Annotated in this window: 201 protein-coding genes and 2 pseudogenes (1 of these 203 only partly in view); 100 read left to right on the top strand and 103 right to left on the bottom strand. The window is 58.2% G+C overall.

The features are described from left to right. On the bottom strand, window positions 1-2,135 hold the 5' portion of the coding sequence (gene rapA / locus FDP08_RS11140; RefSeq protein WP_137436228.1) for an RNA polymerase-associated protein RapA. Its footprint begins 730 nt before the window's first position; only the first 2,135 of its 2,865 coding nucleotides appear in the window; its start codon is at window positions 2,133-2,135; the stop codon falls past the left edge of the window. 35 nt (window positions 2,136-2,170) lie between these two features. Continuing rightward, the gene (cysZ, locus tag FDP08_RS11145) at window positions 2,171-2,926 is read right to left on the bottom strand and encodes a sulfate transporter CysZ (RefSeq protein ID WP_137436229.1); all 756 of its coding nucleotides are present in this window, start codon (window positions 2,924-2,926) and stop codon (window positions 2,171-2,173) included. A gap of 84 nt (window positions 2,927-3,010) precedes the next feature. On the opposite strand from cysZ, the gene FDP08_RS11150 reads away from it, so the two are divergent. Then, window positions 3,011-3,433 (top strand): VanZ family protein, encoded by a 423-nt coding sequence (locus FDP08_RS11150; RefSeq protein WP_137436230.1) that lies wholly within the window; start codon window positions 3,011-3,013, stop codon window positions 3,431-3,433. A 418-nt stretch (window positions 3,434-3,851) separates the two neighbouring features. Here FDP08_RS11150 and FDP08_RS11155 read toward each other — a convergent pair whose 3' ends face one another. After that, on the bottom strand, window positions 3,852-4,517 hold the full coding sequence (locus FDP08_RS11155; protein WP_137436231.1) for a class I SAM-dependent methyltransferase: 666 nt from the start codon (window positions 4,515-4,517) through the stop codon (window positions 3,852-3,854). Between the two features lie 133 nt (window positions 4,518-4,650). On the opposite strand from FDP08_RS11155, the gene mnmH reads away from it, so the two are divergent. The 5 genes from mnmH (at window position 4,651) to FDP08_RS11180 (ending at window position 9,128) form a co-directional block, all read left to right on the top strand. Continuing rightward, a complete protein-coding gene (mnmH, locus tag FDP08_RS11160; protein ID WP_137436232.1) occupies window positions 4,651-5,745 on the top strand; it encodes a tRNA 2-selenouridine(34) synthase MnmH in 1,095 nt (364 codons plus the stop codon). A gap of 49 nt (window positions 5,746-5,794) precedes the next feature. Continuing rightward, entirely contained in the window at window positions 5,795-6,628 is an 834-nt protein-coding gene (locus FDP08_RS11165) for a mechanosensitive ion channel family protein (protein WP_137436233.1), read from the top strand. A 164-nt stretch (window positions 6,629-6,792) separates the two neighbouring features. After that, window positions 6,793-7,350 (top strand): aminoacyl-tRNA deacylase, encoded by a 558-nt coding sequence (locus FDP08_RS11170; protein ID WP_137436234.1) that lies wholly within the window; start codon window positions 6,793-6,795, stop codon window positions 7,348-7,350. Window positions 7,351-7,436: 86 nt separating this feature from the next. Continuing rightward, entirely contained in the window at window positions 7,437-8,723 is a 1,287-nt protein-coding gene (locus tag FDP08_RS11175; RefSeq protein WP_137436235.1) for an FAD-dependent monooxygenase, read from the top strand. A gap of 39 nt (window positions 8,724-8,762) precedes the next feature. Further along, on the top strand, window positions 8,763-9,128 hold the full coding sequence (locus FDP08_RS11180; RefSeq protein ID WP_137436236.1) for a histidine triad nucleotide-binding protein: 366 nt from the start codon (window positions 8,763-8,765) through the stop codon (window positions 9,126-9,128). Between the two features lie 183 nt (window positions 9,129-9,311). On the opposite strand, the gene phoU is transcribed toward FDP08_RS11180, so the two are convergent. From phoU to FDP08_RS11205, 5 genes are all read right to left on the bottom strand, one after another. Further along, a complete protein-coding gene (phoU, locus tag FDP08_RS11185) occupies window positions 9,312-10,034 on the bottom strand; it encodes a phosphate signaling complex protein PhoU (RefSeq protein ID WP_137436237.1) in 723 nt (240 codons plus the stop codon). 32 nt (window positions 10,035-10,066) lie between these two features. After that, the gene (pstB, locus tag FDP08_RS11190; RefSeq protein WP_137436238.1) at window positions 10,067-10,957 is read right to left on the bottom strand and encodes a phosphate ABC transporter ATP-binding protein PstB; all 891 of its coding nucleotides are present in this window, start codon (window positions 10,955-10,957) and stop codon (window positions 10,067-10,069) included. A 10-nt stretch (window positions 10,958-10,967) separates the two neighbouring features. After that, a complete protein-coding gene (pstA, locus tag FDP08_RS11195) occupies window positions 10,968-12,245 on the bottom strand; it encodes a phosphate ABC transporter permease PstA (RefSeq protein ID WP_137436239.1) in 1,278 nt (425 codons plus the stop codon). Next, window positions 12,238-13,626 carry a phosphate ABC transporter permease subunit PstC gene (pstC, locus tag FDP08_RS11200; RefSeq protein WP_137436240.1) on the bottom strand — a complete coding sequence of 463 codons (1,389 nt, stop codon included), beginning with the start codon at window positions 13,624-13,626 and terminating at the stop codon, window positions 12,238-12,240. The genes pstA and pstC overlap by 8 nt, the downstream gene beginning before the upstream one ends. 149 nt (window positions 13,627-13,775) lie before the next feature. Further along, window positions 13,776-14,834, bottom strand: coding sequence for a substrate-binding domain-containing protein (locus FDP08_RS11205; RefSeq protein WP_137436241.1), 1,059 nt, complete (start codon window positions 14,832-14,834; stop codon window positions 13,776-13,778). 193 nt (window positions 14,835-15,027) lie between these two features. Here FDP08_RS11205 and FDP08_RS11210 point away from each other — a divergent pair, with 193 nt between their 5' ends. Together FDP08_RS11210 and FDP08_RS11215 are read left to right on the top strand one after the other, a co-directional pair. Then, window positions 15,028-15,432, top strand: coding sequence for an acyl-CoA thioesterase (locus tag FDP08_RS11210; protein WP_137436242.1), 405 nt, complete (start codon window positions 15,028-15,030; stop codon window positions 15,430-15,432). Between the two features lie 12 nt (window positions 15,433-15,444). After that, entirely contained in the window at window positions 15,445-16,419 is a 975-nt protein-coding gene (locus FDP08_RS11215) for an arsenic resistance protein (protein ID WP_137436243.1), read from the top strand. Here the strand turns inward: FDP08_RS11215 and FDP08_RS11220 are convergent. The 4 genes from FDP08_RS11220 to FDP08_RS11235 all read right to left on the bottom strand — a co-directional run bounded on the left by FDP08_RS11220 (window position 16,413) and on the right by FDP08_RS11235 (window position 22,522). Continuing rightward, window positions 16,413-17,414 (bottom strand): dihydroorotate dehydrogenase-like protein, encoded by a 1,002-nt coding sequence (locus FDP08_RS11220; protein WP_137436244.1) that lies wholly within the window; start codon window positions 17,412-17,414, stop codon window positions 16,413-16,415. The genes FDP08_RS11215 and FDP08_RS11220 overlap by 7 nt on opposite strands. Further along, on the bottom strand, window positions 17,407-21,000 hold the full coding sequence (nifJ, locus tag FDP08_RS11225) for a pyruvate:ferredoxin (flavodoxin) oxidoreductase (protein WP_137436245.1): 3,594 nt from the start codon (window positions 20,998-21,000) through the stop codon (window positions 17,407-17,409). Before nifJ ends, FDP08_RS11220 begins: the two co-directional genes overlap by 8 nt. 129 nt (window positions 21,001-21,129) lie before the next feature. Continuing rightward, complete coding sequence (locus tag FDP08_RS11230) at window positions 21,130-21,927, bottom strand: ABC transporter permease (RefSeq protein WP_137436246.1); 798 nt, start codon at window positions 21,925-21,927, stop codon at window positions 21,130-21,132. After that, the gene (locus FDP08_RS11235; protein WP_137436247.1) at window positions 21,914-22,522 is read right to left on the bottom strand and encodes an ABC transporter ATP-binding protein; all 609 of its coding nucleotides are present in this window, start codon (window positions 22,520-22,522) and stop codon (window positions 21,914-21,916) included. Before FDP08_RS11235 ends, FDP08_RS11230 begins: the two co-directional genes overlap by 14 nt. Window positions 22,523-22,610: 88 nt before the next feature. Between FDP08_RS11235 and FDP08_RS11240 the strand changes: the two genes are divergently transcribed. Continuing rightward, window positions 22,611-23,237, top strand: coding sequence for a porin family protein (locus tag FDP08_RS11240; RefSeq protein WP_137436248.1), 627 nt, complete (start codon window positions 22,611-22,613; stop codon window positions 23,235-23,237). Window positions 23,238-23,244: 7 nt separating this feature from the next. Here FDP08_RS11240 and arsJ read toward each other — a convergent pair whose 3' ends face one another. From arsJ to FDP08_RS11255, 3 genes are read right to left on the bottom strand one after another with little or no spacing between them, the layout of a single operon-like run. Further along, entirely contained in the window at window positions 23,245-24,438 is a 1,194-nt protein-coding gene (arsJ, locus tag FDP08_RS11245) for an organoarsenical effux MFS transporter ArsJ (RefSeq protein ID WP_137436249.1), read from the bottom strand. Window position 24,439: 1 nt separating this feature from the next. Further along, on the bottom strand, window positions 24,440-25,444 hold the full coding sequence (locus FDP08_RS11250) for an ArsJ-associated glyceraldehyde-3-phosphate dehydrogenase (protein ID WP_137436250.1): 1,005 nt from the start codon (window positions 25,442-25,444) through the stop codon (window positions 24,440-24,442). A gap of 47 nt (window positions 25,445-25,491) precedes the next feature. Beyond that, the gene (locus FDP08_RS11255) at window positions 25,492-26,256 is read right to left on the bottom strand and encodes a metalloregulator ArsR/SmtB family transcription factor (RefSeq protein ID WP_137436251.1); all 765 of its coding nucleotides are present in this window, start codon (window positions 26,254-26,256) and stop codon (window positions 25,492-25,494) included. Between the two features lie 177 nt (window positions 26,257-26,433). Between FDP08_RS11255 and arsB the strand changes: the two genes are divergently transcribed. Together arsB and corA are read left to right on the top strand one after the other, a co-directional pair. Then, the gene (gene arsB, locus FDP08_RS11260; RefSeq protein WP_137436252.1) at window positions 26,434-27,504 is read left to right on the top strand and encodes an ACR3 family arsenite efflux transporter; all 1,071 of its coding nucleotides are present in this window, start codon (window positions 26,434-26,436) and stop codon (window positions 27,502-27,504) included. Between the two features lie 91 nt (window positions 27,505-27,595). Further along, window positions 27,596-28,549, top strand: a complete 954-nt coding sequence (gene corA, locus FDP08_RS11265; protein ID WP_137436253.1) for a magnesium/cobalt transporter CorA — start codon at window positions 27,596-27,598, stop codon at window positions 28,547-28,549. A 114-nt stretch (window positions 28,550-28,663) separates the two neighbouring features. Here the strand turns inward: corA and uvrD are convergent, their stop codons facing one another. Continuing rightward, window positions 28,664-30,829: a DNA helicase II gene (uvrD, locus tag FDP08_RS11270; RefSeq protein ID WP_137436254.1), complete on the bottom strand. Its 2,166-nt coding sequence runs from the start codon at window positions 30,827-30,829 to the stop codon at window positions 28,664-28,666. Window positions 30,830-31,065: 236 nt separating this feature from the next. Between uvrD and FDP08_RS11275 the strand changes: the two genes are divergently transcribed. From FDP08_RS11275 to FDP08_RS11290, 4 genes are read left to right on the top strand one after another with little or no spacing between them, the layout of a single operon-like run. Continuing rightward, window positions 31,066-32,679, top strand: a complete 1,614-nt coding sequence (locus tag FDP08_RS11275) for a methyl-accepting chemotaxis protein (RefSeq protein ID WP_137436255.1) — start codon at window positions 31,066-31,068, stop codon at window positions 32,677-32,679. Between the two features lie 34 nt (window positions 32,680-32,713). Then, window positions 32,714-33,943, top strand: a complete 1,230-nt coding sequence (locus FDP08_RS11280) for a hypothetical protein (RefSeq protein WP_137436256.1) — start codon at window positions 32,714-32,716, stop codon at window positions 33,941-33,943. Between the two features lie 11 nt (window positions 33,944-33,954). Beyond that, window positions 33,955-34,368, top strand: a complete 414-nt coding sequence (locus tag FDP08_RS11285; RefSeq protein ID WP_137436257.1) for a type 2 periplasmic-binding domain-containing protein — start codon at window positions 33,955-33,957, stop codon at window positions 34,366-34,368. A gap of 26 nt (window positions 34,369-34,394) precedes the next feature. After that, complete coding sequence (locus tag FDP08_RS11290) at window positions 34,395-34,643, top strand: hypothetical protein (RefSeq protein ID WP_228263288.1); 249 nt, start codon at window positions 34,395-34,397, stop codon at window positions 34,641-34,643. A gap of 30 nt (window positions 34,644-34,673) precedes the next feature. Here the strand turns inward: FDP08_RS11290 and FDP08_RS11295 are convergent, their stop codons facing one another. Next, window positions 34,674-36,125, bottom strand: coding sequence for an NAD-dependent succinate-semialdehyde dehydrogenase (locus FDP08_RS11295; RefSeq protein WP_137436258.1), 1,452 nt, complete (start codon window positions 36,123-36,125; stop codon window positions 34,674-34,676). Window positions 36,126-36,285: 160 nt separating this feature from the next. Between FDP08_RS11295 and FDP08_RS11300 the strand changes: the two genes are divergently transcribed. Beyond that, window positions 36,286-37,299: a histone deacetylase family protein gene (locus FDP08_RS11300; RefSeq protein WP_137436259.1), complete on the top strand. Its 1,014-nt coding sequence runs from the start codon at window positions 36,286-36,288 to the stop codon at window positions 37,297-37,299. A 4-nt stretch (window positions 37,300-37,303) separates the two neighbouring features. On the opposite strand, the gene thiI is transcribed toward FDP08_RS11300, so the two are convergent. Next, window positions 37,304-38,758, bottom strand: coding sequence for a tRNA uracil 4-sulfurtransferase ThiI (gene thiI / locus FDP08_RS11305; RefSeq protein ID WP_137436260.1), 1,455 nt, complete (start codon window positions 38,756-38,758; stop codon window positions 37,304-37,306). Between the two features lie 163 nt (window positions 38,759-38,921). On the opposite strand from thiI, the gene ppnN reads away from it, so the two are divergent. Then, complete coding sequence (gene ppnN / locus FDP08_RS11310; protein WP_137436261.1) at window positions 38,922-40,322, top strand: nucleotide 5'-monophosphate nucleosidase PpnN; 1,401 nt, start codon at window positions 38,922-38,924, stop codon at window positions 40,320-40,322. A gap of 21 nt (window positions 40,323-40,343) precedes the next feature. Here the strand turns inward: ppnN and FDP08_RS11315 are convergent, their stop codons facing one another. Beyond that, entirely contained in the window at window positions 40,344-40,679 is a 336-nt protein-coding gene (locus FDP08_RS11315) for a c-type cytochrome (RefSeq protein WP_137436262.1), read from the bottom strand. Window positions 40,680-40,852: 173 nt separating this feature from the next. On the opposite strand from FDP08_RS11315, the gene FDP08_RS11320 reads away from it, so the two are divergent. Further along, window positions 40,853-41,956: an enoyl-CoA hydratase/isomerase family protein gene (locus tag FDP08_RS11320; RefSeq protein WP_137436263.1), complete on the top strand. Its 1,104-nt coding sequence runs from the start codon at window positions 40,853-40,855 to the stop codon at window positions 41,954-41,956. 12 nt (window positions 41,957-41,968) lie between these two features. Here FDP08_RS11320 and FDP08_RS11325 read toward each other — a convergent pair whose 3' ends face one another. The 3 genes from FDP08_RS11325 to FDP08_RS11335 form a co-directional block, all read right to left on the bottom strand. Continuing rightward, window positions 41,969-42,664 carry an ankyrin repeat domain-containing protein gene (locus tag FDP08_RS11325; protein WP_170979015.1) on the bottom strand — a complete coding sequence of 232 codons (696 nt, stop codon included), beginning with the start codon at window positions 42,662-42,664 and terminating at the stop codon, window positions 41,969-41,971. 73 nt (window positions 42,665-42,737) lie between these two features. Next, window positions 42,738-44,870, bottom strand: a complete 2,133-nt coding sequence (locus FDP08_RS11330) for a tRNA(Met) cytidine acetyltransferase TmcA (protein WP_137436264.1) — start codon at window positions 44,868-44,870, stop codon at window positions 42,738-42,740. 22 nt (window positions 44,871-44,892) lie between these two features. Beyond that, window positions 44,893-45,273: a DUF2237 family protein gene (locus FDP08_RS11335; protein ID WP_137436265.1), complete on the bottom strand. Its 381-nt coding sequence runs from the start codon at window positions 45,271-45,273 to the stop codon at window positions 44,893-44,895. Window positions 45,274-45,461: 188 nt separating this feature from the next. Here FDP08_RS11335 and FDP08_RS11340 point away from each other — a divergent pair, with 188 nt between their 5' ends. From FDP08_RS11340 to FDP08_RS11350, 3 genes are all read left to right on the top strand, one after another. Next, on the top strand, window positions 45,462-47,792 hold the full coding sequence (locus tag FDP08_RS11340) for an ATP-dependent helicase (protein ID WP_137436266.1): 2,331 nt from the start codon (window positions 45,462-45,464) through the stop codon (window positions 47,790-47,792). Window positions 47,793-47,939: 147 nt separating this feature from the next. Next, window positions 47,940-49,139 carry an OmpA family protein gene (locus FDP08_RS11345; protein WP_137436267.1) on the top strand — a complete coding sequence of 400 codons (1,200 nt, stop codon included), beginning with the start codon at window positions 47,940-47,942 and terminating at the stop codon, window positions 49,137-49,139. 106 nt (window positions 49,140-49,245) lie between these two features. After that, the gene (locus tag FDP08_RS11350) at window positions 49,246-49,728 is read left to right on the top strand and encodes a DUF4124 domain-containing protein (RefSeq protein ID WP_137436268.1); all 483 of its coding nucleotides are present in this window, start codon (window positions 49,246-49,248) and stop codon (window positions 49,726-49,728) included. On the opposite strand, the gene FDP08_RS11355 is transcribed toward FDP08_RS11350, so the two are convergent. Genes FDP08_RS11355 through FDP08_RS11365 form a run of 3 tightly spaced genes read right to left on the bottom strand, consistent with a single transcriptional unit; the run spans window position 49,713 to window position 53,073 of the window. Continuing rightward, a complete protein-coding gene (locus FDP08_RS11355) occupies window positions 49,713-50,957 on the bottom strand; it encodes a methyltransferase (protein ID WP_345789447.1) in 1,245 nt (414 codons plus the stop codon). The two genes, FDP08_RS11350 and FDP08_RS11355, sit on opposite strands and share 16 nt — an antisense overlap. Continuing rightward, window positions 50,954-52,225: a D-amino acid dehydrogenase gene (locus FDP08_RS11360; protein ID WP_137436269.1), complete on the bottom strand. Its 1,272-nt coding sequence runs from the start codon at window positions 52,223-52,225 to the stop codon at window positions 50,954-50,956. Before FDP08_RS11360 ends, FDP08_RS11355 begins: the two co-directional genes overlap by 4 nt. A 17-nt stretch (window positions 52,226-52,242) precedes the next feature. Further along, window positions 52,243-53,073 carry a polyphosphate kinase 2 family protein gene (locus tag FDP08_RS11365; RefSeq protein ID WP_137436270.1) on the bottom strand — a complete coding sequence of 277 codons (831 nt, stop codon included), beginning with the start codon at window positions 53,071-53,073 and terminating at the stop codon, window positions 52,243-52,245. Between the two features lie 129 nt (window positions 53,074-53,202). Between FDP08_RS11365 and FDP08_RS11370 the strand changes: the two genes are divergently transcribed. From FDP08_RS11370 to FDP08_RS11380, 3 genes are all read left to right on the top strand, one after another. Continuing rightward, on the top strand, window positions 53,203-54,012 hold the full coding sequence (locus FDP08_RS11370; protein WP_137436271.1) for a TatD family hydrolase: 810 nt from the start codon (window positions 53,203-53,205) through the stop codon (window positions 54,010-54,012). Next, window positions 54,009-55,217, top strand: coding sequence for an HD-GYP domain-containing protein (locus FDP08_RS11375; protein WP_137436272.1), 1,209 nt, complete (start codon window positions 54,009-54,011; stop codon window positions 55,215-55,217). The genes FDP08_RS11370 and FDP08_RS11375 overlap by 4 nt, the downstream gene beginning before the upstream one ends. Before the next feature lie 71 nt (window positions 55,218-55,288). Continuing rightward, a complete protein-coding gene (locus FDP08_RS11380) occupies window positions 55,289-56,905 on the top strand; it encodes a Na/Pi cotransporter family protein (protein ID WP_137436273.1) in 1,617 nt (538 codons plus the stop codon). On the opposite strand, the gene FDP08_RS11385 is transcribed toward FDP08_RS11380, so the two are convergent. The 8 genes from FDP08_RS11385 to FDP08_RS11420 all read right to left on the bottom strand — a co-directional run bounded on the left by FDP08_RS11385 (window position 56,875) and on the right by FDP08_RS11420 (window position 68,440). Continuing rightward, window positions 56,875-59,154 carry a diguanylate cyclase domain-containing protein gene (locus tag FDP08_RS11385; RefSeq protein WP_228263289.1) on the bottom strand — a complete coding sequence of 760 codons (2,280 nt, stop codon included), beginning with the start codon at window positions 59,152-59,154 and terminating at the stop codon, window positions 56,875-56,877. The two genes, FDP08_RS11380 and FDP08_RS11385, sit on opposite strands and share 31 nt — an antisense overlap. Continuing rightward, window positions 59,151-60,110 carry an ABC transporter substrate-binding protein gene (locus FDP08_RS11390; protein WP_137436274.1) on the bottom strand — a complete coding sequence of 320 codons (960 nt, stop codon included), beginning with the start codon at window positions 60,108-60,110 and terminating at the stop codon, window positions 59,151-59,153. The genes FDP08_RS11385 and FDP08_RS11390 overlap by 4 nt, the downstream gene beginning before the upstream one ends. Before the next feature lie 104 nt (window positions 60,111-60,214). Then, window positions 60,215-61,123 carry a LysO family transporter gene (locus FDP08_RS11395; protein WP_137436275.1) on the bottom strand — a complete coding sequence of 303 codons (909 nt, stop codon included), beginning with the start codon at window positions 61,121-61,123 and terminating at the stop codon, window positions 60,215-60,217. A 31-nt stretch (window positions 61,124-61,154) separates the two neighbouring features. Beyond that, window positions 61,155-61,526 carry a PA4575 family protein gene (locus FDP08_RS11400; RefSeq protein ID WP_137436276.1) on the bottom strand — a complete coding sequence of 124 codons (372 nt, stop codon included), beginning with the start codon at window positions 61,524-61,526 and terminating at the stop codon, window positions 61,155-61,157. Window positions 61,527-61,544: 18 nt separating this feature from the next. After that, window positions 61,545-61,868: a DUF2288 domain-containing protein gene (locus FDP08_RS11405; protein WP_137436277.1), complete on the bottom strand. Its 324-nt coding sequence runs from the start codon at window positions 61,866-61,868 to the stop codon at window positions 61,545-61,547. Between the two features lie 151 nt (window positions 61,869-62,019). Next, complete coding sequence (gene acnA / locus FDP08_RS11410) at window positions 62,020-64,782, bottom strand: aconitate hydratase AcnA (protein WP_137436278.1); 2,763 nt, start codon at window positions 64,780-64,782, stop codon at window positions 62,020-62,022. Window positions 64,783-64,990: 208 nt separating this feature from the next. Next, a complete protein-coding gene (locus tag FDP08_RS11415; protein WP_137436279.1) occupies window positions 64,991-66,505 on the bottom strand; it encodes a methyl-accepting chemotaxis protein in 1,515 nt (504 codons plus the stop codon). A 105-nt stretch (window positions 66,506-66,610) separates the two neighbouring features. Next, window positions 66,611-68,440, bottom strand: a complete 1,830-nt coding sequence (locus FDP08_RS11420) for an ABC transporter ATP-binding protein (protein WP_170979016.1) — start codon at window positions 68,438-68,440, stop codon at window positions 66,611-66,613. Window positions 68,441-68,642: 202 nt separating this feature from the next. Between FDP08_RS11420 and FDP08_RS11425 the strand changes: the two genes are divergently transcribed. Further along, window positions 68,643-70,097 (top strand): tetratricopeptide repeat protein, encoded by a 1,455-nt coding sequence (locus FDP08_RS11425; protein WP_170979017.1) that lies wholly within the window; start codon window positions 68,643-68,645, stop codon window positions 70,095-70,097. 6 nt (window positions 70,098-70,103) lie between these two features. Here the strand turns inward: FDP08_RS11425 and FDP08_RS11430 are convergent, their stop codons facing one another. Next, a complete protein-coding gene (locus FDP08_RS11430) occupies window positions 70,104-71,543 on the bottom strand; it encodes a rhomboid family intramembrane serine protease (protein WP_137436280.1) in 1,440 nt (479 codons plus the stop codon). A 335-nt stretch (window positions 71,544-71,878) separates the two neighbouring features. Between FDP08_RS11430 and FDP08_RS11435 the strand changes: the two genes are divergently transcribed. Beyond that, entirely contained in the window at window positions 71,879-72,325 is a 447-nt protein-coding gene (locus FDP08_RS11435) for an OmpA family protein (protein ID WP_137436281.1), read from the top strand. A gap of 5 nt (window positions 72,326-72,330) precedes the next feature. Here FDP08_RS11435 and FDP08_RS11440 read toward each other — a convergent pair whose 3' ends face one another. From FDP08_RS11440 to FDP08_RS11460, 5 genes are all read right to left on the bottom strand, one after another. Further along, entirely contained in the window at window positions 72,331-72,732 is a 402-nt protein-coding gene (locus FDP08_RS11440) for an MAPEG family protein (RefSeq protein WP_137436282.1), read from the bottom strand. Window positions 72,733-72,734: 2 nt separating this feature from the next. Then, window positions 72,735-72,977: a GlsB/YeaQ/YmgE family stress response membrane protein gene (locus FDP08_RS11445; RefSeq protein WP_135804062.1), complete on the bottom strand. Its 243-nt coding sequence runs from the start codon at window positions 72,975-72,977 to the stop codon at window positions 72,735-72,737. A 73-nt stretch (window positions 72,978-73,050) separates the two neighbouring features. Continuing rightward, on the bottom strand, window positions 73,051-73,758 hold the full coding sequence (locus FDP08_RS11450; protein ID WP_137436283.1) for a lysophospholipid acyltransferase family protein: 708 nt from the start codon (window positions 73,756-73,758) through the stop codon (window positions 73,051-73,053). A gap of 50 nt (window positions 73,759-73,808) precedes the next feature. Then, entirely contained in the window at window positions 73,809-74,420 is a 612-nt protein-coding gene (locus FDP08_RS11455) for a class GN sortase (RefSeq protein WP_137436284.1), read from the bottom strand. Next, window positions 74,417-76,570 (bottom strand): marine proteobacterial sortase target protein, encoded by a 2,154-nt coding sequence (locus FDP08_RS11460; RefSeq protein ID WP_137436285.1) that lies wholly within the window; start codon window positions 76,568-76,570, stop codon window positions 74,417-74,419. The genes FDP08_RS11455 and FDP08_RS11460 overlap by 4 nt, the downstream gene beginning before the upstream one ends. A 211-nt stretch (window positions 76,571-76,781) precedes the next feature. Between FDP08_RS11460 and pdsR the strand changes: the two genes are divergently transcribed. The 3 genes from pdsR to FDP08_RS11475 all read left to right on the top strand — a co-directional run bounded on the left by pdsR (window position 76,782) and on the right by FDP08_RS11475 (window position 80,893). Continuing rightward, a complete protein-coding gene (gene pdsR / locus FDP08_RS11465) occupies window positions 76,782-77,483 on the top strand; it encodes a proteobacterial dedicated sortase system response regulator (protein WP_137436286.1) in 702 nt (233 codons plus the stop codon). Window positions 77,484-77,486: 3 nt separating this feature from the next. After that, window positions 77,487-79,475: an ATP-binding protein gene (locus tag FDP08_RS11470; RefSeq protein ID WP_137436287.1), complete on the top strand. Its 1,989-nt coding sequence runs from the start codon at window positions 77,487-77,489 to the stop codon at window positions 79,473-79,475. A gap of 107 nt (window positions 79,476-79,582) precedes the next feature. Beyond that, on the top strand, window positions 79,583-80,893 hold the full coding sequence (locus tag FDP08_RS11475) for a DUF3422 family protein (RefSeq protein ID WP_137436288.1): 1,311 nt from the start codon (window positions 79,583-79,585) through the stop codon (window positions 80,891-80,893). 6 nt (window positions 80,894-80,899) lie between these two features. On the opposite strand, the gene FDP08_RS11480 is transcribed toward FDP08_RS11475, so the two are convergent. Continuing rightward, on the bottom strand, window positions 80,900-81,688 hold the full coding sequence (locus tag FDP08_RS11480; protein ID WP_137436289.1) for an ATP-binding protein: 789 nt from the start codon (window positions 81,686-81,688) through the stop codon (window positions 80,900-80,902). A 90-nt stretch (window positions 81,689-81,778) separates the two neighbouring features. On the opposite strand from FDP08_RS11480, the gene FDP08_RS11485 reads away from it, so the two are divergent. Beyond that, window positions 81,779-82,219 (top strand): methylglyoxal synthase, encoded by a 441-nt coding sequence (locus tag FDP08_RS11485; RefSeq protein ID WP_137436290.1) that lies wholly within the window; start codon window positions 81,779-81,781, stop codon window positions 82,217-82,219. Here FDP08_RS11485 and FDP08_RS11490 read toward each other — a convergent pair. Beyond that, complete coding sequence (locus tag FDP08_RS11490) at window positions 82,212-82,937, bottom strand: polyamine aminopropyltransferase (RefSeq protein ID WP_137436291.1); 726 nt, start codon at window positions 82,935-82,937, stop codon at window positions 82,212-82,214. The genes FDP08_RS11485 and FDP08_RS11490 overlap by 8 nt on opposite strands. A 144-nt stretch (window positions 82,938-83,081) precedes the next feature. On the opposite strand from FDP08_RS11490, the gene FDP08_RS11495 reads away from it, so the two are divergent. The 3 genes from FDP08_RS11495 to FDP08_RS20320 all read left to right on the top strand — a co-directional run bounded on the left by FDP08_RS11495 (window position 83,082) and on the right by FDP08_RS20320 (window position 87,202). Beyond that, window positions 83,082-86,003, top strand: a complete 2,922-nt coding sequence (locus FDP08_RS11495) for a transporter substrate-binding domain-containing protein (RefSeq protein WP_137436292.1) — start codon at window positions 83,082-83,084, stop codon at window positions 86,001-86,003. Window positions 86,004-86,069: 66 nt separating this feature from the next. Continuing rightward, a complete protein-coding gene (gene cysK / locus FDP08_RS11500; RefSeq protein ID WP_137436293.1) occupies window positions 86,070-87,041 on the top strand; it encodes a cysteine synthase A in 972 nt (323 codons plus the stop codon). Then, on the top strand, window positions 87,041-87,202 hold the full coding sequence (locus FDP08_RS20320; protein WP_170979018.1) for a hypothetical protein: 162 nt from the start codon (window positions 87,041-87,043) through the stop codon (window positions 87,200-87,202). The genes cysK and FDP08_RS20320 overlap by 1 nt, the downstream gene beginning before the upstream one ends. A 71-nt stretch (window positions 87,203-87,273) precedes the next feature. Here the strand turns inward: FDP08_RS20320 and FDP08_RS11505 are convergent, their stop codons facing one another. The 20 genes from FDP08_RS11505 to tssB all read right to left on the bottom strand — a co-directional run bounded on the left by FDP08_RS11505 (window position 87,274) and on the right by tssB (window position 111,157). After that, complete coding sequence (locus tag FDP08_RS11505; RefSeq protein ID WP_137436294.1) at window positions 87,274-87,561, bottom strand: hypothetical protein; 288 nt, start codon at window positions 87,559-87,561, stop codon at window positions 87,274-87,276. After that, window positions 87,558-88,466: an esterase/lipase family protein gene (locus FDP08_RS11510; protein ID WP_137436295.1), complete on the bottom strand. Its 909-nt coding sequence runs from the start codon at window positions 88,464-88,466 to the stop codon at window positions 87,558-87,560. Before FDP08_RS11510 ends, FDP08_RS11505 begins: the two co-directional genes overlap by 4 nt. Window positions 88,467-88,570: 104 nt before the next feature. Beyond that, window positions 88,571-89,809 (bottom strand): glycerophosphodiester phosphodiesterase family protein, encoded by a 1,239-nt coding sequence (locus FDP08_RS11515; RefSeq protein ID WP_137436296.1) that lies wholly within the window; start codon window positions 89,807-89,809, stop codon window positions 88,571-88,573. A gap of 71 nt (window positions 89,810-89,880) precedes the next feature. Next, window positions 89,881-90,381, bottom strand: a complete 501-nt coding sequence (locus tag FDP08_RS11520) for a hypothetical protein (RefSeq protein ID WP_137436297.1) — start codon at window positions 90,379-90,381, stop codon at window positions 89,881-89,883. 2 nt (window positions 90,382-90,383) lie between these two features. Next, the gene (locus FDP08_RS11525; RefSeq protein ID WP_137436298.1) at window positions 90,384-90,707 is read right to left on the bottom strand and encodes an ElaB/YgaM/YqjD family protein; all 324 of its coding nucleotides are present in this window, start codon (window positions 90,705-90,707) and stop codon (window positions 90,384-90,386) included. A 240-nt stretch (window positions 90,708-90,947) separates the two neighbouring features. After that, window positions 90,948-91,391, bottom strand: coding sequence for a DUF4124 domain-containing protein (locus tag FDP08_RS11530; protein WP_170979019.1), 444 nt, complete (start codon window positions 91,389-91,391; stop codon window positions 90,948-90,950). A gap of 31 nt (window positions 91,392-91,422) precedes the next feature. Next, window positions 91,423-95,007 carry a type VI secretion system membrane subunit TssM gene (gene tssM, locus FDP08_RS11535; RefSeq protein WP_137436299.1) on the bottom strand — a complete coding sequence of 1,195 codons (3,585 nt, stop codon included), beginning with the start codon at window positions 95,005-95,007 and terminating at the stop codon, window positions 91,423-91,425. Window positions 95,008-95,040: 33 nt separating this feature from the next. Further along, a complete protein-coding gene (gene tssA, locus FDP08_RS11540) occupies window positions 95,041-96,477 on the bottom strand; it encodes a type VI secretion system protein TssA (protein ID WP_137436300.1) in 1,437 nt (478 codons plus the stop codon). A 44-nt stretch (window positions 96,478-96,521) separates the two neighbouring features. Continuing rightward, entirely contained in the window at window positions 96,522-97,175 is a 654-nt protein-coding gene (gene vasI, locus FDP08_RS11545) for a type VI secretion system-associated protein VasI (protein ID WP_137436301.1), read from the bottom strand. Next, a complete protein-coding gene (locus tag FDP08_RS11550) occupies window positions 97,172-98,737 on the bottom strand; it encodes a sigma-54-dependent Fis family transcriptional regulator (RefSeq protein ID WP_137437311.1) in 1,566 nt (521 codons plus the stop codon). Before FDP08_RS11550 ends, vasI begins: the two co-directional genes overlap by 4 nt. Before the next feature lie 169 nt (window positions 98,738-98,906). Next, window positions 98,907-101,543 (bottom strand): type VI secretion system ATPase TssH, encoded by a 2,637-nt coding sequence (gene tssH / locus FDP08_RS11555; protein ID WP_170979021.1) that lies wholly within the window; start codon window positions 101,541-101,543, stop codon window positions 98,907-98,909. Window positions 101,544-101,553: 10 nt separating this feature from the next. After that, complete coding sequence (gene icmH, locus FDP08_RS11560) at window positions 101,554-102,381, bottom strand: type IVB secretion system protein IcmH/DotU (protein ID WP_137436303.1); 828 nt, start codon at window positions 102,379-102,381, stop codon at window positions 101,554-101,556. A gap of 3 nt (window positions 102,382-102,384) precedes the next feature. Next, window positions 102,385-103,719, bottom strand: a complete 1,335-nt coding sequence (tssK, locus tag FDP08_RS11565; RefSeq protein WP_137436304.1) for a type VI secretion system baseplate subunit TssK — start codon at window positions 103,717-103,719, stop codon at window positions 102,385-102,387. Next, window positions 103,719-104,252, bottom strand: coding sequence for a type VI secretion system lipoprotein TssJ (gene tssJ, locus FDP08_RS11570; RefSeq protein ID WP_137436305.1), 534 nt, complete (start codon window positions 104,250-104,252; stop codon window positions 103,719-103,721). Before tssJ ends, tssK begins: the two co-directional genes overlap by 1 nt. Continuing rightward, the gene (gene tagH, locus FDP08_RS11575; protein ID WP_137436306.1) at window positions 104,249-105,583 is read right to left on the bottom strand and encodes a type VI secretion system-associated FHA domain protein TagH; all 1,335 of its coding nucleotides are present in this window, start codon (window positions 105,581-105,583) and stop codon (window positions 104,249-104,251) included. Before tagH ends, tssJ begins: the two co-directional genes overlap by 4 nt. Window positions 105,584-105,627: 44 nt before the next feature. Further along, the gene (tssG, locus tag FDP08_RS11580; protein WP_137436307.1) at window positions 105,628-106,644 is read right to left on the bottom strand and encodes a type VI secretion system baseplate subunit TssG; all 1,017 of its coding nucleotides are present in this window, start codon (window positions 106,642-106,644) and stop codon (window positions 105,628-105,630) included. After that, window positions 106,608-108,380, bottom strand: a complete 1,773-nt coding sequence (gene tssF, locus FDP08_RS11585; RefSeq protein WP_137436308.1) for a type VI secretion system baseplate subunit TssF — start codon at window positions 108,378-108,380, stop codon at window positions 106,608-106,610. The genes tssG and tssF overlap by 37 nt, the downstream gene beginning before the upstream one ends. Window positions 108,381-108,646: 266 nt before the next feature. Further along, a complete protein-coding gene (tssE, locus tag FDP08_RS11590; protein ID WP_137436309.1) occupies window positions 108,647-109,087 on the bottom strand; it encodes a type VI secretion system baseplate subunit TssE in 441 nt (146 codons plus the stop codon). A 3-nt stretch (window positions 109,088-109,090) separates the two neighbouring features. After that, entirely contained in the window at window positions 109,091-110,593 is a 1,503-nt protein-coding gene (tssC, locus tag FDP08_RS11595; protein ID WP_137436310.1) for a type VI secretion system contractile sheath large subunit, read from the bottom strand. A 63-nt stretch (window positions 110,594-110,656) separates the two neighbouring features. Next, window positions 110,657-111,157, bottom strand: a complete 501-nt coding sequence (tssB, locus tag FDP08_RS11600) for a type VI secretion system contractile sheath small subunit (protein ID WP_137436311.1) — start codon at window positions 111,155-111,157, stop codon at window positions 110,657-110,659. Between the two features lie 314 nt (window positions 111,158-111,471). Between tssB and FDP08_RS11605 the strand changes: the two genes are divergently transcribed. Both FDP08_RS11605 and FDP08_RS11610 read left to right on the top strand, forming a co-directional pair. Next, the gene (locus FDP08_RS11605) at window positions 111,472-111,732 is read left to right on the top strand and encodes an acyl-CoA-binding protein (protein ID WP_137436312.1); all 261 of its coding nucleotides are present in this window, start codon (window positions 111,472-111,474) and stop codon (window positions 111,730-111,732) included. A gap of 145 nt (window positions 111,733-111,877) precedes the next feature. Then, window positions 111,878-112,189, top strand: coding sequence for a site-specific integrase (locus FDP08_RS11610; protein ID WP_137436313.1), 312 nt, complete (start codon window positions 111,878-111,880; stop codon window positions 112,187-112,189). A gap of 9 nt (window positions 112,190-112,198) precedes the next feature. On the opposite strand, the gene FDP08_RS11615 is transcribed toward FDP08_RS11610, so the two are convergent. From FDP08_RS11615 to FDP08_RS11640, 6 genes and pseudogenes are all read right to left on the bottom strand, one after another. Then, window positions 112,199-112,612 carry a hypothetical protein gene (locus FDP08_RS11615; protein WP_137437312.1) on the bottom strand — a complete coding sequence of 138 codons (414 nt, stop codon included), beginning with the start codon at window positions 112,610-112,612 and terminating at the stop codon, window positions 112,199-112,201. Window positions 112,613-112,752: 140 nt separating this feature from the next. Next, window positions 112,753-113,097, bottom strand: a pseudogene (locus tag FDP08_RS11620) (GreA/GreB family elongation factor); the annotation flags it as partial. Between the two features lie 176 nt (window positions 113,098-113,273). Then, on the bottom strand, window positions 113,274-113,504 hold the full coding sequence (locus tag FDP08_RS11625) for a hypothetical protein (RefSeq protein ID WP_137436315.1): 231 nt from the start codon (window positions 113,502-113,504) through the stop codon (window positions 113,274-113,276). Window positions 113,505-113,508: 4 nt separating this feature from the next. Next, entirely contained in the window at window positions 113,509-116,628 is a 3,120-nt protein-coding gene (locus tag FDP08_RS11630; protein WP_228263290.1) for a transglutaminase-like domain-containing protein, read from the bottom strand. Window positions 116,629-116,726: 98 nt separating this feature from the next. Then, window positions 116,727-120,377: an Ig domain-containing protein gene (locus FDP08_RS11635; protein WP_228263361.1), complete on the bottom strand. Its 3,651-nt coding sequence runs from the start codon at window positions 120,375-120,377 to the stop codon at window positions 116,727-116,729. A gap of 1 nt (window position 120,378) precedes the next feature. Beyond that, on the bottom strand, window positions 120,379-123,156 hold the full coding sequence (locus FDP08_RS11640) for a carboxypeptidase regulatory-like domain-containing protein (RefSeq protein ID WP_137436316.1): 2,778 nt from the start codon (window positions 123,154-123,156) through the stop codon (window positions 120,379-120,381). A 576-nt stretch (window positions 123,157-123,732) separates the two neighbouring features. Between FDP08_RS11640 and greB the strand changes: the two genes are divergently transcribed. Together greB and FDP08_RS11650 are read left to right on the top strand one after the other, a co-directional pair. Then, the gene (gene greB, locus FDP08_RS11645) at window positions 123,733-124,209 is read left to right on the top strand and encodes a transcription elongation factor GreB (protein ID WP_137436317.1); all 477 of its coding nucleotides are present in this window, start codon (window positions 123,733-123,735) and stop codon (window positions 124,207-124,209) included. Window positions 124,210-124,579: 370 nt separating this feature from the next. Beyond that, the gene (locus tag FDP08_RS11650) at window positions 124,580-124,867 is read left to right on the top strand and encodes a hypothetical protein (RefSeq protein ID WP_137436318.1); all 288 of its coding nucleotides are present in this window, start codon (window positions 124,580-124,582) and stop codon (window positions 124,865-124,867) included. On the opposite strand, the gene FDP08_RS11655 is transcribed toward FDP08_RS11650, so the two are convergent. From FDP08_RS11655 to ftsY, 8 genes are all read right to left on the bottom strand, one after another. Continuing rightward, entirely contained in the window at window positions 124,868-126,343 is a 1,476-nt protein-coding gene (locus FDP08_RS11655) for a sensor histidine kinase (protein WP_137436319.1), read from the bottom strand. It lies immediately after the preceding gene. Beyond that, window positions 126,330-127,010: a winged helix-turn-helix domain-containing protein gene (locus FDP08_RS11660; RefSeq protein WP_137436320.1), complete on the bottom strand. Its 681-nt coding sequence runs from the start codon at window positions 127,008-127,010 to the stop codon at window positions 126,330-126,332. Before FDP08_RS11660 ends, FDP08_RS11655 begins: the two co-directional genes overlap by 14 nt. A gap of 104 nt (window positions 127,011-127,114) precedes the next feature. Next, entirely contained in the window at window positions 127,115-127,894 is a 780-nt protein-coding gene (gene hyi / locus FDP08_RS11665; protein WP_137436321.1) for a hydroxypyruvate isomerase, read from the bottom strand. Between the two features lie 3 nt (window positions 127,895-127,897). Beyond that, the gene (locus FDP08_RS11670) at window positions 127,898-128,809 is read right to left on the bottom strand and encodes an NAD(P)-dependent oxidoreductase (protein ID WP_137436322.1); all 912 of its coding nucleotides are present in this window, start codon (window positions 128,807-128,809) and stop codon (window positions 127,898-127,900) included. A 249-nt stretch (window positions 128,810-129,058) separates the two neighbouring features. Further along, window positions 129,059-129,928, bottom strand: a complete 870-nt coding sequence (rpoH, locus tag FDP08_RS11675; protein WP_137436323.1) for an RNA polymerase sigma factor RpoH — start codon at window positions 129,926-129,928, stop codon at window positions 129,059-129,061. A gap of 194 nt (window positions 129,929-130,122) precedes the next feature. After that, a complete protein-coding gene (gene ftsX, locus FDP08_RS11680; RefSeq protein WP_137436324.1) occupies window positions 130,123-131,121 on the bottom strand; it encodes a permease-like cell division protein FtsX in 999 nt (332 codons plus the stop codon). Next, window positions 131,114-131,797, bottom strand: coding sequence for a cell division ATP-binding protein FtsE (gene ftsE / locus FDP08_RS11685; RefSeq protein ID WP_137436325.1), 684 nt, complete (start codon window positions 131,795-131,797; stop codon window positions 131,114-131,116). Before ftsE ends, ftsX begins: the two co-directional genes overlap by 8 nt. A 6-nt stretch (window positions 131,798-131,803) precedes the next feature. Beyond that, window positions 131,804-133,009, bottom strand: coding sequence for a signal recognition particle-docking protein FtsY (ftsY, locus tag FDP08_RS11690; RefSeq protein ID WP_137437315.1), 1,206 nt, complete (start codon window positions 133,007-133,009; stop codon window positions 131,804-131,806). A gap of 167 nt (window positions 133,010-133,176) precedes the next feature. Between ftsY and rsmD the strand changes: the two genes are divergently transcribed. Further along, window positions 133,177-133,776: a 16S rRNA (guanine(966)-N(2))-methyltransferase RsmD gene (gene rsmD, locus FDP08_RS11695; RefSeq protein WP_137436326.1), complete on the top strand. Its 600-nt coding sequence runs from the start codon at window positions 133,177-133,179 to the stop codon at window positions 133,774-133,776. Between the two features lie 149 nt (window positions 133,777-133,925). Here the strand turns inward: rsmD and FDP08_RS11700 are convergent, their stop codons facing one another. Continuing rightward, window positions 133,926-135,104 carry a DesA family fatty acid desaturase gene (locus tag FDP08_RS11700; protein ID WP_137436327.1) on the bottom strand — a complete coding sequence of 393 codons (1,179 nt, stop codon included), beginning with the start codon at window positions 135,102-135,104 and terminating at the stop codon, window positions 133,926-133,928. Between the two features lie 207 nt (window positions 135,105-135,311). Between FDP08_RS11700 and mutM the strand changes: the two genes are divergently transcribed. The 7 genes and pseudogenes from mutM to FDP08_RS20485 all read left to right on the top strand — a co-directional run. Continuing rightward, a complete protein-coding gene (mutM, locus tag FDP08_RS11705; RefSeq protein ID WP_137436328.1) occupies window positions 135,312-136,136 on the top strand; it encodes a bifunctional DNA-formamidopyrimidine glycosylase/DNA-(apurinic or apyrimidinic site) lyase in 825 nt (274 codons plus the stop codon). Between the two features lie 128 nt (window positions 136,137-136,264). Further along, the gene (locus FDP08_RS11710) at window positions 136,265-136,597 is read left to right on the top strand and encodes a hypothetical protein (protein WP_137436329.1); all 333 of its coding nucleotides are present in this window, start codon (window positions 136,265-136,267) and stop codon (window positions 136,595-136,597) included. Window positions 136,598-136,674: 77 nt separating this feature from the next. Next, the gene (gene yrfG, locus FDP08_RS11715; RefSeq protein WP_137436330.1) at window positions 136,675-137,364 is read left to right on the top strand and encodes a GMP/IMP nucleotidase; all 690 of its coding nucleotides are present in this window, start codon (window positions 136,675-136,677) and stop codon (window positions 137,362-137,364) included. A 41-nt stretch (window positions 137,365-137,405) separates the two neighbouring features. Next, complete coding sequence (gene hslR / locus FDP08_RS11720; protein WP_137436331.1) at window positions 137,406-137,813, top strand: ribosome-associated heat shock protein Hsp15; 408 nt, start codon at window positions 137,406-137,408, stop codon at window positions 137,811-137,813. Between the two features lie 53 nt (window positions 137,814-137,866). Continuing rightward, window positions 137,867-138,721, top strand: a complete 855-nt coding sequence (gene hslO / locus FDP08_RS11725) for an Hsp33 family molecular chaperone HslO (RefSeq protein WP_137436332.1) — start codon at window positions 137,867-137,869, stop codon at window positions 138,719-138,721. A 174-nt stretch (window positions 138,722-138,895) separates the two neighbouring features. Beyond that, complete coding sequence (locus tag FDP08_RS11730) at window positions 138,896-140,428, top strand: phosphoenolpyruvate carboxykinase (protein WP_137436333.1); 1,533 nt, start codon at window positions 138,896-138,898, stop codon at window positions 140,426-140,428. A 525-nt stretch (window positions 140,429-140,953) separates the two neighbouring features. After that, window positions 140,954-141,115 (top strand): annotated as a pseudogene (locus tag FDP08_RS20485) (DUF2834 domain-containing protein); the annotation flags it as partial. A gap of 32 nt (window positions 141,116-141,147) precedes the next feature. Here FDP08_RS20485 and FDP08_RS11740 read toward each other — a convergent pair. Genes FDP08_RS11740 through FDP08_RS11750 form a run of 3 tightly spaced genes read right to left on the bottom strand, consistent with a single transcriptional unit; the run spans window position 141,148 to window position 145,025 of the window. After that, window positions 141,148-142,539, bottom strand: coding sequence for an MFS transporter (locus tag FDP08_RS11740; protein ID WP_137436334.1), 1,392 nt, complete (start codon window positions 142,537-142,539; stop codon window positions 141,148-141,150). A 21-nt stretch (window positions 142,540-142,560) separates the two neighbouring features. Next, a complete protein-coding gene (locus tag FDP08_RS11745) occupies window positions 142,561-143,382 on the bottom strand; it encodes a PEP/pyruvate-binding domain-containing protein (protein ID WP_137436335.1) in 822 nt (273 codons plus the stop codon). Next, complete coding sequence (locus tag FDP08_RS11750) at window positions 143,379-145,025, bottom strand: PEP-utilizing enzyme (RefSeq protein ID WP_170979022.1); 1,647 nt, start codon at window positions 145,023-145,025, stop codon at window positions 143,379-143,381. The genes FDP08_RS11745 and FDP08_RS11750 overlap by 4 nt, the downstream gene beginning before the upstream one ends. A 414-nt stretch (window positions 145,026-145,439) precedes the next feature. Here FDP08_RS11750 and FDP08_RS11755 point away from each other — a divergent pair, with 414 nt between their 5' ends. Next, a complete protein-coding gene (locus tag FDP08_RS11755) occupies window positions 145,440-146,261 on the top strand; it encodes a 2-keto-4-pentenoate hydratase (protein WP_137436337.1) in 822 nt (273 codons plus the stop codon). A 202-nt stretch (window positions 146,262-146,463) separates the two neighbouring features. Beyond that, entirely contained in the window at window positions 146,464-147,042 is a 579-nt protein-coding gene (locus FDP08_RS11760; protein WP_137436338.1) for a PEP-CTERM sorting domain-containing protein, read from the top strand. Window positions 147,043-147,081: 39 nt separating this feature from the next. Here FDP08_RS11760 and FDP08_RS11765 read toward each other — a convergent pair whose 3' ends face one another. Together FDP08_RS11765 and FDP08_RS11770 are read right to left on the bottom strand one after the other, a co-directional pair. Further along, window positions 147,082-148,371 (bottom strand): MHYT domain-containing protein, encoded by a 1,290-nt coding sequence (locus tag FDP08_RS11765; protein WP_137436339.1) that lies wholly within the window; start codon window positions 148,369-148,371, stop codon window positions 147,082-147,084. 207 nt (window positions 148,372-148,578) lie between these two features. Further along, complete coding sequence (locus FDP08_RS11770) at window positions 148,579-148,755, bottom strand: DUF2897 family protein (RefSeq protein WP_114611755.1); 177 nt, start codon at window positions 148,753-148,755, stop codon at window positions 148,579-148,581. Between the two features lie 84 nt (window positions 148,756-148,839). On the opposite strand from FDP08_RS11770, the gene FDP08_RS11775 reads away from it, so the two are divergent. Further along, window positions 148,840-149,508, top strand: coding sequence for a DNA-3-methyladenine glycosylase I (locus tag FDP08_RS11775; protein ID WP_137436340.1), 669 nt, complete (start codon window positions 148,840-148,842; stop codon window positions 149,506-149,508). Window positions 149,509-149,510: 2 nt separating this feature from the next. Here FDP08_RS11775 and FDP08_RS11780 read toward each other — a convergent pair whose 3' ends face one another. Together FDP08_RS11780 and FDP08_RS11785 are read right to left on the bottom strand one after the other, a co-directional pair. Then, window positions 149,511-150,257: a DnaJ domain-containing protein gene (locus FDP08_RS11780; protein WP_137436341.1), complete on the bottom strand. Its 747-nt coding sequence runs from the start codon at window positions 150,255-150,257 to the stop codon at window positions 149,511-149,513. Window positions 150,258-150,265: 8 nt separating this feature from the next. Beyond that, on the bottom strand, window positions 150,266-150,967 hold the full coding sequence (locus FDP08_RS11785; RefSeq protein ID WP_137436342.1) for a VWA domain-containing protein: 702 nt from the start codon (window positions 150,965-150,967) through the stop codon (window positions 150,266-150,268). A gap of 104 nt (window positions 150,968-151,071) precedes the next feature. On the opposite strand from FDP08_RS11785, the gene nfsA reads away from it, so the two are divergent. Next, window positions 151,072-151,809 (top strand): oxygen-insensitive NADPH nitroreductase, encoded by a 738-nt coding sequence (gene nfsA / locus FDP08_RS11790; protein WP_137436343.1) that lies wholly within the window; start codon window positions 151,072-151,074, stop codon window positions 151,807-151,809. A 24-nt stretch (window positions 151,810-151,833) separates the two neighbouring features. On the opposite strand, the gene FDP08_RS11795 is transcribed toward nfsA, so the two are convergent. Both FDP08_RS11795 and FDP08_RS11800 read right to left on the bottom strand, forming a co-directional pair. Then, window positions 151,834-153,894 (bottom strand): TRAP transporter large permease subunit, encoded by a 2,061-nt coding sequence (locus FDP08_RS11795; RefSeq protein ID WP_137436344.1) that lies wholly within the window; start codon window positions 153,892-153,894, stop codon window positions 151,834-151,836. Window positions 153,895-153,919: 25 nt separating this feature from the next. Further along, the gene (locus FDP08_RS11800) at window positions 153,920-154,984 is read right to left on the bottom strand and encodes a hypothetical protein (RefSeq protein WP_137436345.1); all 1,065 of its coding nucleotides are present in this window, start codon (window positions 154,982-154,984) and stop codon (window positions 153,920-153,922) included. Between the two features lie 263 nt (window positions 154,985-155,247). On the opposite strand from FDP08_RS11800, the gene FDP08_RS11805 reads away from it, so the two are divergent. Next, the gene (locus FDP08_RS11805) at window positions 155,248-155,520 is read left to right on the top strand and encodes an HU family DNA-binding protein (RefSeq protein ID WP_137436346.1); all 273 of its coding nucleotides are present in this window, start codon (window positions 155,248-155,250) and stop codon (window positions 155,518-155,520) included. A gap of 41 nt (window positions 155,521-155,561) precedes the next feature. On the opposite strand, the gene FDP08_RS11810 is transcribed toward FDP08_RS11805, so the two are convergent. The 8 genes from FDP08_RS11810 to gshB all read right to left on the bottom strand — a co-directional run bounded on the left by FDP08_RS11810 (window position 155,562) and on the right by gshB (window position 162,459). Continuing rightward, on the bottom strand, window positions 155,562-156,485 hold the full coding sequence (locus FDP08_RS11810; RefSeq protein ID WP_228263362.1) for a putative solute-binding protein: 924 nt from the start codon (window positions 156,483-156,485) through the stop codon (window positions 155,562-155,564). Between the two features lie 269 nt (window positions 156,486-156,754). Beyond that, window positions 156,755-158,026 carry a dihydroorotase gene (locus FDP08_RS11815; protein ID WP_137436348.1) on the bottom strand — a complete coding sequence of 424 codons (1,272 nt, stop codon included), beginning with the start codon at window positions 158,024-158,026 and terminating at the stop codon, window positions 156,755-156,757. Beyond that, entirely contained in the window at window positions 158,023-159,036 is a 1,014-nt protein-coding gene (locus FDP08_RS11820) for an aspartate carbamoyltransferase catalytic subunit (RefSeq protein ID WP_137436349.1), read from the bottom strand. Before FDP08_RS11820 ends, FDP08_RS11815 begins: the two co-directional genes overlap by 4 nt. Window positions 159,037-159,067: 31 nt before the next feature. Beyond that, complete coding sequence (pyrR, locus tag FDP08_RS11825) at window positions 159,068-159,577, bottom strand: bifunctional pyr operon transcriptional regulator/uracil phosphoribosyltransferase PyrR (RefSeq protein ID WP_137436350.1); 510 nt, start codon at window positions 159,575-159,577, stop codon at window positions 159,068-159,070. Window positions 159,578-159,609: 32 nt separating this feature from the next. After that, window positions 159,610-160,050: a Holliday junction resolvase RuvX gene (ruvX, locus tag FDP08_RS11830; protein WP_137436351.1), complete on the bottom strand. Its 441-nt coding sequence runs from the start codon at window positions 160,048-160,050 to the stop codon at window positions 159,610-159,612. After that, window positions 160,043-160,609, bottom strand: a complete 567-nt coding sequence (locus tag FDP08_RS11835) for a YqgE/AlgH family protein (protein WP_170979023.1) — start codon at window positions 160,607-160,609, stop codon at window positions 160,043-160,045. The genes ruvX and FDP08_RS11835 overlap by 8 nt, the downstream gene beginning before the upstream one ends. Beyond that, the gene (locus FDP08_RS11840; RefSeq protein WP_137436352.1) at window positions 160,606-161,472 is read right to left on the bottom strand and encodes an energy transducer TonB; all 867 of its coding nucleotides are present in this window, start codon (window positions 161,470-161,472) and stop codon (window positions 160,606-160,608) included. Before FDP08_RS11840 ends, FDP08_RS11835 begins: the two co-directional genes overlap by 4 nt. Before the next feature lie 39 nt (window positions 161,473-161,511). Beyond that, a complete protein-coding gene (gene gshB / locus FDP08_RS11845) occupies window positions 161,512-162,459 on the bottom strand; it encodes a glutathione synthase (protein ID WP_137436353.1) in 948 nt (315 codons plus the stop codon). A gap of 296 nt (window positions 162,460-162,755) precedes the next feature. Here gshB and pilG point away from each other — a divergent pair, with 296 nt between their 5' ends. The 12 genes from pilG to FDP08_RS11905 all read left to right on the top strand — a co-directional run bounded on the left by pilG (window position 162,756) and on the right by FDP08_RS11905 (window position 179,596). Beyond that, on the top strand, window positions 162,756-163,148 hold the full coding sequence (pilG, locus tag FDP08_RS11850; protein WP_007154228.1) for a twitching motility response regulator PilG: 393 nt from the start codon (window positions 162,756-162,758) through the stop codon (window positions 163,146-163,148). Between the two features lie 32 nt (window positions 163,149-163,180). After that, window positions 163,181-163,543, top strand: a complete 363-nt coding sequence (gene pilH / locus FDP08_RS11855) for a twitching motility response regulator PilH (RefSeq protein WP_011787171.1) — start codon at window positions 163,181-163,183, stop codon at window positions 163,541-163,543. A gap of 20 nt (window positions 163,544-163,563) precedes the next feature. Beyond that, window positions 163,564-164,109, top strand: a complete 546-nt coding sequence (locus tag FDP08_RS11860; protein WP_137436354.1) for a chemotaxis protein CheW — start codon at window positions 163,564-163,566, stop codon at window positions 164,107-164,109. A gap of 94 nt (window positions 164,110-164,203) precedes the next feature. After that, a complete protein-coding gene (locus FDP08_RS11865; RefSeq protein WP_170979024.1) occupies window positions 164,204-166,279 on the top strand; it encodes a methyl-accepting chemotaxis protein in 2,076 nt (691 codons plus the stop codon). Between the two features lie 27 nt (window positions 166,280-166,306). Then, a complete protein-coding gene (locus tag FDP08_RS11870; RefSeq protein WP_137436355.1) occupies window positions 166,307-167,206 on the top strand; it encodes a CheR family methyltransferase in 900 nt (299 codons plus the stop codon). An 11-nt stretch (window positions 167,207-167,217) separates the two neighbouring features. Next, window positions 167,218-174,774 (top strand): Hpt domain-containing protein, encoded by a 7,557-nt coding sequence (locus tag FDP08_RS11875; RefSeq protein WP_137436356.1) that lies wholly within the window; start codon window positions 167,218-167,220, stop codon window positions 174,772-174,774. Beyond that, on the top strand, window positions 174,774-175,826 hold the full coding sequence (locus FDP08_RS11880) for a chemotaxis protein CheB (RefSeq protein ID WP_137436357.1): 1,053 nt from the start codon (window positions 174,774-174,776) through the stop codon (window positions 175,824-175,826). The genes FDP08_RS11875 and FDP08_RS11880 overlap by 1 nt, the downstream gene beginning before the upstream one ends. Before the next feature lie 11 nt (window positions 175,827-175,837). Further along, on the top strand, window positions 175,838-176,299 hold the full coding sequence (locus FDP08_RS11885) for a chemotaxis protein CheW (RefSeq protein WP_137436358.1): 462 nt from the start codon (window positions 175,838-175,840) through the stop codon (window positions 176,297-176,299). A gap of 86 nt (window positions 176,300-176,385) precedes the next feature. Beyond that, window positions 176,386-176,877: a Fur family transcriptional regulator gene (locus FDP08_RS11890; RefSeq protein ID WP_137436359.1), complete on the top strand. Its 492-nt coding sequence runs from the start codon at window positions 176,386-176,388 to the stop codon at window positions 176,875-176,877. After that, window positions 176,870-177,649 carry a zinc ABC transporter ATP-binding protein ZnuC gene (znuC, locus tag FDP08_RS11895; RefSeq protein ID WP_137436360.1) on the top strand — a complete coding sequence of 260 codons (780 nt, stop codon included), beginning with the start codon at window positions 176,870-176,872 and terminating at the stop codon, window positions 177,647-177,649. Before FDP08_RS11890 ends, znuC begins: the two co-directional genes overlap by 8 nt. Next, the gene (locus FDP08_RS11900) at window positions 177,636-178,448 is read left to right on the top strand and encodes a metal ABC transporter permease (protein WP_137436361.1); all 813 of its coding nucleotides are present in this window, start codon (window positions 177,636-177,638) and stop codon (window positions 178,446-178,448) included. The genes znuC and FDP08_RS11900 overlap by 14 nt, the downstream gene beginning before the upstream one ends. Window positions 178,449-178,561: 113 nt before the next feature. Then, window positions 178,562-179,596 (top strand): PAS domain-containing protein, encoded by a 1,035-nt coding sequence (locus tag FDP08_RS11905; protein WP_137436362.1) that lies wholly within the window; start codon window positions 178,562-178,564, stop codon window positions 179,594-179,596. A gap of 36 nt (window positions 179,597-179,632) precedes the next feature. Here the strand turns inward: FDP08_RS11905 and FDP08_RS11910 are convergent, their stop codons facing one another. After that, on the bottom strand, window positions 179,633-180,727 hold the full coding sequence (locus FDP08_RS11910) for a patatin-like phospholipase family protein (RefSeq protein WP_137436363.1): 1,095 nt from the start codon (window positions 180,725-180,727) through the stop codon (window positions 179,633-179,635). A gap of 175 nt (window positions 180,728-180,902) precedes the next feature. Between FDP08_RS11910 and FDP08_RS11915 the strand changes: the two genes are divergently transcribed. Then, window positions 180,903-181,967, top strand: coding sequence for a GGDEF domain-containing protein (locus tag FDP08_RS11915; protein WP_137436364.1), 1,065 nt, complete (start codon window positions 180,903-180,905; stop codon window positions 181,965-181,967). 12 nt (window positions 181,968-181,979) lie between these two features. Here FDP08_RS11915 and FDP08_RS11920 read toward each other — a convergent pair whose 3' ends face one another. Next, complete coding sequence (locus FDP08_RS11920) at window positions 181,980-182,897, bottom strand: alpha/beta fold hydrolase (protein WP_137436365.1); 918 nt, start codon at window positions 182,895-182,897, stop codon at window positions 181,980-181,982. A gap of 194 nt (window positions 182,898-183,091) precedes the next feature. Between FDP08_RS11920 and folE the strand changes: the two genes are divergently transcribed. The 11 genes from folE to FDP08_RS11975 all read left to right on the top strand — a co-directional run bounded on the left by folE (window position 183,092) and on the right by FDP08_RS11975 (window position 194,878). After that, window positions 183,092-183,658 (top strand): GTP cyclohydrolase I FolE, encoded by a 567-nt coding sequence (folE, locus tag FDP08_RS11925; protein ID WP_137436366.1) that lies wholly within the window; start codon window positions 183,092-183,094, stop codon window positions 183,656-183,658. A 27-nt stretch (window positions 183,659-183,685) separates the two neighbouring features. Then, window positions 183,686-184,066 (top strand): dihydroneopterin triphosphate 2'-epimerase, encoded by a 381-nt coding sequence (gene folX, locus FDP08_RS11930; protein ID WP_137436367.1) that lies wholly within the window; start codon window positions 183,686-183,688, stop codon window positions 184,064-184,066. A gap of 15 nt (window positions 184,067-184,081) precedes the next feature. Next, window positions 184,082-184,522, top strand: a complete 441-nt coding sequence (locus FDP08_RS11935) for a CoA-binding protein (protein ID WP_137436368.1) — start codon at window positions 184,082-184,084, stop codon at window positions 184,520-184,522. A 178-nt stretch (window positions 184,523-184,700) separates the two neighbouring features. Beyond that, window positions 184,701-185,924 carry an HD-GYP domain-containing protein gene (locus tag FDP08_RS11940; RefSeq protein ID WP_228263291.1) on the top strand — a complete coding sequence of 408 codons (1,224 nt, stop codon included), beginning with the start codon at window positions 184,701-184,703 and terminating at the stop codon, window positions 185,922-185,924. 54 nt (window positions 185,925-185,978) lie between these two features. Continuing rightward, entirely contained in the window at window positions 185,979-188,240 is a 2,262-nt protein-coding gene (locus FDP08_RS11945; RefSeq protein WP_137436370.1) for a bifunctional diguanylate cyclase/phosphodiesterase, read from the top strand. Between the two features lie 58 nt (window positions 188,241-188,298). Continuing rightward, entirely contained in the window at window positions 188,299-188,619 is a 321-nt protein-coding gene (locus FDP08_RS11950) for a hypothetical protein (RefSeq protein WP_137436371.1), read from the top strand. A 228-nt stretch (window positions 188,620-188,847) separates the two neighbouring features. Beyond that, window positions 188,848-189,279 carry a MerR family transcriptional regulator gene (locus tag FDP08_RS11955; RefSeq protein ID WP_137436372.1) on the top strand — a complete coding sequence of 144 codons (432 nt, stop codon included), beginning with the start codon at window positions 188,848-188,850 and terminating at the stop codon, window positions 189,277-189,279. A 6-nt stretch (window positions 189,280-189,285) separates the two neighbouring features. Beyond that, a complete protein-coding gene (locus FDP08_RS11960) occupies window positions 189,286-191,871 on the top strand; it encodes a heavy metal translocating P-type ATPase (RefSeq protein ID WP_137436373.1) in 2,586 nt (861 codons plus the stop codon). Window positions 191,872-191,996: 125 nt separating this feature from the next. Then, window positions 191,997-192,446 (top strand): DUF411 domain-containing protein, encoded by a 450-nt coding sequence (locus tag FDP08_RS11965; protein ID WP_137436374.1) that lies wholly within the window; start codon window positions 191,997-191,999, stop codon window positions 192,444-192,446. 151 nt (window positions 192,447-192,597) lie between these two features. Continuing rightward, a complete protein-coding gene (locus FDP08_RS11970) occupies window positions 192,598-194,598 on the top strand; it encodes a ribonuclease R family protein (RefSeq protein ID WP_137436375.1) in 2,001 nt (666 codons plus the stop codon). A 67-nt stretch (window positions 194,599-194,665) separates the two neighbouring features. Next, entirely contained in the window at window positions 194,666-194,878 is a 213-nt protein-coding gene (locus FDP08_RS11975; RefSeq protein ID WP_137436376.1) for a hypothetical protein, read from the top strand. Here the strand turns inward: FDP08_RS11975 and FDP08_RS11980 are convergent. Then, window positions 194,875-195,771 carry a 1-acylglycerol-3-phosphate O-acyltransferase, YihG family gene (locus FDP08_RS11980; protein ID WP_137436377.1) on the bottom strand — a complete coding sequence of 299 codons (897 nt, stop codon included), beginning with the start codon at window positions 195,769-195,771 and terminating at the stop codon, window positions 194,875-194,877. The two genes, FDP08_RS11975 and FDP08_RS11980, sit on opposite strands and share 4 nt — an antisense overlap. Window positions 195,772-195,990: 219 nt before the next feature. Between FDP08_RS11980 and FDP08_RS11985 the strand changes: the two genes are divergently transcribed. Beyond that, window positions 195,991-197,142: an alpha/beta fold hydrolase gene (locus FDP08_RS11985; protein WP_137436378.1), complete on the top strand. Its 1,152-nt coding sequence runs from the start codon at window positions 195,991-195,993 to the stop codon at window positions 197,140-197,142. A gap of 171 nt (window positions 197,143-197,313) precedes the next feature. On the opposite strand, the gene FDP08_RS11990 is transcribed toward FDP08_RS11985, so the two are convergent. Next, the gene (locus tag FDP08_RS11990; RefSeq protein WP_137436379.1) at window positions 197,314-197,985 is read right to left on the bottom strand and encodes a haloacid dehalogenase type II; all 672 of its coding nucleotides are present in this window, start codon (window positions 197,983-197,985) and stop codon (window positions 197,314-197,316) included. A 136-nt stretch (window positions 197,986-198,121) separates the two neighbouring features. On the opposite strand from FDP08_RS11990, the gene FDP08_RS11995 reads away from it, so the two are divergent. The 10 genes from FDP08_RS11995 (at window position 198,122) to FDP08_RS12040 (ending at window position 208,559) form a co-directional block, all read left to right on the top strand. Beyond that, the gene (locus FDP08_RS11995; protein WP_137436380.1) at window positions 198,122-199,033 is read left to right on the top strand and encodes a LysR family transcriptional regulator; all 912 of its coding nucleotides are present in this window, start codon (window positions 198,122-198,124) and stop codon (window positions 199,031-199,033) included. A gap of 221 nt (window positions 199,034-199,254) precedes the next feature. Further along, window positions 199,255-200,460, top strand: coding sequence for a Bcr/CflA family multidrug efflux MFS transporter (locus tag FDP08_RS12000; protein WP_137436381.1), 1,206 nt, complete (start codon window positions 199,255-199,257; stop codon window positions 200,458-200,460). 101 nt (window positions 200,461-200,561) lie between these two features. After that, the gene (tpx, locus tag FDP08_RS12005; protein WP_137436382.1) at window positions 200,562-201,059 is read left to right on the top strand and encodes a thiol peroxidase; all 498 of its coding nucleotides are present in this window, start codon (window positions 200,562-200,564) and stop codon (window positions 201,057-201,059) included. A gap of 338 nt (window positions 201,060-201,397) precedes the next feature. Then, on the top strand, window positions 201,398-202,681 hold the full coding sequence (locus FDP08_RS12010; RefSeq protein ID WP_137437318.1) for an MATE family efflux transporter: 1,284 nt from the start codon (window positions 201,398-201,400) through the stop codon (window positions 202,679-202,681). A 99-nt stretch (window positions 202,682-202,780) separates the two neighbouring features. Beyond that, window positions 202,781-205,591, top strand: coding sequence for a monovalent cation/H+ antiporter subunit A (locus FDP08_RS12015; protein WP_137436383.1), 2,811 nt, complete (start codon window positions 202,781-202,783; stop codon window positions 205,589-205,591). After that, entirely contained in the window at window positions 205,591-205,929 is a 339-nt protein-coding gene (locus FDP08_RS12020; protein WP_137436384.1) for a Na+/H+ antiporter subunit C, read from the top strand. The genes FDP08_RS12015 and FDP08_RS12020 overlap by 1 nt, the downstream gene beginning before the upstream one ends. Further along, entirely contained in the window at window positions 205,926-207,458 is a 1,533-nt protein-coding gene (locus tag FDP08_RS12025) for a monovalent cation/H+ antiporter subunit D (RefSeq protein WP_137436385.1), read from the top strand. Before FDP08_RS12020 ends, FDP08_RS12025 begins: the two co-directional genes overlap by 4 nt. Further along, window positions 207,455-207,949, top strand: a complete 495-nt coding sequence (locus tag FDP08_RS12030; protein ID WP_137436386.1) for a Na+/H+ antiporter subunit E — start codon at window positions 207,455-207,457, stop codon at window positions 207,947-207,949. Before FDP08_RS12025 ends, FDP08_RS12030 begins: the two co-directional genes overlap by 4 nt. After that, window positions 207,946-208,215: a K+/H+ antiporter subunit F gene (locus FDP08_RS12035; protein WP_137436387.1), complete on the top strand. Its 270-nt coding sequence runs from the start codon at window positions 207,946-207,948 to the stop codon at window positions 208,213-208,215. Before FDP08_RS12030 ends, FDP08_RS12035 begins: the two co-directional genes overlap by 4 nt. Then, window positions 208,212-208,559 carry a Na+/H+ antiporter subunit G gene (locus FDP08_RS12040; RefSeq protein ID WP_228263292.1) on the top strand — a complete coding sequence of 116 codons (348 nt, stop codon included), beginning with the start codon at window positions 208,212-208,214 and terminating at the stop codon, window positions 208,557-208,559. Before FDP08_RS12035 ends, FDP08_RS12040 begins: the two co-directional genes overlap by 4 nt. Here the strand turns inward: FDP08_RS12040 and FDP08_RS12045 are convergent. Then, window positions 208,553-208,984 carry a thioesterase family protein gene (locus FDP08_RS12045; RefSeq protein ID WP_137436388.1) on the bottom strand — a complete coding sequence of 144 codons (432 nt, stop codon included), beginning with the start codon at window positions 208,982-208,984 and terminating at the stop codon, window positions 208,553-208,555. The genes FDP08_RS12040 and FDP08_RS12045 overlap by 7 nt on opposite strands. A gap of 292 nt (window positions 208,985-209,276) precedes the next feature. Between FDP08_RS12045 and FDP08_RS12050 the strand changes: the two genes are divergently transcribed. Next, entirely contained in the window at window positions 209,277-210,914 is a 1,638-nt protein-coding gene (locus FDP08_RS12050) for an MBL fold metallo-hydrolase (protein WP_137436389.1), read from the top strand. 45 nt (window positions 210,915-210,959) lie between these two features. Here the strand turns inward: FDP08_RS12050 and FDP08_RS12055 are convergent, their stop codons facing one another. After that, window positions 210,960-211,118: a YqaE/Pmp3 family membrane protein gene (locus tag FDP08_RS12055; protein ID WP_022989318.1), complete on the bottom strand. Its 159-nt coding sequence runs from the start codon at window positions 211,116-211,118 to the stop codon at window positions 210,960-210,962. 219 nt (window positions 211,119-211,337) lie between these two features. Here FDP08_RS12055 and FDP08_RS12060 point away from each other — a divergent pair, with 219 nt between their 5' ends. From FDP08_RS12060 to FDP08_RS12070, 3 genes are read left to right on the top strand one after another with little or no spacing between them, the layout of a single operon-like run. Next, complete coding sequence (locus FDP08_RS12060; RefSeq protein WP_137436390.1) at window positions 211,338-212,543, top strand: succinylglutamate desuccinylase/aspartoacylase family protein; 1,206 nt, start codon at window positions 211,338-211,340, stop codon at window positions 212,541-212,543. A gap of 55 nt (window positions 212,544-212,598) precedes the next feature. After that, the gene (locus FDP08_RS12065; protein ID WP_137436391.1) at window positions 212,599-213,522 is read left to right on the top strand and encodes a DMT family transporter; all 924 of its coding nucleotides are present in this window, start codon (window positions 212,599-212,601) and stop codon (window positions 213,520-213,522) included. 60 nt (window positions 213,523-213,582) lie between these two features. Then, a complete protein-coding gene (locus tag FDP08_RS12070) occupies window positions 213,583-214,107 on the top strand; it encodes a carbohydrate-binding protein (RefSeq protein WP_206077289.1) in 525 nt (174 codons plus the stop codon). Here FDP08_RS12070 and FDP08_RS12075 read toward each other — a convergent pair. Then, on the bottom strand, window positions 214,104-215,285 hold the full coding sequence (locus tag FDP08_RS12075) for a MalY/PatB family protein (RefSeq protein ID WP_228263293.1): 1,182 nt from the start codon (window positions 215,283-215,285) through the stop codon (window positions 214,104-214,106). The genes FDP08_RS12070 and FDP08_RS12075 overlap by 4 nt on opposite strands. 195 nt (window positions 215,286-215,480) lie before the next feature. On the opposite strand from FDP08_RS12075, the gene FDP08_RS12080 reads away from it, so the two are divergent. Then, window positions 215,481-216,368 (top strand): AEC family transporter, encoded by an 888-nt coding sequence (locus FDP08_RS12080; protein ID WP_137436394.1) that lies wholly within the window; start codon window positions 215,481-215,483, stop codon window positions 216,366-216,368. Further along, on the top strand, window positions 216,361-217,251 hold the full coding sequence (locus tag FDP08_RS12085) for a prenyltransferase (RefSeq protein WP_137436395.1): 891 nt from the start codon (window positions 216,361-216,363) through the stop codon (window positions 217,249-217,251). The genes FDP08_RS12080 and FDP08_RS12085 overlap by 8 nt, the downstream gene beginning before the upstream one ends. On the opposite strand, the gene FDP08_RS12090 is transcribed toward FDP08_RS12085, so the two are convergent. After that, on the bottom strand, window positions 217,241-218,884 hold the full coding sequence (locus tag FDP08_RS12090; RefSeq protein ID WP_137436396.1) for a methyl-accepting chemotaxis protein: 1,644 nt from the start codon (window positions 218,882-218,884) through the stop codon (window positions 217,241-217,243). The genes FDP08_RS12085 and FDP08_RS12090 overlap by 11 nt on opposite strands. Before the next feature lie 238 nt (window positions 218,885-219,122). Here FDP08_RS12090 and FDP08_RS12095 point away from each other — a divergent pair, with 238 nt between their 5' ends. The 9 genes from FDP08_RS12095 (at window position 219,123) to FDP08_RS12135 (ending at window position 229,228) form a co-directional block, all read left to right on the top strand. Beyond that, window positions 219,123-221,630, top strand: a complete 2,508-nt coding sequence (locus FDP08_RS12095) for an acyl-CoA dehydrogenase (protein ID WP_137436397.1) — start codon at window positions 219,123-219,125, stop codon at window positions 221,628-221,630. 212 nt (window positions 221,631-221,842) lie between these two features. After that, window positions 221,843-222,613, top strand: a complete 771-nt coding sequence (locus tag FDP08_RS12100) for an ABC transporter ATP-binding protein (protein WP_137436398.1) — start codon at window positions 221,843-221,845, stop codon at window positions 222,611-222,613. After that, window positions 222,610-223,605, top strand: coding sequence for an ABC transporter substrate-binding protein (locus FDP08_RS12105; protein ID WP_137436399.1), 996 nt, complete (start codon window positions 222,610-222,612; stop codon window positions 223,603-223,605). The genes FDP08_RS12100 and FDP08_RS12105 overlap by 4 nt, the downstream gene beginning before the upstream one ends. Window positions 223,606-223,607: 2 nt before the next feature. Beyond that, window positions 223,608-224,378, top strand: a complete 771-nt coding sequence (locus tag FDP08_RS12110; RefSeq protein WP_137436400.1) for an ABC transporter permease — start codon at window positions 223,608-223,610, stop codon at window positions 224,376-224,378. Between the two features lie 192 nt (window positions 224,379-224,570). Next, window positions 224,571-225,359, top strand: coding sequence for an ABC transporter ATP-binding protein (locus FDP08_RS12115; protein WP_170979026.1), 789 nt, complete (start codon window positions 224,571-224,573; stop codon window positions 225,357-225,359). Then, entirely contained in the window at window positions 225,349-226,068 is a 720-nt protein-coding gene (locus FDP08_RS12120; protein WP_137436401.1) for an ABC transporter ATP-binding protein, read from the top strand. Before FDP08_RS12115 ends, FDP08_RS12120 begins: the two co-directional genes overlap by 11 nt. A gap of 81 nt (window positions 226,069-226,149) precedes the next feature. Then, complete coding sequence (locus FDP08_RS12125) at window positions 226,150-227,367, top strand: ABC transporter substrate-binding protein (RefSeq protein WP_137436402.1); 1,218 nt, start codon at window positions 226,150-226,152, stop codon at window positions 227,365-227,367. A 44-nt stretch (window positions 227,368-227,411) separates the two neighbouring features. Beyond that, the gene (locus FDP08_RS12130; RefSeq protein ID WP_170979073.1) at window positions 227,412-228,302 is read left to right on the top strand and encodes a branched-chain amino acid ABC transporter permease; all 891 of its coding nucleotides are present in this window, start codon (window positions 227,412-227,414) and stop codon (window positions 228,300-228,302) included. A gap of 5 nt (window positions 228,303-228,307) precedes the next feature. Beyond that, window positions 228,308-229,228, top strand: a complete 921-nt coding sequence (locus FDP08_RS12135; protein WP_137436404.1) for a branched-chain amino acid ABC transporter permease — start codon at window positions 228,308-228,310, stop codon at window positions 229,226-229,228. Here the strand turns inward: FDP08_RS12135 and FDP08_RS12140 are convergent. Both FDP08_RS12140 and FDP08_RS12145 read right to left on the bottom strand, forming a co-directional pair. Further along, entirely contained in the window at window positions 229,209-229,523 is a 315-nt protein-coding gene (locus FDP08_RS12140) for a hypothetical protein (protein WP_137436405.1), read from the bottom strand. The two genes, FDP08_RS12135 and FDP08_RS12140, sit on opposite strands and share 20 nt — an antisense overlap. A gap of 103 nt (window positions 229,524-229,626) precedes the next feature. After that, window positions 229,627-230,574, bottom strand: coding sequence for a LysR family transcriptional regulator (locus FDP08_RS12145; protein WP_137436406.1), 948 nt, complete (start codon window positions 230,572-230,574; stop codon window positions 229,627-229,629). Window positions 230,575-230,686: the final 112 nt, after the last annotated feature.

Raw genomic sequence — 230,686 nt, forward strand, 5'->3', positions numbered from 1 at the left:
TCGCAGGCCTCGATCATGTAGTCCCGTACCCGGGCCGATTCCTCCTCGGATTCGATCTGGCTGATCAGTGCATCAGCGACCTCAGGCCGGCAGGAATTGAGTTCAATCAGCGCATCCCGGCCGTTGCGCAGCAGGGTGCGCAAGCGTTCCGCCTCCTTCTGCGAGGCCTCAAGCAGGGCCGGCAGCTCTTCAATCTGGCCGTCAATGGCGGCCTGCCACTGGGCCGCAACATGTTCGTGCACCGCAACGCCCACTGAGCAGCTTTCGCTGAAGGCATTCAGGCCTTCCTCGAACCAGCGGTACTGGCTTTCCTGGGCTGTCCCCTGCAGGTAGGGAATGTGTATGTCGATGGTGTCGGTCTGGCCGATTCGGTCCAGCCGACCGATCCGCTGCTCCAGCAAATCCGGGTTGGCAGGCAGATCAAACAGGATCAGGTGATGGGCGAACTGGAAGTTGCGGCCCTCACTGCCGATTTCCGAGCAGATCAACGCCTGGGCGCCCTGCTCGGTGTCGGAGAAGTAGGCGGCTGCACGGTCCCGCTCGATCAGGCTCAGGTGCTCATGGAACGCAGCACTGCGGATACCTGCGCGAAGTTGCAGGTAGTGCTCCAGTGCCATGGCCGTCGAGGCATGGGCACAAATCACCACCACCTTGGCCGGTTTCAGACCGCTCAGGGTCTTTTCCAGCCAGGCAACGCGAGGGTCTTCCGCCAGCCACTGTTCTTCCTCCATCGCGGTTTCCGGGGTCAATCCGCCAATACCATGGACAATGTCGTTGTGCTGATAAATCCCGGGGCAAGGCAGTGCAGCCGGCAACGGATGGCGTTCCGGGAAACCCTTGATCGCCGCACGGGTGTTGCGGAAGAGCACGCGTCCGGTGCCATGACGGTCCAGCAGCGCATCAATCACCGCCTGTTCCGGTTGCTCGGCGGACATTAACGCGTCCAGTTCATCACCCAGCCAGTCCTTGAGGGAGTTGCGGTCATCGCTGGAAAGGGCCGTCACCCCCTGCTCACTGATCTGGGACACCACACGGTTGATCACTTCGTACTGTTTTTCTTCTTCCTTGAAGGCCTCCAGGTCGTGGAACCGCGCAGGGTCCAGCAGACGCAGGCGTGCGAAGTGGCTGGCCACACCCACCTGCTCCGGTGTTGCCGTCAACAGTAACAAGCCCTTGCTGGTTGCCGAAAGCTGTTCAACCAGACGGTATTCCGGGCTGACCGCTTGCGGACTCCAGGCCAGGTGATGAGCCTCGTCCACCACCATCAGGTCCCATCCCGCGGCAATGGCATCCGCCTGGGCCTGCTCACTGGCCATCAGGAAGTCCAGACTGCACAGCGCCAGCTGTTCGCTCTCGAACGGATTCTCATCGGCGTCGGCCAGGTCGTCGTCCTCTTCCGGCAGCTCGGCGAAGTCCTCCATGGCCTCGTAACGCCCCTGATCAATGATCGAGAACCGCAGATTAAACCGCCGCAGCATTTCCACCAGCCACTGGTGAATCAGCGAATCCGGCACCACGATCAGCACCCGGCGAGCACGGCTGGTGTGCAGCTGGTAATGCAGGATCAGGCCTGCCTCAATGGTTTTGCCCAGGCCCACTTCGTCCGCCAGCAGAACCCGGGGGGCATAGCGTTTGGCCACTTCGTGGGCAATATAGATCTGGTGCGGCAGGTGTTGGGTACGCGCACCAATCAGACCCTGGGCAGACGATGCCCGCAGCCGGTCCTGGTGTTGTGCCGTTGCCATTCGCAAACGGAACGCACCATTGCGGTCGAACTGCCCGGCAAACAAGCGCTGGTGGGGGGCTGAGAAATCCACCAGACTACTGAGCTTCACTTCGGAGATCTGGGTCAGATTATCGCTACCATCGTCAGCGTGATACATCAGCACGCCGCCCAGATCGTCAACCGCCCGGACCAGATAACGCTCGCCATCAAAGGTCTCTATTTCTTCGCCAATCTGATAGATGATTCGCGACAGAGGGGCATTATCGATGGCGTAGGTGCGCTCTTCGTCTGCGGCGGGAAAGCCCAGCGTCACCCGGCGACCGGAAATATCCGTGACAATGCCCAGGCCCAGCGCAGTATCACTGTGGCTGACCCAACGCTGGCCGATTACAAATTCCGATGTATCCAAGAAACCTCCGACGGATTTAGCTGACTGTTGCGGTTTTATACGTCTTTGTTCGATGGCCCGTTCTCTCGTACCCAATAGGCGGTTGCCCCGCAAACCGCTGCAGGAACCACTACCAGGTTCAACACCGGCACCATCGCTGCCAGGGCCACCGGAAGCCCGAACCCCAGAGCCGACAAGCGGGTATCTCCCAACAGGCGTCGCAAGGCCGGAAAGCTGACCCGGTGGTTATCCGCCGGGTAGTCCACATACTGAAGCGCCATCATCCAGCTATTGAACAGGAACCAGAGCACGGCCGCCACCAGGTTGACCACCGGGATAACACCGATAATAAACAGGCCAACTGCGCGAGGCAGGTAATAGACAATTTTCTGAACTTCTCGCCAGAGCGCACGGGGGATATCGCGGACGATCTGGCTCCAGCCATCCTCGGTGCTGACTTCCTGACCGGTCAGGTGTTTTTCAGTCAATTCCGCCAGATAGCCATAGAACGGAGAGCCGATCAGGTTAGCCACAATAACGAAGCCATAGGCGAGCATGAGCAGGATCACAGCGCCATAGAGCAGCCAGAACAACCAGTCCAGGCTTTGCAACCAGGCCCAGTCCGGCAGCCAGCCCATGGCGGCCGCGATCATGGCAGTGAATAGTTCGGCCAGGAAATAGAACAGAAGGCCGAATAACAGAATATTGATGACGAGGGGAATAACAACAAACAGCCTCAGCCCCGGCTGCCGTATCAGCCGGAATCCCTCTCCGAGATATCCCAGGCCACGGAAAAAGTTACCTTTCAACATACCTCGCAGCACCTCAGCTTCAATGACAGTGACGGGGCGCAGAGCATATCATGTTGCAAACTCCACCACAGCCCGACGGTGTACATGGGATTTCTGACACAGCGCATTCGTTTTCTGCTTGATTATCAGCCGTTCTGGCGGGCAATGCTGGTGATATCCGCGACAGCCATTCTCTATCTCGCAACCACGAGCGAGCCCTACCCGGTGCCTTCGTCAGATAACGACAAGCTGAATCATGTGCTGGCCTTCCTGCAATTGACGATTGTGACACGCCTGGCCTGGCCTGGGCTAAGCCGGCTCTGGATTGCCTCTGGCCTGATCGCCTTTGGTGCGTCGATTGAAATAGTACAAGCCCAGTTACCCTATCGCACCTTCGCCGTTGCCGACATTGTGGCCGATGCCGCGGGTATTGCCGTCGGGCTGCTGCCCTGCCCGGATTTCATCAGACGGCGCGCCAAACCATCACGCAAGAAAACAGATGTGAGAGAAGAGCCCGGGCGCTTGTGAGATATATCCTACAAGAGCGTAAGATCTCGCTTCTCTGTTACGTACGCTTACAGAACAGCTCTCGCGTGAGAAATGTCAAGCTTCTGATTTTTAAGAATTTATTGAGCAACTAAAGAGATCGTAACTTTATAGGGGTACATAATTCACGTGCTTGTTAGCTTTCAATTGCTATAGTGATCACATCAAGGACGACAGGGAAAAGGACGACGCACTGGATGCACCCCGGCAACTGGATGCAGGGAGAGGCAAGGACACAGGGACGCCTCGCTTAAGGGATAACTAATCGGATCGCTGGCTCGGACGCTGGCACAAGGGAATGACAAGGGAAAACGGCAACGGGATGGTTGCCAACAGCGCAAGGATGCGACACCTGTTCCGAAAAAGGGTAGCCGAGAGGCTGCCCTTTTTTTTCGTTTATTTATCCGGACAGCCCCTCTCCCGCCCGATAGATCCGTACCCGGTTGAACTCCTCGAACTCGTGCAGATCTGGCCAGGTGCGGGCTTCAATGACCGCTTGCTGCCGGTAACGATCATCTCCCAGATCCCTCATCCTTGAGTCCGCCAGCAACACCTGTGGTGCAGCCAGCCTGAACGCGGACAACAAGGGTCGATTATCGGGGTCGTACAGCACATCCGCTGCCGTCACAACGCCCACATTATCTGGCCGTGTGCTCCAGTCATCACACAAAGACACCGTCACGTCGTTCAGCCTGGCATTGGCTCCGGCAGCATCCAGCGCGGCCGGGTCGATGTCACAGGCAATGGCCTCCCGCGCCCCGGCCATAGCAGCGGCAATGGCAACAATGCCCGACCCGGAACCAAAATCCAGTACCGTCTCGCCCTTCACCAGATGAGGGTTGGCCAGGATATAAGCCGCAAGCACCTGCCCGCTGGCCCAGCAAAACGACCAGTACGCTGGCTCCGCCACCACGGCCTGGGCTTCGTCATGGCTGATCGGTCCCTCCAGAACCGAAGGATCGAACAGATACAGGGAAACGTCCGGGCAGCCCGCAGGTACAGTGGCTGCCACCCGTCCACGGCTGAGAGTTTTTGCGAGGTGCTGGTTCAGAATGTCGGGGGTCACGGCTACTCCGGATAGGGGTCTGGCAAGGGACGCATTGTAACGGCAGCAAGGGTGACTGGCATCGGCCGGCGAGCAAAAAACCGTCACGTCCGTTATACTGCTGCCTCATTTTCAGCACGAACCAAACCCCGTCATGCCGTCCAGACCCGATACCAGCGACTACCTTGCCCTGTTCCTCAACGACGCGCCATTGATGGACGTGCGGGCCCCCGTCGAGTTCAGTAAAGGCAGTTTCCCCGGTGCCATCAATGCTCCCCTGATGAACGACGAAGAACGCCACCGGGTAGGCATCTGTTACAAGGAAAAGGGCCAGGATGAAGCGATCAGACTCGGCCATCAACTGGTTGCCGGCGACATCAAGGCACAGCGCATTGAAGCCTGGCGGCGTTTCACCGCCGACCATCCGAACGGTTACCTGTTCTGTTTTCGCGGCGGCCTGCGTTCGCGGCTGAGCCAGGAGTGGATCCGTGAGGCCGGCCTCGACTACCCGCTGGTTACCGGTGGCTACAAGGCGATGCGACGCTTCCTCATCGACAGCCTGGAAGCACTGGTAGAATCCTCGGAGTTTGTCATTCTGAGCGGCCGCACCGGCACCGGCAAAACCCGTGTCCTGCAACAGCTGCCCAATCCGGTGGACCTGGAGGGCCTGGCCAATCACCGGGGCTCCAGCTTTGGCCGCCAGGTCACTCCCCAGCCATCACAGATCGATTTTGAAAACCGCCTGGCCGTTGCCATGCTCAAGGCACACCACCATGTCGGCGGGCCGGTTTATCTGGAAGATGAAAGCAGGATGGTCGGCCGTTGCGCGTTGCCGGAAAGTCTGCGCGAACGAATGACGGAAGCATCTTTGATGGTGCTTGATCAGCCTATGGAGGAGCGAATACGCATCATCCGTGAAGACTATGTCGACCAGATGGCTGCGAACTATGCTGAACGGGACGGCGTGGAGGCCGGCTGGCTCAATTTCCGCGATTATCTGCTCAGTGCTCTGGACCGGATCCGCAAACGCCTCGGCGGTGAACGCCACAACCGGCTGCGACACATGATGGAGGACGCCCTCGATATACAGCAGCGGACGGCGGATGTCGCCGCGCATCATCAATGGATTCAGGCCCTGCTGGAAAACTATTACGACCCCATGTATGACTACCAGCTGGACCAGAAAAAAGGCAGGATTGTCATGCAGGGTGGGCCAGAAGCCATTATCGAGTGGGCCAGGAACAGGTAAGCATCGTATGCCACAGACAAGTAACCAAAACCGATCAAGGAGTCACTGAATGGACGATCTTCTGGGAACGAATATCAACGCCACGGAGCTGTGGGATGAGGCTCTGGCACTGGTTATGGCCTACGCCCCGAAATTCGTGCTGGCCATTGTTACACTGGTTGTCGGTCTCTGGCTGATTAACCGCTTCATCGCGGTTCTTGACAAGAAGCTGGGCGCGAAAGACCCCACCCTGAACAAGTTCCTCTGTGGCCTGATCAGCGCCGTTTTCAAGGTCATGCTGCTGATCTCGGTCGCCTCCATGATCGGCATTGCAACCACCTCGTTCATTGCCGTCATCGGTGCCGCCGGCCTGGCCATCGGCCTGGCGCTTCAAGGCAGCCTTGCCAACTTTGCCGGTGGCGTGCTGATCCTGATCTTCAAGCCCTTCAAGGTGGGTGACACCATCGAAGCCGAGGGTTTCCTTGGCGCGGTCGCTGAAATTCAGATTCTTTATACGGTGGTAAACACCTTCGACAACCGCCGTATCGTCATCCCCAATGGCAATCTGTCCAACTCCACCCTGGTGAACGTCAGTATCTACGACAAGCGCCGCTGCGATATGACTTTCGGCATCCATTACGACGACGACGTCGACAAGGCCAAGGCCATTCTCCAGCGCCTGTTCGATGAAGACGAGCGTTCCCTGAAGGACCCGGAGCCGCGGATCTGTGTTGGCAGCCTGGGCGATAATTCGGTCAATCTTATGTTTCGCGCCTGGGTGGCCACCGACGACCTCTGGCCGTACTACTGGGACATGCACGAAAAGGTGAAGAAGGCGTTTGATGCCGAGGGTATCACCATCCCTTTCCCTCAGCGGGATGTGCACGTCTACAAAACCGAGTGATTGGTATCTCAACAACACACTTTGTAACTCGCTTTCTGAGCAACCTCAACTAAGCTGACCAATAATGGCGGTGGCGCCGGTAACAACGGCACCACCGCCAGGCCACATGAGCCGGGCCCACAGAAAACCACCGGTTCCAGACTTGCTGGTAGGAGGTTGTCACTATGCCGGTACAGCAGTTGAAGGAATTCCTTGATCAGGCAGGCGTGGAATACATGTGCCTGTCTCACCCACCTGCCTTTACTGCCCAACAGCTGGCGCACCACGTCAAGATCGCTGGTGACCGGGTGGTAAAAACCGTGATTATAGAACTGGACGGCAAAATGGCCATGCTGGTCATGCCTGCCACCTGGCGTATTCGCTGGGACCGGTTAAGCCGGATTCTCGATACCGACTTTGTTGACCTGGCGGACGAACAGGAATTTCAGGACCGCTTCCCGGAATGCGAAGTGGGCGCCATGCCGCCGTTCGGCAACCTCTTTGATATGTCGGTGTACTGCGCCGAAGCCCTGACCCGGCAACCGGAACTGGCCTTTGCCGCCGGCAGCCACACCGAGTCCATACATATGAAAACCGAGGATTTCCTGAACCTGGTTCACCCCATGGTTCTGGAACAGGGTTTCGTCAAGCCGGGGGCGCAAAAACCCGCCTGGCTAAAAGGTCGCCCCCGCCGGGCAGAGTCGCTGACAGACAGCCACACTGCCAACCTGGCTGGCTACTGAAAGCACCCCTCGGTGCAGGCTTGCTCCGGGCCGCTTGTCTGAACGCGCCCATCGCGTAAACTGGGCGTATCAGACAGGAACCCGTTATGACCCAAGCCTTTGATGTTGTTATTGTTGGTGCCGGCATGGTCGGCGCTGCCCTCGCCACCGGTCTTGGCCGCAGCGGCTTTCGCGTTGGCCTTGTGGATCAGGGGGCTGCGCCCTCCTACGATGCCGCTCAGCCTCCCGACATCCGGGTATCAGCCCTGAGTGCCGGCAGTGAGCGCTATCTGGCCGAACTGGGAGCCTGGCCAGACATCCTCGCCATGCGCGCCACCCGCTATACCCGTCTGGCGGTATGGGATGAAACTGACCATCCATTGAGCAATGTTTTGCCCCGCAAGATCGCCGAGGTGGTTTTTGACGCCCGTAATCTGTCCGCCCGCCATCTGGGCCATATTGTGGAGAACCGCATCACCCAGCAGGCACTCTGGAGCAGCGCTTCGGCACAGCCATCAGTGACCCTGTTTTGCGGCCATGCCGTCACCAGCCTCAGCAATAGCGACAACTACGCAACCGTAACGCTGGACGATGGCACGGAACTGACCGGCGAACTGGTCGTCGGTGCAGACGGCGCCAACTCCGGCGTCCGCAACCTGGCCGGCATCGGCGTCACCCGTGACCAGTACCAGCAACAGGCGATGGTGGTCTCCGTGCGCTACCAGGGCCCGGTGCAGGACATCACCTGGCAGGGCTTCTACCCCAGCGGCCCCCGGGCCTTCCTGCCACTGCATGCCGCCGGGAACGGCGAAAGCTGGGCCTCGCTGGTGTGGTACGACTCACCGGAAGAGCTGGCGCGCCTCAAATCACTGGATAACAGCGCATTGATGGCGGAAATACAGAACGCTTTCCCGCCGGAGCTGCCGCTGCTTACCCACATTGATGCCAGAGCCAGCTTCCCGATTGCGCGCCAGCACGCCAAAAACTATGTAAACAACCGCGTAGTACTGGTAGGCGACGCTGCCCATACCATCAATCCGCTGGCAGGCCAGGGCGTAAACCTGGGCTTCCAGGATGCCCGCTGCCTGCAGTCGGTCCTCCGCGAAGCCAGGCGCGCCGGCTGTGACCTGGCCAACCCTGCCCGACTTGATCAATACGAGCAGCAACGCCGCCCGGCCAACCGCCGCATGATGCTGGCCATGGATGTTTTCTACCACCTGTTCAGCAACCGCACGCCACCCCTGCACCTGCTGCGCAACCTCGGCCTGGGGGCGGCGAAAGCCATGCCATTTGCCAGAAACCGGGTAGCCAAATACGCTATGGGTATCGATGATGACTTACCACCGGTCATCCGCCAGCTGGCGGAGCGGTTACCGGGGTTCAAGCAGCTGTAACTCGCTTTTCTGGCCCACATTCACCAAAAAGGACCCGTTATGTCGGAGACCATCTTCACCAAGATCATCAACCGCGAAATTCCGGCGGATATTGTTTATGAAGACGACCTCAGCCTGGCCTTCCGGGATATCAATCCACAGGCGCCGGTGCACCTGCTGATCATCCCGAAAAAAGAAATCGCAACGATCAATGACATTGCAGAGGACGACCGTGAACTGGTCGGTCATTTGTACTGGGTTGCGGGCAAACTGGCGAAGGAAATGGGTTTTGCAGACGATGGCTATCGAACAGTCATGAACTGCGGAGAAAATTCAGGGCAGACGGTGTTCCACATCCACCTGCACCTGCTGGCCGGCAAACCCATGGGCTGGCCGCCGTATACCGACAAGAAGAAGCAGGCCTGAGACTATTGGACCCAGGCGCTATCTGAGCGATTAGCCAAGCAGGGCCGGGGGCACTGTACAGGACCGTGGAGCGCCAGGGATGGCGCGACCGAGCCCTACATGGACGTATTCACGGGCGTGTCCTGAACAGTGCCCCCGGCCCGGCGAAAACTCCCGAACCAACAGGCTACACGGGCAAAGAGCTCAGCGGCCGACGACTTTTTCAGCCTCTTCCACCGGCGTATGCCGAACATCCTCACCTTTGACCATGAAGATCACGTTCTCGGCAATGTTACAGGCATGGTCCCCCACCCGTTCCAGGGCGCGGAGAATCCACATCACCGACATGCAGCGGGAAATGTTACGGGTGTCTTCCATCATGAACGTCAGCAACGTGCGCGTGGCCGCCTGGTATTCCTCGTCCACACGCTTGTCTTCCTTCATGATTCGCAGCGCCTGCTCAGAATCCAGGCGGGCGAAGGCGTCCAGGGCGTCGTGCAACATAGCCAGCACGTGGTTGCCGATGTGGCGCACTTCCACGTAGCCGCGCGGCGCCTGGCCTTCCTCTGACAGCTTGATGGCAAACTTGGCGATTTTCTTGGCCTCGTCGCCGACACGCTCCAGGTCTGCCACCATCTTGATCACCGAGATCACCAGCCGCAGATCCCTTGCCGTGGGCTGGCGGCGGGCGATAATCAGCGTGGCTTCCTCGTCGATTTCAATCTCTTTCTGATCGACTTTCTTGTCCGTGGCACGGACTTCGTCCGCCAAGTGACCATCGTTCTCGACCAGTGCGGTGATGGCCCGGTCTACCTGGGACTCCACCATCCCGCCCATTTCCAGAAATTCGCTTTTCAGGGCCATCAGTTCGTCATTGAACTTGTGCGAAATATGATCGCCGTAAACATCGTCCTTTTTCGTTGGCATAACTATGTTCTCCAGTGTTCAGCTTACCGGGATCAGCCGAAGCGGCCGGTAATGTAGGATTCGGTGAGCTCGTGCTCCGGCGAAGTGAATACCTTGTTGGTTTCATTGACTTCAACCAGATGCCCCAGATGGAAATACGCGGTGCGGTGAGACACACGGGCTGCCTGCTGCATGGAGTGGGTCACGATGACAATCGTGTAGCTCTCTGACATCTCGGCAATCAGCTCTTCCACGCGAGCGGTTGCGATCGGGTCCAGGGCAGAACAGGGTTCGTCCATCAGGATCACTTCCGGACTGACGGCAATGGCACGGGCGATGCACAAACGTTGCTGCTGACCACCGGACATGCCGGTTGCGATCGAATCCAGGCGGTCCTTGGCTTCGTTCCACAGGCCGGCTTTGCGCAGACTGTTTTCCACGATATCGTCGAGGTCGGACTTGCGGTTTGCAAGGCCATGGATTCGGGGGCCATAGGCAACGTTGTCGTAGATGGATTTGGGGAACGGATTCGGTTTCTGGAACACCATGCCCACTCGGGCACGGAGCTCGACGACATCCCGTTTCGAGTGGTAAATATCCTCATCGTCCAGCATCAGTTGACCCTTGATCCGGCAAATATCGATGCTGTCATTCATCCGGTTCAGACAACGCAGAAACGTTGATTTACCACAGCCGGACGGGCCGATAAATGAAATCACTTCGTTCCTGCCAATATCCAGGCTGATATTCTTGATCGCCCGGTCGGCACCGTAAGAGACGTCCACGTTACGAAGTTTGAATTTGGGGTCGTCAGCAAACGGCTTTCCAACGGTTTTGCCTTCTTCAATCACTGTCGTCTCTGGCTTGTCTTCAGGCACCGGAACGGCTGCGCCCTGGTCTCTCATGTCGGCTTGCGCGGACATACTCGGGTTTATTGTATTCATAACATTCTCCTTACCAGCGACGCTCAAGCCGCTTGCGCAGCCAGATCGCCAGTGCGTTCATACTGATCATAAAGGTGAGCAGCACCATGATGGCGGCTGATGCCAACTCTACGAAACCTTGCTCGGAGCTGCTTGCCCATAGGTAGATCTGTACCGGCAGTACGGTGGCTGAATCGAAAAAGCCGTTCGGTACATCCACAATAAAGGCCACCATGCCAATCAGCAGCAGCGGGGCTGTCTCACCCAGGGCCTGGGCCATACCAATAATGGAGCCGGTAAGCATGCCTGGCATCGCCAGCGGAACCACGTGATGGAGCACCACCTGCATCTTGGAAGCACCAACACCTTCTGCAGCCTCCCGTATCGAGGGCGGCACACTCTTGATGGCCGCGCGGCTGGAGATGATGATGGTCGGCAATGTCATCAGCGCCAGGACAAGGCCACCCACCACGGGAACCGAACGGGGCATGCCGAACAGACCAATGAAGACGGCGAGGCCCAGCAGACCGAAGATGATCGAGGGCACCGCAGCCAGATTGTTGATGTTCACCTCAATGAAATCGGTAATCTTGTTCTGGGGCGCGAATTCTTCCAGGTAAACTGCCGCCGCAATACCCACGGGGAACGAGATGACCAGCGTCACCAGCATGGTCAGCACGGAGCCCACGATTGCGCCAAGAACACCCGCGTTGGCAGGCTCCCGGGAGTCTCCCCGACTGAACAGTACGTCGTTGAAGCTGGTATCGATAACCCCTTTCTCCAGTAGCTCATCCACCCAGCGTTGCTGCTGCTCGGACAGTTTGATGCTGTACCGCGGATTGTCCGCATGCTTGACGTATACCGAAACCCGATCGTGGGCCGGGAACTCGATGGTTTGGGTAGTGTTCAGAAGCTCCGGATTTTTCGCCAGTAACTCACTGACTTCGCTGGCTGCATAAGTACCGAGAAAGCGGCCGAGTTCGCGTTTCTCAGTCGCGCTGTCCGCCTCGGGAATATGCTCCTGTAATGCGGCGATAACCGGCGCCACAAAATCCGCCATGGACCGTTGATCCGCATCGGTTGGATCATCCAGGTACATCATCTCCGAATCGAGATTCACGTCCAGGGTAATGGTGGTCTTTACGAAGCCTGTGTAGCCCTTGCTGATAATGTCGGCAAACAGGGTGAACAGGGACGTGAGTGCAATAAAAATCGCCAGAATTCCGTACAGGCGGAATCGACGTTCCTTGCGGTACCGGCGCTTCAGGGAATTGCGGACAATTTCCGCCTGAGAACTTTGATCAGTCATACTGTTCCCTATATTTCCGTACGATCTTGAGTGCGACCACGTTGAGTAGCAGCGTGACGATGAACAGCAACATGCCCAGGGCGAAAGCCGAGAGGGTCTTGGCGCTGTCAAACTCCTGATCACCCACCAGCAGCGTCGCAATCTGCACGGTCACTGTGGTTACCGAATCCAGCGGATTGGCCGTCAGATTGGCTGCCAGGCCTGCCGCCATCACCACGATCATGGTTTCGCCAATGGCGCGGGATGCTGCCAACAGGATACCGCCGATGATTCCAGGCAGGGCCGCCGGAAAAATCACCTTCTTCATGGTTTCCGATTGGGTCGCTCCCAGGGCCAGAGACCCGTCCCGCATTGTCTGGGGTACCGCATTGATCACGTCATCCGACAGCGACGACACAAATGGCACGATCATGATCCCCATCACCAGGCCGGCGGCAAGTGCGCTCTGTGACGAGGCTTCCAGCCCCACTATTTGAGCAAGATCACGGATAAACGGGGCTACGGTCAAAGCGGCAAAAAAACCGTAAACCACAGTGGGGATGCCCGCCAGCATCTCCAGTATCGGTTTCACCGTTGAGCGCATCCGCTTGCTCGCATACTCGGACAGGTAAATGGCTGAAAGCAGGCCAACAGGCACGGCAACCAGCAAAGCAATGGCGGAAATCAACAGGGTGCCGGTGAATAGCGGGATAACGCCAAAGGCACCGTCGGAACCTACCTGATCGGCACGCAAGGCGGTCTGAGGACTCCAGGTGGTACCAAACAGAAACTCGGTAATCGGCACCCGGCCAAAGAAACGCACCGTCTCCAGGATCACCGAAAACACGATGCCCGCCGTGGTCAACACCGCCAATGCTGCACACAGGAAGAAAATTCTGCGCAGAGTTGCCTCTACGTTTTTTCTGGCGTTAATGTGGGGAGCAACACGAGTCCACGCAAACGTAGCCCCCAATATTGCGATCAGAATAACAAGGATGGCCTTGAAGTTTTGACTCTTGCTTTCCAACGCTTCCAGTAACGACGCTGCCCCGGCAATATGCTCGGGCACAAATTCAGGATTGAGCTTGCCCGCTGCGACGTTGCTGATTTGCGAGAGTATCAGGCTGGCCCGCCCTGCAGATTCGGGCCAGGTATCCTGAGGCAGCGATGCAATCACAATGCCCTGAATAACCTTGCCTTCGAAACCGGCCCAGGCTGCCAGCACAATCAGTGCGGGAATCGCACACCAGAGTGCTGCTCGTGCCGCATAATAAAAAGGAAGTGCCTTGAGATTCCGGATGCCGCCCAGGGGCGCTGCAACGGCACGGGATCGCATGTACGCGAGGCCGTAGGCAACCACGGCGAGAACCAGAACCAGGGGCAGAAGATTTGCCGTCTGCATATCATTCTCTGTATTGATGGCTTTGAGTGAGCTGGGCGTCTATTTTGCCAGTTCGCCGCACAAAAATATTCATACCAATGTAACAAAGGAACGCGGGCCGTCCGGCCCGCGCTCCTGTTTCGTCATCCCTGACGTTCTCTGATCGAACCTTACAGCTCGTTACCAGTCATCGACTTCAGTTCTTTCGCCGCCTTGGCAATCTTCATGCGCTCATTGCGCGGGTTGGGGATCAGGCCCACGTCAACCAGGTAGCCATTGTCGCCCCAGGCTCCCTCGCTGGTGAACTCGGCCACGTACTCCGGGATACCGGGAACCACACCCACGTGCGCTTTCTTGATATAGAACCACAGTGAGCGGGCAACCGGGTACTCTTCACTGGAAATAGCTTCGGGAGTCGGCTCAACGCCGTTTACGGTCGCTGCCTGGATCTGACCGGTGTTTTCCATCAGGAAACTGTAGCCGAAGATACCCAGAGTTTTCGGGTCCTGTGCCAGGCGCTGTACGATCAGGTTGTCGTTTTCGCCGGCTTCAATGAACGGGCCGTCTTCACGCATGCTGTGGCATACGCTCTTGAACTTGTCCTCGTTCTCGTCTTCCATCTTCGCGATCATGTCGAACTGCTTGCAGCCGCTTTCCATGGCAATTTCAACAAAGGCGTCACGGGTACCAGAGGTTGGAGGTGGCCCCATTACGCTGATTTCCATGTCCGGAAGGCTGGAGTCGATCTCGCTCCAGTTCATGTAGGGGTTGGCTACCAATTTGTCACCGCCGTCCGGATCGGGTACGTCCTTGGCCAGTGCCAGGAACACCTGCTCCAGGCTCAAATCAATCTTTTCCGCATCCTTGGAGTTGGCCATGACAATGCCATCAGCGCCGATACGTACCTCGGTGATTTCCTTGACGCCGTTGGCCTGACAGTTGTCAAACTCACTCTTCTTCATGCGACGTGAAGCATTGGTGATGTCCGGGTGCTGGGTACCAACACCTTCACAGAACAGCTTCAGACCACCGCCAGAGCCTGTGGACTCCAGCTTCGGAGTCGGAAAGTCGGTGTTACGACCGAAACGTTCGGCAACCACGGTAGCGAACGGGTAAACAGTGGAAGAGCCTACGATGTTGATGGTGTCGCGAGCCATGGCCGGAGTTGACACGGCGGCAATGCTGCCTGCCAGTGCCAGAGTTGTAAGGGCTGCTTTAAGTTTGATCACGTTGAGTCTCCATATGTCACTTTGACTTTTTTGTCGGATTTGCTTCACCGATGTGTGAACAGTAAAGGCCTTCTGTGACAACTTTGTTACAACCCCTGCAATATAGAACTGGTCGTTCAATTTTTCTTGCAGACGCCGCGCAGGCCGCTACCATGCGGGGACTAAAACAATTCCAGACAAGAAAGGTTTATTCATGACAGCGCTCGATGACGACAAACCCACGCCCCGGGGTGAACTGATAATCCAGATAATCCCCCTGCCTTCCGATACCAATCCCAATGGCGATGTGTTCGCCGGCTGGCTGGTCAAACAGATGGACATTGCCGCCGCCACCATGGCAGGGCGAATCTCCCAGGGCCGCAACGCCACGGTTGCCATGGATCGAATGGAGTTCCTGTCACCGCTACGGGTTGGCTCCCAGGTTGGTTGTTACGGAGAGCTGGTCGAAGTGGGCCGCAGCTCAATGAAAATCAACATTGAAGTCTGGACCCTGGACCGCACGGCAAAAGCGCCTCGCAAGGTCACGGAGGGGCTGTTTGTGTATGTGGCCATTGATGAACACGGCCGTATTCGCGAAGTACCGTCACAAACCGGCTGAGACGGCGCCACAATGAAAGATTCGCTGGAGCGCCATCAGGTCTGGCTTTATCTGGCGGCAATCATTTTCGGCATGGTGACCGGCTGGTTTTGGCCAGCGGTCACAGTGACCTTTGAGACCCTGCTCTGGCCGGTGCTCGGGTTGCTCCTGTATACCACCTTTACCCAGGTGCCATTGACCCACATGGCTACCGCTTTCCGCGACAAGCGGTTCAATGCCGCCCTGGTCTTGGGCAATTTTCTTATCATGCCCGCCATCGTGTGGCTGCTGCTGTTCATTGCGCCTGCAGACCCTGCCATCCGGCTTGGCATTGTGCTGGTCCTACTGGTGCCCTGCACAGACTGGTTTATCAGCTTTACCCATCTGGGCGGCGGTGACGGCACGCGGGCCATTGCCGCCAGTCCGATCCTGCTGATTCTGCAGATCCTGACGTTACCGATCTATCTCTGGCTGTTTATCGGAGAAGACATGGTCAGCGCCAACCTGACCGGGCATTTTGTGCCGGTGTTTTTCGGGCTGATCCTGACCCCGTTGCTACTGGCCTGGCTGACAGAGAAAGCCGGTAAAAAAAGGCCTGGCTTTGCCGGTTATATCCGGTCCCTTGGCTGGCTGCCCGTGCCGTTCCTGGCTCTGGTGGTGTTCATGATTGCAGCATCACAGATCACCCTGGTCATACAGACCGGGCGCATGCTGCCCCAGTTGCTGGTGATTTTTTCGCTCTACCTGGTGCTCGCTGCACTGGTCTCCAAAGTGCTGAGCAGGAGCTTCCATTTGCCGGGCGCTCGCGGGCGAACCCTGGCGTTCAGCTTCGGCACCCGCAACTCCTTCGTGGTGCTGCCTTTTGCCATCGCATTACCGGAGTTATGGGCGCCGGCGGTGGTGGTGATTGTATTCCAGTCGTTGGTGGAACTGTTCGGGATGACGGCCTACCTGAAATGGTTACCGCGCCTGATCAGCAAACCCGACGAATCGAGTTCAGCTCACTGAGACGATTGCCAGCCATGCAACAGGCGGGCGTAATTCAATCGCTCCCAGATCTGGGCATTGGGTGCATTGTCCAGTGACAGGGCACCGCGCGCTTCGACCAATGAACGATACCCCATGCCGGACAGGCGCTGGTTCAGTTCGTCGGTGATTCTGGCCAGCGCTGCTGGCCCCTCACCCAACAGCGCCGACACCACTTGCACCACCGTTGCGCCGGACAGGATGGCTTTGGCAGCATCATCGCCACTGTGAACGCCGCCGGAGGCCGCCATTTCCAGCGTGGTACGGTTGAACAGCATCGCCAGTCCATGCAGCCTGAGGGGCAGTTCGGCACTGGTGGACAGCACCACTTCCCGGCTCAGTTCCAGTTCCTCAAGATCCATATCCGGCTGATAGAAGCGGTTGAACAGCACCAGCCCCCGGGCCCCCGCTGCTTCCACGCCTGCCACAAAAGCAGGTAACGCGGAATAGAAGGGCGACAGTTTGACGCTGACCGGGATGGTGACCTGCTCCACCACCGAGCGCACCACCTCAAGCTGACGCTGTTCCAGTGAATCGGCCGTGTCGGACGGGTCGGTGGCCAGATCATAAAGATTGAGCTCTATCGCAGACGCGCCGGCCTCTTCCAGCTCCCGGGCATGCTGGGTCCAGCCACCAGGGGAAATGCCATTGAGCGACGCAATCACCGGCACATCCAGCGCCCTTTGAAGCTGTCCCAGACGTTTGAGGTAGCTGCTGGAGCCCATTTCAAACACTTCGGACTCCGGGAAGAATGAGCGCGCCTCTGCATCCGTATTGATGCGGGAATCAATAAACCGATGGGCCGCCATCTGCTCCGCAACCAGCTGTTCCTCGAACAGCGAATGCATCACGATGGCACCGGCGCCGGCCTCTACGCAGGCTTTGAGCGCGTCCAGGTCGTCGGTCAGCGGGCTGGCGCCAACCACCAGGGGCGAGCTCAGGTCCAGCCCGAGCCATCGGGTTGTCAGGTCAGTCATGATGGTCTGCTCCCCTGGCCGGATCGGCGGCGGGTTCATGGGGCTCAAAGTGGATACCCGCCAGTTGCATATACAGCTCCCGCTGCTCCGTTGCCGCGTCGCTGGCCGCGCTCGCCAGCTGCTCATAGCGCTGAGGATCCCGCAATTCCAGCATGCGGAAGCGAGCTTCCTCCTGCATGTAGGTTTTCATGGGCACTTTCTGGCGCACGGAGTCCAGTTGCAGGGGCGGCAGGCCCTGGAGGATTCGGCGAGGGTCGAATCGATAGATCGGCCAGGCCCAGCTGTCCACAGCCCGCTTCTGTTGCGTCGGGGAATGCACCAGATCATAGCCATGGGCAATGCAGGGACTGTGGGCGATGATCAGCGCCGGACCGTCAAAGTTTTCGGCTTCCTGCAGCGCTTTGGTGGTCTGGTTGCTGTGGGACTGTATGGCAATCTGGGCAACGTAAACGTGGCCATAACTCATGGCCAGCAGGCCGAGGTCTTTCTTGCGGGTTTCCTTGCCGGCGGCAGCGAACTTGGCAATCGCTCCCATGGGCGTGGCCTTGGATTGCTGACCGCCGGTGTTGGAATACACTTCAGTATCCAGCACCAGCAGTTTTATGTTCTGGCCCGAGGCCAGGGCATGGTCCAGGCCGCCATAGCCGATGTCGTAGGCCCAGCCGTCACCACCAATCACCCACACACTCTTGGGGCAAAGCTCATCGGCCAGGCTGGCCAGTTCCCGCGCTTCGGGTCCGTGCTGGTCCGACAGCCAGTCACGCAGCCGTTCCACCGCCTGACGCCTTGCCATCATGGCCGTCTCGTCCAGGGTCGCACAGGGGCTGGTCAGATCGAGGAATAGCTCCGGGGGAAGCTTATCTTTCATGTCCTCCAACAACTGCCGGGCCCGGCCCACCAGTTTGTTCAGCCCCATCCGCATGCCCAGACCCAGTTCAGCAGCGTCTTCGAACAGCGAGTTATTCCAGGTCGGCCCTCGCCCATCCGCATTTACCGTGTAAGGCGTGGTGGGGAGGTTGCCGCCATAGATGGAGGAACAGCCGGTGGCATTGGCAATCAGCAGCCGGTCCCCCAGTAACTGCGTTAGCAGCCGAATGTAAGGCGTCTCGCCACAGCCGGCGCAGGCGCCGGAATACTCGAACAGGGGGATCAGCAGCGGCAGCGATTTGAAGTCCCGGGGAATGCGGTCCCGGGGCACATCCGGCAAGCTGCGCAGGAACGCCAGATTCTCCGCCTCCGCTTCCCGGTGTTCCTCCAGTGGCCTCATGTTGATCGCTTTGCGCTTGGGTTGGCTGCGGTCCTTGGCGGGGCACACCTCCACACACAATCCACAACCGGTGCAGTCTTCCGGCGCCACCTGAATCCGGTAATCCAGCCCTTCCAGTTCCCGGGTGTGGGTTTCGGGTACTGCCTCGAAGGTATCCGGGGCACCCTTGCCCGCCTCCGGCTCGAAGACCTTGCTGGTAATCGCAGTATGTGGACAGATCATTGCGCAGAAGTTGCACTGCACGCAAAGGTCAGATTCCCAGATCGGGATTTCCAGGGCGATACTTCGCTTCTCATACTGGCTGGTGCCGGTGGGCCAGGTACCGTCCGGCGGAAAGGCGCTGACTGGAAGCTTTTCACCCTGGCCGTCCATCAGCAGGCGGGTGACCTTCTGGACGAAGTCCGGCGCGTCCTCAGGGACTCTTGGCGGACGACTGCGGGTTGCCGTTACCTCGCCCGGCACCGTCACTTCGTGCAGGTTCGCCAGGGCGGAATCCACCGCCTCCACATTGCGGCGAACCACCTCCGGCCCACGACGGCCCCAGGTCTGGCGTATTGACTCCTTGATGTGGGCAATAGCCTCATCACGGGGCAGGATGTCGTCCAGGGCGAAAAAACACACCTGCATGACGGTGTTGATACGTCGCTCCAGACCGGCCTTTTCTGCTACCTCGGCGGCATCAATCACGAACAGGTGGGCCTTGCGCTCGACCAATATCCGCTGGGCCTCCACGGATAACCGGTCCCATACCTGGTCCGGTGGCCAGGGTACATTGAGCAACACCGTGGCGCCCGAGGCCGCATGTTCCAGAACATCAAACCGTTCCAGGAACTGTGGCGCATGAACGGCTACAAACTGGGCCTGGCGAATCTGGTAACTGGAACGGATCGGCAGCGGGCCAAAGCGCAAGTGCGATACGGTGGTGGCGCCGGATTTTTTGGAATCGTAGACAAAATGGCCCTGGGCAAACAGGTCTGTGCCCTCGCCGAGGATCTTGATGCTGGACTTGTTGCTGCTGACCGTGCCGTCCGCGCCCAGACCGAAGAACAGCGCCCGGCGGGTTTTCGGCGACTCGATATCCAGTTCGCTGTCCACGTCCAGCGACAGGTGCGTCACATCATCGCGAACCCCAACGGTAAAGCGGGTTTTCGGTGACGGCTCGTTTAACTGGTCAAAGACCGCGCAGACCATGGCCGGAGTGAACTCCCGGGAGGACAAGCCGTAACGCCCGCCAATCACCCGAGGCAACACCTGCCGGTCGCCCCGGCTATAAGCCTCCATCAGTGCCCCGCTGACTTCCAGTAATAACGGCTCACCCTGGGCTCCGGGCTCCTTGGTCCGGTCCAGCACCGCCAGGTGTTTCACGGTATCCGGCAGCGCCTGCAGGAAACGGTCACTTGCGAAGGGCCGGAACAGGCGCACCTTGAGCACGCCAACCTTTTGCCCCTGCTCCACCAACCATTCCACGGTTTCATGGGCGCACTCAGCGCCCGAACCCATCAGAATAACCACTCGCTCGGCTTCCGGATGGCCGACGTAATCAAACAGCTGGTACCGGCGCCCGGTGATGTCGCCAAACCGCGCCAAGACGGCTTCCAGCCGCTCCGGAAACGCCTGATAAAACGGATTGGTGGCTTCCCGTGACTGGAAGAAGGCGTCCGGGTTCTGGGAAGTGCCCCTTATCACCGGGCGGTCAGGCGTCATCCTGCGGTCACGGTGTGCCTCCACCCCGTCGTGAGACACCAGCGCCTGCAAGTCCTCATCGCTCAGCGCCACAATCTTGTCGATTTCGTGGGAAGTGCGGAAGCCATCGAAGAAGTGCATTACCGGTATCCGGCTTTCCAGGGTCACCGCATGGCCTATGGCGGCGAGGTCCTGGGCTTCCTGCACCGAGCCCGAGGCCAGCAGGGCAAAGCCGGTACCCCGGGCACTCATCACATCGGAGTGGTCGCAGAAAATAGACAAGGCATGAGTGGCCACACTGCGGGCAGCAACGTGCATACAGAACGGCGAGAGTTCGCCGGCGATCTTGAACAGGTTGGGCAGCATCAGCAGCAGCCCCTGGGAGGCGGTGAACGTGGTCACCAGCGAACCCGCCTGCAGGGCACCATGCATGGCCCCGGCCGCACCGGCTTCGGACTGCATTTCCACCACGCCCGGCACCTGCCCCCAGAGATTGGGCTTGCCGAGGGCCGCCCAGTCATCGGCGTGCTCCCCCATCACCGAGGCCGGGGTAATCGGGTAGATGGCAATGGTTTCGCTCAATCGGTAGGCCACCGAGGCCACGGCTTCATTGCCATCCAGGGTCTGGAACGCCATTGCCACCACTCCTTGTCAAAACCTTCGGACTTTTCTGAGTCTAGGCAGGGCTTTTGGCGGCCGCAAGCGGATGCCAGTGCAGCGGTGCGCCTGGCAACCCGGCCCGAAAGTTCCTGACCGATCGCTGACTCAAGACTTTACCAGCCGGTCCAGACGCAAACGCTCACGATCATCAAACAGCCTGCGGCCACCCCAGGAGACCGCCATGACGGCACCAAAGCCGGTGGATGCCGAAATAATGAGCATCACCAGGATCTGGTATTTCACCGCCACCGCAGGCGGGCTGCCCGCCAGAATCTGACCGGTCATCATGCCCGGCAGGCTGACAATACCGGCCGCCGCCATGGCATTAATCGAGGGCATCATGCCGCTGCGCATGGCGTCCCTCCGGATATCCTCAAGCGCCTGCTGCCAGGTCTGCCCCAGCATCAGCCGGTTCTCGATCACGCCTCTTTGTCGCCAGACCGATTCATTGAGCCGGTCCAGAGCCAGGCTGACACCCGTCATGGTGTTGCCAAGCATCATGCCCAGCAAAGGAATGGCATATTGGGGGGCATACCAGGGGTCGGGGCCGATCACCACGGTCAGGGCCAGAATCGTGATTGTGAACGACGATACGAACATGGCACCGGTGCCGATACCGAAGGCCCACCAGCCCTGCAAACGCCGACCCTGGCGTGCCACCACCTCACGGCCTGCGATCAGCAGCATCACCACCGCCAGCAGGGCGATCCAGTAAAACGCAGAGGACGCAAACAGGGCTTCAAGTACCAACCCGATCAGCGCCAACTGGATGACCGTGCGAATGGCGGCAATCAGCAGGCTGCGGGTAATTCCGAGCCGGGCAATGTGTCCGGATACACCCAGAGCCAGCACCAACAGGGCCGCCAACCCCAGTTTCCACCAGGCAAGGTCAATCACCTCCATGGACAGGCTCCAGTCTGGTTCCTTGAATCCGGTAGTGGGCATCTGCCACACGATGAATCTGGCCGGGGTCATGGGCCACCCAAAAGGTAGCGATACGCCGTCGCCGAATCTCCGCAAGCAACCAGGTTTCCAGGGTTTCCGTGCTGCTGCCATCCAGATTGGCAGTCGGTTCGTCCAGCAACAGAGCCTCCGGCTGGAGAGAAAGCGCCCGCCAAAGGGCCAGGCGCTGACGCTCGCCCGAGGACAGCCGACTGACCGACCAGCCCATCACCTCGGACGGGAAGCCCAGAGCCGAGGGCAGTCGCGAACCGGCATCATCTGGAAAGTGCCCTCCCACCTCATCAAACCACCACTGGCTGTCTGCCGGCACCATCACCACCCGGCTCCGCCACTGGTGAGCAGGCACATCCTGCTGACCGGTACCCCCCAGAGAAATGCGGCCACCGTGGGGCTCCAGATCAGCCACTGCCCTCAGCAGGCGACTTTTGCCACTGCCGGAGGGGCCGGACAGGCAAATAACCTGCCCGGCAGGTACCACCAGAGATACCTCACTCAAGGTGCCAACACTGACGTTTTCCAGCAAAAGTTCTGTCAAAATGGGTTCACCAGGGCCTGCAGAGTCCATAATGGTTACACCATTGCACAGGATCTTGCCAGCAACCAGCCATACAGAGCGGGCATGTATGAACCTCCGAACCCTCACAGCGGTCCTGTTCGCCCTTACCCTGCCAGCGCCGCCTGCGCTGGCAGAGGTTGGCTTGTCGCCGTTTGCAGGCTTTCGCATGAGCAGTTCGGTGGATATCGAGACGGCCGGTGCCAGCGCCGACGATCAGATCCACTTCCGGGATTCCCCGAGCCAGGGGCTGTCACTCAATTTTGATCTGGCCGAGCCTGGCAAGCAGGGGGAAGTTTACTTCAGCCGGCAAAGCACCTCCGCCAGGCTGGACAACGGCCTGTTCGCTCCGGGCATCGAGTCCATTGATCTTACGATTTACCAACTCCAGTTCGGCGGGCTCTATTTCCCCGGCGGGAAAAGCTACGGAGGGTTTGTCTCTGGCGTGCTGGGGGTGACCCGCCTGGAACCGGACGATTCGAGATACGATAGCCACCACCGGACGGCGCTGTCGCTCGGTGGTGGCTATCAGTTTTTCCTGACCGAACACCTGCGCATGCGGCTGGATCTTCGCGGCATTTACACCGCCCTGAACTCGGGAGGCTCAGTGTTCTGCTCTGGCGGATGCGAGCTCAGGTTTCGCAGCGACGGCTACTTGCAGGTGGAAGCTGGCGCAGGCTTGGTCATGCGTTTCTGACGCCGGCTCACGCCACAGCGTGCCGCCTCTCGGGCAATAACAAAGACAGTAGCGATGCCATGGCCACCAAAGCCGATGATATCCATAGACAGGCCTCCAGCCCGTAGGCCTGGTACACCCAGCCAGAGAGAATGGTGCCAAGAAGCCGGCCGGAAGCATTGGACATGTAGTAGAAGCCCACATCCAGGGAAACGCCATCACCCCGGGCATAGCTGACGATCAGATAGCTGTGGAGAGAGGAGTTGATCGCAAACAGCACACCAAACAGCAGTAATCCACCCACAACCACCATCTGTGGCGGCCCGCCAGCCATCAGGCCACCGGCAATGGCAGCGGGAACCACCGCCAGTGCTGCCGCCCAGAGCACAGCGGGTTGCTTGCCTTCCATATTGCCGGTAATACGCGGCGCAATGGTCTGAATAAAACCGTAGCCGATGATCCAGGTGGCCATGAAGCCGCCCACTTTCCAGAAATCCCAGCCAAACACCGTATGCAGATACACCGGCAGCGCCACCACAAACCACACATCGCGGGCGCCGAACAGGAACATTCGTGCCGCGGAGAGCACATTGATGGCCCGGCTCTTCGACAGGATCTCACTGAAGTTCGGTTTGGCCTTGCTCTTGCCCAGCTCCTGCCTGAGCAGGAACAGGCTCGCCAGCCAGACCACGGCGAGGGCAACAGCCATAATAATGACCGCGCCCGTGAAGCCGGCGGCCATCAGCAGGACGCCGCCGAGGAAGAAACCTACGCCCTTGAGGGTGTTCTTGGAGCCGGTCAGGATTGCCACCCACTTATAGAGTGTGCCCTGCTGCTCATCCGGCACCAGCAATTTGATGCCGCTCTTGGCGGACATCTTGTTCAGGTCCTTGGCAATGCCGGACATCGCCTGGGCCGCCATCACCCAGGGCACGGTGAGCATCGCCGCGGGCACCGCCAGCATGGCCAGCGCCACGATCTGCAGGAACAGCCCGATATTCATGGTGCGGTTCAGGCCCATACGGGCACCCAGATAACCGCCAACCAGGTTGGTCACCACGCCGAAGAACTCGTAGAAAATGAACAACAGGGCAATTTCCAGAGGTGAGTAACCCAACTGGTGGAAATGCAGCACCACCAGCATCCGCAGGGCCCCATCCGTGAGGGTGAAGGCCCAATAGTTGCCGGTAATGACAAGGTACTGTCGGATGGCGGCGGTCATATCAGGCAGAGCCTACCCTTCGCGCCAGTTCGACGGTGCGGTTGGCGTAGCCCCATTCGTTGTCGTACCAGGCGTAGATTTTCACCTGGGTGCCGTTGACCACAATGGTAGACAGGGCATCGACGATGGACGAACGCGGGTCTGTCTTGTAATCAATGGACACCAGCGGGCGCTCTTCGTAGCCCATAATGTCTTTCAGTTCGCCCGCTGCCGCTTCTTTCAACAGCTGGTTCACGGTGTCCCGATCCGTGGGTGTTTCCACTTCAAACACGCAATCGGTCAGAGAAGCGTTGGTCAACGGCACTCGCACTGCGTGGCCATCCAGCCGCCCTTTCAGTTCCGGGAAGATCTCGATAATCGCCGTCGCAGAACCGGTGCTGGTGGGGATCAGTGAACTACCGCAAGCCCGTGCCCGGCGTAGATCCTTGTGGGGTGCATCGATGATGACCTGGGAGTTGGTCAGGCTGTGAATCGTGGTAATCGAGCCATGCTTGATGCCCAGTTTTTCGTGGATGACCTTCACCACCGGTGCCAGGCAGTTGGTGGTGCAGGAAGCGGCAGTGACAATGCGGTCATTGGCCGGATCGAAAATGTCGTCGTTCACGCCGAGGACAATGTTCTTGGCGCCGGCTTCCTTGACCGGAGCGGTGACAACCACTCGCTTTACGCCCTGATCCAGATAACCCTGCAGAACCGCCACTTTCTTGTTCACACCGCTGGCTTCAATCACCAGGTCACAGCCAGACCAGTCGGTCTCTCCGATGGTCTTGTTGTGGGTTACGTGAATGCGCTGATCCCCGATAACGATGTCGTCGCCATCGGGACTGGCCTCATGATCCCAGCGGCCATGCACGCTGTCGAAATTCAACAGGTGCGCCAGGGTACGGGCGTCTGCGCCCGGATCGTTGATGGCTACAAATTCCATTTCCGGCCATCCCCACGCAGCCCGCAGGGCCAGGCGGCCGATGCGACCAAATCCGTTTATTCCTACCTTGATCTTGCTCATCTCTGTTGCTCCTGAATAAGTCTTCACGCTGTCCAGTCAAACTGCCTTCACAGTAAACGTACAACAGGTCGGTCGGTCATGGCACGCAGCCTTTTCACCTCCTGTTCTACCAGTGTGCTGTTACTTTCCGAAGTCTCATCCAGCACCCTGATTAACCATTGCGGCATCTGATGGTGGAGGAAATAATAGATCCATTGGCCCTGGCGCTCTGTTTCCAGAAGCCCCGCTTCTTTCAGGTTCGCCAGGTGCCGGCTTACTTTGGGCTGGGAGGAATCAAGTGCTGTGGTCAGTTCATACACACAGAGTTTTTTCTGGTCGCGAATCAGCATCAGGATCGCCAGCCGCAACTCATCCCCAAGGGCCCGAAAAACAGAGACCGGGTTGTATTCCAGTGGCTTCCGGCCGGTCTCCTTCTGATGCACCAGGGTAAACAGGCCAATACGCTCCTTGAGCTCTTTGAGCGTCAGTGCAAAGGTGGCGTGTCGCTCAGTCAACACGGGATCGGGAAAATCCCAGGCAATCTGCTGGGCCGGCTGACATATGGCGCCACATTCATCGGCGGCTTTCTCGCACAGGGTGATCACGTAATCCCAACGTTCATCCTGCATATCCGCCAGCTGTTTACTGTGCAACCCTTCAACGGCAATACCTGACTCCTGTAAAACATGCAGTGCCATGGGATGTGGCCTGGTCGGCTCGGTGCCGGCACTCGCCACTTCAAAACGATCCCCCGCCATATGCTTGAGCAGGGCTTCTGCCATGAGGGACCGGGCGCTGTTAGCCGTACAGACGAATAAAACGCGACGCTTCATATTCGTTTATCCGTATATATATTTTAGTGGATATATGTTTATCTGGATATTAAAATGGTGTAGCGACAAAGTAAACCCTTCACAAAAATCGCCGGCATCCTTTCGGTAGGTTATTCGTCTACCAGACAGCTATGCTTCACACCTCGATCCATTTCCATGAACTCTGCGAGGCGGGCCATGACTAGCAATGCAGAAAACACCTTAAATGAAGACACCAGCGGCGGCATGGATCTTTTCGGCAAGTACTTGTCGGTCTGGGTGGCCCTGGCCATCGTTGCCGGCGTGGCCGTGGGACAATTTGCGCCCGTGGTGCCGGAGACCCTGTCGCGCTTTGAGTATGCCCAGGTGTCCATTCCCATTGCGATTCTGATCTGGGCCATGATCTTTCCGATGATGGCCCAGATTGATTTCAGTGCCGTCCTGGGCGTGAGAAAAGAACCGAAAGGCCTGGCCATCACCACCATCGTGAACTGGCTGATCAAGCCGTTCACCATGTTCGCCATTGCCTGGTTTTTCCTGATGGTAGTGTTCGAACCATTGATCGCCCCACAATTGGCAAGTGAATACCTCGCAGGCGCTATCCTGCTTGGGGCTGCACCCTGTACCGCCATGGTCTTTGTCTGGAGCTATCTGACCAAGGGCGATGCAGCCTACACACTGGTGCAGGTGTCGCTGAACGACATCATCATGTTGTTTGCCTTCGCACCGATTGTCGTCGTCCTGCTGGGCATCTCCAACATCCAGGTGCCCTGGGACACGGTGATCCTGTCGGTGGTTCTGTATATCGTCATTCCCCTGACTGCAGGCTACCTGACCCGCCGCACTCTCATCGCCCGGCACGGCGAGCACTGGTACGACGAGGTATTCCTGAAACGCCTCAGCCCCGTCACCCCGGCAGCATTGATCGTTACCCTGGTGCTGCTGTTTGCCTTTCAGGGCGAAGTGATTCTGAACAATCCGTTGCATATCGTACTGATCGCCGTGCCGCTGGTCGTACAGACTTTCCTGATTTTCTTCCTCGCCTACGGATGGGCCAGGTTGTGGAAAGTCCGCCACTGTATCGCGGCGCCCGGAGCCATGATCGGTGCCAGCAATTTCTTCGAACTGGCAGTGGCCGCGGCCATTGCCCTTTTCGGGTTGCAGTCCGGCGCAGCTCTGGCAACGGTGGTTGGCGTGCTGGTGGAAGTTCCCCTGATGCTGGTATTGGTGCGCATCGCCAACAAGACCCGGGACCGGTTCCCGGCCTGAGGGCCCCGGGGAAAGCGGAGCCCGCTCCCCCGCATGCTGCTGGTGAGCTAGGCTCCTTAATGAGGCCACTCAGACTGTTTGGAGCACACGCATGCTTAGGTTCTTCAGGATCGTGGATGGTTTGATCAAGGAAATGGGCAGTTCCGCAGAGGACCCGGCAACCCGGGTAAAACAGGCGGACTGGATCGACGCCTGCGAACCCGACGAAAAGGAACGACAGATACTCCAGGAATTGCTGAAAACCGATATCCCGGAGTTCGATGACGTGGAGGAAATCGAGGCGTCAGCGCGCTGCTTTGTCGATCAGGCCGGCGTGCACGTGCACTCCCTTTTTCTCAACCTGGCGGAAGGACGCCACAACACGGTATCTGTCGCGTTCATACTGCAGCGGAACCGCCTGATTACCATCCGCGAAAGCGAGCTTGCGGACTTCCGGTTACTCAGAATGCGCGCGCGCCGTGAACAGGTTGAGGCACGGGATGTGTCCGAAATGCTGGTCACTCTGCTCGAACAGAAGGTTGAGAACCACGCCGACGGGCTTGAGGATCTGCACCGGCAGCTAGAGGAAGTCAGCTACCTGGTGCTTGAGGATGAAGAGGCCGAGCTGGACGAGGCCATCAACCGCCTCGCCAAGCTGGAAGACAGCAACGGCAAGACCCGTCTGTGCCTGATGGATACCCAGCGCAATATCTCGTTCCTGCTGCGTCACCTGCGCAAGGACAGCGAGCAACGGGAGACGCTCCGGGAAATCAATCGCGACATCGAAACCCTGATGTCCCACACCACCTTCCTGTTCGACAAGATCAACTTCCTGATGGACTCTACCCAGGGTTTCATCAACATCGAGCAGAACCAGATCATCAAGACCTTTTCGATTGCGGCTGTGGTTTTCCTGCCACCGACACTGATTGCCAGCATTTACGGCATGAACTTCCAGCACATGCCGGAGCTGGAGTGGCTATTGGGTTATCCGGGGGCGATTGTGCTGATGGTATCCGCCGGGTTTGCACCTTACTGGTACTTCAAGCGCAAAGGCTGGCTCTGAGCTTGCCGCACAGGAACCGTAGGTCGGATTAGCGAAGCGTAATCCGACAAATAGTATCGACTTGCATAGTGTCGGATTACGCTTCGCTAATCCGACCTACTTCTGCAACCGAACTCAGCAGGCCTCCAGAGGCGCGTAAGCCAGCACCAACCACTTGGCACCCTCATCAAAATTCACCTGCACCCGGGTATGATGGCCGCTACCTTCGCTGTTCATCACGATGCCCTCACCAAACTTCGGATGACGCACCCGCTGCCCCAGGCTAAAGCCCGCCTCCTCCATGGGGGCGGAATCAAACAGGCTTTCGTTGGGCCGGGATACCATGGCCGGGCGAGTGACGGTGTTGCGTAGTCGCACTTCCTGGATGCAGTCGCCGGGGATCTCGCGGACGAAGCGGGACAGGGCGTGGAATTTCTCCTGGCCGTACAAACGGCGTGATTCGGCGTAAGTGAGCACCAGCTTTTTCATGGCCCGCGTAATACCCACGTAGGCCAGGCGGCGCTCCTCTTCCATTCGCCCCGGTTCTTCCAGTGACATGCTGTGGGGGAACAGGCCTTCCTCAACCCCAGCCAGGAATACCAGCGGGAATTCCAGGCCCTTGGCGGAGTGCAGGGTCATCAACTGTACACAGTCTTCGTTGACCTCTGCTTGTGCCTCGCCGGCGTCCAGAGCTGCCTGGGCGATAAATTCGGACAACGGATCAACGCCCTCCTCCGCTTCGAAATCAGAGAGGGCGTTCACCAGTTCGTCCAGGTTCTCTGCCCGCGCCTGACCTTTCTCGCCCTTTTCGTTGGCGTGGTAATCCCTGAGGCCGCTCAGCTCCAGGGTTTTCTTCATCAGCCCGTGCAGGGACGCGTCGCCCACCATCTCCGTCAGGCCTTCGATAATCCCCATGAAGGATTGCAAGCCTGTCTTGGCGCGGCCTTTGACCTGGCCCGCTTCCAGCAGCCGTTCTGCAGACTCCCACAGGGATATGCTGCGTTCGGTGGCAAATGCCCGCATGTCCGCCAGGCTCTTGGCGCCGATACCCCGGGCCGGGATGTTCACTACCCGTTCAAACGCCGCGTCATCCCGACGGTAATGCACCAGACGCAGGTAGGCGATGGCGTTGCGGATTTCCTGGCGGTCGTAGAATCGCAGGCCACCGTAGACCCGGTAGGGAATGCCCTGGCGGATCAGGGATTCTTCCAGCACCCGGGACTGGGCGTTGGAACGGTACAGAATAGCGGACTCGCTGCGCAGGTTGCCCTCGCTGACCCAGGTGCTGATGGTGTCGGCGATGTAGTTGGCTTCATCCTGCTCATTGAAGGCGGCGTACAGGTTGATGGGTTCACCGTCCGGGCCATCCGTCCAGAGTTCCTTGCCCAGACGGCCCTGGTTATTGGCAATCACGGCGTTGGCCGCTTTCAGGATCAGTTGCGTGGACCGATAGTTCTGCTCCAACCGCACCAGCCGGGCATTGGGGAAGTCCCGCTGGTACTGCTGGATGTTTTCGACCTTGGCACCGCGCCAGCCATAGATCGACTGGTCGTCGTCCCCCACCACCGTCATCGGTACCCGGTTACCGGCCAGTAGCTGCAGCCAGGCATATTGAATGGCGTTGGTGTCCTGGAACTCGTCCACCAGGATCTGCTGGAAACGGCTCTGGTAATGGCTCAACAGTTCCGGACGGTGGAGCCATAGCTCGTGGGAGCGCAGCAACAGCTCACCGAAGTCTACCAGCCCGCTGAGGTTGCAGAGTTTTTCGTACTGGCGGTAAATCGTCAGCATGGTACTGGTGAAATGGTCTCCGGGGTTTTCCTGGATGTGCTCCGCACGCAGCCCCTCGTCTTTCTGGCCGTTGATGAACCACTGAGCCTGTTTTGGCGGCCAGCGACTCTCGTCGATCTGCATCTCACGCATTACCCGCTTGATCAGGCGCAGCTGGTCATCGCTGTCCAGCACCTGGAAATTCTCCGGAAGGCCGGCGTCACGGTAATGGGCACGCAACAAACGGTGCGCAATCCCATGAAAGGTGCCAAACCACAGTCCGCGGGCAGGGATGTTCATCATCTGCTCGATGCGGTAACGCATCTCCTTCGCCGCCTTGTTGGTGAAGGTCACCGCCAGGATGCCTGTGGGCGGTACCTTGTCCACCTGCATCAGCCAGGCAATCCGGTGAACCAGTACCCGAGTCTTGCCACTGCCCGCACCCGCCAGCACCAGCAAATGGTCATTCTGGGCCGTAACAGCCTCGCGCTGGGCGTCGTTGAGGGGATCAATAATCGGGGAAACATCCATTGATAAATATCACTGTGCTTGGGTGGCTTTGACTTGCGAATTATAACAGGGCCGGGACCGACGGGGGTGACTGGTGCCAGATAAAGGTATTCACCCAAATCCCGCAGGGAACGGTCGCCAACTCCGCCGAAAACACAAATTAACACTGTGATACAAATCACAATGTTATCTAGTTAGCAGACTACCTAAACTGCAGCAGCCTCAAGTCCCGAGGTGGGTTGTCCGGGAATCACACCATGCTGTCATCACTCAAGATCTCACAAAAGCTCAGCCTGCTGGTTGGCGTCGCAATCGTTGCTTTCGTTATCAGTCAGGGTTTCTCCATCCTTACGGAACGTTCGAACTCTGAACGTCTGAACCAGGTGAAGGACAGATTGTACCCGACCTTGGAGCTCACGACGGTCAATCTGGGCCAGCTGCAACTGATGGAGCAGCAAATCAATGGATCCGTAGCCACCGGTGATGATCAGCAACTGGACGATACACGGGAATTCCGCGACACCATTTTAGCGAATTTGCGCGAAGTGTCCGATCTGAACCCGGAACTGGCCAAAAACTCTAAAGCCCTCAGCCAGGCCCTCGAGCGCTATTATTCTGAAGCCACGCGTATTGCCACCGCCATCATCGAGGGCACCGCTGACTTTTCCCGCATTGGTGATGAAGCCTCTGCCAATGCCCGCAGGCTTGAGCAACTTCGTACCGACCTTAACGACATGCGCCTGCAGACCCGCAGCCGTTTCCAGGGTGCCATCACCGACACCGTGGAGGCTTCCAGTACGTCCACCTCTCTGGCTATAACCATACTCGTTGTTGCACTGGTGCTTCTCACGGGGCTCAGCCTGGTGATTGGAAAATCCATTGGCAATAGCCTGCGACAAATTATTGAATCCCTTGAGAACATGGCTTCTGGTGAAGGTGACCTCACCTCCCGCATCCACTACGAGGGTAAGGACGAACTTCGTGAATTGGTGGACCAGTTCAACCTCTTCATTGAAAAACTGCACAAATCCTTTGCCACCATTCGCGATGACGTCAACCGATTAAACTCTGTCACAGATCATCTGACGAGCACCAGTCAGACCAACCTGGAGCGCATCAGCAGTCAGGCTCAGGCGATTTCATCTACCCGCAACTCAGTGGATGAGCTGGTTCGCAGTGTAGAAGAGGTCGCTGGTTTTGCCTCCAGCGCGTCTGACCAGACACAGGATGCTGCAAAGTTTGCCCAGTCGGGTCAGGAGAAGGTCAACATTAACGTTGCCAGCATTCGTGAACTGGTGGCCGAGATCGAAAAAACGTCCAGTCTTGTTAACCAGTTTGATGAATTCTCTTCCCGGGTAGGCGGACTGCTGGACACGATCCAGACAGTTGCGGAACAGACCAACCTGCTGGCACTCAACGCTGCGATTGAAGCGGCCCGCGCCGGTGACCACGGGCGTGGATTCGCCGTAGTTGCCGACGAAGTGCGTGGCCTGGCCGTTCGCACCCACAAGTCGACTGAAGAAATCCAGGGTGTCATTTCCGAGCTATCGAAGCTTTCGTCGGCTGCCGTGACCTCCATGGAACACAGCGTCAGCAAGGCCCACCAGGGAGTGGAAGCCACCACGGAGTCGGGTGAAATCCTCAATCGCATTCTCAGCAACGTACAGCAGATCAGTGAGCTTAACGAACAGATCGCTGCAGCCACCTATGAACAGAGCACCACGTTCAATGAAGTAACCGGCCAAATGACAAACATGCACAGAAACGCAGAAGCCGTAATGGAGAGCACTGATGAACTGGATGTGGTCAGCCGTGACATCCAGAAGGTGAGCTCGGGTCTGCATTCAGTGGCCAGTCAGTTTCGAGTTTAATTCGCCCTACCCTCCCAACCAGGAATAGCAAACTATGAGAATCTACTTTCGCCTGGCGCCCCTCGCGCTTGCCATCGCTGCCGGCAGTGTCATGGCGCAGTCCAGTGACGAAGCCGTTGCCCAGATGCAACAGCAACTCAAGGCCATGCAACAACAGCTGAACTCAGTGAACAATGATCGCGTTCGCTTCAACGGCTTTTTCAGCACCGGCTACAGCCGCGCCAGCAATGATGCAGGCTTTGACGGCATTACTGAGGAAACCAGCGTTGCCGATCAGAGTCTGCTGGCGCTGCAGGGCACGTTTGATGTCACCGAAAAGAGCCAGGCGGTCATGCAGCTGGTCGGCCGCGGATCCGAGGACTGGGATCCCGTGATCGAGTGGGCTTACCTGAGCCATCGGCCCACCAACAATCTGCAGCTACGTGCCGGCAAGATGCGTCTGCCATTTTTCATGTACTCGGACTCGCTGGAAGTGGGCTACTCCCAGACCTGGGCCCGACCTCCTGCCGCAGTTTATGACCCTGTAGCAATTCAAAGCTACGTGGGCGCTGATGCCACCCATACCCTGAACTTCGATGGTTCATCACTGACCACCCAAGTGTTCACCGGCTTTACCGAGGAAGAAGGCAACATTTCCGAAGTTGAGTTGCGTAATACTGCAGGTTTGACCCTGGGCTGGACCGATTACGTCTGGACAGTGAGAGGTATTGCGGCCACCGGAGAAACTTCAATCAATGCCACCCGCCTCGCAGCCATTGCCGAAGCCAATGGGCTTCAGTTGGTTGATGGCCAGGCGATTCTCGCCGATGAAGAAAGAGGCAATTTCTTCGGTATTGGCCTGGGCTTTGATGACGGCACCTGGCAGGTTATTTCCGAAATTACCCGGGTAGAAGTTGACGGTAAGTTCGCTGATACCGACTCTGCTTACCTTTCTGTTGCCCGTCGTTTCGGAGCGTTCACACCCTATGCCGTCATTGGCTGGGTTGAAAGCCAGGACAATGACGAGCGGGAAGCCGCATTCCTCGCCCAGGCCCCCTCGGGTGCAGTCGTGCCAGCCGTGCCGGAATCGATACTCAACACGCGCCGGGATGAATACAGCGTCGGTATGCGCTGGGATATCACACCCGGTGTTGCCATCAAAGCGGACATTACCCATGTTCGTGGATTTGAAGATTCAGCCGGGGGGCTCAACCCCGCTTTTGTTCTGACCAGCGACAACGACAGCACCAACGTTTATACCCTTAAACTCGACTCGGCATTCTGAGGAGGCCTGACATGAACAAGCAAAGCCTGATTATACTGGCAAGCCTGCTGCTCAGCCCCCTGGCGATGGCTGAGGTGGTGGTTATTGGCCATCCCGCTGGCCCGGACAGTATCAGTTCGAACCAGGTCCGGGATATCTACCTGAATCGCAGCCAGCAACTGCCAGATGGCCAAAAAGCCAGGGCGTTCGAACTCCCGGAAGGCAACAGCGCCCGCTCGGAGTTTCACGATAAGGTCACTGGCCGTAACGATGCCCAACTCAAGGCTTTCTGGTCTCAACAAGTGTTCACTGGTCGTGGCCAACCGCCCGAGGAACAAGGCAATGCCGCGGCAATAAAAGCCCGGGTTTTATCTACGCCGGGCAGCATTGGCTATCTTGATGCTGCGGATGTGGACGCTACAGTCAAGGTTATATTGACGCCGTAAGTTTCCAATACCCGGGGGGCCAGCCAATGGCCGGGCCCCGGGCAGAACTGGTCATCATCGGCCATCACGGTGGCCCCGACACCATTACGTCACAACAGGTAAAGGACATTTACCTGAACCGCAGCTCACGCCTGGCTGAAGTCGTTCTGGTCACGACAGGTGTTAACCGGGAAGGGGCATCCGCCGAGGGAGGTCTCCTCGGCGAACAGTATGAAGAGTGTGGTGTCATCCACCCTGGGCAGTATCGGCTATCTCGACTCTACCCTGGTGGATGATTCGGTGAAGGTCCTGTTGACGCCGCAGCCTTAAAAGCCGCGGGGTACAGTCTGGGCTTCGACAAATTCGAACAGGCCTTCCAGGCCGCCCTCACGGCCGATGCCGGAGGCCTTCATACCACCGAAAGGCGCTTCCGGCGTTGGGCCGGTCCCGGTGTTCCAGCCACAGTGGCCAAAACGTAGCCCGGCAGCCACTCGCTGGGCACGCTCCGCATCTGCAGTGAACACATAGGAGGCCAGGCCGAATTCGGTGTCGTTACCGGCTTCTATGACTTCCTCTTCGGTACGGAACAGGGCCATGGGCACCAGTGGACCAAAGGTCTCTTCGCGATAACACTCCATATCCCGGTTAACACCGGTGATCACCGTTGGCGGAAAGAAAAGACCATCACCCAGTTCCTTCGGCTGTTTACCGGCAACGAGGCCAGCGCCCTTCTCGAGCGCATCTTCAAGGTGGCGTCTGACTTTGTCGAAGCCGGCCTTGTTGATCAGCGGGCCGAGATCGACATCACCGTTGATACCGTCACCTACCGTCATCTTGTTCACTCGTTCGGCGAGTTTCTCACCGAAGGCATCGGCCACTTTCTCGTGGACGAAAATCCGGTTGGCGCAGACACAGGTCTGGCCACCGCCACGGAACTTGTTGGCAATAAGGTTATCGGCAGCGGCATCCAGGTCGGCATCGTCAAAGACGATATACGGTGCGTTACCGCCCAGCTCCAGCGCCAGCTTCTTAACCTGGTCTGCCGTGTCCAGGATCAGCTTGCGACCCACTTCCGTGGAACCGGTGAAGCTGAGCATGGGGACGTCGGGGCTCTCGCACAGCACCTTGCCGATTACGCTGGCCTTGCCCATCACCAGGTTGACCATGCCATCGGGAATATCTGTGTGCTTGTCCATCAGGGTGAACAGGGCAATCATCGTCAGTGGTGTTTCACTGGCCGGCTTGATTACCGATGGGCACCCCGCCGCCAGGGCCGCGGACAGTTTCTTGGCAATCATCCCGATGGGGAAATTCCAGGGCGTAATCAGACCGGTAACGCCAATGGGGCGATAATGCACGGTCCAGGTACAATCCTTCGGCTTCTCTGTCAGGGTGTGGGCATCCAGCGCCTGGATATGTTTGGAGCAGTAGTCAAAGAAGCCGGCGGCATAGTCCACTTCGCCCTGGGCTTCCTTGAGGGGTTTGCCGTGCTCCATGCACAGGATGCGCCCCACTTCTTCTTTGTTGGCCTTGAGAGCGTCGCGGATATCTTCCAGCCATTTGCGCCGGGTTTCAATGCTGTATGGGCTGGTCAGGCGAAGGGCGGATTTGCCGGCGGCAACGGCATCCTTCACCTCGCTTTCCGACATCGACGCCACACTGGCAATCACCTTGCCCGTGGCCGGGTTGTAGACATCGAAGGTGTTACCGTCCGGGGATTCAGTCCAGCGACCGCCGACATAGCCAGTCAGCTTGGGAAGCAATGGTGACTCGATCATCTCGGCTCCTTTTCAAAATGTATAAATTCGGGTTTGCGTCAGTGTGATATGTCTCTCATAGTGGATGCAGAAACCGCTACTGTAAAGTCAGACAAAGGTGTTTTGACCCACACCCGCGGGCGCCTATACTCGAACAATGTCATTATCAGGAGGCCGGAATATGAAGGCGTTTTTTCATCCCTCACAGGATCAGCATCTTCCCAAAACGTACTTTACCCGAGGCCAGATGCGCCAGCCCCAGGAAGTACCCGATCGTACCGGACAAATGCTGGAGGGGCTGAAAGCCATGGGTATCCCGGTGCTGCAGCCCGCGGATCAGGGCGCAGGAGCGATTTCGAAGGTTCACGACCTGAGCTATCTGCGCTTTCTGGAGTCTGCACACCGGCGCTGGTCAGAAATGGAGGACTGGGGTGACGAAGTCATGTCCAACATCTTTGTGCGCTCACCGAACGCCCTGAAAGGCATCCTTGCTGAAGCGGCTCGATATCAGGCGGATGGCAGCTGCCCGATCGGTGCAAATACCTGGGCTGCCGCCTACTGGTCTGCCCAGACGGCTCTCGGTGCCGCCGATGCCCTGATTGCCGGTGAACGCACTGCCTATGCGGTCTGCCGCCCACCGGGGCATCATGCCCGCAAGGACGCAGCCGGCGGCTTCTGCTACCTCAATAACGCAGCCATTGCTGCGGAACATATGAAAACCCGCTTTCCCCGGATCGCGATACTGGATACCGACATGCACCACGGCCAGGGCATCCAGGAAATCTTCTACGATCGCAGCGATGTCCTTTACGTATCCATTCACGGCGACCCCACCAATTTCTACCCGGTAGTCAGTGGTTACGAAGACGAACGTGGTGAAGGCGAGGGGCTTGGTTACAACATCAACCTGCCGATGCCTCACGGCTCGTCAGAGGACGACTTCTTCGCAAAACTTGAGGAGGCACTGGCCGCCATTCGCCTGTTCCAGCCAGACGCGCTGATACTTCCTCTCGGGTTCGACATCTATCACAACGATCCCCAGGCCAAAGTGTCAGTCTCCTCGGAAGGGTTCTGCCGTCTGGCTACCCATATCCGTCAGACCGGCCTGCCCACACTGATTGTGCAGGAAGGCGGCTATGATCTGGAAACCCTGAGCGAGAACGTGCAGCAGTTCTTCAAGGGGCTGGAAGGCTAAGCGGTCAATGCGCGGGGGCGTACACCTTGATGTTGGTGTGGCCCTCGGCTTTCAGGTTACAGGCGTGCATCCGGCTCATGGTGCCGCGGTCGCAATACAGCAAGTACTGCCTGTCGGCCGGAAGCGACGGGATGCGTTCGCTCAGCTCGTAGAAGGGAATTTCCACCACCTGGTTACTGGTGAGGTGCAACGGTGACTGCTCGCCTTCCGAGGGATGGCGAACATCAATAATGATGTCGTTCACATCCGGCGTATGCACCAGCTCCACCTCTTCCGGGGTCTGCGTGGTTTCCAGCAGACGGTTGACCGGCGTGTCCTGGCGGCTTGCAATGGCCTGCTCCAGCACCTGTGCATCCATGGCGGCCTCATCCTCCTCAACACGATGAAGCTTTGCCCGGGTTGCCGGTTTGCGGGAGATCACACCACAGTATTCCGGCATGGTGCGGGCGAAGGGCTCGGTGCCGATTTCCCGTGCGATGTTGATAATGGCTTCCTTGTCCATGGAAATCAGCGGGCGCAACACCACCTCGCTACTGGCCCTATCCACCACACTGAGGTTTGACAGGGTCTGGCTGGAAACCTGTGCCACTGCATCGCCGGTCACCAGGCCAGAGGCGTTGTTAATGGCCGCAATTTCCGAGGCTGCCTTCAGCATCTGGCGCTTCAGCACCACACCCCAGTGGCGCGGATTGACCGACCGCATGATCTCTTCCACCACCCCTTCAAAGGGCACGGAAATGAACTTGGCACCATGCGAGGCACCATAGCGGTCCCAGATATAGTGGACCACCTGACGCACACCAACTTCGTGAGCCGGGCCACCCAGCCTGAAAAACAGGAAATGGGACCTGAGCCCACGACGCATCATCAGGTAAGCCGCCACGGAAGAGTCGTATCCACCGGAAACCAGTGTCATCACGGTTTCTACGGCCCCTAAAGGATAGCCGCCGGCACCACGGTGTTTGCGGTGAGCGATGTGATAGTTATCATCCTGGATTTCAATACGCACCTCGACCTCGGGCTTGCCCAGGTCAACCCCTTTAGGCGCTGAGGCCGCGAAAAGCGCTGCGCCAACAAATCGCTCGAGATCGATGGACCGGAACGAATGGTTTCCATGGCGGCGAACCCGGACCGCAAAGGTCTTGCCCTGGATGCGTTCGGAAAAGGCTGCAACGGCCTTTTCCGCCACGTCTTCCATGCTCACCCAGGGAAAGATACCGATCTCCTGGATGGTGGAAATGCCGGGGATGCGCTGGAGTTCTTCGATAACCGGGCCCGCCAGGCCACGCCCATCGGGAATATCCACATCCACCCTGTCCCAGGCTCCGTCCACATGGATGTCATTATCAAGGCGCGTGAGCAGCTTGCGAATATTCTGGCGCAGGTGCCGCATCTGCTGTCTGCGAACGGGTTTGCTCTTGATGGCCACTTCAGGGGCGGGACGAATAAGAAGTTTCATAAATCGGACGTCTGTCGGGTAGCGTAATTACGTTAAAGTGCTTAGTGTAACGGTTTCACTGCATGCCTCAAAATCAGGCATTCTCGAAGCTGGTTATAATTAGACAAAAAGGCATCAGCATGATTCCAGGGTGCCAGCGAAATATTCAGGAGTTTCACCGTTCATGACCGAATCCACCATCAATGCCCTGGTGTCCCCAGAGGGCAGTCTGGAAATCCTGTCCACTTTCGAGGTCAACCGACTCAAGGACAAAAGTGAAGGCGGCCTCTACCGCCTGTTCCGGCAATGCGCACTGGCCGTTCTCAACACCGGCGTAGAAACTGATGACTGTAAAACCCTGATGGAAGCCCATGCCGATTTCGACGTGCGCCTGGTGCCCCAGCCAAGGGGCCTTAAACTGGAACTGGTCAATGCGCCCGCCCACGCGTTTGTGGATGGGCAAATGCTGCGCGCTATCCGCGAACACCTGTTCTCGGTATTACGGGATATTATTTATTCCTATTCCATCCCCCAGTCCGCATCGGGACTTCGCCGGGACGATCCGGAAGGCATTACTAACCTGATTTTCCACATACTGCGCAACGCCCGTGTACTGCAGGCTGGCCGCCATCCGGACCTGGTGGTGTGCTGGGGCGGGCATTCGATCAATGAACGGGAATACCAGTACAGCAAGGAAGTAGGCCATCAGCTGGGGCTGCGGGGGCTGAGCATCTGCACCGGATGTGGCCCTGGCGCCATGAAGGGCCCGATGAAGGGAGCCACCATCGGCCATGCCAAGCAGCGGGTTAAGAACGGCCGTTACATCGGGCTTACGGAGCCGGGCATCATCGGCGCCGAGGCACCGAACCCCATCGTTAACGAACTGGTCATCCTGCCGGACATCGAGAAGCGCCTTGAGGCCTTTGTCCGCACCGGCCATGGCGTAATAGTATTCCCTGGTGGCGTGGGCACCGCCGAAGAAATCCTCTACCTGCTAGGCATCCTGCTTCATCCGGACAACGCGGACCTGCCCTTCCCGGTGGTCTTCACCGGTCAGCCGGAAAACGCTGAATACTTCGAGATGATTGACCAGTTTATCCGCAACTCGCTGGGGGACGAGGCTACCAAAAAATACGAGATCATTATTGACGATCCGGCAAGGGTGGCACGCACCATGAAGCAGGGCATGAAAGATGTGGAGACCTTCCGCCGTGCCATGCAGGACGCCTACTATTTCAACTGGATGCTGAAGATCGACCCGGTGTTTCAGATGCCATTCGAGCCCACCCACGAAAGCATGCGGGCACTGGAATTGCATCGCGACCAGCCGGCTCACCTGATAGCGGCTAACCTGCGCAAAGCCTTCAGCGGCATTGTCGCCGGTAACGTCAAGGAAAGTGGTATTCGGCAAGTCCAGGAACACGGCCCCTTCGAAATTGCCGGCGATCCGGCACTGCTGACACCGTTGGGAGCCATGCTCAAGGAATTCGTCACACAGAACCGGATGAAGCTGCCGGGTTCGAGTGCTTACGAACCCAGCTACCGGATTGTCAGCGGAGCGGCACAGGCCACTCCCTTGAAGTAACGAGGCTGACGATGGCGGGGATTATTTCCCGCCGTCGGCCGGCAGGCTTGAGTAGTAGGCTGCAAGATTGGCAATGTCTTCATCACTGAGGCCCATTGCCTGACCCTGCATTACCGCAGACTGCCCACCGCTACGCTGTTTGTTCTTATAGGCCTTGAGCGCAGACACAAGGTATTGCTCGTTCTGCCCCGCCAGGTTCGGGTAACCGGGAATGGCTGCGATGCCATTCTTGCCATGACAGGCAGCGCAGACAGCCGCTTTGGCTTTGCCTGCCTCGGCATCGGCAGCCGTTGCAACAGCGGGAACTGCCGCGCCCAGAGTAAACAGAACAGCAATGGTGTGGTATTTCAGATTCATTGGTTTTACCCTCTCATCGTTATAGAACCCGACAGATATCTGAAGGGTGAAATCTTTGGTCAAACTTATAGCACAGACAGTACAAAGCTCAAATGCGATAAATCAATGCACCTTACTCAGATACGTAGCATCACGCCATACACGCCAACGTATTTTTCAGCGGAGAAGTGACCATGCCCATCCAGGTCCAGGAACTTGAATGCCGGGAAGGCACCATTGGCCAGATTACTCTGGACGCTCCCGGCAGCCTGAATGCGCTCTCGGGTTCAATGATTGACGACATTCAGACTACGCTGGACCAGTGGGCCGGGGCCAGCCATATCTGCATGGTTATTTTCCGGGGAGCAGGCGACCGTGCCTTCTGCGCCGGTGGCGACATCCGCGAGCTCTACGGAGCGCTGTCCGGCATGGAAGACAACGCTGTCGCGGCAAACTACTTCGCCCACGAGTACCGTGTGGATTACACCATCCACCGCTACCCCAAACCCGTCATCACCATTGCCCATGGCGCCGTTATGGGTGGTGGCATGGGCATTCTCTCCGCGTCCCGCTACCGGGTCATTACCCCCGATATCAAAATGGCGATGCCCGAAATCTCCATTGGCCTGTTTCCCGATGTCGCTGCCAGCTGGTTCCTTAACCGTTTACCCGGCCGGCTTGGTCTGTTTATGGGCCTGACCGGCGCCCGGCTGAATGCCACGGATGCTCTGCGAGTGGGGCTTGCGGACATGGCCATTCTCCCCGAGCAGATCGATTCGCTGATTGCCCGCCTGCAGGATGAGCGCTGGACCGGTGAGTCCGCCGCTGACGACAACCGCCTCTTCCGTCTGATCAAACAGCTGGAGCATCCGGACTACCGCGCCTTGCCAGCCAGCGAGCTGGCCCGCCATGAACAGAGCATCGCCAGACTCAGCGCCGGCGACGAGTTACCGGCGATCGTTGAGAATCTGTTGGCTGCGGATGTCGACAGTGACTGGTGGAAAGCCTGCATGGACAACCTCCGTGGTGGCTGCCCGGTCACAGCCTGGCTGGTGTGGACCCAGCTCAAAAAAGCACAACAGATGTCCCTGAAAGACATTTTCAGGATGGAGCTGGCCATGGCCATCCGCTGTACCCAGCGGCCGGATTTACGGGAAGGTATCAGGGCCAGGCTGATCGAAAAGGACAATTCGCCCCAATGGTCGTTCAAGACGGTGGCCGACGTGCCCGAAAGTGTTGTCGAGGAACACTTCCTGCCGGAGCTGGACGACAGCAACGACCCCATGAATCTGGACTGAAAAACCCAGCCGTCAGATTTCAGCGCCGGCCTGGATCAGCAGCATTTCCAGGTCCCGGTTGTTGCTGGCCCGGGCGAGATCCAGCGCGGTTGTTCCGTTCGAGCCCCGGTAGTTCACATCTGCACCGGCGGCCAGCAGCATCTCGGCGGTCAGCAAGTCCCCGCCTTCCACAATATGCATCAGCAATGAACGCCCCCCCTGGCTGACATTTACGTTGGCTCCGGCCGCCAGCAATACCTTGACCACCGACAAATGTCCGTTGCGCGCTGCCCGGATCACCGGCGTTGTGCCTTCGCTGTCTTTGGCATTCACCCTGGCGCCGGCAGATAACAGCAGTCGGACCAGACGGCGATGCCCCTCTTCCGCCGCAATCATCAGCGGTGTCACACCGTCTGCCGATGCGCGGTCCGGGGCAGCCCCTTCGCTGAGCAGGAACAGGGCGATGCGGTCTTCGCCCGCTTTCACCGCAGCGGCCAGAGGCGTGCCTTGCTCTGTCAGCGTATTCAGCGATGCGCCCGATGAGGCCAGGGACTCCACTTTATCGAGATCACCGCTGCTGACAGCGGCCATTAGCGGTGTATCGGCCACTGAGGACTGGCGCTGTTCAAGATTGGAAGGGTCGCCACCCGAAGCACAGGCAGTAACAAGCAGACTGGCGAGCAGCAAAAGCAGGAGTTTCGGAAGGATGAAGCCGGTTCCCTGGGCCATGACGATTGGGTCTCTGTGGATGCATTTTTGCAGGTATTCTGGTCAGTAACCGGGCGGAATTAAATCGAGCTGTTCACAAGTCGGGCCGGTTTTGCAGAATATTATGAACTACCTTACGCAAGGCGTTTTCTCCCTGCTCCCGGCCCAGACAGTCCTTCGTCACCTGTAAACCTTGCCATGACCAGCCCTGAAGCACTGCTCTCGCCCACAGGGACTGTGAACCTGAAGCCAGAACCAGTCCGATGACCTCCGGCTGCATTGACAGCTTTGCCAGCACTGGTACTGCAAGATCAAAGCCCCGGTGGCCCTCGGCAAAACTGCGCAGATCTCTGCGGTCGTCCTCGTTGAGGGGAGCAACAGGCGGCAGACCGCCAGTCAATTGCAGGGCCAGGCCCGGCTCCAGATCGGACCAGTTCCGAGGCAACAGGATGAGCCAGTGTTCCGCCAACCTGATGCGCAAGTGACGGGCCAGCGCCGTGCCATTGGAAGACACCCCGCTGAGCATCTGCAGCGGATACTCGCCACTGCTGGCCTCCCGTTTCAGGCCCAGGCGCACAGGCTCCAGCCCACACTGCTGCCAGAAGGAGACCAGCCCGGCGTTGCCACCAAAACTGGTACCAATAGCATCCAGCCCCTGGCGTCGGGCATGGTCCCGCGCTGCCGCCACCAGCTTCTGACCCAGCCCCCGGTGGCGTACCTCCGCACTCACGGCAACCCGGACCACCCGCAGAAGACGCTGGCTCGCTGCTTCGGCAAACCCGCTGTGAGTCGCGAGCGACTGGGGCAACAGATGCCCCCGCAAACGACGCTTGCCCATCATCACCTGCTCAGCCAGCTCCGACTCCAGGCCACCTTCTGCCGTTGCCCACAGCACACCGACCAAAACCCCGTTGCAAGTCAGGCGCCAGCTCACTGCCGCCGGATCATCCATCCATTGGCGCAGATCACCGGGCGACGTGCGGTAATGGGCGTCCACCAGCAAACCAAAAGCTTCCTTCAGCTCCTGATCCCCGGCTATGGCGGGGCTCCAGCGTTCCACCACCACACCGGAACTATCACCCTCCGCAGCCGGTGCCTCTGCATCCAGCAGAAACATCTGCCGGGTCAATGGTTCCAGGGGGTCAGACGCCGACCAGCGGATCGGTGCCGTGAGCGAGGCTCCGCGCCAATGCGGCGTTTCGGTATCCAGTACCGAACGAAAGCGAATGGCAAAGCCCCGGCCTGAACCTTCGTAACCATGCACCGTCGTTGAAAAAATCACCCTGGGCCAGCCCAGCAATACCTGCTTCAACAGGTCTGACGGAATCCCGGCGGCCTCATCCACCATCACCACCTCTGCATCCGGCTGCTCGGCAAGCAGCCGCTCCAGGGGCAAATACTGCAGCCGGCCCTGATCGCCGACCGCTACATTGTCCGTGCCCATCTCCGGCCCGGATACCTGCCCGGCAGCAAGGCGGGCATGATGAAAAAGTGTCTTCACGGCACCCTGTTCCGGGGCCGTCACCACCACCCGCTGCCGCCCCTCCTGCAACAGACGAACCGCCGCCATCCCCAGTGCCGCTGACTTGCCCCGCCCCCGGTCGGCCGTCACTACCAGAGGCCGCCGACGCCGGCCCAGCCCCGTTCGGACAAGATCTTCCACGAGCGCACGCTGGTCTGCCGTGGCACCCACCTCAAAGGCCTCACCCGCAACAGGAATCTCCGGCAAATCCGGCTGCGGATTTACCGACGGATTAACACGAATAACATCAGAATCGCTGGCCACAATACGGGCCAGCCGGGCAGCAAACGGATGCCCGGCAGCCCCATCCAGTCCGGTACGCCAATAATCCGGATCTTCAAAACCGCCCCAATCCGCGAGCGGCGGCATCAGCCAGAAAAACAGCCCGCCAGCGGACAATGTTCCTGACAACGCCGCAAAACTGTCCGGCGGATTGCCCTGCCAGCCATCCCACACCACACAGGCCAACTCCCGCCCCAGCCAGCGGCGTCCTTCAACGGGTTTTATCGATGTCAGCGAGGGTTCGGGTTGATCCTCAACCGACCCAGTCCAGACCCCTGGCGTAACCGGCAAGACAGGGAGGAGTGAACCCAGCCACGCAAGAGAGGCATCACGATCCCCCTCCACAACCACCAGCCGCCGATGCCCGGCTGCACGAAGATCGGCTTGCAGCTTTTGCCACTGGAGCAGGTCAGGCTTGTTCATGCAGGCTCTCTATGCCATCCATTCAGCTCAGGTCCACGGAATGACGCTTGAGATCTTCCAGTTTGGAATACTTAAGCGCCGACCGGTGGGTAGCTCTCAATTTAACCCGTGGAGCACAGTCGGCCTCAAACGCCTCCTGCCAACGGGACGCACACAGACACCAGGAATCGCCTTCTTTCAATCCGGGGAAACCAAACTCCGGCCGAGGCGTGCTCAGGTCATTACCCTTGGCGCTGGAGTACTCAAGAAAGTCATCCGTAACAACCGCACACACCACGTGGGCACCCAGGTCGTCCGGCCCGGTGTTACAACACCCATCGCGATAAAATCCGGTTTCCGGATCCGTACCACACATCTCAAGGGCTTCGCCCAATACATTCACCGCTTCAGCAGTTGTAGCCATAGCGTCATTCTCCTAAGTAGGGGGAGGATTTGGGTAACTGCTTCCAAAACTGTGCGGAGCCATGGATGGCGGAGCTCAAGCGCCACATGGATGTGCTCGAGCGTGTTTTGGAAGCAGCTACCCAAATACTCCTGTACCAAGCATGCGATCAATCCGAGCAAGCAAAAAAAACAAAAGTGATCAGGATTATGCGGCACCAGTATCAGCACTACCAGCCGCCGGGTACAATACCGCCCATGCCGACCCCACACCAATCGCAGACCATGACCGAGCTACCGGACTACCTCACCGACGAGCAGCGGGCCATCATCACCGCCGGCTTTGAGCATGTGGTGATAACCGCCGTCGCAGGCAGCGGCAAGACCTCAACACTGGCCTGGCGCATCCGCTACCTGCTGGAGCAGGGGCACGATCCGAACCGTATGCTGGTATTGATGTTCAACCGCAGTGCACGGGTGGACTTTGAACGAAAGTTGCAGGAGGTAACCCGCAACCTCGGCCTGGCGACGCCGGAAATCCGTACCTACCACGCCATGGGTCTGCGGCTGTACAAACGCTTCGTACGGGAAGGCTTCCTGCCGGGATTTTCCGACAAGATCCTCACCGACCAGGAAATCAGCTACCAGGCCTGGCAACTCACCCGCCGGCTGGCGCCTGAAGACCTGGCGGACGAGATTCGCCGCAACAAGAAAGACTTCGTCGAAACTGCGGTCAACTTCATCGATCTGGTCAAAACCACCCTGTCCCCGGTGGAAATCGTATTCGAAGAGCTGGGCTATTCCGACAAGCACCGTTACCTGATTGACCTGTTCCACAGCTTCGAGCAATGGCGCAAGTCCCAGAGCCGGATCAGCTACGCCGACATGCTCTACGAGCCGGTGATGGCCATCCACCAAAACCCGCCGCTGCAGCGGTTAGTGGGTAACAAGATGGACCTGATCCTGGTGGATGAGTACCAGGACACCAACGAGATCCAGCACCTGCTGCTGCGATACGTAGCGGGCGACCGTGCCCGGGTGACCGTGGTGGGCGACCCGGACCAGACTATCTACGAGTTCCGTGGCGCCAAACCAGACTTCATCCTCAAGCGCTTCAGCGAAGAATTCGAAAGCCCGCTGGAGCAGACCCTGAGTTACACCTTTCGCTATGGCCACCAGGTAGCGTTGCTGGCCAACCACCTGATCTGCCACAACACCGGGCGCAAGGACGTGCTGTGTCACTCCCACCCGTCCACACCACAGACCGGGATCACCCTGCACCAGCAGGAAAACGACAGCGACATTGTCCTTGCGTTGCTTCAGCCCATGGACGAAACAGCCCTCGGCAACACCGCCATCCTGTTCCGGGTGTGGAGCCAGAGCGTGCCTATTGAACTGAAACTGCTGGCGCGGCAGGTGCCCTATCGCATCGACGCCGGCAAGGGCGCACTGTTCAGCCGCGAAGTCCAGGCCATCACCAGCCTGCTGATGGTGGTGTCCGGGCGCATTCGCAACTTGCCGGACGACGACCGGCTCGATATTGCCCGGCAACTGCTTCGATTCCCCCATGTGGGTCTGAAAGAGCCGGAACTGGAGCAACTGGCGCGTTTTTTGGCAGGATTTGGCGACGGCTGGCATGAGCGGCTGCTGGCCATGGACTTCGACGCCCTGGCTCCCATGGCCGCCAAAAAACTTCGCAAACTGGGCGAGACACTGGCGCAACTGGGCAACTTCAAAGGCCCAGTGGCGGATGTGATTACCCGTTATGCGGATGAAACCGAGCTCTACGAGGGTATCCGTAGCCTCGCACTCACCCATGAAACCGCCGACGAGCGTATCGAGACCGTTCGTGGCTTCCGGCTGTACCTGGCAGGACTGGATGTCAGCATCGAGGGGGCGCTTGAGCACCTGAAAGATCTGAAAAAGCAGGCGGGAGAGAATCGTCGCGGCGGCGCCCTGCTATCCACCATTCACCGCACCAAAGGGCTGGAGTGGTCGACCGTTATCCTGCCCGGGCTGCAGGAGAAGTACCTGCCTTACTCCCCCCGGGCCCAGGACGATCCCAAAGCCTTTCTGGAAAGTGAGCGCCGGCTGCTTTACGTAGCCATGACCCGCACCCGGGAACAGCTTCACCTGATCACCCGCCCCTTCGGCGAGAAACGGCATCTGGACGGCGACCAGGGCCCCAGCCGGTTCGTGGACGAGCTCTGCTTTCCCCTGTCACAGGAATTCGGACTGTGGCTGGATAACCGAAGTGCCGACGCAGAAAATACCGTGACAACGACAGTGCCCGTGACACCCACAGGCATTCGTTACGCTTCCCGTGAAGCCGTGATTCTCAATGGTAGCCGCGAAACACTGGACGATCAGACAGCGCCGTTATGGGCAAGACCCCGCCTGAGCCACGCCATTTTCGGCACCGGATCGGTTGTTGGCGAAGACGACAGTTCATTCGAAGTCCGCTTTGATAACGGCGACACCCTGAATTTCAGCAAAAAAAGCGCCCACCTGTATTTCACTACACTGTCATCAGGGGCCTGAGTACAATTGCCGCCCCCTCATTGGCACTCTTTCTTTGTTATTCCTGATCCTGTCACGTAACTTTCACGTAATTATGCATTTACAGTGCTTTACGAGAGAATCGCAGCCATATTTACGCCACAACGATAATCGAACAGGAGGTTCTGCATGAACATCATACGTCCATTGACCATTGCGGCCCTGACCGCATCCCTCGCTACCCCGGCCCTGGCCGATCGCGAAGAGACAATCTATCTGAACCCCTTCGTCGGATTTCAACTGTTTGATGACAAACGGGATCTCAGCGAAACTGCCACTTTCGGCATAGGTGCGGAATACCGCTTCCACCCTAACTGGGCCGTCGAGGCGGTTTACTCCAATGCCGACGCTGATCGCAAGTACGAGGGCGGCAACAGCGACTTTAACGAGTACCGGCTGGACGGTATCTATTATTTCGCCGGCCAGGAAGAGGCCTGGAACCCCTATGTGTCAGCCGGTGCCGGCCATGCTGACTTTGGCGACGATGTTCTGATCAGACAGACTGCCGGATCTGACCACGAAGAGACCCGCGTAAACGTGGGCGCCGGTTTCCGCTACAACGTCAGCGATAATGTGTCGATCCGCGCCGATCTGCGCGAATTCCACGGCATCGACGAGAGCACTTTTGATACCCAGGCAACCCTCGGCCTGAGCTTTGCCTTTAGCCGCACCGTGACTGAATCCAGCCCCAAGCCTGCTGACGCAGACAACGACGGCGTGCCAGACAGCCGCGACCAGTGCCCGGGTACACCGGCTGGATCCAGTGTCGACAGCAATGGTTGCGAGCGCGATGACGACCGCGACGGTGTTGCCAACAGCAAGGACCAATGCCCCAACACCCTTGCCGGTGCCAGCGTGAACAGTCGTGGCTGTGAGCTCGACAGCGATAACGATGGTGTTGTCGACCGCCAGGACCTGTGCCCTGGTACCACTGCAGGCGCTGAGGTAGATGATACTGGTTGCGAAGGCGTTACCGAGACGGTTGAAACCATTGAGCTTAAGGTGCAATTCCCCACCAACAGCTCTGTTATCGGTGATACCTATGACAATGAAATCCGCCGTGTTGCGGAGTTCATGCGCGAATATCCGGAAACTACCGTCGAAATCGCCGGTCACAGTGACAGCATGGGCGAAGCGGACTATAACCGTTTCCTGTCCCAGCGCCGCGCCGAAGCCGTTGCCACCCGTCTGACCGATGCCCTGGGCATCAGTGCCGATCGCGTGGAAGCCGTTGGTTATGGTGAAGTCGAGCCGATTGCCAGCAACGACACTGCAGCGGGCCGCGCCGAGAACCGTCGGGTTGAAGCCCGCATCCAGGTTCGCCGCTAAGCGTCGGGGTTGCGACCGTTCGAATCAACCATATGAGAAGGCGCCTTCGGGCGCCTTTTTCGTTGCCGGCGTATGAGGCGTGGTTTTCAGACCAGGGGAGAGTGATATGAAGCAAACCCTGTTAATCGGTATTCTCATGCTTGCAGTCCCCGCTACGACCTGGTCCCAGGTTTATCGTTGCGACGCTGGCGGCGAGACCCGATATTCCGACCAGCCCTGCGGGAAGGATTCGGAGAGAATCACCATTCGGGACAACCGGATCGGCGGCAGTTTTGGCCAGAACCTGCCACCGGAACCAAAGCCGGAGAAAACCGAAACGGAACAGGACAAACGCGAACAGCAGCAGGCCGAAAGCACTTGCCGCTTTATCAACTCTACCGACCTGAGACGATACCTGGTGCGGGAGCAAGTGGTAAAAGGCATGACCAGGGAACACGTTCGCAAAGCCTTTGGCCGGCCCCCTGAAACCTACCCCACTCCCCAGGAAACCTGGGTCTACCAGACCAAATACTACGGCAACCTTTACGAGCTGACCTACGTGTATTTCCGTGATGGCTGCGTGGAGGACGTGGTCTACCGCAAACCCTGAGCGCCCTGGTGATCCCCGGACTGCACAGCATCAATCAGCAGGTTGCGGGGCGTCAGCTGTCGCTCACAGAAAGTGCCCAGCCGGACGTCGTAACCCTGCTCCTCCAGAAATAGCACGTAGTCCAGCACCAGCCAGAGCTCCAGGGGCCTCCGGAACAGATGACGGACCAGCTCATGGCGGCGCACCTCCTGAAACCGCCGCTCACCATGACTTTGCCAGTAGCCGAAATCCGTATCCTTTGGCAAATCCAGGCCCTTTTTCATCGCCGCCCAGCGACAGAAATCGGCAAAATCACCACTCATCAACCCGGCCGAATGGGACGGCACTGGCAAATAGGCATCAACACCTCGCACAAACCGTTGCAGACCGTCAAAACCCAACCGCCAGCGGCGCACCTGACGGGTTTGCTGCCGCACCCTTTGCGGCGCGGTGACGGTTTCCTGCACGGCCAGTCGCAAATCATCCCGGCTAACCTGAAGGGTGTTTCGCCAACTCCCCGCCCGTCGGGACATTGGCTGATAGTCCGGATTTTCAGTCAGGTGGTAACAGCAGGGTGAAAAACTCAGCCGTGGTTGCCCGGTGTCCGCCACCCTGCGCATCAGATTGCGATGCAGATCACCACAGGCATGCAGGGCAACGCCATGGAGAGCCTTCGGCATCACCAGCTCTTCCGCCATGACATCCTGACAATGCAAAGTGACCGCATCACCGAACTTCCCTGCCAGACGGTTACCGTCATCGACCAGAGCCTGGTCCCACTCGAATCCCGTCACCGTGCCATCGCAAAAGGGCGCCAGGGTTCTGGCCAGATGCCCCTTGCCGCAACACCAGTCCAGCACATCGTGTCCCAGCGGCTGAACAGCAGCAGCGAACGCCCCGGATTGCAGCCGCTTGCGCCCGGGCATATCAGTGGCCCTTACTTCCGGCAGAGTACTCTGATCTGATGATTCAGACGAAAGGGGTTCGACACAGGTCAGCTCGTCAAAACCCTGCAGTGACGGCAGCTCCCGCTCCAGCAATCCGGCAGTTTTGCCGGGCTCATCGTCCAGTTGCCGGCAGTCTTCGTCAGAGAGCTTTGCCACCCGCGCTGCCAATGCTGGCCATCGGTCGGCCCAGGCCGGGTTCGGGTCGGTAAACGGCAACGGTTGCCAAAGCTCACGGTGCTGCACCAGCCAGTCGTTCAGCTGTTGCCATCGCCGATAAAATGACATGCCATGGACGAGAGTCACTCGGCAAACCTCCCGGGCCGAAAAGCATCCAGACACACTGAAGTCTCCTCGCCATCGATCAGCTGGGCAACCACATCCGCACTGCCCGCCGACAGGGTCCAGCCGAAGGTACCATGACCGGTATTAAGAAACAGGTTCTCCCGCGGCCCGCGGCCGATAATCGGGGGCCCATCCGGCGTCATGGGGCGGAAGCCGGTCCAGGTTTCCGCAGCCATAAGGTCGGCGCAGCCCGGAAAGCGGGATTCCACGGATTTGCGGATGGTGGCCAGCCGTGCCTTGGGAATATCACGGTTGAAGTCAGCCAATTCCACAAAGCCCGAGGCACGCAGGCGATCGCCCAGGCGGGTAGAGACCACCTTGTAGTTGTCGTCATGGACGGTGGAAACCGGCGCCTTTTCAGGGTCCGCCAGAGGCACCGTGAAGCTGTAGCCTTTGACCGGATAAATAGGCAGCTTCAGTCCCAGCTGGCGGGTCAACTGGCCCGACCAGCAGCCGGCACAGATCACCACAGCATCCGCCTCCAGGGTTTCTGCTTTCCCGTCCTTGTTGCGGGCGACAACGCCAGTTACCCGATTATCATCGGAGAGCAGATCTTCGGTCTCGGTGTTGTAGCGCAGACTTACCCCCCTGGACTCGCAGGCTTGGGCCAGATCGCGGGAGAACAGATGGCAGTCGCCGGTGCCGTCGGTATCGTAGCTCAGCGCGCCAAAAAGTGGGCCATTGCCGGTCATTCCGGGTTCGGCTTCGCGAACCTGCTCGGGTGTCAGTAACCGGGAAGCGATGCCGAGCTCGTTAAGCAGCTGGTGAGTCTGACGGTAACCTTCGAGAGCTTCCGGTGTACTGGCCAGATGGAGTAGCCCCTTGTGATCGCCATCGAAGTTCAGATCCAGTTCCTGTTCCAGCGCCAGAAAGCGTTTGCGACTGTGGATGCCCAGGCGAAGCATTGCGCGCTTGTTGAGGCCAAACAGACCGGGCGACCTGGCATAGCGCAGGCTGGCAATGACGAACCTGAACGTTTCCACGGAGGGCGGCACCCGTAGCTTCAGGGGACCATCTCGCTTGAAGATCCAGGGCAGCGCCTTGAGAACCATGGCCGGGTCAGCCCAGGGATAGACCACACCATAGGAGCGCTGTGCGGCATTGCCCTTGCTGGTCTCGTTTCCGGCAATCCCGTGGCGCTCCAGCACCGTGACCTGGTGGCCCCTGCGATTCAGCTCATAAGCAGTGGTCATACCCACTACGCCGCCACCAATTACAATAATGTGCATTTGCCTCTCCATTTGCTTCACTTCACGCCATTTTTGGCTAACAGGCGGCGATACTCCTTCAGCACGCCCTTGTCCTCATTCGGGTATTCGGGAGCCAGCCGTTCCAGCTGCTCCGCCAGCACAGCGGCAACAATGGCCCGGGCCTGGGGTTTCCGGTCACCGGGCACAATGAACCAGGGTGCCTCTTCCGTGTGGGTCGCAGCCAAGGCTTCTTCAGCAAATTCCTGGTACTGGCTGCGATTTTCCCAGCCATCGATATCGGATTTATCGAACTTCCAGCGTTTGCGGGGTTTGTCGAGACGTTTGAGAAGGCGCTCACGATGCTCGTCCTCGGACAGGTTGAGCCAGATCTTGATCACCGTAGTGCCCTCTTCCACCAGATGGCTCTCGAAGTTCCGGATGGACTGGTAACGGTTCTTCCAGTTATAGCTCTCAGGCTCGTGAACCGGCCATACCCGCTCGGCGATCACCGCCTCATGATGGCTGCGATTGAACGCCACCATTTCGCCAAAGCCTGGCAAAAATGGCGTTACCCGCCAGAGAAAGTCATGGCGGGTTTCGGCACCCTGGGGCCTGCTGAAGGACCATGCATGAAAGCCGGCAGGATCAGCGTAGGTTGCCAATGTGCGAATCAGGCTGTCCTTGCCACTGGTATCCGGGCCGTGGGCCACCAGCAGCATCGCTCTGGCCCGGTTAGCCCACAACCGGCGCTGGTATTCACCGATCTGTTCCAGGCTGGCTTCTAGCCCTGGCAGTTTCTTGTCATCGTCCAGCAGGGTCGGGCAATCCCGGAACCCGGGTTTGTTCGGGTCGAAAAGAAACGAACTGGCAAATGCCGATAATCTCATCAGGGGGCTCCGTGCAACTTCCTATGGAGGTAATACAGGCCAACAATCGGACTAACTGGTAGACTCATAAAACCAAATGTTCAGAATAGCAGCCATTACCGCGGTTGCGTTGGAGTGTAGTGCCAGGAAATGAGTAAAAAACGTCGCGAGATTCCCGTATTTGACCATCCGATCATCGAAACCCATTGCCACCTGGATTACCTCAGGGATCGCCCCCTGGAGGAAACACTGGCCGAGGCGCAGCGGGTCAATATCGAGCGGGTGATCACCATCGCCGTATCACCGGAAAACCTGGCTACAGTACGTGAACTGAGCCAGGCAGCGCCATGGGTGTATGGCACGCAAGGGGTTCACCCCCACGATGCCGAAAAATATTCTGACGCCGCGGAAGCGGAGATCCGCGCCCACGCCTGCGACGACAAGATCGTGGCAGTGGGCGAGATCGGCCTGGATTACTTTTACGACAATGCGGACCGTGATGTTCAACGTGAGGTTTTCCGCCGCCAGCTCCAGATCGCCTGCGACACTGATCGCCCCGTTGTTATCCACAGCCGTGACGCCGACGACGATACCATCACTATCCTGAAAGAGTTCGAGAGCACCCTCAGGCGCCGGGGCGTGATCCACAGCTTCACATCCGGCCCCGGGCTGGCACAGTATGCGCTGGATCAAGGCTGGTGCCTGGGTTTTAACGGCATCACCACCTTCAACAAGGCAGAAAACGTGCGGGACATCGTGCGTATGGCACCGATTGAACAGATCCTGCTGGAAACCGACTCTCCGTTCCTGACCCCGGTTCCCTATCGCGGCAAGGAAAATGCGCCTTTCTATATCCCTTTTGTTGCCGAGAAAATAGCCGAAGTGAAAGAACTGCCACTGGAGAGCGTATTGGCTAAAACCTACGACAACAGCCTGAGAACATTCTTTCCGCGCCAATGATCAAACGCATCCCCGTTTCGGCCCTCAGGGTTGGCATGTACATCACCGACCTGAACAACGACTGGATTCCTCACAATACCCAGCGTCGCCGGGGCGTGATCAAAAAAGAGGAAACCATCGAGACAATACGTCGGCTGGGTGTGGACTACGTGTATATCGATGTCTCAAAAGGCCTGGATGCCCAGGATTCGGAACCGGCCCATGAAGTTGACCGCCGCAATGAGATCGCCCTTCAGAGGGCAGGAGAACTGAGCCCCGGCGTATACAAGCGGGTCTCCGCAGGCGAGGAAATGGCGTTTGCCCAGCAGGTGCACAGCCACGCCCAGGGCCTGGTAGGCAACCTGATGAACAATGTGAAGATTGGTGGAGCCATCGACATAGCCCCCATTCATCAGTTAGCCGACGAGCTCCAGAGCTCCATTTTCCGCAACGCCAATGCCCTCAGTTGCCTGGGCCGCATCCGTGCAAAGGACAATTATCTGCTGGAGCACTCCGTCAATCTGAGTGTGCTGATGTCCCTGTTCGGCAACTACCGCAAACTTCCGGCAGATGCGCTGCACCAGACCATTGTCGGCGCCCTGCTACATGACATTGGCAAGATACTCACCCCGGACGAAATTCTTCACAAACCGGGCCGGCTGACCCCGGAAGAATTCGAGGTTATGAAAGCCCACGCCCGACACTCCCGGGATATCCTTACAGCTACCGAAGGAATCGGCAAACTGGCCATCATGACGGCAGCTGAGCACCACGAGCGGCTCGATGGAAGCGGCTACCCGGAAGGACTCAAAGGGGATGAAATTTCAGAATACGGGCGCATGGTGGCCATCACCGATGTCTACGACGCCATCACCTCGGACCGTGTCTACCACAAGGGCATGACGCCAACCCAGGGCCTCAAGAAGCTGCTGGAGTGGAGCAACGGACACCTGGACCCGGCCCTGGTGAAAGAATTCATCCGTTGTGTGGGCCTCTACCCCATTGGCTCTCTGGTACTCCTGGAAAGCGGGCGCCTCGGAGTTGTTGTGGAAACCAATGATGACGACCAACGGCTGCCGGTGGTCCGGGTGATGTATAACACCCGCTTCCGCTTGCCGATTACCATTGAGAGCATAGATCTGGCAAAGCCCGGCAACCAGGACCGTATTGTGCGATCCGTCGATCCGGAAGATTACAAGATCGATGTGCGGAAGTTTCTTACCTGACGAGCGCCTTGCCTGAACCTGGGCTCTGCTAAGCTTGCAGTAACTCCACTTCGAGACTCATACACCAGGAAATGATAGCGACCCTTTTCCAGATTCTGGGCGGCCTTGCCCTCTTCCTGCTGGCCATGGAAATGATGACCAACGGTCTCAAAAATGCTGCAGGGCACCATCTTCGCCACATGCTGGGGCATTGGACCAAAACCCCGCTACGCGGCCTCGCGGCTGGCTTTCTGATCACCGGGCTGGTCCAGTCATCCGGTGCGGTAACCGTGGCCACCATTGGTTTTGTAAACGCAGGTCTGCTGAACCTCAGTCAGTCCCTGGGGGTTATTTTTGGTTCCAATATCGGGACTACCATGACCGCCTGGCTTGTCAGTCTGGTAGGATTCGGCTTCAACATCGAAGCCATTGCTCTTCCGATTCTCGCCGCAGGTGTGGGGTTAAAACTGGTCTCAAATAATCCACGCAGTCAGTCCCTCGGCGAAGCTCTGGCCGGATTCGCCCTGTTTTTCCTTGGCCTGTCTATCCTCAAGTCCTCCCTGGAATCCTTCACCGGAGGGCTGGACAACAGCATCCTGCTGAAAAACGATTACGGTTTGCCCGCGTTCATGTTGATCGGCTTTCTGGCGACAGTCGTGACGCAGTCCTCGAGTGCTGCACTGGCCATCGTCCTGACTGCCGCAGCCGGTGGTCTGATACCCCTGAACAATGCCGCAGCAGCTGTTATTGGTGCAAACCTTGGTTCCACCTCAACGGCTGCCCTGTCAGCTCTGAAAGCAACAGCCAATGCCCGCCGCCTCGCCGTTGGGCATATATTGTTCAATGCGGTGACCGGTCTTATCGCGCTGCTCATTCTTCCGGTGATGCTATGGACCGTCGCATTACTGGCAGACTGGTTATCGCTTGATGCCAATGTTGCGGTTTCCCTGGCGCTGTTCCACACCCTGTTCAATGTGCTTGGGGCCTTTATCATGCTGCCGTTTACCCCTGGCTTTGCCCGATTTCTGGGACGGCTGTTTCGCAGCAAGGAAGAGGATGTCGCTGAACCGCGGTTTCTGGATAACACACTGATCACCACGCCAGAGCTGGCAGTGGGTGCGGTTGATCAGGAGATGAGACGTCTTATCGACCTCAACCGCGGGCTCCTGCGCGTATGCCTTGATCGCGAGGATCTGAAGCCTGCACAAATACGTCCAAAAACAGATAGTTGCCTGAGCCTCAACCAGTCAATTACCGACTACATCTCCAGGCTCCGTGCGGAAAAAATGCATCCGGCCACGGTCGATGCCCTGACCCGGTCGATTCTTACCTGTCGCTACCTGGCCGAAGCCACTGGTCTGGCGCCCGCCCTGTTGCAGTTGAGAGAAGCCCGGAAATTGCCCCAACTGGCCTGCCTTTCCGGGCAACTTGAAGAGTATGTGGAATTGCTGAGAGTACTGGTGTCGGCAAAGAAAGCCGTACCGGTAACCTTTAACGATACCGAGAAGACGTATCACATGCTCAAATCATGCATGCTCGCCATGATTGTCAAAGGAGAGCTCTCGCCAATTGCCGGAGAGCGAACCCTGGACACCCTGAGCTCGGTGCGGCGGCTCTGCGACCAGTGGTATAAATCACTGGCGTGGCAGCCAGCAACGGAGCAGCTCAACGGTGCTTCTCAGGCGGAGGAAGTGGTAAATCCGACGTAACGGTTACGGCCTTGATGCTTGGCCTGGTACATGGCCTGGTCCGCCTGACGCAGCAGCTGGTCACCATCCAGATCGTCGGCTTGCGGGAACAGGGTGTAGCCAATACTGGCCGACACTTCCACGCTGTGATTGGCCACCCAGGCCGGTTCAGCTACCCGGGCCAGCAGGCGTACCAGTAAACCCTCCAGTGCATCCGCCTGCTGGACGTTGATTACGATAGCCGCAAACTCGTCACCCCCCAGCCTGGCCAGGGTGTCTTCTTCCCGGAGCACGGCCCGCATCCGTGAGGCAATTTCAATCAGCAACTGATCGCCCGCCTCGTGACCGAACGCATCATTCACCGGCTTGAACTCGTCCAGATCAATGTACACCACAGCCAACTTGCCACCCTGGCGGCGGCTCAAGGCCATGGCTTGTTGCAGCCGATCCGAGAACAGGACCCGGTTCGGCAGCCCCGTCAGTGCGTCATAATGAGCCATGACCCGAAGCTTCTGCTCCTGTTCCTTGAGCCGGCTGATGTCGCTGAAAATACCCACAAAATGGGAAACCTCACCGTGATCCCCGCACACACTGCTGATGGTCATTGCCAGAACGAGGGGGTCGCCGTTGTAGTGTTTGCAGGAAAACTCACCCGTCCAGAAGCCCTGGGTTCGTGCGCTGGAAAAGACACCGCTGCCCTCTTCCAGCGGCAGCGGTGGCAAACGACCAATGGCCCGGCTCTGGGGCCTGCCGGTGATCTGCTGGTACGCGTCGTTCGCATCGATCACGATGCCATGGCTATCGGTAATGAAAATCGCCTCCCGGGCATGATCGAAAACACTCGCCGCCAGGCGTTGGCGCTGTTCGGCCCGTTTCCGCCTTGTGATGTCGTACAGGGAACAGAGAATAACGGGCTCGATTTCATCGTCCCCCTGAACCGGTGCCAGGGTCATATCAACCCACACCTCGGATCGATCGGAGCGTAGCAACACCCACTCACACTGCTCTACAAAACCACCTCTCACCCGAACCAGAATCTGCTCCAGCTTCTGCCATGAAATCTTGCCGTCGGGTTGCACTTCCGGTGAAAAGGCTTCAAGACTCTTGCCATGGAGTGACGCATTTGAGGCGTATCTGAGCAGGTCGACTGCGGCGCGATTGGTATTAACAAAGACGCCATCCCGGATCAGCAGCGCCGGTTGTGGCCAGTCACCAATCAGCCGCCTGAGCCGTTTCTGCTGAGCCGCCAACTGGCGTTTACTCCTGCCAAGCCAAAGGGAACTGCCAAACAGCAACATAACCAGAACGACAATGGTAAAGACCCAGACCCGATACTGGTGAAGGACATCCACCCAGGTCACCTGTGGCATCTGGTCGTAAGGCGGCACACGCAGTGTTCGGGCCAGGTATTCGACCGACTGGTAATCGGCAGCTGGTGAGAACCCGGTAATACCCGCCGCTATGGCAGCTTCATCTTCAGGCTCAATGGCAAACAGCGCCGATGCAACCCGGCGGACGTCTCGCTCATTAACATGGGGCAAAGCCACCAGTGGCCACTCGGGATAAAGCCGGCTGGACACGACATAGGGAAAGCCGGCCAGCGCCTGTCGGTTCACTACCTTTACCTGGGTAAGGATGGCAGGATCGGCCTGAGCCATCTCTTCCAGAATACTCGTGCGGATGAAGCCGACGTCCGAATCCCCCGACAGTACCGAGCGGACAACCCGGTCATGGGTATCCACAAAGCGGACCAGATTCATCCGGCGGATATCAATACCCGCTTCCAGCAGCTCGAGAACCTGGGCCTGGAATCCACCGAGAAAATGCACCCCTGGCGAGGCTATGCTTTTACCCCGGAGGTCTTCAAGGCTTTGGATATCCTCCCTCCCCGCCGTGGTAAAAATAACGCCACCCAGGCTAGCGGTGGAGTTATCGCCATTACGCCTGACCAGCGTTGCCAGCACACCGGTCAGGCTCCGCTCGCTGCGTATCAAGAGAAAATGGCTAGGGTTGGTAAGGAAGAAATCCAGCCGGTTGGCGGCAATGGCGCGGCTCATGTTCTCCTGACCGAGCACTTCAAGTTTCACGTGTACACCGATTTCATCGGAGAGGTAGCGCGCCAGAGGCTCGTACCGTTCACGGATAATGCTATCCGGGCGATAGGCAAATACGCCGAACGTCAATGCTTCGCGGGCAGGGGCAGCGGTGGCTGTCAGGCAGCCGGTGACAAAAAGAACGACCATTAAATAGGTATGCCCACGAGTGCTCAAGTATTCCTCCGGGGCAGGAAGGCCGAATCGCACAGGTGCTGAAAATCGGGGGTGCTGGAAATCAGGCCCTCATTGACCATCAGGCGGGAAAGCGATCGCGCCATGGACTCCACCCGTCCCGATGCTGCCAGGTAGCGTTGGTTGGCGGCCAGGTCCGGTAGCATCACCGTGCCCAGAGCACTCTTCACGTTCTCTGGCAGAACTCCCTGACGGTTCGCAACCCGGTAAATGGCATCGTGCATGCTCCGGACAAGATGCCGAAGGCCGGCAAAATGAGCCGCAACCAGGTCACGAACCGCACCAGGATTTCTGTCCGCTGTGTCACGGGTCACCACGAGAACATCGAAAATGGTCTCCGGCATCTCGCTGCTGTCAAAGAGCCGGAATCCGCCCTCTCTCTCAAGCGCCGATACCGTGGGCTCGTAGCCGACAGAGGCATCGATCTCACCGCGTGACCAGGCTGCAGGATGCTGATTGACCGGCAGATCAACGGTGACAATATCGTCCCGCCCAAGACTGGCAACTTCAAGAATTTTCAGCAACAGGATGCCGGAGACCCCACTCAACTCAACGGCTACCCGCTGGCCCCGCAGATCCGCCAGCTCTTCAATAGGCGGACGGACAACCAGAACATCCGCGCCTGCAGATACATCGGTGACGGCCACAACGACCAGCTCTGTGCCCTGCGACCAGACCCTGATGGTTTCATCGAGAGTTAACGCCGCGCCGCCCAGCTCACCGGACAGCAAACCGTCCATCGAGTCGCTGGCTGAGCTACCGGATCTGAGCACAACCGACTCAGGCATCCAGCCAAATTCCTCGGCCAGATAGATCGGTTCATAACCAATCCAGGGGTGAATTCCGAAAGCCAGGGGTCCGGATTTGCTGCAGCCGGCCAATCCGGCCATAGAGAGACCAGCGGCTATCGAAAAACCAAGAAAGTCACGGCGTTGCATCGGGTGTCCGCGCAAATTGGAGTTAATTAACTTTTGTCAATAAAGCCAGCTTACTGTGAGACAGTTTACCGGCACAACTCCAACGTGCATTGCACCGTGTCAATTTATCCCAACGACAGAAACACCGCCATCAACACCGGTGACAGGAACGACAACAAAAAACCGGAAGCGATAGCGACCGGTACACAGGCCAGGCCGCCGCTGCTGCGGATCACAGGCAGGGTGAAATCCATGGCGGTAGCGCCGCCGTAGCCTATGGCCATGGACGGCCGGCTGGCGATCAGCAGCGGAATGATGGCCAGCGCTATGATTTCCCGCAAGACATCGTTCAGAAAGGCAACACCACCCCAGGCTGGACCCAGAGCATCGCCAATCACGATACCCGAGAGGGAATACCAACCAAAGCCGGATGCCAGGGCGAGCACATCGTGCCAGGGCAAGGCCAGCCAGGGAATCAGCGCAACCCCGGCCACCAGGGAGCTGAGTGTGAGGGAGAGGGCAATGCCCAGACCCTGACGATTCATCAGCAGCTTGCGCAGCGACAGACCCGCATTGCGTAGCTGGATTCCGATCAGAAAAAGCAGCAACATCAATGCCCAGGTGGCCACCTGTTCGGCCATTGGCATATCCGGCAACAGATAAAAACCGGCAAACAGGCCGGCCATAACCGCCAGTAACGGCTTCAGACCGGCGAGAAACAGCCGTCGATAGCCAGGGCTGACAGTGCCATCCGGGCGTTCGACCGTCATCGGCTGCCAGCGGTGAAACAGCCATAAGCCCACCATGTTGGCCACCAGCAAGGCAACCACCAGGATCAGCACCTGAACGGCCATGCCGCCAAGCTGGGCACCCAGCCCTTCCATCTGGCCAAGGCCAAGGCCCAGCAGGGCCAGGATAAAATAGACCAGCCCCTCCACGCTGTAGTGAATCACCGTCATCAGGTGGCGATTCTGCAGTGACAGGGCAAATCCCAGAAAAAGCGGTGCCAGAATCAGCAATGCGCCGGTGAGCATGGAATCCTCGGGTCGTTTGGGTGGACGGAGCTCAGCCGATGGGCTCGTACTGGTCCGGGTCAAAATGGAACTTGCCGGCACTGGCGTCTCGGTCGGTGCGTATGGTGCGCGCGAGCCGCTGCGCCATCACCGACCAGACCACGTAGTCCTGGGGCTGGGGCTGGTAGTGCTGCCCCATCAAGGCACCCGCAACACTGCGCAGCACCGATTCTGCCTGGGCAATTGAGCGGTAGGGGCCCTGGCAGCGGTGTTTCTCGGGCTGGCCGTCTACCGCGCCACTGAGTGCTACCAGCGCCCATATGTCATCGCCAACCGGCTTGATGAAAAGCTCTACCCGCCGCTGGTCCCGGATCATTACCAGTGCCCGTAGCGGGCCACGACCGTGGAAATAATGCAGTTTCACGACACAGCTCCGACCGGTTCAGTGCAGCACATGGCCGGACCTGTCCTGCACCAGAACCCAGGGCGCGATAACCACCGCCCAGAGCTCGGTGTTTTCATCGTACCAGTGCCGTGCAAGGTCCGGAGCAACGTCACCTACCTGTCCACCGTTCATCCATTGCTGGAAACGGGCGGTATTGTCAGCCGCCAGCTCGGCTGCCACATCCAGCAGGTCCAGTTCCGGGGAGACCTTCACCACGTGCCCACGGGCATAGTAAACCTGCAGATCGTGCCAGTTGATCCGGGAGGTTTCCAGGTTCAGTTTTGCCTTGATGTCATCGGGGGATCTGGGGGAAGAGGACATGGTCAGCTCGCGGCAACTCCTGTTTTCATTTGGCTTTGAAACACGCTTTTGTAATGCTTCAGCTTACCTCAAAACCAGAGACGGAGCACCTGTTGCAGGGGTTCCGGCCCACCGGGGCCGGAACTCTTCCTGACCTGATCAGGCTGACTTCTCAGGCTGATTTCAGCATTTCCCGCACCACATAGTGCAGGATGCCACCGTGGCGGTAATACACCGCTTCGTTGGCGGTGTCGATCCGTGACAGCAGTTCACAGGTTTCCGTGTTGCCATCCGGATAGGTCACCGTCATCTCCAGCTTCTGACCCGGCTTGATGTCACCGGAGAGGCCCTTGATGCTGATGGTCTCCTCACCCGTCAGCTTCAGGCTCTTGCGGTCCACGCCATCCTGGAACTGCAGTGGCATGACACCCATGCCGATCAGGTTGGAGCGGTGGATACGCTCGTAGGACTCGGCAACCACCGCCTTCACACCCAGCAAACGGGTGCCTTTGGCGGCCCAGTCCCGACTGGAGCCTGTGCCGTATTCCTTGCCGGCAATAACCACCAGCGGTGTGCCCTCATCCTGGTACTTCATCGCCGCATCATAGATGGGCATCTGCTCGCCACTGGGTATGTGCCTGGTGAACCCGCCTTCGACGCCGTCCAGCATCTCGTTCCTGATTCGGACGTTGGCGAAGGTCCCGCGCATCATCACCTCATGGTTACCGCGCCGGGAGCCATAGGAGTTGAAGTCTTTCGGCTCCACGCCGTGCTCCTGCAGGTATTTACCGGCAGGGCTGTCAGCCTTGAACGACCCGGCCGGGGAAATATGGTCGGTGGTGACGGAATCCCCGAGCATGGCCAGGATGTTGGCATCCTTGATGTCGTCGATCTCATCCGGCTCTTCCTTCAGGCCCTGGAAGAAGGGCGGATGCTGGATGTAGGTGGACTTGTCAGACCACTCGTAGACCTTGCTTTCCGGTACCTTGAGGGCCTTCCAGGTTTCGTCGCCGTCGAAAACTTCGGCATATTCCTTGTGGAACATGTCGGTTTTGACCTTCTCCACCGCTTCAGCGATTTCCTGCTGGCTTGGCCACAGGTCTTTCAGGTAAACCGGGTTGCCCTCTTTGTCTTCACCCAGAGGATCCTTGAAGAGATCCAGGCGCACGTTCCCCGCCAGCGCATAGGCCACCACCAGCGGCGGTGACGCCAGCCAGTTGGTTTTCACCTGCGGATGCACCCGGCCCTCGAAGTTGCGGTTACCGGACAGCACCGAGGCAACGGTAAGGTCACCCTCGTCAATCGCTTTTTCCACGGCCTCCGGCAGTGGGCCGGAGTTACCGATACAGGTGGTGCATCCATAGCCCACCAGGTTGAATCCCAGCTTATCCAGATCATCCTGGAAGCCGCCCACCTTCAGATAATCGGTCACTACCTTGGAGCCGGGTGCCAGCGAGGTCTTTACCCAGGGTTTGGTCTGCAGCCCCTTGGCCACTGCCTTCTGGGCAATGAGACCGGCAGCCATCATCACGCTGGGGTTAGAGGTGTTGGTACAGGACGTAATGGCCGCAATCACCACGGCACCGGGATCCAGCCGGCTTTTCTGACCGTTCATTTCCAGCGGCTGACTGGCGGCGTGTTCGTAACTGTCGTGAACACCCACAGCGGTCTGCCCGCCCTCGGATTCGAGATTACTCTTGCGGGATTCCTCCGCCGAGCCCTCCGCAGTCTCCATCAGCAGCTCGAAAGATGCCTTCATGTTCTTCAGGGCCACCCGGTCCTGGGGACGTTTGGGACCGGCAAGGCTGGCCTCCACTTCACCCATGTCCAGTTCCAGGTTGTCGGTGTATACCGGCTCCTGACCGGGTTGACGCCACAGCCCCTGGGCCTTGGCATAGGCCTCTACCAGCTCAAGCTGCTCCTCTTCGCGGCCGGTCAGCTTCATGTACTTGATGGTTTGCTCATCCACCGGGAAGAAGCCACAGGTGGCACCGTATTCCGGCGCCATATTGGCAATGGTGGCCCGATCGGCGACAGGCATGTCCTTCAGGCCATCGCCGTAAAATTCGACAAACTTGCCCACCACGCCCTTTTTGCGCAGCATTTGCGTGACGGTAAGCACCAGGTCAGTGGCAGTAATGCCTTCCCGCAGCTTGCCGGTCACCTTGAAACCCACCACTTCCGGTATCAGCATGGACACCGGTTGGCCGAGCATCGCCGCTTCCGCTTCAATACCACCCACACCCCAGCCAAGAATACCAAGGCCGTTGATCATGGTGGTGTGTGAGTCTGTCCCTACCAGGGTGTCCGGGTAGGCGATGGTCTTGCCATCCTGATCCTTGCTCCACACCGTCCGGCCCAGATACTCCAGGTTCACCTGGTGACAGATACCTGTACCTGGCGGCACTACCCGGAAGTTGTCAAAGGCCTGCTGGCCCCAGCGCAGGAACTCGTAACGCTCCTGGTTACGCTCCATCTCGATGGTGACGTTGTCTTTGAACGCCGACGCGTCACCAAAATTGTCCACCATGACCGAATGGTCGATCACCAGATCCACCGGTGACAGCGGATTGATCATCGCCGGGTCTTTGCCGGCAGCCTTGACCGCCTCACGCATGGCCGCCAGATCCACCACACCCGGAACACCGGTAAAGTCCTGCATCAGCACACGGGCGGGACGAAACTGGATTTCGGTGTCGGACTTGCGATCTTTCATCCACTGGACCATGGCGTCTATGTGGCCGCGGTCCACGGTGCTGTCATCCTCGTTGCGCAGCAGGTTCTCCAGCAGCACCTTGAGGGAGAATGGCAGCTTGTCTATGTTGCCCAGGGTGTCAGCAGCTTTCGGCAGGCTGTAGTAATGGTAGGTTTTACCGCCAGCTTCGAGGCTGGAAAGGGTGTTGAGACTGTCTTTGCTAAGGCTTTGTTTCGACATGAGGTGCCTCCTTTTTCATTATCCGAAAATGCCGGAAGGCTGTGCGGGAGCCTTTGCATCAATGCACTCCCCGATTGGTGAATACACTGACTCAAAGACTCCAGCGATGGAAGTCACCTATAACTATCGCACTGATTAGCGAGACTTCAACCGCGGTTCCGTGAATGTTCGATATTGCGGCTGTGAATATTCGCGGGAAAAGCCGGAATCAGGACGTTCTGTATTCACCGACCAGGTCATTGACCTCATCAACAAGCGACTCAAGCTCCGCTGCCATGGCTCCGGCCTTTCCGACCTCCGAGACCACATCCGTACTCTGGCCGGCCACGCGCTGAATATTCTCGTTGATTTCAGAAGATACCGTAGCCTGCTGCTCCGAGGCAGCTGCGATTTGCTGATTCATCCCACCGACTTCAGTGATCGCTTTTTCGATCAGCGCCAGCGCCTCTCCCGCCTTGCGAATAGCATAGGTGGTTTCGCGGGAGCGGGTCTGGCCGATCTCGATGGCTGCCAGGCTGCCCTCTGAAACGCCGGTCAACTCGCCGATAGTGGTGCGAATTTCGTCGGTAAACGCCTGGGTTCGCCTCGACAAAGTACGCACTTCATCCGCCACGACCGCAAAGCCCCGGCCGTGCTCACCCGCCCGGGCCGCTTCAATGGCCGCGTTCAACGCCAGCAGGTTGGTCTGATCGGATATGTCACTGATGGAGCCGATCACCGACGCGATGGACTGAACCTTGTCCACCAGTTCCTGAACCATACGGGCGGAATCCTCGAGAGCGGTATTGGTAGACTCCGTCAACCTGACGGCTTCATCCACATTGCCGGTACCTGCCGTCGAGGCCTCTGACGCCTGAACGGCCGATTCAGAGGCGGCTTGGGCATTCTGAGCCACTTCCTGGATGGTGGCAGCCATCTGGTTCATGGCCGCCGCAGCCTGATCAGTTTGCTGCTGCTGGTCATTCACGATGTCAGCGGAATGAACGCTGACGGCTTTGAGGCTACGCGCGCTTGCGCTCAACCGGCCCGACAGATCCCGGACCATGGCAATCAACGCTTCAAACCGTGCCATCATGCTGTTGAACGACGCCGCTGTAACGTCCTTGCCGGCCCCTTCTATGCGGCCCGTGAGATCTTTCTGTGCATCGAAGTTCTGAACCACCTCAATGATCTGCAGCGACTGTTTGCGTTCCTGACCCATGCGAATGGCAAAAAACACCAGAATACCCGCTTCAAACACCACAAAGGCAGCATGGACGAAGGTGACGGACCAGCTCACCTCGTGGTTGAAAATCGTCACCGGTATATCGAAAATACTGATCCCGGACATCTGCAGGCCAGTAAAAATCAGATGATGGGCTGCGATAACAGCGGCCGCCGTCACAACTGGCAGCCAGTCACGATAGATAATCAGCAGGGCCATGGCAGCAAAGATGTGGAAGTGCATTTCAATGCGTCCCATCTGGGCCTGGATCATGATCGCTGAAAACACCATCAGGCCGGCGGCAAACACAACCGACAGGGCTCTGGAGCCGCGCAAAAGCCCGTAGCTGATCCCGGTAATGGCGCCTGCCAGCAGTGATGCTCCAATGGCGAATCCATAGGTGTCGAACCCGGCAGGAACCAGCAAGGCAACCACAGGAATGTGGGCCAGAAGAATAAACAGCATCTGCCTGTCCGTGCGAAGACGGTCTTCCGTGGCGAATTGGGTGGCTTCAGTCATTACCAGAACCTCGGGCATGCCTACCAGAAAGTAGTTCGCGCAATTGTACGGCAAGCACTGAACCCGGGATCAGTCGAAAGTGTAAACAATCGTTAACCCCTTGCCTCAGGCCTGCCGGTCCCCGTAGAGCTGGGCATACAGCCCCTGCCGGGCAATCAGCTCATCGTGGTGCCCTTCCTCGGTGATGTAGCCATCCTCAAAGACATATACCCGGCTCGCCTGTTTCACTGCACTGAGCCGATGGGCAATGATCAGGGTGGTGCGTTGGCGCAGAAAATCCTCCAGGTCCTGGTGTAGCTGGAACTCGGTTTCCGCATCCAGCGCAGAGGTAGCTTCGTCAAGGATGACCACCGAGGGATCTGACAACACCATCCGGGCAATGGCCAGCCGCTGGCGCTGACCGCCGGACAGACGCACGCCCTGGCGGCCGATCATCGTGTCCAGCTGGCGTGGCATGTCAGCCACGGTTTTATCCAGTTGGGCGATCTCCAGCGCCTGCCACATCTCGGCGTCGGTCTTGTCCCGGCCGAGGGTCAGGTTCTGGCGCACGGTATCGTTGAACAGGGCGGGGTGCTGCAGCACTGTGGCCACATGCTCTCGAACGCAGGGAAGCCCGATGCGCTGAACCGGAACTCCTCCCAGAAGCACTTCCCCCTGTTGCGGGGTATACATGCCCAGAATCACCTGCACCAGTGTGGATTTACCGCCACCGCTAGCCCCCACAACCGCGACTTTTTCACCCGGCTCCAGATGCAGGTTGATGCCCTTGAGGACCGCTTCCTCGCCATAGCTGAAGTGGATGTTCTTCAGGGTAAGGCCGACGGTGTGCCGGCCTTTGAAAGGATTCTCCAGGGCGGGATAACGGGGTTCCTCTTCCAGTTCCAGCAAACGGTTAATACGTCCGAGAGCGGCATTGGCTGCAAACCAGGCATACTGCATATTGAGCATTTCCTGTACCGGCGTCAGCATGAACCACAGGTAGCCGAAGATCGCGAACATCATGCCGATACTCAGATCGCTGAACAGTACCGTCACCATGGCGGCTGCGCGAAAGGTGTCCACACCAAACTGGAACAGAGCAAAGCTGGCCCGGGTGGCGGCATCACTTCGCCACTCGAACTGGATAGCGTGGTCGCGAACCGTGCGGGCACGGCTGACCAGCTGACGCAGGTAATGCTGTTCGCGGTTGGCCGCCCGGAGCTGATGAATGGCGTCCAGGGTTTCGGTCAGGTCACCCTGGAAGTCCTCATAGGCGCTGTTTTCCTGACGCTTGAGTTCCTTGACCCGTTTGCCGATAAGCATGGTGGCGAAGATCACCAGCGGATTGAACAACAGGATCAACAGACCCAGTTGCCAATGCACCCACATCAGCACGATGGCGGTTCCGGTAACCGTCAGGCTCGCCACGATAAAACGGCTGATGCTGGTACCGAGGAACTGGTCGATGGTGTCCAGGTCGGTAATGAAGTGACTGGTGATCCCCCCGGAACCCCGGGTTTCATACTCCGACATGGCCACCCGCTGCAGCCGGCCCAGCAGCCGAGAGCGGACCCGGAACACCACATCCTTGGAAATCTTGGAGAATTCCCGGGACTGGAGCACGTTAAAGGCGAGCGATAGCAGCCTCAGCAGAAACGCGGTCACCACCATCAGGCCGATATACACCACCGGCAGGTGCCAGGCCTGGGGCAGCAAGGCCTGCATGACGGGCAATACGGGGCCGGACTCATCCAGCAGGACTTCGTCCACCAGCACTGGCAACAACAGCGGGATAGGCACACTGACCACCGTAGCCAGGATGGCCAGCACGTTGGCCCGCACCAGTCTCGGTTTGTGCTTGAGGGCGAGAGACAGAATGCCCTTCCAGGTATACCGGTGATCATTCCGGCCTGTCGTATCCTCTCCTGCCGTGCTCAGGTCTGATGCCTGTTCCAAAAGTCCCCCGTTAACCCTGTGTGTCTCCGTACTGATACGCAACATCTGCGGTTACAGTCTACCGAAGCTCACTCCCTTGTTGGACACAAGGGAGCAACGTCCCAATAAATACCGGCATTTGCGACACAGCCAACTGGTGAGATGGCCGGCCTTCTGCCATCATTGCCCTTTGAATCTCTGAGCCACCAGAACCGGGCCGACTGTGAAACACGACTGCCATTACCACCCCGGCGAACCCGCAAAATGGCACTGCGGGGACTGCCAGATCCATTATTGCACCCGCTGCATGCCCGATGCGGACACCCGCAAGCAACACGCACTATGTCCCCATTGCAGCCGCGCCATGCGCTATCTGGGTGCGGCCACCGAGGCTGTGCCTTTCTGGAACCGAATTGGCGCATTTTTTCGCTATCCGTTCCACACTGACCCGCTGTTGGTGATTGCCATCTGTACCCTGGTGCCGTTGCTACTCAGCGGTAATCTCATCGGGCTGATTATCACCCTGGTGCTGGCACTGGCGCTGCTGAAATATACCTATGCGGTGATCCGTCATACGGCCGAGGGCCACATGAAACCGCCGCCCGTGGCAGTGGCCTTCAGTGGCAGTGGCTTCGATATTGTCATCCTGCAACTGCTGGTGTTTGCACTGATGGGCGGCATGGTGGCGGCCGCCGCCATGGTGGGCGGGCCCCTGCTGATGTTTCTGGCGCTGGCGTTTGTGATACTGGCGCTGCCCGCCAGCATCATGGTGCTGGCGATGGAGCATTCAGTCATGGCTGCCGTCAATCCGATGAACCTTGCGGTATTGATCTCGCGGATTGGCGCACCGTATTTCCTGCTCTACGGTTATCTGATCCTGCTCACACTGGCTTCCGGGGCTGCCCAGGAGTTCGCGCTCACCCATTTTACACCGGGCATCGCCCGCACCCTGGCCGGTTTCCTCAACAGTACGTTTACCCTCATGCTGTTTCACATGCTTGGCTATCTGCTGTTCCAGTATCAGGAGGAGCTCGGGTTTGCCAGTGACCTGCAGGACGATGAACAGACCGGGGAGGTACAGAACCGCGACCGCACCCGGCGGTTTGATGCCGACATTGATATGAACCTGAAGGACGGCAACTACGACCGGGTTCAGTCCATGCTGAAAGAGGCCCTGAAGCGGGACTCACAGAACACGCTACGGCTGGGCCAGTTACACCAGTTGCTGACCGCTCGTAACGATATCCCGGAGCTGTACCGTTACCATCCCCGGTTGCTGAACATGCTGGCTGACCGGAATGACGGTGACGGTATCGCGGAACTTCTGGCAGCCATTGAAACTATTGAGCCGGGATTCCGGCTGGAGGAGCCCGAGCTGTCAGTGCGTTGTGCCCGCTGTCTCTATCAGCGTGGGCATTACAAGCCGGCACTGAAGCTTCTGCAGGACTTCCACAAGCGTTTCCCGGACAGCAATGAGCTGGCGCCAGCTTACCTGTTGGTGGCTCAAGCCCTGGCGAACGGCCTGGGGCAGTGGGAAAAAGCCTCAGCATTCCTGAATTTCATCAAGAAACGATGCCTGAACCATCCGCTGCATGAACAGATCGACGTCTTCCTGCAGCAGGTTGAAAACCGCGAGCCGGTGAAGGGCCCCAAGGCGTCGTTTTCGGTTCAGGAGTAGGCCTTGTTATAGCAACTGCCGGTAGTGGCGAGCCTTTGGCGTCATCTGGAGCTTTTCGAACTCTTCTACCAGCAATCGACAGGCCTCCGCCGTCAGAAGCTCATCGCCGGTGCTTTTGAGCCTCTCGAAGGCTTTTTCTGCAGCTTTGAGATCATGTTGTTTCAGGCTGGTGAACAAAACCCGGTTGTGGTCTTCGGCACTCAGCGGCTGATGACCCTCGCCTTTACTCAGGTATTCCTGCCATATTTCAATCATCTGTTCCGGCTGACGACGGCTGAGGGACTCGTTCATCAATTCCCGTGCCCGCTCCCGGTATTCCGGCAGATCCGGGCGCAGTTTCTCCAGCTGGTACAGATGCTCCAGCAGAACGGTGCGATCAGGGTAATGTTCCCGCAGCGCCTCAAACTGGCGCCGGGCCAGGTCAAACTCCAGTCGCCCCAGGCTGGCCATGGCCTGACTGTAGCCGGTGGTAAAGCGCTCGTCCTGCTCGTCCTCTTCCGGCTCGAAGAACTCTTCCTTTACCTGCAGCCAGCTCTTGCCCAACAACCACACCATGCCAGCGCCTGCCACCAGCCCGCCGGCGTGGGCCATGTAAGCAATGCCGGTGGCACCCGCGAACCAGTAATCGTAGATTTCCTTACCCAGCCACACCGGCAGGATCGCAAGTGCCGGCGCCCGGAAATAATTGAAATACACGCCCACGAAATAGAAGAAGCGGATTTTCTGCAGCCCGTAAATAGCCACGTACATACCCATCAGCCCTGATATCGAGCCGGATGCGCCCACCAGGGGAATATGGCTACCCATGGAGAATGCGGTAAACACCACGCCGGAAATTGCCCCGCAAAGCAGGTAAGCCAACAGGAATCGACCGGGCCCCAGGGCCTTCTCAACGGTAAAACCCAGCAGGAACAGGAACACCAGGTTGCCAATGATGTGCCCCCAACCACCGTGGAGAAACTGGTAGGTAATCAGGGTATAGAGCGAAAACTCCGCTGGCACCAAACCCAGTTGGTTGGCGCTGAGGCTGTCCATCAGCCGGGTCTGGATCTCGCTCCGCTGCTCCACCCAGCGTCGACGTTCCGCGGGCGCCAGCAGCACATCCCGGTTTTCCAGCATGTACTGGTAGAATTCGCGGTCGGACAGCAGGCTGTAGGCCACCCACAGATCACCGCCCTCCTGGCGCAGCTGCTGGAAATTCTGGAGCTCGTAAATCCGCTCCTCATCCCCCTCAAAGCGAATCTGGCGCTGCAGATAGTCTTCGTACAACGGTGCCTCAAGCGCCTGCAGATCCGACTCCAGATACTCCTTGATCGCCTGCTCCGTCAAACGGCTGTCGCCGCCCTGGTAAAACGTGAATACCAACACACAGGCCAGCATCAAGCCCAGGGTCACCCAGGGCGGGCGCTTCCAGTTAACGGAGTTTTCTGCGGGGATAATCAGCATGGGCGATCACAATTCATCATAATTTGTCCCGGGAGATGTGCTTTTTACCACAGCATGGCCAGTTTTTCGCGCTGTAATGAACCCTGAAGCGATTTGCGGTACCTCGGGCAAAACAAACTGTGCGTGGCGCCTCAATACAGGCTACTCTGCGGTTGTCACACGAAGGTCATACAAATGACATTCAATCAGGGCAGCCGCAAATGGGGCGAATCGCAGAATGCTCAAAAGCAGCATTTCTCAGGGGTTTCGACCAATCGCCAATTGCCGTTGTCCCGGCCACAGCCAATAGTTGCCGGGACAACAAAAAAAACGGACGTGCAAACAAGGAAACTGCCATGACTGTACTCATACTGGACAACCCGGAACTGCTTGCCAGAGCGGCCATCGAATCCGGCCTTGCAATGCCTGCACTGGCTCCGGACGGCTCCCCGCGGAAGCCACATCGCATGCGTTTTCATTACGGATTCAACAAGCACCACCTGGATGAGCAGGACCTCGCCATTCTGCGCCAGCATGCCGACTACCTGAGGCACAACCCGGGAGTGACCGTGCGCATCCATGGCCATGCCGACAATTTCGGTGTTAGTGAATACAACGAATTCCTGTCACGCCTGCGGGCCAGCAGTGCCGCAAAAATGCTGATCCGGGAAGGGGTCAGGGAAAACCAGGTTCTGGTGAGTGGCTGGGGTAGTGAGCGCCCGCTGGCGCGTCCGGAAGACCATGCCGCCAACCGCCGCCTGGAACTGGAATACCTCACCATGGACATGGCCCAGGCGCTGTAAGGATCTCAGCCGTAGACCTGGAACACGTTCCAGAGCAGCAGTAGGGCGATGGCAAGGATGCCGGCCCAGGTCAGAAGTATGCCCGTCATTCTGGCAATGTGAGGGCCACCCCGGCCATTGATCATGCCAAAAGCATGGAGCACCCGCCCCACAACGAAAGCCATCCCTGTCCAGTACACCAGGCCACTGGGAACCCCGTTCAATTCGGCAATAGCCAGCATCACCAGGCCCAGGGGCGCGTACTCCACCAGGTTGGCCTGGGCGCGGACGGCTGCCTCGAAGTCCCGGTCGTCAGTCACCCCCAGGCTTTTCTGGTACTTCAGGCGAAAGCGGGACACCATTCCCGACAACACTAGCAACAACAGGCCGAGAACGGCGGCGAAAACAGCGGAAACAGGTACGATCATCGTTAGGCCTTCTTGATGGCGCTGACCACCGCCAGTAACAAGACGGCGCCCACGGTGGCGGTGACCAGCTCACCCACAGCACCCTGAGCGGCGAGTCCCAGCAGCCGGAAAACAAATCCGCCGAGAACAGAGCCGACGATACCGATACCGATATTCGCCAGCACGCCAAAGCCACGGCCCTTCATGATCAGGCCCGCCAGCCAGCCGGCCACACCACCAATAATCAGAAAAAGAATCAGATTCATTGCATGCATCTCCCCGCAGCGGAATAGTCCCCGAAAGACTGCCCTGTTTTGCCAGCCGCTTCAAGCACTTCCGTTAACCCGGAGCAAGGGACGCAATAGCAGTTTCCATTTGCTGATGACATTGAGCCATCAACTGCGGAATATCCTCGACGGTGAGCCCCGCCGTTTCCACCGGCGGGAGAATCCGGATCGCAACCGGCTCCCGGCGACCGGACCAGCCCAGGGTGCGATCATAGTACTGGCTGGCACAGACCATGGTAATCGGCGCACCAGCAGCAACAGCCGCATGAAAGGCGCCTTTCTTGAAGCTCTGCAGGCCGCGGCCACGGCTGCGGGTACCCTCGGGAAACACCCAGAGGCTCTTGCGGTCACGACGGATGGCTTCGCTGGTGGCCTGCATTACCGCAATGGCTTTATGGGACCGGCCACGGTTCAGAATGACATTGCCACCCAGCCAGAACACCTGACCAAAAAACGGAACCCAGATCAGTGAGGACTTGCCAACCGTGACCGTACGGGGTGGCAACAGGTCGCCCATCACGAACAGGTCGTCGTTATGCTGGTGGTTGGCGATAACCACGACAGGCCGGTCCTGCAGCATATAATCAGCGCCTTCGAGCGGGCGCTCCATGCCAAGAAGGAAGCGGCCAACCCGGGCGACGGCCCATCCCAGCAACCGGTTATTGTCCGGATTAAAGGGTCTGGCTATATACACCGCCAGCGCAAGCAAACAAATGACCGGCACCGTCAGCCAGGCCAGAAATTTTCTGATCAATCCCATCGAATACAAAACCCTGATGCAGTTTTTTGGCGCACAAGTGTACGCCAAAATCAGGTTCCGGCAACAGCCTCCGCGGAAAGGACATTATTAGCCTCATCTGCGGTCATCAGGGACTCGGCCGTGGCCTCCACCACATAGCGTAGCGGACCATTGGTCTCCAGGCCATTGAAGGGGTAACAGGTCACCAGCAACAGCGAATCCCGTGGCAACTGTGCAGTATTGATCTGCTCATGGCGGCTATCAACAACCCGGATGCGATCGACCCGGAAGGTGCGCCAGTCCCCATCCCGGCTCTGCAGCTGAATCCGACTACCGGTTTCCAGATGCTGCAGCCCGCGGAAATGGGTGTCCCTGTGACCGGCAATCACCACCGGTCCCGCCCGGTCATCATTACCCAGCACCTGCCCCGGCCCGAAGGCCAGGCTTTCGCCGTGAGCGCCGTCCAGCACGATCAGTGACTGGCCGGTTTCCGGCAACGCCAGGCGGGCCACCGGCCAGGTATCCGCCCAGGGCCAGGGGCGGGTTTCCTGCTGCCGGGCCTGGCTTTCGGCCCAGGCCAGTTCCAGCAGTTCCTGAGCGGCAAGGGCCTTGAAGGGAATCCACAACCCCACCGCAAGGACGGTTGCAAACGTTGTTGCCAGCAAAAGAATCAGACGGTTCATGCGAACACCCTCCGCTGCAGCAGGGTTATGGCGGCCGAGAACATCAGCCCCACCAGGCCGATGGCAATCAGAAGCGGGGAGAGGGTGGCGGTCTGGGGATACCGCAACATGGTGCCCTGGCCTCCGGCAGGCAGCAGTGTGGGTACGCTGTCAGTGGCCAGGGTCTCCCCTGCCGGCCTGGACGGCGTTTTTTCCTGCGCAAGGAAGCTGGTGTATTTGGTCATCAGCTGGTGCTTTAGCGCCAGGTCGGTCACTTCCCCACGAGCATCGTCATTGATCTGGCCTGTGAGCCCGCTGTCCATCAGGCCATTAATCTTCTGTGTCGCCCAGTGGCGGTGCAGGCCCTTACCCGGAGCAGCCTGATCCAGACGCAGCGACTGCTGCCACTGGCTGCCATCCGGCAGCCGGCCTGAGACTTCAAGCTCGCCTTCATCCGGAAGCCCACGCACCACCTGCACCATCGGTTCGCCACGGAACAGGTCGCCAATGCGGCCCGGGAAGGCCTCGGTGGCAGATGTCTGACCGGGCCAGTTGACCGTGATGTCCGTCAACACCGGCGATTCCATCTTGCCGAACAGTTCATCCAGCGGCCGTTCCACGTCAGAGAGATCGCTGATGGCGGTATAGGTGCCACGACCGTAGCGCGCCGCTTCCCGCATAAAATGCATGTTCGGGGCCGATCCTATGCCTACGGTAAACAAGCGACTGCGACCCAACTGGCTGCTGATTCTTCCGAACAGGGCAGCTTCATTACCGACGGATCCGTCGGTAATGAACACAACCTGCCGAACCCTTGCGGGCGACTCCTCATCGCCGCTGTGCCTGTCGTCCAGGGCTGCATCCAGCGCAGAGGCCATTTCGGTGCCACCATTCGCGTTAAGATCCTGCACATAGCGACGGGCCCGGGCGATGTTGTTGGCACTGGCCGGCACCGATTCCATAAACAGGGCGTGGGTCTGGCTACTGAACTGGATGACGTTGAAACGGTCTTCCGGGCCAACAGTCTCCAGCCCACGCAACAAGGCCTGACGGGCCTGGCGGATGGATTCGCCGGCCATGGAACCGGAAGTGTCGATGACGAACACCAGCTCCCGTGGCAGTTGTTGGTCACGGTTCAGCCCCGGCACCATCAGCGCCAACAGATAATCCTCACCCTGCCACTGTTCATGGAAGACAGCCGCGGCGGGTTCCATGCCACGGGCCGGGGCCCATCGCACCACCAGATCACGGTCCATCAGCACGGCATCGGATTCCGGGGCCACCTCAACGGCATTGCCATTCCAGGTACTCGTAATACGGTGGCTCGGGCTGGATACCCGGCTGACCGGCAGGCCTGCGTTGATATTCAGAGTAATGGATGCCCGGTGGCTGTCAGGCCCCACATCCTCCGGCAGCACCGTGAACGGGCTGATCTGGTCTGCATCCGCAACTTCGGTGGTGGGCATCGCCCAGCCTCCGGTCCACTGAGCCGGTCGATTGTCCGCCGCCTGACCGGGCATATAACGGGGTGTCAGGGTGGTGGGCAGGCGCAGCTCGAACTCACCGGACTGGTAGCGCACTGCCTGCTGGTAGCTGAGCTCAACGACGATAGTTTCACCGGGCGGAATATTCGCCATGCGGGTGGTAAACAGATTGGGCCGTTGCTGATCCACTCGGGCCACCTTGCGGCCTTCCTTCTTCGCCTTGGTGTACTGGCGCTTTGTTTCTTCCTTCTCATGGACTTCGCCCACAATCACCCGCTCACCGGCGGTCAGGGTCATGCCATAAACACTGGCGTTCTCCGGCAGCGGAAACACAAACACGCCTTCGCGCCACTGCTGGCTGGTGTTGCGAAAACTCTGGCGCAGCCGGGTATCGGCAATCAGGCCGCTGACAGTGACCCTGTAATCGGTATCAAGCAGCGTCGCAGACGCCTGGTGCTGCCCGGCATTATCGATAAAATGGAACCCTCCGGTGCCCTCAGGGCCTGTTTCGGAAGCCTCGGCGTACAACGGTTGCACAAACAGGAACAGCAACACTGCCAGCCAAAGGGAAATCCCTTCCAGCCATCGCCGTAGGCGCGGGGATACCCTGCTTGCTGTAAACCCCGGGTTCCGACGCCCGGACTTCATGATTACTGGTGAAGATGGCAGTACATGGGTGAGCAGCATTGTTCCGCTTCCTTGTCTCAAATAGGGTAAACACACGCCTGTTGGCAACTGGTGTCTATTTGAGCCCCTGGAAACGGCGATCCGGTGTCACAATCTGGCGATCCGGCATTGAAAAAATGATGAATTATGGCAAACCGGCCGCTTTACCTTGTTCTGGCCTCACGCCGTGGTTAAATAGGGCCCCGTATTAACAGGAAGATGGCTGCAGGTTATGAAGCGACACATCGTGCTGATCGAAGATGAGCCCGCTATCCGGGAAAACTACCGTGATGCTTTCGAGCGCCGGGGTTACCGGGTGTCCGCCTATGGTGACCGCACCAGCGCCTTCCAGGTACTTCGCACCGCCCTACCGGACCTGGCCATCATCGATGTCGGCCTGGGCGACGAGCCCGAGGGCGGTTTTACCCTATGCCAGGATCTGCGAAGCCTGTCGAAAACCCTGCCGATCATTTTCCTCACCGCCCGGGACAGCGACATCGATTCAGTACACGGCTTGCGGTTAGGCGCAGACGACTACGTCACCAAGGACATGAGCATGGACCACCTGCTGGCCCGCGTCACCGCCCTGCTGCGGCGGGCAGACGCCTGGGCCGAGGCCCTGAAGCAGCCGGACGAAGTGGTGCACCGGGGCCGGCTGGCACTGAATGTGGACCGAATGACGGCGGAATGGAACGCCCAGCCCATCGACCTGACGGTGACCGAGTTCTGGATGCTGCATTCGCTGGTTCAGCACCCGGGCCATGTGCGCAGCCGTGACCAGTTGATGGAAGCCGCCAGTACGGTGCTCGACGACAACACGGTGACCTCTCACATCAAGCGGATACGCCGCAAGTTCCTGCAGATTGATGAGGCTTTCGACGGCATTCATACTGCCTATGGCATGGGGTACCGCTGGAATGCCCATGAGGCCTGAGCTTTGACCCTCAAGCGCCAACTTTTCATTGCCAGCCTGCTGATGTTGCTGATCCCCTGGGCCGGCCTGCAGTTCGTACTGGAACTGGATCAGGCACTGCGGGACCAGGCCGCCAGGCAGCTTCAGGGCCAGGCTGAGCGCGTTGCCGGCTTTGCGGCGGAGCAACTGGAGGAGAGCCCGGCCATTGAAGCCGGGGCGCCGGTAATATATGCCGATCTCCTCGCCCGCGCACCCAACCTGGACGGTTACGGCGATGACTGGCCGGGCTACGATGAGGATGAATCCCGCCAGCAATGGCAGAGCACCCGGCAAGTCAGTGACAGCAATAACGCGGAAGTATCCTGGCAGGCGGCCGTCAATCGCAATCACCTTTATCTTCTTATCCGGATCAGCGGCCGGACAGCGGCATTTTTCAATCCCGGCAATCCGGACCAGCCCCATGACCGGATCCAGCTTCATTTCATTGACGGCAACCAGACCAGTCAGCGTCTTATTCGCACCCAGGCACCCGGCGCCATCAACGCCACTGATCCCGATCGCGAAGGCTCGACAGACTACCGCATCAGCGGATACTGGCAGGCCGTCAGCAACGGTTACCAGGCTGAATTGAGAATCCCGCTGCCCGCGCCAGAGGACCGTTTTGGCTTTCAGGTGACATGGCCGGGAGAACAGGACGTTGCAGGCCCCGCCTCAGCAAAGCTCGTTACCCGGCTGCCACAACTGGAAAACCGACTGGGGGCCATGATCGCTCCGGGCCAGGATGCCTGGGTTCTGGAGCCCGATGGCTGGGTGATTGCACGCCAGACCAGGAAATCGGAAGCCGACGAGCCGGAATTTGACAGCCTGAGCCCGCTGCAGATTCTCGAGCGCATCAGCCTGAACGGCCTGCGCGCGCTGGTGCGTTTCTACCAGCCCGAACCGGTACCACTGGACGACCAGACCCATCGCCTGGAGGCCGGGGGCTTGCCCGCCCGAGGCCTGGTGCATCATCGCGACGGCGACACCCACATGCTGGTGAAGCAGCCCCTTCCCGATGGCCGCGTGCTGGTGCTTGAAGAATCCCTGGACCAGTTGCTGGCTCTGTCTGGCAGTACCCTCGGCTCGGTCATTGCCCGTAGCGTGCTACTGATCATCGGGCTGATGCTGGTGTTACTGGGCTACGCCACTTGGCTATCCTGGCGCATCACCCGCCTGCAACGGGCCGTGAGTGCCAGCATTGATGACGATGGCCGTATTCTGGGTGCCCTGCCTCCTGCCAGGGCAAAGGACGAACTGGGTGACCTGTCACGACAGTTCAGCCATATGGTGGATCGCCTTCAGGGCTACACGGACTACCTGGAAAGCTTTTCCCGGCGGCTGTCCCATGAACTGAAAACGCCAGTGGCGGTGGTGCGCTCCTCCCTGGAGAACCTGAGCCACATCACAGACTCGGCCGACCAGGCCAGCTACATTGACCGTGCCCGCTCAGCTACCGACCGCCTGAGCCAGATACTGCATGGCATGAGCGAGGCTGCGCGACTGGAGCAAAGCCTCGATCACGCGGAGAAGGAAAGCTTTGACCTTGCCGACGTAGCCGCCCAGACCACCCTCGCCTACCAGGAACTGGACGCCGACCACCGCATCTACTATTCCGGCCCCGCCAGCGGGTATTCATGCCATGGCTCACCGGAATTGCTGGTGCAGCTTCTGGACAAGCTGGTAGACAATGCCCGGGATTTCACGCCGGCACAGGGCCGGATTGAAGTACGTCTTCGTCGCAGCCAGGGGCAACTGGAACTGAGCGTGTTCAATGAAGGCTCATCATTACCGGAGAACCTCACCAGTGATATTTTCAGCCCCTTTGTTTCTGTGAGAACCGGTAAACAGGAAGGTCACCTGGGCCAGGGCCTGCTGATCGTGCGTTTGATCGCCGAACATCACAATGGCCAGGTACAGGCTATCAACGAAGAGGGTGGCGTGCGTTTTACAGTAGTATTGCCATCGGCCCCTTGAGCTCCGACGAGAGTCGTAAGCCACAAGTCGCCTTTCAGGATACCCCACAACCCTTTACCCTGACAGTACAGCAATCGTCGGCCCTATCGCCGTCAGAGGAATGAGCCTTGAACCTCCCGCTTGACCAGCTTGATCTGCATCCCCTGAGAGCAGAGCTCTACAACGAACTTCACTCCCGGCCGTTCCACGTTCTGCCCTGCCCGGCGCAGGTCACCCATATTGCCCTGCTTACCACGCCAGCACAGCGGGCAGCCCAGTTCCGCCACTGGCAGGACCTCCATATCATGCTGGGGGTACCCGAGCCGGTTGAAGATGTGAGCTGCTACGAGGCTACCTTTGGCTCCCTGCGTATCCGGCGTGAAATGCATATGGAGTTCGCGTCCTACACCTTTATCAACCTGGGTGCCGGTAACGATCACCAGCCCTTCCATGACACCGGTATCTCACCATTGCCCAAAGGCTGGCTTGAAAAACTCACCGGCACCGTGGTGGCGGCCTTCCATATCGACTTGCAGCAAGCGGGCGAAGGCACGGAAACCGATCTGGCGCAAATCCGCCACTGGTTCGAAGGCGAGCGGCTGGTGGGCAGCAGCCCCTGGGAGGGCAAGGCCCGGGTATGGGGAACCTTCAGACTCCACAGCGATGGCTTCGGCCGCTTCATGGTGCTCAACCGTGACATGTCAGACAGCCAGCTAGGCCGCCTGACCCAGCGCCTGATGGAAATTGAGACCTATCGCCTGATGTCCTTGCTGGCATTGCCGCTGGCCCGGGAAACCACACCCTCGCTGAACGATATGGACCAGCAACTGGCGGTTATTACCCAGTCCCTGGCTGATAACCGGGACATTGATGAGCGTGAGGTACTGGCGGACCTGACCAATATCGCAGCGCGGATCGAGGCCTTCCGCGCCCACTCCACCTTTCGTTTTTCCGCCACCCGCGCCTATCACCAACTGGTGCTGACACGACTGGATGAATTGCGGGAAGACGAACTGTCCGGGCACCTCACCATCACCGAGTTCATGACCCGCCGGCTGACGCCCGCCGTGGAAACCTGCGAATCGGTCAGGGACCGACTGGAAGACCTGTCCCGCCGGGTGGACCGGGCATCGGATATGGTACGTACACGGGTTGAACTCGCTATCCAGAGCCAGAACCAGCAGCTGTTAAGTTCCATGGACCGGCGCTCCAAAATCCAGCTGATGATGCAGCATACCGTGGAGGGGCTGTCCGTGGTGGCCATCAGCTATTATCTCATCGGGCTACTGAAACTGGCACTGGACTCCGCCCACGATGCGGGTCTGGATTTCAATAAATCGCTGGTGCTTGGCATTGCCATACCGGTAGTGATGGCCCTGGTGTTCTTTGGCATCCGGCTGTTGCATCACCGCTTTATAAAGCTGGCGCGACGGCAGTAGCAGCCCCTAACGCCCGAAGGCGTCAATGTCCCCTGCAAACTGCCGGTAGAACTGCTGCGCGGTGCGGCCATTGCGGGCACCCCGGCTGGTGGCGAAGCGGATGGCTTCCCGGTGCAAGGTCTCTCGATCATCAACCCGGGGGAACAGCGCATCAATCGCCTGCAGGTACACGTCCTGGGGGAACCCATAGAACGACAGTTGCAGGCCAAACCGGTCTGCCAGAGACACCTGCTCCTCAATGGCCTCAGCCGGGTGCAGTTCGCCGCCACGCATCTCACTCTTGACGTTATCGTCCATGAATTCCGGCATCAGGTGGCGGCGGTTGGAAGTGGCATACACCCGCACGTTCTCCGGCGGTAATTCCAGCGAGCCTTCCAGCACACTTTTCAGGGCCTTGTAGCCGGACTCACCAACCTCGAAGGACAGATCGTCGCAGAAAATCACGAATCGCCACGACAATTCGGCAATGTCGTCGACAATTTCCGGCAGGTTCACCAGGTCGTCCTTGTCCACCTCGATCATGCGTAGCCCCTGGCCCTGGTAGCGATTGAGCAGCGCCTTGATCAGCGATGACTTGCCGGTACCCCTGGCGCCCCAGAGCAACGCGTTGTTGGAGGGAACGCCTGCGAGGAAGCGTTCGGTATTACGGGCCAGTGCCTCCTGTTGTCGGCCGATGCCGGTCAGCTCGTTCCAGCCCACCGGATCCAGCCGCCGGATGGCCCGCAACCCCTGGCGATGACGGCGCCAAACGGCGGCGGGCGTCTCTGCCCAGTCGATGGATTGGTCTGTCGCCATAACACTTATTTCCTGTTCCGCGTCTATCGTGAATATGAAACACTGGCGTCCGATACCGGACACTACCCCCAAAAGGAGACTTTACCGCAAATGGCCGTTAAATCCGTCGCCCTCGTCGCCCACGACAACAAGAAGAGAGAACTGGTGGACTGGGTATCCGAAAACCGCACTCGCTTTGCCTCCCTTCGCCTTTATGCTTCCGGCACCACCGGCCGGCTGCTGAAAGAGGACCTGGGGAGGGACGATATTGTGTGCCTGCTCAGCGGCCCGCTGGGAGGCGACCAGCAAATAGGCGCCAAGATCGCGGAAGGGGAGATCGACCTGCTGGTGTTCTTCTGGGACCCGCTGGAACCCCAGCCCCATGACCCGGATATCAAGGCCCTGCTGCGCATCGCAGCGCTGTGGAATATTCCCGTGGCCTGCAATCGTGCCACCGCCGAGTTCATATTGACGTCCGCCTATATGACCGATGACCAGCATCAGCCGAAAAAGCCGGATTTTTCAAGCTACACCGGTCGCCCGGTTAACTGATCGGCTTTCTGGCCAGGAACACGGTGTTGGACGACTCCCGGTTCTGGAACGGGTTGTAGAAAGACACCACCTTCGCGTCCACATCGGTAAACAGCGTTCTCAGTATCGCCATGAATGCCTCATCGGGCGGCTCGTTAGACCACATGGCAAAGACGCCGCCGGGCCGCAGGTGAGTCGCCATCCGGCCCAGGCTTTCTGCGTTGTAGAAGCTGGCGTTGGAATCGTGCAGCAGAGCCCTGGGTGAATGGTCAATGTCCAGCAGAATGGCGTCGAACACCTTGCCTGGCGCCTCGGGGTCAAAACCCGCGTCGGACACTGCCAGGTCAAAGAAACTGCCCAGCACATAGCGACACCGCGGGTCCTCATTCAACACCCTGCCCAAAGGCACTTTCTCCTGCTGGTGCCAGTGGATTACCGTATCCAGGGCATCCACAACGAGCAGTTCGCTCACCCGCTCGTGCTTCAGTGCCGCTTCCGCGGTGTACCCCAGCCCGAGGCCGCCAACCACTACCCGGAGCGAGTTGCCCTCGACAGCGTCCAGGCCCAGGTCCGCCAGTGCCACTTCCGCATCCACAAACATGCTGGACATGAGGAACTCATCACCCAGTTTCACCTCGTAGATATCGCGGTCACCCAGCGCCGGAATGCGGCGTCGACGGAGGGTGATTTCCCCCAGTGCTGATGGCTGGCTGTCGATCTGTTCAAACAAAAGGCCCATGGTATTCCCTGCACAGTACTGACGAGGCCTTATCCTATCACCGCGGGTCGGGGATCGCAGGCAGGAAACCAACTTTTCGTTGGGAAAAACAGTCACGGACAACTACACTCTGGACTGAGCCAACACAGAAGTGTGAACCACTCAATGAGCGCTGGAATCGCCCGGCAGAGGCCGTCTCCGAACACTTTTTTCCATGCCCTTTATGCTGTACTGGTACTCACTTTGCTGTCGTTTCCCGCCTGGTCAGCCGCCAGTCAGACTGTATCCGTGGGCATTGTTGCCGACAGCAAGCCCTATTCCAATATGGAGGGCCGCGTCCCGGCAGGTTTCTCTATCGACGTTCTCAGGGAGGTTGCCCACAACGCCGGCCTGACCCTGGAATTTCGCGCAGGCACCTGGCCGGAAATCTTCGGGGCCTTCCTGCGCGGAGATATCGACGTGATCGATGGCATCTCCTATCACGAAGAGCGGGCCACAAACATTCAATTCACCGAGCCCTACCACATCCGCCAGACTTACGTAATGCACGATCCTGCGAACCCACTGGCGGATGTGAGTTCGCCGGAAGCGCTCGCCACTGCCCGTATCGGGGTTGTCGGCGATATCTATTACCGCGATTCACTCGTTAACGCGGGCATTGAGCTAAACACCTACGACTCCGTACCCAACCTTGTGCGCGCCCTCGCCTTTGGATGGGTGGACGGCATTATCGGGCCGGGACTGACCCTCGAATACTACGCAAACGAGGCCGGTTTCCGGTTTCTCGATATCGTCGGTCCCGCGCCTCTCGGTGAGCTGGCCCGGGAAGACCTGCGCCTTGGCGTGCTGAAGGGAAACGATGAGCTGTTCAAGGTTATCAATGACGGGCTCAAAGCCGTTCCAGAAGACCGCATTACCGAACTGTTTGAGCGCTGGCAGGAATACGGCGGCGCCAGCATTGCCGAGTCCAGGGGGTTCAGTCTCAGCGATGCCCACCAACGCTATATCAGTGAAATTGGCCCGGTCAGGGTCGGCTTCATGCGGGATTACGCGCCCTTCAGTTTCCAGGACTCGGGGACGCTGCAGGGGCTTACCATCGACGTCGTGAACCGGGTATCCGATCTCACCGGTGTGCATATTGTGCCCGTGGTCGGGCAATGGTCGGAGCTGTACCCGATGTTCCTGGCAGGCGACATCGACGTCATGACTAACATGTCGAAAACTGCCGAGCGGCTGAAATACACCCGGTTTACCCGTCCATATCACATCATACCCAATGTCGCCTTTACCCTGGATGAAGACCTAAAGTTCAGCGCGCCCGAAGATCTCGAGGGGCTCAAGGTGGCCATCGGTTCGGGCATCTATTATGAAAGCACTTTCCGCGAACAACTGGGCGACAACGTCTTTTCTTTCACCTCCCAGCGCGCCATGTTCCAGGCACTGGCTGAAGGATCTGTGGATGTCACCCTGGCGGCCCTTCCCAACGGCAACTACTGGGTCAGGGAACTGGGGGTTGCCGGTGTCACCATTGCCGGGGAAATAGAGCTCGGAGGTGTATCGGGAGAGGACCTTCGTTTTGGCGTTCGTCCTGCCCTCGAACCGCTCGCATCCCTTATGGATGCGGCACTGGCAGCCATCAGCCCGACAGAGATGCGAACCATTGAGGACCGCTGGCTCGGCGCCTCTGGCAGTCGCCGCCCACGCTCGACCGATGGCCCCCTCACCTTCACAGACGCCGAAAATGCCTGGCTGGATGAACGCAACCGGCAACTGACACTGTGCGTCGATCCGGACTGGCTACCCCTGGAAGCGCTCAACGAAAACAATCAACACATCGGAATTGCCGCCGATACGTTTGCCCTCTTCTCTCAGCGCTCAGGCATAGCGTTCAAGCCCCTGCCCGTAAACAGTTGGGCTGACTCTGTCGAAGCCGCCAGGAAACGCCAGTGCGACCTCTTCTCCATGGCGATGGAGACACCGGAGCGGTTGTCGTACATGAGCTTCACTGAGCCCTATATCCTGATTCCAACCGTGCTGCTCGGCCGGGTAGAGGCGCCGTTCATCAACACACTGAACGACATGGGAAACCAGCCAATTGGTATTGTCGAGGAATACGCGTTCCTGGAACTGCTGAAGACCACACACCCCGATCTGAACCTGGTGCAAGTGCTTAACGAGAAAGAGGGGCTGCGCATGGTTCAGGAACGGGAGTTGGCGGGTTATGTCGGCACCTTGTCCACCGCCAGCCACAATATGCAGGAACTGGGGCTGGCGGACCTGAAAGTCCTGGGAAGAGTCCCCGCGGACTGGATTCTTCGAGTAGGCACCCGAAACGACGAACCTGAGCTGCTCAGCATCATGCAGAAGCTCGTCGCGAGTCTGACGGATGAGGAGCGCAAAGCCATCGAGCAGCAATGGGCCGGCATCAGGCTGGAACAAACGGTGGATTACACCCTGGTTTTCCAGCTAGTCATCGCTGCCATAGTGACCCTGGGGCTGCTGTTTTACTGGAATCGCAAACTCAACCGGCTGAACCGGGAACTCGCTGCTGCCAATGAGCGCCTTGCATACCTCAGTGTCACCGACGACCTGACCCAGATTGGCAACCGCAGCTATTTTGACCAGGAATTCAGCAAAAGCTTTCACTGGTGCCAGCGACACCAGGCGGGGTTTGCGGTTGCCATGGTGGACGCTGATCATTTCAAGACCATTAACGATACCTATGGCCACGCCGCAGGTGACAAGTGCCTTGTTGCCCTGGCCGATACCATGCGCGATCATTTCCGCCGCGACACCGACCGCCTCACCCGATTCGGCGGTGAGGAATTCGTGATTTTTACCAGCTTCAGCGACCGCGACGAGCTGATTTCGCGCCTGGAAAGTTTCCGCGAAGCCCTGGCCGAACAGACTTCCACCTGCAACGACCAACAGATCCGTTTTACAGTCAGCATTGGCCTGGCCACCGGCACTCCCCGCAAGGATACCTCGCCGGCGGAATTCCTTCGCCTGGCCGACAAAGCGCTCTATATTGCCAAACAGAACGGCCGCAACCGACTGGAAGCCCTGACTATTGAGGACAGCGATTAACTGGCAGCCAGGGCGGGCCGCGTGATGCTATCCTTTGCGATACTCACGACGCAAAAGGAGACCACCATGGCCAACATTTACCAGGATAATTCTCTGTCGATCGGCAACACACCGCTGGTGGCGCTTAACCGGGTAAACGAAGGCGCCACCATCTGGGCCAAGATTGAAGGTCGCAACCCGGCCTACTCGGTAAAATGCCGGATTGGCGCCGCCATGATCTGGGATGCCGAAAAACGCGGTGTCCTCAAGCCCGGCATGACCATCGTTGAACCCACCAGTGGCAATACCGGCATCGCCCTGGCCTTTGTGGCAGCGGCGCGAGGCTACAAGCTGCTATTGACCATGCCCTCATCAATGAGCCTGGAGCGGCGTAAGGTACTGAAGGCTTTGGGGGCAGAGCTGGTGCTGACGGAACCACCCAAGGGCATGAAGGGTGCAATCGCCAAAGCCGAGGAAATTGTTGCCGAAGACCCGGATCAGCACTTTATGCCACAGCAATTCGAGAATCCGGCAAACCCCCGGATTCACGAGGACACCACCGGCCCGGAAATCTGGAACGACACCGACGGCGCCGTTGATATCTTTGTGTCCGGTGTAGGTACCGGCGGCACCCTGACCGGCGTCGCCCGTTACATCCGCAACACCCGGCGTAAAGCCATAACCACCGTTGCTGTGGAACCGGAAGACTCACCCATCATCACCCAGGCCCGGGCCGGCGAGGAACAGACACCCGCCCCTCACAAGATCCAGGGCATTGGCGCAGGCTTCATTCCGGGCAACCTGGACATGGATCTGGTGGACCGGGTGGAGACAGTCAGCAATCAGGAGGCGATGGACATGGCGCACCGGCTGATGCAGGAAGAAGGCATTCTGTGCGGAATTTCCTGTGGTGCAGCGGTTGTAGCGGCGGTAAGGATTGGCAAGCTGCCGGAATTCAAGGGCAAGAATATCGTAGTGGTGCTGCCGGATTCCGCAGAGCGCTACCTGTCATCCGCATTGTTTACAGACCGGTTCGGCGAGCTGGAAAACGTGCAGTAATGAGCGAGCTCCGGGGCGTATTGCCCCGGGCGATTACGCTCGCACATCAGAACTGGAAACGCATACCAACGCGGCCGGCATCAAAGTCCGGCCTGTCGGTATCGTCCTGTGCCCAGACAACCGGCGCCACCAGCATGGCCGAGGTCAGAACGGTTACCTGATCTCAGGCTACCTACAAACAGGCAGGATGTGCATTAAATGCGCAATACGGTCTGTTCACATATATTTCATGCTATTTAATGTCAGATTCACAACTTTTCGTAACATTTGCCCGCCTGACCAATCCGCCCAGACCACTGGCGGCAAGCGATACACTGCGGTACGACAGACGGGAGATGCCGTGATGGATCGTGCGAATGCCATCACTCCAGGGCCTGGTCACCGGCACCTGCCGCAGAAGGTTGAACGTTTCGTCTGCAATGCTCAGATGGACCCGTTCAAGCTTGCGTGCACCATGATCGATACCACTGGCGGCCACATCGGCAACGCCGGCCCACCAGTCGAGATCCTGCTTGTTCATAACAACCACTTCCTCAGTTGGTCAGCTACATCGGGATGATGAGCCAGACGGATATGGTCTACACCTGGAAAGCTGGCTTCACCAGTGAGTGTCCAGCCTTTACGCTCGCGGCCGCGGGCACTGGATTCCTGTACCAGTGCATCACCGAACAGCGCATTCACCGGATGCTCACGGGTACGCGCCAGCAAACCACAGACAACGTAATGTCGGGCACCCGGCAGCAAAGGTGGCTCGCCATCTTCGCTGCTCAACACTTCGCCGCGGGACAGGTTGCGAATACCCTCGCTTCGCAGATCTATCACTTCGCCCAGCACCCGCAAATAATCCCTCGGCGCCTTATTCATCCGGTCAGCCGTCGCCATGGCACCCCTTGCCAGCCACGAGCCATCGTGGGGGGAGCCGACGTAGACGCAGTCCCTGAGCTGCTCCACCCAGTGATGACCATGGCGTTGACCAAAGTGACTGGCACTGCGAATCAGCAACCCGCCCATGCTGTGCCCGATCAGGATTATCCGCTCAACGGACACAGGCCAGTGGCTGACCAGGGTATCAAGCATGTCGGCGAGCGTTTCTCCGTTGTGCCAGATAGACCGACCACTATTGTATCGGAGAGTCAGAGGCGTAATGTCGCTATTCTCAGCCGCTAGCAGCGAGCCGTAATGAGCACCACCCCGGCCCGGGATAGCCCATACCGACTCCAGCTCCATCAGGCCGTGAATCGACAGGCACAAGGTTGAGCCAGGGTTCTCCAGATCAGGAGAACCCGGATTAACCGGCTCATGCCCATGGAAAAACGTCATGGGCATCGCCAGAGGATTATTGCGCGCCTCAAGCCAGTCCCCGAAAAACCCGCTGAGAATGGCTGAGGCATGTCTTTGCCATGCCGGGCTGGTATTTGTATCCATGCACAACCGTTACCGTCTGATGATGTAACCACCAGTCTACTCTGATAAGCGCTTTAACGATTGGCTGAATTTCCACCAGATTCCGGCTGCGTGGCAACTGCTGTCTAATGGGCCCGACCTGCGAATCCCATGCAGTTGGCGTAGTAGGTGGTGGTTGCCGGCCAGTCGGAGAAGATGCCGATGACCCCGACCTCCCGCGCCAGCACATCAATCACCTTGAACACGTCACCGTCGTTATTGATGGCATCGGTGATGGTCTGGTGATACCAGCCACCGCCATCGGCCAGCGGGCCGCTGCGTTCAACCGTCCAGGCAATCAGGTCCAGCCCAGCGGCCCTGGCATTCTCCGCATACTCCGACGGCACGATTTGCTGGTGGCCATCCAGGGCCAGCATCTTCCACAGCGCCGGTGCCAGGACATTCACCCCTTGTGCGGACAGGCTCTCCATCCACGACGGGGACGAGTTTTCCGCGGTCATCGGCTGCTGGTCCAGGAACACCGCCTGCTTTCCAAACCGGGGCATATCATTGATCCAGAACAGCACATCGTCCAGCAGGAACGATTGCGGCCAGACTTCCCTCGGGTTTACACCAGCATCGATGTAGTCCTGGATCATCTGGCGGGCATAATCCTGCTGGCTGTAATCTCCATCGAACGGCATCTCTACCACCGGTGTTTTCAGCTCCGGAGTGAACTTCACGCCCAGCGCCTTGAACAGCTCGATACTTTCCTGATGGGTCAACAAGGTGCCACGACTGCTGTACAGGTCAGTACGCCAGTCCGCGGTTCCCCCCAGGTATTCTTCGGGAGTCGTCGCCATGGGGTTGAACGCGTCCATCTTGCCTTTCAGGGACTTGAACTCCTCCAGCGTGATATCGCTGGTACGGCATTCTGCCTGAGCCTCGGTGCCGCTTTGTGGATCCGCCGGCACAAATGGCTGTGTGCACTTGGCGCTCAGTTCCGGAATGGTCACGATATTGGTGGTGGTGTGAAGATCGTTCTGGGCATGGCGGCAGACCAGTTCCCGGTCCCTGGTGAAGGCGACATCGCACTCCAGGATACCGGCTCCCATCTGAGCGGCCGCCACGTAGGATTCCAGGGTGTGTTCCGGAAACTGCAAGGGCGCACCCCGGTGCCCTATCGAGAAATCCGTAGGTCTGGGTTTTCTGGCCTGGCAGGACTGCAAAGCGTCTTTCAGTGGCCCCTCATCCATGTCTTGCACCAGCCAGAACGGCCTGGGCCCGAGATGAACCTGGCCCTTGCCTTGCCCACCCGGGCTGGCATTGGCGACGGAGACCAATGACATCAGCAATGCCATAACCCGCAACGTGCGTAACTTCATAACAAGCTCCCTGTGCGATGCATGAAACTGCACAGCCATTATCAATGGGGCGGGTTACGTTGTAGTGACGATCAGGTGGCTGGCGCGTCCGTGTTGCTGGCAGGTGCGTCCGATGTTTCCTGCCCTCGGGCCTGTTCAGCTTCCGCTTCTTTCATCAACGCCATGCCGCCCTGCAACAGCAGCGACTTCAGGCGCGGGTCGCTCTGCTCCACCACGCCAAGAGTGAACGCCGCGGCAACGGCTTCCAGGGGATTATCGCGGACAAGATCCCTGATAAGATCCACCGGAGAGCCTGATGACTGCCCTTTGCCCTTATGGGAAGACGTTTTCGCGGAAACCGGACGGGTCATCCGATAGAAAAACAGAGCCAGTAACAACAGACAGGACAAACCCGTTACCGCCAAAGCACCAGCCTCACCCAGAACGGGGGACAACGCCAGTGTGGCGGCATTAACGAGTAGGTAAAAACCGGTAATCAACAGGGCGACCAGCAACACCAGGGCCAGCATAAAACCAACAATGGCCGCGACTGCCTTGCGCAGGACGCCCCGTAACCAGGCTGAATCCAGCATGATCAGCGATCCAACAGACGGCCTACCAGCAATCCGGCCAGGAACATGATCATGATACTGAGAAACGGCCGCTCTTCGATCTTGTGCTCGACATCGTCCACGGCCTTGCTGCCGGCATCACGGGCACGGGTAATGGCTTCATCCCCGCGTTGCTTCACCTGGTCAAACGCCTCACGGCTTTCCCGGCGAATTTCGTCACGAAGATTGCTGATATTGGTCTTTTGCCCCTCAGTAACGGTTTTGGTGAGTTTGGAAAGATCCTCGCTGAGCTTCTTGAGGTCTTCTCTTACCTGTTCATAATCGTTTTGATTGGACTTCGCTTCCATCTGTTGCCTCCTTGTCAGTAAACCAAACTACTATTTCCGCGTTTGGTAACGATAAGAACTGTTGGCTGAATACCTGCACAGGAGAGTCTGATGATCTCCCGACAGCATTCATAAACCATGGAAAGGTGTAAAAACGGCCATGGCTGTCATTAATGTAGCACAAGGTATGGGTCTGTACGTGAAGGTTGTGTCATCCGCTGACAATGTCAGATTTATGAAGCCGCTACCTGGTTTAAATTCTCAGATATCGCATTCACTCTGGACCCTGGCCCGAAACTCACGACGAAGGCGCTCGTTTTCTTCATCGTCGACGAAAACGCGCTCACCTTCGCTGTTGAGCCGGTAAATCCCCGACACACTCTTGAGAAATTTCAATCGCGCCCGGAGGGCCTGGCAACGGGCTGCATGCTTCGTGGCCTTTGCCTGCTGTTCGGCCTCAGCCTTGTTGCGCTCAGAACGCTCCTGCTCAGTCTGCTCCAGGAACTCGTTCATCCGCTGCTTGCGTTGACGAACGGCCTCGTCCGGGGACGGAGTAGTGGCCTTCAGGGTCATTTCGTCTGCGGCAGTGTTCGCCGGTGGCCGGTCACCGAAATGGGTCTGGCCATTCTCATCGACCCAGCGGTAAGTGCCGGCCTGGGCGATGGGGGTGATCAGCAAACAAACGAGTATCAGCAGTCCATTCATTGGTTATCCTTCCCTATCAATAGCCACTAGACTAATACAGACTGCGTGGAATCCGGTACCCCGCCAGTAACTTCTGCGTGAACGGGTTGGTATTACTGCCCGCATGCAGGCGATAACGCATCTCGCCTTCGTCCAGTGCAAACCGTACGTCCACGGCACTGTTGCTCACGCCGGTGATATCTGCCTCATCGAGCAGGCGAAACAGGGCCCATGGGCCGTTTTCCGAGATACTTCGGGGGGACCGGTTCACTTCCGTGGGCACCAGAGTGACCCGGCTTTCGACCGAATCCCGCAAGGTATTGGGCCACACCAGCGGAATGCTCTGGCTCGGACCGTGACTGAACTCTACCAGTTGCCCGTCCACGTTCATTACGCTGCGACGCTTGTTGGAAGACAGGTGCAACGGCTCCATCGCAAACTCGACATCCAGCGAGCCACTTCGGGTGAAAAAGGCGCGGCGGATATTTTCAGCCTTTTCCAGCGACGCCAACACGTCGCGACGAACCAGACTGGCGCGTTTGGAACCGGCAATGTTCTCCGGATGATCTTCCAGGAACAGTTTCAGGTTCTCGGTATAGAACTGATCCAGTACGCCCTCCGGCGCAAAAAAGCGCTCGAAATCCTGCAGTGCCGCGTCACGGCCGGCCCCCGGACTGAACGGGTAATGCCTGGCCAGACTCTGCTGGAAGGGCTGATACACTTCCCGATACCACTGACGCTCAAGTTGCGCCACGGCCTGGTCGAGCACCACACGCCAGCTTTCGGAAGCCAGTTTTTCCAGCATGCGATCCAGGGGCGCTGGTTGGTTGGAAGCCACCCGCTGCAGAGTGAAAATCGGGTCTGCCCCTCTCAGGCCCATACGGGCGCGGGCGGCTGAAAGGGCGGCCTTTCCGCGATCCGGCGCTTCCTGAATACCGCGCAGGTAAGTATGAAGGCTATGCACCACCTCCATGACCTGCTCCATATCACTCGGGTCATCACCCTGCTTGTCCATCAGTTCGTTCAGGTCAGTAAACTGACGCTCAATTTCCTGCACCATCTGGAAATGGGCAGACTGCTCCATTACCTTGCGGGCCGCGTCGGCCTCTTCGCTGCCACCCGGAATCAGACGGGTATTGGCGGTTACGTGGGCCAGCAACTGGTTCAGCGGTTCGTGGCCACTGGTCAGGCTTTCCAGGACACGCACACCGTGATTGAGGTCGCTGAAGCTCTGGATGTCCAGCCGGCTCAAAGCCCGGCGCCAGTTGGCGACATAGTTTTCCGCATACAGGGACTGCAGTTGCGCCTGCAACCGGGCTTCATCGGCTTCACTGAAGTCCACATCATCCCGGCGGCCCAGCACCCAGGCATCCACCAGGGCCAGCTCCGTGACGGAGCCGGACTTGCGCAGGAACCAGGAGTCCAGGCCCTGGCGAGTCAGCAACGACGGAATCACGGCCGGGTCCTCCTGTTCCGTATGCTCATCTTCCAGCGGCTCACCGAATTCATCCAGGCGCACAAACACGGTGCTGAAGGCCGGGCCGGATTCCCGCGCCAGGTCCAGGGGCGATTGGAAATTCTGCTCGGCTTCCTTTTCCAGGTCACGATAGACCCGTTCCGGGGTCGCGATACGCCCGAGCTCATGCTGGGCCCACTGGACGCCGCTGCGGAACGGTGCCAGCGCCCTATCGGCGGTTTTGTCACCCTCCGCGACACGCTTGTTCAGGTCCGTGTGCAGCAGGGCGTAGTCCAGATGGCTGAGCAGCCGCTGCTGCAGGTTACGCTGCGCCGGGTAGGCACGCTGCCAATACTCACTCATATAACTGTGGACAATATCCTTGCGGCGGCCGCTGGCATCGTAGAGCATGCGCAATACGCGCAGGTGGTCGAGGCGCTCGGAACTGTTGTCCGGAGCATCGCTCATCTCTCCCATTACGCCCAGCATCAAGGCCGGCATGAATTGATAGGTCAACATGTCCAGATAGGACTCTTCGACTTCCGGGCCAATCTTGTGGCCCTTATAAAGGCCCATATCCGCCACGACCGCCGGCTCCGCACGGTAATCTCCGAACGCCAGCGTGGCTTCCTGTAACTGGTCCAGGGGTTCCAGCAAATTGCGGCCGGTGGTATCCGGCTCGTAGCCAATCGGGCGCCAGTTATCGATGAAACTGCGCACCCGTTCCTCAACGGCCATGGCGGCTTCGGCGTTCTGAATAAAATAATGCTGCCATCCGGCAGTCATGCCCAGGCCGGCAGCGACGGCCACTATCGCGGCCACCGCAACCTGACGCCGCCGGCGACCAACCACCTTCTGGTTATCACCGGCCAGGCCGGCTTCGCGATAGATGATATTGGGAAACAACTTTTCGGTGAACAGGCTGGATGACTGCCCGCCACGTTGTGCCGGCTGTATCGGGCCGGCAAGACCATAGCTGGCGGCAGCGGCAGATACAAAAGCATCTTCCGGCACACCTTCCTGGACCACGGAGGTAAAGTAGGTGCCACGGACCAGGGCCGGCGTTGAAAACGCATCCGCAGAAAGCAGGTCCGCGAGGAACTGTTCCAGCACCGGCTTCAGCCCCGCCAGTTGGCGGGTAAAGGAATAGGCTGCCGCACGTTCTTCGGCATCCCGGGTGGCGGACAATACGTCCGGAAGCCGCTCACCCAGTTGTTCCGCGAGCTTGCTGAAGCTCTGGTCAAACTCACCCAGCCAGTCGTCCGGATCTTGCTGGCCGTCCAGTTGAAACGTAAAGCCGAGGGGTTGCTCACGTTCAGCTTTTGACAGAGTTCGTGCAAAGGGTGCAAAACCGTAGAGCAGATCCATCTTGGTAAAGCTGATGTACACCGGTAACCGGGACCCCAGTTGCTCCATCAGTTCCCGCAGACGGGTTCGAAGCAGGATTGCCTGGGCCTGACGTTGCTGTTCATTGGCCGTGCTCAGACGCGCAAGATCCACAGCCAGCACCACACCGTTCAGCGGGCGCTGGGGACGGTTCTTTTCCAGCCAGTTGATGAAATGGGTCCACAGCCGTTGCTGAATCTCGCTGCCGGCACCCTGACCGTCGTTCTGGCTGAGCAGTTCGCCGTCCGGATCTATCAGTACACCGTTATCGCCCACCCACCATTCGAAACCAAAAGGATTACGCTCCGTGCGGGGGTTGCGGGTCACGTTGGTTAGCGTATAGGTCTGTCCGGAGCGCTGGATCAGGCTGGTCTTACCGGCACCTTCCAGGCCCATAACCAGGTACCAGGGCAAACGGTAGACGCCCTTGCGCCCCGGCAGGTTGCTCTTGAGTTCTGCCAGGCGGCGATCAAGCAGGCGTTGCTGGCGGCGTTCCAGCGGCAGGATCGGATCTTCCTCTTCCTTCTGCTCCTGTGCCTTGGCAACGTTTACCTTGCGCAACTTGCGGGCCAGCACCATGCCCCAGACCATCGCCACCAGCAGCACAACCACCAGGGTGACCAGGGCGCGCATCTGCCAGGCTGCCAGTGGATATTCACCGTTGATTTCCAGGCGTGGCCCCAGCCACCAGGTTGCGGCCAGTAGTACCACCACACCCAGTGCCAGGGTAATCGGCGCCGCACTGCGCACATAGGGCAGTATCCGTCGTCCAATGAGTAGGGCTTGTCTCCACATGGTGTCCATTCCTGTTAATTAGTCCGTCTGTGTTTACGCAAGTCTGTCCAGCCGGGCTACCAGGCCAGGCTCCCAGTCTTCAAGGCTCATACCACGGGTCTGCTCACGCAGATCCTGCACCTGCTGTTTCGCCAGGCTTTTCATGCCGCTGTCTTTCATCAGCTGGCTGCTCATCAGCCGCCAGTAGAACCGGTCCCTCGGTTCGCGGGCCGCTTCCAGACCTTCTTCCAGCAGTTGCATCGCCGCCGCCAGACCCTTCTGTTCCATGACGCCGCGGGCGTCGTCGTAGGCTTGCTCCCAGGAGCTCGCACCACCGGCGGAACCACCTTTTGCCGGGCCACTGAGTATCCAGTCCGCAACCGCCCTGGGCAGGAAGGGCGTGCCGTCGTTAAACGTCATGTCCGCCAGTTCCGGCAACCGCTCAACGAAGGCTTTAACCGCCGTGCGGATAGCTTCGGCACAGGCCTCGTGCCCCAGCGCGGAGGCCACCTGCGCACTCAGCCAGTGGCCTTCCAGCCAGAACGGACTGACCGACAGACTCTGTTCAATGCGTTGCCACAGCGCCAGGTCCGGCGATTTCGACAGGCTTTCCCGATAGTCCGCCACACGGTCGGCACTGACAGCCGCCAGGTCACTCTTGACGCCGTCCCGGGCCGGGGGAACCGAAGTGATGGTCTGCCAGATGGCGTAACGACGAAGCTGGTAGCCAAGCTCATCAGCAGGTGTGGTTTCAGTCAGCATGTCGGCGACTTTCAGCAGGCTCTGGCGGGTCGCCCGCTCGTTCGCCGGGTCCAGGGTCAGGTTGCCAAGGGAGGTAGACGATGCACCGCCGGCATGGGACGACGCCATTCCTGAAGTGGACGAAGCTGCTGTTTGCGCTTTATCGGCAGCTTCGGGCGGTATGGGCGTGTCATAGGGTGACGGCAGTTTTTCAACCGCCCGACGCAGATCAACGAGCCCGTCGTCCGGCAGTTCGCGGGCGCCTGCCTGCTCCATCAGCTTGCCGAGGATGGTCAGGCAGAATTCGCGGCCGTCCCCCACACCGCCGTCAAAGCTCATCGCCGATACTTCCTTGAGGGCGCGCTGCAGAATCTGGGTCAGCAGCATCTTGCGGGCGCGCTTGCCCTTGTCGCCCGGGTACGGCCAGGCATCGTCCCACCAGCTGTCCAGCACCCGGTGCAACAGGTACAGCGACAGGGCAAAACGTTCGCCGTTGCCGCCGCGCTGCAGACACAGCATCAGAAACCCCAATACCTTTAGGTCCTTGCTGGTGTCCGACAGCAGGCGGAGCGACTCGCTTTCCACCTCTCCCCATTCAACACCAGTGTGAGCCAGCGAGCCCACCTTCATGATTTCGTTCTCGAGGTATTCCATGGTGGCGTCGTCCATCAGGTTTTCACCCGTGGCGCTCTCACCAGGAAAGGCACTCAACACCTGTTCAACGTATGGATGCTGCTCTACTGCCTGCATGTCCAATCCCTGTCTTTACAAATCGCGTGTCAAACTCTCACCGTCTACCAGCCACAGGCTTTCCGCAGTGGCTTCAAAGTTTCCCGGAATCCTTGCAGATCAAACATCAGCCCGTCGATAGCGCCACTGGACGAGGCAACGGTGACACCCGAACCTGCAGACATTTCCCGCACCGTGCGAATGGCTGGCAGGCCCCGGCCGCCACTGATGACAAAGCCCTCGTCCCGCACCCGCCAGATCTGCCGGCCCTGGCCAAAATCAACCGTCACCCGTTCCTCTTTTACTGCTTCGGGCAACATCAGCGTGAGCTCGGTGATGTTGTTGTGGCACTGCACCGCGAGTAACGGCCGGGGAGGTTGTACTCCCAGCGCGCTGAGCGTTACCAGGTGTCCCGCCTGCTCCGAGGTGTCACGATAAAGCGGGCCGTCTCCCGGCCGGCGACGCTGCTCCAGGGCAAAGGCCTGACGCCAGCGTTCCGGCTGGTTGCCGCTGATGACATCGTCGATCGCTACTTCGACGGGCGTGCCGAACACTTCATCGAAACAGGCAAGGCGTTCCAGGCGCTGGCTTTCAGTGGTGCAGTCCCGGGCGGCCGACAGTTGCTGGCGGATGTCGCCACTGGCAGTCAGAGAAAATGTCAGGCTGAGGGCACAGAATGCGGCAGCAAGAGGGTAGTTACTTCGATAAAACCGTTTCACGCTTCAGTCACCTGATACTTCAGACATTTGTGGGCCAGGGTTCGCTTGGGCAGGCCCAGGCTCTCTGCCGCCTGGGCGCGGTTGCCGCCATACTGGCGTAAGCGCTCACGTATAATGGCAGCTTCGAACGCCTGGGCCGCAGCCCTGAGGTCGTCCACGTCCTCCGCCTGGGGAACGCCCGGAACCATCTGCGCCTGGAAATCGCTCGCTATACAGGTTTCCTGGTCCGGAAACAGGTCATCCAGGCGCAACACTTCCGGCTGGATATCATCGCCTACCGGCGTCTGCAGGCACGCAAACTCGACAATATTCCGCAATTCGCGGGCATTTCCAGGGAAGCTGTAGCCGGTCAACATGCTCAGGGCATGGCTGCTGATGCCCATTGGGCCACCGCCCTCCCGGGCGGTGTATTCACGAATGAAATGCCGGCACAGGGGCTCCAGGTCTTGCGGTCGCTCCCTCAGTGGCAGAACCCGCAACGGGAACTGGCTGAGGCGGTAGAAGAGGTCACGCCGGAAGCGGCCTTCTTCAATGCAACTGCTCAGTGGTTGATGGGTGGCCGCCACCAGGCGGAAGTCTGAATGCTGTTCCTGCTGAGCGCCGAGTGGGCGGAAACGACGGCTTTCCAGCACACGCAGCAATTTCGACTGCAGGGCCATGGGCATATCGCCGATTTCGTCCAGAAAGAGCGTGCCGCCATCCGCCTGGGCCAGCAGACCTTCCTTGGCCCGGTCGGCACCGGAAAAGGCCCCCTTGGTGTGGCCGAAGAGTTCGCTTTCCAGCAGTGAGTCCGGAATGGCGGCGCAGTTGACCACGACCAGGGGCCCTGCGGCCCGGTCGGAGAAGCGGTGGATGCCCTGGGCAACCAGGTCCTTGCCGCAGCCGGTTTCGCCCTGTACCAGTACCGAAAGCTGGCTGCCGGCGGCCCGTACTATCTGGGCGCGCAGGTCGGTCATGGCTGCGGAGCTGCCAACCAGGGTATTCGCCAGTTGTTCACAGCGCTGACGCACGGCTTCGGCATCGTGGAGGTGGTCCAGCGAGCGTTTGAGCATGCGCCGCTGCCACACTTGGTCGCTGGTTCTGAGCTGGCTGACCCATTGATGGGACAGCAGGGTCAGCAGGCCCCGGTACAGTGGCTGGGCGGTGATGCCTTCCCACTCGGGTTCTTCGTTGCAAAGCACGAGGATGCCGAGTGTGCGGCCGTCTTCGCCTTTGATGGGCTCGAGCCAGAATGACCGGGGCCGGTTGCTGGCTTCGACCATGGCCTGAAAGCCTTCGTGGTCGAGGCGATAGCTGGCGGCCCGTGACAGTTCCCTGGGTTTGCCCTGTTGCAGCAGGTGGGCAAAGGGGTGGCTGAAGTCGCCGCAATCGAATTCGCCCTGGTCGCCCAGTGCCGCACAGTGGAGTGTGCGGCCGCTGAGGTCGAGTTCCAGTGTCCAGCAGCGGCTGATACCGAAGGTGTTTTCCAGTTGCCGTGAAGCGACTTTTAGCAGGGTTGGCAGGTTGTCCTGCCGGAGCAGCTCAACCGCCAGGTCTATGCCGGTGTGCAACTCCATCTGCATCCGTCCCATTCTTTTTATCCCTTTTCCTTGTCCCTCAAGGACCGCGTACCGTACAGATTCACTTTCCGAAACACGCTGTGAATACATCCCTGTACGCTCGGCTCCGCCATCCATGGCTCCGCACGGTTTCGGAAAGTGAATCCGCACGGCCCGCTACTTGTCAGTTGCCTTATGCAACAACCCCGGTGAATTTGTTGTTTTCGACGCCGAGGGTCACTTTGGTGACTGGCTCCCGAGCTGCCAGCTTCTCCAGCAGCGCCAATGACACCGGTGGCAACAGCTCACCTTCAATAATTGACTCCAGCATGCGCGCGCCGTTTTCACTTCGGGTGGCGCGGCTGCGGATGGCTTCTACCAGGCCGTCTTCCAGTTCCACTGTGGTGTGGTAACGGTCGCCGATCTGGGTGGCCAGGCGGTCGAGTTTGTCGCCAACGATGCGGTTGAGGGTGTCTTCGCCCAGCGGCAGGTAAGGCACGACTTCCATACGTGCCAGCAGTGCTGGTTTGAAGAAGTCCGCCAGTTCCGGGTACAGGGCTTCTTCAATCTTCTCCGGCTCGTCTGCGTGTCTGACGATGGTCTGGTAGCCCAGGTTCGAGGTGAGGAAGAACACCACGTTGTTGCAGTCGATCAGGCGGCCTTCGCCGTCGGCCAGCTCGCCCTTGTCGAAGGCCTGGTAGAACAGGTTGAGGACTTCCGGGTGGGCTTTTTCGACTTCGTCGAGCAGCACAACCGAATAGGGCTTCTGGCGGATGGCTTCGGTGAGGATGCCGCCTTCGCCGAATCCGACGTAGCCCGGCGGTGAACCGATGAGGCGGGAGACGGTGTGCTTCTCCTGGTATTCGGACATGTTGATGGTGGTGAGGAACTGGCGGCCGCCGTAGAGCAGTTCGGCCAGTTGCACCACGGTTTCGGTTTTACCGACACCGCTGGGGCCGGCCAGCAGGAAGGCACCCATGGGGCGGCCCGGGCGGCGCAGATCGGCACGGGCGGTGAGCAGGTGCTGGTGCAGTGCACCGATGGCGGTGTCCTGGCCTTTGATGTGGGACTGCAGGTACTCCGGCAGGTGGGTGATTTTTCCCAGTTCGTCGGCGGTCATGCGGTTGACCGGGATACCGGTCCAGTCGGCGATGACTTCGGCCACCTGGCGGGCGTCGACACGGGCATGTACCAGTGGCTCATCCGCCTGCAGTTCCGCCAGTTCCTGTTCGATGGCGGCGGCTTCGCTTTTCAGGTCCGGGCGCTCTTCGTAGGTTTCAGGGGTGGTTGCTCCCGCCGATGCTTCGACGTCGGTAGCCTCTTCGCTCAGCAGTTGCTCGCGGATGTCCACCAGGCGCGCCACCAGTTCCCGCTGGTCGTTCCAGCTCTGTTCCAGTGCTTCCGCTTCCAAACGCAGGGCTTCCAGGCGTTCAACCAATTCACTCTCGCGCTGGTGATCAATGGCCTGCCCCAGGGTCTGTTCACGGGCCATCAGTTCCTGCTCCATGCTCAGTTGGTGCAGTTCGCTACGCACGTGGCTGAGACGGCGCGGGGGTGTGCTCAGGTTGAGGCTGACCCGGGCGCAGGCAGTGTCCAGTACATCGATGGCCTTGTCCGGAAGCTGGCGGCCCGCCAGGTAACGGGCGGACATGTCGGCGGCCGCTTTCAGAGCACTGTCGGCGATCAGTACCCGATGGGCCTTTTCGTAGACCGTGCGCAGGCCACGGAGAATGTGAACCGCCTGGGCTGGGCTGGGCTCGTCCAGCGCCACCGGCTGGAAACGGCGGCTCAGCGCCGGGTCTTTCTCGAAGTATTTCTTGTATTCGCGCCAGGTGGTGGCAGCAATCGTCCGCAATTCACCGCGGGCCAGGGCCGGCTTGAGCAGGTTGGCGGCGTCGGAACCGCCTTCGCTGTTGCCGGCGCCGATCAGGGTGTGGGCTTCGTCGATAAACAGGATGATGGGTGTAGCGGAGCTTTTCACCGCCTCGATGACGCCTTTCAGTCGCTTTTCGAACTCACCTTTTACCGATGCACCAGCCTGCAGCGCGCCCATGTCCAGGGTCCACAGCTCCACGCTGGTCATGCGTTCGGGCACATCCCCGTTGACGATGCGCAGGGCCAGGCCTTCAACAACGGCGCTTTTGCCCACGCCGGCGTCACCGACCACGATGGGGTTGTTCTTGCGGCGACGACAGAGGATGTCGATCATCTGGTCGATTTCAGTGTCGCGGCAGACCACCGGGTCCAGCTTTTTATCACGGGCCAGTCTGGTGAAGTCGGTGGCGTAGCGCTTGAGCGGGTCCATGTCCACCTGCGCCTGGTTGGCGGCACTGGGGCCCTCTTCGGTGCGGGGTTGCTCTACCGAACCCCGGGTCATGGAATCAAACTGCCGGCGCAGTTGTTCCCGGTTGATGTCTTTCAGGCGCTGACTGACCTGGGGCATCAGGTAGCGGTCTGCGTTCATCAGCAGCGCCAGCGTGATGGCACCGGAACGCAGGTCGGTGTGGCCCAGTTCGGTGGAGGCGATGAGCCAGGCGTCCTGCAGCAACTCGATCAGTAACGGCGAGAACGATGGGTACGGCTCGGCGGACTGAGGCTCGCCGTTGAGGCTGTCCCCTACGACCGGTTGCAGTGTGTGGTGGTCAATACCGGTACTTTCCAGGATCTGGCGCACATCAGTAAACGGCGTTTCCAGTAGCTTGAACAGCAGGTGGGCGGGAGTAATCTCCGCGCCCTGACGGCTGATACACAGGGCCGCCGAGCTTTCCAGGCCCTGGCGACAGATCTCATTGAGGCGCCCTATCAGCGCCGGCAGTTCTACCCGAATCACAGTGATCTCCTTATTTCGGGAGTTGTTCCAGTACGCTGAGCACATCCCTGATGCGTTCGTTCAGCGCTATGTTGTAAAGCGTGTAAACCCCGGCCATGGCCGCCACAAACAGCCCGCCGATACCCCACAGTGGAAGGCCGGTGCGAAGCCGGTTACGGGCGGGGGTAACGTTATCCAGCGCGCTGGTCAGAGGTTGCGGTTCGTCGTCGCGACGCAACCCCCGTATCTGTTCATACAGCCCACGAATGATCTGTTCGTATTCGTCCCGGCCGTTGGTCATCACCTTGTAGCGGCCCTCGAATCCCAGGCACAGGCACAGATAGATGAACTCCAGCATGTCGCGGTACCGTGCGGGTTCCTGCTCCATGCGGGCAGTGATGGCAAATACCTTTTCGCCACCCCAGGTTTCGTTGTGGAAGCGGGACAGCAGGGAATGCTGGGACCACACGCTGTGGGCGCCCCAATCGGTGCCCAGTACGGCCTCGTCAATAAAGGCACATAACACATAGCGATAAGCCACCACGGTCGGGCGCTCGTAACCCTGCTCCACCAGTTCCCGGTCTATGGCGGCCACTTCATCCACTACCTGCTGGTACAGGTCTTCCACGCCGTGAAAATCCGCCAGCCGGCGCACCCGGATAACCAGCCCCAGCAGAGGCGTAGCGGCATCGATCAGCCGGTTATCCTCCAGTCCCCGCAGCTGGAATTGCTCATTGCCGAAGCCCTGGTCGCCGACGCGACCATCGGGGGTACTGTCCCCGAACATCAGGTCATCAAACGCACTGCCACCTGCTTCCGTGTTGCCATTGGGTGAATCCATCACCGGTGCATCTGCCATGATCTAGCTCCTGATTGCCCAGAACTGCATTTCCATTCCCGGGAAACTGCCAGCCACGTGGAACGCAAAGCCGCTGGCGTTGTCGAGCATCTGCCAGGCCTGGCTCTGGTCGTCCAGCCGGAAGTACACGAACCCGGCGTGATACGGCAACTGGCGGGGCGCCACCGGCAGGGCTGACAGCGGAATCCCCGGCAGTTGCAGACTGATGAGGTCGCGGATTTTCTCAACCGACGCCACCTTGCACTGCTGGGTGAACTGCTTGCGCAGGTCGTCCAGTGGCATATCCGCTTTCACCGCCAGGATGAACTCTGCCTGGCCGATCAGCTGTACATCCTGGATCGGCGCCACTGTGAGGCCGTACTGGCGCTGCTGCAACTGGATGGCCAGTGCCCGCGGCTCCAGCACCGTACTCAGCGATTGCCTCAATACCTGCATCAGCGGCGTGAAGGAATCCTCCGGCAGGTCGTGATCATAGGCGGTGTATTCCTGGGGCAGGCGGTTCTCATCGGTGAAGGTCACCAGCTCGCCGCACAATTCCAGTAACGCCTCGTAGAGACGCTCCGGGTGTAACTGCCGCAGCCGCGCCAGGTGCAGGAAACGCGGATGGGCACGATTGAGCATCTGCAGCAGCATGAAATCCGCCACATCCGCCACACCGCCCTGCCCGGGGGCCCCCACGCGCTCGGCAATGTTCTTGGCCCGTTCGCGCATCAGCCCGGCCATTTCCCCCACGAAACGCTGCAGCCGGGGCGCTGCCCGCACACTGAGCATGGTGGGAATGAAGTTCGGGTCCATCACCAGGCTGCCGTCCGGGCGCTTCTCCAGGATCCGGCCGATGGCCAGGGCCGCGTAGGCACTGCGATCGTCCCGCTCCAGCATCAGCTTCGGAGCTACCCGGGCCACGTCGATGGTGTGGGAATCGCCGTCGATGGAATGCAGGTCCCGGATTTCCTCGCTCTGGGCGCGGAAACGGCCGGCGATGGCAGCATCGCGCCACTCCACTTCTGCCAGGCTCTCACTGCCCAGGGGCAGGGCCAGGTACACCACCTGATTGGCCACGGAGGCGTCGGTGATTTCCAGGGGCTCCGGCATCACATCGTCCTGGGGCAGGCAGAAGCGAGTGCCATCCGGGAACAGGCCGCTGGCTCTCACCAGGCCAACCCGGCCAAAACTCAGGTATTCCGCATTGAGCTCCAGGTCGCTAAAACCATAAAGGTAATCAGAAACCGCCAGGGCCCGTTCGTTGATCTGGTGTTCCAGGTATCTTTGTTGCTGCTGGAAGTGCTGGGGTTTGATAAACAGCCCATCACTCCAGACGACTCGATTGGTTGCAGACATCAGGACTCATCCGACCTTCTGAGTTTGACTTCACGCTCACGCAGGTTGACCAGCAGGTGGTATCGACCACCAATGGGATCGACCTTTACCACCTTCTTCCACTGGGACAGGTTGGGGTAGGCATAGAAGGCGATCACACCAATAAAACGGGTGTCTTCGGCGATCTCGAACGGTTCAATAAATCTGAACTGTCCCGGCACCAGGGTGTAATCGCTGTGGTCCACGTAGTTGCGGCCCAGGGATGGCTCCAGCTCACCCAGCAACTGATCGAAATCCGCTGCCATCAGCCGCGAGCTGTCCCGCATCTGGATGATCTGGAAGGCAATCGGCGTGGGCGCCAGGGATTCGTTGGGATTTACATCCGGCTCCGCCAGCATGGTCAGGTCCACGCGGCTTGGCAGGTCTTCCGGATAGCCCACGGGGATGTCCGGGTCCCATATCACCTTGGCGGTTTTGGTAACGGCGTTATAGGGGGTGCTACACCCCACCAAAACGAGAATGGCGACCAGCAAACTCCATTTGCAGTACTTCACGACAGGTTCTCCCTCTGTAATTGGCGCAGTTGTTGATCGTAAGCCTGGTCAAACACCTCCTGGAAAAGGCGCTCGAACCCCTGCTGACGGCTGGAACTCAGTTCCCGGTAATAGTGTTGGTACATCTCCCATGCCCAGTTGCTTTCGTCTTCATCGGTTTTCAGTCCGCGGCGATAGCCGTGAAACCGGCGCAGTAACGCTTCGGGGGAAAAGGCGTGGAGAATGGCGTCCAGTCCTTCGCGGATGGCAGTCTGGGTGGCGACCTGATGATGATGCAGGCTTTGCATGCTTTCGCTGACTGCCGCCGGCGCCGACAGGTGCACCGGGCTGCGCTGACTGGCGAACAGGGTCTGCACGGTATCCTTGTAGTCCTCGCCCAGGCGCAACGGATTGTCCTCGATAGGCTGCAAGCGGGTGCGCAGGGCCTGATGGCGGCTGTCCTCGCCCTGATGCAGGGTCAGCAAACCTTCCACGGTGGCTTTCAGGGTCTGGCCGGCCTCTTCCAGGAACAGGCGCATTTCATCGCTGTCGGCAAAACCCAGGTCAGTCTCCATGCCACGCAACAGCGGCGCACCGCTGATGTGCTGTCGGCTCTGGTCGTTGCTCTCCCGGCGGCGTGCCGGTTTGGTGGTCTCAGACATCCTGTCACGCTCTCCTTGTTGCACGGGTAATCCCATGGCCACATCCCGGTTTTCGCGATACTCGTCGGTAACGGCGCCGTCGCGGGCATACCACTCCGGCTTGTCCGCCAGCAGGGAATCCTGTTCACGGTTGATATCGTCCTCAGTGCTCCGGCTTTGCTCGCGGGTGTCGGTCCATGCCTGTAGAGGATCGTCGCTGAAAACTTCTCCCGGGACTGGCTGCAAGCCGTGCAGCGGTTCATCACCAGCGGTTTCCGGTTCCCGCTCTTCGGCTCGCATCAGCTCGCCTTCGTCCACATTCACCAGGGTGTCGTCCTCCGCTTCTTCCGGCAGGATGCCAGGCTGGCGCTGGCCACTGAGCACCTCCGCCCTGAGCTGGTAACGACCTATGGTGATGGTGTCGCCACTCTTCAGGCGGGCCCGGCGTCCACGCCCCACCGGCTGGGTGCCGCTGTTGATGTAGGTGCGGCCACTACGGTCGATCAGGCAGAACACACCGTCCATAAAACGCACTTCGGCGTGGCCCGCCACGGCGCCGGTACGGTGGGAGGACAATTGCCAGGTATCGCTGCCGGCACTGCCAATGGACCCACCCCTGACCCCGAATACATGCTCCCGGGCGAGACCACTGGCAACCTGGGTGGGGTTGCTGACCACCAGTTTCAGGCTGCGGCTTTGTTGATGTTCCATATCCGGTTTCCTTTTACTGAATCCATTCACTCAGTTCATTGAGATCAGCGGCGTATCTGCAGTCGCACCGCGGGCAGCTTCCTGGCCTTTTCCGGTGTCACAAACGAATTCCAACCCAGACGCACATCGGCGCCCATTTGCATCGGTTTCACGTCCCTGGGGCGCATCTGCAACTCCAGGTCGTAGGCGAGTTGTTCCCGGGTGACAAACTCCACCAGCTTCACCAATCGGTCGTGGTCTGAACCATTGGGCAGGAAGTCCGCAAATCGCTGCCGGTCCAGGTTACGGATACTCAGGATGAACTTGCCACTGCGGTCGCGAATGCCGGAGCCAACCAATGTGTCCTCACCCAGGGAGGCATTGGCCTGTCCCAGGCGGGTTTGCTGGTCTTGGGGAATCTCCACCCTCCGCAGTACCCACTGCTCAATGCCCACGTCGTCGAGATCAAAACAGTGACCGATGATGCCGCTGACCACCTCCGGCGAGCGGCTGCGGCCTGCCATCATCCCGGCATAGGCCAGCATCTTGGACCAGTTGACCGGTGTGGCCGCCCTGACCTGCGGGTCTCCCAGGCCAACCAGGGAAAATATATGCTCGGAAAAGCCATCCGATGCTTCCGGCTGAAAGCGTACGTAATAGCGATACTTCCGCCACGCCCGATGAAACAGGGTCACCAGCCGGTGATTGAAGAAATCCAGGAAGTGGCGCCGGATGCCCAGGTTCTGTCCGGCTTCCCAGGCCAGGTCCTCCAGGTAGTATCCCGGCAGGGGCGACTGGGAGCCGTGCAAGCCCAGGAAACTGACTTCCAGCTGGTAGGGGGCATGTTCGTGCTCCGGCGACGCCGCCGACACCACATCACTGCCCGGAAACCCCAACCCGGCTGATGCCGAGAAGCGGATACGCTCCCGCTGGGGCTGTTCGTCCTGGGACCGCTCCAGATCATCACCGTGGTGACGATGGATCAGGTCCACCAGCTGAAAAAAACTGTAGCGCCGTGCATTGCCCAGAACGGGCTGCAGCTCGGCTACATCAGAGGCTGCTGCCCTTGCTGTAACGTCCATGTGTACCGTTCCTGGTTGTCTGTGTTCACCACTTCCAGTTGGTGAAATGCGTTAATACTGGCGTAGAGTGCAAAGAACTGGCTGAGCACCGTGCCGAACAGGTAAAGATCGCCTTCCGAGGCAAACGACTGCTGATCCAGTCGCATTACCGAGCGAATGCCTCTCACGGGCAGCCCCCGCACCATCCGATCCACTGGTATGGTTTCAATATCCAGGATGCCGGCCAGACGCTTCTGGGACACTCGCTCCGCCTGGCGGTCCACCAGGGCACGAAAGTCATAGACCCGCAGCACCGTGCGCAGGGCGTCCACATCCAGCAGCGACAGGTAGTTCAGGGACAGGTTGGAGATCAGCGTCCATAACAGGCTGCCATCCAGCGTCGGCCGCAAGGTATGGGTAGGCCGGGTAATATTGCTGAACGACGCAAACGCCGGCGTGGTCTCCGTCGCCATGCAGATCTCCCCCACCGCCAATTGATGCGGTAACTGCCGGTTGGTACAAGTGAGCGTCAGCGATACCGCTTCCTGGCGGTTCATACACTCGGACTCATCCCCGCGCACGAAGGAAATGTAGTGATCAAACCCATCCCCCCGCACACTCTCCCGGGCCTTTACCCGGTAATAGAGGGCGGTGCGACCACGATCGCGCTCCACTTCATGCTGGAAACTCTCAAAGGCCGTGTACAACCGCGGCTCCCCGCGCCCCGAGCGGCCTTCCAGCCAGCCTTCCACCTGCTCGATGCTGAACACTTCGTAGTGTTCCGGCGAGCGGCTGGACGGCGCAATCCGGTACTCTGTCTGTCGACCGTTCAGGTCCACCGGATCGGCCTCGTGGCTAAACAGATTGATGGCCGGTGTGCAGTAAAGCTGAAAGTTCTCCGCCCGGATCTTCGCATCCGGCGGCAGAATGCGGCTGAAGTGGAAACGCAGGCTGACCTCATCCGCCTGAACCGCCGGCAACCGCGCTTTCAGGCCCTGGATATCCACAAACCGGAAGGCTTCGGGAAAACTCAGGTATTCCTGCAGAATCCGGTAGCCTGGATAGGCGTTCTTGGGATACGGCAACAGGGCTTCATCACTGGCAAACCCGACCGGCTTCAGATGGCTGGCCGGAATGGAAAACACCGAATCCCCCACCACCAGCTCCATGCGCTTCAGGTAGTGATTCAGCCACAGGTAAAGCGTCTCTGAAATATGGCTCTCGCCTCCCAGGTAAAACCGCAGGTTATCCAGGCCCAGGGAGGACAACGGCTGGTCACTATGCAGAGCCAGGTCCACGGTCACAGACGACACTTCCCGCGAATGCTCCGCATGGGCATCCGCCACACTCACCGGAAACACATCCACCGCCCGGCAGGTGCGGAACCGGCACTGGGTCTGCCGTGTAGCATCACCCAGCGGCCGGCTCTTGATCTCGGTATGCCGCTCAACCCGCTGGCGCTCGCTGATGGCATGCAACTGCGGATCAAACCGCATAATGGTGCAACTGGGCACCGGCCTGAGATAGTTCGGCCACAGCATATTCAGCAACGAATGCGTCAGCTCGGGAAACTCGTCCTCGACCTTCTCACGAAGCTTCCCCGTCAGAAACGCAAAGCCCTCCAGCAGCCGTTCAACATCCGGGTCAGTACTCTGCTCAGAAAGAAACCGGGTCAACTGAGGATGCGCATCCGCAAACTCCCGTCCCTGTAGCCTGAGAAAACTCAGTTCGTCCCTGTAAAATCGATTCAACTTCATAGAACCACTACACCAAAGTTCGATCGAGGGGACGGGGATGCCTTTTCCGCCGGGAAAAAGGTGTCTGAGCGAAGCGAGTTCTTTTTCCCAGAGGAAAAGGTATCGCCGTCCCCGCTGACTCCGAGCAGGCAATGCGGGTGGCCGCCCAAAAGACGCTCAAGCCATCCATGGGCGCTTGGGCTCCGCCATCCATGGCTCCGCACACTTTTGGGCGGCCACCCGCATCACCTGCTCTCATCCGTGTCTGCTTGCTACTGCCAGTGACGTTAGATCACTCGGTAGTAGCGCTTGTCATCCAATAACAAATCGATGGTCGTCTTATCGTCTTCTGAACCCACCTTCAGGTAGACCGTCACCTGGAACCGCAACTGCAATGGATCCGGCCCCTGGGGCATTGCCATCACATCCACCCGGTGCACCCTGGGCTCGAACTTCTCAATACACTGCCGTATCGCGCTGCGAATACGGATGCTCAGGTCATGGGTGCCAAGCGTGGCGTCGTTGAAATCCACCAGCCCCAGGTCCGGCACGCTCTCGCTGTTGCCCGGATGGGCATTCAGCAGGCGAACCAGATGGCGCTTGATGGAATCCACCACATGGGTCACTTCCCCCATGCCCTGCCCCGCGGGTTCGGCAGCCTGTTCCAAACGCTCGAACAAACTGCCGCCCGACGCCTGAACACCGTCAGCACCGGTGCTCCTGAACACGGGTTAGTCCTTGTCCAGACGGCCGACGAGTGACAGCTCGAAGTTCGCACCCATGTACTTGAAGTGCGGACGAACCGCCAGGGAGACCGAGTACCAGCCCGGATCGCCTTCCACATCGGAAACAATCACCTTGGCAGCACGCAGCGGACGACGGCTGCGAACATCCGCCGGCGGGTTTTCCTGGTCGGCCACGTACTGTCGAATCCAGGTGTTCAGCTCCCGCTCAAGATCCTGACGTTCTTTCCAGGAACCGATCTGCTCCCGCTGCAGCACCTTGATGTAGTGCGCCAGGCGGTTGACGATCATCATGTAAGGCAGTTGCGTACCCAGCTTGTAGTTGGTTTCCGCTTCCTTGCCTTCCTTGGTGTTGGGGAACTGCTTGGGCTTCTGCACCGAGTTGGCGGAGAAGAAAGCCGCGTTGTCGCTGCCCTTGCGCATGGTCAGGGCGATGAAGCCTTCGTCGGCCATTTCGTATTCGCGACGGTCGGTGATCAGCACCTCGGTCGGGATCTTGGCTTCCAGCTGACCAAAGGATTCAAACGTGTGAACCGGCAGGTCTTCCACCGAGCCACCACTTTGCGGACCGATGATGTTCGGGCACCAGCGGTACTTGGCGAAGCTCTCGGTCAGGCGCGTGGCCAGCAGGTAGGCGGTGTTGCCCCACAGGTAATGCTCATGGTCACCGGACACCTCTTCCTTGTAGTTGAAGCTGCGCACCGGGTTTTCGGTGGGGTCGTAAGGCACCCGCAGCAGGAAGCGTGGTGATGTCAGGCCCAGGTAACGAGCGTCTTCGGACTCACGCAGGGAGCGCCACTTGGCGTATTTCGGGCCTTCGAAAACGGCCTTCAGTTCCTTGATGGCGGGCAGTTCCTGATAGCTGTCGACACCGAAGAAGGATGGCGCAACGGAGGACAGGAACGGCGCATGGGCCATGGCACCCACGGAAGACACGTACTGCAGCAGCTTCATGTCCAGAGTGGAAGCCGTGAACGCATAGTTACCGACCACGGCGCCTACTGGCTCACCGCCAAACTGGCCGTATTCGGTGGAGTAGATGTGCTTGTAGAAACCCGTCTGGGTCACGTCGGGCGCAAACTCGAAGTCTTCCAGCAGTTCGGTCTTGGTGGCGTGGAGGATATCCACCTTGATGTTCTCGCGGAAATCCGTGCGATCAACCATCAGTTTCAGGCCACGCCAGGAGGACTCCAGTTCCTGCAGCTTGGGTGCATGCAGGATTTCATCCATCTGGGCGCTGATCTTGCGGTCCAGCTCGACCACCATCTGGTCCACCAGAGCCTTGTTGACCGGCTGGCCTTTCTCGTCGCTTTTCAGCAGGTTGGAGATAAACGTCGCCACACCGCGGCGCGCCACATCGTATCCTTCATCGGCGGGCGCCATGCGACTGTTGGCCATTACCTGGTCCAGCAGAGAGCCTTCAGCTCCTGATTGACGGCCATCCGCAACGGATTCGGAGGCAGCAGAATGCTGCTCAGCAGTATCAGACATACCACATCCCTTCAGTACGTTTTAATAGAAAAGTGAAACCTGCCAGCAATGGCAGAGTCCGGATTATTCGCCGCTTTCGTCCGTGGCCAGCTCAAGCTCCTGGAGGAGTTTGTCGCGGGCATCATCGTTGTCCAGCAGTTCCTGCAGCTTGGACCGGAACGATGGCACGTTACCCAGCGGGCCCTTGAGGGCAACCAGTGCTTCGCGAAGCTCAATCAGCTTCTTCAGCTCCGGTACCTGGCGGGAGATACTATCCGGGGAAAAGTCATCCAGGGTCTGGAAGTCGAGGTTAACCGGCAGTTCTTCGGCTTCTTCGTCCAGTTTGTTGGTGACCGTGGTGGAGAGGGTGAGACCGGCTTCCGACATCACAGAACGGAAGTTGTTCTTGTCGACGGAAATCGCCTTGCGGTCTTCGATCGGAGTTTCTTCGGCCTGCCCCTTGAAGTCACCAACGACAAACATCTTCAGCGGTAGCTCTGTTTCAGCCTGCTGATCACCGGTGGCGGGGACATACTTGATATTGATGCGCTCTTTAGGCGCGACGGAACCGTCTTTTGAAGACATGCGCTTGCTCCCTGTGGTCCATGTGCAAACTCAGTTGCTGTATTACAGTCCTTTGCGCGCGCCTTCCTGGCACGCTACGGGCAAAACTTTACACAGAATTAATCAGCCACTCAAGCAAAAACTGGCCAGCTTCTGGCAAAAACCCGTTCCCGGGCAAGGAATTGCCAAGCCGTCGAGGTTTTGGCCATGAGGCACTGCCAGTGACGGTAACGCTGAGCGGTTTGGAACGATCTGCCAATGACGGCACCATTGCGTCTGGATATACTCTGGGCCACCGTGAGTAACGGATTCAACACCAAAAAAAGGAACCCCGCATGAGCGACCTGAAAACCCGTTTCGACGAAGCCGTAAACTACATCCAGAACGCTGAGGGCGACTTCAAGCCGTCCAACGAACTGAAGCTGGAGTTCTATGCCCTCTACAAGCAGGCCACCGAAGGTGATGTCAGCGGCAAGCGCCCGGGCATGATGGATTTCGTTGGCCGCGCCAAATACGACGCCTGGGAAAAGGTCAAGGGCACTTCTTCCGAGGACGCCATGCAACAGTACATCGACAAGCTGGAAGCCCTGAAGTAACCGGGCAGCCAGCCATTCACCGGAGCAGCAGTCCTGACGATTGTTGCTCTTGGTCAATTTTCCCAGTGAAAGTTTTTGCGGCGGTCAAACGATTGTCATAAGATGCGCGCAATATAAGAACAACGATTCACAGGGAAGACACATTATGGATACTACCGAGGCGCTCGAACAGTCGCAGCCCGGCCTCGTCAGCCGAGTGACTGGCGCCATCCGCAAACACCAGCTTAACCATCGGGCAGAGCAGACCTACCTCCACTGGATCTCCCGGTTTGTGCTGTTCCATAACCTGAAAAATCCTGAGACGCTGCAGCCCGATGACCGGCAGCTGTTCCTGTCCTATCTGACTGAACGCCTGCAACTCTCACGGGCACGCCTGAATCAGGCAAAACAGGCACTGGCATTCTTTTACGAGGATGTACTGGGCAGAACCGAGCCGGAAGGGACCGTAGCCGCCTGAACCCGGGGATCAGCGCTCAGTGGTTGTGGTATTGAACGCTCCGTAGTTCCGATTGGTCGGTGGCCGGATAATGTAGTTGTCTCCGTGGGTCTGCCCCGGAATGGACTTGGGATTGCTGAAACGGAATTCCACCGGGATTTCGCTGCGTCCGAGGTCTGTGCGGGGATCACGGGGTTGCAGGGCGAGCGGGTCAAGGTAGAAGTCCTCGTCTGTTCGCGGTTGCACCGGCACACCGGCGGCGGGCGCTTCCAGCCCGCCTTCAATCACGGTATTGGCCAGGGACTCCTCCTCCATGGAACTGAAGGGGATGGTCTCCAGGGTTGAGCGCTCTTCGTAGTTGAATGCGCCACCCTCGACAGGCTCTTCGCCGGTTTGCGCCCACACCAGCGGTGACAGAGCCACCACCAGCGCTACAAACCCCATTGTTGTCCTGACTGAATCGAATCCGCCCATAACCCTTGCCTTTTTTGTTCCCTGTCGTGCAACGACTGACAATTTTTGATCAGTCTATCGCCAAACACGACAAAAAACCCGTGCGTTCGCCAGTTTTGTGACACTCCTCACTAGTCAGGAGTCAGTGGCTCGTATCGGATATCGGTGATAACCACATGGTTCCAGCCGTCAGGAGTGCGCACGCCAACTTCGTCATCAACACGTTTGCCCAGGAGTGCCCGGGCTATGGGAGAATCGATGCTCAGATAACCGCGGGACAGGTCGAACTCATCCGGCCCAACCAGACGATAGGTGCTTTTGGCGCCCTCTTCGTTCTCGATGGTCACCCAGGCACCGAAGAACACCTTGTTCCGGTCATCCGGCAGCCGATCCACCACCGTCAGTTCGTCCAGTCTCTTGCTCAGGAAACGGACGCGGCGGTCAATTTCCCGCAGCTGTTTCTTGCCGTAAATGTATTAGAACCCCCCCAAAAACATACTATTTTCCATTCAACACTATCTGTACCGGGACAGTGCCCGTCGGGTTGCCCAGCGCTCCGCGCGGCGACACCAAAAAAAGCCCCTGATGCGGGGCTTTAATTCAGTCTTTCCTTCGAAATTTTCGATGTTGAGTCGAAAAGTAAGCGATGGCTCTATAATTCTTGCAAACGAAAAACAGAAAGAATTATTCCGACAACAATAAGAGCACCGCCAACTTTATTGATTTTTCCACCGCCTTTAGCATATTGCCCAACAATAACAATCGACCCTGCCAACAGAATCACAAACTCCATCCCAAATCCAAATAAAATAAAACTAAAAAGGCATAGAATCAGTAGCGAAAATTCAACAAAAAATATCTTCCCTCGAAAGTTTTCGTTCATAAAATCACCTACATAGTGGCGTTGATTTAATCAGCGAACTCATTCTATTTAAACCGAAGCCCAACAGAGATAATCCAATAATAGTCCCAAGAGGTCCGGCAAAGGCAAACAGTAAAGCAAGCACCATCAGAGTCACCACGGTATATACGATGATGAACAAACGCGCAGCGTTAGCATCTGAGCAGTTCGTCGCCAAGTCGTACACAGACAGGCCAAAGGAAAGAGCAAACAAAAACGAGCCTATCTGAGAAAAAAGTTGAACAATAGAGGGGGAGGTCGCAATTAGAGCTAATAACTCTTTATATGCGAAACCCAATCCTAACCACGTTGCTATAGACCCCAAGCCATCTAGGAACCCTCCATTAGCGCCCCCTGCTATCTTATATGCTCCCGCACCCGTTTCAGGATCAATTAGCAAATATCCAGCGCCGACCCAGTTGCGGTAGGTTATCTTTTGTTCATGAACAGTGGCAATTTTACCTGCGGAGACAGCGTTCCGAATTTCTGTTTCCACTTCAGAGCCAAGATTGATTTGGCTGATCGCCAAACTCACGTTGTTCCGGTCTATAGTCCAAATTTTCTGCCCCTCTGCACCAGCTAGGGCTAGCGCTTTTACGGCCGAAATTCCATATGCCGGGGCTTCGGGAGTGGAGAAAACTTTTTCTGGAATTAAGTGTTCATTTGCGCTCCATTGAGTACCAGAGGACCTAGTAAAGTTAACACGAGTTTGGTTGCTGTTATCTTTAGCCACCCCATGGAACGTTACCGCGTCTACATCGATAGTAAGCCCACTGAAGTTCGTGTCTCTCGGCACGCCGAACCAATATTGAGGCTGTAATGTCGTTGAAAAGATTCCATAACTTGGTAAGCGATAAGTCACCATATTCGAACTTTGCGCCTGGATGTCTTCTTGAAGATCATTAATCGCAAAATAGCTCATTATGGTCCCATGCAGAAGGTCTCCAATGAGATCCTGTTTGGACAGGGTAGCGAGTTGGCTACTATCCCTACTCTCAAGCTTAACCTTGGTCTCCTCAAGGTTGTCCTTCAGAGCTTCGGCATGACTAGGGCTAATTCCCTGTAAATCTAGTCCAATAACACGATGCTCCCCTACAATCGGAGCATTATCACTCGTAAACCAATTGTGACTTGGGCTGAACAGGCCTAAGGTTTCATGCAATTCTGCACCCATTGTTTGAGCCGTCGAACTTTGGATCACATCGCCATCAATTGTGAAATCCGCAACAAGATTAATTAGGTAACCGGGTAGGCTATTAGGCAACCCGTCGGGATTTATTTGGTCTATGTTTGGATCCGGGGCTGGCAAGTAGCTTTCGATGACTGCTCGATCATCATCAGTCGCTGGCCTAAAACTCAATGCCAATTTTTTGCCTGCGAGTTTAGCGGTCGGTTCATTCACGCTTATAAATGGAGAGTTGGAAAAGCCATAGCTTTGTGTAGCCAGCTCGTATTTAAATCTGTGCCTTAAGCTTTCCGGTAGCTCCGAGAAGCTGTCCTGGGTCACTATGTGCTGATAGGGTAAGCCTGCTGCTAACGGCCGTGGAGGGAGTACCCGAATTTCTTGTAAACCTAGCACTTCTCCTATGGTCGCATCGGGGTTTTGGTCAGCTATAAAATTCTCGACTTGACTCTGGAATTGTTGAAGTTCGGCCTCGATATCCCCTTGTGGAACATTTTCAATCCAACCGTCTTCCTCATTATTCACTACCTTTTCTTCGATGTTACTTTTCAGCGACTGGGCATCAAATGGGACACGGTCCTTGAGGCTCATCCCTTCCGTGAACTCATACTGCTTAAAAGAAGCGTCCATGGGGATCCAGTTGTCCCCCTCGCGGTTCTTAATACCTCGGGAAGGCTCAAAATCCACGAATGCTTCTACCCAGGTGTGTTCCATACGAATCTTTGTGATTTTCCCGCCTTCGATCAAGGCGACATTAGGAATACCACCCTGTCCCAACAGGCTTTGTGCTGCTTCTGGTTTGGTGACACCACCCACCCAATTCATCACCTTGTCCACTGGAATTTCTACGGTACCGTAAGCGTATTTAGCCGGGATATTCGCCGCGCGCAGTAATGAAAGTAGCAGGCTTGCCGTATCCGAAGCGTTACCGCGCTTGGTCTCCAACGTGTACTGTGACCCTTGAATCGAACCATAGCTGGGAACAAAGCGGATATTGTTGTGGACCCAGGTGTATATTTCGACCGGGTTGTTATCCAGACTCTCAGCCAGCTCTCTAATTTCGTCGGTGATCTGAATATCGATAGTTTCTTGCAAGTCCGCCTCAGTCACCCCTTTGCCGACAGCGACATCACCTGATACCAGCATTTCAGGCGTCAGATCTCTTGAGGCCACTTGCACGTATTCTGCATAGGAATCGATGCCGAGCGCTGCCTGAAGATTGCGCTTGTTGGTCTTGGGCTCACGCACTTTGTCTGAGGGTGAACGCCATGGCAGCTTATTGGGATCATCAGCAGTGTGGCTGCGCTTGAACTTCTCGTTGCCGAGGCTTTCGCTGAGTTTATCCAGAATTTCCTGCTGCTCTTCAGCGTCCTGTGTGGTGGTCAGTTGCTCCAAATCGTGTTTGACAGTGCCGTATCGCTTTTGTACCCGCTCCAAAGCCTCAGCGTGACGCTCGCGGATTAGCTCCTTCACGCCTTCGGGCATGCCCTGTCTAGCGGAGAGTCGTGTGCCTTCCTGATCAAACTCCGTAATCGCCTCGTCGTACGCCTGGTTTATTCCCGTTTTCAGATCATTAAGCTCAGCGATCTCACCGGCAGTCAGTGGCATGTCACCTATGCCGACAGTATCTAAGGCTTTTGAAACCCAACCTTTTCCCTCGTTGCGTTTTTCGACGGCATTGGGCAGTTCCTTGGAGAGCTTTTGTTTGAGCTTTTCTAGCCGATGGGCCAGCTTCTTCTCAGGGGTGTTTTCGAGGATTTTTTCGATCTTGGCCTGACGAACATCTTCCTTGGTGAGTTCATCGGCTACTGCCTTACCGTTGGGTGATAGGTAAAAGACAAAAGTAAACATAAAAGCGGTAAAGGCTGAGGTGCCCTTAGAGAATTTACCGGAACGAAATGCGTCCATGGTCAAGCCATTCATCGTTATCCCCAAACTAAGCCGTCGGTTTTAAATAAAGTTGGTTGAGCAAGCAAATACCTGCTTGCTCATCAAAAAAGTGATTTTTTGCGTAGCTACAATCAAAGTCGTCTCTGGAGCTGGTACAGCCATGCATCCAGTGCGAATCGGAGTTGATTAGCCACTGTATGTTCCTCTTCGGAAATCTCATCCACGGCTGACAAAATCGATTTAATCGCGTTATTCAGTTTTCCTTTAGCTTGGTCACGAACAGCGGCGTCCAATTTTTTGGCAATGAACTGGAATTTCGCAATTCCTGGACCATCGGTTTCTAGCTGCTGTAAAAGATCAGAAGCGACTTGGTATTTAGAGGATCCATCAAGATTTCCGAGGACATAGGTCAGCTCACTATCATCAACCATGAGATCTCGGTTAATACCCGCTTTGATTTCAACATGAAGACTAACTTCACCCGCCACGCCGTCCGGGAGCAGTATGTAAAGGACATTGGTCGCGTCAGTTGGCGAAGAAAAGTCACGCTGCCACAACCAAGTGCCATCATCGAAAGTGGTGGGCATCTGGCTTTCGATCACTTCTCCGCCCTGCGGCAACGTAAAGCGCACATCAACGGCCGCTTTACGGCTTAGGTTTTCCAGAGTGATCGCAACGGGAACTAAGCGGCCTGGCGCAGCAGGCCAAGCATTGGGCTGAACAGCAAGCAAGGCTTCAAGCAGAAGCTGTTCATGCAAACCTTGATAGGAAGTGGCGAGATCTAAAACATCGTAGGCAAAGTAGCTGTTGCCGCCGCGCCCGTACTTACCAGCAGTGACGGCAGCAGGCGCATGTGCATAGGCACAGCTATCGCTTGCATTTCTTCCACCACCAAACACTGCCCACACATCAGCGTCACAATGCGCCATTGCCAAACCCGGCGCCACTATCGCATCACTGGCAACCGGCTGATCTATGACGCCGTTGTCAAAAATGGCGCTAACTTGGTTGTTTTTACCAGTTAGCTTAATGCCTAAAGCTTTTTCGATTTTGCTGTTACGCCGATTCCAGCTTCCACTCACCAGCAGCCCCATACCATTGTGCTGGGCCTCTACTAGCAACTGCTCCACTTTCGGACTCAGTGTTACTTTATCGGAGAGAAGTGCCGCGGCGCTGTATAACCCAGAATTAAACGCAGTCTCAAATTCAACTGCGTTGTCTACCAGGGTGTAATGCCATTGATTGGTTGTGAGCAACTCTTCCAAATATGCTCTTTGAAGACTTGCATCGTTATAATCTTGAGTGGCAGTTCCCAAGTTATCGATCAGCACCAAAAGCTTGCCCTTTGCGGCAGGAAGAACCTCAGCATTCAGGTCTGGAGGCACGACTTCAAAGCCTGCTGCGGCCAACTCAATCAACTCGCCATCTATCTCTGCCATTGATATGCAGCCATAGCCACCGTAAGCAGGGGGATCAGACAACAGCAACTGGTATAGATGGCCATTTGTATTGCTGACAGCAGTGTTCTCTTCACGGATTTGATAGACCACAGAACCATCAACCAGACTCACCAACTGATAAATAAGATTGGCTTTTACCTCTGCCTGAGAACTGCGATTCGTTGTCTCGAAATGGCAAGCTTTAGCCTCTCCGGTTTCGTAATAGTCCAGAGTGACCTCACCCAACAAAGAAAGGGTTTCGGAGCGTTCAACCTGGAAATTCGCCTGACTGCTCGCGAGTTCCTCACCGTCTTGGCTGATAACCCAACGTGCCTGATAAGTACCAGCCTCTCTATCAACCAACGCCAGGGCATACCTGCGATCACTTGAGCCCTGAGGGACCAGGCTATTCAGATCATAGGTTTCTTCTGCCAGTAGCTCGCCATTGGGACGACTGATCTGAAGCGTCCCAACACCACCATCGAAAACCCCGTTCTGGCTGAGGTTGCGAACCCTGAAATCAATCAGCGCCTGGTCCCACGCCTGATACTTTGGCTTGTCAGTATTGACCAGAGCACCAACTTGGGTCAGCGAACCATTGGAGGTTGATATGGCAAAGGGCGCAACGGCCTGAGTCAAAACTTCTGCATCACTATCGAGTAGTTGAGCAACTACTTCATAGGTTCCTGCATAGATACTCGTGGTATCGAAAACCTCGGAAGGAATTGAGACCTGTCCTTTCGGCGCGATGGCTTGAACATCGAACACACCAAAATCACTTACAAGCACCCGCTGACTATCGACGATGGTTAGCGCAACCCTCGCATCAGCTTGAATGTCACTCTGATTTTCCAGCAGACCGGTAATGATCACTTGCTCGGATGGGGAATACAGATCCTTATCGGTATCCACAGCAATAGTCGTCAGCGTGGGCGCCACCTTGACCTTTTGTTCGCCGAGCGTTTCTCGGACAGGATCGCCGTCAATGTCTGTATACGAGACTTCCAACTGCTCGGTTACTACTCGCTGGGTTCCGGGCTGGACATTGAACAATTTCAAATCTGTAGCAAGACTCTCCAGCTGTCCCACGCGGAAAGTATCGAATTCCCAAGTGACAATAGTTCGATCATTTTCAACAGCAACCTGAGAAGGCGGCACGGAGTAGGAGGAAGTATCGATCTGGATATCTGAAGTTGAAATAGTGCTGGTTATCTTCACATCAGAGATAGCTGGCTTTATAACTTCAATTTTGACACCGACTGGAGAGGATGCGCCCCCACGATTGTCGTTCGCTAGGAAGGTTACTAAATTTTCCCCCATATCGGCACTGGTCGGTGTCCACTCAAGCGTTGCAACTCCCGTGGTGCTCCCAGACACGGTTTGCTCGAAAGTTGCCCCAATCGGCAAACCAACATGATTCAAAAACACCTGATCGTTGGGATCTGGATCCGTAGCTTGAACGGTCAGAGTGAGTTTCTGACCAACAACCGCCTTAATGACGCTGCCAGCCTCCGGAGTTGGCGGATGATCAAATTCTGGTGAGGCATTCACACCTTGATCACGGAGATTAAGGAGAAAATCGATCGCCGCAGTACTTTTAACATTACCCTCTTGATCACGGTCTTCGATCGTGACTTGAACGGTGTACAAGCCATTACTGAATGACTCGGCCCCTGTCCAAGTAAACAGCCCCGTCTCGCTGTCGATGTTCATACCGGAGGGAATGCCATTAATTGCAGATTCTGACCGCGTAGACATCCTCCATGTCAGCTTATCGCCGTCAGGGTCAACCGCAGGCACCAGGAATCTGCAGTCATATTTGGAACAGCTAACGATAGGAGGTAGGTTACTGAATGGAGACGAATTGCCTTCCTCCAGGTTCACTCGGTTGAAAACCCTCCAGGTGCTACCTGAATTACGAAGCCCGCCAATTTTGCAGCAGCTCTCGAACTTTCCTAGCCAAGGTTGACCGTCATTATTAACCGATGGATAGGAGTGACGGACAATATCGTTCTCATTCCGCGTATCAACAGCTTCGCCTACAATCCAATCCTCTTGGAGGTTCCTCGCAATGACCCGATAACTATGATTAGAGGAAGCTCCGTCACCGTAATAAAATCGACCTGGACGGAATGTTTGGCCAATATTCGGATGTCCGAATGCGCTACTCCGAAACGCAACCGTCATTCGAAAATCGGCCGTTGTCGGCGAAATATCTGGCCGAGCTTCGTAAGCAAAATGACCAAAGCGGAAGTGACTAGCTTCTGCAACAGAAACGCTGAGAACCAGTAAAATTACACAGGTAAAACGGCTAATGATTGCCTTCGCCAGGTTTCGATCCATCTTATTCACCATCAACTCCTTCTACCTGAATCTTGCTCTCTACCGATACACCCTCCAGTGGCACCACTTCGCCTGGGCTGAGTGACTGCGTTGCTTTCAATCTGATTGATGGCGGAACGAAGATTATTCCCGTTGACTGAGAGCTAACGGTTGCACCGGATACGTTTTCCACAACGAGTCGGTATTCGCCGCTGGCATCAAAGTCATATGGCAACACTGAGAGAACTTGACGCGCGTTAGTATTTTCGGGTGCCAGCTCAAGCTGACTATGTCCTTGGGTGATTACTCGGCCATCGGGATCGGTGAGCAAATAATCGAACTCAAGATTTACATTGATGTTGGAGCGGTTGTATATCTCCGCATAGAGTTCAATATCAGCTTGGTTGTTCAGCAGCACATAACCTGGAGAAGCCTTTGGATCCAAAGAAGCCAACACATTCGTGGGTTCAACGGTTACCGTTGTACTGCTCTCCGAGACGAAATTGCTTGTTGTGCCGTCAAGGGCCTGCACAGTGATCGTATAGACACCTGGTTTTACCACCAAGGTGTTCCACCACTGCTCAAGCTTGATGCTTCTTTGCTCACCAGGAGCAAAGTCTTGAATCGCGGCCTCAAGATGTTCCTGATAGTGCGCCAGTTCCTCCGGATCGCTCTGCGGATCTAGAGGAGGAAGGTTCGCTCCCGAAAAGCTCTCTACCTCTTTGCCCTCACTGTTCAACACTCGAACGTAGAATCTTGCACCTTGATTAAGAGCTGTATCATTCTCAACGTCCGCTGTTATCAACACAGGTTCATAGGCGCCATAAACTGACTTCTCTGTGGTTGCTTGAACAATATTCACGCCACCCAGGTCAGCTTTTCGAATATTTATATCGAGATTCAAATCGGTATGTTCTGCGAGAGAGACGTCTTTATTTGAGAACAGGTACCCTGATGCATTGGTAGATACGGTAAATTCAAGAACCGGAATATCGGATAATTGGTAGAACCCGTTCACGTCCGAAGTGGTTTTTGAACTTCCGACAGAAATGCTAGCTCCTGGCACACCGAGGCCGGTGACCATATCGACCACCTGCCCACGAATCGAAGTAGAGGGCAACACGGCTTCTTCCTTCAGGCTGATATAACCGATATCGACGTTCGTTCTATCGGGCACGACCAAGCTGAAGTTGACCGATTCGAAACCTGACTTCCTGACGGCTACCGAGATATTTCCGCCATCCAGATTCGTTAGCTCAAAGCTACCCACTTCATTTGTTAGGGATACGGAACTACTGCCCACAATTGAAATTGACACGTTCTCGATAGGCTGCGCGTTGCTGTCTACGACCGTTCCCGAAACACTTGAGCTATTAGGCTGGTCTTCGGTTAATGCCTGCAGAGATGGTGAAAAGCTGACTCGAGTGCCGGCTTGAAGGTCTGCAGTGGCGGAAACAGGATAGTAGTCGGATGATTGAACCGACAAAGTTGCAGTTCCCGGCTCACTGAGCAATTGATACGTTCCGTCGACCCCGCTCACGGTGCTGTTCGTATTACCCCCCACAACTGATGTGATCGTCACACCCGGGACCGGGCTCCCAGACCCAGATTCTGTGATCACACCCGATATGAGAACCGTCGTTGGTGCCACAGCCAGTCGAATGGTGCCAACGTTTGCGAACTGCCCTTTTTGCAGGGTAATGCTTTGAGATGCACCTAGATAACCCGCTGCAGAATATGCAACGACGTACGAGTCAGAGCCAAGGTTAGAGATAACAAAACTGCCATCTGAGCTAATGGCAACATCTTCATTACTGAAACCAAGTACATCAATGGTGGCGCTCGGGATACTGGCGCCCGAAGACGCATCCACCAATCGGCCTGCAACTACCGCTTTTTCCGGATCAACCGGAACATCAATTGATGCGAGCATCTTTAATGCGGCAACTGAGATTGATGTCGTATAAACCTGCTGGCCCCAATCACCTTCAGGCGACTGGCTAGCCTTCAGGAAATCAACCGCTTTACCATATTTACTCACATCAGTTGTAACCGGTATGAGGGCCTGCAGTGCTAGCGCACTCTCCCAAGCGGTGCCCCAATGGCCATCTGCGTTTCGGGCAGAATAAAGGTAGTTGACGCTCCCGCGAAGCACGTCAGCAATGTCGTGGGTGTAAAGGTAGGGTTTCAGTGCCTTGGTCGCGAGCGCCGTAACCATGACGGATGCTTGATCCTCATAGAGAGGAAAAGAGCCATCTGCCTGTTGTGCGGATGAGAAAAATTGTAATGCGTCACCTGCAACGAGGACATCGGAACCTGCAGCCTGTAAAGCTATGAGTGCATAACTTGTGTCTAAAGCAGTGCTGTCGTAACCCGCAAAATGACCAAAGCCCCCATCAGCCCCCTGACGAGAAAGCAATTCTGCTTTTACCTCGTCAAACGGTTGGTTTGCTTGAGCTAAAGCCAGTAATAGACGCGACAATTGTTCTGAGGTTAAGTCCGCGAGACCAGTGGTTAGAAACTCCAGGGCGGCCTGTTTATCAGCTGAAGATGAACTCAGTAGCTGAAAAACCTGCAACGCTTCGGCAGTAGACTGCCGGTTTGTTGAAATATCAGAAGCGTTTGTGACACCACCATTGGGTTGCTGGGATAGCTCCAGCCAGTGAAGGGCCGAATTTAAAATTGCCTCCTGCCCACCAGTTTGGTGGTCTGCGCCATTGTGCGCATATCCCGTGGAAGATACTGAAAAAAGAAGGACCGCTAGAACTTCTAGACACCGAACCGAAAATTTCCTGCCCACAGCCAAGACTCCGCTTGTACATGAAAACTGCTGTAGTAACGCAGGAGATGGGCTGATCCAGCACCCAATCTTAATATCAGGCCGATATTAGACAGCGTCCCTGCCTACAGAGCTTGTAACGAGCCAGAATCCTATAAAATTACAGTGAATTAATGAAGGTAAGGCGCTCAGGTTTCGAACACATTACTGTGAAATTCCGTAAAACCCCATCGAATTGTTAACTGGATCACATAGTTAGTCCCTACATGCGTTCTTCAACATTGCAATTCTCTCGATTCAGTACATTTGTCCGATCCAACTGCGTGGTGATCACTCCGGAGGCATTCGAAACGACCTCAGTTTGAGGCCGCGGGGTGTCACGCTTATCGAAGGAGAAATTCAGAATACGAACCGCAAACTACTGACTCGTATACAGGTTTCCGAGGTGGCAGCAGCCAACAAGGAACTCCATGACATTGCGCTGGGCCCCGAATACCTCACCTCAGAAAATTTCCCTGGCAAGTGGGGCTTCTCGATCTCAGAATATGGAGAAATCATGGATGCTATGAAATAAGCACTAACCTATCTTTAAGGCCTATGGATACTAACGTTATTACCCCGGAAGGTTATACCGAATTACAGCAAGAACTGGATTATCTTTGGCGGAAGGAGCGCCCTGAGGTCACCAAAAAGGTGCAATGGGCGGCAAGCCTCGGTGACCGCTCTGAAAACGCGGATTATCAATATAACAAGAAAAGACTCAGGGAAATCGACCGCCGGGTCAGGTATTTGAGAAACCGCCTTTCCAAGCTGCGAATTGTCAACTATAGCCCTGTCCAAGAGGGAAAAGCCTTCTTTGGGGCCTGGGTCACTCTGGCTGATGAAAGCGATGACAAACTTACATTTAGGATTGTTGGTCCCGACGAGATATACGGCAAAAAACATTATGTCTCCGTACATGCTCCCGTGGTTAAAGCTTGTCTCGGAAAGAGCGTAGGCGATGAAATCGTAGTCAGAACACCAGAATCGACAAAAGCATGGGAGATTGTATTGATAAACTATCAAGTCGATTGACTGCAGGGCAGGCAACAGACCTCTGAGCTTTTTAAGGCTGGCGATGTGGCCTTTCGCCCTCCGCTATTATTTAGCGGGTTCTGGCCATATGAAAATCATCGTGTAGAAATAAAAAAACCCCGTAAAAACGGGGTAAGGCTAGCGCTGTGCTGGAGGGAGAAGCAAGCGGAGTTTCCGCCGGCTTCCATAACTACATCCTCCATTGTGCATAGTCGAGGTTACACAGCAGTGGCCGCTCGATTACGTTTTTTTCAGAGCAGGGATTAGGTTGTTCACTCTAGAGCGCGGCGTTAATGTCTTACTCAAATAACCGTATTACTAACTTGAAGCTTTCATCGACCGGCACTTTTCGAACAAACGGGGCACCAACATGAACACGCAAAAACTCATCAACACGGCGTTGAACGGTCTGGATAGCATCGGCTACCGGCTGGACCAATACGGCATTACCGGCAAACTGAACCGCCACAACCTGGCCGCTTTCATCATGCTGGAACAGAAACATCTGGAAGGTGAATGGGACAGCATTCAGGCGAAGTTTGATCGCCGCCGTTCACAGTTCGATGGCCTGCTGACCGCCATCGAAACCCGTACCGATCCGCTGATCAGGCCTCTCATCAGCCGTGTAAACCAATTCCGTGGTGTTTCCGGCCACTGATCAGGCACCTTTGAGCTCGCTCGGAGACGCGTGCTCTCCGGTTTCCGGGGCCGTAAGTGTCTGGGTGTCCTTGAGGCGTTTCCGGTTCGGGGAGTACGCCGGCATACGAACGGTCACCATTAGCCCCGGGTACTCGTCCCCGGGATGGTGATCGCTCAGGGAAATGGTTCCCTGGTGTATCTCGGCCACGGCACTGACAAGACTGAGCCCAAGACCATTACCCGGCAATGACCGGCTCTTGCCAACCCGGTAGAAACGTTGGAAAACCTGGTCTTTCTCTTCGTCGGGGATGCCGATACCGCTATCCCCCACCTCGAAAATCGCATCGTTCCCTTCCTTGCGAACATTGACACGGATCTTGCCCTGTTCGGGGGTGTACTTGATGGCGTTGTCGATCAGGTTGCTGACCATCTGGAACAAAAGATCCCGATCCCCCTCGACCACCACCTGGTCTTCCAGCGACTGCTCGAAATCCTGCTCCTTGTCTTCCGCCAGCGCCTCGTACAGTTCGCAGGCATCGCTGACCAGTTCCCCCAGAGAGACCTGCTTCATATCCGCAGCATTGCCACGGGTTTCCAGGCGCGCGATCCGTAGCAGGGCATTGAAGGTAGCCAGCAACTGATCCGCCTCCGCCACGGCTTTGCCCGCCTGGTCTCGAGCTTCGTCGTTGTCCACGGACATCAGGGTATTCTCCAGCTGGTTGCGCAGCCGGGTCAGCGGGGTTCTCAGGTCATGGGCAATACTGTCGGAAACATGCCGGATACCTTCCATGAGGTACACAATCCGGTCCAGCATCTGGTTGAGATTTTCCGCCAGCTGGTCGAAATCGTCATCGGTACCCCGGGTGGGTATGCGAAGGGAAAGATGCCCGTTCATGATTCGTCGGGAGGTATTATTGATTACCTCGATACGCCGGGTGGTACTACGGCTCATCAGAAAACCGCCAAGCAGGGCCAGGGCGAGCGTAATCCCCATGCCCCAGTTGATGGCGGTTTCTATCACCCGTTTGAGATTGGTAAGCTCCTCCACATCTCGACCGACCAACAAGCGCAGGCCACCCTGCACCTCGAATATCCGGGCACGTGCGAGGCGCTCTGGCCCCGTCCAGCCTACGGATTGGTCCAGCGTGAAATTGATCCAGCCACTTTCCGAGCGTGAACCCTTGGGCCAGGTTTCGATATTGCCGGCAAGCTTGAGGAAATCGTCGGTAGTAAGCAGGTAAATGGACTTGGCGTTAGGGTCGCGAGCGACACGCTCGCGGATAATGGATATCAGCCCATTGATACCGCTGCCGCGGTATTGCTCAGCGAGGCCGGCAATCTCGGCCTCGATGGTTTCATCGGTCTGGGCAGTCATGAACCCTGCTGTGCGCCAGTAGATAAACGCCAACAACAAAAAAACCGAGGTGGCGAACACCACCATATACAGCAGGGCTAACTGGAACGATGAGGTTCTGAGTTGGCTAAGCAGTTTCACGCAACATGTATCCTGCACCCCGGATGGTCTGCAGCAGTGGGGTATCGAATTCCTTGTCGATTTTTGCCCTCAGGCGGCTGATATGCACATCAATGACGTTGGTCTGGGGATCAAAATGATAATCCCAGACCTTTTCAAGCAGCATGGTTCGGGTGACCACCTGCCCGGCATTGCGCATCAGGTATTCCAGCAGACGGAATTCCCGGGGCTGAACGTCGATATTGTGCCCTGCCCGCTTGACCGTTCTGGCCAGCAGGTCCATTTCCAGATCCGCCACCTTCAATACCGTCTCGGTTTCAGCGGACTGGCGATTGCGGCGAACCAGGGATTCAATCCGGGCCAGCAACTCAGTAAAGGAGAAGGGCTTGGTCAGGTAGTCGTCGCCGCCACCACGCAGGCCTTCCACCCGATCATCCACATCGCCCAGGGCGCTGAGAATCAGCACAGGCACCTGGTTTCCGGTGGCACGCACCGTTTTGATAATCGACAGGCCATCCATACCCGGAAGCATGCGGTCAACAATCATGATGTCGTAATCTTCGCTGGCGGCCATCATCATTCCGTCCTTGCCATCCGCCGCATGATCCACGACAAAATCAGACTCTTTCAGCCCTTTAACAAGGTAGTTTGCCACGTCCTGATCGTCTTCAATTACCAGTGCTTTCACCGGTTATCCTCCTGAATAGCGGATTACATTAACAGCTAGGGTACGAAGAACATCGGTTGCCGGCCAGTTACGATCTTGTAAGAGGGTGTCGCCATTGGCGACGGTCACGCTCCCTGCCGAAACCAGCCCAGACTATCCCCCGTGGCGCCACTAGGGCGATATTCCGCACTCACCCAGCCACCATACCCCAAGCGATCAAGGGCTGCGAAAACATTCCAAAAGTTAATCTCACCGGTACCGGGCTCATGGCGGCCGGGATTATCAGCAAACTGGATGTGGCCAATCCAGGGCAACAGACACTCCACGGTGCGGATCAGATCCCCCTCCATGATCTGCATGTGGTAGATGTCGTACTGCAGCTTCACATTGCCAGCATCAACCGCCTCGATTAACTGCATCACCCGGGCGGAGGTATCCAGGAAAAAGCCCGGTATATCCACCCGCGAGTTGATGGCTTCCAGGCACAGGGTGATACCTTCGTCTTCAAGCCTCCCGGCAGCATAGTTCACGTTGTCCACCAGCGTTTGCCAGGCCAGCGACTCCTCCAGCGTGTCTGGCCGGATACCGGCCAGGCAGTTGACCTGCCTGCAGTTCAGGACCCGGGCATAGCGAATGGCCTGGTCCACACCCGCCCTGAACTCCTGCACACGGTCCGGCAGGCAGGCAATACCGCGTTCACCAGCGCTCCAGTTGCCGGGGGGCAGGTTGAACAGCACCTGAGTCAGCCCATTTTCCTCAAGCGCCCGCTTCAGATCCTCTTCCGGCCAGTCGTAGGGAAACAGATACTCGACACCGCAAAACCCCGCCTCCCGAGCCAGCCGGAAGCGATCCATAAAATCCACTTCGGTATACAGCATGGAGAGGTTCGCAGCGAATACAGGCATGGGTTATCCCTTACGTTTGATGGCTGGCGCGGAACCCAACAGGACCCCATTGAGATGCTCCAATTCCAGCAACAGGCCACTATGGTCCACGTCACTGTGCCCATTGGCTACCAGGCTCTGATATTCATTATGCACCTGCTGCGCCAGCGGCAGCGTCAACCCCTCGGAACGGGCTTCATCGAGAATCATGCGCAGATCCTTGAGCTGAATCCGCGCCGGAGCACCGGGAGAAAAATCCCGGTCAATCATTCGTTGACCGTGCAGCTCCAGAATCCGGCTGCCCGCAAAGCCACCCATCAGCGCCTCCCTCACAGCGGCCGGGTCCGCACCGCCCTTCGCAGCCAGCAACAACGCCTCGGAAACCGCACCAATGGTAATACCCACAATCGCCTGATTAGCCAGCTTCGCGAGTTGCCCGGCACCAACGGGACCAATGGGAGTACATTTACCCAGGGCCTCAAAAACCAGCCGCACCCGCTCAATATCCACTTCCGAGCCCCCGGCCATAATACTCAGCCGCGCCTGCTCGGCACCGACGGTTCCACCCGACACGGGCGCATCCACATATCCGGCGCCCTGTTCCTGAGCCAGAGCAGCATGGCGACGAGCCAGCGAAGGCTGCACCGAACTCATATCAATATACACCGCCCCCGCCTTGAGTGACGCAATACCACCTTGTGTCACCATCACGTCATCCACCACGTCGCCATTTTCCAGCATGGTGATCACCACATCGGCATCACGGACAGCATTTTTCGGAGAATCGGCAGTTGTTGCCTCGCCGTTAAATTGCTCGCACTTACTGGCTGTACGGTTCCAAAGCGTCATGGAGAAACCGGCATCCAACAGATTCCGGACCATGGGCGCTCCCATTAGTCCAATTCCAAGGAAAGCTACGTGAAGATTCGCTGTCACAATTCCAGAACTCCTATTCCCAATGCCGCAGAAGTGAGTGGGCAGGCCCTTCCAAAACCGTGCGGAGCCATGGATGGCGGAGCCCGAGCCGAACAGGGACGTCTTGAGGCGCGTTTTGGAAGGGCCTGCCCACTCACTTCCGCCCGAAAATTCGAGTTAAGCAACCAAAAAGAGAGTATACAAACAAAAACGCCACCAACCCGGCATAAGGGTGGTGGCGTTCTGACCAAGCCCGGTATTCTTTCGGGCTTAAGCGGCGACTTCTTCCGTCGTCATCTGGGCACGGATCTTCTTCATGGCGTTCTTCTCAAGCTGACGAATACGCTCAGCAGACACACCATACCGATCAGCCAGCTCATGCAACGTAGACTTGCTGTCAGATAACCAACGTTCACGCAAGATATCCTGGCTGCGTTCGTCCAACAGCTCCAGTGCCGCCATCAGGCGACCGTTGGAGTCATCCGTCCAGTCCGACTGCTCAAGCTGAGTAGCCGGATTGCTGCGATGATCTTCCAGGTAATATTGCGGTGCCTGATAGGCATTGTCGTCGTCATCATCCTGGGGCCCGTCGAATGCCGTATCGTGGGAAGCCAGACGGCCCTCCATTTCGCGGACCACTTTGGGCTCAACACCCAGGTCACTGGCCACCGCATTGACCTCATCGTGACTCAACCACGCCAGACGCTTCTTCTGGCTGCGCAGATTAAAGAACAGCTTGCGCTGGGCCTTGGTGGTTGCCACTTTGACGATGCGCCAGTTACGCAGAATAAATTCGTGAATCTCGGCCTTGATCCAGTGCACCGCAAAGGACACCAGGCGCACGCCATATTCCGGATTGAAGCGTTTGACGGCTTTCATCAGGCCCACGTTGCCTTCCTGGATCAGGTCGGACTGGGACAGGCCATAACCGGCATAACTGCGCGCAATATGGATGACGAAGCGCAGATGCGAAAGAACCAGCTCACGGGCGGCCTCAACATCACCTTCGTAATGCAGCCGCTCTGAGAGCTTGCGCTCTTCCTCGACAGAAAGTACCGGAATACGGCTGGCCGCCTGGATATAGGCTTCCAGATTAGCGCCGGGAACCAGTCTGTCGATCACCTGTAAATTCGTACCCATATCTTATCCTCCGAACCAAGCGATCAATAAATATACCAACTGAAGCGTTGACCGCCAAGTACTCTGAAAGTTCCTTTAATTCCCACTAAAACGTTTTAAATCAACAAGCTGGGAATCTGCCAACTTCTGCTATCTGTTACCAACCTACTCCGGAAGCAGCTGATTTTTCAATACGGTATTTCCGAGACCGAAGATCACCCGCCCGCAATTTCACCGGGTTCGATATCATCAAGATGGCGTTTGACGGCCACCCAAGCACCCAACCAGCCTAACAGCATGGCGGCAATTATCAACGCCAGCGCGCCGTCGAAGGTCAGGCCATTAAGGGAAAATTCGCTGCGGTACAGCCCCGCCAGGCGCTCAATCGGCCCGCTCAGCCACCAGAGCGATAGCTGCAACAGCACCCAGGCCACTATGCCACCGCCAAGGCCAAACCAGGCACCGGTGTAGAGAAACGGCCGGCGCACGAAGGCATCGGTGCCACCTACCAGCTTTGCCACCAGAATCTCATCACGACGGTTTTCAATGGAGAGGCGCACGGTATTGCCAATGACAAGCACTACCGCGGCCGCCAGCAACAGGGCCAGCGCCCACACCGCCCGGCCCAGAAGATCGGTCATGGCGTTCAGGCGCTGCAACCAGCCAAGGTCCACCTGCACACGCTCCACACCATCAAGCCCTTCGATAACGGTCAGCAGCATTTCCACACCGGCGGCGGTACGGGAACTTTCACTGGGCGTAACCAGCAAGGTATGGGGCAGCGGGTTCTCGTCCAGGTAGTCCAGGGCATCCTCAAGGCCGGAAGAGGCGCGGAATTCATTCAGCGCCGTGTCCCGGTCGATCAGCTCCACTTCAGCCACGCGGCTGTCATCAGCCACTTCAGCTTTCAGGGCCTGGGCCTCTTCAATTGAAACCGAATCGTTCAGGTAGGCAGTCACCCGTGCGGAGCTTTCCCAGCCGGCACTGACACCTTCAAGACTGGCAAGCAACAGCATCAGCGCCACCGGCAATGCCAGGGCCACACCCATCACCGTCCAGGTCATCATGCTGGCAATCGGCGAATGCCACAGCCTCTGGGCGCTGTCCCGGGCGACTTTGCGATGATGGCTGAGATAGCTCTCCGCCTGCTCGCGCCAGGGAGAACGGGCACTTTTCGCGCCCCGGCTCTGTTGCCTGCGGGGATCGTTAGCCATGCCGACCTCCCCCTGCCCCAACGCCGGACACCAGCCTGCCCTGCTCCAGCGTGAGCGTGCGGCGCCCGAGATCGTTGATCAGAGCAATATCGTGGGTGGCAATCAGTACCGTGACTCCTACCTGGCTGAACTCCGCAAACAGCCGCATGATGTCGGCAGACAGTTCCGGGTCCAGGTTACCCGTGGGCTCATCCGCCAGCAGCACCGGCGGCTTGTTCACCACCGCCCGGGCAATGCCTACCCGCTGCTGCTCACCACCGGAAAGCTGCAACGGGTTCATCTTTTCCTTGCTCAGCAGACCGACCTTGTCCAGCGCAGCCCGAACGCGCCGGCCAATATCACGGGCGGGCGTACCCATCACTTCCAGGGGCATGGCGACGTTATCGAACACGGTGCGGTCAAACAGTAGCTGGTGATTCTGGAATACCACCCCGATGTGGCGGCGGATATAGGGCACCTGGCGGCGCGGCAGCGTATTGAGCACCTGGCCACCCACAATCACTTCACCGGCACTGGGGCGCTCCATCACCATGATCAGCTTGAGCAGGGTACTTTTACCGGCACCGGAGTGACCGGTGAGAAACGCCAGCTCACCACGCTCCAAACCGAAATTGACCTGACGCAGCGCAGTATGGTCGCTGTCGTAGCGTTTGGTGACCTGGCGGAACTCGATCATCGCGGGTTACTTCTCTGGGCTTTCATCGAACAGCGCATCCACAAACGTGCGGGCATCGAAGCTGCGCAGGTCGTCCACCTGCTCACCCACACCAATGTAGCGGATGGGCAACTGCAACTGCCGGGCGATGGCGAACACAATACCACCCTTGGCAGTGCCGTCCAGTTTGGTCAGGGTAATACCGCTCACGCCCACCGCCTGCTGGAAAACCTGGGCCTGGCTGAGGGCGTTCTGGCCGGTGCCGGCGTCCAGCACCAGCATGACTTCGTGGGGTGCAGTGTCGTCCAGCTTCTTGATCACCCGCACGACCTTTTCCAGCTCGCTCATCAGATTGTCTTTGTTCTGCAACCGGCCAGCGGTATCGGCAATCACCACATCCACACCGCGGGACTGTGCCGACTGGACCGCATCGAAGATGACCGAAGCGCTGTCGGCACCGGTATGCTGTGCCACCACCGGTACATTGTTGCGGTCGCCCCATACCTGCAACTGCTCAACCGCAGCCGCCCGGAACGTATCCCCCGCCGCCAGCATTACCGACTTGCCATCGCGCTGGAACAGTTTGGTGAGCTTGCCAATGGTGGTGGTTTTGCCCACACCATTCACACCCACCATCAGGATCACATAGGGTTTTTTCCCGGTATCGATCTCCAGGGGTCTGGTGACATCCGCCAGCAGACCGTGAAGTTCATCCCTCAGGGCTTTGCGCAGGGCTTCGCCGTCCTTGAGCTGGTTGCGCTCAAGCTTGTCGGTCAGCGACTCGATGATTTCCGAGGTAGCGGTAACGCCCACATCTGCCATCAGCAGCGTGGTTTCAATTTCCTCCAGCAGGTCCTCATCCACCTTCTTGCCGACAGAGAACAGGTCGGCAAGGCCGCCGGTCAGGTTGGCCCGGGTTTTACCCAGACCCTGGCGGATGCGCTCAAAAACGCTGACCTGTGGGGCTTCGGGTTCCGGTTCAGGCGCTGCCGGAATCTCCGCAGGCGGTTCCTCGACAACAACAGCTTCTTCAGGTGCTTCGACAGCCGGTACACTATCAGCCTCTGCTTTTTCCTCCGCCCCTGCCTTGGGGGTGGCACCTTCCGGGGCTTCCGGTTTTTTCTGGGGCACCGGCTTCGGCCGTGGCACGCGCCGACGGTTGGCCGCCACATCCAGAACAAACACAAGGACAAGAAGGGCCAGAAGGCCGATAGCAATCCACTCTGCCGTCATAGTCATACCATTGGTTGTCGATTCGCGGGATAAAAGAAAGCCGGTATTCTAGCAGACTGCTTGCTCTAAGTGATGGCCGCAGGTGACTCGCCCGATAAACCTTCGTAACATGGCACCACCCGCACTCAAAGGCGCACCACATCAGCGATCAAAAGGCCGTATCCAGAATGGCACGTAACCAGAAACCCGAGCCAGCCAGCGGCGGTGAACTCCGCATCATCGGCGGCGACTGGCGCAGCCGCAAACTACGCTTCCCCGAAGCCGGCGGCGTACGCCCCACACCGGCCCGCACCCGCGAAACCCTGTTCAACTGGCTATCTTTCCACATCGCAGGTAGCCATTGCCTGGACCTCTTCGCCGGCTCCGGCGCCCTCGGCCTTGAAGCTCTCTCCCGAGGCGCCGGCACAACCGTCTTCGTCGACCACACCCCGGAACTGGCCCAGGCCCTGCGCAGCAACCTCAGGCTATTGAAGTCAGACAAGGGAGAAGTGACCTGCCAGAACGCCGACACCTACCTGGCCCAGCCACCGCCCGAACCCTTCGACATCCTGTTCATGGATCCACCATTCAGACAGGGCTGGCTGGAAAAACTGTTCCCGATGATCGCGGACAACGGCTGGGTAAAACCGGGAGGCTGGATCTACGCAGAGCACGAAAGCGAATTGCCGACACCCACAGCCCCCATCAACTGGACCCTGCACCGACAAAAAACAGCAGGCCAGGTGACCTACTGTTTGTTCAGAGTGGAAGAATCAGTACCTGTCTGAAGAAACCGCAGCGCGATATCACTGCGGTCAGATCGGTCTCGGGGCGGGGTGCCTTTTCTGCCGGGAAAAGGTGTCTGAGCAAAGCGAGTTCTTTTCCCAGAAGAAAAGGCACCCCACCTCGGGACCAGACACCTGAACCAGCAGGCTACTTAGGGAGAGGGCCGCAAAGAATAAGCCCGCAAATGCGCCGCAAAATCCTCCAGGTACCGAATACCACTGGCCTCCGCCTCCCGGCACCACTGCATCAAAGCCTGAAGCTTCTCCTGCGGCTTCAGCCCACGGCGACGCCACAGCTCCTGCAATTCATGGCTCTTCTCATAAATCTGACGCAGCGTCGCATTGCGCTCCAGCACAGTGTCCAGGTGCTCCTTCTCCTTCGGCTTGATCAACGTCACCTCACGGGACAGCAAGCGCTTCAGACTGCGGTAACGGGGACGAATTTCCTCATCCATCAGCGCCTTCTGCTGGCGCAACACCGGCTCCATCACCCGCTTACGGTACTGGCGCATAATGTCGAACCGGCTGTTGGTAATCGCCTGCACGGTTTCAACATCCACTTCCTGCTTACCGGGAACATAATGTGCAATCGGCCTGAAGCCCTTGGGTTTTGCCAGCCCGAAGAACTGGAACAGGCGAATGTAACCCCAACCGATATCCACTTCATACCAGCGACGGGAAAGCTTGGACGAATTGGGATAGGTATGGTGATTGTTGTGCAGCTCTTCGCCACCAATCAGGATTCCCCACGGCGAAATATTGCGGGCGTTGTCCGCACATTCAAAATTGCGATACCCCATGAAGTGGCCGATGCCGTTGACTACACCTGCGGCCCACACCGGAATCCACATCATCTGCACCGCCCAGATCCAGATGCCGTGAACACCGAACAGCAACAGGTCGATAACGGCCATCAACTGAATGCCCAGCATGCGGTAGCGACTGTATACCCTGTTCTCCACCCAGTCTTCCGGGGTGCGCTGGCCGTAACGCTCGAGAGTTTCCGGAGTGCCGGCCTCGTCGTACAACTCAGCCCCTTCAAAAAGCACCTTGCGAATACCCAGAACCACAGGGCTGTGAGGATCTTCCTCGGTTTCGCACTTGGCATGGTGCTTACGATGGATAGCCGTCCACTGTTTGGTGTTCTGCGCTGTGGTCAGCCATAGCCAGAAACGGAAGAAATGCGCCAGCACCGGATGCAGATCCAGTGAGTTATGGGCAGAATGGCGATGCAGGTAAAGCGTCACGCTGATAATGGTGATGTGGGTAAGACCCAGCGTAACCAGAATCAGCTGCATCACCGAAAGGTCCAGAAGACCGTTGTACCACATAGAAGTTTCCTCGTTCGAAATCACAAGGTTGCAAAGTGCATGACAGGAACAGACAGAAAGCCTGCGGCCTGGCGGATCCGGTACTGCCCAACAACCGTATTCAGCCACTTTAGCGTACAGTTGTTAGCCGAAACAACCGTATTTGGCTGTCATTTTGTTACTGATCACTCATGTCCGTTCCCGCACATACGATTGGAGTAAATGGCCTTGCCAGAACTACCAGAAGTGGAAACCACCCGCCGAGGCATCGCGCCGCATTGTGAAAACCGGACCATCACTCACGTCACCGTGCGTGATGGCCGCCTGCGCTGGCCGGTACCGGGCAATCTGGCGGAGTTGCTGGAAGGCGCCGTGATCCACACCGTGGACCGCCGGGCAAAATATCTGCTTATTGGTGTAAGCTCGGCCACCGTAGCGGGCACGCTCATCGTGCACCTGGGCATGTCTGGCAGCCTGCGGGTGATCACCGACCAGAGCGAGCCTCTGCTACACGACCATATTGAACTGGAGCTGGACAACGGCATTCGCCTGCGTTTTAACGATCCACGCCGGTTCGGCTGCTGGCTGTGGTCGGAAACCCCGGACCAGCACCCGCTGATTGCCCGCCTGGGACCGGAACCCCTGGCGCCGGAATTCAATGGCCGCCTGCTCTATCACCTGTCACGTGGCAGGAAAACACCGGTCAAGTCCTTCATTATGGATAACCACGTGGTTGTGGGTGTTGGCAACATCTACGCCAACGAAGCGCTGTTCAAGGCCGGCATCCACCCCCGCCGCGCCGCCGGCCGTATCAGCCTGGACCGTTACAATCGCCTGGTGGAGGCCATCCGCGAAACCCTCAGCGCCGCCATCCTGATGGGCGGAACCACCCTGAGGGACTTCGTGAACAGCGACGGCAAGCCCGGCTATTTCGCCCAGTCGCTTCTGGTGTACGGCCGCACCGGTGAGCCCTGCAAGGAATGTGGACACACGTTGAAGGAAATCCGGATGAACCAGCGCTCGACGGTTTATTGCAGCAAATGCCAGCGATAGACAACGACCAGACAACTATTGAAACAGAAAAATCGTTTGAAAATACGCAAATATGATTCATAGTTAACAGAGTATCCATAATTGTCAGCTACAATACGCTGTAGATTTATCGCCAGGAGTAACAAGAAATGACCGGTAAGATCTCCCACATCGTTATTACAGCCGTAGCGGTTTGCCTGCTGGCGTTTTCCTCTGTCGGCCATGCCCGGGCCATTGATGAAGAGCCCTCCGCACTGGCAATGACCGGCGACGCCCTGTTCGTTCGTCCGGCCCTGCTTGCCACCACCATTATCGGAAGCGCCGTTTACCTGGTGTCGCTGCCTTTCTCCGCACTCGGCGGCAATGCCGGTGAAGCCGGTGAAGTGCTGGTTGTTGGCCCGGCCAGGGCCACCTTCGTGCGCTGCCTCGGCTGCACCCGGACCGGCAAAAAGCCCGAGACCATTGAGCAGGGCGCCAACTGATCCGTAGAAACCCGCCTTGCCAATTTAGGCATTATTCGGCAGCCTGAAGACCAATCAACTTCAGGCTGTTTTTGTTTATGGTGAACTGGCACTCCCTCGATACCGTGTTCCTGGATATGGACGGAACGCTGCTCGACCTGCATTTCGACAACCACTTCTGGCTCGAACACCTGCCCAGGCGTTATGCCGAGCACAACAACCTCAGCCCTGAAGAAGCGCGCAACACCATTATTCCCATGATCATGGCCGAACGTGGTTCCCTGAACTGGTACTGCACCGACTACTGGAGTGAACGCCTGAACCTGGATATCACCGGGCTCAAGGCCGAAGTGGGCGAGCGCATCGGCTATCGGCCCCATGTCACGGATTTTCTCGATGCGGTGAAAAGCACCGGCCTGCGTTCGGTGATCGTTACCAACTGCCATCCGGACCCACTCAGCCTGAAACTGCAGCGCACTGGTCTGGACAGCCGGGTGGACAACATCATTTCCAGCCACCAACTGGGAAAACCCAAGGAAGATCCAGCCTTCTGGCAGGACCTTGCCCGACTTGAACCCTACCGGCTCACCACCACCCTGATGGTCGACGACAGCTTCCCGGTACTGGAAAGCGCCCGAACTGCCGGCATCGCCCAGTGTCTGGCCATCCTGGCACCGGACAGCAAACAGGCCGCCCGGGACAAACACCCGGACATCCCCTCGATCCATCACTTCGATGAAATCCTGCCAGCCCTGCGTCAGCGCCAACCCCTGCCATCAGGCCAGTGAGCCAGCTATACTATGGCTATACGCTCATTAGGTGAGGAGACATGACGGCAACCACCACTGACGACACCCGCGTAAGACTCGACAAATGGCTGTGGGCAGCGCGCTTCTACAAAACCCGCAACCTCGCCAAGCAGGCCATCGAGGGGGGCAAGGTTCACTACAACAGCCAGCGAACCAAACCCGGCAAACTGGTGGAGCCCGGCGCCAAGGTCACCCTGCGGCAGGGATGGCAGGAGCGCATCATTATCGTGGACGACATCAGTGAACGTCGTCGGGGGGCGCAGGAAGCACAACAGCTCTACCACGAAACGGAAGACAGCGTGAAGCGCCGGGAAGAGCTCTCGTGGCAGCGCAAAACCATGCAGGCGGCGCAGTTGCCACCGGCCCGACGGCCCTCCAAGAAAGACCGCCGGGACATTCAGCGCTTCCGCGAACAGAACGGGCTTTGATGTCCTGCCCCACAGATTACCGATTCCGACTTTAACGCTCAGGAGAAAACACCATGGCATCCCGGGACCAGTTCCAGCGATTTATTTTTGAAGACAGCCAGGTCCGGGGAGCCTGGGTGAAGCTCAACGACAGCTATAGTGAAATCGGCAACCAGGCGCCGTATCCCGCCTCTGTAAGGCGCATTCTTGGAGAATCACTGGCCGCCAGCGTACTGATGAGCACCACCCTCAAATTTGAAGGCACCCTCTCTTTGCAGGCCCAGGGCAAAGGGCCGCTGCGCACCCTGATGGCCGAGTGTAGTCACGACCGCTTCATCCGTGGCCTTGCCCGATACGACGAGCACGCCGTTACCGAGGATTCCCTGGACGCACTGCTGGGCGAAGGCAGCATGGCCATCACCATCTCGCCAGACAAAGGCCAGCGTTATCAGGGCGTGGTGCCCAGAGAAGAAGAAAATCTGGCCGACTGCCTGGCAGAATACTTCGAGCGCTCGGAACAGATCCCCACCAGCTTCTTCCTGTTTGCCGACGACAACTGCAGTGCCGGCCTGATGCTGCAGAAAATGCCCGGCAACACCGAACATGATTCCGACCTCTGGGACCGCCTGAACCACCTGGCCAGCACCGTGGAAGCCGAGGAGCTGCTGGGGCTGGACAGTGAATCCTTGCTCTACCGACTGTTCCACGAAGAGACTGTGCGCCTGTTCGACGCCGAAACGGTCGCCTTCCGCTGCAGTTGCTCACGGGAACGGACCCTGGGCGCACTGGAGGGCATCGGCCAGGAAGAGTGCTACAGTATCCTTGAGGAACAGGGTTCCATCGAGATGGATTGCCAGTTCTGTCACGCTCACTATCGCTTCGATAGAAATGATATTGATCATCTTTTCACCGGCCATACGTTACACTGAACACCCGACTGAAAGGCCCGGAACCCAGTCATAGCGCGGCTTCCGGGGCAGTCGTTTTTTACCGGCGTCTCTGGCATAATAGCGCGCCTGAACTGACCCGATTGCTCAGATTTCCGTCAATTTTCAGGGGGACGGCTTGAGCAATGACGATCACATCCCGAGGGCGAGGTCGAAGTGAGTAACACTTATAATGATCTGTGTGCAGCACGACTGGTCGAGCTGGCACTGGAAAGACGTGAAGGCCAGCTGGCCGCAAACGGTTCACTGGTAGTAAAAACCGGCGAACGCACCGGCCGGTCCCCGATGGACCGCTACATCGTGGAGGAGCCAAGCACCTCTGACGACATCCACTGGGGCCCCATCAACCGCCCGTTCGACGCGGAAAAATTTGATGCCCTCTGGGATCGCGTTGAAGCCAACATTGCCGAGAAAGACAGCTTTGTAAGCCACGTACACGTCGGCTCTGACCCGGAACACTACCTGCCGGTGCGCATGACCACCGAAACCGCCTGGCAGAACCTGTTTGGCCAGAACCTGTTCATCCGTCCTGACAATTTCAACCCGGCGGACAAGCAGGAATGGCAGATCCTCAACGTTGCCAACTTCGAATGTGTGCCCGAGCGTGACGGCACCAATAGCAACGGCTGCGTAATCATTAACTTTGCCAAGCGCAAGGTACTGCTGGCGGGCATGCACTACGCTGGCGAGATGAAAAAGGCCATGTTCTCGGTTCAGAACTTCCTGCTGCCGGAAAAAGACGTGCTGCCCATGCACTGCTCCGCCAACGTGGGCGAAGACGGCGAAACCTGCCTGTTCTTCGGCCTCTCTGGCACCGGAAAAACCACCCTCTCCGCCGACCCCGAGCGCTTCCTGATCGGCGATGACGAGCACGGCTGGGGCCCAGGCACCGTCTTCAACATCGAAGGTGGCTGCTACGCCAAGTGTATCGACCTGAGCCGAAAGAACGAACCCATTATCTGGGACGCTATCCGCTTTGGTGCCCTGGTTGAAAACGTCACCATCGACCCGGAGACCCGCGAGCCAGACTACACCGACGTCTCCCTCACCGAAAACTCCCGCTGCGCTTACCCGCTGGAGCACGTTGAGAAGCGCGTGATCGAAAACCGCGCCGGCGAGCCGTCACACATTGTTTTCCTGACCTGCGACATGACAGGCGTACTGCCGCCCGTGTCCGTCCTCAGCAAAGAAGCTGCGGCCTACCACTTCCTCAGTGGCTATACCGCATTGGTGGGCTCTACGGAAATGGGCTCCTCTTCCAAACTGAAAGCCACCTTCTCCACCTGCTTCGGCGCACCCTTCTTCCCGCGTCCCGCCGGCGTATACGCCGAGCTGCTGATGAAGCGCATGGAGGAGTTTGGCAGCAAGGTCTTCCTGGTCAACACCGGCTGGACCGGCGGCCCCCACGGCGTGGGCGAGCGCTTCAGCATTCCCACCACCCGTGGCATTATCGCCGCCATCCAGAATGGCGACCTGGACGATGCCGAAACCGAGCACCTCCCCACCCTGAACCTGGAGGTGCCAGTAGACGTCCCTGGCGTAGACAACAACCTGCTGAACCCGCGCAACACCTGGGCCAGCAAGGAAGACTATGACGCCAAAGCCGCCGAACTGATCGGCCAGTTTGTTGAGAACTTCAAGAAGTTTGATGTTTCCGACGCCATTATAAAGGCCGGGCCGAAAGCATAAGCCCGCTTTAACCGAAAAAAGCGCCCTACTCTTGGAGTACGGCGCTTTTTTTGTGTCTTTCTTACACGAATGCGTCAGTAAAAACGGGAAAATAGTCGTGGCGACTCATATACTGATGTTAGAGGTTTTATATGAGTTGGGAATACTCGAAGTACAAGGCCAGATGTGAAAGCTGTGGACATGAAAGTTTTTGCATTCGAGGCTCCGACGACTGGGGCCAATCTTCCACTGCATGGGATGGATTTGAAGCTCGTCAACCTGACGCCACCAGCGTTGGAACAAAGAGGGCTGATGCCCGAGCATATGAGTCCCGTTTGTTCGTGCGGAAACTCAAAAATTCAAAGTGGTGAGTACGTCGGTGAGGTTTGATCCGGCACAACTCTAACAATTCACGTCAGTACGCGGCCATTGGCCGCCGGACGCCCCTGACGGGCCGCCGCTGCGCTCCGCGTTATATTTCTTAAACCTCAATCAAGGAAGATCATGAGAATATCGACATTAGCCCTAATCGTTCTCTGCCTATTCATGGGCTTCACTTTTTGGGTTATGGAAGGCGCAGAGTAGTCGCTTTTGGCTTTTGGTACCCAACTCATGTCGAGCCCAGACACTGCTCAGGTCGTCATTGATCTCTATATTCTTGCCGCGCTGGCTTGTGTTTGGATGTACCAGGACGCCAAAAGCCGCGGCAGTACGGGGCCGATGGCTGACGGAAAGCGCCTTCAGGGCGATTTTGCGGCTGCAACAGGCGCGCCTGGGAGCCATAGGCTCATGAGGGCGGACAGCGCAATGGCAACGGTAAACAGCCGGATCATGACGTCGTGGCGCGCCACGCTGACGATTTGATCGTGTCCCAGGACCGCGCCGAGAACCAGTATACTCAGAATGCCGCCCAGATAACGCATCGTGGAACTGACCCCGGCTGCCATTCCAACCTGTCCAGGCTCCACGGCGCTCATCGAGGCTGACTGTGCAGGCGCGTTGCACAAGCCAAGGCCCAACCCAGACACCAGCAGGGCTGGCATCGCGCCCTGCGGGGACTCAAACGAACCCAGACCCCATAGCTGACCAACGCCTGACAGCAGCAACACACTTCCCAAAAGCGCCGCACTCCGTGCGCCGATCCGGTCGGTCAGTTGTCCACCCAATGGCGCGGCAACGACCATGCCTATCATCATGACGAAGAGCATGTAGCCAATGTCGCGTGGCTCCGTCACGCGGAATACGGAAAAGAATTGCGGTAACTGAAACAGCAAACCATACATCGCAAAGTTCTGCAGAGCGATTATCAGCGTTCCCGCAGCAAAGGGGGACAGGGAAAACAGGTGCGGATCAAAGACCGGTGCTGAGGTTTTCGACTCCCATTTGACGAAGGCTGCTCCGGCAACGGCCGCCGCCAGAACCACGGCCATGAACACAGTGCCTTCAACTTTGCTGGCCACGATCAGCAACGCCAGTGACAGCGCCAGCAGCCCGATGCCCATAAAATCCAGCGATCTTGTCAGCTTTCTCAGCGGGCGCTGTGCCGCTGTGTTTTCCGCAGGCAGGGGATACCGATGCAGCAGAAGCGCGGAGACGGCCAGAAAGGGCACATTGGCAACAAAAACAGCACGCCAGCCAAAAAGGCTCACGATCTCGCCACCCAGGACGGGGCCGCAGGCTGCGGCAATTGCCATCGTAGCGCCAAACAGGCCAAAGATACGGCCACGTCGCTCTGGGGGCACATGCAGGCGCAACAGGGCGAGGGTTGCCGGAACCACCAGGGCACCGGCTACCGCCATCAGGCAGCGCGAGAGAAACAGGAAGCTCAAATCCTGCGCCAGGACCCCGAAAGCCGCGCCGATCAAATAAAGGCCAATACCTGTCCACAGGATGCGCGAATGCCCGACGACATCGCTTATCTTTCCCGCCGGCCCCAGGCAAACCACGTTGACAACCAGATAACCGGTGACCAGCAGGCCCGTGATCAAAACGAGATCCGCACTGATTCCGAGGCTGATGGACGGCAGCGCCACGGCGATCAGTGTCGAACCCAGTGGCGCCTGGGCCGACGCCATCAGCAGGCCCGCCGTACTCGCGGCAGTCATTCGGATGGCAGCGTTGTTGGCGCTCAAAGTGTCGTCCCGATGTTATCGTCAGGCCACAGCCGATTTCGTCACTGGGCGTAATTGCAGCAGGTAAAGTGTCTCGCGTTCAAATGCCCATTCGATATCATGGGGTCCGGTACCGAAAACACCCTCGCACTGCGTCACAAGCGTGTGTAGCGCAGCCAGCTTTTTCGCATCAAGGCAGAGTTGCTCGACAAGATGCGCGGCGACCGCTTCGGTGCGGGTCAGGCCTCCGGGCACACGCTGCACACTGATGTCCTTGAAACCCGCGCAGCTTTCAAGGAGACATCCTGCGCGATCCATGCGATAGCTGTCGGGGATGACAAGACCCTGCACAACTGCTTCACCCAGGCCCCACGAAGCCTCGACGACAAGTTCGTCTTGACCGGTCACGGGATTGCAGGTGAATAGCACGCCGGCCACATCGGCGGCGACAAGACTCTGGATGACCACGCCCATGCGTATGGCCGTGTCCGCCCCGACGCGGTCTCGATACGCTCGGGCAGACTCCGTTCGCGCTGATTGCCAGACGACCAGAATCGCGTCCGAAATCGCCTCGAAACCCATGAGGTTGAGAACAGTCGCATGTTGTCCGGCGAAGCTCGCGCCCACCGAGTCTTCGCCGATGGCCGACGATCTGACAGCCACCGGTCCGGGCATCTGCGCACATAGTCTGGCGAGTTCCGTTCGCGCACCGGCGTCGCCTGCCGCGATGGCATCGACGAACGCGGTATCGAGCGCGAAACCTCCGGGCACGGGCAGCCCGGCGCGCAGCGCTGCACCGAGTTGCGTGGCTTTGCCGCCGTACACCGACTCATCGCAGGCCGAGGCCAACGGACACGGTTTCACGGTGAGTCGATCCGGACTTCGCCTGTCGTTCCGTCCACTGTCACACGGGTTCCGTCTGCGATCTGCGCCGTGGCGATACGAGTCCCGACAACGGAGGGAATGCCATATTCGCGTCCCACGATGGCGGCGTGTGACAGCAAACCGCCCGCATTCGTGACGATGGCCCCCAGCAGAGGAAGCACGATGTTGAAGGAATCTGTGGTCGCTGCCGTGACCAGCACGTCACCACGTTCGAGACGGCCCAGGTCATCCGGCCCGTCGATGACACGTGCGATGCCGCTGTAGGTTCCGGGGCTTGCGCCGATTCCCCTGATGACGGCGCTGTCGCGATTACTTTGAACGTTGGCCCCAAGGGATTGAATGGCCGTCCCCAGGGCGGTCATCACCCGTCTCACCTGGGGTGGCAAACCGTCCATCGGAGGGGGCGGCGAAGCGGGATCGCCAAGTTCCGCAGGCGCTGTGTCGACGCGATGCCCTTTGCGATAGGAGGCGCGCGCCGCAAGCTCGGCCCCGCTCGGGCCACCCTGTCGGCCGAGAAGGGCCTGGATCTCGTCGTAACTTGCCTCGATAAGATGCGCTGCCTCTTCGATCAGGCCATCTGCGGCAAGTCTCGCGCCGGCGGAAAGCAGCGCGCGGCGCATGACACCGCCCGCCCAGACGTCGCTGTAAAATCCGCGTTCGTCACGCAGCCGCGACACCAGACGCACCTCGTCAAGAAGTTCATCGAAATCGGCACGGTGTTCTGCTGGAATCTTTTCCCGCAGTCTGGACACGTCTGCTTCGGCAACAGCCTCAGCCTGAGCCGCGCTCTGTTCGACGGCCATCCTGATCCGGGCGACGAGCGCGTCGGGCACTTCGATAGCCGAGGGCTCGCCGGTATCAAGACTGTTAAGCAGTCGGTCACCGACCACGCCAAGATAGTCTCTGGCTGCTTCACCCAGAGGTCCTGGGGCATCGCGGAGCTGGGCAAGGATATCCGCACTCGCCTTTCCGGATTCCAGGATTTGACGGGCATCCGGGCTGTTGCGTATTTCCTCGGCCAGTCGATCCATCTCTGGAAAGGTCCCGGCGGATTCCGGTGCCGATCCACGCGTCAGGGCCAGAAACTCGCCGATGGGAGCGTCCGTCCAAGCGCCGACATGGGCCATGAAATCACCGACTGGAAGAATCGCTGCCAAATTGAAACTGTGATGTTGATGAATCATCCGTTCCAGGTTGTCCCGGCATTGTTCGATATAAGCGATCAACTCATCGTCGGACAAAGCCAGCGGGTCCACGGCAAGTAGCTCTTTATGCGTTCTGATCGAGGCGGGTTTCACATCGCGGTCCCAGCGCTCCAGATCCTCTCTCCAGATTTTTTTGCGGAACACATCTTCGGCGGCTCTGAAGCGCGCCGGAATTTCCGCCTCGGGCGCCGGTACGACGGTGACGTAGGCAAAACCGTTTATAAACCGGTAGTCGAGAGTATCGATCAGCAACCCGTAGCGGCGCGCGCAGTCCAGAAAACCCTTGGTGATGCCTTGCGGGTGGATCTCGGCCTGAAAACGAGAGACTGGTCGCGGGAAATGAGCCGCGTCAACGGTCCATGATCCTGGGCCAGGTGCTTCAAATACTGATGCGGCGGATGAAGTTGTTGTGTTCATGGTTTTATGTCCTGGCATGAATTTACGATTGTGACGTGTCCCTGTTAATCAATAGGACAGGCCAGCCTTCGCCCGGCCGGTGCATTTCTGCCCGAGGGAAGTCGATTGATCGCCATTAATACAAAAATAGACCCAGCCTAGGTTTCGAACAAGAAAATGATTGCTTGAGAGGTGGACTTATTCCGGCCCACTAGACACTCCCCGTTATTTCCCTATGTTTGTTCATGGGCTTTACCTTTTGGGGCATGGTGGGCGCGAATATGAAGCCAAAGTCAGCAAGCGCTCGAATTCTTCATAGGTAGCTAAGCTTTTGGCTTGACAAAATCAGAGAGTTATCCGAAAAATTTCGCGCTTGATAAGACTGTTGAACGAGCATGCTGTCCAATACTTGTCAGGTCGCCAGGAGTAATTGCCATGCTCGCTGCTCCGGAACTTCAAGAAATCGCCTTTCAGATACGAGCCGCACAGATCGAAGTGCAACAGATCGAGCCATTTACTTCGCGTATACCCGCATTTGACCTGCCGTCGGCCTACGCTGTGGCTCAACTCAATCATAATGCTCGCTTGTCGGAGGGCGCCGTGCCCGTAGGCCGAAAAATCGGCTTTACGAACCCCGACATGTGGGCCATCTATGGTGTCCAAGAGCCGATCTGGGCCTACGTATACGATCAGACGGTCACCCGCTTGCCGATGACCGGTGGCACTTGCAGTGTCGGCAGGTTTACCGAGCCGATGATTGAGCCTGAGATTGTCTTCCACTTTCGCTCGGCGCCACCTGTCGGCGCTGACCTCTCCGCGCTACTTGCGTCCATTGACTGGGTCGCTCACGCCTTCGAGATAGTACAGTCCCACTACCCGGGCTGGAAATTTCAGGCTGCAGACACCGTCGCCGATTGTTCATTGCACGGCACGCTGCTGCTGGGCAAACCAGTGCCCATCGACCAACTCGCTTCCGATCCAGTTGCCGCTCTCGAATCGTTCTCCGTCGAGCTTTCATGCAACGGGGAAGTTCGGGAGGTCGGTAATGGCGCCAACGTGCTGGGTAGCCCGCTGATGGCTTTGGTGCACTTAATTCAGGTGCTTTCAAAGCAGCCGGAATGTTTGCCACTGCAAGCCAATGAGATCGTAACGACTGGCACCATCACAACGGCTCAGGCCGTTCGGTCCGGCGAGTCATGGCAAACGAAGGTACAAGGTATCGCGCTGCCGAACCTTGCTGTGGACTTTCTTCCGTGAAGACGCCGCGACGCTGGACTAAACGCTCCTGGCCTATTGTCAGCTTATTTGACGGCTGTAACGACCTTTAAGGGTACGTGGTGTCAGATACGCTTACACGTTATAAGAGGTGCGCCATCAGCCTGTTGATTGTAAAGCCAGTTTTATATGGCTCGAACATTGCTTCGATGACCCTGGCAATCTCATTTGCAAGGAGCTGACTATGAAAAACTTATGGTTGATGTTTGTCATGGCATTCTTGGTGCTGCCCGGCTGGGCGAGCGCAACATTGATTGGTGATCAAGTGCTCATCGAGCAAAACAGGACGACCCTTGGAACGTTTCGGGACGACTTGGTAACCGTGGGCGCTGGCGTCGAGTTGAGCTGCCCCGGCGCCTTCGAGTTGTGCGAAGCCAATATCCCGGGTGACTCACAGGGCTCGATTGATATTGGGGCTTCGTCAATACTGTTTAACCTCGGCAGTATCATTGCTGCAGCGTTCGAAAGTGATATCTTTAACGGATACATTTTCTCGGATCTCGACTGGACCGATGGGCCCGGAGCCATTACCGGCGTCAGTCTTGTCACCGACGTGGACGGGCTGATTGCATCGCGGATCAGCTTTGGCAGCGACTTTGTGGCCGTGAATTTCGAGTCGCTGTTGCTGGATGAAGACGATACCTTCTTCGAACTCACTCTGACCCACTCCGTTTCCGTTCCCGAACCCGGTACCCTGGGGCTGTTGGTAGCCGGTTTGCTAGGCTTCCTCGCGAAAAGTCTGTCCAGAAGGCACCGTTCCTGATCATTAGGAGGCTGGAAAAGCCGACCGGTTGGACGAACCCTACGCTCCACCGGCCTCCGTCAGAAAGGCGGCCCCGAGAGGCGCCCGTGAGTCAGTCTCGCCTGCAAGATCAGGCTTCCCGAGCGTTGCCAATTCTGACGTTTTCATTGCCTTTCTCATCAACATCCGGCTATTACGACCCGAATCCGGAAAACAACTCTGGCCGGCTCTCCAGTTCAGCATCACGCTGGTTGCTTCAGTTCGCGCAGGAAGGTTGCGAAGACGCTCGTACATAGCTTCATGCTGGCGATGGGCAGCGTTATCAACAACCACTACAAACGCACTGGGTGAATAACGGGCAAGATAGCTGCCTTCATCAATGACCTTGATGACCTCATTGGCGGCCGCTGTCATGGCCCCTTCAGCCTGCTCGCCTGGGATATCCCGGTAATTGGCGACCTCCAGATAAATCACAGCAAAAGCATTTTCATCAGGCTCACTTCTCGCCAGCTCCATAACCATGTGGTTGGCCAGGCTGGCGCGGTTTGGTAGCCCAGTGGTCGCATCATAAAGCGCCTTGCGCTCAATACGTTCAGATTGTTCCTGAGCCAGAAACGCTGCGTTGCGACGATGTTTGACGTCGGTGCCGGACACAACCAGAGCCACAAAGATAAGTGCTCCGCTAACCAGCGCAAGAGGGGTGCCCAACCAATCACCTGACAACAGGTTGTCTGCGGCAGGCAGGGCATTCTCGGGATATATCATCGCTGCCATGCCGGTGTAGTGCATACCACAGATGGCCACGCCCATGATCAGTGCTGCCCCAAACTGAAAGGCAATCCCTTTGAATCCCTGAACCGACTGCAGGCTACGGCAAATCAGCAATGCGACTGCAGAAGCACCAAGCGCGATTATCAGGGAAGCCGCGAACAGCAAAGGGTCGTAGGTCATGCCGGGATTCATCTGCATCGCTGCCATACCGACATAGTGCATGGTAGCAATGCCGCCCCCCATAAAGAGGCTGCCGATGATGATGTGTACCGCTCCCGCCCGCTTGTTACCAATGATGTACAAGGCGAGGCCCGAGGTGCCCACGGCGGCTAACCAGGAAGCAACGGTAATGGCAAGGTCGTAACTCATTTCCATTGGCATCACGTAGGCCTGCATGCCGACGAAATGCATTACCCATACGCCGCTTCCCATCGACAAAGCGCCGAGCAGCAGCCAGACTCGCGCTTTTATCCGCTCGAGTGACGCAAGCTGAGCACCAAAATATAACGCGCTGTAAGAGGCAAGAACTGCCACGACATAAGACGCGGCCACCAAGGTGAAATCGTATTGTTCAGTCATTTTGACACCCGTTTTCGTGAATACCACTTATGCACGGGATGTTTTCGTAAGGAGTGAAACATCCCGAAATGTGCAATCGATCACAAATACGGGGAGCTGGAGACTATTGACTCATAATAACTGTAGCGTTTTGTAACATATGCAGGAAGGCTTTAGATTTTCAGCGGGGGAGATGCGCACTCGCAGAAAGCCTGGAGGCCTGGTGGTTCACCACTGCTCTCTGTCTTCTGCGCTTTCTTCGGCTTCAATTTCCGCCTTGCGCTCCTGGATCTTTTTCATCTTTTCCTTCGATATCGGCATTTTGCCGCTATCACGCAGCATGAACAGTCCGCCAAGCACCAGGGCAATGGCACCCAGAAGAAAGACCCAGCCTATCGTTGGCATTAGCATGACTCCCTGACCGGATTGGTTTCCTTTATAGTGGACCACACACCTTCAAACCTACAACCAGATTTCGGATATTACTCCATGTCCTTTGCCAGAATTTACAGCCAGGCAGCCGCCCGCAAGGGAGGAGACGCCGAATTGCGGGCACTGCTACCCCGGGTCGCCGGGCCTGACGAGCTGGAAGCCCGGGGCGACGACCGCTACCTGTCGGAGGTTACCCGCTGTGTGTTCAAGGCCGGATTCGTGTGGCGGGTCATCGAGAACAAATGGCCGGGTTTCGAGGCTGCGTTCAAGGGCTTCGTACCGCTCTACTGGCAGCAGGTACCTCCAGAAGTGCTGGAGGACTTGGCGCAGGACGAGCGCATTGTGCGCAACATGCAGAAAATCCGAACCGTACCGGATAACGCCAGGATGATTGTGGATGGCGGCCGTGAGCACGGCAGCTTCGGGGCTTTCCTCAGCCACTGGCCCTCGGATGATCAGGTTGGCCTGCTGATGTGGCTCAAACGCAACGGGGCCCGGCTGGGTGGCAATACCGCCCAGTATTTCCTGCGCCGGGTTGGCTGGGATGGCTTTATTTTGTCTTCGGATGTGGTCGTCGGGCTGCACCGTGAAGAACGGCTGGACGCGACGCCAGGCAGCAAAAAAGCCCTGGTGCAGGCACAACAGGCGTTCAATGACTGGCACCGGGAAACTGGCCTGCCCTACAGTCATTTATCGCGGATTCTGTCCTGTTCGGTGGGGGACTGACTTTATTCGCCGAGCAGGAGCTCCTTGGCCTCGTTGATACGGGCTGCAAAATAGTTACTGCCGCCACGGTCCGGGTGCATCTTCTGCATCATGCGGCGATGCGCCTGGATGATGTCATTGCGAGAGGCATCAGGCTTCACCCCCAGGATATCCCGGGCTTCACTTTCAGAAAGTGTGCCGCCACGGTACCTTTCTTCGCTTTCCCCGCGTTCGCTGTCATCACCGGTGTGGGGGTCATCTGCACGCCAGGAGTCGCCAAAGCGGCGGTCCAGGTATGTTTCCAGCAGCCGGGCGGAATCGTCATCATGCTGCCTGCAGTATTGCAGTAGTTCGATAAACTCGCCTTCGCCCAGATCCGCCAGCGCCCGACCTGCCATGGGGCCTTTCAGTATCTCGCCGGTCATGTCTCCGGAGTCGTGGTCCAGTGTCATGTTGAGGATGTCACTGGCAACGTTAGACTGGTTGCCCGTTCGGGCTTCGGCACCCTCTGTGCCGCCGGCTCCGCCTCCGAAGCCCCCGGGCCCGCCGCCCAGCAACCCTGGCAGGAAACGGCGCAGCAGCGGAAACAGGAAGCCCAGCAGGGCAAACAGGAAGTGCAAGCGGCCCGTCAGCGCCATAACAACCACCATCAGGATGCCGGAAAACAACACCAGTTTGATAATAGCGGGTTTACGCTGGCTGGCCGGTTGGCTGCGCAGCCAGAACCATGCAACAACCGCCAGAATAATAACCAGAAACGTTAATGGCACAATGAGCGCTACCTGAGCTGTTGAGTCAACCGCTTCACTTCGGGGGAGCTACGGCTGGAATAATCCTGCAATGCCTTGGCGCCCCCGGAAGCATAGACCGCAACGGCCGCCATAAGATCCCTCAGTACCTGGGGGCTGTTGCGATCAAACGGAGCATAGGCGCCGCCCGAGAGTTTGCTTACCTGCTGGAAAACCGCTCTGGCATGGGCATCACTGCCCTCATGGAACATGAAAACCGGGGTTCTGAGCATGCCCAGCTCGCCGGCGGTATGGCAGAGCTCGTCGACTGGCTCTTCGCAACAATCGCCGATAAACACCACAGCCTTGACCGGTTGTGTCCGGGTTTCCTTGACGGCATGTGCCAGAACCCGGCTGATCTGGGTTCGCCCGCCCAGGCAGGACACACCGTTCATCAGCTTCAGCAATTGACTGGTCTGGGTGACAAATGCCGTGGATCTGAATTCGCGAAAGCCCCGATAGTAGCAAAGCTGTATTGCCAAACCACCGAGATCACGGGTTGCCAGAAACAGCTCGCTTTGCAGGTCACAGGCCTGATCCCAGGTAGCTTCGCGGCTGGCGGTGGCGTCCAGGGCAAAAATCAGCCGGCCCTGCCCGCCTCCTTGTTGCGGCGTCGTGCGAACCTGGTGAATAAACTGGTCTATCGACTGTTTATTCGAGCGGGTACTGACAGGTTTGTCATTCTTTGGCATAGCCGTAGAGATCCCCGAGTGATCGGTTTCTTCTATAGTGGCTTTGCTAAGACCGTATGGCAATGGCAGGATGTCCGCTTCCTTGCGATGAAACAGAAGGCACCATGAACCCGACCATTGAACTGCTCAAATCACACCGCTCGATCCGCAAATTCCAGGATCGGAAGATTCCCCGCGAACTGTTCGAAGAGCTGATCCGTGCCGGCCAGAGCGCTGCCACGTCCAGTCATGTGCAGGCCTATTCCATCATCCACGTAGTCAACCCACAAAATCGGGAGACCCTGGCGGAGTTGAGTGGAGGCCAGCGCTATGTAGCGGAATGCTCGGATTTCCTGGTGTTCTGCGCGGACATGAAGCGTGCCACAGATGCCGCCGAACGGGCTGGTGCCGAGGTGGTTCGTGGGATGACCGAACAGTTGCTTGTGGCCAGTATCGATGCCGCTCTGGTCGCCCAGAACGTCGCTACGGCGGCAGAGTCCGCGGGGCTGGGCCTTTGTTACATCGGTGGCATCCGCAACAACCCCGCCAAAGTGAGCGAATTGCTGCGCCTGCCGGACCATGTCTACCCGGTGTTCGGCATGTGTCTGGGGTATCCGGACCAGAACCCGGAGGTCAAACCGCGCCTGCCGCTGACCTCGATCCTCAAGGAGGACTATTACCAAGACGAGCAAGACGCGGAACTGGTGGCGGAGTTCGACGCCACCATGCATACCTATTACCAGGCCCGTAGCGGAGGCAACAAAGACACCAACTGGTCGGAGCAGCTCAAGCCGCTATTCACCTCCAAACTGCGTCCCCACATGCGGGACTTCCTGCGTGGCAAGGGCTTCGAGATGAAGTAAAGCGCTCGTTCATTCTCGCTCTGCTCAGGCGTAGAACAGCAACGGCACGAATGCCACCAGAACCAGCGATAGGCCCATGGCAATCAGTGGCATGATGATACGTTCGTGGCGCTGGTAGAAGGTACCGTCTTCCTGTTGAGCCGCCAGCACTTCCGCTTCGCCGACCACTTGCCTGGTCAACAGGTGGTTCAGTGCCACCGGCGGGCTGAGGTAGCCCAGCTCGAAGGCCACCAGGGTCACCATCCAGAAGTGGATCGGATGAATACCACTGCTGTAGGCAATGGTCGCTACGGTGGCGGTCACCAGAATAACGGCGCCGAAAGCGTCCATGATCATGCCCAGAATGACCAGGATTACCACCATGAGCAGCATGGCGGACCAGGCGCTGTCGAAGGCCTGGGGGAAGGCTCCCATGATGTGGGAGCGCTCGATCACGCCGCCGATGCTTACCGACAGACCCAGCAACAACAGCAGTGCACCAATTTCAGCGGTAGTGTCATTGGTGGCGGAGCGCAGGCTGCGCTCCAGGCCCTGGTGATTGATCTCGCCACTGGCCCGGCCCTTGCGGTTTTTCAGGCTGATGTGCTCATACAGCAGAATGGCCAGCATGATCACCGGCAGCAGCCGGGGTGCCGAGAACTCATCCATTTTCACATCCAGGGCAAAGCGGTACAGCAGCACCACCGCTGTGATCACCAGAACGTAGGGAATCAGTTGCTTCAATGCCGACATCATCGGCGCAAAGGCGACCGATGCCGGCGCCAGGTCGAACTTGCTCTGGCGGTTAACCGTCAGTGCTACGGCAGTAAACATGGCCGCTGTAAGTACGAACACCCAGATACCCCAGCCAAACAGCTCGTCGGTGGTAACTTCCCGGTTGAGGTAGGCGATGACCACTACCAGCAGGCAGGGCCGCAACACCACACCGAGGGAGCCGGACATGGCGGTAGCGGCCAGTGCCAGATGGCGGCGGGCTCCGGCGGCACGCAATTCGCTGTAGATGACGGCACCGGCAGCAATGACGAAGATACCGGAAGCACCGGTGTAGGCCGTAGGTACGGCCGCGACCAGCACTGCCACAACCGCAAGAAGCTCCGGCGGCATGTGCCAGGGCCGGAACACATTGAACACCAGGGTGGCGAGGCGGGTCTGCTTCAGCATCATGCCTACCCACACATACAGGCCAACGTTGAGGAACATGTCCGACAGTTCCATCATCTTGCCCAGGTAGATACCGATACCGGAGGCATGACCGATCAGCGCAAAGTAGGTACCTGATATCAGGCACATAACGGTATAAAGAGGGACAGCCAGGAAGGCCTTGTTCAGCTCACCACCCTCTTGCAGGTCGTCCGGCACCCGTATCAGTCGATAGAGGCTGGCCAGGGTCAGCGCAGCGAACCCGATAACCCACAGGTTGTGGAGCAACAGCTCCGCGGAGGACACGGTGTTGTCCGAGCCGAAACTGGACTGCCTGAAAATTACGCTGGACCCCAGCAACATGGCATTGGCCACTGTCTGCAGGGTGTGGGAAACGGTGTAGTCCAGGCGGGTTTCCATGGCACGCATGGCGATGTGGTGGCGGGTCAGGGTAGCAGTTACCGCACACAGCATGACGAGGATAACCAGGATATAGCGCTGGGATTCGAGGCCGAAGGCAATCAGGTCTGCCACGAACAGCTCAACCGTCCGGTAGGCTTTCACACCCGGAGTGAGCTTGTCCTTGAGGTTCTCGTAGCTCCGGTAACTCTGGCGGCAGTTTTCCACCGACCGCTCGATGGCCAGGCGAACCTCGTCAGGATCTTTCTCGGCCTCGCCCAACAACGCGGCCATTGGATTGTCGCTGCCCTCTTTCGCCAGCTCTTCCTGCACCGCGGCTTCGATATCCACGTTGGGATCACAGGATGGCTGTACCGGGTCTGCCCTGAGTTTGTAATAGCCACTCCACAACTGCTCGCCACCGCGCAGCATCTGGTTGTGGATATCACTGCTGGTGGAAAACAGCACCACCGCCAGCAGAAGCAGACAGGCCGGCAGGGAAGAGAACCATTCCCTGCCACTACGGTGAAAACCACCCTGGAACATAACAACTCACTCTGGGAATGTTGGTTTACAGCAGATCATCCAGATCCATGGTTTCGACGGTTTCCTTCTCGTCATCCCAGAAGGTTCCCAGCTTGCCGGTCGGCGTACGGTGCCCGGTATTTTCCATCCACATGCGGTCGGATATAGTGACAATCATCTGGGTGGCCATGGCGTCCACGAACGTCCATTCTTCATTCGCCGGTGTTTCGTCGATGGCTTCGGCATGGCTGCGAATAACAGACCGCAGGCGCTCGTGGTCACCCTTGTTCTGAGCGGCAATAGCGTGGAAAACATGGCTGATTCTTACGCCGGCTTCTTCACCCTGTTCATCCGCAATGTCCAGGCGCTGGAAGGGATCCTCACCATCAGGCAGCGCACCGGGGATCATCGACCAGACCGTGGCACGCAAAGCCATGGGCGCACCCCACCACTTGTCGTTCTCAAGGCAGCTGGTGGCCCGGGCAACTGTGGAACCAATATTCTTGGGGACCCCGATGGACGAGGTCGACTGGATCTCTGCATTCAGTGCCTGCAGGCCCGAGAGCAGGCCCGCCAGATAGATAAACTCGCCCAGGTCATCATCAAATCCGGGACATTCGCTCGCATCCGGCTTGCCGTAGAAAGCGTTGTGGTGTTTCCAGCCCCGGTGATAACGCTTGGCGGCCAGTGACAGCGCACGCTTCTGGCGGATCATGGCATCTTCGGCCTGTTCCGCGTTCCTGGCACGCAATGCACCCAGGCTGGCCAGCTCGTGCTCTCGGGCCTGTTCCTCGGCGCAGCCGCCGGCGGACAGGTAGAGCATCACTGCCAGCTGGTCCGGTTCACTGGTTACGCGTCCGAAGGACATCAGCAAAGGTGCAGTGGCCTCACTCATGGCGCAGCCCATGGCCAGATCTTCGCTTTCCAGAAGATAGGGCACAGTGTGATTGCGGGAGAAGCCCTGCATCACGTCGCCGGTGGTTTTGTAGATCATGTTGTTGACGACACCACAACCACTGAGAATCACACCGACAAACACAGCCGATACTGCACCGCGAAACCGGACAAGCCCGTGAGGGAGCCGGCTGGCAGGTTTCAGAATATGTGTCATAACTTCGTACCTTTTTCTTATAGGGCGACCGGAACATGGTCCGGCCGGGGCCGCGCACCAGCTCAGTTACAGTTTGTAACCGAAACGGCATTATCGCCGACAACTCCCTGTTTTTATGCGACTCCGCCCGCAAATGGCGACGGAGATTCAAATGTATCCGGACTACCGGTTTGCACAATGGGTCGCAAACCGCTATAGATTTGGTCAGCCGGCGGTTACGCAGCCGCCGGCCAACAACCAAAAACGACAACAAGGAGTACCCAATGCGCAAACCTGAACTTGCCGCCGCTGTTGCAGACCAGACCGGATTGACCCGTGACAAAGCCAGCGAAGTGATCACCGCTTTCACCGACCAGATCTCCGCAGCCGCTGCCCGGGGCGAAGATACTACCCTGATCGGTTTCGGTACCTTCAACATCCGCAGCCGTGACGCTCGCGATGGCCGTAACCCTCAAACCGGGGCAACCATCCGGATCCCCGCCAGCAAGACTGTCGGCTTCAAGGCAGGCAAGGCGCTGAAGGACTCGATCCGCTAAAGCAGCAACCAGGGGCCGCCCGGCCCCTGGGTATTACCGGCTCAGGACGCGCATTCGGAACGGGAACCATCCACCCGGCAACGGATCGCCTTCATCAGGCTGATGGCTCGTTCGTCATAAACGCCGTCTTCCAGTAACGACAACCGCACCTTGCGAAGCATCTTGTCGTATTCGGCCACGTCCTCCTGTGGCGGATGCATCCACACATCCTCTGGTATCCCGGCTTCCGCTTCAGCAATAATGCCGTAGGCCTCATCAATGCGCTTGATGGCCTGGTCGCGCACCATCTGGCCAGCACTATCCGGGAAGCGGTCGCGATGGATAATTACCTGGAAGTTCATGTAGGCCAGTGCGTACTTGAATACACCTCCGTTCGGGGTAACGCCCTTGTAGAGTTCCAGGGGGGAATAGGCGACCGCCGGCGCGTAGGCCAGGTCGACACTGCCATTGTTGAACTTGCCGGCAAAATTGGCGGAGTTGGAGCCCACCACGGAAGCACCCACATGGCGCACCATGCGTACGGAGGCGGTGTCGAAATCCAGGGTGGCAATGCGTTTGCCCTGCAGCTTTTCCACGGAATCGATAGCCCGGTCACGGGTATGGAGGTACACCGCACCACCGGGGAAAACGCCGGCCACTTCGTAGTCGCCGTCGATCAGGAACGGCCGCGCCTTTTCCTGGCTGAGGGTGTTGTACAGCAGCCGCATTTCCTCCTCACCGGGCACAGCACCCATAGCCTCCAGGGTACCGGTGAATTTGTTGAACTCGCGGGCACGGGTGCCGGTAAGCAGCACTGCGTCACACTGACCGGCCTTGAAGTCTTCGGCCGCGACTTTCTCGTCAGTATAGGCACGCAGGTTCAGCTTTATGCCTTCCTTGAGGGCAATGGGCTGGAAGGTTTTGGTGATAGCGAACAGCGGGCCGTTGGCTCCGACCGGATCAAACACACAGAAGCTTCGCTCCATGAGGTCCGATTCCGCCTGAGCGAACGGCGACAACGCAAGACTGGCACACAGGGCGGCAACCGCTGTGGCCTTTCGCGGTAGGTTGACTAGTTTCACGGGGATGACTCCTGAATTATTATTGTCTGGCCGAGATTAGGTCGGCCACGACAAGAATACGTTGGCACAGGTGCCTGTCATCAAGGGCTCTGAAGCAAAAAGGTAAGGATCTGTGACGGGCTCGACAGAGGTTTCGCAACCTCTGCCACATTTTGCCGACATGAAAGCTCGAGCTACAGGTTATTGTGGGGCCAGACCTGTCGTCCATTGCACAGGGTGAGCCGAACCACACCTGGCAGATCTTTACCGGGCAAAGGAACGTGGCGCCCCACGGAACAGAGGTTGTTGTCGCCCTGCCTCCAGCTGGCAGCGGCGTCGAACACGCACAGGTCTGCCACCGCGCCTTTCCGCAGTTCAGCAGAACGACCAATGACCGAAGCCGGGCCAGTGGTTAGCGCCCGGACCAGGCTTGCCCTGTCCAGCTCCCCCCGCTCCACCAGCAGCAGGCCCATCGACAGAGTGCTCTCGATGGTAGAAAGTCCTGGCTCAGTGGCCGCCATGGGTGCCTGTTTGGCAGCGGAGTCGTGGGGCTGGTGCTGGCTGGTGATGGCATCGATCACGCCGTCACGTACGCCGGCCAGCAGAGCCTGCCGGTCTTGCTCCGAGCGCAGTGGTGGCCGCACATGGTAGCGGCTGTCGAAACCGGCCAATGCCTCTTCGGTAAACAGCAACTGGTGCATGGCGACATCAGCGGTCACTGCGATACCGCGCTTGCGGGCATCGGCCAGCATTTCCACGCTACGGGCACAAGACAACTGACTCAGGTGCAGCCGAACGCCGGTTTCTTCTGCCAGCAGCAGCATTTCCATGGCCGCAGCGGTTTCCGCCACTTCCGGAATACCCAGCAGCCCCAGCCTGGAGGCCACCAGACCATCGTGGGCGTAACCGTCAGCCGCCAGGGCCTGGTTCTCGGGGCTGAACATCACGGTGAGTCCGAAGGTCTGGGCATAGGCCATGCAGCGGCGCAGCACCCGCGCATTCTTCACCGGACGGGCACCGTTGCCCAGGGCAATACAGCCAGCGCTGGCCAGGCCCGCCATATCGCTGAGCAGGTCGCCTTCCAGGCCGCGGGTGATAGCGCCCACGGGCAGTATCCGCACCGCTGAACGCTTGGCAGCGACGTCGAGTATCAGATTGGTGACTGCCCCGGAATCGTTCACGGGCGACGTGTCCGGAGACGCACACAGGGTTGTGAATCCGCCGTGAGCGGCGGCCAGGCTTTCCGAGGCAATATTACCTTTCTGGCCATTGCCCGGTTCACGCAGGTTGCAGCACAGATCCACAAAGCCGGGCGCCAGAATACAGCCGGCAGCATCAAAGTCGCGATCGGCAGACTCTCTTTCAGCAGCCTCGCCTAGCGCGGCAATATGGCCATCGCGAATCAGGAGTGTGGTTTCAGCATCGGTATTCGCCAGGCGGCCACCGGTAATCTTCAGGCTGCTCATCCCTCGGCCCTCCCTGCCAGCTTGCGATTGCGATCTGCCATCTGGCCGCCCATGGCCATGGACATCACCGCCATGCGGATGGCGATGCCGTTGGTGACCTGGTTAAGGATCACCGATTGTGGCCCATCGGCCACTGCCGATTCTATCTCGACACCCCGGTTGATGGGGCCCGGGTGCATTACGATGCAGCCAGGGTCGGCCAGGGCCAGTTTCTCCCGGTTAAGGCCATAGAGCCGGTAGAACTCCCGTTCGCTGGGCAGCAACGCCCCTTCCATACGTTCTTTCTGCAGCCGCAGCATGATCACCACATCCAGATCTTTCATGCCCCGGGCCATATCGTATTCCACGGTGCAGCCCAGGCTCTCCACGTCTCTTGGCAGCAGGGTGGCCGGCGCAATCACCCGCACTTCGGAAGCGCCCAGTTCGTTCAGGGCGCGGATCTGGGAACGAGCCACCCGCGAGTGCAGCACGTCGCCCACGATCGCGACTTTCAGGCCCTCGAAACGACCCTTGTGCTGACGGATGGTGAGCATATCCAGCATGGCCTGGGTAGGGTGGGCATGGCGGCCGTCACCGGCGTTGATAATGGCCACGCCCGGGGTCACGCTTTCGGCAATAAAGTGAGGAGCACCACTCTGGGAATGGCGCACCACGAACATGTCACTGGCCATGGCCTCAAGGTTCAGCAGGGTGTCGGACAGGGACTCACCCTTGGAGGTGGCGGAGGTGTTGATGTCCAGGTTGAGCACGTCCGCCGACAGGCGCTTGGCCGCCAGTTCAAAGGTGCTGCGGGTGCGGGTGCTGGATTCGAAGAACAGGTTCACAACGGTACGGCCCCGCAGCAACGGCACTTTCTTGATGCTGCGCTCACCCACTTCAATAAAGGAATCTGCAGTATCGAGAATTTCAGTCAGTAGCGTACGGTTCAGGCCATCAAGGGTCAGAAAATGCCGTAGCTGGCCGTCGGCGGTAAGTTGAAGGGATGTCGAGGAAGGGTCGTTTGCCGTCATGTGTCGCCTGTTGATGTTATGCGTTCGCTGATTACTTGCCCGTTTCCTGTAATTCTATGTGCAGAGGGTCCGGGCCACGCAATTTCACCCGCTGGTGAGACTGCAGGGCCAGCACCCGGCCGGTTACGTCCGGCTGCACCGGCAGCTCCCGTGCGCCCAGATCCACCAGTGTGGCGAGGATAATACTCGCCGGCCGGCCATAATCGAAAATTTCATTCATTGCTGCACGGATGGTGCGGCCACTCATGATGACGTCGTCAATCAGGATAATGTCCCGGTCTTCGGTGCTGAAAGGCAGGCTGGACGGTTTCACTTTCGGGTTCAGGCCGATGCGGCTGAAGTCATCCCGGTAAAAGGAGATATCCAGCTCGCCCCAGGGTTCTTTCAGGCCCAGGCGCTTGCTCATGACATCCGCCAGCCAGACACCACCCGTGCGAATACCGATCAATGCCGGAGCCGTCACTCCCCGCTCTTCCAGCTTCCTGCGCAGGCCCGCTTCCAGGTCGTCCAGCAGCCGGTCCATATCAAGCAATGCAGTCATTTGAGTCCTCTCATACAACAGCCTGAGCCCGCTCAGGCAGAACGGGATTCCTGCTGATGAAACCAGGTTTCCAGAATCAGTACGGCGGCGCGATCATCCACCCCGTCACGGCCAAAATCACGGCTGCCGCCGGCGGCCATGACATCGCCTTTGGCCTCGAAACTGGTCAAGCGCTCGTCCACCATTTCCACTTCGACATGAAAGCGGCCGTGCAACCGTTTACCGAACTTGCGAGCCCGGGCACACATGTCGTTCTCGGTATCGTCCATGTTCAGGGGCAGGCCTACCAGCACGCAATCCGGCTTCCATTCGTCCAGCAGGCGGCCAATCTGATCCCAGTCCGGGACACCGTCCCGGGCCGCCAGCATGGTCAGGGGTTTGCCGGTACCAAGCAACTCCTGGCCACTGGCAACACCAATTCGCCGGGTGCCGAAATCGAAGGCCATTACCCGGCGGCTTCCGACCTCAGGCATGACCAACAAACTCGCTGAGCTGTTTGAGGTCAATACCGATGAGTTTCAGTACAGCCTGATAGCGGTCTTCCCAGGGGGTGCGGAACAGGATGTCGGGGGTGGCGGGGCAGGTCAGCCAGGCGTTACTTGCCAGCTCGTCTTCCAGTTGCCCCTCACTCCAGCCTGCGTAGCCCAGACAAACCAGGTAGTTTTCGGGCCCGTTGCCGGCGCCAATGTCGGAGAGCACATCCCGGGAAGTGGTCAGCAGAACATCATCAGACACCCGCGCTGTATTCTGCCAGCCGGCATCCGGGGAATGCAGCACGAAGCCGCGTTCCGGCTGCACCGGGCCACCACCGTATACGGGCACGTCCAGTTCGCCACCTTCCATGTCCAGTTGTTCGAGGATTTCCCCAAGGTGAATGTCCAGGGGGTGGTTCACCGTCAGCCCCAGGGCGCCTTCATCGGAGTGCTCGCACAGGTAGATCACCGCACCGTGGAAACGGGGGTCCTGCAAATAGGGAGACGCCACCAGAAACTGGTGTCGCAGACTGTGTGGAGAGTGTTTCGATGCTGTCATCCTGATGTCAGCCCCCGCCGTTCGAATACCCAGGTGCGGATAATTTCCAGTTCGTCGACATTCTCGCGCATATCTTCCGGGAAAGGCGCGAAGGGTGCTGCCATTCGAACGATGCGTATTGCCGCATCGTCAAGCACGGTACTCCCGGATGATTCGAGTATAGCCAGTTCCTTGATTGTGCCATCCTTCTTCAGGGAAACCAGCATACGCAAGTTGCCATAGATGCCGGCCTGCCTCGCCTCTTTAGGATAGTTGATGTTCCCGACCCGGGTCACCTTGCTGACCCAGTTCTGCACGTACCAGGCGTTGGTCGATTTCAGGGTAGAGGCCGCCGTAACACGCATGACTCTGGGCTTCTTGGCATAGGCCTGCCGCTGCTGGTCAAACCTGGCCTCCAGGCTGGCAATTTCCAGACTGCGCTCCATCAGGCTTTTCTTTTCCTTCACCGGCAACGGCTCTTCCGATTCCGGTTCCGAGGTATCCGGCTTCGACACCTGGCGTTCACTACTTGCCTCGGTCTGCACCACAGGTTGTTCCTGCTGGCTCACCGGTTCGACCTGCGACGGCGGTTCCGGCTGAACTTCGGCAATTTCCTGCTGGCTGATGTCCGTGGGCTGCGGCGAGGTCATCTCCACCGCCTCTTCCTCGGTACCGCTGCCTTTCTGGCTGGTCTGGGCGAGGAAATCAGCTTTCTCGGGATCGGTCTCGTCATCAAACTGCGACAGGGTGATTTCCATGGTCTGGGCCGAGGAACGGGGCGATTCCGGCGCAAAGGTAATGCCCAGCACCACAATGGCATGGAGCGCCAGCGCCATGAAAAGCGTAAAAGAAAACCGATCGAAGTCGCTGACCTGTACTGCCATTACTACTGTATACCTTCGGTTAGACCCGGCTGGGGACCATTATTTCAGACGCCGCTCTATGGCATCCATCAACTGGCTGGAGATATCGATTCCGAATGCGGCATCAAGTTCCCGGATACAGGTGGGACTGGTGACGTTGATCTCGGTCAGGTAGTCACCGATCACGTCGATACCGACAAAAATGAGCCCTTTTTCCTTGATCACCGGCGCCACACGATCACAGATTTCCCGGTCCCGGGCAGTCAGTTCGCGGCCTTCGCCCCGGCCACCCGCCGCCAGGTTACCGCGATTTTCCCCATGGGAGGGGATACGCGCAAGTGCATAGGGAACCGGCTCGCCATCAATCAGCAGAATGCGCTTGTCGCCCTGTTTGATCTCGGGAATGTATTTCTGTGCCATGGCCTGGTGGGCACCATGGTTGGTCAGGGTTTCGATGATCACCCCGAGGTTGTCGTCGTTTTCCTTGACGCGGAAGATCGAACGCCCGCCCATGCCATCCACCGGCTTCATGATGACATCACCATGCTCGGCGTAGAAATCCTTCAGCCGCTTGGCAGAGCGGGTCACGATCAGCGGTGGGGTGCAGTCTTCAAACTGGGCTGCGAACAACTTTTCGTTACAGTCACGAAGAGTCGATGCGGGATTGACCACCAGGGCGCCCTGTTGCTCGGCAATCTCCAGTATAAAGGTCGCCATCAGGAACTCGCGGTCCACCGGCGGGTCCTGGCGCATCAGGATAACGTCCAGATCACCCAGCGCCCTCTCCTGGGAGCCACCGAAGCTGAACCAGTCGTCCGGGTTCATGTGCACCGTCAGGTCACGGGTTCGTGCTCTGGCCTGCCCACCCTTCAGGTAAAGGTCCGGCAGCTCCATGTACTCAATTTGCCAGCCCCGCTTCTGAGCGGCCAGCAGCATCGCCAGTGAGCTGTCTTTCTTGAAATGGATCTTCTCGATGGGGTCCATCACAATTCCGAGTCGGACTGTCATAATGCCTCGTCAGGTAAAAGGTTGAAAACACGAACCGGTCTGCAGAGCGCTCTCAGCGATAAGTGCTATGCTGTGAACACAGATGGTATTGTACCCGAGCCGCGAATGCATCCGGAGAAATCCCGTATCAAATACGTGACTTTCCGGGCAGAAGTACATTTGGTCACAAAGTTATACTTTTTATCCGGCCCCCAATACTCTATAAATGAGCGGGATTTATAGAACACCGTTAACGTTTGTGTTAAAACCCCCGGTTGAAAAATAACGACAGTCGCAGAGCGCAAGGCAGTTGGACAATGGATGACAACTTCGAGAATCTGAAGATTATGGTGATCGACGACAGCAAGACCATTCGTCGCACCGCTGAGACCCTTCTGAAGAAGGTCGGTTGCGAAGTCATTACGGCAACAGACGGCTTTGACGCTCTGGCGAAAATTGCCGATTCCCAGCCCAACATCATTTTTGTAGATATCATGATGCCCCGGCTGGACGGCTATCAGACCTGCGCACTCATCAAGAACAATTCCTCTTTCAAAAAGACGCCGGTTATCATGCTCTCCAGCAAAGACGGACTGTTCGACAAGGCCAAAGGCCGAATTGTCGGATCAGACCAGTATCTGACCAAACCGTTCAGCAAGGACGAGCTTCTTAACACTATTCGCCAGTACGTTCCCCAAGCGGAACAGTAAACCTGCTGAAGTAAAGAACTATTGAGGACACCATGGCCCGCATTCTGATTGTTGATGATTCCCCGACCGAGGTTAAGAAAATCTCGACCATTCTGGAAAAGCACAAGCACGAAGTGCTGACGGCCGATAATGGCGCCGACGGCGTTGCCAAGGCCCGCGCAGAAACTCCGGACCTGGTTCTGATGGACGTGGTTATGCCCGGCCTGAACGGCTTCCAGGCCACCCGCCAGCTGACCCGCGCCCCGGAAACCGCGTCCATCCCGGTGGTTATCGTGACCACCAAGGATCAGGAAACGGACCGGGTATGGGGTACTCGTCAGGGTGCCAAGGGCTACCTTGTAAAACCCGTCAACGAAGACGACCTGATCAAAACAATCAACAGCCTGATTGCCTGATCCCCAACCGTGGAGTAAGCATGTCCGCACAGGCCGCCCCCTTTGCCGTTCTGACGGATATCGCCCGACGCAGTCGCACCATGGCTGCCGGTCTGCCGGAACAACAGCAAGCTGTCGAACTCTGGAACGGGATCGGCTTTGTTCTGGCAGGCGAGCGCTACGTTGCGCCCATGGGTGAAGTCACTGAAATCCTCCATGTCCCCCGCTATACCCATATACCGGGGGTTCATCAGTTTATGTTGGGCGCCGCCAACGTGCGGGGCCGCCTCCTGCCACTGGTCGACCTTGCCGGCTTTTTTGAAATCCCCCGCTCTTCCCGCAGCCAGCGTGAGCGCCGGGTGCTGGTTGTGGAGCAGGGCGACGTATTCAGTGGCCTGGTAGTCGACAGTGTCTCGGGCATGCAGTATTTCGCAGTGGACAGCTTCGTGGCATCGCCACAGGATGTGCCTGCAAACGTTCAACCGTTTGTAAATGGCGGTTACGAGCGTAACGAGGAAGTCTGGAAAGTGTTTTCCGCCGCCGAGCTGCTCGGGGACGAACGCTTCCTGGATGTAGCGCAATGGTAAGGGCGGAGACAACGGCAGGAACTCCTTCCCGCCTGCCCAACGCCCGCAGAATCAAACTTGCCAATATTACGAAGAAGAGGCCGGGAGCCAGAAAATGAAAAATAGAGCCGGAAGACTCAGTATGGGACAGGGAGGCAACAAGCTTGTTGCCGGCCTGATCGCCGCACTGATCGCATTGACCGTCCTGCTCGTTGCAGTGCTGTTCATTATCAACAAGGACAGCCAAAACGACCAGGCATACATCGCCCACGCTTCGGAGCTGCGGGTACTGTCACAGGAAATCGCAAAGAACGCGACGGAAGCAGCGGGCGGTACCGCCTCAGCCTTCGACGCTCTGCGACGTTCCCGTGACGAATTCGAGCGCCTGTGGGGTTATGTGGTTGATGGCAACCCGGAAACCGGCCTGCCCCCTAGCCAGCTCGCCCAGGAAAGCGGCGTGCAGGAAACCTGGCAGGAAGTACGGAACAACGCTGACAGCATCCTGTCCACCCGGGACGCGGTACTCGGCCTTCACGAAGTGGCCCGGACCCTGAACGAAACCATCCCGCAGCTGCAGGTGGAATACGACGACATCGTTCAGATCCTGCTGGATAACAACGCGCCTGCCGAACAGATCGCCCTGGCCCAACGCCAATCGCTGCTGGCAGAGCGGATTGTTCGCTCAGTCAACAACGTTCTGTCAGGTGATGAAGACGCGGTTATCGCCGCCGACCGTTTCGGCCGTGACGCCAGCCTGTTCGGCCGTGTTCTTGACGGTCAGGTAAACGGCAACCCGGCCATGGGCATCTCCCAGGTTAACGACGAAGATGCCATCTACGGCCTCGAAGCCGTCGGCGAGCTGTTTGAATTCGTATCCCAGAACGTAGACGCCATCCTTGAAGCCTCTCCCGACCTCTTCAAGGTGCGTACTGCGGCCAGCGACATCTTCCAGAACTCTCAGGTTCTGCTGGACGAGCTGTCGGTTCTTGCCACGAAGTTTACCGGCCAGGCTGGCTCCCGCTTCATCAGCCCGACTCTCGCCTTTATCATTCTGGCTGCCATGGTTGGTATCGTGGTGATGATCGGTGTGGTTCTCTACCGCGAAGCCCAGGAGCGTCTTGCGACGACCCAGGAGCAGAACGAGCAGAACCAGAACGCGATCCTGCGACTGCTGGACGAACTGGCTGATCTGGCCGATGGTGACCTGACAACCGAGGCCACGGTAACCGAGGACTTCACCGGTGCCATCGCCGACTCCATCAACTACGCGATCGACCAGATGCGCGGCCTGGTACAGGCCATTCGTGGTACGGCGGTACGGGTAGCGTCAGCCGCCCAGGAAACCCAGGCCACAGCCATGCACCTGGCGGATGCGTCCGAGCACCAGGCCCAGGAAATTGCCGGCGCCTCTGCAGCGGTCAACGAGATGGCGGTGTCCATCGACCAGGTATCTTCGAACGCTGCAGAATCCTCCGCGGTTGCGGAGCGGTCGGTTGCGATCGCGAAGAAAGGCGCGGAAGTGGTACAGAACACCATCCGCGGCATGGACAACATCCGTGAGCAGATCCAGGAAACCTCCAAACGGATCAAACGCCTGGGTGAGTCTTCCCAGGAAATCGGTGACATCGTCTCGCTGATCAACGACATCGCCGACCAGACCAACATCCTGTCCCTGAACGCAGCCATCCAGGCCTCCATGGCCGGTGACGCGGGCCGGGGCTTCGCGGTGGTTGCGGACGAGGTTCAGCGCCTTGCGGAACGTTCCTCTGCGGCAACCAAGCAGATTGAAGCACTGGTCAAGACGATCCAGTCGGACACCAACGAAGCGGTTATCTCCATGGAGCACACCACCGCCGAGGTGGTCCGTGGTGCCCGTCTGGCCCAGGACGCGGGTATCGCCCTCGAGGAAATCGAGAACGTATCCATGAGTCTGGCGGAACTGATCCAGAACATCTCCAACGCAGCGCGTCAGCAGTCGTCTTCTGCGGCTCACATTTCCAACACCATGAACGTCATCCAGGAAATCACCTCGCAGACCTCTTCCGGTACCAACGCGACTGCGAAGTCCATCGGTAACCTGGCAGAGATGGCGTCTGAACTGCGGTCCTCTGTTGCGGGCTTCACACTGCCCGAAGAGGAGTCAGTCGACCAGGAAGAAGAGGAAGACAGCGACGTTCCGGTGGTGAGCTGATTATCGCTCCGAGGCTGCTGACAGTTTATGGCTGAAACACGCAACCATCTGTCACCTGCCGACGGCATCTGGTCACTGCGCCGACTCCCCGATATGGATGAGGCGCAGTTCAGCCAGTGGCAGACACTGCTTGAGCACCGTACCGGCATTACCCTGTCATCCGGCCGCAAGTCGTTTCTCGAAACCAACCTCGGGATCCGCATGCGGGAGATCGGATGCAGCAGCTACCAGGCCTACTACGAACAGATCGTATCCGGCCCGAATGCCATTATGGAGTGGTCCACCCTGGTGGACCGGCTGACGGTACAGGAAACACGGTTTTTCCGGGATCCGGATGCTTTCAGGCTGGTGTCCGACTATGTACTTACCCGGCCCCGTGAAGCGCTGAAAAAGCGCCCCCTGGAGGCCTGGAGTGTGGGTTGCTCCACCGGCGAAGAGCCCTACACGCTGGCGATGCTGCTGAACGAGTGCATGGAAGGCTTGTCGCTACAGCCACTGTTCGGTGTTACCGGCTCCGACATCAGCAAGCCCGCCATCGACAAGGCCCAGTCCGGCCTGTTCAGTGCGCGCAAGCTGATGGGCATGGACGAAGCCATGAAGGCCAGGTACTTCCGGCCGGCAGAGCGGAACAACGTTGAGATTGTAAAAAGCATCCGGGAGCGGGTGTGTTTCACAAGGCTGAATGTGCTGGACCTGAAACACGCTCCCATGCACGGAATGAACATTATCTTCTGCCAGAATCTGCTGATTTATTTCCGGCGCTGGCGCCGGCGGGAAATCGTAAAACGGCTTGCAGAGCGGCTGGCGCCCGGGGGGTTGCTGGTCCTGGGCCAGGGAGAACTGACCGACTGGCAGCCCCCTGGCTTACAGAGGGTACCCTCGGAACATGTGCTGGCGTGGATCAAACGCCAGACTGACGAAGAATAACCGGAGTGGTTATGGGCAATCACCATGACAGCATAGCCCTGGACTGGGTTCGTGGCGAAATACAGGACACGCTGACCCAGGGTCAGCAAGCACTGGAAGCGTATGTCGAGAATCGAGACGACACCGCGCGCCTGCGCTTCTGCCTGAACTATCTCCACCAGGTTCACGGTACTCTGCAGATGGTTGAGCTTTACGGCGCAGCCCTGTTGACCGAGGAAATGGAGAAGCTCACCCAGGCCGTCCTGAACGAAACCGTCGCCAGTGTGGACGACGCGGTGGAAGTGTTGATGCAGGCTATCCTGCAACTTCCCCAGTACCTGGAACACCTTGCCAGCAGCAAGGATGATTTTCCTATGGTGCTGCTGCCACTGCTGAACGATCTTCGGGCTGCGCGGGGCGAATCACTGCTGTCTGACACCTCGCTGTTCAAGCCAGACCTGGCCCCCTCGAAGGTTGCCGCGGCTGCCAATGTTTCCCAGCGCCTGCAGGATCCGAAGGTTCTCGGCCATATCCGCAAACTTCGCCAGATGTACCAGTTCGCGCTCGCCGGTGTGGTTCGCGAAGCCGATCTGGACGCCCACTTCGATTACATGCAGAAGGTCATCCAGCGGCTGATCCGGTTGTGCCAGAAAACCCCCCGGGGTCAACTCTGGAAAGCGGCCGGCGCGTTTGTGGAAACCCTTCAGGAACACGTCAATCCGGTCAATACCGCCGTCAAGGCACTGTTGCGGGAACTGGACGCAGAAATCCGTCGCCTGACCGACGAGCACGTGGACATCCTGCAACAGGAGGCCCCCGAAGCCCTGCTCAAGCACCTGCTGTATTACGTTGCCCGTGCCCGGGAACTGGATACTCCGCTGGTGCAGGAACTGCGCAACGATTACCGGCTGGAACAGGCGCTGCCGTCCGACGATGACGTCGACGCCGCCAAAAGCCGGGTATCCGGCCCCGGCCGCGATGCCATTCACTCGGTGGTCAGTGCCCTCAACGAAGAGCTTGCCAAGCTCAAGGACCAACTGGATCTGTTCGTACGATCCGAGCTGCGCCAGAACGACGAGCTGGAAGAGCTGCAACCGGGCTTGCGCCAGGTGGCCAATACCCTGGCAGTTCTGGGCCTGGGAATACCCCGCAAGGTCATTACGGAACAGCTGGAGCTGGTGGAGAAGCTCTCCGCCCAGCCGGAAACAGTGGACGATGGTACCCTGATGGATATCGCCGGTGCCCTGCTGTATGTGGAAGCCAGTCTTGCAGGCCTCGACAGCGACCGGCAATCCGAGAGCAGCCGTACTGAGGACGATCAGCAGTCCGTTAACATGGGCTCGCGGGAACTCGGTGACGCCAGCAGCGCCCTGCTGAGGGAATCACGCAATACCCTCGAGCAGGTCAAGACCGCCATTGTCAATTTTATTGCCTCCCAGTGGGAAACCGGTGAAATCGAGCATGTCCCCGGGTTGCTCCACAGCATTCGCGGTGGCTTGAGCCTGATCCCGCTGGACCGTGTTGCCGACATGCTGGCGTCAGCCGAGCGTTACATCACCGATGTGCTGCTTGGCGGCAGGCAGGTTCCGGACTGGAAACAACTGGACACCCTGGCCGATGCCATCACCAGCATCGAGTATTACCTGGAGCGACTGGCCGAAGGCATCGAGGATAACGACAGTGTTCTCAGTGTTGCCGAAGCCAGCCTCAACTCTCTTGGCTTCCCGGTTGGCGCCGAACCCACCTGGCGGCATCCGTCGGAAGAAGAGGTACCGCTGGTCGATGCGGAAGTGCCCACAGCATCAGAAGCGACTGACTCCAAAGGCTCGGACGAAGAGCTTCTGGATGACGAAATACTCGGCATCTTTGTTGAGGAAGCCGAAGAAGTCCTGGAAACCATCAACGAGTTCTATCCCCGCCTGCGCCAGAACCATGACGACCGCGAAGCACTGACCGAAGTTCGTCGTGCGTTCCATACCCTCAAGGGCAGCGGTCGACTGGTAGGCGCTACCAGTATTGGTGAGGTAGCCTGGTCGGTGGAGAATCTGCTGAACCGGGTGATCGACCAGACGCTTCGCCCCAACGACGACATGTTCAGCCTGATCGACGACGTCAACGCTCGAATTCCGGCGCTGATCAATGATTTCCGTAGTGGCCGGTCTGATGGCGACGTCGCAGAGCTCATCGAGCGCGCCGAAGCCATGTCCACTACCCGAAAAACTGACAGTGACAGCGCTACTGCTGAGTCTGAAGCGGAATCCGACAGCGACGAGTCCGATGCAGAAGTACCATCGGAAGACCGGACAGAGACTCCGGCTGCCCAGGAGCAGATCACTGTCGAAGACAGCTCTGATGACGATCTCATCGACGACGAAATTCTCGAAATCTTTATCGAGGAAGCCGGTGAGGTTCTGGATACCATCCGCGAATTCCTGCCCATGTTGCTGCGGCAGCACGACGACCGCACCGCGCTGTCTGAGGTCCGACGGGCGTTCCACACCCTGAAGGGCAGTGGCCGTATGGTTGGAGCGCTGGTTGTTGGCGAGCTGGCGTGGTCCGTCGAAAACATGCTCAACCGCGTGATCGACGGCAGCATCTTCATGAACGATGACATCGCCGGTTTGCTGGACGAAGTCACGGCTGTCCTTCCTGAGCTGGTCGAAGACTTCGAGAAGCGGCGCGCTCCGTCCCGTGATATCTCGACGCTCGAAGCCCGCGCCAAGGCCCTGGCGAACGGTGAGATCCCTGATGCCAGCACCATGCCACCTTCAGAGCCACAGGCCTCTGCTGATGAACAGCCCACGACGGAAGCCCTGCTGACCGATGACGACGAAGACGCTGCAGTCGACCCGGTACTGCTGGATATCTTCGAGAGCGAGACCGAGACCCACCTGCAAACCCTGCAGGACTTTATTCACGCCGCTGGCGACAAGGCCAGCGTTGCCTATACCGACGACCTTTCCCGCGCCCTTCATACCCTGAAAGGCAGCGCGCACACCGCCGGTATCGGCCCGATCGCCGCTGTCATTACTCCGCTGGAACGGTTTGTAAAAGAATCCCGCGCCCAGAACAAGCGGGCAGACCAGGAGGTTATCGGCCTGATTGGCGATGCCTGTCACTTCCTGACCCAGGGCCTGAGCCAGATCCGCGAGAATCCGCAGGGAGACCTTCCCGGCACAGACAGCTTCCTGGATCGGCTGGAACAGATCAGCAATGCCACATTGCGCAGCGCCCGTTCCCGTGATGATGAATCCGACGAGGATAACCGGCCGCAGCTGGTTCAGCTATTCCTCAACGAAGGCCTGGACATCCTGCTGGATGCCGACCGGATTCTTGACGAGTGGGCAGAACACCCTGAACAGACCGCTGCACTGGATACCCTGCGCACGGAATTGCGCCAGTTGACGGAGGGCGCACAACAGGCTGGCCTGGCAGACGTCGCCGAACTCTCGGGGGCGCTTACAGACGTCTACGAGCGCGCTGCGAAACCGGGGTTCCAGCCAGACCCGTCCTTCTTCGAGACCATCCGCGCTGGCCACGAACACCTGATCAACATGATGGACCAGGTCGCTGCCGGGCTTGCCACTGAGAGCGGTGATGAGCTGATTGCCAGCCTGGATGCGCTGGCCGTGGATATTTCCGAAGAAGCACCGGATGAGACACCGGATGCCTTTGAACAGGAATTCACCGGTGACCTGGAGGAAATCGACCGCAGCTTTGAGCTTGAGGCAGAGGAGACCCCGGAAGAACAAAGTGACGAACTGCCACCGTTGGCGGAAACCGATGAAGATATGGATCAGGAGCTTGCGGAGATCTTCCTTGAGGAAGCCCGCGACCTGATCGACAGCACCGCCGATGCCCTGCAGAACTGGAGCGACAATACCGGCAATCTGGATCTGTTGCGCCTGCTACAAAGGGACCTGCACACACTGAAGGGCGGTGCGCGTCTTGCCGATATCCCGTCCATCGGTGACCTGTCCCACGAACTGGAAAACCTGTTCGAAGGCCTGACCGAACAGCGGCTTGCCGTTACCGGTGAACTGTCCGATTTGCTGTTCCGCTGCCACGACCGTTTGGCGGGCATGGTGGATGCCCTGGAACAGAATGAGCAACCCCGGCCGGCACCGGACCTCATCAGTGAAATCCACGCCTACATGGACAGTGCCACTGGCTCTCGCCCGGTGACGGACGTGAACCACGATGACCTCGAAACCGAAGCGGATGAAGACATTCCTCTGGCCGACCTGGACCAGGACGATAGTCCGGAACCGGAAACCCCGGCGGAGGTTCCGGAAGACGCTCCTGAAGAGGAACACGCCACCGATCTCTCCCACCTCGACCCGGAGCTGACCGGCATCTTCCTCGAAGAAGCCTACGACCTGATCAACTCCACCGGCAGCGCGCTGCATACCTGGAGCGAAGACACCTCCAACCGCGAAGTTGCGGCAGAGCTGCAGCGTGACGTGCACACCCTCAAAGGCGGCGCCCGCATGGCCGGTGTCGACGCCATTGGCGACCTGACCCATGTGCTGGAAGACCTGTTCGAGAAAGTGGCGGAAGGCCAGCTCAGCGCCAGTGACGAGATGAACGATCTGCTGTTCGCCTGTCACGACAGGCTGGCACAGATGGTTGAGCAGGTTGCCACGCAAAAACCGTGTCCGCCGGCAACAGCACTGGTTGCGCAGGTGCAAGCCATTCTCTCCGGCAAGCCGATGCCGTCGGCAGAACCTGAAGAACCTGCGGAAGAGCCGGGAGCAGCAACCGATACATACGACGAAACAGAAGCAAACGACGAACAGCCGGCGTCCGTCGCAGACGCCATACCACAGGCCTCCGATGATGACCTGGTAGGCATCTTCCTTGATGAAGGCCTGGAGATACACGAAGCCATTGGCGAATGCATTGCCCAGTGGCGCGATGAACCGGAAGAACTTGTCGGCGTAACCCAGCTTCAGCAGGAACTGCACACCCTCAAGGGTGGCGCGCGCCTGTCCGACGTTGACCCCATTGCCGATCTGGCCGAAGCCTGGTCAGACGCCCTGGATCCACTGATTGCCGGTGCCAGCAACCAGTCGACTCTGCTGGAGCTCAGCGAAAAAGCTCATGGGTCCTTGCGGAACATGCTCGCCAGCCTGGAAGACGGCAGCAAGCCGGCTGCCGACAAGACGCTCATCGAGGCATTGAAAGATGCCCACAAAGCGTCTGGCGAAGAGCTCTCCGAGGGTACCGCGCCTGCCGAAGCCTCCAGCGAAGAGGATGCTGTTGACGCCGAAGTACTGGAGATCTTTCTGGAAGAGGCCGGCGAGATCCTTGACCAGCTGGAACAGTTACTGGACGACTGGCGCAAAGACCCGGCCAACCACCATTTCAACCAGGAAGCCCAGCGTGCACTGCACACCCTCAAGGGTGGAGCAAGGCTGTCCCAGCTTGGCGAGCTGGGAGACAAGGCCCATGGCCTGGAGACACGGCTGATCGACCTGGGTGGCAACACTCCGGGCGACGAGGCCTGGCAGGCCATTACCAAAGATCACGATGCCATCGTGGCGCTGGTTGCGGATATCCGCAGCCGGTTCGAGAATACCGGTGCGGTTCCCGAACCCGCCAAACCGGAAGCGAAAACACCAGAAGCGCCCAGGGCGCCCGAGCCGGTGGCCGAAAAGCCTGCCGAGCCGGAAAAACCGGTGGCGCCAGCGCCCAAGCCCAACAAAGTGCCCTCCAAGGCACCGGCAAAAGGGGCTGCCGCCCAGCGCGCGCCACAGGAAACCATTCGGGTATCCGCACCGCTGCTGGACGAACTGGTCAACCTGGCCGGTGAAACCAGTATTACCCGTGGACGCCTGGAACAGCAGACCAGTGACTTCAGCCACAACCTCGACGAAATGGCCGCCACCATCGAGCGTCTGCGTGAACAGCTGCGCCGGATGGAGATCGAGACAGAGACCCAGATCCTTTTCCGCGCCGAGAAAGAGCACGGCCCGGACTACGGTGATGACTTCGACCCGCTGGAAATGGACCGCTATTCCGCCATTCAGCAGCTGTCGCGCGCATTGACGGAATCCTCCTCTGACCTTGCGGACCTGCGGGAAACCCTGTCCGACCGGGTACGGGATACCGAGACCCTGCTGGTACAACAGTCGCGGATCAACACGGAACTCCAGGAAGGTCTGATGAAGACCCGTATGATTCCGTTTGCTTCCATGGTGCCCAGGCTGCGCCGTATTGTTCGCCAGATCAGCGGCGAGCTCAGCAAGAAGGTCGAGTTTGATGTCCGTAACCCGGAAGGGGAAATGGACCGCAATATCCTTGAGCGCATGATTGCGCCGCTGGAACACATGCTGCGTAACGCGCTGGACCATGGTATCGAGACCCCCGCAGACCGCAAGAAAGCCGGCAAGCCGGAAACCGGTGAAGTGACCCTGTCGCTGACCCGTGAAGGTGGCGATGTGGTACTGCGGATGATCGACGACGGCGCCGGCATACCGGCCCAGGTCATTCGTGACAAGGCCATTCGCCAGGGCATGATGTCGGCGGATGAAGATCTGAGCGAGCGCGAAGTCCTGCAGTTCATCCTGCAGCCAGGCTTCTCCACCGCACAACAGGTCACCCAGATTTCCGGCCGTGGCGTCGGCATGGACGTGGTTGCCAGCGAGATCAAACAGCTTGGCGGCAGCCTGGATATCGACTCCACGGTCGGCAAGGGCACCGTATTCACCGTTCGCCTGCCATTCACGGTATCCGTCAACCGGGCATTGATGGTCTCTACCGGCGAGGATTTCTACGCCATCCCGCTGAACACCATTGAAGGTATCGTACGGGTCAGCACCTATGAGCTTGAGGAATATTACAAGCCAGAAGCGCCCCTTTACGAATACGCCGGCCAGCAGTACCGCCTGCAGTACCTGGGCAGCCTACTGAACAGTGATCACCATCCCAAGCTTCAGGGCCAGGCCCTGCCACTGCCGGTCATCCTGGTGCGTGGTGCCGAGCAGCCCATGGCCCTGCAGGTGGACAGCCTGATGGGCAGTCGCGAAATCGTGGTCAAGTCTCTTGGCCCGCAGTTCAGTACCGTACGTGGTGTGTCCGGTGCCACCATCCTTGGTGATGGTAACGTGGTGGTGATCCTCGACCTGCCGGCAATGATTCGTTCCGACATCCTTTCCGAGCGCCAGCGAATTGCCAACCTCGAGAAGGCCAAGGAAGCCTCACGCCGCGTGGAACAGTCCACCGTGGTTATGGTGGTGGACGACTCGGTCACCGTGCGCAAGGTTACCTCCCGCCTGCTGGAGCGTAATGGCATGGAAGTGATCACGGCCAAAGACGGCCTGGATGCGGTGGCACAGCTGCAGGATCACAAGCCCGACATCATCCTGCTGGACATCGAGATGCCCCGCATGGACGGTTTCGAAGTGGCCAGCTTTGTGCGCCATGATGAAAACCTCAAGGATACGCCGATCTGCATGATCACTTCCCGTACCGGGGAGAAGCACCGTGAGCGGGCGTTGGCCATCGGTGTCAACGAATACCTCGGCAAGCCTTTCCAGGAGACCGAACTGCTTGACACCATCACGCGGCTGACCGGGAATCAGTGATGGCCGGCCAGCCAGGACGGCCAGCGGTCGGTATCGTCTCGGACATCGTCCTGCAGCGCCACCGGCTGCAGGAAGCCACGTCCAGGTTCGGCCTGGACGTTTGCTTTTCTGGCGACCCGGATCGTCTCCAGGGTTACCCGGAATTTCCGGATGCCAGCCTGTGGCTGATCACCCTGGAAGACGAGGCGGACCATCCGGTCCTGTTTGATCATCTGCTGGAGAATACCGAGGCACCGGTTCTTTTTGGCCTGGACCCGGCCCCTAAGCCCGGCAGCACCGACTATTTTCGCTGGGAACGCCGGTTGCTGGACAAGCTGGAGCAGTCCCTCGGACACATAGAGAAGCTGGATTCCGCGGCGGCTATCGAGGAGCTGGCCAACGAGCAGCCACAAACGGCGACCTCACCCACACTGCCCCACTGGATTCCGCCCGCATCGGCAGATCTGCCGGCCGAAGAAATCTGGATTCTGGGTGCATCACTCGGTGGCCCTGCCGCGGTTAAAACCTTCCTCGACAACCTCCCACCCGGCTTACCGGTGGGTTTTGTCTATGCTCAGCATATCGATAACAATTTTACCGAGGTGCTCACCCGGGTTCTGGGGCGCCACGCTCACTACCAGCTGAAACCGGCAGAGAACGGCTATCGGATCCACAACGGTGACGTTATCCTGATGCCGGTGGAGCATGAATGGTCGCTGGACGACAGCGGTGCACTCCTGCAGCGGGATACACCCTGGCCGGGACCCTACGGCCCGTCCATCGACCAGGTGCTGCTGAATATCGGCGACCATTACGGTGCCCATTGCCACGCCATCGTGTTTTCAGGCATGGGCAATGACGGCGCCATTGCCGCGCCGTTGCTGAAGGCTTATGGTAGCCGCATCTGGGTGCAGGAAAGCTCCAGTTGTGGCAACAGTTCGATGCCCGATTCTGTGGCAGCCACGGGCTGCTCTGTGTTCTGTGGCACGCCGGAACAGCTGGCCCGAGAACTCGTCAAAACGATTGAAGAATCCTGCCTGCTCAAGGGCCGGCAAAAACGGGATTCCGCCTGAGGAAATGAGTAATGAACGACAACAGCCAAACCCTGCCCTGCGTTATGATCCCCATGAGCGGAAAACAACTGCTGTTACCGAACGTTTCGATAGCGGAAGTCGTGGATTTTGTCAGTTCCGACCCGGCAGCCAATACGCCGGAATGGCTGGTCGGTGAGCTGGACTGGCGCGGTCTGAACCTGCCGGTTATATCCTACGATGCAGCCAATGGCGGCAAGCTCACGGTTCCCGGGGGCAACCGGGGGCGCATTGTGGTGCTGAACACCATTGGCGATCACCATAATTCGGTGCCCTTCATGGCCCTGGTCACCCAGGGTATTCCCAGCCAGAACCGCCTGACTGAGGATCAGATCAAACAGATTGACGGCGAGACCGGCCCCGCCGACCTGATGGTGGTTGAAGTTGAGGGGGAAACCGCCATCATTCCGGATCTTGGCTACCTTGAGTCCCTCGCACTGGAAGCATCCCGCTAGCCGAACCACCCCTGTGACAGTCAACGCAGACGTGGCACTGTGATTTGCTAATGTTATAATGTTGCAAATTTCGCAGGACAGTGCCCATGTCATCCAGCGCTCTTCCCTATCGCCCCCACAATCACGAGGCCTGTGTTACCCAGGCACTGGCTGACGCCAGAACCATCTGTCAGCAGCATAATGCCCGCCTGACGCCAACCCGCGAGCGGGTACTGGAGTTGATCTGGCAGTCCCACAAGCCTCTCGGTGCCTATGACGTTCTCGCTGTGCTGGCAGAAGATGGCCACAATGCCGCGCCACCCACCGTGTATCGTGCCCTGGACTTCCTCCAGCAATACGGACTGGTGCACCGCATTGCCTCGCTGAATGCCTTTACAGGCTGTACCCACGCTGGCAAGAACCACAATGGCATGTTCCTGATCTGCCGTTCCTGCGGGAACGTGCTGGAACTGACAGCGCCCGCCGTTTCCAGTGCCGTCCATACCGCCGCTGCGGAAGAAGCCTTCCGGCCGGAGGATGTCACCATTGAGGTTTCCGGCTACTGCCCGCGCTGTGCATCGGATAATGCCCATGACTGAAGCACTGGTAGAACTCCGACGGGTCACCATCAACTTCGACAACCGCCCCGTGGTGGATCAGGTGGATCTGCGGGTTCAGCGGGGAGATATCATTACGATTATCGGCCCCAACGGCGCTGGCAAGACCACACTGATCAAGGCGGTGTTGGGCATTCAACCCATCTCCGACGGCGCCCTGACCATGGCGCAGGGGCTCACCATCGGTTATGTGCCCCAGCACCTGACGCTGGAGTCCACCTTACCGCTCAGCGTAAAACGATTCATGCTGCTCAGTGGCCGCTCCCACCAGGAATGTCGGGAGGCACTGGCCAAGACAGGTGTGGATCACCTGCTTGATGCCTCTGTCCACCATCTGTCAGGTGGCGAGAAGCAGCGGTTGCTGTTGGCCCGGGCGCTGGCCCGCAGGCCGGATCTGCTGGTACTGGACGAACCCGCTCAAGGCGTTGATATAAACGGGCAGGCAGCCCTTTACGACCTGATCAGAAACCTCAGGGATGATCTGAACTGTGGCGTGATCATGATCTCCCACGATCTGCACCTGGTCATGGCGGCTACTGACAAGGTTATCTGCCTCAACCAGCACGTGTGCTGCAGTGGATACCCCGCGGACATCTCCCACGACCCGGCTTTCATTGAAACCTTCGGGCGTCCGGTAGCGGAAAGCCTGGCCGTTTACCATCACCGCCACAACCACAGCCACGACCTGCACGGCGATGTGGTCTCCGGCGACCACGATGATGCCCATGGAGAGTGCTCCCATGCCCATCATTGATGCCGTCCTCGGGGATTTTTTCTGGCGTGCACTGATCGGCGGCCTTGGCGTTGCCCTGGTGGCAGGACCGCTCGGCTGTTTCGTGGTCTGGCGGCGTATGGCCTACTTCGGCGATACCCTGGCCCATTCCGCACTGCTGGGCATTGCCCTGAGTTTTCTGATCAGCGTTCCCATCAACCTGGGGGTAATCATCACCTGCGTGGTACTGGCAGTGGCTCTGGTTCTGTTTTCCCGCAGCAAGACTCTGGCCACCGATACCCTGCTGGGAATTCTGGCCCACAGTGCACTGGCTATCGGCCTGGTGACACTGAGCTTTATGCCCGACATACGCGTGGACCTGACCGGCCTGCTGTTTGGCGACCTGCTGGCCATGAGCCGCCATGACCTGCTGTGGATCTATGGGGGTGCCTTGTTGATTCTGGGGTTGCTGACAGTGCTGTGGCGGGGACTGCTGATGAGTACGATTCACGAAGAACTGGCCAGGGTTGAAGGTGTGCCGGTAGAACGCCTGCGACTGGCACTGATGCTGATGTTTTCCATAGTTATCGCCGTAGCCATGAAAATCGTCGGGGTACTGTTGATCACTGCCTTGCTGATTATTCCTGCTGCTACTGCACGCCGCCTGGCAACCAATCCGGAGCACATGGTGGGACTGGCGATCGTCTTCGGTTTTGTGGCCGTTACCGGGGGGCTGACACTGTCCTGGCACCTTGATACTCCGGCCGGCCCTTCCGTGGTGGTCACCGCCTTTTCCGTTTTCCTACTGGTTTATGGCTCGGCGCGACAGATCCAGGCCTGACGCCGGGTACTACAGACCGGGTTTCCGGGTGCTGTGGCCACGATCCAAAGTGTAGACTAAGGTATAGGGCACGCAGTCACCCCAAAATCTCGCCCACGGTTACGGATCAACCTATGGAAAACCCCGAACTGACAGGGAAAGGACACCTTCTGGCGCTGCCACACCTGTGGGCACCACTGCTGGTCCTCGCCGCCGGCCTGGCAATTACCGGCTTCACGGCCCAGGCTCTGGGAAAGCAGGCCCGCGCCTTGGCCGAAGAGGTCTATCACCGACAGCACAACACCCTTGTTGCCCGACTGAGCGGCTACGAGGAGCTCCCTCCCTTAGCTACCGCTGGGCCTGTACCCGAGCAGCCAGTGAACGACTCGGCATCCGTCGAACTCTGGCTCGCAGCCGTGTTCAAAAACTCTGTGCCAGGCATGCTGAACCTGCGGATTGATACTCTTGAACGACATACCAAGACTCCGCTGTTTCAGACCATTCATACCGCAAACCCGGACCGATCCCGGTCACTGCGTTCGGAAATCGCCATCGGGGAACATCGCTGGCTGCTAACCACCATGCCTGATACCCGGTTCCTGGAACGCCCGGCGCGACAGTCTTTTCGATTCGTGTGGCTGGCGGGCCTGGTAACAACCCTTCTGGCAACGCTGGTTCTGGTCCTGCTGTGCCTGCGATTGCGGCGCTGGCAGACCCATTACCACACTGCCAACAAGGGGCGTGAGGAATTCCAGCAGCAAATCCACAATATGCAGGTTGAAAAATCGATTCTGCGGCAGGCGTTGAATGATAGCGAACAGCGCAGTCGCGACCTGGTAGCGCTTTCCGGGGCGACGATCTGCGAGCTGGATGAGGAAGCCAACACCGGATACATCTCCCCCCAGGTGGCTGATCTGTTGCAAATGGCACCGACTGATCTTACCGGGCGGCCCTTCGAACAACTGGTGGTCCCGGATTGCCTGAACAATTTCCGCAGGACACTCCAGGCCTCGCGGCAGGAGCAGCAGATACAGCGTATTGACCTGAAACTTCTGGATGCCGACGACCAGCGGGTTCCGGTAACCCTTCGGGTTCTGGCATTGCGGGATACGTTGCACGGTTTCAGCGGCTACCGTCTCAGCCTTCAGCCCTGTACTCAGGCAACGTAGCCTGGTTTTCAGGTGCAGGCTGACGATTGAGAGTTATCAGCGCTTCCCATCCAGAGGCCGCAATACGTCTTTAAGGCGGCCGGATTCCACCAGTTCCAGGAACTCGTCACCCAGGCGGTCGCTCTCGGCGATGGCCTTGCGCCAGGCGCGCTCGCGGCCGGCGTCGTCGCCGAGGTAACGCTCGAAATCCTTGCGGTCCGGCAGTTTTTTGTCCGGCAGCGACTCCAGGTATTCCGGTGACGGCGACACCAGCAGAACATCCTGCAACCGGGTGGCGTCGCCGCGGCGCCAGGGCAGGGTTTTGTCGAACCAGCCCGGAACCACCTTATCGGTGAAATGGGGATAGAGGATAACGCCAGGCTGTTCGTAGGGCAGATCCAGGTGGTAATCCAGCAAGCCGCCGTCGCGGTAGAGACCATCTGGAGCGCCGGGGATGTTACGCACCCCTGACATCACCATGGGAATAGAGGCGGACGCCAGCAGGGCCGGCATCAGGTTGTCGCGACTCAGGGCTACTTCGTGGCTGGGGAAATCCACCAGTTTGGCCAGCGGTGCTTTAACCCGGGCGTCGTGGATGATACCGCGCTCCATAAAGCGGCCCAGGTGGCGGCGGCTGACCATGTTGGCACTGATGGCATTCATCAGGCCCAGGCTGAGGCGCCCCCTGGTATCGTGCTCCAGCATGCCGCGGCTGCGAACAACGACAATGTTCAGGCGGTACCAGGGGTGGTTGAGGATATGGTCTTCACAGCCGGCCAGCAGCTCCTCCAGGAACAACACGCTCCTGCGGCTGACTTCTGCCATGCTGACGCCCTTGGCGAAGCGCTGGGAGGTGTACAGGTCTGCCAGACGGGCCAGCTGTTCCTTGGGGTCGTCCGTTGACGCTACCGCGGCAAACCGCCAGCTACCGATGGAGGAGCCGATCAGCGAGCGCACCTGGGGTACAGCAGGTAGAAATTCTCCGAATATGGCCTTGTCCAGGCCGGAAATACCCAGTGCCTTGGGGCCCCCTGCCGCTCCGGGAACCACATGCACATCGGCTGCGGTAAACGGCTGTTGCTGCAACCGTTCAAAAGCACGGCTGCCAGCGCGAATGGTCAGCCCTGGCGGTCGGGTGTGAACAGCGGTCATAACGGCTCCTTGCTCAGAACCCGCAAGTTTATCGAACTGCAGGCCGGGCAGCCATAGCGGTGGCGGCATTCATGTCGGCACTGAAAACCGGCTTTCTTCTCGGGAAGGTCGTGCTAGACTTCCGAAAAGCCTGGGTCAGGTGGTTTGGCCCCACCATAGACAGCCGGAGTATGCTGTGAACCCTCTTTCCGCCACAAGCAACCTGGCTTCAAATCCCACCCTTGCGGTACTTGGCTTCAAACGTCAGATCGTTTACCACCTGCACTTCTGGGCCTTTGTAGCCGTTGCTCCTCTGGTGATGGTGCAGTGGCGACAGGGCAATATTGTGCTGGCGTTACTGCTGATCCTGTTTTGCCTGAATGCGGTTGCTGTCATTGCGTTTCTGCGGTTCCGCAGTACCTATTTCCTGCAGGGGCGGCTGTTCCCCATCCTCGCGGTCATCTGCGCTGCTTATTCCACCATGATCAATGGGCATGCCGGGCTTTACTGGGCGTACCCCGCCGCTGCGGCGCTGTTTTTCCTGCTTCCTCTGAAGGAGGCCACCGTCAGCAATATTGTGTTTGTGATCAGCATGTCAGTGGTGTCATTTATTACCCTTCCGGAGGCTGATTTCTGGCGCATCACCTTTTCCCTGGGCCTGACCTGCCTTTTCGTGATGATCTTTGCCTGGCTGGTAGGGCGGCTGCAGGCAGAGCTGACTCGACTGGCCACCACCGACCCTCTTACAGGTTGTCTTAACCGGTCTCAGCTGGCAGACATCCTCAATAGCCAGATTCAGATGCGCGAACGCTATGAGCGGGTATCCAGCCTGATATTGCTGGACATGGACTATTTCAAGATTATCAACGACCGGTGGGGGCACCTGGCCGGCGACAGGGTTCTGCAGGAACTGTCTTCCAGGCTGCGCAAGCGGCTGAGGGAGAGCGACCAACTGTTCCGCATTGGCGGCGAGGAGTTCATGCTGGTGCTGCCGGAAACGCGCCAGAAAGACGCCGACAAGGTCGCCCGGGAGCTGCTTACAAACATCAGCGCCCGCCCCTTCGTTGAAGGTATCCAGGTTACCGCCAGCGCCAGCGTGGCGGAAGTGGACAAGGGCGAGACCTGGTCCGTGTGGCTTAACCGGGCAGACCAGGCACTCTATGAAGCCAAGGCCAGGGGTCGGAATCAGGTAGCCAACGCCGTCAGGCGTCAGGAAGTCACACCACCTGAAGGCGCGGATCCACAGTTAGCCGATGCCTAGTGTCCCGTCTGGCTATTTCGTTTGCCGGCAAAACTCCCGCCAGGCCCGGTAGACCTCGGCGGCACTCTCGAAATGCGGGTAGTGGCCGACATTGCGCAGGCTGACAACATCAGCATGCGGTATGAGCTCGCGATAACGCCTTGCCATTGCCGCGCCTGAAACCGGGTCCGCCACACCCGAGATCAGCCTCATCGGCTGCTTTGCATTCTGTAGCGCGCCTACCCAGCGATGGCGGTGGCAACGGCGCTCTTCCATGAAATGAATCAGTTTGTGCAGGATGCCCCGGCCATTGTTGTAGGTCAGCAGATACCAGAAATCATCCATGTCTTTCGAAACAGGCGCGTTAACCTCGCCAAACAGACGCCGGAAACTGCGCTCAAAGGTACGACGGGACAGTCCCCGGCTGATCAATCCACCCAGAGGACTGCGCAGGAGTTTCTGTATCAGTAAGGGGTTGTGTACCTCCGGGAACAGCGCCCCGTTGAGAAAACCGACGCGGGTGATGGCAAATGGCAACACACCTTCCTGGTCACGAGCCAGTATTTCCTGAGCCACACTACAGCCATAATCGTGGGCCAGGATGCTGACCTCTTTTAACCCGAGGCCGGCAATCCATCCCTCAATCATGTCTGCCTGGTCTTCAATACTGTAATCGTACAGCGCCGGCTTGTCAGAGAAGCCGAAGCCCAGCATATCCAGCGCGAATACCGCATGATGTTGAGTCAGCATTGGCCACAGCCGGTGCCAGTCCCAGCTCGCAGTGGGAAAGCCATGAAGCAGTACCAGGGCATCGCCCTGCCCTGCCATGCGGCTGAATATGGCATGCCCCCCGTAAGAGAACCATTTCCCCTCTTGCTGCCACCCTTCCAGAGTCCCTTCCCCTGCGCCGTTGCGTGGCTGGCCATGAGCTCCTGGTATCACCTGTTCCATTCCGGTTTCCTGAAACCTGCCTGAGTGTGGAACTCTAAATCAATCCACCCATCCCTTCCATATCTGGTATGGCATTTTGCGAAACGGGTCGGTCAGGGTGGTCTTTTTCAACTCGGTAGCCGTAAATCTGGAGGACATTGGCAAATTCCCTTAAGCTTTCGCCTTTGAACCGACTTTTAACTCCGGAAGCCTCTATGACCAACAAGCTTGACGACCTGGCCAGCCATTTCCAGCAGATTATCGCCGGCCTGGGTGAAGATCCCGGCCGCGAGGGCCTGCAAAACACACCGCTGAGGGCGGCAAAGGCGATGCAGTTTCTCACCCAGGGATACAGGCAAAGCCTTGCGGACCTGGTCAACGATGCCGTTTTCGAGTCCGCCATGGATGAAATGGTGGTGGTTCAGGACATCGAGCTTTACAGCATGTGCGAACACCACATGCTGCCGTTTATCGGGAAGTGCCACATTGCCTACCTGCCTCAGGGCAAGGTGCTGGGCCTGTCCAAATTCGCGCGCATTGTTGACATGTATGCCCGGCGGCTTCAGATCCAGGAGAACCTGACCCGTGAAATTGCCGAGGCCGTGGAAATGGTCACCGGTGCCAAGGGAGTCGCTGTGGTTATAGAGGCCCAGCACATGTGCATGATGATGCGTGGTGTGGAAAAGCAGAACTCCCGCATGAAGACGTCGATGATGCTGGGCCAGTTCCGGAAGTCACAGGCCACACGGACTGAATTCCTCACGCTGATTCGGGATCGCTGAACATTCCATGGGTAATCGGGAGACCAGATGACTGCAGTAACCGGAAATCACCAGGCAACCGTGCGTATAAAGGACCTGCTGCTACGCGCCTATATCGGTATCAAGGACGAGGAAATCAACAATCGGCAGGATGTACTGATCAATGTCCGGCTGACCTACAATGCCGCGGACGCCATTAACCAGAACGATATCCGTGCAGCACTGAACTACCGCACCATTACCAAGCAGATCATCAGCCATGTAGACGGCAACCGCTTTGCCCTTCTGGAGCGCCTGACCCATGAAGTGCTCAGTATTGTTATGGAGCATGAGGCAGTCCGCTGGGCGGCAGTAGAAATCGACAAGCCCCATGCGTTACGCTACGCGGAATCGGTGTCCGTCTGTCTTGAGGCGCACCGTGCCACCTGACGAACCGGTACCTCCATGTCCCGTAATAATCCCGAACAGCTACGCAGAATACTCGAAACCGTCCGCACCATTGCCCTGGTCGGCGCCAGTGACAAGTCCAACCGCCCCAGCCATGAAGTGATGGCCTATCTTCAGGGGCGCGGATACCGTGTGATCCCGGTAAATCCCAGGCTGGCGGGTAAAACAGTGCTCGGGGAAACCGTCTATCCTGATCTTGCTTCTGTTACCACACCCGTGGACATGGCGGATCTTTTTCTCGCGCCAGATCGCACCGATCCGGTCATTGATGCCGCGATCAAACAGGAGATCCCGGTGGTCTGGATGCAAATCGGTGTCCTCAATGAAGAAGGAGCGTTGCGAGCCGAAAATGCGGGCGTCATTGTTGTCATGGATAAATGCCCCAAGCAGGAAATCCCGCGCCTTGGCGTCCCTCCTGTGGCACAACCCGCCACGTGATTTCGTTGCCGCCTGGCGCCTTTAACCACGCACCTGTCCCGGACACTGGATTTCTGACATAATCGAGTCAGACAATCAGAAGACTGGCAGAGCCATGTGGTTCCGACGTAAAACCAGCAAAAAGCCTTCACGAAGGCCAACAATCCATCCCCAGCCAGGGACCCTGGCGCCTGATACCATGTCCCGCATTCAGCGGGTCAGGCTACCGGTGGATCTGCTCACCCCGGGAATGCGGGTGGTCAAACTGGATCGCCCCTGGACAGAAGTTCCCGTGTTGTTCCAGGGCTTTACCATCGAGACCCCCGACCAGGCCCGTATTCTCCGCCAGTACTGCGAATGGGTACTCGTCGAAGGCGATGACGAGATACTGTCGAGTGCACTGGACAAGGTGGCGTTGCACAAACAACGCACTTCCAGACCGATGTCTGAAACCCGGCCACTGTCGAAAGAAATACCTCGCGCCCGCAAGGCATGGAACAATACGCAAGTCTTTGTAGAGCAGGTGACCCGTAACATTGAACTGGGCAATGACCTGAACCTGCAGGATGCCCGCCCCATCATTCGTGACTGCGTTGAAAGCATCAAGGCGAACGCCAGCGCGATGTTCTGGATGAGCCGCATCAAGTCCCGGGACGCCTACACAGCCGAGCACTGCCTGCGCGTTGCCATTTTTACGGTGGCGTTTGCCCGTTTTCTGGGTATGCCGGACGAAGACCTGGAAATTGCCGGCATGTGTGGCCTGCTTCATGATCTCGGCAAACTGAAGGTGCCACCAGAGATACTCAACAAGCCGGGTGCACTTAGCCGCGAAGAATTCGCCATCATGCAGCAACACACCACCTTCGGCTATGAGCTGTTACGCGCAGACACCACGCTCGACCCGATCATTCGCGATGTCACCCGTCACCATCACGAGCGCATCGATGGTTCTGGCTACCCGCAACAACTGCAGGAGTGGCAGATCAGTCGTTTCGCCCGCCTGGTGTCGATTGTCGACGCCTTTGATGCAATGACCAGCGACCGCTGCTACCGGGATGGCATTCCCGCGTCTGACGCCATCCGCATTCTGTACCAGAACCGTGGCAGACAGTTCGATACCGACATGGTCGAAGCCTTTATCCGCATGGTCGGTATTTACCCGCCGGGAACCCTGGTAGAACTGACCACCGGAGAAGTGGCACTGATTGTTGCGGTACACCCTGGCAAGAAACTCAAACCCAGGGTCGAGGTTCTTCTCGATACCGAGAAAAGGGCGGTTACGCCGAGAACGATTGACCTGGCAAATCCGACGCCGGGAGAACAATCGGAGATTACTCGCCCACTCCCCGATGGCTCGTTCGGGATATCGTTGCAGGCACGGATCCACCAATTAGTAACAGATCATCGCGTTTATCCCTCATGATAGAATAAGCCCGGCCGATATGTTGTTCAGTAAATCAAGCAAACGGAGCACTTTGTGGACAAACCTGCCTCGGCGCTAACCCTGTTTATCAGGGGATTGCTGAACCCGGCATTTCCAGCACTGATTTTCCTGGTTTTCCTGGGAATTGCTCTGGTTTTGCAATACGGCATTGAAAAGCAGGATAGCTCCCAGATTCAGTCCAATCTGGACAGCGAAGCGCTGTCCATGGCCAGTCGCCTTGAGCGGGAATTTCTGGTTCATGTGGATGCCATTCGACGGATGGCAAAACGTCGGGAAGCCGCCCCGGACATGTCCCGTGAAACCTGGGAACGGGACGCCCGGAATTACCTGACTGATTTTGGTGTCTACCAGGCGATCGAGTGGATTGACGAAAATTTTGTTATCCGCTGGATGGAACCTTACGGGGGCAATGAAGATGCCATCGGCTACAACGTTGCCTTCTCGCCGGAGCGCCGGCAAGCACTGGAAACAGCCAGGTCAACGGGCAATATTGATGTTTCCGGCGTCATCGACCTGAAGCAGGGTGGCAGCGGGCTGGTCATCTACGCGCCCGTACTCTCCGGGGAGGACAACGAAGGTTTTATTGCCGGCGTCTTCAAAATGGAAACCCTTGCCAGGCAGCTGCTGTCCGGACGCCCGTTGGAGTCCTTCCGCATTGATATCCTGGATAACAACAGCCCTGCCTACGTCCTCGGCCAGTCGATCGACGCGGATACCTCTTTCTCCAGCAACGCCAGTGTCGAACTGCCAACTTTGGACTGGACGCTGACCGTTACCCCTTCCGCGTCCTGGGTAAAAGATCATCGCAGCAACTGGCCCTTCGTTACCTTCGTGATCATGCTGTGTATGGGGGTACTGACGAGCCTCACCACGCTGCTGGTACAGCAAATTCTCAAACGCAACCAGGCATTGCTGAAAACGCGGCGCGAGCTGGATGCAGAAATCAGTCAGCGCCAGGCTGTACAACAGGACCTGGCGCGGCTTGAGACCACTGACACCCTCACCGGCCTGGCCAACCGCCGCTTTTTCATGGAAGACCTGGTTCACACTCTGAGCATTGCGGACAGGCAGATGCGTCAGGTGGCGCTGGTGATGATAGACCTCGACCGCTTCCAGATGCTCAACGACTCTCTCGGTCACCAGTTCGGAGATGAATTGCTGATCAAGGTGTCCGAGCGCCTCAACGCACTCAGCGATGAAAGGATCATGGTTGCGTATTCCGGCGGCGACGAATTCATGATCTGCCAACAGCATGTCGAAGACATAGACGACGTCATCAATCTGCTGGGCCAAATCAAACAGTGCTTTGAAGAGCCTTATCATGTTCAGGGCGAAAAGCATGGCGTTACCGCTACCATGGGGGTCGCGGTGTATCCCCAGAGCGGTCTGGACGCCGACACACTGATGCGAAATGCAGACGTGGCGTTGTACCGGGCCAAGGAGCAGGGCCGGAATACCTACCAATTCTATACCGAAGGCATGCAGGACCGGGAAGTCATGCGCCTTGAACTGGACAAAGACCTCGACCAGGCCCTGGCCAATGACGAATTCGTGCTTTACTTTCAGCCCCAGTTGGACCTCAACGATTCCTCCATCAACAGTGTGGAAGCCCTGATCCGCTGGAAACACCCCCGCAGAGGCCTGTTACCGCCGATCGATTTCATTCCCCTGGCTGAAGAAAGCGGGCGCATTACTGATATCGGCCGCTGGGTGGTCAAGGCCGCCTGTAGGCAGCTGGCTAATTGGCAGAACGGGCCTTATGCCAACCTGCGGATCGCCGTGAACCTGTCGGGCCGCGAACTGGATGACGAAGGCATTGTTGACCATATCCAGGAGACACTGGAAGCCCATGGAGTAACCGCGGATCGCCTGGAAGTGGAGCTGACGGAAGAGATTTTCATCCAGAATATAGAGCACAACCTCAATCAGCTCTCCAAGCTCCACAAACTGGGCGTACATCTGGCCATTGATGACTTTGGTGTGGGTTATTCTTCGCTGGGTTACCTGCGGGATTTTCCGGTTGACCTGCTGAAAATCGACCGCTCCTTTATTACGGATGTCACTGAACGCCACGACGATGCAGTGATTACCCGCGCAGTCATCAATCTGGCCCATAATCTTGGCATTCAGGTGGTGGCCGAGGGCGTGGAAACCCGGGAACAGCTTAATTTTCTGAAAAATCATCGCTGCGATCTGATCCAGGGCTACTTCATCAGCCGCCCGGTTCCTGCCGCCGAACTGGAACAGGCGCTGAGTTCTGGCGTTCTGAATGTCGATACGCCGGTTGGTACCTGATTGAAATGAGCGCCGCGAATCACCACTATTCCGGTATCAGCTTTCAAGGTACCGACTTATGAGTTCAAACTATCTGACCAGGGAACAGGACGAGCGCTTGCGGCGCTGGGAAGCCTGGAACAAGCGTTATTTCATTTTTGCGTTCGTTTCGCTGATCGTGATTCTGGTTTTCAGCAGCCAGCTTGGCCTCTCCAGTGGCGACAGCTGGGGGCCTCTGGGTGTTCTTATTGCGGTGTTAATCACTCCCATCATCATCCTGCAATTGCGCCTGGAATGCCCTGCCTGTGGGCAGAAGATCGGCTGGCAGGCCAAACTGATGGCCCCGGACCAATGTAAGGCCTGTGGCACCTTCCTCCGTTCAAAAGATTCCACGTCCTGAAAAAACCTTTGACCTGTTAGTAGCTCACAGGTTTTAGGCTACCCTTAATGCAATGCTTGGTGGCATCCGCAATTGGGTGCCGTCCGTGAAGGGAAGGACGGCTTTTCCGAAACACGCTCCTTCGGCACATCCATGTGACGCTTGGGCTCCGCCATCCATGGCTCCGCACAGTTTCGGAAAAGCCGTCCTTCCCTTCACTCTATGAACATTGGGGGGGCGGTCTGCGTTATGAAAGTTAAAGAAATTGCTATGGGTGCGGGGGTTAACCCCGATACCGTCCGGTTTTATACCCGGGAAGGGTTGCTGAAGCCCACCCGGAATCCGGACAACAACTATCAGCTGTACGACGCAGAAGATTTGCGGCGATTACGGTTTGCCCGCAAAGCGCGGCAGCTTGGTTTTTCACTGCCGGAAATCCGGCAGATTCTGGAGCAGGCGGAGGATCATCATTCGCCCTGCCCCATGGTTCGGGACGTGTTTCAGCAGCGGCTGGCGGAGGTGGAGCGTGAGATTGCGGAACTGCAGCAATTGCGCGGACGAATGACGGCTGCTTTATCCGCCTGGCAGAACATGCCGGATGGCACGCCGGACGGCCATACGATTTGCCAGCTGATTGAACACTGGGACGAACCGGTCCCGGAAACCGGTAACAAGGAGTGATGCTCCATGAATGAGAAAGTCGCACTACACCCGGCGCTGTCTATTTCCGGCGCGTCCTGCCAGGGCTGTGTTCGCAAGATTCGTGAGGCGCTGGAGCCGTTGACCGGCAGTGCCGACCGGGTTGAGGTGAATCTGGAGGAGCAGACGGTTGCCCTGCCCGATGGCATTGATACTGCCGAGGCCGCCGGTATTGTCACGGAAGCCGGTTATCCCGCCTCACCTCTGGAGGCCTCCTCTGCCACTGAACCGGCGTCGGAGGATGACCATTGCCATGTCGACAGTAAACAGGCTCAATCCGAAACCCGGCAGCAGTCCGATCAGGACACGGGTAAAGGGGAGAGCGCCGGGAATGACGACCAGATCCATCTGGCGGTTACGGGTGCAACCTGTGCTTCCTGTGTGAACACCATTGAAAAGGCCCTGAAATCGGTCGATGGCATTACCGGTGCCCATATGAACCTGGCGGACAATACTGCCACGGCCACCGGATATGCGGACCCCCAGACGCTGATCAGGGCAGTAGAAAGCTCCGGCTACGGGGCCAGCGTGATCGAAGACCCGGATGCGGCAGATGACCGTAAGCAGCAAGAGGATCGCAGGCAGTACAAGACACTGCTGGTGAAGATGGCCATCAGTCTGAGCCTGGGCCTGGGCCTGATGATCTGGGGCATGGGCTTTGGCACCATGATGGTGACCGAAGACAACCAGATGACCTGGCTTACTCTGGGTATTCTGACTCTGGGTGTGATGGTTGCTACTGGTGGGCACTTTTACACCGGCGCGTGGAAAGCGTTCCGGCACCACAATGCCAATATGGACACCCTGATTGCCCTGGGTACCGGTACTGCGTGGGTCTATTCCATCGTGGTGGCCAGTGTTCCCGATGCCTTGCCGGAAATGGCGCGGCATGTGTATTTTGAAGCCTCAGCGATGATTATCGGCCTGATCAATCTGGGCCAGGCGCTGGAGCTGCGAGCCAAAGGCAAGACCTCGGAAGCCGTGCGACGGCTGCTGGATCTGCGGGCAAAAACCGCCCGTGTTATCCGTGACGGCGAGGAGCAGGATCTGCCGGTAGAGCAGGTCAGGGCCGGCGATCATATCCGTGTACGCCCCGGTGAAAGCCTGCCGGTGGACGGGGAAATCATCGAGGGCAGTACCCGCATCGATGAGAGCATGCTCACCGGTGAACCCATGCCCGTCAGCAAGCGCGAAGGTGACGAGGTGTCTGCCGGCACCCTGAATACCCACGGCTCGATTATCTACAAGGCCACCCGCGTAGGCAGCGAAACCGCCCTCGCCCAGATCATTCGCCTGGTCAAGAAGGCCCAGGGCTCCAAGCCAGCCATCGGGCGATTGGCAGACAAGATTTCCTCGGTGTTTGTGCCCAGCGTAATGCTGATTGCCGTGGTGTCCGCCCTGGTCTGGTACAACGTCGGGCCGGAACCGGCGGTGGTTCACATGATGGTAGCGGCTACCACGGTGCTGATTATTGCCTGTCCCTGTGCTCTGGGCCTGGCGACCCCCATGTCGGTCATGGTGGGTGTCGGCAAGGCCGCAGAATACGGTGCCCTGATCCGCCAGGGCGATGCTCTGCAAACCGCAGGTAAGCTGGATCTGGTGATTCTGGACAAGACCGGCACCATTACTGAAGGTCATCCGGCCGTTACCCGTTTCCATGCAACTGACAACAACACGGGCAGATTGCTGGCCCTCGCCGCTGGCCTGGAACAGCACTCGGAACACCCCCTGGCGGAAGCCATTATGGCGAAAGCCAAGGACGAAAATGCCAGCCCGGAGAACATCACTGGCTTCGAGGCCCTCAACGGTAAAGGCGTGAGGGGCGAGCTGGACGGCCAACCCGTGCGCCTTGGCAATCGCCGCTGGCTGAAAGGCGAAGGCGTTGACCTCGCAGGCTTACAAGACGAGGCAGACGCCATTACCTCTGAAGCCGGAACTCCGCTGTTCCTGGCCCTGGGTAACAAAGCTGTGGGTGTCATCGGTGTTGCCGATGCGGTCAAACAGGACTCCCGGGATGCCATCCGCCGCCTGCACGATGCCGGCATACGGGTCATGATGGTCACTGGCGACGTGGACGCCACCGCCAAAGCCATCGCGCAGAAAACCGGGATTGATGATTACCGTGCCGAGGTGTTACCGGAAGACAAGGCCACCATCGTCAGCGAAATGCGTGGCAAGGGATATACTGTGGCAATGGTTGGCGACGGCATCAACGATGCCCCGGCGCTGGCCGCTGCGGATGTCGGCTTTGCCATTGGCACCGGAACCGATGTCGCGATCGAAAGCGCAGGCATCACGCTGATGCGGGGATCGCTTCACGGCGTAGCCGATGCTATTGAGATATCACGGGCCACCGTTCGTAATATACACCAGAACCTGTTTGGTGCGTTTATATACAACTCCATGGGTATACCGGTGGCAGCCGGGCTGTTATACCCTTTGTGGGGAATGTTGATGAGCCCGATTCTGGCCGGCGCTGCCATGTCGCTGTCCTCGGTTACGGTGGTCACCAACGCCAACCGGCTGCGGTTGTTCAGAACCAGCAATAACGCCGGCAAGGAGGGGAACGAATGAGCACACTTCTGGTCAATGCGGGAGGACTGGTCCTGATGGCCGCCATCGTATGGTGGTTCTGGCTGTCGCCCTCTGAAGGTAGCAAAACGGACAACGATCATAGCCATCACCACTGAGGTAACATCATGAAAAAACACATGCTGGCCCTGGGCCTCATCGCGACCGTCGGTTTCAACGGTCAACTGCAAGCCGAAGAGGGGCTCAAAGACATTCACGTCTACAAGTCACCCACCTGTGGCTGCTGCACCGACTGGGTAGACCACATGGAGGACAATGGCTTCAAGGTGGAAGTGACCGAAACCAACGACCTGAACCCCATCAAGATCGACGCCGGCCTGACACCAGCACTGGCCAGTTGCCACACGGCATTCATTGGTGACTACGTGATCGAAGGCCATGTTCCGGCCAACGACATTCATCGACTGATTGCCGAGGCACCGAAGGCAAAAGGCCTGTCGGTACCGGGAATGCCTGCGGGATCACCGGGTATGGAAATGGGTGACCGCAAGGATCATTACCAGGTGCTGATGTTCAACGAAAGTGGCCAGACCCGCGTCTTCGCTGAACACAACTAGTCTATGCCTTGAAGTCTGCAGGTTGCCCCGCGACTATCCCGGCCGATGAATCGAGCCGGGATATTAACCACGCGTAACAGGTCTGACTCATACCGTCATAACCGGTATACTCCGCAACAACATTCAAATTTTATCCAGTCAGGTTCTGTTCATGCTCAACGCCGACGCCCTCAGCCAGTTGCGCCAGCTGAAGTCCGATATTGAAGAAAACAAGGTGGTGTTTCCCGGCACTGTCAAAGCCACCAACGGGCGTTTCGGCTTTGTAGCACTGGATGAAGGCCGGGATGTCTTCCTGCCGCCGGAAGAGATGCAGAAGGTCCTGCCGGGCGACCGGGTTACCGTTTCCGAGCAGGAAGGCGACAAGGGCAAGACCCAGGGCGTGGTGGACGAACTGCTGGAAACCAACCTGGACACCTTCGTGGGCCGCTACCTGGTGAGAGGCAAGGGGCATTTCGTGGTGCCGGAAACACCGGGCATCAACCGCTGGATTTTCATCCCGCCGAAAGAACGCCAGAACGCCGAGCCCGATGACTACATCTACTGCCGCATCCACAAACACCCGATCAAGGACGGCAAAGGCCAGGCAAAGATCCTGAAAGTGATCGGCAAGGCCGGCGAGGCCGGCATCGAGCGCTCCTTCACGGTTGCCACCTTCAACCTGCCGGATGCCTGGCCGGAAGCGGTCAGCAAACAGGCCGAGGCGCTGGACGAATCGGTCATCGAAGCCAGGGGTGAGGGCCGTGAAGACCGCACCGATCAGCCCTATGTCACCATCGACAGCCCCGGCACCCAGGACATGGACGACGCCCTGCTGGCCGAACCCAACGCTACCGGCTGGAGACTGTCTATTGCCATCGCCGACCCCACCGCGGTCGTTGAGCCAGGCAGCCCGGCGGAGCAGGAAGCCTTCCGCCGCGCCACCGCGATCTACTTCCCTGGTGAGCCGCTGCCGATGCTGCCGGACACCCTCAGCACCCGCCTTTGCTCGCTGATGCCCGAGGTAAAGCGCCTTGCCCTGGTCTGTGACCTGCAGGTGAACAACGACGGCAGCCTGGGCGAGTACAGCTTTCACCAGGCGGTGATCCGCTCCCACGGCAAGCTCAGTTACGAACTGGTATCCAACCTGATCGAGGGCCGTGAAGCCGATGACGTCAAGGCGTTACCGGACACCGTTTCCAACAGCCTTGATCAGCTCCATCAGGTCGCCATGTCCCTGCGCAAGTGGCGCAGTGAACACGCGCTGGTGAACGGCGACCGCCCGGAATTCCGCCTGCGCCTGGATGAAAACCGCCGGGTACGCCTGATTGAGCCTTCCGTACAGAACGAGGCCCATCGCCTGGTGGAAGAGTGCATGATTGCCGCCAATCGTTGCGCGGCAGACTTCCTGGGCCAGCAGGACAAGGGACTGTTCATCCAGCATCCCGGTCTGCGCGACGACCGCGCCGATAACATTCGTGCGCTGCTGGAAGGCTACGCGCCTGATCTCGCCGGGGTGGACGCCACCAGCGCCGAAGGTTTCCGCGATCTGATGAAGCAGACCGAAGGACTGGACGCGGAAGTGCCGGTCAAGGCCATCATTTCCCGCCAGCTCGCCCGTGCCGAGCTGTCGTTTACCCCCGCACCCCACCAGGGCATGGGGCTGGCCGCCTACACCACCTTTACCTCGCCGCTGCGCAAGTTCAGCGACTTTCACGTGCACCGGCTGATCAAGTCGATCCTGTGGCAGGAGCCGCTGAGCGAACTGAGCGAAGAACAACTGGCCGAACTGCAACTGACCCAGTTCCGAGCGCGGCAGGCCGCCAACAGCCTTGAAAGTTGGCTGAAGAGTGATTTTGCCCGGACCCTGGGCGAGGACGCGATGACTGGAGTCATCAGCCGCACGACCCCCTCGGGCTTTTTCGTCAGGCTCGACGCCAACGGGCTGGAAGGATTCGTCAGCTGCAAGACCCTGGAAGGCAAGTTCAGCTTCGACCCGGTCACCCTGCGGCTGGTTCACAACAAGAATGGCCGAACCTTCCAGCTTGAGCAGCCCGCGACCGTCACCTTTGCCGGTGTGGATGACGAGCGCAAACAGATCCTGTTCAATCTGGTGGAGCCGTCAGCCGACGCTTCCGCTTCAGACAGCGCGCCTGACGGCAAAGGCGACGCTTGAAAATCCGGCTCCGGAGCACCATCGTAATGGTTCAACGGGCACTTACTCGTAACGGAGGTGAATCCGGATGCCTATCAGCCCAACAGAATTCCTGAAGAAGTACGGCTTCGAAGAGGAAGACGAGGAGCGGGACCACAGCCTGCGCCACAATGCCATGGAGCACGCGAAGCATCTGAAGCGGCCCCATGCCGGTACGCCACACGACTGGGAAGAGTGGGAGCGTTACAAAAAGGAGCACCCCGATGAAGTTGAGGACGACGGCAAGAGCGACAACAACTAGCTCTGCTCAAGCATCCTCGACAGGCGTTCGTCTTTGGCCCGCCACTGTTCCGCCAGCCAGTTCTTCACGTTCTTGCGATGCTCGGCATCGGTCGCGTAATCCCGCCCCTTGAGGTGCTCGGGAATAGCGACGGTGTCAATCTCCATTTTCACTTCGCGGACCCGTCCGCACATGAAATCCCAGAAGCTGGGAGCACCGCCCGGGTAGGCAATCGTTACATCGACCAGAGTTTCAATGGTATCGCCCATGGCATCCAGCACAAAGGCTGCACCGCCGGCCTTGGGCGTCAGCAAATGGGTGTATTTTGATTTCTGCTGGTCGTGCTTGGCCTGGGTAAAGCGGGTGCCTTCCACGAAATTCATGATGCTGACCGGCGTATAGCGGAACTTCTCGCAAGCCTGGCGGGTGGCTTTCAGGTCTTCACCGCGCTTTTCGGGATGCTTGATCAGGTATTCACGGGTGTAGCGTTTCATGAACGGGAAATCCAGCCCCCACCACGCCAGGCCAATCACCGGCACCCAGATCAGCTGTTGCTTGAGGAAGAACTTGAGAAACGGCGCCCGGCGGTTGAATACCCGTTGCATGGCGAAGATGTCGACCCAGCTCTGGTGGTTGCTAAGCACCAGGTACCAGCTTTCCCGTTTGAGTTTCTCATCACCGTGCACCGTCCACTTGGTACCCTGGGTGAGCTTCATCCAGCCGGTGTTGCAGGCCACCCAGGATTCGGAAATCCAGATGATCGCCTTGGTGCAGAGCACGCGGAAGCCTTTGTGGGGGATGATGAGCTTGAAGATGGCCGGGATGTAGAGGAGCAGGCACCAGAACAGGGTGTTGAGACCAAGAAGAATGGAGCTTAGTACGCCGATGACCGGGGCTGGCAGGAAGCTGAGCATGGTTGTCCTGTTGTTGGTTTTATTGCGATGGGCGAATGATACCAATGGTTGGCGCGTTTGGGCAGTGGCGTGAAGTGACCGGTTTGCCATGGGTAATGGACGTTCTTGCCATAGTTCTGGCCCCTGCAGGTAGTCTAGTCTTATCCGACACTAGTGGCTGTGCAGGTATGAAAGCCCTTTCCCGGACCCGTTAACGACATACATTCTATGGAAACCTCTATGCCCGACCCGCTGAAATACGCCTTTCGCAATGCCTCGGGAATAACCCGCCAGACCGCACTATACGCCAGTAACGCCTTCGACCGGGTATTCCGCGCCGCCAGCCTGGTTCAGGCGGGGCAGACGCCGTTCGAGACGCTGCACACCGATGGCCTGGTGAGCCTGCGTTACTACCCGCCGCTGGCGGAAGACTTTATCGAGCTGGATGGCGAGATGATTGATGTGGAGCGTACGCCCCACAAAACACCCATCGTGATCGTGCCGCCACTGGCGGTCAACATGCTGATCTACGACCTGTTTCCCCAACGCAGTCTGGTACGTTTCCTGCGGGCGAAGGGGTTTGAGGTATACCTGATCGACTGGGGCGTGCCCACGCGGCAACACAGCCACTACAACCTTCACACCTACGTGGCAGAGTTGCTGCCAGCGTATCTGAACCGGGTGAGGGAGCACAGTGGCGAGCAGGAATTGTCGCTGCATGGTTGGAGTCTGGGCGGGATGTTTACCCTGTTCTACTCCGCCCTAAGCCGCGACCAGCACATCCGCAACGCCATCGTGCTGGGCTCCCCCATCGACAGCCACGCCTCCGGCCTGATGGGGCTGATGTACCAGCGGGTATCCGACGTTGCCGAGTTCATCCGCAAACGCACCGGCTTCCGCCTGCACGACGTCAAACCCTACTGGTTCCACACCCCCGGCTGGGCCAACACCATCGGCTTCAAACTCACCAACCCCATCGGCAGCGTGATGGGCTACTGGGAACTCATCGTCCGCCTGGGCGACCGCGAATTCGTCTCCAGCCACGCCACCACCTCCGCCTTCCTCGACCGCATGGTCGCCTACCCCGGCGGCATCGTTCAGGATGCGGTGGTGCGCCTGTGGATCGACAATGACCTCTCCCGCGGCCAGATCCAGATCGGCGAAGACGTTGCCCGCCTGGAAAACGTAAACGCCAACTTACTCGCCATCGCCGGCGACAGCGACACCCTGGCAACACCGGGTGCAGTCAAACGGATCGAAGACCACGTCAGCTCAAAAGACGTCACTTTCCGGGTCACCCCCGGCGGCCATATGGGCATTCTGGCCGGCAGCAAGGCACCGAAGGAAAGCTGGCTGGAAATGGCAGAATGGCTGGCAGAAAGATCGGATTGAATCAACCTGGCCACCTGACGAAAGGACGGCTATCACAAGAGCCGGAAGCACGGCTCGGGAAGGATTGTCCAAAACTGTGCGGCGCCATGGATGGCGGAGCCCAAGCGTCACATGGATGTGCCGAAGGAGCGTGTTTTGGACAATCCTTCCCGAGACGGGCCTCAACCAGGGTCAGAGGTTATTCAAGGTAGCAGGAAGCTCAGAGAGACTGCGAACCACCGCATTCGGCTGAATCCCCCAGTCCTCAAACACCTTCCCGGCATCCCGCTGCACCCAGATGGCCATCAACCCCGCCGCCCGGGCTCCGATCACATCCCAGGCGTTGCTCGACACCAGACACAACGGCTGATCCATCGCCCCCGTCGCCCGCCGGGCATAGGCGTAGACCGCCGGATCCGGCTTGAAACTCTTGATGTCATCCACCGACACCAGCCCATCAAACATTGCCAGCAAATCATTGTGCCCCAGCACCTTCTCCAGCGCCGGATAGGTGCCGTTTGAGAACGCATACATCAGATAATCCCCCTCCAGGGACTTCAGCGCCGGCAACGAATCGTCAAAAGCGGGCAGGGAAAGATAGGCCCCCATCAGCTCATCCTCCCGTTCCCGACTCAGCTCAAGCTCATGACTGGCCATCGCGTAGCGCAGCGCCTGGCGGGTGCAGGCTCCGAAATCCTCGTACATGCGCATCAGGCCCTTGCGAAAGGAAAACTCCAGCTGCTTTTCCCGCCACTGAGAGCTCACCGATTCCGCCGCCTCACCCGCATCCGGCGCCAGCAGTTCAGCCATACCCATCGGGTCCACCAGGGTTCCGTATACATCAAACGCCAGTATTGGTTTCATCGGGCTCTCCTTTGTTATGCCGTCCGCTTAGTCACATCCTAGACCATGCCTAAAGGAAGCCTGAATGTACATTCAATAACAACGACTCTGCGATAGCCCTATTGGGAACCCTCGGTTCTGAAGTACACTCCCATTCATGAACCCCATTGATACATTCAACCTGGACATCCGATCCCTCAGCACCTTCATTGCCGTGCTGGACGAAGGCAGTGTGTCCAGGGCAGCCGTACGCCTCGGAGTGAGCCAGTCAGCAGTCAGCCATACCCTGGACCGCTTGCGTCAGGCCCTGGGCGATGCCTTGTTCGTGAAATCCGGCCGCGGCATTGTGCCTACCCGCTACGCGGTCCAGGCCGGCCCTCACATACGCCAGATACTGGACGACCTCCATTCCCTGTCCTCTGGCCCGCCCTTCACCCCGGCCAGCGCCGAATTCACCTTCACCATTGCCGCCAACGATTACCAACGTGACCTGTTGTTGCCCGGCTTGCTGTCGGTCCTCCGGCGTGAAGCGCCCGGCATCCGCCTGCAGGTAATCCCGTCCGGCATACCCACTGCCGACATGCTGCGCAAGGACCTGTGCGACCTGATTATTTCGCCCCATGCACCGGAAGCAACAGACATTATGCAACGAGGGCTGATGGCGGATCACATGGTGGTCTTCTACGACCCGGTTCATAGGCAAGCACCTGAAACCCTGGCAGATTACCTGAAGGCGGATCACATCGGCATCCTGTTCGGCACCGGTGAGAAAACAGCGTTTGAAGACTCTCTGGCCGCCCGGGGCCTTACCCGGCGAACGGCAGTCACCGTCTCCAACTTCTCCGGCCTGCCCGGATTCCTGCACGGAACCGACATGCTCGCCACGGCGCCGAAGCGCATGAGTGAACACTTACTGCAAGATTTTGCCTCCGTACCTCTGCCCTTTGACTACAAGCCTTTTACGCTGCTGATGCTCTGGCATAAGCGCAACCAGAATGACCCTGCCCACCGGTGGATCCGCAACCACGTTAATGGCGTGGCCGCGACGATGAACAACCTGAGCACCTGACTCATCTGATTTTTTCATACGTTGTATGAAAATAGCGGCCGTTATCCTCCCTCAGTTAACGCGTAGACTTGCACCATAAATTCAGGGAGCAGCGGGTGGGCCGCCCTCCTGAAACCGTGCGGAGCCAGGGATGGCGGAGCCGAGCGTACAGGGATGTATTCACAGCGTGTTTCAGGAGGGCGGCCCACCCGCTGCGTTTCGAGAGTCAAGCAGGAACGGAAATGCTCGCACTCACCAGTGTATGGACAACGATATTATTGGCAGCCGCCGTCGCCCTCGGGCCACTGGCGATCGATATGTATCTGCCTGCACTGCCCAGTATGGGCGAATCCCTTTCAGCCGGTACCGGGCAGGTTCAACTCACGTTGAGCATCTACATGGCAGGTTTCGCCTTTGCCCAGTTGATCTGTGGCCCGCTGGCCGACCGCTTTGGCCGCAAGCCCATCATGATTGGTGGTTTTCTGCTGTTCGCAGTGGCCAGTGTTATCTGTGCCCTCGCCACCAACATTGAAACGCTGATTCTGTCCCGCTTCCTGCAGGCCCTTGGTGGCTCTGCCGGGCCTGTGCTGGGCCGTGCGGCCGTGCGGGATATCTATTCGCCGCGAGAGGCCGCAAAAATCATGGCGATCCTCGCCAGCATCATGGCCCTGGCGCCAGCCATCGCCCCGACCATTGGCGGGTTTATGGTAGTCGGGCTGGGATGGCCGTCGATTTTCCTGGCACTGGGTGGCTATGCACTGTTGATGGCGGTGGTGGTTGCCGTTGGTATTCCCGAGCCGATGCATCCGAAACACCGGCAGTCCCTGCGCATTGGCAGCCTGTTGAAGAATTACCGGGCGATTGCCTCCGATATCAGTTTCCTGGGTTACACCCTGACCAATTCCCTGGCATTCGCCGGCCTGTTTGCCTTTCTGTCAGGCTCGTCGTTTGTGCTGATCGATTTTCTGGGTGTTGAGCCCCAGTACTTTGGCCTGTTCTTCGCCTGTATCGTCGGCGGTTACATCGTCGGCAACCTGATCGCCATTCGCCTGGGCCGCCAGCTTGTACCAGACCAGATTCTGGTCAGGGGCCTGATTGTTTCTGTTGCCGGTGGTGGGCTGATGGCTGCGTTGGCGGCCGCTCAGGTCTACAGTGTCTGGGCCGTAATCCTGCCCCAGACCCTGTTCATGATCGGCGTTGGCATGGTCCTGCCCCAGACCATGGCCGGCGCCCTGGCCAATTTTCCCCACATGGCCGGCGCCGCCTCGGCACTTTTCGGCTTTACCCAGATGGCGGTGGCAGCCACTATCGGCATGCTGGTTGGGCACTTCCACGACGGCACCTCACTGGTGATGGCGACCACCATCTCTATCTGTGCCGTTGCAGCCCTGGCCAGTTACCTGCTGCTGGTACAACGGCACCCGGCTCCCGGATTCGAGCCCGCATGACACCCATTTAACCCGGCCGATGGATGAAAAAGCATCCAAAATGAACTACACAGAGTAAGTTGTTAAACACTAATCCATCAGGCCAGCAAAGGGAGTTTCAAATGAGCAACGTAACACTGGGCGGCGACCCGATTACAGTCAGCGGCACCTTCCCGCAACCGGGCGACACCGTCCCAGACTTCACCCTCACCACTCAGGGCCTGGAAGACGTCACCCTCGACAAGTGGGCTGGCAAGCGCAAGATCCTCAACATCATCCCCAGCATCGACACCCCGACCTGCGCCACTTCCACACGCAAATTCAACGAAAAAGCCAGTAACCTGGACAATACCGTGGTGCTGGTTGTCTCGGCTGACCTGCCCCCTGCAGCCAGCCGGTTCTGTGGTGCAGAAGGCCTGAAAAACGTTATCACCCTGTCCAGCTTCCGCAACTACAGCTTTCAGCAGGACTACGGCGTTGCCATTCAGGATGGGCCACTTGCCGGCCTTTGTGCCCGCGCGGTGGTGGTGCTGGATGAGGACAACAAGGTTCTCCACAGTGAGTTGGTGGATGATATCAAGCATGAGCCAGATTATGAGAAGGCGCTTTCGGTGCTTTGATTTTTTGGTCCGTTAACCATTGTTGTCGGATTACGGCTGCGCCTAATCCGACCTACCCGACCTACGGGAGATAACGGTGTTGTCGGATCGGGCCAGGGGTGGGGTGTCTTTTCTGGCGGGAAAAGGTGTCTGAGCGAAGCGAGTTCTTTTCCCATAAGAAAAGACACCCCACCCCTGGCCCAGCCACCATACCCCGCAGACTATGCGTCGGATTACGCTTCGCTAATCCGACCTACGAATGATGCTAGAATCGCCCTCCAAGCAAAAGACCAGGAACTAACGTCAATAACGTGACCAACGCCGAACCCCAAGCCAGCCTGCCGCGCCAGTTATTTACCATGACCTGGCCCATGCTTTTCGGCGTTCTTTCACTGATGACCTTCCAGCTGGTGGACAGCGCGTTTATTGGCCAGTTAGGGCGTGACCCGCTGGCAGCGCTGGGCTTTACCCTGCCTATGCAGCAGCTGATCATCGGGCTGCAAGTAGGCCTGGGCATCGCTACCACCGCCATCATCTCCCGCACCCTGGGCGCCGGCGACCAGCTCCGGGCAGAGCGACTGGGCGGCCTGGTGGTTACCGTGGGCGCCATTCTGGTGATTATCCTGTGCATCGGCCTGTGGCTATTGCAGACCCGAATCATGTCTGCGCTTGGCGCGGAACCAAGCCTGTTACCACTGATCCGAAGTTACTGGATACCCTGGCTGATGTCCGCCTGGACCGGCGCCATGCTGTATTTTGGCTACAGCGTGTGCCGCTCCCATGGCGACACCAGACTGCCAGGCTACATGATGGTAGCCACCAGCCTGCTCAACATCGCCCTGGACCCGCTCTACATCTTCGTCTTCGGCTGGGGCCTGCCCGGTGCCGCCCTGGCCACGATTACCGCCTTCGGCATCGGCTGCCTGTTTATCTACCCGAAACTGCTGCGCTGCGGCTGGTTGCGTTTTGACCTGAAGCAACTGGCTCTGGGGAGAGCACTCAAGCAGTTGAACAACATTATGGCCCCCGCCATGGTCAGCCAGTTGATGCCCCCTGTCTCGGCTATGGTGGCTACCGCACTGGTGGCCGGTTTCGGCTCGGCCGCTGTGGCCGCCTGGGGCCTGGGAACGCGCCTGGAGTTTTTCTCCATTGTGGTGGTACTGGCACTGACCATGTCCATGCCACCTATGGTGGGCCGCATGCTGGGCGCCGGCGAGCTCGGCCAGATCCGCAAACTGGTCCGGCTGGCGGTCCGGTTTGTGGTGGTGTGGCAACTGGCGATTGGCCTGATCTGGCTCATGGCCTCCGGGCTGGTGTCTGAGTTGTTCACCAGTGACCGGGAAGTCAGCGATGTCCTTGGCAGCTATCTGGTCCGGGTGCCACTCAGCTACAGCGGCCTGGGCATCTGCATGCTGATGGTGTCGGTCTGCAACGCCCTTGGGCTGGCATTACGGGCCCTGCTGGTGTCCACCCTTCGCCTGTTCCTCTGTTTTTTGCCCTTTCTCTGGATTGGTGCCCAGATTGGCGGCATCAACGGGCTGATGAGCGGTGCCTTAGCTGGTAACCTGTTGGCGGGTGTCATGGCTTATGCATTCTACCGCCAGGGCATCCGGAAACTGGCGAAGCTGCACGCCGGTTCTTGACTTATAAGAATGAAAAAGTCTCAAACATTGGCTATACATGAAGAATGCTAATAAGCTGAGTGCTTTGCAGAACTCACTCCTGACCGGCTGAATTCCGTTATGGACATTGGGCTTCTCGTCTTTTTGCCCGTACTGGGAGCCATTGCTTCGCTCCTCTCAAGGTTGAAGCGGCCCGGCCCGGATCATGTGCAGACCCACGCGCTGGTCGCACTGATCGCCCCGGCCATTTGTCTGCTGCTTTTGCTCAGTTATCTTCCCCGGATCCAGTCCGGCGAAGCCCTTGTCTATTCCCTTTCCTGGGTGCCCGAAATCGGCCTTGGCCTGGCGTTCCGGCTGGATGGCCTCAGCTGGTTATTTGCCACCCTGATTACCGGCATCGGCTGCCTCATCATTGTCTACGCCCGATACTATTTTTCCGGTAAAGACACCGCAGGGCGCTTTTTCGTTCTGATTCAGCTGTTCATGACCGCCATGCTCGGCATTGTGCTGTCCGAGAACCTGCTGTTCATGCTGGTGTTCTGGGAGCTCACCAGCCTGGTGTCCTTCCTGCTGATCGGTTTTACCTGGTCCAGTCGTAATGCCCGCCGGGGGGCGCGCATGTCGCTGGTGATTACCGGCGGGGGTGGCCTGGCCCTGCTGGGTGGCATTCTGCTTTTAGGGCAAATCGTTGGCAGCTACCAGATCAGCGATGTGCTGGCCGCCACCGACACCATCATCAGCGATGACCGCTACCCACTGACCCTGTCGCTGATTCTGCTCGGTGCCTTTACCAAGTCGGCCCAGGCGCCGTTCCATCTCTGGCTACCCCATGCCATGGCGGCGCCAACGCCGGTGTCCGCCTACCTGCACTCCGCCACCATGGTGAAAGCCGGCCTGTTCCTGATGGCACGCCTGCACCCGGCCATGGGCGACACCGAGCTATGGTTCAGCCTGATCACCATTACCGGCATGGTCACCCTGATGGTTGGCGCCTTTGTGGCCATGTTCATGCACGACATCAAGGGCCTGCTGGCCTATTCCACCATTTCCCACCTGGGACTGATCACTCTGCTGATTGGCATGGGCAGCGAAATGGCCATGGCGGCGGCGCTGTTTCATCTGACGATCCATGCCCTGTTCAAGGCCCCCCTGTTCATGATGGCGGGCATTGTCGATCAGGCTACGGGCAGCCGGGACATGCGCAATATCAATGGCCTGTGGAAAACCATGCCGGCGCTGATGCTGATTACCGCCATACCGGCGGCCGCCATGGCCGGCCTGCCCCTGATGAGCGGCTACCTGAGCAAGAAGATGCTGTTCTCGGAAAGCCTGCTGGTGACCGCACCCCACTGGGCCAATACCCTGATTCCGGTATGGGTTACCGTTGCCGGCCTGTTTTCCGTGGCCTATTCCGTGCGCATCTTCCACAACGTGTTTTTCAACGGTCAGCCGGTGGACCTGCCCCACTGGCCGCCCCGCAAAAAACCGGCCGGCATGCTGGTACCTCTGTTCATTCTTGCCGCTGCCTCATTAATGGTGGGGCTGGCACCACAAGCCATCTACGACAACGTGATTCACCTGGCGGTCATGGCTACGTCCATGACCCAGCTGCCGCTATACGACTTCTCGGCGCTGTCCGACGCCCAGGCGCCGGCCATGATGAGCATGATTGCAATGCTTGGCGGCATCGTTTTCTATCTCGCCCGCGGCCCGCTGTTTGCCATCCATCGCCAGTTACCGGACTTGGATGCCAAGAACATCTTTGAGCAGATCATGCAGCAAAGCATCCGCTTCGCCCAGTCGCTGGTCTATCGCCTGGAAAATGGCTCATTGCAACGCTACCTGGCCTTTATTCTGGTCGCCGCCATCGCACCGGCGCTGTGGATGCTCGGTGGCTACAGTGGCTGGCAAGGTCCATCGGAATTGACAGAGGTTAACCCAATGGTGGTTTTCGGTGCCGTCATCCTGTGCCTGTCGGCCATTGGCGTCGCGTTGTTTCACCATCAGCGCCTGCCGGCGCTGCTTCTTCTTTCGGTCACCGGCCTGTTCGTCACCCTCGCGTTCGCCCAGTTCTCGGCCCCTGATCTGGCACTTACCCAACTCTCCGTGGAAGTCATGGCGGTGGTCATCATGATGCTGGCACTGTCGTTCCTGCCCCAGACCTCACCCAGGGAATCCGGAGCCGGCAGGATTGTCCGCGACCTGGGCCTGGCTGGCCTGGCCGGGACCGGCGTTGCACTCTTCGCTTACGCAGTGCTGACCCGACCGGCTGAGACCATTTCCGGGTATTTCCTCGCCAACAGCGTTCCCGGTGGTGGCGGCACCAACGTAGTCAACGTCATTCTGGTGGATTTCCGTGGCTTCGACACCCTGGGGGAAATCACCGTGCTGGGTATCGCCGCCGTTGCGGTATTCGCGTTTACCCGTGACCTGCATTTGAAGGAACGGGTAGCCAGTGCCGGCACCGCAAAAGGGTATGCCGAGCCGCATCCGGTGATTCTGCAGATGGTCTCCCGCATGGCCCTGCCCATTGCCCTGCTGGTGTCCGCCTATATTTTCCTGCGGGGGCACAACATGCCGGGAGGGGGTTTCATTGCCGGGCTGGTAACTGCGGTTGCCCTCACCCTGCAGTACATGGCTGGTGGCCTGGTATGGGCGCAGGAACGGATGCTCACGCATTTCCGCCCGCTGATTGGCGCCGGTTTGCTGATTGCCACGGCCACCGGTTTGGGCAGCTGGTTTGTCGGCTACCCGTTCCTCACCTCCGCTTTCAGCCACATGGACTGGCCGCTGATCGGCGAGTTCGAGCTGGCGACGGCTTTGCTGTTTGATCTGGGGGTTTACACCACGGTGGTGGGGGCAACCCTGCTGATCCTGGCAAACCTGGGCAAACTGATGACCGTGGCCGGGCCCGGCCAGGAGGTGGGCTGATGGAGCTGGTGGTTGCCATTACCCTGGGCGTGCTGACCAGCACTGGTGTGTACCTGATGCTACGGGCCCGCACCTTCTCCGTGGTGCTGGGTCTGACGCTGTTATCACATGGCGTAAACCTGTTCCTGTTCAGCATGGGCCGGCTGACCACTGCCTCCCCGGCCGTGATCGGGCTGGTGGAGAACTATACCGATCCACTCCCCCAGGCCCTTGTACTCACCGCCATTGTGATCAGTTTTTCGATGACGGCCTTTGTGGTGGTACTGGCCCTGAAAGCGGCGGTGGAACTGCGCAGTGATCATGTGGATGGCGAAGATCCGAACGAGGACCGCCAATGAACCACCTGATGATCATGCCCATCGTGATACCCCTGCTGACGGGCGCCTTCCTGCTGGTGATGTACCGCTACAACATTGGCCGCCAACGGTCATTGAGTATCGGGTCCACCCTTTTGCTGGTGGTGTTCGCGGTGTGGGCTGTTCTCCAGGCGGGTGTCACGGATTACACCCTGTACCGTCTTGGCAACTGGCAGCCGCCCTTCGGAATTGTGCTGGTGCTGGACCGGCTCACCGCCATCATGCTGCTGCTGACGGCTCTGCTGAGCCTGTTCTGCGTTCTCTATGCCAGCCGTGGCTCGGACCGCGAGGGCTCCCACTTCCATGCCCTGCTGCAGTTTCAGCTCATGGGTATCAACGGTGCTTTCCTCACCGGGGACCTGTTCAATCTGTTCGTGTTCTTCGAGGTGCTGCTTATCGCCTCCTACGCACTACTGCTTCATGGTGGTGGGCGCGCGCGCAGCCGGGCCGGCCTGCACTACGTCATCATCAATCTGGCTGGCTCGGCGCTTTTCCTGCTGGCGCTTGGCATCCTCTATGGCATTGCCGGCACACTGAACATGGCTGACCTGGCCCATGTGATTGCCAATGCCCCGGAGGCGGACCTGCCGTTGCTGAAAGCCGCTTCGCTCCTGCTGATGGTGGTATTCGGTATCAAGGCCGCCCTGCTGCCGCTGCTGTTCTGGCTACCTCGGGCCTATTCAGCAGCCAGTGCCCCCGTCGCGGCGCTGTTCGCCATCATGACCAAAGTAGGTTTTTACGCCATGGTGCGGGTGTTTCTGGTGGTATTTGGCCTGGATGAAGCCGCACCTGCCAACGATACGGTATTGGCGTGGCTGTGGCCCATGGCCCTGGTAACGCTGGCACTGGGAGCCATTGGCGTACTGGGCGCCGCCAGCCTGCGGACTCTGACCGCCTACATGGTCATAGTTTCTGTGGGGATACTGCTGGCAACTTTGTCCCGCAACGACGAACAGCTTCTGGCCGCCAGCCTGTTCTACCTGCTGCACAGTACCTGTATGACGGCGGTGTTTTTCCTGCTGGCAGACCTGATCGGGCGTTACCGTGACAACGGTTACGACCGTTTCTCCATCATCTCGCCGCTGTCCCACCGCTGGATTCTGGGCAGTGTGTTTCTGGTTGCCGCCGTCAGTATGGCCAGTCTGCCGCCCTTCAGCGGGTTCGTCAGCAAAGCATGGATTCTGCAATCCTCCTCCCACCTGCCAGACTATCTCTGGCTGTGGGGGGCCATTCTCATTTCCGGACTGTTAATCATCGCAGCCCTGAGCAGGGCCGGGTCCGGTTGGTTCTGGCGGCCGGAGGAACACACTGGTAAAACCGTCCCGGCACTGGACAGCGCCCGCACTGCCGCCGTGTGTGTGATGGTTACCATCAGCTTCCTTCTTGCGCTTTTTGCCCAACCGGTGATGGATTACCTGGCGGCAGCCGCCGAGCTTGTTTACCAGCCGTCCGGCTACGTCGATGCGGTGTTGGGTGATTACGTCCGCCAGGGTGGGGAGGTGACCGAATGAACCGTCGCGAATTCTGGCTGCCAAGACCACTGTTCTCTCTGTTCCTGGCGCTGCTCTGGTTGTTGATGGTCAACAGTTTTTCGGTCGCCCACATGCTGCTGGGGCTGGCCCTGGGTGTTTTCATTCCTTTCGTAACCCGGTCATTCTGGCCGGAACAGGCCAAAGTGCGCTATCTGCTGCCGCTTCTTCGGTACTTCCTGGTATTGATGGTAGACATCGTTCGCTCAAACCTGATCGTGGCAAAGCGTATCCTCTGGTACCCCAACCAGTTAACGCCGGGCTTTGTCATCTTTCCCCTGGAACTGGATGACGACTTCGCCATCACCATTCTGGCCAGTACCATTTCCCTGACACCGGGCACTGTAACTGCCCACTACGACAGCGATGCCGGCACCCTGCTGATTCACGCCCTGCATGTTACTGATGAAGATGAGCTGGTGCGGCAGATCAAGGACCAGTATGAGCGGCCGTTGAAGGAGATTTTCCAGTGATTGCTACCGTGATTCCATTCGTCATCGGAGTGTTCTGCCTCGCTGTGCTGCTCAACCTTTACCGGCTGGCGATCGGGCCCGACATTGTCGACCGGATTCTTGCCCTGGACACTCTGATGATCAACAGCATTGCCCTGATTGTGCTGGCGGACATCCAGATGTCGCTGGGCATTCTGTTCGAGGCGGCCCTGCTGATCGCCCTGATGGGATTCGTCGGCACCGTGGCCATGACCAAGTACCTGCTGAGGGGGGATGTGATCGAATGAACGGTTCAGAGATGCCCCTGCTTCTGGAGCTGGCGATTACCTTCTTCCTGGTAGCGGGCGCCATTGTTGCGCTGATCGGCTCCATTGGTCTGGCGCGACTGAAGGACGTCTACATGCGACTGCATGGGCCCACCAAGGCCAGCACCCTCGGCGTGGGCTGTATCCTGGTGGCGTCCTTGCTGTATTTCAGTTTTCTGAAAGGCGGGTTGTCGGTCCAGGAGGCGCTGGTGACCCTGTTCCTGTTTGTGACGGCGCCGGTCAGCGCCCATATGATGGCGAAGGCGGCGCTGCACCGGAAGCTGAAGTGCTCCCCCCAGACCCGTAGTGGGCCGCCGGATCAGTGATCTGCAAACCGTGCCCGGAAGCTTTCGGGCATCGGCACGACGGACTTGCGCTGGTAGTTGAAGAACACAAAGCCGTATTTGGCCAGGGCCACTGGTTGCCCGCTTTCAGCCTTGGTGACCCGAAAGACGAAATCGCCACCATATTTGTTGAAGTCCATTAATCCCACTTCAAACCTGAGCATCTCCGGAAAGAAGGATTCAGACTGGTACATGGTTGCCAGGTCGGTGACGATGATGCCCATGCCGTCTTTGTCGGCCTCCTGAACGCCATAGCTCACCAGAAACTGGGCCCTGGCTTCGGACAGCATGGATACGAGCGCATCGTTGCCCAGGTGGTTGGCACCATTGATATCGGTGATACGAACCGGCATCTTGGTTTCAAAGTAAAAGGCATCATCGGGGAAAGAGAGCTTGATACGGGCCAAGGTTGAGTTCCTGTAGGGGAAGATTTTCGGAGGAAGCCAATGATACTTGGTTGTCGGCCTGCCTTCATCCCGGGACATCAAGTTCAATATTGGTTATCTTGGGTTTGTCCTCGGCGCGTTGGGGCTTGGGGGCGGCGTTGACTGGGAGAGCCTTTTCAAAACACGCTCAAGCACATCCATGTGGCGCTTGAGCTCCGCCATCCATGGCTCCGCACAGTTTTGAAAAGGCTCTCCCAGTCACCGCTTCACATTTCGGCGCGCACCAAAAAAATAAAGAGATAACGGAAATTCTATGGATATTCGCCCTGCTGCAACGCTGGTTCTGACAAAAGATACTGCCGATGGTCTGAAGGTATTGCTGCTGCAACGAACCTGGGAAGCGGTCTTTATGCCCGGATTCTTTGTCTTTCCGGGTGGCTCTGTCGACGAGCAGGACATAGAAGGACGTGCACATGCCATAGGCCGTGGCGATACAGATATCAGTCAGACCATGAGCCTGGACGAAGGCGGGGCTGACTATATGCTGGCTGCGGTCAGAGAGTGTTTTGAGGAAGCCGGTATTCTGGTGGCGCAGGACCAGGATGATGGAGACGTAGCTACCGGGCACCCGGTTCATCAGGACCGCATGGCGCTATTCAAGGGTGAATTGACGCTGTCGGAGGTTTGCCAGCGACACAAACTGACGATTCCGCTGGACCGGCTGGCCTATCTGGGGCATTGGATTACGCCACCCGGGCCGCCCCGCAGGTTTGATACCCGGTTTTTCGTGGCAGTGGCGCCGGAGAACCAAGTTGCGAGCCATGACGGGGTGGAAACGATTGATCATGTCTGGCTGAGTCCTGCGCAGGCGCTGGAGGATCACCGCTGTGGCCTTCGGTTGCTGGGCCTGCCCACCATCCGCACGCTGCGGATACTGAGCGATTTCGACACCACGGGCGAGGTGATGCGTTACGCTCATGCCAATCCGCCAGAGCCCTATCCCAGCAAGTCATGGCCGGCGGTAAAGAAGGGGAAGTCGGTGTTGCTGGAGCCTGGGGCGCCGGCGTATGACGAAGCCGCCAAGCTGGATCCAGAGGGGGAAGGCTCGACCCGTGCGGAGATAGTGCCCGGTGAACCGGTGGAAGTCGCAGCCGGTGTGGTGCGGCTGACGGCCCCGAATCCGGGGATGATGACCGGGCCGGGCACCAATACCTATTTACTGGGGCACAAACGATTCACGGTACTGGACCCGGGGCCGGAAAATGCCACCCATATTGAACGGATTCTGGAAATCACCGGCGGGGCGATCGATCAGGTGGTGGTGACCCACACCCACCAGGACCATTCCCCCGGTACCGTCGCGCTGAAAGCCAGGACCGGGTGCCGTGTTTATGGTCAGCCGGCGCCGGAAGGGGCGGCCCAGGACCAGACGTTTGCTGCGGATGAGGAACCGGTCGACGGGGACCTGATTACAACCGACGCTGGCACGCTGAAAGTGCTTCACACACCGGGCCATGCCTCCAACCACCTGTGTTACCTGCTGATGGAGCAGGAACTTCTGTTTTCCGGTGATCACGTTATGCAGGGTTCGACGGTGGTGATTAATCCCCCGGACGGCGATATGAAGGCCTACCTGGAGTCCCTGTACGATCTGCTGGACGAGCCGGTGCGCTACATTGCCCCGGCTCACGGTTTTCTGATGGGGCACCCGGAAGCGGTTATCGATTACCTGATTACCCACCGCCTGGCCCGGGAACATAAGGTGGCGCGGGTGCTGAAGAGTCTGACCAGGGCCAGCCTGAAGGCTTTGACGGCGGAAGCGTACGACGACGTGCCGGCGGCGATCCACGGGGTTGCGGCTCGTTCTGCGCTGGCACATCTGCTGAAACTGGAGACGGATGGCAGGGCGGCGAAGAAAGGCGAGATCTGGCATGCCACTTCACACACCTGAGCCACGGCCTCGCCTCATTCATCATGGCCCCGCCCCGGGGTCATGTTATTTCTTTGCGATAACCCACACCGCGTGGACAATACCCGGAATATAGCCTAGAAGGGTCAACACAATGTTGATCCAGAAGTGCTTTCCGATCCCCACTTGTAAAAACACCCCCAACGGCGGTAACAAAATCGCAATAAGAATTCGCAAAAGATCCATAGAGTGAGTTCCCTTTCAGACGTATAACGGATACAGAACCGTAACAGGCATCCTGTAGCCTCATGAATAGGCTATTTTGCGGAAATACACAAAGAGATCATGAAAGTGGCATTAAACCTTTGTCACAGCCGTATTCATAAAACTTTGGGGCCTCTATCCTTGTCCCGCCCACAAATTCCGGACACCAGGCCCCGACTGGCTGACAACCCGAGAGAAACTATGCTGTACCGCTGGCTGACACATCTGTTACGCGCTAGCCTTATTTCCACACTCTGCGGCGGCCTGGTGGCCCTGCCGGCGGCCTACGCGGAGCAAACCGGTGAATCCGACAAGCAGGAAGTCCTCGTCGCAGAGCTTGCTGAAGACGAGAACGTTGAGGATGTTGAACACTCCGACCCTCTGCACTCATCGGATCCGGAGCCTGATGTCCCGGAGCAGCCCGAACCACCGGAACAGAAGCAAGAGGCATCCAGTCTTGAGCTGCTGGGCACGGAAGTACCCCCTGGAACGGCCACCCGGCTGGCGTGGTCTCCGGCCATCCAGATCGCCGGACTGACCCAACCGACACCGGTGCTGGTGGTCAACGGCGCCAAACCCGGTCCCAACCTGTGCCTGACAGGTGCGGTGCACGGTGATGAGCTCAACGGCATAGAGATCATCCGCCGTACCATGTATGACCTGGAGCCGGACAAACTGTCAGGCCGTGTTATTGGAGTTCCCATCGTCAATCTGCCCGGTTTTCAGCGAGGCAGCCGCTACCTGCCCGACCGCCGTGACCTTAATCGGCATTTCCCCGGCAGTACCGATGGCAGCCTTGCGGACCGCATTGCCCATTCGCTGTTCGAAAGTGTGATTCGCCATTGCGACATGCTGGTGGATATCCACACCGGATCGCTCAAGCGAACCAATCTGCCCCAGTTAAGGGCTGATATGAACAATCCTGACGTGGCCGAACTGACCCGCGGGTTTGACCGCATGGCCGTGGTCCACAGCACCGGCAGTCCCGGCATGCTTCGCTATGCCGCGATTGAAGCCGGTATCCGCGCTGTCACCATGGAGGCGGGCGAATCCCTGCGGATACAGGAGCACCAGATCAAAGCCGGCGTCAACAGCCTGACCAGTCTGATGGACAAGGAAGGTATGATTTCGAGGATGTTCGTCTGGGGTGACCCGGAGCCGGTGTACTACGACTCGGAATGGGTGCGGGCGGAACACGGAGGCATCCTGTTCAGTGAGATCAAGCTCGGTGCCAAAGTTGGTGAAGGTGAGATCCTTGGTTACGTTTCAGACCCTATTACCAATGAACAACACCCCATCCGGGCCAGAATCGATGGCCGGATTATCGGAATGGCCGTGGATCAGGTTGTCATGGCAGGCTTTGCCGCCTACCACGTTGGTACGGAGGCAGAAGTGCCAGGAGAGTAGTATCCTGTCGGGTCCCTGAGTTTCATCAGGGCCAGAAATCCTGACAGGAGCCGGAGTGTCTTCAGATACCCCCAAATCGTTGTGGCTGGCCTATGTCGGCCTGGTTCTGACCCCGTTGTTCTGGGCCGGCAATGCCGTTGTCGCCAAAGGCGTGGTGGATGAGATTCCGCCCCTGTCCATGTCCTTCTGGCGCTGGGTGATCGCCCTGGTGATTCTGTTGCCGTTCGGATTGCCGGGGGTGTGGCGTCAGCGCCAGCTCATTCGCCAGCACTGGCTGTCGATACTGGCCCTGTCTACCTTCAGTGTCGCGGCGTTCAATTCACTGCTCTACTTTGCCGCGGTGACCACCAGCGCCACCAATATCGCACTGATTAACGCCACCATCCCCATCATGGTGGCATTGCTGGCCTGGGTGTTGCTGGGAGATCGCACGCGCCCGTTGCAGGCGCTGGGTATCGGGCTGGCCGTACTGGGCATTCTGGCGGTTGTCGCCAGGGGAGACCTTTCGGTGCTTACCGGCCTGCAGGCACAGCCCGGCGACCTGATCATGGTGCTGGCGGTGTTCAGTTGGGGCCTGTTCTCGGTGCTGCTTCGCCGCCAGGCCGTACCCCTGCCACCGCTGACGTTCCTGACCGTGCAGATCGCCTGCGGCACCCTGGTGATACTGCCGTTTTTCCTGGTGGATCTGGTGTTTTTCTCGGGCGGGTTTGAACTGAACCAGTCGACCGCTCTGCCGATGATGTATTTTGCCATCTTCCCCGGTATTCTGGCCTACGGGTTCTGGAACCATGCAGTACACCGGATCGGCCCGGCCAGGGCGGCCATCTTCATGTACCTTACTCCGGTGTTCGCTTCGGTCATGGCGGGAATTTTCCTCGGTGAACGGCTTGGCCTGTTCCACATTGTCGGTGGCCTGCTGATCCTCGCTGGTCTTTTCCTGGCGACCCGCACCAACGAGCTTCGCCGCAAATACCGCTGAACATGCAAACTGGAAGAGCTGAACAGGCAGGGATTCATGGATAATCGCTTGGAAAGATACTTGAAATGGACGGCCGTAATGGTTTTCACGGCAATCAGCACGGTGATTTCTGCCGCTCCCTGTGACCCGGAAAAAAACACCTGGGTCCCGAGCCGTTATTACCCTCCTGGCTCAGCCGTGTTTCACAAGGGCCAATGGTACGAATCCCGCCAACTCAACGAAGGCAAAACACCAGGGGCGGATTTCGAGTGGAAAAAGCTGGCACCAGCACCGGACTGCCGCCAAGGGGAAGACAGAGCCCATGCCGACAACATGCAGAAGGATGACCCACAACAATCGCGGGCACAGGGCCAGGATCAGCAGGAACCCGTGGTAGATGCGCGCAATAAAACCAGGCAGGCTTGTGATGAAACCGGGCCCTGGAGCTTTGGCGCCAGCTACACCGTCGGTCAGGTGGCCATCCATGAAGGCCAGGCCTATCGCGCCATTCGTCCCAGCAATGGCCAGATGCCGGGCATGAGCCAGCCTCCCCACTGGCAGCCAGTCGACCATCCCTGCAGGAACGAACCGGCTAGCGGGGATTAACCGGACACGGACGCCATCGCCTGCCGGATTTGTTCCAGGGCCCTCTGCAATACCGGCCGAGGGCAACCAATGTTCATCCGCATGAATCCACTCCCCGCTTCCCCGAAGGTAATGCCCGGGTTCATGCCGATGCCGGCCTGATGCACGAAGAACCGCTTCAGCTCCGAATCGTCCATCTCCAGAGCACGGCAATCCAGCCATAACAGGTAGGTGCCCTCCGGTTCGGTCACCTGAATGGCGGGCAAGTGCTGCTCAACGTAATCCATTACGAAGTCACGAGTGCCTTGCAGGTAGACCATGAGTTCGTCGAGCCACTGGCCTCCGTCGCGGTAACCGGCTTCGAATCCGGCGATGCTGAACGGGTTGCACTGATTCATGTGCATGGCATCGAACACATCTTTCAATGCCTTGCGATGCTCGGCATTGGCCACCACCAGTGCCGAGAGCCCCAGACCAGGCATGTTGAAGGTTTTGCTGGGCGCTACAGCGGTAACCAGGGCGTCCTCATCCCCGGCCAGGCGAGCCAGTACCTGGTGAGCGGGCTTGTCCGGATAGGTCAGGTCACAGTGAATCTCATCCGACAGCACCACCAGGTTATGCCGCCGGGCAATCGCCAGTACCGCCGTCAGCTCGCTTTCGGTCCATACACGGCCCACCGGATTATGGGGTGAACACAGCAACAGCACCCTGGCATCTTCCCGTGCCGCGCAGGCCTCCAGATGCTCAAGGTTCATTTGATAGCGGCCATCCACCTGCTCCAGCGGATTCTCGATCACAACCCGGCCAGTTTTTCGAATGGCGCTGAAAAAAGGCGGATAGACCGGCGGCTGGATAATCACGCCTTCGCCTTCCTTCGCAAACGCCAGTGCCGCCGCATGGAGGGATGGCACCACACCCGGGGCCATCAGTAACCAGTCCCGCTCGATAGTCCAGCCATGGCGGCTCCGGAACCAGTCAACAATGGATGCGTAGAGGCTTTCCGGGAACAGTGTGTAACCGTACACCGGGTGCCTCGCCCGCTCCTCCAGAGCTTGCGTGACCGCCGCCGGTGCCGCAAAATCCATATCCGCCACCCAGAGCGGTATAACATCCTCGCGGCCGAACACTGCCTTGCGGGCATCGAATTTTACCGAGCAGGTATTCTCCCGCTGAAGACGTCGGTCGAAGAAGTCAGGCACGAAAGGCCTCCGTTGTTGTGTTGTTGAGGTCAGAGTAGTCGATATCGACGTCATTCTGGGGCAGGAGCGATAATAGCCGCAACCGCCGGGTCCGTCTTTGGTCGCAAAGACACAGGTTTTGCTTGCCTGGCACCGCCAATACTTGCGAACCTAACGGATTAATTGCTCATCCCGATTTATATTCGGAGCCTTTGAATGCTTGCCCAGATCCTGTCCACGATGTTGCCGGTATTCCTGATTGCCGGCTGTGGCGCTCTTTACGGTCGTTACCGCACACCCGATATCCAGGGCTTGAACACCCTGAACATGGAGCTGTTTGTGCCCATGCTGGTGTTTGCGGTGTTGGCAGACCAGCAGGCACCGCTGCAGGAATACACCAGCCTGGCGCTGGCGGCTACGGTTGTGGTTCTGGGCTCTGGCATTGTCCTCTACCCTGTGGCCAGGGTCCTGAACCTGAATCTGAAAACCTTCCTGCCGCCGATGATGTTCAACAACTCCGGTAACATGGGGATTCCGATTCTGGTGTTAGCCTTCGGCGAGGCAGCCCTGCCGGCGGCCGTTGTGCTATTTGTTGTGGAGATGCTGCTGCACTTTACCGTGGGCATCTATATGCTCGATCCGCACACCTCCATCTTCAGAAGGCTTCGCCTGCCCGTTATTATGGCGAGTATCGCCGGCCTGGCCGTCAATTTCGGCGGTGTACCCATGCCCCAATGGTTGTTGGAAACCCTGAACATGCTTGGCGGAGTCTGTATCCCCCTGATGCTGTTTACCCTCGGCGTGCGCATGCTGGATGTGGATTTCGGCGACTGGAAACTGGGCATCCTCGGTGCCATTGCCTGCCCCGCCTCCGGGCTGATCCTGGCCTGGCCGATGATCGCGATTCTCGATCTCCCCGGCCTGCAGGTGGCCGCCCTCTGGGTCTTTGCCGCCATGCCATCCGCCGTGCTGAACTACATGCTGGCGGAACAATACCAGCAGGAGCCTGAAAAAGTTGCGTCACTGGTTCTGATCAGCAACCTCGGCAGCATTGTGGTGATGCCCATCGTGCTGGGCCTGGTGTTTGCGGCAGGCTATGTCTGAGGCTATTGCGGTCGTTCGTGCCTCCCGCCCCAACTTCCTGGTGCTCGCGCCCCTGTGCGCGGGGCTTGGCGTAGCGGTGGCCTGGCAGCAGAGCACACCGCCAGCATTAACGGATACCCTTCTGGTGCTGATAGGTGCCGTGCTGGCCCATGCTGCCGTGAATCTGCTCAACGAATATGAAGACTTTGTCTCCGGCCTCGATCTGATCACCCGGCGGACCCCTTTCTCCGGTGGCAGCGGAGCTCTGCCAGAGAGACCGTCCGCTGCCAAGCGGGTGCTGCTTGCCGCTGGCGGTACCCTGGCACTGGTGATTGGCATCGGGCTGTACTTTCTCTGGCTTCGTGGGCTACCAATGCTGGTGCTCGGCGTTGCCGGTGTTGTGCTGGTAGTGACTTACACCCGCTGGATTACCCGTTCGCCGCTCCTCTGCCTGTTGGCGCCCGGGCTGGGCTTTGGCCCGGTGATGGTTCTGGGCAGCCTGATTGCCCTCGATGCCACCCTGGACGCAGCGGCTCTCACCGTTTCGTTGATCAGCTTGCTGCTGGTCAGCGAGCTTCTGCTAATCAATCAGATTCCCGATGCCGACGCAGATCGCAAAGTCGGCCGCCGCCACCTGGTCATCACACATGGCAAGCCGGCGGCTGCCCGACTGGCTGGAATCATGTTGCTGGCGAGTTACGGCGTGCTGGCAGCGGGACTGCTGGCAGGCTGGCTGCCAACCTGGAGCGCTCTTGCCCTGGCCCCGGCACCAGCGGCCCTTTGGTTAAGCCTCCGGCTGCCAGGAGCTCTTGCCGATCCCCGGCGGCTCAATAACCTGCTTGGCACCAATATAGTCATACTGCTGGCCACGCTGACGTTACTGATCTGCGGCCTCAGTCTTTAAGCCGGAACACACTGACCCTTCCGCTCAACTGTTCCGCCAGCGTGGCAAGATCGCGGCTGGCGCCCGCCACCTGTTCGGAACCAGCGGAGGTTTCCACGGTGGAGTCGTGAATACGGCTGATGTTGCGGTTCACTTCCTCCGCTACGCTGCTCTGCTCTTCTGCTGCGCTGGCAATCTGGGCGTTCATGTCATTGATTTCACCCACTTCCTGACGGATTTTCGCCAGGGCCTGCTCCGCAGAGCGGGTTTTTTCCACCGTGGTTTTGGCGAGATCGCGGCTGGTTTCCATTACCGCCGCCGCTTCCGAGGCGCCGGTCTGGAGTTTTCCGATCATCTCCTGGATTTCACGGGTAGAATCCTGGGTGCGGGTCGCCAGTGAGCGCACTTCATCGGCCACTACCGCGAAGCCACGGCCGTGGGTGCCAGCGCGAGCGGCTTCAATGGCCGCATTCAGTGCCAGCAGATTGGTCTGTTCGGCGATGGCGTTGATCACTTCGATGATCTTTTCAATGTTGGCGCTGTCGTCGGAAACCCGGTGCACGGTTACAGCGGCTTTCTCGAGGGTGTCTGCCAGTTCACCAATGGAAACAGCCGTTTCCTGAACCACCCGATTACCGGTCTCCACTTCCAGATCCGCTTTGCCAGTGGCTGTGGCCGCATTGGACGCAAATCCCGCCACTTCATTAACTGTTGTCGCCATCTGGTTGATGGCCGTTGCCATCTGCTCCGCTTCCTCGGACTGGATGCGGATCTGGCGATTGTTGTTATCCGAGGTAGACAGCAACTCCGAGGAACTCCTGGACAGTTCCTTGGCTGACTGACGAACTTCGCGAATAATCCCGGCGAGTTGCTCCACGGTGTCCCTGAGAGCACCCATCACACTGTCCGGATACTTCGTCTGAATGTCCTGGTCGAGTATGCCATCCGAGAGCCGACGAATGGCGTCGGCGACTTCATCCGGCTCCGCGCCCAGCGTTGAACGGAGCCTGCGGATGATAAGCACCGCCACCACAATGCTCAGCAGCACCGCAATTCCGGTGACCAGGAATATGACTCTATTGAAGTTGCCCGCCGCTTCCCTCACCGCGTCCACGTTGGTGGTAATGAAGCCTTCCTGGTGGTCGATGAACGCATTGATGCGGTTCAGCCAGGTGGTATAGGCGGGGGACACTTCCTCCAGCAAAAATTCCCTGGCTTCATCGATGCGGCCGTCCTGGCGTATTTCCAGTAACTCCCCGGTCAGCGCCAGGGTGCTGCGCTCAATCTCCTTGATATCCGCCAGCAGTTGCTGCTCCCGATCTGTGGCTCCGGCTGACCGGAACAGCTGGTCCATGGGCCTGGCTGAGTCTACGTAGAAAGCCTTCAATCGTTCAATATCCTGGAGATGCATTCTCAGCGCCCGGTCTTCCCGCACCAGCACAGCATCACGGATGGCAATTGCACGGTCATGAACGCTGCCACGAAAGTTGATGGCATAGCGCTGCTTCACGGCCGCGTCATCGCCTACTTCGGTGAGGGTCCGGTCAATGAAACCAACCCGATGATTGCTGATAAGAGTGACGAGAATCATCAGGGAAAGAATAAGGCCAAAACCCAGGGTGAGTCGTTTGGCGACAGTGAATTTGTTGAACATGATCTACTCCGGCTGCTCATAACCATAAATCGAATCTATCTATTCACCGGTTTCGCAAAATCGGATCAATGGAGATGCTAGAGAAGGCGGATCTTTTACAATTATTTGCATTGCTACATAGTGTTACACTCCGTGGCAATTAGCCGCCATAACCGCCGAGTGCGCTTGCAACCACCCGGGCTTTGACCGAAGGTAAGACCATTCAGGTTGAATTTCATTTTGATACGGAGATCCGCCCATGAGTGTTCTGCTTCTCCTCCTCAGTGCACTGGTACTGATATACCTCGGCATTGGTGGCACCACTGCTGCCGCTGTTCTGGTGATAGCAACGATTGTTGGTCTGTTTCAGGATGGCTGGCACATCCTCAGTATTTTATTCGGCGGCGGCCTGCTTGCCCTGGGCCTGGTTCTGTTATTTCCGGGCGAGCTGCGTCGAGAAAAATTCAGCGCCCCGTTACTGGGCTGGGTACGGGGCCGCTTGCCCAAACTTTCGGATACCGAGGAGGAAGCACTGCACTCGGGCACGGTGGACTGGGATGGTGAGCTGTTTTCCGGCCAGCCCGAGTGGTCAAAATTACTGGATGCCAAACCCGCCCATCTCTCCAGTGAAGAGCAGGCTTTCCTGGACGGGCCGGTGGAAAAGCTCTGTGGCATGCTGGATGACTGGAAAATCACCCACGAAGAGTTCGACCTTCCCAACAAGGTCTGGAAATTCATTCGTGAGAACGGCTTCTTCGGGTTGATTATCCCCAAGGAACAAGGCGGCAAGGGCTTCTCCCATACCGCCCACTCCGAAATCGTTATGAAGATCTCCACCCGCAGCGTTTCCGCCGCTGTCACCGTGATGGTGCCCAACTCCCTGGGCCCGGGCGAGTTGCTGATGGAGTACGGCACCGATACCCAGAAAGAGTACTACCTGCCCCGGCTCGCCGGCGGCGAGGAAATTCCCTGCTTTGCCCTGACCTCCCCGGTGGCCGGCTCTGACGCAGGCGCTATCCCGGACAAGGGCATCGTCTGTAAGGGCCAATGGGATGGCAAGGAAGTGCTGGGTCTGAAAGTGACCTGGAACAAGCGCTACATCACCCTGGCCCCGGTCGCAACATTGATTGGTCTGGCCATCAAGGTGTACGACCCTGACAAGCTGCTCGGTGACTCCGATGACATCGGCGTGACCTGCGTGATGATTCCGCAGGACCTTGAAGGCGTTCACTCCGGCGCCCGTCACCTGCCAATGAACACCGTGTTTATGAACGGCCCGACCTGGGGCAATGACGTTTTCATTCCCATGGACCAGGTCATCGGCGGCCAGGACATGCTGGGTAAGGGCTGGAAGATGCTGCTGGAATGCCTGTCCATTGGCCGTTCCATCTCCCTGCCCGCGTTGGGCACCGGTGCCGGCAAGGTCGCCAGCCTGGCAACCGGTTCCTATGCCCTGACCCGGGAACAGTTCGGCCGCTCCATCAGCCAGTTTGAAGGCGTCCAGGAAGCCCTCGAACCCATCGCCGGCTACACCTACATGATGGACGCCGCGCGATTGCTGACCTCCGGTATGCTGGACCGCGGGGTACGACCATCCGTGCCTTCTGCGGTGCTCAAGTACCGCAATACCGACCTGATGCGTATTGTGATCAACCATGCCATGGACGTGGTGGCCGGCCGGGGTGTTATTACCGGACCCCGCAACTTCCTCGCCCGGGCCTACCAGGCGGTGCCCATCGGTATTACGGTTGAGGGTGCCAATATCCTCACCCGCAGCCTGATGGTGTTCGGCCAGGGAGCGATCCGCTGTCATCCGTTCATTGTGGAGGAAATTGAAGCGGCTGGTATGGAAGACAAGAAAGCGGCCGTCGAAAAATTCGATGGCATCTTCTACCGCCATATCGCCCACACCACCCGCAATGCGCTGCGATCCTTTGTGCTCGCCCTGACCGGCGGTTTGCTGGAGCCCGTACCGCGCCAGGGTAATATCCAGTCCAGCTATCGTCAGCTGGCCCGGTTCTCGGCAGCCTTCGCATTGATGACCGACGTGACCCTGCTCACGGTCGGCGGCGGCCTCAAGGCCCGCCAGCGTCTGTCCGGCCGCATGGCGGACTGCCTGGTGCACCTGTATTACGCCACCGCGGTGATCAAGCAATGGCATGAGGAAGGCTACCCGGATGACCAGCGCCCGCTGGTGGACTGGTGTCTGCAAACCAGCCTGCGGGACCTCAAGACGTGCATGCGCGAGTTGATTATCAACTTCCCGGTGCCACTGCTACGTTGGCCGTTGCGGATACTGGTGTTCCCGCTGGGTGCCACTGGCCTGAACGGACCCGACGACACACTGGGTACCGAGGTTGCCGCCAGTATCGTCACGGATACGCCGTTGCGCCAGCGCATCAGCCGTGGCAGCTACGTCAACACCGACCCGGAAGACCCGCTGGGCCGGGTGCTGAACGCCTACCGGCTGGCCAATGAAACCCGCGAAATGCGCGAGCGCCTGCACGAGGCTTTGCGTAACCGTGACGAGGATGAACTCGGGGGCATCGACCTGCTGATGGGCCACGAGCGCAAGGAACTGGTTGATTGGGCCTGTGAACAGGGCGTCGTGAAGGGTGAAGAATGTGACAAGCTGCTGGAGGCGCTGGAAGCACTCTACGATGTGATCCGGGTCGATGCCTTTGAGCCCGATGGCCTGAAAGCGCTGTCACGCTGCGCGAAGGGCAAGCGCAAGGTTGTGGAGCGCCCGCCCAGAGAAGAAGAGTAATTGCCTTCAATTCAGCGGCGCCCGATCCATTGGGTGCCGCGGTAGGCTCGCTTCAATCTGACCAACCCACCTCACTATTACCTCAACCTTGCCATGTGATTGACACATCCTATGAAAGTAGATTCAAAAAGCACTTTTTCTTATTAACTTTCAGTTATAAAATACTGAATAGATATTTCATTTAAGCATATATAGATATTCCGGTAGGCTATATGGAACTCCAGTTCAGTCAGGTAACCAAGTCATTTGGCGACCTGAACGTTATCAAGCTATTTGACACCACCATCAGGAACGGCGAAATCGTTGCCCTGGTGGGTCCGTCCGGTTGCGGCAAATCCACGCTGTTACACATGTTGGCCGGGCTTCAGCAGCCCTCTACCGGTACCTTGACTGCGGGCGGCTCCTCGGTAGCCAACCCGTCCCCTGAGCGCACCCTGGTATTCCAGGAGCACGCCCTCTACCCGTGGATGACCTTGCTGGATAACGTGGCCCTGGCGCTGGAGTTTCAGGATCAGCCCCGCAAGGCCTCCCTGGAAGAGGCCCGTAAATGGCTGTCCAGGGTCAGGCTTGTCGGTTTTGAAGGTTATTACCCCCATCAGGTTTCCGGAGGCATGCGGCAGCGTTGCGCCCTGGCCAGGGCCTTTATTGCCCGTCCCAAGGTACTACTGCTGGACGAGCCTTTCGGCGCCCTGGATGCGCTGACCCGGATGACCCTGCAAAGTGTCCTCAAAGACCTGATTGAAGAAGAGCGACCCACCGTGGTTCTGGTCACCCATGACGTGGATGAAGCCCTCTACCTGGCAGACCGCGTCATGGTTTTCAGCCAGCGGCCGGCAACGGTGTTGCGGGAGGTCGAACTGGGACACATCCCCAAGACCCATGACCTGTCTGCTTTCGCCGATGTCCGCCGGGAAGTCCTGAACCTGCTGGGCATTGACACTGACGAACACGAACCCACACATTCCGAAGGAGAAACGGCATGAACCGCTCTTTACTGACTCCCCTCTTTGCCTTCCTGCTGTCCCTGGCTATCGCCAGCCCGGCGACGGCAGCAGAAAAATTCCGTGTCGGTTATGTCCGCGTTATGGACGATGCCCAGGCCATGTTGGCCTATGAGGCCGGGCTCTATGAGAAGTATGGCCTCGACGCAGAACTGATCGAATTCACGTCCGGCACCGACCTGATCAAGGGCATCGTTGGCGGCCAGCTGGATATCGGCGTACTGGGCTTCTCCAATGCCTTTACCTGGGCGTCCAAGGGTGCAGACCTGAAAATTGTCGGCGGTGCGCAGCGCGGCTATCACTCACTGCTGGTGCGTGAAGATTCGGGCATTGAATCGGTGGAAGACCTCAAGGGTAAAAGTCTGGCGTCCCAGAAACAGGGCAGCACCGCAGACATCGTCCTCAAGGGTGTGATGCTCGACAATGCCGGGCTGACCCCGTCGGACCTGAACATCATGGGCGTAGCCCCTTCCGTGGCCGTACAGTCGCTGGTTGGTGGTCGTGTGGATGCCGCCTTCCTGTTCGAGCCGTACGACCGCATCGCGCAGCTGGTGGCCCCGGTCAAGCAGATCTATGAAATTGGCGAGGTGTGGCCATTCCCCTGCATGGTCGTGATTACCTCCGGTGAAACCCTGAAAAACCGCAAGGATGTACTCTGGGCGGCACTGGATGCCCAACGCGACGCCATTGATATGCTCGAGAGCAATCCGGCAGAAGCAGCACCCTATATCACCGACTACTTTATCCGCGAGCCGGTGGTGAAATCCCGCAACCAGGGCGACGTGCCCAGCGAGCAGGTGATCACCGAGGCCATCAAGACCAACGACTTCAGCGCCAAACTGACCGAGGACGATATCAACCGTATGAAGGAACTGGCAGCCATCATGCAGGAACAGGATATTCTTCAGGTGGAAGGCGAGTTTGATGTCGATGCCTTGCTGGACCTGTCCTGGCAGCAGGCGCGCGAGCTGTAAGCATGAGTAATACTCAGTCAACCGGCGTTGCCAGCAAACGGGCCTATGTGGCCGCTATCGCCATTATCCTGTTTTTCTGGCAGGTGGCGGCCTGGTTCCTGCCGGACTTCCTGATGCCGGATGTACCGGTGGCCCTGCAACGTTTGTGGGAAGAACTTAACAGCGGCGACTTCTACGAAGGACTCGGCAACAGCATGAGCCGCCTTGGCATCGGATACGGGGCTGCCCTGTTCTTCGGCATCATTCTGGGCCTGGTGGGTGGCACCCTGGACCTGGTGCGCAGCACCCTGAAAGCGGCCATCATCATCCTGCAGTCCATCCCGTCCATTGCCTGGGTGCCGCTGTTCCTGATCCTGATGGGCTTCGGCAATACGCCGATCATTGTCGTGGTGGCCATCGGTGCGTTCTTCCCCACCGCCCTGAGCGTGATGAACGCCACCGAGAGCGTCGAGAAAGTGCATATTTCTGCGGCCCGGGTGATGGGTGCATCCAAGTTGCAGATGCTCAAACGGGTCTACTTCCCTGCGGTTACCCCGGAACTGATCACCGGCGCCCAGCTGGCCTTCGGCAACGCCTGGCGCGCTCTGATCTCCGCCGAGATGATCGTCGGCTTCAGCGCCGGCCTGGGCAAGTCCCTGGCCTATTCCGGCGAGATTGCGGACATGACCGGTGTGATGACCAACATCCTGGTGATTGCCATCCTGGCTGCGGTGATCGATCAGGTGATCCTGGAACGCATCAAACACCGGTTGCTGCGCTACCAGTATCTGTAAAACCTGTTACCGCTTTCCGGGAGGCGATCTGCCTCCCCTCTTTTCTTGACAGACTCCACACCCTCCGACTATTACTGAACTCAGTTCAATTGGCAGTACCTACAACCTTTTCAGAAAAAAAGACTGAATAACAAATAATAACGAACCTGTGGCGCACCGGTCGCCGACTCGAACCGAAAGGGGTGTATTTCCGTGAACGACCAGGCTGCGGGCGAACAACCAACATCGTCCCCGATCATTCTTGAAACCCGTAATCTGCAGAAAGATTTCAAGGGCTTTACCGCTATCAATAACGTCAATTTGAAAGTGGAGACGGGTAGCATCCATGCCCTGATTGGTCCCAATGGGGCCGGCAAAACCACTTTTTTCAATCTGCTGACCAGGTTTCTCAAAGCCAGCGCCGGCGAGATTATCTATGACGGTAAAGACATCACCCACGCCCGGCCGGCTGCCATCGCCCAGCAAGGCCTGATTCGGTCATTCCAGATATCGGCGGTGTTTCCGCACCTGTCCGCCCGTGAAAATGTGCGCATTGCCCTGCAGCGCACACTGGGGGTGTCCTACCAGTTCTGGCGTTCCAAGCGGGTGCTGGACCAGCTGAATGAAGAAGCCCAGGCTACCCTGGAACTCGTGGAGCTTGGTCCCTTTGCCGACACCAAGGCGGTCGAGCTGCCCTACGGTCAAAAACGGGCCCTGGAAATTGCCACCACTATCGCCCTCAAGCCCAGGCTTATGCTACTGGACGAGCCCACCCAGGGCATGAGTTCCGAGGACGTCGGCACGGTCACCGATCTGATCAGACGGGTAGTCGAAGGCCGGACCATCGTGATGGTGGAACACAACCTCAACGTAGTTTCCACCCTGGCCGACACCATCACCGTACTTAACCGGGGTGAGGTCCTTGCCGAGGGCGATTACGAGACCGTTTCCACCAACCCTGCCGTGATGGAAGCCTACATGGGAACCACCGATGTCGCCTGATCAACGTCCGGAATTGCTCCGAATCGAGAACCTGCACGCCTGGTATGGCGAGTCCCACATTCTCCACGGCATGAACCTGACCCTGCACGAAGGCGAGGTGATTACACTGCTGGGCCGCAACGGATCCGGGCGCACCACTACCCTGAAGGCCATTCTTGGCCTGGTGGGTCGGCGCACCGGCTCGATCAAGATTCGCGGCACCGAAATCATCAATATGCCCACGCACCGGATTGCCCATGTCGGCAAGCTCGGTTATTGCCCGGAAGAGCGTGGCATTTTTGCTTCCCTCAATGTCGACGAAAACCTGGAGCTGCCCCCAGTGGTCGCGGAGGGCGGTCTGACGGTGGACGACATCTACACCATGTTCCCGAACCTCAAGGAACGGCGGAAAAGCCAGGGTTCCAAGCTCTCTGGAGGCGAACAGCAAATGCTCGCCATTGCCCGCATTCTGCGCACGGGCGCCAACCTGCTGTTGCTGGACGAAATTACCGAAGGGTTAGCGCCGGTGATCCTGAAATCCCTGGATCAGGTGATTCGCAAACTGCGGGAGAAGGGGTTCACCATCATCCTCGTAGAGCAGAATTTCCGGTTTGCCGCGCCTCTGGCGGACCGCCATTACGTCATTGAGCACGGCCAGGTGGTGGAACAGATTGACGCCGCTGACCTTGAGGCCAAAAAAGAGCAGCTGAACAGGCACCTGAGTGTCTGAGCCTGTGGGCCAGGTTCGCCGCAAGCGCACCGACCCTGAATCTGATAAGACCGTGAACCTAACAAGAAAAGGAATCCCACTATGTTCAAGCTCTGGAAACAAGGTCTGGCAAGCGCCATTGCAATAACCACATTGGCAATGCCGCTCACTGCAACCGCCGAACTGACAGACGGTAAGCTCAAGATTGGTGTACTCAGCGATATGTCCGGGGTTTACAAGGCCCTGGAAGGTCCCGGCGCGGTGATTGCTGCCGAAATGGCCGTCGAAGACTTTGGAGGTTCCGTCCTCGACCAGCCGGTGGAAATCATCTCCGCCGACCACCAGAACAAGCCGGACATCGGCGCCAGCACCGCCCGGGAGTGGATCGACGCCGAAGAAGTCGACATGATCACGGCCCTCGACAACTCCTCTGTCGCCCTGTCGGTGCAGGGACTGGCCAACGACAAGAAGATTATCACCATGAACACCGGGGCCGGCACCACTGCCCTTACCGAGGAACAGTGCACGCCCTATGGGATCCACTATGTCTACGACACTCACGCATTGCCTGTGGGCACAGCCACAGCCATGGTCAAGAATGGCGGCGAGAGCTGGTTCTTTATCACCGCAGACTATGCCTTTGGCCATTCCCTGCGAGACAACACCGGCGCGGTAGTGGAAAGCCTGGGTGGTGAGGTGGTTGGCAACGTCAACGCGCCGCTGTCCACCAACGATTTCTCTTCCTATCTGCTGCAGGCGCAGTCCTCCGGCGCCGACGTCATTGGTCTGGCCAACGCCGGGCAAGACACGGTGAACGCCATCAAACAGGCCAACCAGTTCCGGATCGTGCAAAGCGGGCAGAAACTGGCGGGTATGCTGGTGTTCATCACCGACGTGCATAGCATGGGCCTCGACATTGCCCAGGGGCTGCAGTTCACCACCGCCTTCGTGTGGAACCAGAACGACGAAGCCCGAGCCTGGTCAGAGCGCTTCTTTGAGCGCCACGGTGCCATGCCCACCATGGTACACGCCGGCGTTTACTCCGCCGTTACCAACTACCTGAAAGCGGTTGAAGAAACCGGTACCGACGACAGCGACACCGTTCGTGCCAAGCTGGGCGAGATGACCCTGAACGACATGTTCGTGAAGAATGGCTCTATCATGGCGAACGGTTCCATGCTGCACGATATGTACCTGGTGGAAGTGAAGAAGCCCGAGGAGTCCGAAAGCGAATGGGACCTGCTGAGAGTGGTATCGAAGATTCCGGCGGAGCAGGCGTATATTCCGCTGTCCGAATCCAAGTGTTCATTAGTTAACTAACGGTAGAACTGACCACTGCTTCCGGGGAGATAGCCAACGTGTCAATGCAGGTCATAATGGCCCAGGCGCTGCTTGGGCTGAACGTGGGTGTGTTTTATGCCATGTTGAGCCTGGGGCTTGCGGTGATATTCGGCTTGCTGAATATCATCAACTTTGCCCATGGCGCCATGTACATGCTGGGGGCGTTCATTGCCCTCATCGGCTACTCTCTCCTGGAACAATGGTTCGGCATCAGCCTTCAGATCGGTTTCTGGGCGTCACTGCTGGTGGCACCCGTTATCGTCGGCATTCTCGGAGTGCTGATTGAACGTCTGATGCTCAAACGGCTGTACGAGCTCGACCATATTTACGGTCTGCTGCTCACCTTTGGCATCACGCTCATCCTACAGGGTCTGTTCGCCAACTATTTCAATGTTTCCGGCACGCCCTACCCGGGTCAGCCAGAAGCGCTCAGTGGCGTGGTAAACCTCGGGTTCATGTACTTCCCGACCTACCGTCTGTTTGCCATCGTGTTTTCCCTGGTGGTCTGTTTCGCCACCTGGTGGGCCATCGAACACACCAAGCTCGGCTCCAGGCTGCGAGCCGGCGTGGAGAACCCTGACCTGACCCAGGCCTTCGGCCTGAATGTCCCCCTCATGGTCACCCTGACCTTCGCCTTCGGCGCCGGGCTGGCCGGCCTGGCCGGGGTGCTGGCGGCTCCCATCTACTCCGTCAGCCCGCTGATGGGGGCGGACCTGATCATCGTGGTGTTTGCCGTGGTGGTCATCGGCGGCATGGGCTCGATCATGGGCGCCATCCTCTCTGGCCTTGCCCTGGGACTGGTTGAGGGGCTGACCAAGGTGTTCTACCCACCCGCCGCCAGTACCGTAATTTTCTTCCTTATGGTGCTGGTGCTGCTGTTCCGCCCCGCCGGCCTGTTTGGTAAGGAGAAATAAGCACCATGACCAACCGCATCCTCTTTATCATCATGCTGGTGGCAGGCCTGACCGCCCCCCTGTTTGCCTACCCTGTGTTCGTCATGGACCTGCTGTGCTTTGCACTGTTCGCCTGTGCCTTCAACCTGTTACTGGGGTACGCCGGCCTGTTATCGTTCGGTCACGCCGCGTTCTTCGGCGGTGCCGCTTACATTACCGGCTACGTCACCAAGGAATGGGGCTTTAGCCCGCTGCTTGGCATACTCGCCGGCGCGGGGTTTGCCACGGTGCTCGGGGCAGCCTTCGGTTTCCTGGCCATACGCCGCCAGGGCATTTACTTCGCCATGGTTACCCTGGCACTCGCCCAGATCATTTACTTCCTGGCCCTGCAGATGCCCTTCACCGGCGGCGAAAATGGTCTGCAGGGTATTCCCCGGGGGAATCTGTTCGGCCTGATTGACCTGAACAACTCCCTCGCCATGTACTACTTCGTATTTGCCATTTTCCTTATCGGCTTCGGCATTATCTATCGAACCATCAACTCGCCGTTTGGTGAGGTGCTGCAAGCGATTCGTGAAAACGAATCCCGGGCCCTGTCCCTGGGCTACGACGTGGATCACTTCAAACTGCTGGCCTTCGTCATATCTGCCACCCTGGCCGGGCTGGCCGGTGCCACCAAAGCGATCATTTTTCAGTTTGCCGCGCTCACTAGCGCTCACTGGCAAACCTCCGGTGAGGTCATTCTGATGACACTGGTCGGCGGACTGGGCACCATCTTCGGCCCGGTCGTTGGCGCCATCACCGTGGGTGCCCTCAGCCACGAATTGTCCGCCTACGGCTCCTGGGTACAGGTGATACTCGGTACCATATTCGTGGTCTGCGTCATGGTATTCCGTCGCGGCATCATCGGTGAACTCCAGCGACTGGTCAGTCGTAAGCGGGGTTGAGGATATCAATGATTTCGCGTGTATCTTTCAAGATCGTATAAACACGATCTTCAACCTCAACTCGCTGGCGACCGCCGTCGATATTTCGAACATCACCGTAACGTAGCAACTCCCGGTCAAAATAATCACCCTTACGGTAGTTGAGTTTCCGCTCCCAGCCCGGGGGTAACGGCTCACCCCGCTCGACTTTTTTCTGCAATCCGGGTGGAAGCTCCCCACCGTGAGGTGACTCGGCCAATGCCGGCGCCGTGCCGGCTATCATACCCACAAAGACAAACATGGCTACGTACTTCATTATCAACTTGCTCCTCAAAACTGGCAACGCGAACACATTAGCTTAGAGTGGAACTCACTATGTTAACGTCGATTTATCCCCCGACGTTCCCAAAGAATCATTTTCATTCCGTTCGCAAACCACTCCTGATAGCCTCATCAACAAGCCATCGCCGCAGAATCTGAATGCCCTTCTCCCGCCGGCGACTGGTTTTCCAGGCAAAGTAGAACTTGTCACCAGTCATCACCGAATGGCAGGGCAGCCGCACAAAATCCCCCGAATCCTTCCGTGTACTGAGCATGTAATCATTGGTCAGCGCGATGCCCTGATGGTAACGCGCCGCCTCCAACGCCAGCAGCATGTGACTGAAATGCTGGATCCGCGCCGTACCGGGAATGCTCTGATCCACCCCGCGATACCAGGCTTCCCAGTCACCGGCGGCCTTATCGAAAATGCTGTGGGTGGAAAGCAGCGGGAAACGGGACACTTCCTCCGGTGACAACTCCGGCTCGTCTCTCCCCTCAACCTCCGAATCCCGCCCCAGCTCCCGCCGGATGCGCTGCCAGTAATCCTGGCTGCACACCGGGAACAGCCGTTCGATGTACAACAACTCGTAGCTGAACGCCGACGATGCCGGCTTTATGGTAATAAAACAGTCCGCCACCCGGTCCGACAACACCGGATTCTCACTGCTCATCTCCAGCGACAACTCCAGCTGCGGATACTCCCGCTGCAAATCCGGCAACCGCGGCACCAGCCAGCGCACCGCAAACGAACTGAACACCGACAGTCGCAACCGCGACTCCTCATGCCCAAGTAACTGCTCACTCACCCGCTCAATCTGCAACAGCGCCGACCCGACTCCATCCAGATACTGCCGCCCCTCGTCCGTCAGCGCGAGCGTTCGCCCACTACGCCAGAACAGCTTCTCACCCAGATAGGCCTCCAGCTGCTTGATCTGATGACTGACCGCACTCTGACTCACAGCCAGTTCCTCGGCGGCCAGCGAAAAGCTGTTCAACCGGGCAACGGCTTCGAAAACGGGCAGTGATTTCAGGGGTGGCAGCTTCATTATCTATTTTGCTAATACCTATGGCGCAAAGATCATTTTATCGGATATTAGCACACCGATAGAATGCCATCACAAAGTTCAGGTAGAGAAACGAAAAGACCGTTTTAAAACA

It is taken from the genome of Marinobacter panjinensis, from assembly GCF_005298175.1.
In the GTDB taxonomy this organism is placed as follows: domain Bacteria; phylum Pseudomonadota; class Gammaproteobacteria; order Pseudomonadales; family Oleiphilaceae; genus Marinobacter; species Marinobacter panjinensis.

Bases quoted from the DNA above. Each gene is read 5' to 3' on its own strand.
- cysZ (WP_137436229.1), bottom strand. From the start codon at position 2,926: ATGTTGAAAGGTAACTTTTTCCGTGGCCTGGGATATCTCGGAGAGGGA.
- FDP08_RS11150 (WP_137436230.1), top strand. From the start codon at position 3,011: ATGGGATTTCTGACACAGCGCATTCGTTTTCTGCTTGATTATCAGCCG.
- mnmH (WP_137436232.1), top strand. From the start codon at position 4,651: ATGCCGTCCAGACCCGATACCAGCGACTACCTTGCCCTGTTCCTCAAC.
- FDP08_RS11165 (WP_137436233.1), top strand. From the start codon at position 5,795: ATGGACGATCTTCTGGGAACGAATATCAACGCCACGGAGCTGTGGGAT.
- FDP08_RS11170 (WP_137436234.1), top strand. From the start codon at position 6,793: ATGCCGGTACAGCAGTTGAAGGAATTCCTTGATCAGGCAGGCGTGGAA.
- FDP08_RS11175 (WP_137436235.1), top strand. From the start codon at position 7,437: ATGACCCAAGCCTTTGATGTTGTTATTGTTGGTGCCGGCATGGTCGGC.
- FDP08_RS11180 (WP_137436236.1), top strand. From the start codon at position 8,763: ATGTCGGAGACCATCTTCACCAAGATCATCAACCGCGAAATTCCGGCG.
- phoU (WP_137436237.1), bottom strand. From the start codon at position 10,034: ATGCCAACGAAAAAGGACGATGTTTACGGCGATCATATTTCGCACAAG.
- pstB (WP_137436238.1), bottom strand. From the start codon at position 10,957: ATGAATACAATAAACCCGAGTATGTCCGCGCAAGCCGACATGAGAGAC.
- pstA (WP_137436239.1), bottom strand. From the start codon at position 12,245: ATGACTGATCAAAGTTCTCAGGCGGAAATTGTCCGCAATTCCCTGAAG.
- pstC (WP_137436240.1), bottom strand. From the start codon at position 13,626: ATGCAGACGGCAAATCTTCTGCCCCTGGTTCTGGTTCTCGCCGTGGTT.
- FDP08_RS11210 (WP_137436242.1), top strand. From the start codon at position 15,028: ATGACAGCGCTCGATGACGACAAACCCACGCCCCGGGGTGAACTGATA.
- FDP08_RS11215 (WP_137436243.1), top strand. From the start codon at position 15,445: ATGAAAGATTCGCTGGAGCGCCATCAGGTCTGGCTTTATCTGGCGGCA.
- FDP08_RS11220 (WP_137436244.1), bottom strand. From the start codon at position 17,414: ATGACTGACCTGACAACCCGATGGCTCGGGCTGGACCTGAGCTCGCCC.
- nifJ (WP_137436245.1), bottom strand. From the start codon at position 21,000: ATGGCGTTCCAGACCCTGGATGGCAATGAAGCCGTGGCCTCGGTGGCC.
- FDP08_RS11230 (WP_137436246.1), bottom strand. From the start codon at position 21,927: ATGGAGGTGATTGACCTTGCCTGGTGGAAACTGGGGTTGGCGGCCCTG.
- FDP08_RS11240 (WP_137436248.1), top strand. From the start codon at position 22,611: ATGAACCTCCGAACCCTCACAGCGGTCCTGTTCGCCCTTACCCTGCCA.
- arsJ (WP_137436249.1), bottom strand. From the start codon at position 24,438: ATGACCGCCGCCATCCGACAGTACCTTGTCATTACCGGCAACTATTGG.
- FDP08_RS11250 (WP_137436250.1), bottom strand. From the start codon at position 25,444: ATGAGCAAGATCAAGGTAGGAATAAACGGATTTGGTCGCATCGGCCGC.
- FDP08_RS11255 (WP_137436251.1), bottom strand. From the start codon at position 26,256: ATGAAGCGTCGCGTTTTATTCGTCTGTACGGCTAACAGCGCCCGGTCC.
- arsB (WP_137436252.1), top strand. From the start codon at position 26,434: ATGACTAGCAATGCAGAAAACACCTTAAATGAAGACACCAGCGGCGGC.
- corA (WP_137436253.1), top strand. From the start codon at position 27,596: ATGCTTAGGTTCTTCAGGATCGTGGATGGTTTGATCAAGGAAATGGGC.
- uvrD (WP_137436254.1), bottom strand. From the start codon at position 30,829: ATGGATGTTTCCCCGATTATTGATCCCCTCAACGACGCCCAGCGCGAG.
- FDP08_RS11275 (WP_137436255.1), top strand. From the start codon at position 31,066: ATGCTGTCATCACTCAAGATCTCACAAAAGCTCAGCCTGCTGGTTGGC.
- FDP08_RS11280 (WP_137436256.1), top strand. From the start codon at position 32,714: ATGAGAATCTACTTTCGCCTGGCGCCCCTCGCGCTTGCCATCGCTGCC.
- FDP08_RS11285 (WP_137436257.1), top strand. From the start codon at position 33,955: ATGAACAAGCAAAGCCTGATTATACTGGCAAGCCTGCTGCTCAGCCCC.
- FDP08_RS11290 (WP_228263288.1), top strand. From the start codon at position 34,395: ATGGCCGGGCCCCGGGCAGAACTGGTCATCATCGGCCATCACGGTGGC.
- FDP08_RS11295 (WP_137436258.1), bottom strand. From the start codon at position 36,125: ATGATCGAGTCACCATTGCTTCCCAAGCTGACTGGCTATGTCGGCGGT.
- FDP08_RS11300 (WP_137436259.1), top strand. From the start codon at position 36,286: ATGAAGGCGTTTTTTCATCCCTCACAGGATCAGCATCTTCCCAAAACG.
- thiI (WP_137436260.1), bottom strand. From the start codon at position 38,758: ATGAAACTTCTTATTCGTCCCGCCCCTGAAGTGGCCATCAAGAGCAAA.
- ppnN (WP_137436261.1), top strand. From the start codon at position 38,922: ATGACCGAATCCACCATCAATGCCCTGGTGTCCCCAGAGGGCAGTCTG.
- FDP08_RS11315 (WP_137436262.1), bottom strand. From the start codon at position 40,679: ATGAATCTGAAATACCACACCATTGCTGTTCTGTTTACTCTGGGCGCG.
- FDP08_RS11320 (WP_137436263.1), top strand. From the start codon at position 40,853: ATGCCCATCCAGGTCCAGGAACTTGAATGCCGGGAAGGCACCATTGGC.
- FDP08_RS11325 (WP_170979015.1), bottom strand. From the start codon at position 42,664: ATGGCCCAGGGAACCGGCTTCATCCTTCCGAAACTCCTGCTTTTGCTG.
- FDP08_RS11330 (WP_137436264.1), bottom strand. From the start codon at position 44,870: ATGAACAAGCCTGACCTGCTCCAGTGGCAAAAGCTGCAAGCCGATCTT.
- FDP08_RS11335 (WP_137436265.1), bottom strand. From the start codon at position 45,273: ATGGCTACAACTGCTGAAGCGGTGAATGTATTGGGCGAAGCCCTTGAG.
- FDP08_RS11340 (WP_137436266.1), top strand. From the start codon at position 45,462: ATGCGGCACCAGTATCAGCACTACCAGCCGCCGGGTACAATACCGCCC.
- FDP08_RS11345 (WP_137436267.1), top strand. From the start codon at position 47,940: ATGAACATCATACGTCCATTGACCATTGCGGCCCTGACCGCATCCCTC.
- FDP08_RS11350 (WP_137436268.1), top strand. From the start codon at position 49,246: ATGAAGCAAACCCTGTTAATCGGTATTCTCATGCTTGCAGTCCCCGCT.
- FDP08_RS11360 (WP_137436269.1), bottom strand. From the start codon at position 52,225: ATGCACATTATTGTAATTGGTGGCGGCGTAGTGGGTATGACCACTGCT.
- FDP08_RS11365 (WP_137436270.1), bottom strand. From the start codon at position 53,073: ATGAGATTATCGGCATTTGCCAGTTCGTTTCTTTTCGACCCGAACAAA.
- FDP08_RS11370 (WP_137436271.1), top strand. From the start codon at position 53,203: ATGAGTAAAAAACGTCGCGAGATTCCCGTATTTGACCATCCGATCATC.
- FDP08_RS11375 (WP_137436272.1), top strand. From the start codon at position 54,009: ATGATCAAACGCATCCCCGTTTCGGCCCTCAGGGTTGGCATGTACATC.
- FDP08_RS11380 (WP_137436273.1), top strand. From the start codon at position 55,289: ATGATAGCGACCCTTTTCCAGATTCTGGGCGGCCTTGCCCTCTTCCTG.
- FDP08_RS11390 (WP_137436274.1), bottom strand. From the start codon at position 60,110: ATGCAACGCCGTGACTTTCTTGGTTTTTCGATAGCCGCTGGTCTCTCT.
- FDP08_RS11395 (WP_137436275.1), bottom strand. From the start codon at position 61,123: ATGCTCACCGGCGCATTGCTGATTCTGGCACCGCTTTTTCTGGGATTT.
- FDP08_RS11405 (WP_137436277.1), bottom strand. From the start codon at position 61,868: ATGTCCTCTTCCCCCAGATCCCCCGATGACATCAAGGCAAAACTGAAC.
- acnA (WP_137436278.1), bottom strand. From the start codon at position 64,782: ATGTCGAAACAAAGCCTTAGCAAAGACAGTCTCAACACCCTTTCCAGC.
- FDP08_RS11415 (WP_137436279.1), bottom strand. From the start codon at position 66,505: ATGACTGAAGCCACCCAATTCGCCACGGAAGACCGTCTTCGCACGGAC.
- FDP08_RS11430 (WP_137436280.1), bottom strand. From the start codon at position 71,543: ATGCTGATTATCCCCGCAGAAAACTCCGTTAACTGGAAGCGCCCGCCC.
- FDP08_RS11435 (WP_137436281.1), top strand. From the start codon at position 71,879: ATGACTGTACTCATACTGGACAACCCGGAACTGCTTGCCAGAGCGGCC.
- FDP08_RS11440 (WP_137436282.1), bottom strand. From the start codon at position 72,732: ATGATCGTACCTGTTTCCGCTGTTTTCGCCGCCGTTCTCGGCCTGTTG.
- FDP08_RS11445 (WP_135804062.1), bottom strand. From the start codon at position 72,977: ATGAATCTGATTCTTTTTCTGATTATTGGTGGTGTGGCCGGCTGGCTG.
- FDP08_RS11450 (WP_137436283.1), bottom strand. From the start codon at position 73,758: ATGGGATTGATCAGAAAATTTCTGGCCTGGCTGACGGTGCCGGTCATT.
- FDP08_RS11455 (WP_137436284.1), bottom strand. From the start codon at position 74,420: ATGAACCGTCTGATTCTTTTGCTGGCAACAACGTTTGCAACCGTCCTT.
- FDP08_RS11460 (WP_137436285.1), bottom strand. From the start codon at position 76,570: ATGCTGCTCACCCATGTACTGCCATCTTCACCAGTAATCATGAAGTCC.
- pdsR (WP_137436286.1), top strand. From the start codon at position 76,782: ATGAAGCGACACATCGTGCTGATCGAAGATGAGCCCGCTATCCGGGAA.
- FDP08_RS11480 (WP_137436289.1), bottom strand. From the start codon at position 81,688: ATGGCGACAGACCAATCCATCGACTGGGCAGAGACGCCCGCCGCCGTT.
- FDP08_RS11485 (WP_137436290.1), top strand. From the start codon at position 81,779: ATGGCCGTTAAATCCGTCGCCCTCGTCGCCCACGACAACAAGAAGAGA.
- FDP08_RS11490 (WP_137436291.1), bottom strand. From the start codon at position 82,937: ATGGGCCTTTTGTTTGAACAGATCGACAGCCAGCCATCAGCACTGGGG.
- FDP08_RS11495 (WP_137436292.1), top strand. From the start codon at position 83,082: ATGAGCGCTGGAATCGCCCGGCAGAGGCCGTCTCCGAACACTTTTTTC.
- cysK (WP_137436293.1), top strand. From the start codon at position 86,070: ATGGCCAACATTTACCAGGATAATTCTCTGTCGATCGGCAACACACCG.
- FDP08_RS20320 (WP_170979018.1), top strand. From the start codon at position 87,041: ATGAGCGAGCTCCGGGGCGTATTGCCCCGGGCGATTACGCTCGCACAT.
- FDP08_RS11505 (WP_137436294.1), bottom strand. From the start codon at position 87,561: ATGAACAAGCAGGATCTCGACTGGTGGGCCGGCGTTGCCGATGTGGCC.
- FDP08_RS11510 (WP_137436295.1), bottom strand. From the start codon at position 88,466: ATGGATACAAATACCAGCCCGGCATGGCAAAGACATGCCTCAGCCATT.
- FDP08_RS11515 (WP_137436296.1), bottom strand. From the start codon at position 89,809: ATGAAGTTACGCACGTTGCGGGTTATGGCATTGCTGATGTCATTGGTC.
- FDP08_RS11520 (WP_137436297.1), bottom strand. From the start codon at position 90,381: ATGCTGGATTCAGCCTGGTTACGGGGCGTCCTGCGCAAGGCAGTCGCG.
- FDP08_RS11525 (WP_137436298.1), bottom strand. From the start codon at position 90,707: ATGGAAGCGAAGTCCAATCAAAACGATTATGAACAGGTAAGAGAAGAC.
- FDP08_RS11530 (WP_170979019.1), bottom strand. From the start codon at position 91,391: ATGAATGGACTGCTGATACTCGTTTGTTTGCTGATCACCCCCATCGCC.
- tssM (WP_137436299.1), bottom strand. From the start codon at position 95,007: ATGTGGAGACAAGCCCTACTCATTGGACGACGGATACTGCCCTATGTG.
- tssA (WP_137436300.1), bottom strand. From the start codon at position 96,477: ATGCAGGCAGTAGAGCAGCATCCATACGTTGAACAGGTGTTGAGTGCC.
- FDP08_RS11550 (WP_137437311.1), bottom strand. From the start codon at position 98,737: ATGCAGATGGAGTTGCACACCGGCATAGACCTGGCGGTTGAGCTGCTC.
- icmH (WP_137436303.1), bottom strand. From the start codon at position 102,381: ATGGCAGATGCACCGGTGATGGATTCACCCAATGGCAACACGGAAGCA.
- tssK (WP_137436304.1), bottom strand. From the start codon at position 103,719: ATGTCTGCAACCAATCGAGTCGTCTGGAGTGATGGGCTGTTTATCAAA.
- tagH (WP_137436306.1), bottom strand. From the start codon at position 105,583: ATGGAACATCAACAAAGCCGCAGCCTGAAACTGGTGGTCAGCAACCCC.
- tssG (WP_137436307.1), bottom strand. From the start codon at position 106,644: ATGGACGTTACAGCAAGGGCAGCAGCCTCTGATGTAGCCGAGCTGCAG.
- tssF (WP_137436308.1), bottom strand. From the start codon at position 108,380: ATGAAGTTGAATCGATTTTACAGGGACGAACTGAGTTTTCTCAGGCTA.
- tssC (WP_137436310.1), bottom strand. From the start codon at position 110,593: ATGTCTGATACTGCTGAGCAGCATTCTGCTGCCTCCGAATCCGTTGCG.
- tssB (WP_137436311.1), bottom strand. From the start codon at position 111,157: ATGTCTTCAAAAGACGGTTCCGTCGCGCCTAAAGAGCGCATCAATATC.
- FDP08_RS11605 (WP_137436312.1), top strand. From the start codon at position 111,472: ATGAGCGACCTGAAAACCCGTTTCGACGAAGCCGTAAACTACATCCAG.
- FDP08_RS11610 (WP_137436313.1), top strand. From the start codon at position 111,878: ATGGATACTACCGAGGCGCTCGAACAGTCGCAGCCCGGCCTCGTCAGC.
- FDP08_RS11615 (WP_137437312.1), bottom strand. From the start codon at position 112,612: ATGGGGTTTGTAGCGCTGGTGGTGGCTCTGTCACCGCTGGTGTGGGCG.
- FDP08_RS11625 (WP_137436315.1), bottom strand. From the start codon at position 113,504: ATGAACGAAAACTTTCGAGGGAAGATATTTTTTGTTGAATTTTCGCTA.
- FDP08_RS11630 (WP_228263290.1), bottom strand. From the start codon at position 116,628: ATGAATGGCTTGACCATGGACGCATTTCGTTCCGGTAAATTCTCTAAG.
- FDP08_RS11635 (WP_228263361.1), bottom strand. From the start codon at position 120,377: ATGGATCGAAACCTGGCGAAGGCAATCATTAGCCGTTTTACCTGTGTA.
- greB (WP_137436317.1), top strand. From the start codon at position 123,733: ATGGATACTAACGTTATTACCCCGGAAGGTTATACCGAATTACAGCAA.
- FDP08_RS11650 (WP_137436318.1), top strand. From the start codon at position 124,580: ATGAACACGCAAAAACTCATCAACACGGCGTTGAACGGTCTGGATAGC.
- hyi (WP_137436321.1), bottom strand. From the start codon at position 127,894: ATGCCTGTATTCGCTGCGAACCTCTCCATGCTGTATACCGAAGTGGAT.
- rpoH (WP_137436323.1), bottom strand. From the start codon at position 129,928: ATGGGTACGAATTTACAGGTGATCGACAGACTGGTTCCCGGCGCTAAT.
- ftsX (WP_137436324.1), bottom strand. From the start codon at position 131,121: ATGGCTAACGATCCCCGCAGGCAACAGAGCCGGGGCGCGAAAAGTGCC.
- ftsE (WP_137436325.1), bottom strand. From the start codon at position 131,797: ATGATCGAGTTCCGCCAGGTCACCAAACGCTACGACAGCGACCATACT.
- ftsY (WP_137437315.1), bottom strand. From the start codon at position 133,009: ATGACGGCAGAGTGGATTGCTATCGGCCTTCTGGCCCTTCTTGTCCTT.
- rsmD (WP_137436326.1), top strand. From the start codon at position 133,177: ATGGCACGTAACCAGAAACCCGAGCCAGCCAGCGGCGGTGAACTCCGC.
- FDP08_RS11700 (WP_137436327.1), bottom strand. From the start codon at position 135,104: ATGTGGTACAACGGTCTTCTGGACCTTTCGGTGATGCAGCTGATTCTG.
- FDP08_RS11710 (WP_137436329.1), top strand. From the start codon at position 136,265: ATGACCGGTAAGATCTCCCACATCGTTATTACAGCCGTAGCGGTTTGC.
- yrfG (WP_137436330.1), top strand. From the start codon at position 136,675: ATGGTGAACTGGCACTCCCTCGATACCGTGTTCCTGGATATGGACGGA.
- hslR (WP_137436331.1), top strand. From the start codon at position 137,406: ATGACGGCAACCACCACTGACGACACCCGCGTAAGACTCGACAAATGG.
- hslO (WP_137436332.1), top strand. From the start codon at position 137,867: ATGGCATCCCGGGACCAGTTCCAGCGATTTATTTTTGAAGACAGCCAG.
- FDP08_RS11750 (WP_170979022.1), bottom strand. From the start codon at position 145,025: ATGAACACAACAACTTCATCCGCCGCATCAGTATTTGAAGCACCTGGC.
- FDP08_RS11755 (WP_137436337.1), top strand. From the start codon at position 145,440: ATGCTCGCTGCTCCGGAACTTCAAGAAATCGCCTTTCAGATACGAGCC.
- FDP08_RS11760 (WP_137436338.1), top strand. From the start codon at position 146,464: ATGAAAAACTTATGGTTGATGTTTGTCATGGCATTCTTGGTGCTGCCC.
- FDP08_RS11765 (WP_137436339.1), bottom strand. From the start codon at position 148,371: ATGACTGAACAATACGATTTCACCTTGGTGGCCGCGTCTTATGTCGTG.
- FDP08_RS11770 (WP_114611755.1), bottom strand. From the start codon at position 148,755: ATGCCAACGATAGGCTGGGTCTTTCTTCTGGGTGCCATTGCCCTGGTG.
- FDP08_RS11775 (WP_137436340.1), top strand. From the start codon at position 148,840: ATGTCCTTTGCCAGAATTTACAGCCAGGCAGCCGCCCGCAAGGGAGGA.
- FDP08_RS11785 (WP_137436342.1), bottom strand. From the start codon at position 150,967: ATGCCAAAGAATGACAAACCTGTCAGTACCCGCTCGAATAAACAGTCG.
- nfsA (WP_137436343.1), top strand. From the start codon at position 151,072: ATGAACCCGACCATTGAACTGCTCAAATCACACCGCTCGATCCGCAAA.
- FDP08_RS11795 (WP_137436344.1), bottom strand. From the start codon at position 153,894: ATGTTCCAGGGTGGTTTTCACCGTAGTGGCAGGGAATGGTTCTCTTCC.
- FDP08_RS11800 (WP_137436345.1), bottom strand. From the start codon at position 154,984: ATGACACATATTCTGAAACCTGCCAGCCGGCTCCCTCACGGGCTTGTC.
- FDP08_RS11805 (WP_137436346.1), top strand. From the start codon at position 155,248: ATGCGCAAACCTGAACTTGCCGCCGCTGTTGCAGACCAGACCGGATTG.
- FDP08_RS11810 (WP_228263362.1), bottom strand. From the start codon at position 156,485: ATGGAGCGAAGCTTCTGTGTGTTTGATCCGGTCGGAGCCAACGGCCCG.
- FDP08_RS11815 (WP_137436348.1), bottom strand. From the start codon at position 158,026: ATGAGCAGCCTGAAGATTACCGGTGGCCGCCTGGCGAATACCGATGCT.
- FDP08_RS11820 (WP_137436349.1), bottom strand. From the start codon at position 159,036: ATGACGGCAAACGACCCTTCCTCGACATCCCTTCAACTTACCGCCGAC.
- pyrR (WP_137436350.1), bottom strand. From the start codon at position 159,577: ATGACTGCATTGCTTGATATGGACCGGCTGCTGGACGACCTGGAAGCG.
- ruvX (WP_137436351.1), bottom strand. From the start codon at position 160,050: ATGCCTGAGGTCGGAAGCCGCCGGGTAATGGCCTTCGATTTCGGCACC.
- FDP08_RS11835 (WP_170979023.1), bottom strand. From the start codon at position 160,609: ATGACAGCATCGAAACACTCTCCACACAGTCTGCGACACCAGTTTCTG.
- FDP08_RS11840 (WP_137436352.1), bottom strand. From the start codon at position 161,472: ATGGCAGTACAGGTCAGCGACTTCGATCGGTTTTCTTTTACGCTTTTC.
- gshB (WP_137436353.1), bottom strand. From the start codon at position 162,459: ATGACAGTCCGACTCGGAATTGTGATGGACCCCATCGAGAAGATCCAT.
- pilG (WP_007154228.1), top strand. From the start codon at position 162,756: ATGGATGACAACTTCGAGAATCTGAAGATTATGGTGATCGACGACAGC.
- pilH (WP_011787171.1), top strand. From the start codon at position 163,181: ATGGCCCGCATTCTGATTGTTGATGATTCCCCGACCGAGGTTAAGAAA.
- FDP08_RS11860 (WP_137436354.1), top strand. From the start codon at position 163,564: ATGTCCGCACAGGCCGCCCCCTTTGCCGTTCTGACGGATATCGCCCGA.
- FDP08_RS11865 (WP_170979024.1), top strand. From the start codon at position 164,204: ATGAAAAATAGAGCCGGAAGACTCAGTATGGGACAGGGAGGCAACAAG.
- FDP08_RS11870 (WP_137436355.1), top strand. From the start codon at position 166,307: ATGGCTGAAACACGCAACCATCTGTCACCTGCCGACGGCATCTGGTCA.
- FDP08_RS11875 (WP_137436356.1), top strand. From the start codon at position 167,218: ATGGGCAATCACCATGACAGCATAGCCCTGGACTGGGTTCGTGGCGAA.
- FDP08_RS11880 (WP_137436357.1), top strand. From the start codon at position 174,774: ATGGCCGGCCAGCCAGGACGGCCAGCGGTCGGTATCGTCTCGGACATC.
- FDP08_RS11885 (WP_137436358.1), top strand. From the start codon at position 175,838: ATGAACGACAACAGCCAAACCCTGCCCTGCGTTATGATCCCCATGAGC.
- FDP08_RS11890 (WP_137436359.1), top strand. From the start codon at position 176,386: ATGTCATCCAGCGCTCTTCCCTATCGCCCCCACAATCACGAGGCCTGT.
- znuC (WP_137436360.1), top strand. From the start codon at position 176,870: ATGACTGAAGCACTGGTAGAACTCCGACGGGTCACCATCAACTTCGAC.
- FDP08_RS11900 (WP_137436361.1), top strand. From the start codon at position 177,636: ATGCCCATCATTGATGCCGTCCTCGGGGATTTTTTCTGGCGTGCACTG.
- FDP08_RS11905 (WP_137436362.1), top strand. From the start codon at position 178,562: ATGGAAAACCCCGAACTGACAGGGAAAGGACACCTTCTGGCGCTGCCA.
- FDP08_RS11910 (WP_137436363.1), bottom strand. From the start codon at position 180,727: ATGACCGCTGTTCACACCCGACCGCCAGGGCTGACCATTCGCGCTGGC.
- FDP08_RS11920 (WP_137436365.1), bottom strand. From the start codon at position 182,897: ATGGAACAGGTGATACCAGGAGCTCATGGCCAGCCACGCAACGGCGCA.
- folE (WP_137436366.1), top strand. From the start codon at position 183,092: ATGACCAACAAGCTTGACGACCTGGCCAGCCATTTCCAGCAGATTATC.
- folX (WP_137436367.1), top strand. From the start codon at position 183,686: ATGACTGCAGTAACCGGAAATCACCAGGCAACCGTGCGTATAAAGGAC.
- FDP08_RS11935 (WP_137436368.1), top strand. From the start codon at position 184,082: ATGTCCCGTAATAATCCCGAACAGCTACGCAGAATACTCGAAACCGTC.
- FDP08_RS11940 (WP_228263291.1), top strand. From the start codon at position 184,701: ATGTCCCGCATTCAGCGGGTCAGGCTACCGGTGGATCTGCTCACCCCG.
- FDP08_RS11950 (WP_137436371.1), top strand. From the start codon at position 188,299: ATGAGTTCAAACTATCTGACCAGGGAACAGGACGAGCGCTTGCGGCGC.
- FDP08_RS11955 (WP_137436372.1), top strand. From the start codon at position 188,848: ATGAAAGTTAAAGAAATTGCTATGGGTGCGGGGGTTAACCCCGATACC.
- FDP08_RS11960 (WP_137436373.1), top strand. From the start codon at position 189,286: ATGAATGAGAAAGTCGCACTACACCCGGCGCTGTCTATTTCCGGCGCG.
- FDP08_RS11965 (WP_137436374.1), top strand. From the start codon at position 191,997: ATGAAAAAACACATGCTGGCCCTGGGCCTCATCGCGACCGTCGGTTTC.
- FDP08_RS11970 (WP_137436375.1), top strand. From the start codon at position 192,598: ATGCTCAACGCCGACGCCCTCAGCCAGTTGCGCCAGCTGAAGTCCGAT.
- FDP08_RS11975 (WP_137436376.1), top strand. From the start codon at position 194,666: ATGCCTATCAGCCCAACAGAATTCCTGAAGAAGTACGGCTTCGAAGAG.
- FDP08_RS11980 (WP_137436377.1), bottom strand. From the start codon at position 195,771: ATGCTCAGCTTCCTGCCAGCCCCGGTCATCGGCGTACTAAGCTCCATT.
- FDP08_RS11985 (WP_137436378.1), top strand. From the start codon at position 195,991: ATGCCCGACCCGCTGAAATACGCCTTTCGCAATGCCTCGGGAATAACC.
- FDP08_RS11990 (WP_137436379.1), bottom strand. From the start codon at position 197,985: ATGAAACCAATACTGGCGTTTGATGTATACGGAACCCTGGTGGACCCG.
- FDP08_RS11995 (WP_137436380.1), top strand. From the start codon at position 198,122: ATGAACCCCATTGATACATTCAACCTGGACATCCGATCCCTCAGCACC.
- FDP08_RS12000 (WP_137436381.1), top strand. From the start codon at position 199,255: ATGCTCGCACTCACCAGTGTATGGACAACGATATTATTGGCAGCCGCC.
- tpx (WP_137436382.1), top strand. From the start codon at position 200,562: ATGAGCAACGTAACACTGGGCGGCGACCCGATTACAGTCAGCGGCACC.
- FDP08_RS12010 (WP_137437318.1), top strand. From the start codon at position 201,398: ATGACCTGGCCCATGCTTTTCGGCGTTCTTTCACTGATGACCTTCCAG.
- FDP08_RS12015 (WP_137436383.1), top strand. From the start codon at position 202,781: ATGGACATTGGGCTTCTCGTCTTTTTGCCCGTACTGGGAGCCATTGCT.
- FDP08_RS12020 (WP_137436384.1), top strand. From the start codon at position 205,591: ATGGAGCTGGTGGTTGCCATTACCCTGGGCGTGCTGACCAGCACTGGT.
- FDP08_RS12025 (WP_137436385.1), top strand. From the start codon at position 205,926: ATGAACCACCTGATGATCATGCCCATCGTGATACCCCTGCTGACGGGC.
- FDP08_RS12030 (WP_137436386.1), top strand. From the start codon at position 207,455: ATGAACCGTCGCGAATTCTGGCTGCCAAGACCACTGTTCTCTCTGTTC.
- FDP08_RS12040 (WP_228263292.1), top strand. From the start codon at position 208,212: ATGAACGGTTCAGAGATGCCCCTGCTTCTGGAGCTGGCGATTACCTTC.
- FDP08_RS12050 (WP_137436389.1), top strand. From the start codon at position 209,277: ATGGATATTCGCCCTGCTGCAACGCTGGTTCTGACAAAAGATACTGCC.
- FDP08_RS12055 (WP_022989318.1), bottom strand. From the start codon at position 211,118: ATGGATCTTTTGCGAATTCTTATTGCGATTTTGTTACCGCCGTTGGGG.
- FDP08_RS12060 (WP_137436390.1), top strand. From the start codon at position 211,338: ATGCTGTACCGCTGGCTGACACATCTGTTACGCGCTAGCCTTATTTCC.
- FDP08_RS12080 (WP_137436394.1), top strand. From the start codon at position 215,481: ATGCTTGCCCAGATCCTGTCCACGATGTTGCCGGTATTCCTGATTGCC.
- FDP08_RS12085 (WP_137436395.1), top strand. From the start codon at position 216,361: ATGTCTGAGGCTATTGCGGTCGTTCGTGCCTCCCGCCCCAACTTCCTG.
- FDP08_RS12090 (WP_137436396.1), bottom strand. From the start codon at position 218,884: ATGTTCAACAAATTCACTGTCGCCAAACGACTCACCCTGGGTTTTGGC.
- FDP08_RS12095 (WP_137436397.1), top strand. From the start codon at position 219,123: ATGAGTGTTCTGCTTCTCCTCCTCAGTGCACTGGTACTGATATACCTC.
- FDP08_RS12100 (WP_137436398.1), top strand. From the start codon at position 221,843: ATGGAACTCCAGTTCAGTCAGGTAACCAAGTCATTTGGCGACCTGAAC.
- FDP08_RS12105 (WP_137436399.1), top strand. From the start codon at position 222,610: ATGAACCGCTCTTTACTGACTCCCCTCTTTGCCTTCCTGCTGTCCCTG.
- FDP08_RS12110 (WP_137436400.1), top strand. From the start codon at position 223,608: ATGAGTAATACTCAGTCAACCGGCGTTGCCAGCAAACGGGCCTATGTG.
- FDP08_RS12120 (WP_137436401.1), top strand. From the start codon at position 225,349: ATGTCGCCTGATCAACGTCCGGAATTGCTCCGAATCGAGAACCTGCAC.
- FDP08_RS12125 (WP_137436402.1), top strand. From the start codon at position 226,150: ATGTTCAAGCTCTGGAAACAAGGTCTGGCAAGCGCCATTGCAATAACC.
- FDP08_RS12130 (WP_170979073.1), top strand. From the start codon at position 227,412: ATGCAGGTCATAATGGCCCAGGCGCTGCTTGGGCTGAACGTGGGTGTG.
- FDP08_RS12135 (WP_137436404.1), top strand. From the start codon at position 228,308: ATGACCAACCGCATCCTCTTTATCATCATGCTGGTGGCAGGCCTGACC.
- FDP08_RS12140 (WP_137436405.1), bottom strand. From the start codon at position 229,523: ATGAAGTACGTAGCCATGTTTGTCTTTGTGGGTATGATAGCCGGCACG.
- FDP08_RS12145 (WP_137436406.1), bottom strand. From the start codon at position 230,574: ATGAAGCTGCCACCCCTGAAATCACTGCCCGTTTTCGAAGCCGTTGCC.